Below are 230,686 nucleotides of genomic sequence, written 5' to 3'. Positions count from 1 at the left end.
ATAAAGGAGAGTTTGCCTATTTGGTGGGGCGCACGGGCTCTGGCAAAAGCTCTCTGCTCAAAACCCTGTACGCCGATTTGCCCCTACCGGCCGGCACCGGCACCGTAGCCGGTTTCCCGCTGCCGCGCACCGGCTCCGCCGATAAAGTGCCGTTTCTGCGGCGCAAGCTGGGCATCATCTTCCAGGATTTTCAACTGCTGTTCGACCGCACGGTGGCCGAAAACCTGCTGTTTGTGCTGAACGCCACCGGCTGGAAGGGTAAGGCCCGCAAGCAGCAGCGCATTTCGGAGGTGCTCATGCGCGTAGGGCTGGCCAACGTGGCTGCCAAAATGCCCCACCAGCTTTCCGGCGGGGAGCAGCAGCGCGTGGTAATTGCCCGGGCCCTACTGAATGAGCCGCTGCTGCTGCTGGCCGACGAGCCCACCGGCAACCTCGACCCAGATGTGGCCGACAGCATCATGCGGCTGTTCACCGAAATCAACAACGCTGGTACGGCCGTGCTCATGGCCACGCACAATTACCAACTCATTCAGCAGTATCCGCACCGGGTGCTGAAGTGTGAGCAGGGCCAACTGGTTGATTCCGCCAAAACGCCTTTCGAGTTGAGTTAGGCTAGTAATGCAAGAAGGCCGCTGAATACCAGGAGCCTACGATATGCGCTAAAAAAACACCACGGCAGCTGACAACTAAACCGCTGCGGCCCGGCTCCTGAACCAGGGCGAGTAAGCGCCCTCATTTTTTGATTCTGCTTTCCTTGCTGGGCATGAAAGGGCTTTCAGTACTGATTCCGGTGTTCAACTACGATGTGCGGCCCCTGGTGCGCGCCTTGGTGGCGCAGGTGCAGCAGTGGCCCGGCCCCGTTGAAATTCGCTGTCTGGATGATGGTTCGGGCGCGGAGGTACGGCAACTGCACCAGGAACTGGCCCTGTTGCCGGGCGTTGTATACCAGGAGCTGGGCCGCAACGTCGGTCGGGCCGCCATCCGTAACCTCTTGGCCGCTACTGCCCGCTACAGCTGGCTGTTGCTGCTTGATAATGACAGCCGCCTGCCCGACGACCAGTTTCTGGCGCGCTACGCCGCGGGCTGCCACCTGGCCCCGGTACTTTCGGGTGGTACGGCCTACGAAGCAGCCCCGCCCCCCGAAACAGCTTTGCAGTTGCGGTGGCTGTATGGCAGGCACCGCGAGGCCCGTTCCGCCGCGGTACGGCAGCGCGCCCCGCATGGGCAACTCACGCTCAACAACCTGCTGATTGAGAGGGAAATATTCTGCCAGCTGGGGTTGGATGAGCGCCTGACCCGCTACGGCCACGAGGATACCAAATTCGGGTGGCTGCTTCGGCACCGCAACGTAGCCGTGTACCACCTGGATAATCCCGTGCTCCACGACGGCCTGGAACCAGCCCCCGTTTTCCTGCAAAAAACCCACGATGCGGTGCGCAACCTGGTGCAGCTCTACCAGGCGGAGGGGCTAGGAGCCGATACCAAGCTGCTACAGGCTGCACTTCGCCTCAAACGCTGGGGCCTGAGTGAAGCCGTACGCACTGCTTTTAGCCTGCGCCGTGAGCAGGTACACCGCAACTTGCTTTCCGACCGGCCCAGCCTCCGCCAACTGGATGCCCTGAAGCTGTATTGGCTACTAAATGAGTTGCGGTAGGAGCACCGTATAACGCAAAAAAGCGGGTGCCCGGAGGCACCCGCTTTTTTACAGAGTAGCAGCAGAATTAGTCGTTGTCGGTGTTTTTTACTTCCGACTTTACTTCCTTGAACGCGCCTTTCACGGCTCCACCTACTTTCTTGCCCGCGTCCTTCACGTCGGAGGCAGTGTTGCTGGCGGCGCGGCCCACGGCAGAGCGCTCATCCTGCGTTTCGGCAGCTACGTTTTCAGCTCCACGCTCCGTTGCATCGGCCCCCTGGGCGGCGCGGGCTTCGGCTTTGTCGAAGGACTTGAAGGCAGCGTACTTCAATTTTTCCTTCTGAATTTCGGCCAGGTCGCCGGCCGGAATGTCCTTCTTTACTTTATCATAGGCTTCATCCAACGCGCGCCACTCGGCGTTGATGTTACGCCAGTCGTTGATGTCGTACTTATTTTCATTCACCTTGATGTCCTTCACGAAGGCCTCGTAGGTCTGGCGGGCGTTGGCAGCCGTAATGCGGCTGGCCGGCGAGCTAAGCTTGTAATACTTGCCCATTGTGGTAGCACCGGTGCTGCCGGTACCAGCGTTGCCACTCATGGCGGCAGTAGCGCCGGGGCGGTTTTGCCAAGCCATTTCGCGCTTGTCGTAGGAGGTAGTGTAGCGGGTGCGCAGCTGCTCAATTTCCTGGCGGCGGGCATCATCATATTGGTCAGCATACCGGTCAACGGCGGCTACTTTGGCATCGAAGTCCGACTTGAGCTGGGTGGTTTCCTGCTCGTAGTCGGTTTCTGCCTCCGTGGCCACGGCGTCGGCCTTGCTTTCGGTGTTGGCTACAAAGGTTTTGAAGTCGTTATATGCCTGGTCGCTTTCGGCAGATACTTCCTGCTTCTGGGCTTGGTTGCAGCTGGTGAAGGCCGTGCCGCTCAGTACGAACATGGCTACCAAGGCATTGCGGGTGAGGTTTTTTCTGAGCATGATGCAGGTAAGTTAGGGGGAGAGAGTAAGGGAGGGAGGCGGGTGCAAGGTGCCTGTTAGGGAGCGTAACGGATGCGCTAGGCCTGTGGTTGCGGGCCGGCTTGGTGAGTAGGCGGCCCGGCAGGCCCTATCTTTGGCAGGCCCGCTTCTTTACTTTTTGCTATGTCTCCTTCCCTGCCCGCCCCGGTTCCCATCCAGCTACTCGACCTAGCCGCCCAGCACGCGCCCTTGCAGCCGGAGCTACAGGCGGCGTTGGAGGCCACGCTCCTGGAAGGGCAATTTATTCAGGGGCCGGCCGTAGCCATATTCGCCCAGGAACTCGGCCAGTATTTGGGTGGCCCCCACGTGGTGCCCTGCGCCAATGGCACCGACGCCTTGCAGCTGGCCCTGATGAGCTTGCAGCTGCCGGCCGGTGCGGAGGTAATCGTGCCCGCCTTCACCTACGTAGCCACCCTGGAAGCCGCCGCAGTTCTGGGCCTGATACCGGTGCCCGTGGACGTGCTGCCCGATACGTTCAACCTCGACCCCGCCGCGGTGGCGGCCGCCATTACCCCCCGCACCGGAGCCATTGTGGCGGTGCATCTATTCGGGCAGTGCGCCGATTTGGAGGTGCTGCGCCACTTAGCCGACCGGCAAGCAGTGGCCCTCATCGAAGACAATGCCCAGGCAATTGGCGCCACGTTTACCGGCAGCTCCGGCGAAACCTGGGTGGCCGGCACCGTAGGGGAGGTGGGTACTACGTCGTTTTTTCCCAGCAAAAACCTGGGTGGTTTTGGGGATGGGGGCGCCTTGTTTACGCGTGATGCAGAACGGGCTGCCTACTTGCGGCAGTTAGCCAACCACGGCCAGAGCCGTAAATACCACCACCAGCACATTGGCCTCAACTCCCGCCTCGACACGCTGCAGGCGGCGCTGCTCCGGGTAAAGCTGCCGCATTTGCCGGCCTGGACGGTGGCCCGCCAACGCGTGGCCGCGCACTACGACGCGCTGCTGCAGAGTGTGCCCGGCGTGCAAATACCCGCGCGCGACCAACGCAGTACCCACGTTTTCCACCAGTATACGCTTACGGTTGAAGATGTGCCCGGCCACCGCGACGCCTTGCAGCAGCACCTAGCCATCGGCGGCGTACCCAGCCAGGTATATTATCCCTTGCCTAACCACCTGCAGCCCGCCTACCACTACCTGGGTTACCGGGCCGGGCAGTTTCCGGTGGCGGAGCGACTGTGCCGCACGGTGCTGTCCTTGCCTATTCATCCCACTATGCCCGCCGAGCAAGTGGAGTATGTGGCAGAAACTATTCGGAAATGGGCGGTTTAAGGAGCAATAAGGTTGTAATTGGGGGTGTGGTGCAGGCGGGCTGGAGCGTTTTGGCACCGTTTTTTCTTTTTACCGTATCAGTATTTCTTTTCCCGACCTAAGTCCTCTCTCATGCGCCGTTCTTTTCTGACGCTGCTGCTGCCGCTGGCCGGCGTGGCGGCACTTACTACTGCCGCCGTTACCAAGCCGGCTCAGGGCTTCAGCCTGTTTTCCATTGATCAGGATATTGCCTTGGGCAACCAAGTAGCGCGCCAAACCGACTCCTTGTACCAAGCCAAGGGGCAGTTGATGACCCGCGCTGGCAATGCCCGCGCTTACCAGTTGCTGGATGGTGTGGTGAAGCGCGTGCTGGACAATGGCAACGTAAAATACCGCACTCAATTTCCCTGGGATGTGAAGCTCATCAAGGATGACGCTACGCAGAATGCCTTTGCCACCCCTGGCGGCCACATTTACGTGTTTACGGGCCTGGTGAAGTTCCTGGATAATGAAAACCAGCTGGCCGGGGTACTAGGCCACGAAATTGCCCACGCCGACCGGCGACACAGCACCCAGATGCTGCAGAAACAATACGGTACCAGCCTGCTGCTGGGGCTGCTGCTGGGCAACCGCTCCTCGGGCCAGCTGGTGCAGATTGCGGCGGGCTTGGGCCAACTCAAATTCAGCCGCACCTACGAGGTGGAAGCCGATAAGTATTCCACTATTTACCTCAACGGCACCCGCTACTACGCCTGCGACGGCGCGGCGGGCTTTTTCATCAAGGCCGAAAAACAGGGCGGCGGCGGTACCCCCGAGTTCATGAGCACCCACCCCAACCCTGGCTCCCGCATTACCAGCATCCAGAAAAACGCGCAGCAGCTAGGATGCACCAACCGCAACGTTAGCAATGCTAACTTTAACGAGCTGAAGCGGATACTGTAGCTGTTAGAGTCACTGGCTGTTTCAGATAAAGCCCGAAATCTGAGTGAACCACCATCATGCGGTTTACTCAGATTTCGGGCTTTGACCGGAATGACTGTTTTAGTCCGCGTCGGTGGGGGTGCCAGGAGCCAGATGGACGCGGTTTAGCTCGGTTTTGTGCGTGCGCCAGTCGGGCATAAACTGGTCCATCAGGCTCCAAAAGCGGGCGTTATGTAGCCGCTCGTGCAGGTGGGTCAGCTCATGTACCACCACGTATTCGAGGCAGGGCAATGGGCGTTTGGCTAGCTCCAGGTTCAGCCAGATACGGCGGGCCCCAATGTTGCAGGTACCCCAGCGGGTGCGCATCTGCTTAATTCCCCAACTGGCCGCTTCCCTACCCACCACTGGCTCCCACTGCCGTAACAGCGCCGGTATCAGCTGTTTTAGCTGCTGCCGGTACCAGGCCGCCAGTACAGCGGCGCGCTGGGCCGCAGTGCTGGCAGCTGGTACATGCAAGTACAGGTGGGCAGTAGCCTCATCCAGCGTTACCCGGGCGCGGCCGGGGGCGCTGGTTACGCGCAACTCGTAGGCCTTGTCCAGGTACGGGTGTAGCTCGCCGGAAATGTACTGCAGGCTGGGCCGTGGCTCCCGGGCGGCAAATTGCTGCTGGTGCTTCTGAATCCAGGCGTGGCGGGCGGCCACAAACTGCTCAATGGCTGCCGTTGGGGTTTGCAACGGCACGGCCACCCGAATTCGGCCGCCAGCGTACACCGTCAGGCGCAGGCTGCGCATGCGTTTGCGCACAAGGTCTATCTCGAGGCCGGCAATAGTAGTAATAGGCATAGGGACTCGAAAGATACAACCGCAACTCTGGAGGAAGGTACACGAGTTACCCCGCCGAGGCCACTTCCAGCGGCAACTCATCTGGTACTGCAACCCGCCGCACCTGCGCACAACCGGCCGTTTTTTCGCAGTTTGCGGGCCCTATCCTTCAATTCGTATCCAGTGCCTGTTTCCGCTGCTCTTTCCCCGGTTCGTTTTGTTATCTGCGGCGTAGGCCACATTGGCCGCCGCCACGCCGCGCTGGTAGCCCGGCACCCGGAGGCGCAGCTGGTGGCCCTGGTAGATGCCCGGCCGGAGCTGGCCGCCGAACTAACGCACGCGTTTCCGGGGGTGCCGTTCTACGCTTCTCTGGAGGAGTACCTGGCCCAGGGGCCTGCCGCTGAAGTGCTTACCGTAGCTACTCCCAACGGCCTGCACGCGGCCCAGGCGCAGCAAGCCTTGCGGGCGGGCCTGCACGTCGTCATTGAGAAACCCATGGCGTTGCGCACCACCGATGCGCAGGCAGTGGTTGACACCGCGCAGCAGAGCGGGCGGCTGGTATTCGGGGTGATGCAAAACCGCTACTCACCCCCGGCGGCCTGGCTGAAGCAGGTGGTGAGCGAAGGCCGCCTCGGGCAAGTACATCTGGTGCAGCTCAACTGCTTCTGGAACCGCGACGAGCGGTATTACACCCCTGGCAGCTGGCACGGCACCCGGGCCCTGGATGGCGGCACCCTGTTCACGCAGTTCAGTCATTTCGTGGATTTGCTGTACTGGGTGTTCGGTGACATCACCAACGTCTCGGCCCGCTTCCGCAACTTCAACCATCAGCACCTGACCGAATTTGAGGACAGTGGCCTACTTCTGTTTGACTTGGTAGGCGGGGGCAGCGGCACCCTGCAGTACAGTACCGCCGTGTGGGACCGAAACCTGGAAAGCTCCCTCACGGTGGTAGCCGAGCACGGCAGCCTGCGCCTCGGCGGGCAGTACATGGATAAAGTGGAGTATTGTCATCTGCGGGACTACCAGCTGCCCGAGTTGCCGCCTACCAATCCGGCCAACCAGTACGGCAACTACCAGGGCTCCGCCGCCAACCACGTCCACGTCATCGACAACGTGGTGGACACCCTCCGTCAGCGCGGTCAGGCCACCACCAATGCGCTGGAAGGCCTGAAAGTGGTGGAAATGATAGAGCGCATGTACGCGCTGAAATGATGCGGTGGCTAGATGAATTGTTAGGGCACTGGGAAAAGCAGAAGCTGCACGCTCAACCGGGCTGCTCAGTTGCAGGGTTAGACCGATTTGAGGAAAAGCTGGGAATTACGCTGCCACATGAGTTTCGGCTATATCTTGAGCGGACGAATGGAATGGACCCGTATACTTCAATTGGTGCAGATGAGAATGGATTTTACTTCTATTCGCTAAATGAATTAGAGCTTTATTCTCAATCAACCGACTTTATGCCGGAGCCTTCAATACCGGCTCTGGAAGGCAGAAAATGCTTACTGTTCGCCGACTATATGCATAAGTGCTGGTGGTACGGGCTTTTATTTGAGGAGCAAGAAGCCAGTTGTACTGTCGTTGAAATTGCCGCTGCGAACTGGTACAGGGTTGTGGCAGGTTCATTTAGTGAGTTTGTTGATCTATACGTAGCTGATGCCGACGAATTATATAATGCCATTCCTGAGTTATGAATCCCGCTGACCAAAAAGCCCTAGCCGAACTGCGCGCCTGGCAGCGCCGCATGCAGCAAAAGCCCACGCTCCTGAACCGCGTAACGCGGCGGGTGCAGGCGCGGCTGAATGCGCTGCTGCCGGAAAAAGTGCATGTGGCCATTACCGTGGCTATCCAGAAAATGGTGCAGGGCGTACTGTTTGGCTCCACGTATACCACCCAGCGGCCGGTGCCGGAGGGTACACTGGAGGAGCGGGAAGAGCGGGTACGGGCGCGCATCCGGGCATACCGAAACACGGCGGCCCTGGAAGGCGGCGTAACCGGGGCCGGCGGCTTTCTGTTGGGCCTCGCCGATTTTCCGCTGCTACTAGGCATCAAACTCAAACTGCTGTTTGACATTGCCGCCCTGTACGGCCACGATGTACGCAGCTTCCCCGAGCGGCTGTATCTGCTGCACATCTTCCAACTAGCCTTCAGCAGCCAGTACACCCGCCGCGAAACCTACCGGCAACTCGCCGATTGGCCCACCACGGAAGCCACCATGACGGCCGAATCATTTGACTGGCGCATCTTCCAGCAGGAGTACCGCGACTATATTGACCTGGCGAAACTGGCCCAACTGGTGCCGGTGATAGGGGCTGCCGTGGGCGCGGTGGCCAACTACCGCCTACTCGTGCAGCTCGGCGAAACGGCCATTATGTGTTACCGCCTGCGCTGGTTTGCCGAGCAGGGCCGTTTGCCGGATCAGGCGTAGAAACGTGGTCCTTCGTGGTTGCCGCTGGAACAACGGACCCAGGCAGCCTCCCTATGCTCCAACGCAGCATGGCTACGCCTCCTCACCAACAAACAGCCCCGACGGAAACCATCGGGGCTGCTGGGAGAGAGAAAGTAGGGGAGGCTAGCTTTTGCCTTGTTTCAGGCCCGGCTTCATGCCCTGGCGGTGCGCTTTGTGCTTCGCCATTTTATCGGCTTGGAGTTGGGTGTATTTGGCGTACTGGTCGGCACTCAGGATTTGCTTGAGCTGGGCTTCATACTGGGCTTTCTCCGCCTTCATGGCCTCGTGATGCTGCTTTCTGTCGGCGGGGGCGGCTGTGCCGGCCTGGGCTTTGTGCGCCTGCATCTGCTGGGCCCGGGAGAGGTGCAGCTGGCGCACCTGCTGGGTTTGGGTGGCCGAAAGTCCGAGCTTTTTGGTTAGGCTTTGGGCGGCGTGGTCGGCGCGCTGCTCAGGGGTTTTGGCAGTTTTGGTGCCCTGCATTTTTCCACCTTTCATGTGCTGGCCGTGGGCGGCTTTCACCGGAGTGGTTTGGGCCGAGGCCACAGCGGCCGACAAGGAGAAGGCGGTCAGAAGAACGAGGAGCTTTTTCATGAGGCTATGGTGAAGGAGTTGTAGTTGAGTGGAGAGGCCCGCCACCGTCCGGACTGGCAAGCGGGCTGCTGATGGAGCATTTGCAAGTCCGGTGCCAGTTTTGGTGCCAATAGGGTAAAACAGCCTCCCGTAAAAATTTAAATTTTTCGATTAAACCTCAGTCTGCGTCCTGCGTCGCGGGTTTTTAGACGGCTTTGGGTGTCATAAGATGACAGTCAGTAGGTAGGGTTTCCAGCCCATGCCTGACATAGCAGCTACTAGAGAAGTGGCTGCGCATGGAGGCCGTTTTTTGCTCTGTTTGCGGGGGCAGCAATCCGGCTTTACCTTTGCGGCATCAATTCTTTTTAGCCGAAGGATTGTTTTTATACAGAGGCGCTGAGAGACAGGCTCGATGACGCGTCGGCAACCACCCGCAAGCTGCGGAACGGTGCCAATTCCTGACCATATAAAAACAAGTTGCCGTGCGCTTTTTGCCCTGCTTACCAGCCCGTGTTGCCGTTTCTGCCGCCATTTTGTGCCCCTTGGGTACGGCCGCAGCCTGTTGTAGCCCGCGTTGTTGTAGCTAGCCCGTAGCCCAGAGCGTGTGCGCCGCCAGGTGCCCGCCCGCTATTCTCTGCTAGTACTGTGCCGGAGCCGGGCCTGGGGCTGGTTGCCTGACGCCCGTGGCCGCGCCGGTTTCAGCGTAGTGCGGCCCGCTTCATCTGCTTACTTCCCTCTTTTTTACGACCTGCCGGGCCGTAGTCCGGCGTACCTTTTTATGCTTAGAAAATCACTGGAACTGCTGCGGCAGGAGGCGGCCGAAACCGGCGCCGGAACGCTCAAACGAAGTCTGAACGGCTTCAACCTCATTGCCATTGGCATTGGGGTAATTATTGGAGCGGGCTTATTCTCACTTACTGGCATTGCGGCGGCCAACAACGCCGGCCCGGCCGTTACGCTTTCGTTCGTGGTGGCGGCGGTGGGCTGCGCCTTCTCGGCGCTGTGCTACGCCGAGTTTGCCTCCATGGTACCAGTAGCCGGTTCCGCCTACACCTACGCCTACGCTACCATGGGTGAGCTGTTTGCCTGGATTATTGGCTGGGATTTGGTGCTGGAGTACTCAGTAGGCGCGGCCACGGTGGCCATCAGCTGGTCGCAGTACCTGCTTAAGTTTCTCAGTAAGTACGGCATTAACCTGCCCCCGCAGCTGGTCATGTCGCCCTTTGAAACGGCCACGCTGGCCAATGGCAGTGAGGTGCACGGCTTCGTGAACGTGCCGGCCATGCTCATCGTGCTGGCCATCACCATGATTATCATTCGGGGTACCTCGGGCTCAGCCTGGTTTAATGCGCTGGTCGTTACGCTGAAGGTGGCCGTGGTGCTGGTGTTTATCGGCTTGGGCTGGCAGTACATCGACCCCACCAACTATCAGCCCTACATTCCGCAGAACACCGGCACCTTCGGGGAGTTTGGCTGGAGCGGGATTTTGCGCGGGGCCGGGGTGGTGTTTTTCGTGTTTATTGGCTTCGATATTGTGGCCACCATGGCGCAGGAAACCAAGAATCCGCAGCGCAACATGCCCATCGGTATCATTGGCTCCCTGCTAATTTGCACCGTGCTGTTCGTACTGTTCGGGCACGTAATGACTGGTTTGGCCAACTACACCGAGTTTAAAAACAGCGCCGCACCCGTGGCCATTGCCATCGAGAAAACGCCGTACGCCTGGTTGTCCTCGGCTGTCATTCTGGCTATCATCATCGGCTATACCTCCGTAATTCTGGTGGATTTGCTGGGTCAGAGCCGGGTGTTTTTCAGCATGGCCAAAGATGGGCTGCTGCCCCCGGTGTTCTCCCGCATTCATGAGCGTTTCCGCACGCCCCTGCAGTCGAACTTGCTGCTGGGCCTGTTTATTGCCCTGTTTGCGGGCTTCGTGCCTATTTCCGTGGTGGGTGAGATGACGAGCATTGGTACACTGCTGGCCTTCGTGATGGTGTGCGTGGGTATTCTGATTATGCGCAAGCGGGAGCCAGATGCTCCGCGCGGCTTCCGCACGCCCTGGGTGCCAGTGGTGCCCATTCTGGGTATTCTCACCTGCGTGGTAATGATGGTATCCTTGCCCTGGGAAACCTGGCTGCGGCTGGCGGTGTGGCTGGCCATCGGTCTGGCCATTTACTTCGGCTACGGTCGCAAGCACAGCAAGCTAGGTAATCCGGCAAAAGCTGAATAGGAAGAAAAGAAGCTAGCAGGTAAGCCTGTTGCCGCAGCCGGGACCGTAAGGTTTCGGCTGTTTGCGTTGCTGAGCTCCTTGCGCGTAGCTTTGGCTCTCATTCTATTCAGTTTTTCTGTGGAATCTATTGTTATCGAAGCGCCCGTGGCGGCGCCCAGCCCGCCGGCTACAGTGTATCCAACTATCAAGGAAAGCTGGGCATTTTTGGGGTGGTATCTGCTACTGTCGTTGCTGGTTGGGGTGCCCATTTTACTGGTCGGAGAGAAGCTGCTGGGTATGACCCGGCCCGTTACGCTGCTGCTCATGGGCGTTGGTACCAACGCTGGCTTGCTGGGGATTCTCTGGTGGAAACAGAAGGTGCGCTGGCCCGGTATCAACCTGCACGGCCACGTGCCCGGCTGGCTGCTGCTCGCCTTGCCGGTGCTGGTGGTATCAGCCGACATGGTGCTGACGCTGGTTCATTTTCTGCACCTGCCCAAGTTCTCCTCCGGCGAAGCTTACCGGGAACTGATGAAAGTGCCGGTCGTTGGGTTTCTTATGCTGTGCGTGGTGGCACCAGTATTGGAAGAACTGCTGCTGCGCGGAGTGGTATTGCAGGGGCTATTGCGCAACTTCCCCACCCGTCCTTGGATTGCCATCGGCCAGTCGGCCCTTGTTTTCGGGGTTATGCATATGAATCCGCCGCAAAGCCTAGCTACATTCTTTCTGGGGTTGCTGATGGGCTGGCTGTATTACCGCACCCGCTCCCTGTGGCTGTGCATGGGTGTGCACTTCCTTAACAATTTCTTCGCGTTTAATGCGCTGTTGTATCAGAAAGCAGGTAAATCCACCGACGAGGTAGCCGCCTTTGGTCACCCCTGGGCCTACACCGTGGTAGTGGTGCTGAGCGCACTGGTGTTGTGGAGCTTGCTATGGATGGTGCAGCGTGCCACCTCCCCGCCACCGGTCCATTCGCCGGTCGACGAGCTTCCGCAACCGGCCGAATTGCAACCGAACAGCATATAAATAGCCGGTGAAACTCTGCGCTAAGATGAGAACCGCCCCATCGGAACATTCCGGTGGGGCGGTTTGGCATTGAAGCACAAACGAATACAGGGGCTACATGAACACCTTGCGCAGGGCCCATAGGCTCCACACAATTACCATCAGGCCCACGCCCACAAACATCCAGCGCACGGGCAGGCGGCCGGCTAGGCGGGCGGCCAGGGGCGCGGCGGCCACGCCCCCGATAATCAGGCCCAGGATAATCTGCCAGTGCGAAATGCCCAGGGTGGCGAAGAACGTAACGGCGCTGGCAAACGTGACGAAAAACTCCGTGACGCTGACCGAGCCGATGACGTACTGCGGGGTGCGGCCCCCGGCAATAAGCGTGCTGGTAACCAGGGGGCCCCAACCGCCCCCGCCAAACGAGTCGAGGAAGCCCCCGGCCGCCGCCAGCAGCCCCAACTTCTGGTGCTTTTTACGCGGACCGGGCTTAGAAAAGGCCTTTGAGATGATGCGCACACCCAGCAGCAGCAAGTACGCCGCCAACAAGGGCTTTACGTAGCTGCCGTACTTTTCCCCAAACGTGGCCAGCAAATACGCCCCCGTAATAGCGCCCAGCACGCCCGGAATTAGCAGGACTTTGAACAGGCGCTTGTTTACATTGCCGAAGCGGTAGTGGTGGTAGCCCGAGGCCCCGCTGGCAAACATTTCGGCGGTGTGGATGCTGGCACTCACGGCGGCCGGCGCAATGTTAAGGCTCATCAGGCTGATGGCCGTAATTACGCCGTAACCCATGCCCAGCAGCCCGTCAATCAGTTGGGCCCCAAACCCAATAGCCACGAACAGCCAGAAGGTTTCGGCGTGGGTGGCCGCCGTCCACACTTGGCTCCAGGTGAAGTAGTAGCTCAGAATGTTGAATACCAGCATGGCCGCAAATGCTAGCAAGGAGGCCGTGGCAATACGCCGCCACCGCAGCGCCGCCGGCGACTCATAGGCCGGCCCGCCAGTCAGCTCGGCCGTCACGGCATTCAGCGACTTCACTTTATGGGCGAAGTCGCCGCCCACCTTCTCCCGGATACTGGCCATACGCTGGAGCACATCGTGCAACTCATCGGGCAGGGCATGGGTGAGCATTTCGCGCAGGCGCTTGGCAATGGTGGGCGACTTGCCGTTGGTACTGATGGCAATTTTTAGGTCGCCCTTCTGCACAATGGAGCCCAGGTAAAAGTCGCAGGCGGCGGGCGTATCGGCTACGTTGCAGAGCAGGCGCTGGCGCGTGGCATCCGCCCTGATGCGCCGATTCAGCTCCTTATCATGCGTGGCCACAATCACCAGGTCGTGGCCCACCAGCGTGGTGGGGTCGTAAGGCTGCTCACGCAGCTGCACAGCCGGGTGGCGCTCGGCCAGCACCCGCAGCTCCGGCCCAAACCGGGTGGCCACTACCGTAACGGCCGCATCGGGGCTGTTGGCTAGTATGGCCGAGAGCTTTTCGTAGCCTGTCGCCCCGCCGCCTACCAGCAGTACGCGCAGCTGTTCCAGCTTCAAAAACACCGGAAACAACCGGTTGCCATTGGGCAGCTCGGGCTGGGGCAGGGCGCTATCGGAGGAAAACGGCATGACGAAAGGTAGGTACAAGCAGCCGGGCCGTGGCTGGGCCTAACGCCGGTACTGGCCGGGGCCTGGTGCGCAGGCCAACGGTCAGGCAGCATGCCCGGCGTTGCCGCCCAACCCTCAACGGAGCTGGGCAGTGGTTGGGCGGGGGCTTTTCTGTAAACCGAAAAGGCCGCTGGCAGTTAGGTTGCGGCCGTAAAGTAGGCGGAATTACTGGCCCGGCCGCAGCGACGGGGCAATTTATTGGCCCAGCCGCTGGCTCAGACCCTTAAGCAGGGCCGTTACCTCGGGGGCTACGCCCGTAAGCAGAATCAGGCCGGCGTACACCCCGGCAAGGGTAGTGGAGCGGAGCAGCATAGTGAGCAGGGCCGAAGGCAGAGTGGGTACTAGCCAGCCGGCCAGCCCGGCGGCCGCAGCAATCAGCAAAATCAGCGGGATGCGCCAGGTGAAGGGTTGCATACCGAAGCTGCGCCACACAAACCAGGTACGGGCCAGGTTGATGCTTATTTGGGCCGCCACGGCCGCCACGGCTGCGCCCACGATGCCCAGCCGTGGAATCAGCAGCACATTGAGAAGGATGGTAAGCAGGGCCAGCGAAACGTTAAAAATCAGATCAAAACGGTAGCGCGGTGAGGTAACGAGAATGAGCCCATTTACTCCCGTAATGCCATCGAATAAGCGGCTGCCCAGCAGCAGCAGCACCACTACCGTGCCCTGGGCATAATCGGCGCGCATCAGGGAGTAAATGAAGTCCAGGTTGAGCCCGATGCCCAGGGCCAGAAAGCAGCCGATGAGCGTGTTGAGGCGGGTGGTGCGGCGGTAAAAATCGGTCATGCCGGTCAGGTTCTGCTCTTTCCAGTAATCGGCCAGCAAAGGGAAGGCAATCTTGTTGAGGGAGCGGGCCGGAATAGCCAGGGCGGTGCTGATGTTGAAGGCAATACCGTAGATACCGGCTGCCGCCAGGTTCACCTGCGCCCCCACCATTAGGGTGTCGATATACATGATGATGCTGCCGGCCAGGGAGCTCAGCAGCGTGAAGGCACCCACGCCCAGCAGCTCGCGTACCGGCCGCACTGCCAGTACCGCCCGCCGGGGCCGCCAGTGCAGCTCCCCGATGCGCACCAGGTAGCCGGTGAGCAATAATACCAGCGCCCCGTTCACGCCCACGTACCAGAGCACGTACCCATGAAACGTGAGCCAGCCTTGGGCAAACAGCAGGGCCCCACCCAGAATCAGCAGCCGCAGCAGAATATCCTGCAGAAACGAGGAAAATGCCGTGTGGTAGAGGGCTTTGAGGTAGGCATCGAGTAGGGAGTAGAGCAGCGTAAACAGCGCAAACACGGCCCCCCAGAGGTAGTAAGTGTTGAGTAGGGCCGCGTCCTGCTCGTATAGCCCTATAAGAAACGGCCGGCTCAACAGATATAGCCCCAGTACCACCACAAAGCCCAGCAGCGGCACGCCCATCAGAAACGGCAGAAACCCGTGGTGCCCGTTTTCCCGGTTGCGGAAATAAGGGAAAAAGCGGATGCCCACGCTGGCAAATCCCAGCGCCGCCACTTGGGCAAAGAGTGTGGCAATGGAGGCCAGCGTGCCGGTAAGCCCCAACTGTTGCGGCTCCAGAAACCGGGGTAGCACCAGCGTGGTACTCACAAACCCCAGCGCCAGCCCCAGGTAGGAAATAATGGTGTTACGCAGCCCCTGCCGCTGAACAATGCCCAAAAGGTGAAGTTGTAAAAGGTGAAGTTGTGAGTTGGCGTTCTCTCATCCTGAGCTTGCACGTTCTGGTGTTGGTTCCCGCAGAGGTGCGCAGAGCTGTTCTAGCGTGAGAAGGTCCTTTGCAAGCTCAGGATGACAAATGATGAAACGACCGGCAAATATCTGAGCCGTTAACGAAGGCTACGTTGCGGCTGCGAAGGTACTCCATGATAGTCCGGAACTCCCGGGGGCCGTTGCGGGTGTTGGCCGGGTCGAAGTTCTCGTTGTGCCAGAGTACTGTGGCCACGCCCCCAAACCGCTCAATTTCCTGAAGCATAGGCGTGAGGGCCGGCATAACTTCCTCGGGGGCCAACTGCAAGTAGCGCGGGTGGTGCAGGGTGGCATCCATCACGTTGAGCGGAATTTCGAGGAAGTCCGCGGCTTCGCCCCGCTGAAAAATGAACGGCTGGAAAGGCAGGCAGTAGCTGTTTCGGAAGCCGTAGTGCTCGGCAAAGCCTAGTGTGGAATCATAATGAAAAGGTATTGAGTCAATTACCAATGGAGTGAGAGATGGTGTCCACTGCAAATAGTGAAATCGGTTGCCGGAAAAGGCACCTGAATCAAATGGCAAACCTACAATCTCCCAAACCGTGGCAGCTTCTATCACCAAGGAAACACTGTCACCATTCAAGCTCCCATGAACAGCTATTTCAGCCCCAGCATCATGCAAAGCACGGATCTGTTTTACGAGCCTCGGTTGGTTGATCTTATAATCGGCATTGGGCGTGCCGTTGGCTGCTTTTTGGTGCTTGGGCAGGAAAAAGAACGTGCTTTTGGCGCCGTATTCAGCCACGGTTTGTTGTACCTCGGCCAGGTTGTCCCAGGCGTCTTTTTGGGTGAGGTGCTGCCAGTAGCGGCGGACGAAATCCCGCCAGTCGCGGCGCTGGAGGGCGGCTTTGGCGGGGGCTTTCCAGGCGCTGTAGAGGTTGTCGATGTCGTGGGTAATGAAGGCGGCCCAGGCGCGACCATCGGCCCAGCGGCGGGGCCGCAGGGGCTGGCCGCTGACGTGCTCGATGGCCGTTTTCAATACATCGAAGTAATAGTTGACCACGGGCACCGCTACAAACCCATACCGGTGCTGCACGCTGGCCGCGTACGGAAAGCGGCCGTGCTGGTCCCGCTCATCGGAGTAAAATTCCTGCCAGCCGCTAAGCAGGAAAAACGCCGCCGACACCACATCGGCCTGCACCCGGGCCCGGCCTCCGGGCAGCAGTTCCAGCAGCGGCCGGGCGGGCTGGTCGTCAAAGAAAAACGGCAGCTGCCGACCCTGCCACTCCCGCCACACCGGCGGGGCAGAGTAGGGGGCCGTGCCCGCAAAAAAGGCGTGCTCCACGGCCGCCACCTCCACCTGCAGCTGCGTACCAGCGTACCCAATGCTAACTGTGGGTATAGTATCATATGCCTGCCAGAAATGCTGCAATACGTAATGCAAACGGCTTTCGGCGGTAGTAGCAGGCACGGAAGGTAGCGGCGGTAACATACCGCAAGGTACCACGCAGAACAGCTCTGCGCCCTCTGCGCCACCCTCCGCGTCCTCTGCGGGCTAAATTAGTCTGGATTACTGTTGCCCAGCAGCTAGCCATTCATCCAGCAGCCGCGCGGCCCGGGCCTGGCTGTGGCCTTCATCAGGAGTGCCGAGGGTAGCGTTGTAGTAGGCGGCGCGGTGGTAGAGGTCCAGCGGCTTGTGCTGCTGGTAGCGCCGCAGCCAGGCACCCAGCACCGGCAGCGAGTCGGCCCGCTCCACCAAGCCGTGGGCCACGTAGCCGTAGTAGTCGTCGGTGATGCCCTGGTTACCAAAGCGCACGTATACGCTGGCCAGGTTGAGCAGGGTGGCTTCGAGGTGGGTGCTGGTATCGGCGGCAATCAGGGCATCATGCTCCTCCAGAAACTCAAATACGTTCTGCCGGCGGGCATCGGAAAACTGCAGTTGCGGGTGGCGTTGGGTTAGAAACGTGAAGTCGCGTGGGTCGCCGGGATGGGGGCGCAGGGTGAACTGTAGCTCCGGAAATTCGGTGACCAGGAAGTGTACGGTAGCAGCCAGAGCCGGTAGGTCGTCGAGGGCATTGCAGGCCAGGGCCACCCGCTGCACGGCCGGTGCGGTGTTTCGGCGGGCCAGGAAGGCATCGGCTTTGGGCATGCCCACCAGTTCCGTGCGGCCGTGCACGGGGCCACACTGGCGGTATTTATCCAGCGCATCCTGGCCTTCCAGGAGGCTCAAATCGAACCCCAAAGGTGGAAAGTTGGTACTCACGCTGGCGTGCTGCACATACGCGGTGGGTACGCCTTCGGCCTGGCAAGCCAGAAGCAGAGCGCGGGCATCGTCGTTGTGGTCGTTGGCGAATACCACGGCCCGGGGGCGGTAGTGACGCAGGGTCCGGCGGTACACCTCGTAGTAGCCGATGGCGTTGAACACCAAATCGAAAAACCGCCAGGCCCGCTCACCTTCCGTGCGGTGCAATGCCCAGTACACGCCCGGGAGTTGCCAGTAGTACAGCAGCTTGCGCCGCAACGACAGCCGATTGACCTGCCGGTTGTAGCGGCCAATCTGCTTGCTCTGGCCGGCTATCAGCAACGCGTCGGGCCGGGCCTCCCGCAGGAAGTGCAAGGAGTCGTAGTTGTTCTGGCTAACCACGTACAGCCACACCTTGCCGCGCAGTTCCTCGGGGTTGCGTACCGGCCGGAACACGTTGCCCACCAGCCGCACCACCGCGTAGCCCGTCACCTTCAGCAGCCGTTTCCAGGGACTACGGGGCGAAATAGGCTCCAGTGTGTGGGCCGGCAGGGAGGCAAACAAGTCGGTGAACCGCAGCTGCAGAATGTCGCGCAGGCGGGCAGCGGGAGTGGGCGGAACAGGGTTTTCAGGCATAGCAGCGGCTACAGCGCGTCCCAGGTAAGGGGGGTGCCCGCCGATAAGTCCTGGCGGGCGGGCTTACCCAGCAACTGGTCGTAGTAGCGGGGCGGCAGGCCGTCGCCGGGGCGCACCACGCGCAGGTTGTCCTTGGTAAAGACTTCGCCGGCGGCTATATCCTGGGCCACGTAGAGGCTGCGCTTGTAGAGGCGGCTTTTCTCCTCGGCCCGCTGCACGCCGTACTGCACCTGGCCCAGGGCCTGCCAGGCCCGCTCCGTTTCCGTCACCAGCTGAGCTACTTCCTCGGGCTCCAAGGAAAAAGCCGAGTCCACGCCCCCATCGGCGCGGCGCAGGGTTACGTGCTTTTCCACTACGCAGGCACCCAGGGCCACGGCCGCCACGGCCGCGCCCACGCCCATAGTGTGGTCGGAGAGGCCCACCAAGGCATCGGGGAAGAGCTGTTGGAAGTGGGGCAGGGTACGCAGGTTGGTATTCTGGGGCGTGGCCGGGTAGGTGCTGGTGCACTTGAGCAGCACTAGCTCGCGGCAGCCAGCTTCGCGCAGCACCTGCACGGCTTCGGCTACTTCCGCCAACTGGCTGGCCCCAGTGCTCATAATCACGGGCTTGCCGGTAGCGGCCACCCGGCGCAGCAGCGGCCAGTCGGTATTCTCGAAGGAGGCAATCTTGTAGGCCGGCACATCCAGGGTTTCCAGAAAATCCACGGCGGTTTCATCGAAGGGCGAGCTGAAGGCCAGCATGCCGTGCTGCCGGGCGCGGTCAAACAAGGGCTGGTGCCACTCCCAGGGCGTGTGGGCTTCTTGGTACAGCTCGTGCAGCTCCCGGCCAAACCACAGGGAGTTGGGGTCGTCGATGCGGTAGGCCCCGGGCAGGGTCATGGTATCGGCGGTGTAGGTCTGGAGCTTGATGGCGTGGGCCCCGGCGGCGGCCATGGCATCCACAATGGCTAGGCCCCGGTTGAGGTCCTGGTTGTGGTTGCCGCTGAGCTCGGCAATGATAAGCGGGGGCTGGTCGGGGCCGACGAGGCGGGAGCCGAAGGAAATGGTCATGCGGCAAAAATACGAAGCCCGGAGCTAGGCGTATTGTTCTTCTTCGGTGGGACGCACATCATCCGGGGCGGGAGCATCGCCGCCTAGTTGCCGCACCTGCCCGAATAGCGCAACGGCCTGCTCCGATTCGTGCACGTACCGGATAACCATCAGAGTCAGGGCGGCCGATACTACATCTGCAAAGTTGGAAAATACATTCAGGGTAGCAGCATTCTGGAGCTCAGTCAGTGTTTCCGCCTTGGTACTGACTTTGTCAGCGGCCCGGTTGAGGCCACCATGCACCAGGTAAGCAATCCACCACCACTGCAGTAGTCCGTGCTGGCGGCCCCGGCCCGCCGCGCTATTGGTGCCGTACCAAATTTCCTTCATGATGGAGTACGGCCTGAACAGATTCAGAAACGGTACAAACCACGCCCCCACTGCCCAGCCATCGGTGTGGTCGGGCCGGCCGCTGAGGTAGCGCAGGTTGTAGTACGCCCGCCGAAACCACTGCAGGAAAAATACAATGCTGAGTATGCGAAGCGGAATCTGGGCAATGGCCACCGCAAGCCGGGAATACTCCAGAAACTGCCCCCAACCAGCCGACGAATCAGTTGTGGCGGAAACAGACACAGCGTACAGCATTTCTACCAAAAAGGAAATGCTGCTGAGTCCAATAATACCCCAGAAGATGGCTATGGCCTGTTGAGCCCGGCCAGAATTATCACGTAACTGATGCAACACAGCTTTAACTAAGTAACGGATGCGAGCGAAGCTACGCCAACCAAGTGAAAGTAACAGATGCCGGTGCGGGTGGGGGCGTTGCGGCTAGCCGGTAGCCCGCTCGTTCAAAGGCCCGCACCGAGGCGGTGTTAATCTGCTGCACGTGGCCAACCACCCGGCGCACCGCCGAAAAGTGCTCCAGCACCCGCCGCGTGCCGGCCAGCAGCAGCAGCGGGGCCAGCCCCCGCCCCCGAAATTCGGCATCAAGCAGGTAGCTCAGCGTAGCTTCCTCCCCGTTCACGGCGTACCGGATGAGGCCAGCGGGACGGCCGGTAGCGGCATCCTGGGCCAGCAGTAGCAGGGCATTGGGGTCCTGGAGGCGGGCCGCCAGCCACTGCTCATGGTCGGAGCGGGATACGGGGTTAGGGTTGAAGGAGAACTGGCGCACGGTGGGCTCATTGGTCCAGGACAATAGTTGGTTGGAGTCGGTGGGCTGTACGGGACGCAGGTAGAAGGGCGGTGGGGGCAGCAGCAGCGCCCTTACCTCTTGGCGCAGCCGCGCGGGTGCCTGTCCATCAAACACCTGGCGCTGGGCTAGCTGCATGCTAAACGCTAGGCGGGAGGCCTCGGGAGAAGTGAGAATATTGGCGGCGGCAGTAAACGGCCGGGCCAACCCGGCCCCGCGCAAATAGTGGTCAATATCGTGCTGGTTATCGGCCGTGGGCAGCAGCAGCAACAGCCCGCCGCCCGCGGCGCAATACTCATAGCTCACGGTGCTGGCTGAGCACACAGCCGCGCCGCACTGGCGCATTAGGGCCGCCAGTTCCGGAGCAGGTAAGTTGCGGTGCAGCGTCAGGCGCGGGTGCTCCGGCGCCCAGGTCTGCAGACTTTCCCAGCCCACGTAGGCGCTGCCCACCACCACGTGCACCCGGTGCACGGCCGGCAACGCCAGCAGCTCGGCGGCCACGCGCTGGGTTTGGTGGGTAGGATCGGCCCCACCCAGGCAAACCAGCACGGTGGCCGGGTTAGGCGCAGAGGTAGGAGCGGCGGAAGTGCGGAAGGCGGCGCGCAGAGGAGCATAGGCGGGGCCGCTAAGCAGGCGCGCGCCTGGCTGCCGCATCTGGTACTGCCGCAGCGTGAGGCCGCCGGCCGGGTTCAGTACCAAATCGGCCGCCAGCGGGTAGGCGTGGAGGTCGTCTAGGTAAATCAGGCGGGCCAGGCAGCCGCGCACGGTGTTCTGGTACTCGTAGCGAAAATCGTAGCCGTCCAGCACCAGCACATCGGTAGGGTGTAACAGGTGACGCACGAGGTAGGCCGCTTCCTCCGGAAGGGGCTGGTTGGGCAGGGCCTGTACTATTACGCCGGCCGCCGTTAGCTGCTGCACCAGCGCCTCATCCGGCTCCCGAATAAGAAACAGCTGCTCCGGAAAATCGGGCCTTAGGATTTCGGCCAGCGCCAGCAGCCGCATCACGTGGCCCAGCCCGATGCGGGCGTTACCATCGGCCCGGAAAAGTAAGCGCGCCATGAGGGGGAACTGTTAGTGGTTAGGTAGTAGCGCGAACTGTGTAATTCGCGCCCCGGAACGATTATCGTTGTGGCGGCGTGGGGGCGCAAACTGCACAGTTTGCGCTACTGGCAACATGCTGCTACAGCTTTTTCTGCTCGATGTGGGCGTTGAGGGCTACCAGCTCCGGGTGGGCGTCCAGAAAGGCAATCAGCTCATCGGCGGATAGAGTATCGGCGTGGTGCTCCTCAATCAGCTGCCGGATCAGCTCGAAATCCTCGGCGGTATCTACTGTGAGGCGGTAGGCGTGGCGGTCTGGGGTGCGGCGGATGTGGGCAAACTCCACCCGGCCCGAGCGGTTCTGATGAATGTAGGGCGTTACGTGTTCCCGGTCGGAAGCAGTGGTAGCAAACTGGTGCGCTTCATCCAGCAACTCCCGCGAAAACACCTCGAAATCAAAGCCCCGCGGAAAAGTGCGCTCCAGCACGTTGGATAGGTACAGGCGCGGGTTGCCCGCAGCTATGTATTGCTGCACGGCTTGCGCAATCAGCTCCCCACCCAGCAACGGGCAGTCGGAGGTAACTCGCACAACCACATCGAGGCTGTGCGCGGCTGCGCACTGGTAGTAGCGGGCCAGCACATCATCCTCCGGGCCCCGGGTACAGGCCAGCCCGTTATTGGCCGCGTATTCTGCCAGTGGGTCGTCGGTGGGCTTATCGGTAATGGCTAGGTAGAGCGGCAGGCCCGTGGCCTGCAGCCGCGCTACGTGGTAGCTCAGCAGCGGGCGGCCAGCCACCGGGCGCAGCACTTTGCCGGGCAGCCGGGTGCTGGTCATGCGGGCCTGGGAAATAATACCGACGTTAGGCAAAAGTGGATGGGTCAGATGGTGAGTGGATTCGGCTGATATGCTGAGGTGGTTGCGAGGTGCCCTGTGCCGCACAACCGGCGGTAATCAGGCTGGTACTCCGCGCATACTGAGGACTGGAAATACCTGAGCAAGTGCCAGACAACCGTGCCGGGGGCTTTTATCAAATGGCCCTTAGCCGAAGAATTAGGGTCTAGCCGACGAACTCCCGGATGCAGTCAATAACGTACTGCTGCTCCTCATCGGTGAGGCTGGGGAAGAGCGGAATGCTCAGGCAATAGGCATAATAGGCTTCAGCCCGCGGAAAATCACCGGGCTTCCAGCCCAACCCCTGGTAATAGGGCATGGTATGCACCGGAATGTAGTGCACCTGGGCAAAAATCTGCCGCTCGCGTAGGGCATCGTAGAGTCCTTTGCGGTCGGGCACCTGAATCACGTAGAGGTGGTAGGCATGGCCCGGAGCCCCGGCCAGCGGCGTTACCTGGGGCAGACCGGCAAAGGCCGCATCGTAGCGGGCGGCCAGCTCGCGGCGGCGCAGCAGGCCCTCATCGGCCCGGCGCAGTTGGCTGATGCCCAGGGCGCAGAGCATGTCGGGCATGCGGTAGTTATAGCCGAGCTCCTGCATTTCCATGTACCAGCCGCCGTCGTTGCGGGTCATTTGAGCGGGGTCTTTCGTAATGCCGTGGGTGCGCAGGCGTAGCAGGTGCTCATACAGATCGGGGCGGTTGGTGGTAATCATGCCGCCCTCGCCGGTAGCAATGTGCTTTACGGGGTGAAAGCTGAAGATGGCCAAATCGGCAAACTGCCCGTTGCCGCAGCGCTGCTCCTGGCCCCGAGAGTCGGTAAAAAAGCCGCCGGGAGCGTGGCAGCTGTCCTCAATCATCCACAGGCCAAACTCGTCGCAAAGCTGACGGGCCTGTTCCAGCTGAACGGGCAAACCGGCAAAGTCCACCGGAATCAGCCCGTGGAAATGACCTTGGGGGTAGCTTTCCAGCAAGTGGCGCACCGCGTGCAAGTCAATCAGGGCCGTGGCGGGGTCGATGTCCACAAAATGTACTTCCCCGCCGCAGTACCGCACGCAGTTGGCCGAGGCCGAGAAGGTGATGGGCGTGGTAATGACGCGTTGGCACGGCTGCACGCCCAGAGCCAACGCGCACAGGTGCAGAGCCGCCGTGCCGTTGGCCACGGCCACGGCGTATTGCGCGCCCACGTAGGCGGCAAACTGCTGCTCAAACTCCGCCACCTTGGGCCCCTGCGTGAGGTAATCCGAATACAGGGTTTCCGTCACGGCCTGCACGTCCTCGGGGGTGATGTGCTGGCGGCCGTAGGCAATGGGGCGGGTGGGCTGGAAGGAGGATGCGCTCATAGTAGGTCAAAAGTAAAGACCCGGCCGCTACTTTGGCTTAAAAACACAACGGCCACCCCCTGGGGCAGCCGTTGTGCAGGGGCAATGCAAGTGGGCTAAGCCTCAAACGCGGGGTCAACGTGCAGGCGAATTTCCTCCCGAATCTGCTCGGCGTTTAGCCACTCGGTGTTGTTGCTGGAATCATAGTGGAAGCCGGCTTCTACGCGGCGGCCCCCGAAGTGACGGATGAAGTCGTCCACGTCCCAGCGCGGGGTGAAGGGCAGAATCACGTAGTACTTGTCCAACTCCACCGTGCTCAGGGCATCGGTTTCGGTAATCATTTCCTCGTGCAGCTTCTCGCCCGGCCGGATGCCCACAATTTCCTGGCGGCAGTTGGGCCCGATGGCCTTGGCTACCTCCGTAATCACGTAGCTCGGAATTTTGGGTACAAAGATTTCCCCGCCCCAGCTGTGCTCCAGGGCGTACAGCACCAGGTCTACGCCCTGCTCCAGGGAAATATGGAAGCGCGTCATGTCGGGGTGGGTGATGGGCAGCACGCCGGTTTCGCGGCGCTGCAGGAAGAACGGCACTACCGAGCCGCGGGAGCCAATTACGTTGCCGTAGCGCACCACCGAGAAGCGCAAATCCCGGCTGCCCTTCATGTTGTTAGCAGCCACAAACAGCTTATCGGAGCAGAGCTTGGTAGCTCCGTACAAATTGATGGGGGCGGCGGCTTTGTCGGTACTCAGGGCCACCACTTCCTTTACCCCGCAGTCGAGGGCGGCGTTAATCACGTTTTCGGCCCCGAAGATGTTGGTTTTGATGCACTCCATCGGGTTGTACTCGGCGGCGGGCACCTGCTTGAGGGCGGCGGCGTGCACAATAATATCAATGCCCTCACAAGCCCGTTTCAGCCGCTCCCCGTCGCGCACGTCGCCGATGAAGTAACGGATGGCCGGGTACTTGGCGTGCGGAAACTGCTGCGACATTTCGTACTGCTTTAGCTCGTCGCGGGAGTAAACCACCAGCCGTTTCACGTCGGGAAACAGCTCAAATACCGTCTGCACAAACTGCTTGCCGAACGAACCGGTGCCGCCGGTTACCAGAATGGATTTATGGTTGAGGTCGAGGGCCATTGGGGAAATAAGGTGAAGAGGAGCGGCCGTGAAACGTCACCGGCGCCGCGCCTCCAGGACTTGGGGAAGGCAAAAGTAGGCATTCCGGCCGGAGCTTGCGTAGTTTTGTAGTACGGACAGAAAGCAGGTTTTCTGCCGTGCGGAGCGAAGTCGAAGCATCTCTACCACTTCGTTGCAGCAGTACCACCCCGAAGCGGTAGAGATGCTTCGACTTCGCTCCGCATGACGCCTATTTCCGCCCAGCCTTCTGCTGCCTTCCCCCAACCCGTTAAAGTCATCATCTGGGACCTGGACGATACATTTTGGCGGGGTACGCTCTCGGAAGGAGCCGTGGAGGCCCTGGAGGAAAACTTGCAGCTAGTGCGCGAAACGGCCGCACGGGGCATCGTGCACACCATCGTGAGCAAAAACGACTTTGCCCCGGCCGAGGCCAAATTGCAAGAGCTAGGTATCCGGGAGCTGTTTGTGTTTCCCCAAATCAGCTGGCAGCCCAAGGGGCCGGTTATCAAGCAGCTGCTGGAGCAGCTGCAGTTGCGTGCCCCCAACGCGTTGTTTCTCGATGATAACCCGATCAACCGGGCCGAGGCGCAGTATTACAACCCGGAGTTGCAGGTTGCCGACCCCGCCGAACTGCCCCGGCTGGCCCCGCTGCTGCGCGCCAGCGGCAAGCCCGACCCCACCTTCGCGCGCCTGGAGCAGTACCGCCTATTGGAGCGCCAGCAGCAGGCCCGCACCCAGTACAACGACAACCTAGCCTTTCTGCGCGATGCGCAGGTGCGCATTGAGTTTCGGGAAGGCGCGGCCGTATGGCCCGACCTGGGCCGGCTGGAAGAACTCATCAACCGCTCCAACCAGCTCAACTTTACCAAGCGCCGCGTCACGAAAGCTGAACTGGAAACCAGCCTGTCCGACCCGACCCGGCGCTGGGGCACGGTGCGCGTGCAGGACCGTTTCGGCGACTATGGCCTGGTTGGTATTTATTGCCTGAACCTGACGGACAACCGCTTGGAACAGTTAGTGTTTTCCTGCCGTATTCTGCACTTGGGCGTGGAGCAGTTCACCTATGCCCACCTCGGCTTTCCGGCCCTGGAGGTGCAGGGCGAAGTAGCCACCACGCTCAGTCAGACTGACCGGCCCGATTGGATTACGGTGCAGCAGCCCGCGGCCATGGGCGCTGCTGCTACCGCTGAAAGTGCCACTGCGGCCGCCAATCGGCTGCGGGTGCTGCTGAAAGGCGGCTGCGACCTGGGGCAGCTTACGTCCTTTCTGCAGGCCTTTGCCCTGGATGTCACGGAGGAGTTCAACTTCAACAACGAGCACCAGATTCCGGTCCACCTGGAGCACACGCTGCTGCTGCGGGCGGGCCGGGAGTGGCCCGCCGCCGAGCAGCAGCGCCTGGCCGCCGCTTTGCCTTTCCTGGGCCGTGAAGCCTTCAACACCAACCTCTGGGCCGGCAACTACGATGTGCTGGTGTACAGCCCCCTCATGGACTATACCCAGGACGTGTACCGGGAGCGGGCCACTGGCCGGCGCGTGCCGTTCGGGGCCTACCAGGACCTCACCGCCCAGAACCCCACGGCCCAGGCCGCCACGTACGCCAAGCGCCGTTTTCAGGGAATGAATGAGCCGTTTCTGCGGTACTTTGCCGAAGGGTTTGCCCACGAAGGTCAGCTTTCGGCCACCGAGTTCCGGCAGAATCTGGCGTGGCTGCGGGCCCAGGTTCCGGCCCCGGTACCCATCTTCTTTCTCAACGGGGCCGAAATTGACGTGCCGGGCTCCGGTGAAACGGGTGCAAAGCAGCGCCACCAACTGCTGAATCAGACCTTAGTGGAGTTTGTAGCGTCAGCCGAAAATTGCTTCGTGGTAGATGTGTGCGACTTTGTGCAGACGCCCGCCGACGTGACCAACAACCTGCGCCACTACCACCGCCAGCACTACCGCACCCTGGCCCAGCGCCTGGCCCAGGCCATCAGCCAGTGGCACGGCCAGCACCTGCCCCATTCGCCCTGGACCGACCTGAAAGCCCGCGCCGCCAGCCTCGTGCCCAGCAAATTGCGCGGCCTGTTCGGAAGGTAAAACAAACGTCATTGCGAGGAGGCACGACGACGAAATCCTTCATAAAGCGCAAAACGTCCATTGCTTTTTTAAAGCCCTGAAGGTCGCGCTGGTATCTGGATGGTGTAGAGACGCGACACTGCATGTCTCGGGGCGTGCTGATGTTGTGTAAGTAGCGCAGTTTGGTGCGGCATCGGTCGTTCTGGCGGGAGACGCGAAATGTGCGTCTCTACACCCATTCGGAGGCTCAGAAACAGATTTGGGTTCTGAACAGGCCGGATTGTTTCGGCCTTCGACCTAGCAATGACACGGGCTTACCGTTGCAGCAATTCGGCCAATTGAGCCGTCAGGCGGCGGCGAGAGTACCGTTCGGGGTGGCCGCCGGGCAGGTCGAGGTTGGGGTTGATGCGCCACTGGGCGGCCAGGGCCTCCAGCTCTTCCAGCATCTGGGCGTAGGCATCGTAGGGGAGGGCGCGGCCGGCCCCGCTGGCTTGCAGCAGCTCATCGGCGTCGGAGCCAGCGGGGCCCACGCACAGAATAGGCTTGCCAGTAGCCAGATACTCGAACACCTTGCCGGGCAAAATACCCCGGTTGTTCGCCACGTCGGGAATGGCCATCAGCAGCACTGTGCTGCGCAGCAAATACTCCACCGACTCATCGTGGGGCACGAAGGGAATGAACTCCACCGCATCCTGCAAACCGGCTTCGCGGGCCTGACGCTGGATACCCTCGGCGGCCTTACCCACGAAGCGCAGGTGCAGCGGCACCTCGGGGTGGCGGCGGCGGCATTCGGCGCAGGCCTGCAGCAGCAGCTCAATATGGTAGGTTTCGGAAATGGTGCCGGTGTGCGTGATGAGCAGCCGATCCTGGGGTGGCTGGCTGGGGCTGCGGAAGTCATCTTCATCGTAGCCGTTGGGCAGCACGTGGATGTTGGCCGCCGCAATCTGCCCCGATTTGCCCAGAAACAGCCGCTTGGTGTGGGGGCTGGTTACCAGTACGGCATCGGCCTGTTGCAGTACCTGCCGCTCATAGCGCGCATCCAGCCACCGGGCCGGCGGCAAGTGATTCAACTCGTTATAATAGTAAATATCCGTCCACGGGTCGCGCATATCGGCCAGCCAGCGCAGGCCGTAGCGCCGCCGCAGCTCCAGGCCAATAAGTTGGGTGGAGTGGGGAGGAGAGGAAGTCAGTACGGCATCAAACTGCTCCCCGGCCGCCATCAGCTGGGCCACGGCCTCCAGCACGTAGCGGTTCCAGCCCCGGCGGGCATCGGGAATAAACAGGTTGCCGCGCACAAACTTGAACAGCTGCTGCACCCGGCTCGTCTTGCTCTCGCCCACGAAGCCGCCATACGGTACCTGCTTGCCCGTGAGCCTCTTGTAGCTGTCGAAAGGCTCGAAGGTATTGGTGCGAATGACACGTACACCCGCTGGCACATCGGCCGCCAACGAGTCGTCGAGAACCGGGTAGGCGGCCTGGGCCGGGTCGACGGTAATGACGGTGGGCTCCACTCCAAACTGCGGCAAGTGCTTCACAAACTTGAGGCTGCGCTGCACTCCGGCCCCGCCCGAGGGCGGCCAGTAGTAGGTAATTACCAGTAAACGCAAGGGGCGGGCAGCAGACTCGGGCACGGGCAAGAGGGGCATCAGTGAAGCCGCGAAGGTACGCACCCGCGGCCTTTCGGGGTTTTCTGGTTACTTTTGGAGGCTGAACCCGGTTTCTTCTCCCGATACTTTCTTATGGCTGCCGACTACACCGACCTGCTGGCCCTGATGGGCGACGTCCTCCGCGCCGTAGACCGGCAAACGGAGGAGAACAAGCGCAATATTGAAGACCTGGGCAACCGGTTCGAAGCCATCTTCAACCGCTTCGCCGAAGCAACTTCCGACGGCTTCTCCCGCATGGAAAAGAAGATTGACGGCGTAAAGCAGGAAGTGGCCGGTGTGAAGCAGGAAGTAGCGGGCGTTAAACAGGAGGTGGCCGGCGTGAAGCAGGAAGTAGCTGAACTGCGCGCCGATGTGCGGCAAATTGACCAGCGGCTGGTGCGGATTGAAACCAACCAAGCTATGCAGGCCGATATGCTGCACCGCCTGGAAATCCTGGAAAGCATCGTGCTGCGCAAGGCCTCCTAACGCCAGAATGGAATCAGCGAAATCAAAAAGAAATTTGCAAAATCTGCGCTTACATGTTCGATAACCTCAGTACCAAGCTCGACCGCGCCTTCAAAACCCTGAAGGGCCAGGGCTCCATCACCGAAATCAACGTAGCGGCTACCGTGAAGGAAATCCGCCGGGCTCTGGTGGATGCCGACGTGAACTACAAGGTGGCCAAGGAAGTAACCGACAAGATAAAGGAGGAGGCCATGGGCCGCGACGTGCTCATTAGCGTGTCGCCGGGCCAGCTGATGACCAAAATCGTGTATGATGAGCTGACCCAGCTTATGGGCGGCGAAAAGCAGGATATTGTTATTAAGGGCGAACCGGCCGTCATTCTGTTGTCGGGTTTGCAGGGCTCGGGTAAAACTACCTTCGCCGGCAAGCTGGCTGCCTACCTCAAAAAGCAAAACCGCACGGTGCTGCTGGTAGCTTGCGACGTGTACCGTCCCGCCGCTATCGACCAGCTAAAGGTGCTGGGTGAGCAGGTTGGCGTGGAAGTGTACGCCGAGGTGGAGAACAAAAACCCGGTGGACATCTCGCGCAATGCCATCGAGTACGCCCGCAAAAACAACCGGAAGGTGGTCATCATCGACACCGCCGGCCGCCTGGCTGTAGATGAGCAGATGATGGCCGAAATCGAACAGGTGAAGCGGGCAATTAACCCCGCGGAAACGCTGTTCGTGGTGGACTCCATGACGGGTCAGGACGCCGTAAACACGGCCAAAACCTTCAACGACCGGCTGAACTTTGATGGGGTGGTGCTGACCAAGCTCGACGGTGACTCGCGCGGTGGTGCGGCCCTCAGCATTCGGGCGGTGGTGGAGAAACCCATCAAATTCATTTCCACGGGCGAGAAAATGGAAGCCCTGGACATGTTCTACCCCGACCGGATGGCTCAGCGCATCCTGGGTATGGGCGACGTAATTTCCCTGGTTGAGCGCGCCCAGCAGCAGTTTGATGAGGAGGAAGCCAAGCGCATCAACCAGAAGATCCGTAAAAACCAGTTCAACTTCGACGACTTTCTCTCCCAGTTGGAGCAGATCAAGAAGATGGGCAACCTGAAGGACCTGGTGGGCATGATTCCGGGTATGGGCAAGGCCATGAAGGACGTGGAAATCGACGACAACGCCTTCAAGCCCATTGAGGCCATCATCAAGAGCATGACCCCCCAGGAGCGCGCCCAGCCCGAGCTGCTGAACGGCTCCCGCCGCCGCCGCCTCGCCAAAGGCTCCGGCACCGATATCCAACAGGTTAACAACCTGATGAAGCAGTTTGAGGACATGCGCAAAGTGATGCGCACCATGAACAAAATGAGCCAGACCAAAGGCGGTATGCAGCAAATGGCCCGCATGATGGGCATGAAAGGCCCGCTTCGCTAAGATATGGGACCAGCCGGGTTGCCCGGCTGGCCTCAATTCGGTACGGCCATAAATGACGACGTGCCTGGCGGCTTTAGCTGCCAGGCACGTCGTCATTTATGGCCGATGTTCATTACGGTCCACCATACTATGTAGTGCCTTTGCAGAGGTGCAGTGCGTTTGTGCGATACGCAAGCAACTACCAAAAAGGCCACTGCTCCGGGAGCAGTGGCCTTTAGGCTTTGAAAAGGAAAAGACCTTAGTTCTTCACCATGGGCAGATTGACGTTTACCGTCTGCCCGGTAACGTGCACAATGTAGGAGCCCATCGGCAAAGTGGGCAGCAGCGGGTGCTCCTGGCCACCGCTAAGCTGGGTGTGGTACACGCGCCGGCCAGCCAGGTCCAGTATATCTACTTGGTAGATGCCCGAGGGCAGGGCCTGCAAATTCAGCGTGAACCGTCCCTGGTGCGGGTTGGGGTACAGCGTAGCCGTACCCTGTGCCCGCTCGAAACGCACCGTCCGTACCTTGGTGTAGGAGCCGGGGCCATCCAAGTCCAGCTGATGCAGGCGGTAGTACAACGTTTTGGCAGTCAGGCGGGCCGCGGCGGCATCAGTGAAGGTATAGGCAGAAGCAGTTGAAGTAGTGCCCTTGCCTTTGACCGAACCAATTTTCTCGAAGTCAATGCCGTTCAGGCTGCGCTCCACTTCGAAACGGTCGTTGTTCAGCTCCTGGGCGGTAGCCCACGTCAGCAGTGCGTCCCGACCGGCCGCTTTGGCCTCAAAGCTAGTGAGCGTAACTGGTAGGGGCTGCACTACGGTTACATCCTCAGCCGAGGAAGAGGAAGCCAGGTAGTTGCTGCCCATGGCAGTTATTCCGCTAGCCATAGCCGCGCCGGGACTAACGGTGTTGTTAGTGCCCGTACGCGTGGGGTCAAGGTAACTGGTAGTGCCACCTCCCTGATATGCGGTGCCATTTACTGCAGAAGAAGCAATGGCGGCCCGGAAGGAAATGCGCAGCGACGCTCCTGATGGGATATTGAAACCCAAGAATACTGGGCTGTTGGCCGTGGTGCTGTTCACCGTATAACCCGAGCTTGCAATGGTCGAGATTGTACCATCAGCTAATACCAGGTCTACTTTTGTGGTGTTAGCAGTGTTCGTGTAGGTGAAGAGGGAATTGAGGCCTGCGGTAACCGAAGCGCCCGTTACGCCGCCACCCGTGTTGGCAACCACCAATACATAATCAGCCCGCATAGCTGCTGAACGGTTTACCTGGGGAGTGGTAGTACTCAGCGTTGCCGTGATGTTGGGCATACAGTCAGTGCCCAGCGTAGTGCTAGTAGATGTGTAGCCAGCGGAGCCACTTGCAGTATTGTTTACCGTTCCGCCCGCAACCGATGAGCTACCGCCAACGGCCGCGTTGCTCAGGATTACGCCGCCGCCGCCACCGCCACCATTTCCTGCATTTGTACTAACACCGCCATTGCCACCCGTAGCTGTAATGGTTAGCTGATTCAGAGAGGTACCACGCACTACTACAGTACCACCCGCACCGCCGCCCCCACTGCCGTAATCACCGGTTGCATTAGGAGTTGATAGGCCGTTAACGGAAATAGTGCCAGTGGTAGCTACCACCCCAGTGCGCAGGATAATCATTCCTCCGCCGTTTCGACCACTTGTTGTACTAGAAGCAGTGGTAGCAGCGCCTGCGCCGCCACCGCCCCCTAACCATATAAGGTCAGATGGAGAGCTATTGGTAGCGGCTACAATTCCCCCAAGTGCTCGATTGGAGCCATTACCTATATTCTGACCACTGCCGCTTGCCCCGCCATTGGAACCACCACTGCCTCCGCTGTAATTATTGCCATTTCGCGCTCCGCCGCCGCCGCCGTTTGCTGCGTTACCAGCTGCAAAACTGCCAGAAGCAAAAGTGGTATAGTTCGGTGTTACTGAGACGTTCGATGATCCATCGAATACCTCGGATGGAGCACCAGCAATGCCTTCGCCTTTAGCTGCATATGCAGTTGACGTTGTAACATACGTGCTATTGTTAGCAGAATTGGCATTGGCATTGGTTTGGCTTGCCCCGCCCCGAAAGCCCTTACCATCCATATTTAATGAACCGGAAGTAAAACTTATTTTGCCGGCTACTTCCAAGGCTAGTACGCCACCCGTGCTACCGTTCCAAGCACTACCAGTTACCGTTCCCGATACCGTTACGGAAGAATACTGCGGTATACGAATTACCTGAAACGTCTGGTAAGCATTCGCAGAAATATTCGTAGTAGCTATATTGGTAGTGTAGGTGTTCTGCAAAGCACCGGTCAGATCCAGCTGCCCAGTGGTGGTATTAACAGCACTAGCTGCAATAGCATACTCGTAAGTACCGGCCGTAACCGTGTTTACGTCACCATATGCTGTGCTATTGGCAATGGTCATCTTGGTCCCTTGCGTTTGCAGAATTAGCAGCATGTCGCCGGGGGCTATTGCGGTAGTATTGCCCCTTAATGTAGGGCTAACAGTCAAAAACTTGTTGCCTGCTGAAGCCGTGCCCGTGCCGGCATAGTACGTATTTGGAATGGTCGCACTTGTCAGCGTAACCGGGCCGTCTTTGCCCGGTATTGAACATACGCCAGCAATATTGCCCGAGCCCGACACGGCAACAACAAACGCAGAGCTGTTGTTGCTAGGCTCAGCATCCGGAATAGCCGCTCCGGAGGGGTAGGTGTAGTTCGAGGTAAACGTGTAATTGCCAGTAGTGGGCGGCATCGTTACCACAACACTATTCGTAACCGATTGCCCCGAAGTTAAAGTGGTCTGAGGAAACGATACCACCCGTGTATTGAGATTGAAACTGCCGCCTGAGACATACGAGACGTTCGTGGGTAGCGTCAGCGTTGGAATGAGGTTAGTAGCCACTTCCTGCCCATTATTTACGGCCGTTACCGTATAGGAAGTACTCGAACCTGGATTAACCGAAGTTGGTCCGCCAATAGTAGTAGCTACGTCGGCCCCGGTAACGGTTACCACGATATTAGCCGGGCTGGATCGGTCGCCCAGAATGGAGGCTACCGTGTACGGTATGGTTACTACCCCCGAAAAGGTACCGCTGGGCGTGAAGGTCACCACTCCGCTGCTGTTCACTTGAAACGTGCCCTGGCCCGCAACGGTGTAGGAGTTCTCAATGGCCGCGGTGTTAGGGTTGAGGTCAACGGAGGCCAGGTCTAGGTTACTGCCCTGGGCAATATCGTTGTTGAGGATGTTGAGCGTAACCGGCACATTGTACTTGGTGCCCGCCACGTCGTCGTTGGCAAACGGGGCCTTTACGATGGCCAGGTTCCGGATTTCGTGGAAGTTGTTGACCGCCCCCGTGGAGCCCGAAAAGCCGATGCGCAAATTAGAGGGCGGAGTCGAAATGGTTACCCGATTTACGGCCGTAGTCACGGCGTTGCCATGCTGAATGCGCACCGTAATCTGATACGTACCATTCGTTTGCGGAATCACGTCAATGTAGGCCCGACGGAAATCAGCATTGCCCTGCTGGGCCCGCACTGTCGCCACGTCCAGGCTGAACGGCAGCGAGCCGCTGCCGGCCAGGTACGGATAATCAGTGGCGCTGCGCCCGTTGCCCGGGCCGCGCAGGGATACGGCATCCGGCCGTGAGCCGGGGCCGCCCACCCGGCCTTCCGTGGGGTTAGCAAAGTTGCCGAACTCGTCAATACCAATGCCGACGTAGCCATTCGGCACTCCGTCACTAATGGGGTCAGACGTTTTCTGGGCGTACCCCAGTGAGCCGCCCGATGCCCCGATGGTAAAGGCATCGGCCGAGGTCTTGTCGGCGTCAATCAAAAACACCGAAAACCCGTCGGCTCCATTACCCCCGTAGGAGTAGAATTCAAAGGAAATGCTGAAGCCGGAAGGCGCCGGGAAAGAAGACTTATCAATGGCAAAGCCCGACTGGTTATTCCCACTGTCGGTAAGCCGCAGGTAGCCAGAGCCGTCAGCATCAGTTCCGCTGGCGGCAGTGAGCACCGCCGCCTTGGGGTTGCCTCCCAGCCGGAAGCCGGTACCGGAGGTAGTGGTGTTTTTAAAAGATTCAATCCGGGGAAACTGGGCCAGTGCCGCGGTGGTACAGACTAACCCAATGCCACACGCCGCCGTTAGCCGGCGAATCAGTTGCGGCAACGGAGGGCCCAGACGAAAAGGGAGGAAAGGTACATGCATAGTAAGCTGGAAAAGGAAAGTGAAACCGATGCGAGCAAGTCAGCCGATGCCGACGTAGGATTACTATAAATAACTTCCCGCAATCTTATATAACATTTCCAATGCGTCAGCATTTTGCCAAATCATTTATGTAACGTATGGAGATAATGCAATGACATCGTTCTTATTCTATATATGGGAATAGAAAAACCTGTTTACCACAGTGTTATCACTGTATATTTTCTTAACGGTAAGTAACTAAATCTACTGATGAGCTTAGCTTAATGCTACACTTATAGCCATACTCCAACAGCGACAGTAAATGAAGTATGTATAATAATATAATTATTTATGGAACAAGGTAGCTGTTATAATCCGTTTGTTGCAATCCTATTAGTGTTGGGCTGTTCACTTTGCGAATTTCGCAATAAGGTACCCCTAACAGGTATATATACTCGCCGAATCCTCAATGGCAGGGCATACCCGAATACCACGGTCGAATAGCTCGGTTCGGGAAACCAAGTGGATAAAGTAATGGGAGCTAAACCGCCAGGGGGGCTATTCCCGCTCGAAGGGGTTGGCCGGTGTTACCAGCAACACTTTTTCTCTCTCCACCAGCACTTGGCCTGGTTGGGCTCCTTTGGGCTTGCGCACAAATTTTTTGGGCGTGTACGTCACTGGGCAAAGCGTATCGTTTTGGCGGCGAGAGTACCAGGCGGCCAACTGAGCGGCCCGTTCCAGCACCGGGGCTGGTACCGGCTGCCCCGGCCGCTGCCGGATAACCACATGGGAGCCGGTTACGTCTTTGGCGTGCAGCCACACGTCGTCTTTGTGGGCGTAGCGCTGGGTAAGCAGGTCGTTGTTTTGCGCGTTGCGGCCCACTAGAATGGTAAAGCCACTATCCTCAAACACTTTGAATGGTAGCTCCTGGCTGGGTTTGGCCAGGGTAGCCGGGTCGAGGGCGTGTTGCTTGCGCCACTGCCGGAACGGCCGCAATTCTCCGGGGGGTAAGGCGGCCAGTTCCTCCAGTTGTTCCAAGGCCTGCAGGGCTTCCGTTTCACGCCGTTCGGCCCGGGCGCTTAGCTCCTGGGTTTCGCGCTGTTGGTTTTTGGCCTTGCGGTATAAGTTTTGGGCCGTGCGCTGGGGTGTTTCGGCGGGCTTGAGCTTGATGAGGCGAGGTTGGTTGTCCTGGTAGAAATCGACCACCTCTACTTGGCTGGCTCCGGCCGGAATCTGGCTAAGGTGGGCCATAATTAGGTCAGCGGTTTGGCGGTAGCCCACGGTGTTTTCGAGGGCGTGCAGGCGGCGGCGGGCATGATGGGCGGCTGTAGCCGCTGCATCGGCCCGTTTTTCCAGCAGCGCCCGCACTTGCTGCAACTCAGCTTCGTAGGTGCGGCGGTTGAGCAGCAGGGGCACAAAGCGGCGCAAGGCTCCAATAGGATCATCGGCCGGGAGGGTCAACTCTATCTCACCCACGGGCAGCAGGCTCAGCCTGGTGCGGCCCTCAAGCCGAACAACGTAGAAGGCGGTAGGCTCTTCTAGTTCTTGCACTACTTGGCCTACCAGCGGCCATTTGGCTTCCAGGGGAGCGGGGTCGTAGCCCCGGGTACGTAGGTAGGCGGCAGCTAAGTCGCCCAGGCTGGGGTACGCTTTGAGTGGGTTAATGGGCAGGCCATCCTCGGCGCCGGCCATGACTTCCACCGGGGCCAGTTCTGTATCGGCCACGTAACGCTGGTGGAACAGCTGAACCGGGGCATCGGGCTGCGGGCGAAAAAGGGCATTCGGACGCGTGCTGTACAGCTTCAGGGCCAGCGTAGCCCCGCTCCGGAAACGAAATTCGAGCACTCTGTCCTGGGGCCAGGCCGCTACCATCTCCACCTCTTGGCCCAGTAATTCCGGCAGCAAATCAACGGAGTTTTGCCGCGCCCGGTGGAAAGACTCGGGTAGGGCAACGAGGCAGCCCGCTGCGGCTAGGGTGATTTTCAGCCAGAACTCGGTCGTGCTATTCGTCAGCCCAATCACCAACTCGTCCTTCTCCTGCGAAAAGCACGCTGCCACCCGGTAACCTTGCAGCTGTCGGGTGAGGGCGGGGGCCAGCTGGCGCAGGAAGTAGTAGTTGGTGTGCATATGTGCAGGGTGAACTGGTTGATTGATTATTGCCGCTTCAACGGTCACTTAATACTCGGCACCCAAGTAAACTCTCAAGAATAGAATATGAGACTTGCGCACAAACAGCGGTTTGGTTTCGAGGCTGTGGAAACCTATTGACGTGAAACGCACAGTATAGCGCCCGGGAGCTACTGGCAGCGTCAGCTTGCCAGTAGCTGGCGCGTTAGTGTTTATTACTACCTGATGCAGGGAATCCAGCACGGCAACCGTCACTCCGCCGTCCAGCGGCAGTTGATTGATTTCTTCCTCGATCTGCAAACGAAAAGTACCGCCGGCTTGGTTTTTATCCGGACGAAACTCTTCCCGCTCGATACGGTAGGTACCCCGCCCAGGCGCAAGCGCGTGCCACCGTTCATACGAAGAAGAAACACAGCTTCCCAGCACTACGGTCAGTAGTAAGCACAATCCTTTAGCGGCAACCATGGCATAGTCAGCGTCAGTTTTCGGCGCAATACCGCTGGTAATTGCATTCATAAAGTGTTGTTCCAGAGAGCGGAAACTTGGATCAGGTAGAGGGTGTAGGCGGACGCAGTAGTTCGGCGAGTTGGTGGCGGACGCGCCGCGTCTCCACCCAGAAGCCCAGTAGCAGCACCCCGTACATACCTGCCGCCAGCAAAGCAGGAATTATGACATTGCCAACCTCCAGCGTGGTACTCGTGGAAGCCAGGAAGCGGCTACCACCCACGTAAGCCCCAGTACTCCCAGCGACGACCAAGCAGGCCGCAGGAAAAGCCGGAGTTGGCTGCTGGTGGAGGTAGCCGTTATATACCCCCGGCCCTGAGTGCCTCGTACTTTCGAAAAAGCAGCCGTTTCCACCTCGAACGCAACAGGATATTCCGCGTTTGGTTGCTGCGGGTTGAAGGCCGGTAACTTTTTGTCGATCAGACCTGGGGCATCCTGCAGAAGGGCAAGCAGGGTTCCGGGTGGTAAATGGCTACGCAGTACTACACGGGAAAAAAGCAACAGGAGCATCAGGCTATTTCGGCACGTGTCTGAGATGTACTTCGGTATTCATGATTCTGGCTCAGTGTATAGGGCGTTTAGGTACTGGGCTCGTAACACCGCAAACTGTGCGCCTACACCGTTACCCGTAGCCCGTCATACGCCAGCCGAATAAAGCTGGGCAACTCCGCCTCTACCTCCCGGTGGCGGCCCAACTGGTGGCTGATGTGGGTGAGGTAAGCGCGGCGGGGGGCCAAATCCTCCAGAATATCCACGGCTTCCTGCAGGGTGAAGTGCGAAATGTGCTGCTCATGGCGCAGGGCATTAAGCACAATCACCTCCGAGCCGCGCATGCGCTCTAAGGCCTCGGGCGAGAGGTAGTTGGCATCCGTAATGTACGTGAAGCCACCCACCCGGAAACCCAGAACCGGCAGCTTGTAGTGCAGCGCCCGAATAGGCTGAAACTCCACGCCTTCTACCCAAAAGCTCTCCGTCTCGCTCAGAATAGGGTGCAGCTGCACCTGCGGAATGCCGGGGTACTTGTGCGCCGAGAAGATGTAGGCGTACTCCTGCTTCAGCTGCTCCAGCACCCGGGGCTCAGCGTGCAGAGGCATATCCTGTTGTTGGCGAAAGTTGTACGCCCGGATATCATCAAGGCCGCCAGTATGGTCTTTGTGCTCGTGCGTGAACACCAGCGCATCCAGGTGGTTAATGTGCTCACGCAGAGCCTGCTGGCGGAAATCAGGCCCCGAATCAATGACAATGCTTTTGCCCTGCACCTGCAGGTGCACGGATACCCGCAGGCGCTTGTCGCGGTAGTCCACCGACCGGCATACCGCGCAGGAGCAGCCAATAATGGGTACTCCCTGCGAGGTGCCGGTGCCGAGGAAAGTTACTTCCATGGTAAGAAGTTAGAAGTCAGAAGCTAGGAGCTAGAATGGAAAATATCCTGTACAGGTAGACAACCACACATTCTATCCCCTAGCTTCTGACTCCGAGCTCCATAATACTACCCGATATACTGCTTTACCACGCGTACCAGCGCATCAAAATCCAGAGGTTTCGGCAGATAGTCGGTTACACCGGCCTCCCGAAATTGCTCCATGGAGTAGTTGTTGGCATTGCCGGTAATGGCAATAACCGGAATTTTGGCAATGCGCGGGTCAGCGCTGCGGCGGATTTCGCGGGTGCACTCCATGCCGTCCTTCACCGGAATATTGATATCCATTAATACGCAGTCAATGGGCTGGCTTTCAATTTGCTTGATTACTTCGCCGCCATTTTTGGCCGATACTATCTTGTACTTCTGGAGTTCCAGAATCTTCTTGGTCAGGTTGAGAATAACCGAACTGTCTTCAGCAATCAGAATCGTTTTAGAATCGGCCATGGAGAGGGAAAGTAGGAGGGTTGGTGAGGTTGTGGGGGAGCTGAAGGGCGACTACACTACCTGGTGAGTGATAAAGGAAGGATTAAGGGGCTTGCGTAAGTTTAGGATACGCAGCCTTAAATTGTACAAAAAAACCAAGTAATTGTTGAAATGATTCCGGAGTATGTTCCGTACGGCCATTTTTCAACTCATGTTCCAGATGTTTGGCGCTTTCTGCCACATCCCGAACGCCCAACGTGAAGCCTGTGCCCTTTAGCTGGTGCAAATGTGGTAAAATCTGCTCGTACTGCCCAGCGGCAACCAATTCGGCGGCCTCTGCCAACACTTGCCCGGCCTCGTCCTCGAAGTCAGAATAGAGCTGGGCCGCAAACTCACCCCCACCTAGCTGCCGTAGTTGCTCCACTATTTCCAGATCGATGCAGTCAGGTAGTTCAGCCTCTACCGTTGACTCCGGCGTGCCTGGGTCCGCGTCGGGTTTAAGCGAGTCGGCTAGGGGAGGGCCGTCGGTCCAGCGGCGCAGCACCGCGTACAGGTCCTGGCTTTTCACCGGCTTGGATACGTAGTCATCCATGCCCTGCTGAATAAACCGCTCGGCGTCCTCCTTCATGGAGTAGGCCGTCATGGCCACAATGGGCGGGCAGGCGCTGCCCAGGCGCTGCCGAATTTCCTTCATGGCCGTCACGCCATCCATTTCCGGCATCTGAATATCCATGAATATCAGGCTATAACGGGCACTAGGAGCCGTGGCCCGACTAATAGCCTCAAACCCATCGGAGGCCACCACAATGTCGCACCCCAGCTTGTCGAGCAAGCGGGTAGCCACCTTCTGGTTGATGGGGTTGTCATCCACGAGCAGGATGCGGGGGGCCGACTCGAAGCGCACCACTTCCTGGGGACGCTCCCGAGCCAGCAGCCGTTCCTGCACAATTTCCTCCTCGTTGCGGGCCACCCGGCAGCGCATCGTAAACCAGAAGGTCGAGCCCTCACCCACGTTGGAGTACACCCCAATTTCGCCGCCCAGCAGCTCGGCCAGCTGCTTGCTGATGGCCAGGCCCAGGCCCGTACCCCCGAAGGCTTTGGTGGGGGTAGTGTCGAGCTGGGTGAAGTTGGTGAAGAGCAGTTTTTCGTTGTCTTCAGAAATGCCAATGCCCGAATCTTGTACGGCAAACCGCAGCAAATGCTCCTCCCCATCGGTAACAGTGGAGGATACTATCACGCTCACCGTGCCCTGAGCCGTAAACTTGATGGCGTTGGAGGTGAGGTTGCTCAGGATTTGGAGCAGGCGCGTTTCGTCGGTAATGATGAAACGGGGCGTGTGGTTGGCAATGTGGTAGGTAAAGGTGAGATGCTTCTGGCTAGCCCGGTTGGCAAACAGGGAGTGAATCTTATCCAGGGTGTAATGCAGGTCGATGCCGGCTTCGTTGAGCTGCAGCTTGCCCGCCTGAATCTTGGACAGGTCCAGAATGTCGTTGAGAATAGCCAGCAGGGCATCCGAGGATTTGCGGAGCGTGTCCACGTACTCCTCCTGCTCCTCGGAAGCTACCGTCTGGTGCAGCAGGTCAATCATGCCGATGATGCCGTTCATGGGCGTGCGCAACTCGTGGCTCATGTTGGCCAGGAAGAGCGTTTTGGCTTCCAGGGCCTGCTCGGCGGCTTCCTTGGCCCGGCGCAAATCATCCTGCATCTGCTTCAGGCCGGTAATGTCGCGGGCAATGCCTTCGGTGCCGTTGCCGGCCTCGTCGGCCACGCGACGGGCATTCACCAGCACACTCACGGCGTGACCGTCTTTGTGGCGCATGGCAATTTCGAAGTTGCGGGCCTCACCGTAGCGGCGCACGTTTTCCAGCAGCGTGGCGCGCTCCAGCGGGTACATGTAGTAGTCGCCGATGTAGTTGCCGATGGTTTCCTCCGGCGTGTAGCCCAGCATATCCTGCACGGAGGGGCTCAGCAGCGTAATCAGGCCCTGGCCGTCGGTGCGGTAGTACACATCCTGGAACGACTCGAAGATGGCCCGGAATTTCTCCTCCTGAGCGGCCAGCTCCAGCTGGCTGCGCTTCTTGTCGGTGATGTCGTGGGCAATACCCGAAATTTCCTCGAAGGAGCCGTCGTCGAGGTAGATGGGGTTGAGGTAGATTTCGCGCCAGGTATCATGGCCCCGGGCGTCGCGCAGGCGCACTTCGAACCGCTGCGGGTGCCCCTGAAAGGCCTTGCGGTAGTTATCAATGAAGGCCACGCGGGCGTCTTCCTCCATCAGGGCCACGTCGGCCTGCCAGAGGTTCACGTTCAGGGCCGGGTACACGCCGTTGCGGCGCAGGAAATAGGCGGCGTAGTTGCGGTTGAAGGAGGAGAGGCGGGAGTGCGTGTCCACCGACCACATCAGGTGGGAGCCACTCTCGAAAATGGCGTTCAGGCGGGCGTTCTGCTTCTGAATCTGTACCTCGTTGCGCTTGCGCTCAATGGCCAGGGCCACTTGGTTGGAAATGAAGTGCAGAATCTCAATATCGGTGGGGGCGTAGGCATCGGCCTTTTGGTAATCCTGCACCGCAATAACCCCAATAATCCGCTCCCCAATGCTCAGGGGCGAGCAGAGCATTACCTCCGGCATCAGCCCGTAGGCCGTAATAGTGCCGCTGGCAATTAGCTCCTGCAACTCCTCCTTGAGCAAGTACTGCGGCCGCCCCGTACGGATAATGTACTCCGATACCCCCGAGGAAAACGGCCGGGCCATCATGCCCTGGTCACCCTGGGCGTTCTGGTCCACGAAGTAGGCAAACTGCAGTTGGGTGCGGGCCTCGTCGCAGAGGGCAATGTAGAAGTTGTTGGTTTCAATGATTTTGCTCAGCTCCCGGTGAATGGCTCCGTAGAGGGAGTGCAAATCCTTGGAGCTGATGGCTAGGTTGGCAATGCTGTAGTACACCTTCTGCAGCCGCTCCGCCTTAATACGGTCGGTAATATCGTGCAGAATGGCGCGGGTGCTCACCGGCTCGTTATCCTGCCAGGAGCAGCTGATGGAGCCAATCAGGTGAATGGGCTTGCCCGATTTGGTGAGGAATACTGTCTCCAGCTTGTTCACCTTTTCCCCCTTGTAGAGGTTGCGCAGCTGGTAGAGCAGCTTGGCCTTGTAGTAGGGGTGCACCACATCCGAGAGGGTGAGGTGGGGCAGGTCGATGTCCTCGTAACCCAGCTTCTCCTTCCAGGCCTTGTTCACGAACAGGAAGCGGTTGTCGATGCTCAGGTTCTGAATCAGGTCGTGGGCATTGTCCAGGAAATCCTGGAGGCGGTTGCGGTTATCGGTGAGGGCCCGCACGGCCACCTGCTTGTCGGTAATATCGCGCCCCACAAACAGGATGCCGTTGATGTGGCCCGTGGGGTCACGCTCAAACTCGGAATGCCAGAAGAAGGTGCGGCCCTGCCCGGAAATGGTGAGCAGGGAGCGTTCAAAGAAATCCTGCAGCTGCTCCTGCTCAATGGCCCGGTGAAAGGCAAACCGCCGGGGGGCCTGCTCGGCCTGGGGGGCAAACAGCACAAAATAGTCGCGCCCGATAAGGGTGGAGGCGGGCCGGCCGGTTACCTCACAGAAATACTCATTCACATCCTGAATGCGGGCTTCCTTATCCAGCAGCAAGTAGCACATACCGGCCCGGCTGAGCACGTCCCGGAATTGCCCCCGCGAGAAATTGGTAAGCGGAATGTCGGTAGTGGTGGCCGGCACAGCGGTAGGCTCCGGTACCGGGTGCACGTACTGAGCAATGTCGCGGAGGGTGAGCAGCACCAGGGAAGCTTCATCGTTGCCGATGCGGTTTAACGAGGCCCAGGCTTCCAGGCCCAACCCATCGGAGCGGTGCCCACTCCAGCGAAAGGACTGCCGCTCTCCGTTACGGGCACAGGCCATTATCTGCTCCCGCAGCTGCAACTCGGAGGTAAGCTGAATAGGGGAGGCCGGCTCCGGAACCAAGGCAAAGGCCATGAGGCCGGTGCCCAGCAGCATGGGCCGAGTGGTGTTCAGGTAATTGACGGCCCGCTGGTTACAGTCAAGCAGTGTACCGGTGGCATCGTAGAGGAGCAGCCCGTCAAAGGAGTCCTCGAACAGGCTCCGGTACATATCCGGAGCCAGACTAGAGCCATGCGTGCTGGCGGCGGTGGTGCTGGAAAGAATAGACATGGAAGTGGCGGATGCGCGGCAGATTGTGGCCCCGCTGGGAGCCGACCCGGAATGAAGTTCTTAAATTTGCGACAATTCCTGAAACTACCGCCGGTGCCCTGCTCCCCGGTTTACTGCTGATTGTGCCCCCACGCCTGGTTTTCACCGTTACCACCGACCTGAATTACGACCAGCGGATGCAGCGCATTTGCGGCTCCCTGGCCCAGGCTGGCTACGCGGTACTGCTAGTGGGCCGCCAGTGGCCCACCTCCCAGCCTTTGCAGCCGCAGCCCTACCAGCAGCACCGGCTGCGGTGCTGGTTTGCGCGGGGCAAGCTGTTTTACCTGGAGTTTAACCTGCGCCTGCTGCTCTACCTGCTGAGCCAGCGTGCCGCCGCCTGGTGCGCCATTGATTTGGATACAGCCCTGCCCGTGTGGCTGCGGGCCCGGTTGGGCGGGCAACCCTTCGTGTACGATGCCCACGAGCTGTTCACGGAGGTACCCGAAGTGGTAGCCCGGCCCAGGGTACAGCGGGTGTGGCGGGTTATCGAAGATTTTATTGTGCCCCGCGCCGCCCTGGCCTACACGGTGGGGCCGGCGCTGGCCTGCGTGTTTGAGCAGCGCCACGGCCGGGCTTTTCAGGTGGTGCGCAACATTAGCCGGCTCACGGAAAACGGCCCGTCTCCCGCCTCGCTGCCTGCTGCCACGCCTATCATTCTGTACCAGGGGGCCTTGAACGCGGGGCGGGGCCTGGAGCAGCTGCTGGCCGCCATGCCCCGGGTGAAGGGGCGGCTGGTTATCTGCGGGGAAGGCGACTTATCGGGCGCGCTTCGGGCCCAAGCGGCCGGGCTGGGGCTGGTGCAAAGCGGGCAGGTAGAGTTTCGGGGCTTCGTGCTGCCCACGGCCCTGCGGGAACTCACCCGCCAGGCCACGGTGGGGGTGATGCTGCTGGAAAATCAGGGACTCAGTTACTACTACTCCCTGGCCAATAAGTTCTTCGATTACCTGCACGCGGGCATTCCGCAGGTTACCAGTGACTTTCCCGAATACCGAGCCCTCAATGAACAGTTTGCCGTAGCCGACCTAGTGCCCGACCTTGAGCCGACTACGCTGGCGGCGGCCCTCAACCGCCTGTTGCCCGGTGGCGACGCAGGGCATTATCAGCAGTTGGCCGCTAACTGCCGCCGGGCCCGGCTGGTGCTTAACTGGCAGCAGGAGCAGCAGCACCTGCGCCAGCTTTACGCTCACCTTATTCCTCTTACTACTCCCGTACCATGAAACTGCTGGCTGAACTTGCGGAGGCTACTCACCCCACGCTGCTGGTTGTCAGCGGGCCCACGGCCGTGGGCAAAACGGCCCTCTGCGTGCACCTGGCCCAGCAACTGGGCACCGAAATCGTATCGGCCGATTCGCGGCAGTTCTTCCGGGAGCTGACTATTGGCACGGCTAAGCCCACCCCCGAGGAAATGCAGGGTGTGCCCCACCACTTCATTGATTCGCACAGGATTACTGAGGACTACAACGCCGGCCGCTTTGAGCAGGATGCGTTGGCGTTGCTGCACCAGCTCTTTCAGCGGCACCGGGTGGTTATCCTCACGGGGGGCTCCGGGCTATATCTGCAGGCGGTAACCGAGGGGTTTGATGCCCTTCCGGCCGTAGACCCCGCCGTGCGTCAGCAAATCAAGCAGGAGCTGGCGGCCGGGGGGCTGGAGCCGCTGGTGCAGGAGCTGGCCCGCCTCGACCCGGTAACCTACCAGCGCATCGACCGGCAAAACCACCAGCGGGTGGTGCGGGCCCTGGAAATCAGCCGGGGTACGGGGCAACCGTTCAGCTCCTTCCACGGCCAAACTGCCACGGCGCGCCCCTTCCAAACCGTTAAAATTGCCCTCAACCGCAGCCGGGAGGAGCTATACCAGCGCATTGATGCGCGCATGGACCTGATGCTGGCTGCCGGGCTGGAGGACGAGGCCCGGTCTCTGTACCCGCACCGCCACCACAACGCTCTGCAAACCGTGGGCTACAAGGAGCTGTTCGATTACTTTGAGGGCCAGTATGATTACGCGGAAGCCGTACGCCTGCTCAAGCGTAACTCCCGGCACTACGCCAAGCGCCAGCTCACCTGGCTTCGCCGCGACGAGGAGTACCAGTGGCTGGAGCTGTAAGATACTTTGCGGCCACTACTGGCAACTCTGGAGAAATACCCTGCACCGCTACCGGCCCGTTCATCCTGATTTTTCAGGCGTAGAGCGGGCCGGTAGCGGTGCAGGCCGTTTATGAGAGAAATGACTTATTAAGGCCAACGAGATTAAAACCGCCGGCTAACTTTTAGCTGCAGTGTAGCCAGGGAATTACCAAACGTGTCATTCTGGAACAGGGCTTTTCCGCCCACCAGCCATTTGCGGGCCGGGTCCACGGCCACATCCAGGTTCAGCGAAAACAGGTAGCCGGCGTGCAGGCCATTTTCGTGGTCGAGGGCGAGTACGGTAGCGTAGGATGAGGGGTCGGGCAGGCGGTTGGAGGGGGCGCCGTAGCGGTTGGAGTAGCCCGCGTAGCCGCCGCCACCCACCGCAAACAGCACCCGCTTGTCGTTACCGAAAGGGTAGAGGTAGAACTCCTGCTCCAGATTCACGGCCTGGTAGGTAAGGGCGTACGGCACGTTAACGCCAGCCCCACCCTGGCGCGGGTCGGGCGGATAGACGGTAGAAATATCTTCGCGGCTGCCGCCCACGAAAGCCAGTCGGGTGCCAGTGCCTAAGTGCTGGCCCAGCAACCGGCTATATTCCAGATGAGCTTTAAGGGCCATATAATCACCGGTGCCCACGCCCGCCGAGCCAATACCGAGTTGCAGGCCGGCCCGTGGCGGCGCATCCTGCGCCAGGGCTGATCCAGCAAATAAGCCGAATACGGCGGCGAAACGTATGGTGCGGACAAAATTCAGCATACTGAAAAAATAATGAAGGATTGAGGAACTTATTCTGGTCCTATCAAACACAAATTCCCCACCAGAATACTGAATCTGGTAGGGAATGGCTGCAATTCGTAAAATGAAGGACGTATCGGGCTATACGCTCAGGATTTCCACCATCCGCATAAAGCTTTGGTTGATAAGCTTCTTCTTGTGAATGGTGTCAGTGAAAGGCGTATACACCAGCTTACGGTCCACAATGCCGGCCATCACGTTGCGCATACCGTTGAGCAAGCCCTCCACGGCGGCAATACCAATCTGGGAGGCCAGCATTCGGTCGGCGGCGGAAGGGGCCCCGCCGCGCTGGATGTGCCCAATGATGGTAACGCGGGTGTCCAGCTCCGGAATGGCCTCCTTCACGCGCTGGGCTACCTGGTGGGCGTTGCCTTCTTCCTCGCCCTCGGCCACTACTACCAAAAACGAGGTTTTGGAGCGCTGCCAGCTGGATTTCAGGTTTTCTACCACGGCTTCCGTCGACATCTGCGTTTCCGGAATCATTACAATTTCGGCTCCGCCCCCAATGGCGCAGGGAATGGCAATGTAGCCCGAGTCGCGGCCCATTACCTCCACAAAGAAGCACCGGTCGTGGGAGTCGGCCGTATCCCGGATTTTGTCAATGGCTTCCAAGGCCGTGTTTACCGCCGTATCGTAGCCGATGGTGTAGTCGGTACCATATAGGTCATTATCGATGGTGCCGGGGGCGCCCACCGTTGGAATACCGAACTCCTGCTCAAATAGCGTGGCGCCCGTGAAGGTACCGTTGCCCCCAATGGCTACCAGGCCATCAATGCCGTGGTTCACCAGCTGGTCGAAGGCCTGCTGCCGGCCTTCCTTGGTCATGAACTTCTGGGAGCGGGCTGATTTGAGAATGGTGCCGCCTTTCTGAATTGTATTGGCGACGGAAGCCGAGTCCAGCTTCACAAACTCGCCCTTAATCATGCCGCTGTAACCGCGCATGATGCCGTACACTTCAATGCCGTGGTACACGGCCGTGCGAACCACGGCCCGGATGCAGGCATTCATGCCGGGCGCGTCGCCCCCACTGGTTAAAACTGCAATACGTTTCATCTTACTGCTCTTCAATACTCAACAAAATGCCCGACGTAGCCGGGCCAGGCAAAGGTGCTAATTCCAGCCGGAAAGGTAAGCCCCAACTTCATGAAATGTAAATTAACCATGTCAAATGACTGTTTTCAGAGAAGCTACGTAAGGTAGGGCTTGCGCTACTGCCGGTTTTTGAATAACTTCCCAAACTGGTAAACACGGCTTCCCAGAACCACGCGCTGCTTGCTTCCCCCAATTCCCACCACCCCCAACGTTTACGTGCATGTTTGGTTTTTTTGAGAATGAGCAAACCCGTCGGGTGAAAAGTCATCTGATGAACCTGGTGGCGCTGGCCAAGGCCGATGGGCACATGGATGAACGGGAAATGAGCTTTATTATGGCTGTGGGCAAGCGTGGGGGCCTGCGCACCGAGGAAGTCCGCTCCATTATGGGCAACAGCAGCGCCATTAACCTGCTCATCCCGGATAACGACTCTGAGCGTTTCGACCAGATATTTGACCTGGTGGATATGATGCTGGCCGATGGCATTGTGGATGACACCGAAATCAACTTCTGCGTAGACATGGCCGAAAAGCTAGGTTTCCGCAAAGAAGTAGTGACCCGCCTGGTGCGCCATATCTCCCAGTGCGTGAAGGATGGTATGGAGCGGGACCAGATCAAAGACGATGCCTTGGCGCTACTGAAAAGCTAACGAGATACCAAAACGTCATCCTGAGCAGAGCGAAGGACCTTACCACGTTGGAGCTATTTGCCCTGACGTAATGAGGTCCTTCGCTCTGCTCAGGATGACGAGTGTTAAACCCCTTCTCTTTTACTTCTCAACCGAAGAAACGGCCCGTAGCAGCGCCGTGCAGGCATCGTCAATCTGCTCCAATGTGATGGTAAGGGGTGGGGCAATGCGCAAAGAGTTGTCGCAGAACAGGAACCAATCGGTCAGGACGTGCTCCTGCCACAGGGCGTGGTCGATGATGGGCTTTAGCACCTCAAAGGAGGCAAATTCCACGGCCATCATCAGCCCGCAGTTGCGCACCTCCCGAATGGCCGGATGCCGGAGCTGCTGCCGGAAGCGGGCCGCTTTTTCGGCCACGCCGGCCAGCAGGTTTTCCTCCTGAATAACCTGCAGCGTAGCCAGGGCCGCCGCGCACGAAACCGGATGGCCGCCAAACGTGGTGCAATGGCCTAATATCGGGTCGGTTTTGAAGCTGGCCATGATGTGCTGGGGCGCAATGAAGGCCCCAATAGGCATCCCGCCGCCCATGCCCTTGGCCGTAAGCAGAATATCGGGCTCGATGCCGAACTGCTCAAACGCCCAAAACGTGCCCGTGCGCCCGAATCCTGATTGAATCTCATCCAGAATAAGGAGCGCGCCCACTTCAGTGCAGCGCTGGCGCAGGGCGGGCAGGTAGCCGGGGGCCGGCAGCCGCACGCCCGCTTCACCCTGCACGGTTTCTATCACCACGGCGGCCGTGTGCTCATCAATCAGCTGCAAATCCTCGAAGTGGTTGTGGCGCAAATGCTGCACATCAGGCAGCAGGGGACGAAATGCATTCTTGAACCCCTCGGAGCCGGTGATGCTGAGCGCCCCGTGGGTGGAGCCGTGGTAAGCGTTGTAGCAGCTCAGCAGCTTAGTGCGGCCAGTGTGGCGCTTGGCCAGTTTCAGAGCGCCCTCCACGGCCTCGGTGCCGGAGTTGGTGAAGTACACATTGTCGAGGTGGGCGGGCAGGGTGGCGGTGAGGGCCTGGGCCAGCCGGGCGGGCGGGGCCTGCACCAACTCCCCGTACACCATCAGATGCAGGTACTTATCCAGTTGATTTTGGATAGCCTGCAGCACGCGCGGGTGACGGTGTCCGACGTTGCTGACGCCAATGCCCGAAATCAAATCCAGATACTGCTCATTGTTGGCGTCGTACATGTACACACCTTCGGCCCGCTCAATTTCCAGCAGCAGCGGAAAATCGGAAGTTTGGGCCTGGTGGCGCAGAAAAAGCTGGCGGGGGGTAAGCATACGCTAAGCAAAACGATTCGGCCAGAGAAGCCGATAGGGTAAGAAAAGCCACGCCGTGCACGAAACAGAGGAGTGACGTTGGAACAACAAAAACGGGCCGCAAAGGTAGGGCGCCCAGGCCGCTTACTTTTTCATCAACAAAAAACGGCCGCCTAAGCAGCCGTTTTCTATGGGTTTAGTAAAAGTGTCAGCCTCAATCATCCAACCCATCGGTGGGGCTGGCAGGCATACCAGGGCGGTTGGCCACGCGCTTGAGCACTTCCCGGGTAAACTGCCGCTCGGCCAAGGCCAGTTGGCCCACCTGCCGCACACTGATTACCCGCTGAAACCGCTCGAAATAATCCTTTTCCAGCATAATCTCCTGCTGGCGTAGCACAAATGACTGGTTGAGGCTTTCCTTGACCTGCTGGTCGCTGAGTCCATCGGTAGTGACGGGGCGCAACTGGCGTAGCCGACGGCTCAGGTCGCGGCGCTTGGCCGTGAATTCGTTATAAAGCGGCCAGAATTTTTGTGCCTGGTCGGGGGTGAGGGCAATTTTCTCGGTGAGGTAGGCAATGCGGGCGTTTTCGAGCTGGCTGAGGCGCTCCTGACGGCGCAGGCCACCCTGGGCACGGGCCTCCGCCAAGGGCAGGGCCGCCAGCAGGCAGAACAGTAATAGGCTACGGAGGAAATACTTCATTGGAGAGAAAAACAAAGCGGGCGGTGAAAGTACAGCTTACAGATAGGCTTCGTCGGCCGATTGAGCGTCCAGCAGTTCCTGCAACTCTTCGGGGGAGGCCTGTAGGGTGCCAAGGGGGACGTTCTGAGCGGCCCCAGGCACTTCCGCTAAATCGGCAAGCGTTACCCGCTGCTCACTGGCCAGCAGATACTGCACCAATTCTGCGCGCGGAACCTGGGCCAGGGAAGTCGTAGCCAAGGGCTGCACTGTCGCGCCGGGGCTCAGCAGGAACGAGGCCGCAAAGCCCCCCAGTACAACCCCCGCAGCCAGGGCCGTACGCACCGGGGCCGACAGCGCCGCCAGCCAGCCCCAGGCCGCCGGACTTGGGGGCCCGGCCGGCACGCGCTGCATTACGCGCATGGGCAACTGTTCAAAATACCGGTCTGGGGGCGGAGCCAGCGGCGGGTGAGGCCGACGGCGGTGTTCATCCAGACGAAAAGGAGTATGCATGGCGGTTAGAGGCGGCCGGGGCCGCCGGGTTTAATCCGTGAGAGTTTCGTTGTTGATGTAGTGCTCAATTTTTTTAGCGGCGTGGTGGTAGGAGGCTTTCAGGGCGCCCACGCTGGTGCCCGTTACCTCGGCCATCTGCTCGTAGGGCATTTCATCGTAGTAGCGCAGGTTGAACACCAGCCGCTGCTTGTCGGGCAGGCGCAGAATAGCTTTCTGCAGCTTCAGCTCCACCGCGTCGCCGGCCAGGCTTTCATCGGCCTCTAGTTTGGCCGTTAGCTCCGCGCCCACGTCGTTGAGGGGTAGGAAAAACCTGCGCCGTTTACTGTTCAGAAAGCTCAGGCACTCGTTGGTGGCAATGCGGTAAATCCAGGTGTAAAGCGAAGCATCCTGGCGGAAGTTCCCCAAGTGGTTCCACACCTTGATGAATACGTCCTGGGTCAGGTCGTCGGCGTCGTCGTGGTCTACTACCATTTTGCGCACGTGCCAGTACACCTTGCTCTGGTACTTGCGCACGAGCTGGTTGAAGGCCACGTTGCGGGCGGCGGGGTCACGAAACTTGACGAGTATCTCCTGGTCTTCCAAGGCGCAGGCAGGGCGGGTTAGGGCGGCGGGTTACGCAGGGTTGGAGTGGTTGGTGGGCAGGCGGTTTAATGGCGGCCCTGGCAAAAATATCTGGTAAGCCGGAATCAGCTGACTATGAGTTGCTAAAGTTGAGGTGGTTTTGCAGGCAATATGAGTGAATAGAAAACACCACAAAACCCTACTTTTACCCCGTTCTACTCACTACACGACTACCCGCTATGAGCAACATGATTCAGTTCGTCGCCAACCACGACGACCTTAGCACCGATAAAGGCTTCCAGTTCAAATTCTACTGCGACAAATGCCGTAACGGCCATATGTCGCGCTTTTTGCCCAACAAAATTGGTATTGCCGGGGAGTTGATGCGAGCAGCCGGCAGCCTGTTCGGGGGACACTTCCACGATGCCGGCAATGCCGCCTACCATGTGCAGCGGGCCATTGGGGGCAAAGCCCACGATGATGCCCTGGAAACAGCCGTGCAGGAAGGCAAAACCTACTTCAAGCAGTGCACCCGCTGCGGCCACTGGGTGTGCCCCACTGTATGCTGGAACCACACCGCCGGCCTCTGCGAAGACTGTGCCCCCGACGAGCAGGAGGAATTGGCCTCCCAGCAGCGCCAGGCTGCCCGGGAGCAAATCCACACCAAAACCCGCCAGCAGGATTACACCCAAAACCTCGATTTTCTGGGCACCGCTTCGTTGGTGCAATGCCCGAACTGCCAGACCAAACTAGCCGCCGGTCAGAAGTTCTGCCCCAGTTGCGGCACACCCAGTGCCGCCGCGCACCCCCGGGGTAAATTCTGTGGCGACTGCGGGGCCTCCGTAAAGCCCGAGCAGAAGTTCTGCGCCGAGTGCGGAGGTAAGCAATAGTGGGACCTCACCCCCGGGCCCCCTCCCCGAGGAGAGGGGCCGGGGGTGAGGTTACTTTGTACTATAAGTCACGCCGATGGTGACGTTGGTATTGTCGCGGGGCTTGCCTTCCGGGATGCGGTTTTCAAAGGTGTAAGCGTAGGTGCTGGTAATGGCAAAGCGCGGAGTAAAGCGCAAAGCCAGGGAGGAGGCGTGCGTAACGCGGTAGTCCGAAAAATCCTGGAGGTTGGGCTGGTAGAAGGTAGTGGAATTAAACGTGAACACGCGGTAGGAGTAGGCTACCTTCAGGCGGGTAGAGTTGCGCGACACGGTGCGGGAACTGCCATCCTGAAAGTACGTGGCCTCCCGTGTAAGCAAATTGCTCACGGCCACTTCTCGCCCCAACGAATCCTGGTAGAATGCCCAGCCCGGCCCGGCGCCCACTTGGTAGCGGTTGTCAATGCCGCGCAAATTGCTTCGCTCGTAGCCCCCAATGCCGTAGAAGCGGAAGCGGCCTTTCCAATAGTAAGGCGTGGCATTGAGCAGCCACTCCCGCTCCCGCAGCCGCCGCTCCTGCTTACCAAACGTGAAGCTGCCCGTTACCGGGGCCCCAAAGTGCAGCCCCCGCAGCAGCGTAACCGAGTGAGAAGTAGCAAACAACGTCCGGTTGACGCCTCCTGATGTATACTGCCCCGAAAGCTGCCCGCTGTAACGAATAATGGTGGTATCAGCCTTTTGGGCCAGCGCGGGGCGGGCCGCGCCACCGAGTAACAGCAGCAAAAAGAGGAAGAATACGCGCATGAGTACCTGAACAGCAGAAGGGCTGCCCCGAGGCAAAGGTAGCCGGGTAACGGGAGTAGGAGCCGCCGCTGCTCATCCTATGCTCATGGGTGGGGGCTACCTTTAAGGCGCGGGCCCTTGTTGGGCCTGTTGCTCAGCCGTTTGTTTACCCCGTTCCCGCTTGCATGCAGTTACCCGATTCGCTCCGCCGCCAGCTCAAAGCCCGCTACGATGCCCTTGCCAACCACCACATCAAGCGCGACCTGCTGAATGCGCTGCCGTTTTGGGTGGGGGCCGTGATAACTGGGCTGGTGGCCGTGCTCTATGCTAAGTTGTTTGGCTGGGCCGAGACGGGCACCCGCGCTATCTACGCCTACTCGCCGAGGGCGTTTCTGGCTGTTACGCCCCTGTGCTTTCTGGTCGGCTGGTGGCTGGTGCAGCGGTACGCGCCCTACGCGCGGGGCAGCGGCATTCCGCAGGTCAGCGCCGCCATTGATCTGAGCAACCCCCGCCACCGCTACAAAGTCAGCCGCCTGCTCAGCCTGCGCATTGTAGTCGTCAAAATTGTGTCGAGTCTGGTGATGGTGGTGGGCGGGGCCGTCATCGGGCGGGAGGGTCCGACCATCCAGATTGCCGCTTCCATCTTCAAGCGCATCAACGATTGGCTGCCGGCCTGGTACCCAAAGGTGTCCCGCCGCAACATGGTGATAACCGGGGCGGCGGCCGGTCTGGCCTCAGCTTTCAACACGCCGCTGGGTGGTATCGTGTTTGCCATCGAGGAACTCACCAAAACGCACTTCAACTACTTCAAATCGGCCCTGCTCACGGGCGTTATCATTGCCGGCCTCACGGCTCTTAACCTGCTGGGACCCTACCTGTACCTGGGCTACCCCAAACTCGACCACCTGCCCATCTGGATAATCTTCGTGGTGATGCTGGTGGCGGTGCTCACTGGGTTTGCCGCCAGCAGCATGGCCGAGGCTATTCTGTGGCTGCTGCGCCAGAAAAACCGCCTGACCAGCCCCGCACAACGGGCCCTCTACCCGGTGGCCTGCGGACTGCTGATTGCCGGGTTGGGCCTGGCGTTTGGGGAGCAGGTGTTCGGCTCAGGCAAGGAAATTATGGTCAGCACGTTGTTTACCGCCGACAAGCATGTGGCCTGGTATCTGCCGCTGCTGCGCATTATCGGGCCGATTATTTCCTTCTCTACGGGCGCGGCTGGCGGCATTTTCGCGCCCGCCCTGAGCGCCGGGGCCAGTATGGGAGCCGTACTGGCCGAGTGGATGTACCTGCCCGATACGGCCACTAACCTATTGGTGCTGTGCGGTATGGCCGGCTTCCTGACGGGCGTTACGCGCAGCCCGTTCACCTCATCCATCCTGGTGATTGAAATGACCAACAGCCACAACATCATCTTCTACCTGATGCTCACGGCACTGCTGGCCAACCTGGTGTCCAACCTCGTCACCCGCCACTCCTTCTACGACCAGCTCAAAGTGCAGTACATCCAGGAAATCCACCGCACGGAAGGGCAGGTGGGAATTTCTGCTACCAAATAGGTAATGGTGAACTCTGAATCAGTTCCGTGTTGGTACCAGTATATTGTTGCCCGTTGGGTCTTTTAAGTGCTGGTTCATAAGTAACCGTATGAACGTCCTGCTGAGCTTGTCGAAGCATCTCTACCGCTTCGTTCGAGCGTTTTTCAACAAAGCGGTAGAGATGCTTCGACAAGCTCAGCAGGACGTTCTCTCTGTAGCCGTTTACTTTTGGCTGACTACTTAATCCAGCAACTCTCTAATAAAAATCAGCAAGACAAGCATGAAACTTAATGAAGTTATAGCTGCTATTGACGAGCAACATGAAGCAGCAATTGTATTCGTCAAAAAGGTGAATGGTAAGGTTGTTCCTGATTCAGCGGCAGTGCTAGTAGAGGTACCTGAAGAAGAGGAAGACTGGAAGACAGATCAAATGGCAAGTAAATACTGTCCTGGATTTGAGTATTTTTTAGAGGTGTTTCTGATTAAGGATATGGTACACGGTTTAAAAGGAATGGCTGGTTATAAAACATTAGACCAACAGGTAAAACGGATTATCCATTATGCTGAATTTGATGCGTAGAATATTACTATTCCTACTGTGCGCTGCATTTGCAGCAGCGGCTAACGGCCAAACGGTTCTTCAGGGCGACTCACTGTACCGCGGCTTGCAAGTAGGCAAGTCAACTTTCAAGGACATTAAGCGGGTGATGGGCAGCGGCTACAGAAAAGGGAAAATGATTCGTCACTTCCATGCCTTGTGGCGCAATGGTAGTGCCGGTTGGTATCAGATTGAATATGGTTACACTTTAGAATATAAAAAGGCAGGTGTTCAGTTCGCTATTGAAACTGCCAAGAAACCCGAAAATCAGCAAACGATAACCGGTATTCATTTCAGAAAGAAGGCATCAGTAGTCACCGCCAAAGGTGTTTCTCCACCTAATACTTTTGCGGATGTCTTTAGCCGGTATGGGCCTTTAGACACAACACAGAGCAGAAGAGTTATCCCGTATGCGTACGGGTGGAGTGCGGATAGAGGAGGAAAGAAGGAAAAGCGGTATACTATTCTTCGGTATGGCAACGGAATGCGCTTTGTGAGCTACGGTCCAAGAAGCGAAGCTGAGAATTTGAATACCCGCAGAGTGGATGAAATATGGCTTGATTAAATGATCAAGCACAACGCCCCGGCTGCAGCAAGTGTAGCCTGGGCGTTGTGCTTGTGAGAAGTCGTTACGACCTACTTCCGACGAGTCATTACTTTCTCCACGGCGGCCACGATGGCCTGCTCGTTGAGGCCGTACTTCTCCATCAGCTGGTCGGGGGTGCCGGACTCGCCGAAGGAGTCGTTGACGGCGACCATTTCCAGGGGCAGGGGCTGCTCGCGGGCCAGCAGCTGGGCGATGGAGTCGCCGAGGCCGCCATGCATCTGGTGCTCCTCGGCCGTTACCACGCAGCGCGTTTTGCGCGCCGACTCCAGAATCAGTTGGGCATCCAGGGGCTTGATAGTGTGGATGTTGATAATTTCGGCGTTGATGCCTTTCTCGGCCAGCAGCTTGCCCGCCAGAATGGCCTTCCACACCAAATGGCCGGTGGCGAAGATGCTCACGTCGGCGCCTTCGTTCAGCACGATGCCTTTGCCCACTTCAAACTTTTGGTCGGCGGGGGTGAAGTTGGGCACCACCGGGCGGCCGAAACGCAGGTACACTGGGCCTTCGTAGTCGGCAATGGCAATGGTGGCGGCTTTGGTCTGGTTGTAGTCGCAGGGGTTGATAACCGTCATGTGAGGCAGCATCTTCATCATGCCGATGTCCTCCAGAATCTGGTGGGTGGCGCCGTCTTCGCCCAGCGTGAGGCCGGCGTGCGAAGCGCAGATCTTCACGTTCTTGCCCGAGTAGGCAATGCTCTGGCGGATCTGGTCGTACACGCGGCCGGTGCTGAAGTTGGCGAAGGTGCCCGTGAAGGGAATTTTACCGCCAATGGTGAGGCCGGCGGCCAGACCCATCATGTTGGCCTCGGCAATGCCCACCTGGAAGAAACGCTCGGGGTTGTCCTTGATGAAGGCATCCATTTTGAGCGAGCCGATAAGGTCGGCGCAGAGGGCTACCACGTTAGGGTTGGTGCGGCCCAGCTCCTGCAAACCGGCGCCAAAGCCGCTGCGGGTATCCTTCGATTCGGTGTAGGGGAAATCTTTCATGAAGTATGGTAGGGAAATGGGTTACGTTGGAATTGGCAGACTATCGGGTTACTGTTTCGTCTGCTTGGTTCATTTGCCCAGGGTTTAAACCCTGGGCTATGGAGCGGTGGCAGCACCCACTATTAAGGTTAGTTAACTGGAGAGATGCTTCGGCTGCGCTCAGCATGACGTTCAGGTTAACGCTTTTGCTCATCGTCCGAAAATGCTGACTGAGGTGGTTTGACCGGGACGGATGGTGAACGTGCGCACGTCGGTGAACTGGCTGCCGGTGGCGGTTTTGGTGCGGAACACAAGGCGGTAAGCTCCGGGCTGCATCGGCAGATTCACTTTGCTGCTGGTTTCGGGCAGGTTGTGCACCCACGTTTGCTGTTCATCGTTGCCGAGCCGGTAGACGCTACCGTAGCCTTTCAAGTCTGAAATGATGTTGAGGATGCCGGGAGCTTCGTAGGTAACAGCTGTTTCCTGGCCCTGCTTCACCGTGATGCGCCGTAGCTGCCGGGGCAGCGTGAGCAACTCCACCTCGTAGTTACCGGCCAGCAGCTTCTGTCGCGCCCCGAAGGGCAGGGCCACCACCGTGGCCGGACTGCCCTGGGCCCGCACCACTGCCTGCACCGTGCCGTAGGGGTTAGGCGAGGCGGCGGGGTTCTGCAGCCACAGCGTGCCCTGGGGCGTTTTGTAGCTGAGCACGTTGGCCCGACCCGGCCGGATGGGGAGATTGGCTTGTCGTACCGGGGGCACGGTGTTAATCACAAGGTCGTAGCTCTGCAACGCGTCAATGTCGAGCACGTCGGGCTTGCCCTGGGCGTCGCGGAAGTGCACGTAGTTGTACTCCGGCAGCTCCGTCACGTTGTTCACAAACGTCATGTTCACGTTCGATTCCACAGGGCGGCCGGCTTCGTCGGTGAGGTTCACGCTGACGGTGGTTTTAGCCAGCGTCTGGGCCACCACATCATTGAGGATGGTGCGAAAGGTCTTCACATCAGCCGCGTTGTAGTACTGGCCCAGGCATTCCAGCTGCTTGCCAAACTCCCGCTCGGCCCCGATACCAATAACGAACGGCTTCAGGAACACCCGCTTGCGCTGCAGCGCCAGGGCCGTGGCGCACGGGTCGCCCTTGCACGATTCCAGCCCGTCGGTAATCAGAATGAGCACGTTCCGGGCCGACTTATCCACCGGAAAATCTCTGGCCGACTGCAGCAAAGAGTAGGTGATGGGCGTGTTGCCCTTGGGCTCAATCGTTTTGAGCCGGGCTTTGATGGCTGCCGCGTTTTTGGGCGCGAAGGCCACTTCCAGCCGGGAGTCCTCGCAGTTGTTCTCTTTGTTCTCGTGCTGATGCCCGTAGGCCCGCAGCGCCAGCTCCAGGTGCGGGTAGGCGTTGAGCGAGTCCACCATCTTAGATAATAGCCGCTTGGCCACGTCCCAGCGCTGTTCGCCCTCCCAGGGCGCCCGCATTGAGCCGGACGCATCCAGCACGAACAGAATGCGCGTGGTTTTGGGTTGAGCAGGTGCTACGTTCTGGGCACGAGCAAGCCCGGAGGCCAGCAGCCCCGCAAGCAAACACATAACCAGAACCAGATGGCGCATTTCGGGTGTAACCGGAAATAAGGACGTCATGCTGAGCTTGCCGAAGCATCTCTACCGCTTCATTGGGCTACTATTGCACCGAAGCGGTAGAGATGCTTCGGCAAGCTCAGCATGACCGAACCGGGTGATTTAATAGTCGCCAGCTTTTTCTACGGCCAGCTGCTGGAGGGCAATTTCCAACTGCTCGTCGTTGGGGGCTACGCCGTGCCACTTGTGGGAGCCCATCATGAAATCGACGCCGAAGCCCATCTGGGTATCCATCAGCACCATCACGGGGCGGCCGTTGCGGAGCAGGCTCTGCGCTTCTTCAATGGAGGCTAGGAGCTTCTCGATGTCGTTACCGTCGGTTTCCAGCACCTGCCAGTTGAAGGCTTCAAACTTGGCGCGCAGGTCGCCGAGGCCGCCGATTTTTTCGGTGGGTCCGTCAATCTGCTGGCCGTTGCGGTCCACGAAGGCAATGAGGTTGTTGACTTTGTGGTGGGGAGCGTACAGGGCAGCTTCCCACACCTGGCCTTCCTGCAGCTCACCGTCACCCATCAGCACGTACACCGTGCGGTCGTCGCCGTTGAGTTTTTTGGCCTGGGCGGCGCCGGTGGCCACGCTCAGACCCTGACCCAGGGAGCCCGAGGCTACCCGGATGCCGGGCAGGTGCTCGTGGGTGGCGGGGTGGCCCTGGAGGCGGGAGTTGAGCTTGCGGAACGTAGCCAATTCGCTTACCGGGAAGTAGCCCGAGCGGGCTAGCACCGAGTAGAATACCGGGGAAATATGACCGTTGGAAAGGAAAAACAAATCCTGCCCGATGCCGTCCATATCGAAAGACTCTGGCGTGTGCTTCATCACCTTGAAGTACAGGGCCACCAGCAGATCGGTGCAGCCCAACGAGCCACCGGGGTGGCCTGAATTCACGGCGTGCACCATGCGCACGATGTCGCGCCGTACCTGGGCGGCAATCTGTTTCAGCTCGGCTACCGACTTGGTGGCTGCGGGGCTGTGGGTTTCGGATGAGGCGGCGAATGACGTGTCCTGCGACATGGGTTCGGGTTGAGAATGGAGTTGGTGAGGCAAAGGTAGGGATTTAGGGTCTTGGGGACTTAGGGACTTAGGGTCTTGGATGACGTTCGACAACTTTCATTTGCAACATTATTCAAGTATCTAAGACCCTAAGTTTCTAGCACAAAAAAGCCCCGCCGGAGGGGCGAGGCTTTCGAAGGAAAACTACAGCAGTTGGGCCGCGTGGTTCTTGGTATCGACTTTGGTAATGACTTTCTCAATCAGGCCTTTCTCGTTGATGAGAAACGTGTAGCGCATGGTACCCATGTACTTGCGGCCGTACATCGATTTTTCCTGCCACACGCCGTAATCCTGCACCAGCTTCTTGTCCTCATCTACCAGCAACGGAAACGGTAGTTCGTGCTTGGTGGCAAACTTCTGGTGCGACTTCTCTGAATCGATACTCACGCCCAGCACCTGCACGCCGGCAGCCTGAAGTTGGGCGTAATTGTCGCGGAGGTTGCAGGCCTGAGCCGTGCAGCCACTGGTATCGTCCTTGGGGTAGAAATAGAGGGCTACTTTGTGGCCCGCATAATCCTGGAGGCGGTGGATTGTGCCGCTTTGATCTTTGGCTTCGAAGGCCGGGGCCTGCTCGCCTGCTTGGGGTACTGCCATGCCGCGAAGATAGAAGGGTTTTTCGGTGTCTGCAGGGGTGAAATATAGATTTATCTGTCACCCTAAGCATAGCGAAGAACCTTGTCACGCACGAACTACTGGCGTAGGGGGGCTTGCATACGGAATAAGGTCCTTTGCTGTGCTCAGGATGACAGATGGTTCACTTCAGCACCACCTACGGCTTGCCGGCCACGGGCTGGGGCGTAAAGATCAAGTCATCCACTGGGAAACCCAGTTCCCGACCCTTGGCTACCAGCCTGTCACGCAGATTGCGCTCCAGGTGGGGCTTGCGGCTCAGCAGCCACAGCTTTTCCCGGCCCGGTTCGCCCACCAGCGCGTATTGGTAGTCAGATTGGTCGAGGTCCAGAATCCAATAGTCCCCCTCAAAAGGCCAGAAAAACTGCACCTTGAGTTTCGCGTTGGTAGCGTCCACGGCCCGGGCTACGGCGGTGGCAGCTTCGGCGGTGGCAGCTTCGGCGGGGCCGTTGAGGCTTTCCTTATGGCAAGTGTTGCGGACGCTCACCTTACCATCGGGGCGCAGCTTGTACTCGGCCGTTACGTGCTGGCAGCCTTTCTCGAAGCGGGTGGGCAGGCGGGCTACCTCGTACCACAGGCCAGCGTAGCGGTGTAAGTCAACGTGCGGTACGGTTGGTAGCTCGGGGTGAGTTTTGCGGCGCGTGTAGGCATAAGCGGCTACACCGGTGGCCAGTACGGCAGCAGCAGCACCGAGCAACACAGGCTGGCGGCGTTTAAGCAGATTTTTAGGCATAGTGTTGAGGTTGGAAGTAGCCGCTGTATACGCAAAACCATGTTGGCCCAGCTATCCATTTAAACTGTCGTTCCGAGCAACGCGAGGAATCTGGCTAATCCAATAGATGGAAAATCCAGATTCCTCGCGTTGCTCGGAATGACAACGTAAGCGCCGTTACAGCACCAGATTAATCACCTTCTCATTTCCCGCCTGGTCAGTGAGGCGCAGGGTGGCGGGGCCGCGCAGGGGCGGGCCGAGCGTATCGTCGCGCTCCGAGTAGATGGTGGCGTTCTTGTGCTCGAAGCGCAGGAGGCGAAACTGTCCGTTTACTTCCAACTTGTAGCTAGCCAGGCCCGAGAGGTCGTCGCCCACCTTGAATACCACGCCTCCGGGGCCGCGGCTGATGAGGCGGGCCGAGGGCGGAATGGTATCGGTGAGGAGCTTGAACTGACCGAATGTTTTGATGGGTGCCGTGATGCTGCTTCCGTCGGGGCTCCACTTGCCGCCCACGTAGGCCCGGCCGCCCTTGGCCGTTACGCTGTAAATGGCCGTGCGGCGCGCGTCGATGGCCGGGGTTTCGGGCTTGAGGGTAAGGGCCAGGGTTTCGTAGAGCGGGGTGCGGGGCAGGTGCACCGTCCAGAGGCCCTGCTTGTAGCTGGTTTGCACGTACAGGGTGTCGAAGAGCGTTTTCGGGCCGAAACCCAGTGCTAGGTTGGCCGTGCTGAACCCGTATTCCTTGCCCGAGGGAATGAGAGCCTGACGGTCAAACCGCTTGGTAATGCGCCCGAACTGCAGGGAGTCGGGGCGGCCGGCGCGCAGGTCGTAGAGGTACACGTTCTGGCTCTGCTCGGTGTAGCTGGGCCGGAGCGTGAGGCGGCGGTTGCCTTTAAACAGCGTGAGGTTGCCGCCCACGGCGGCCGTATCGGGGTCGGCGGCGGTGGCCACTAGCAGGTTGCGGCTGAGGTCGTAGCGCAGGGCCTGAGTTTTTACGGCTGCCGAGCGGGTTTTGTGGTAGCTGTCGGCCACGCCCCGGAGTACAAACCGGAGGGGTGTGAGGTTGCCGTAGGAGTCGCTCAGGCGCACTTCTACGCTGTACACCTGGCCCGGCTCCACGCGCAGCTTGCCCTTGCTGGGGCCGGTGGTATATATGCTCAGGTCATTGCCATCGTCCACAAACAGCTTTTCCAACTGCCGGCCCTGGGTGGCGCGCCACTCATAATCCAGGTGGCGGTTGATTTGCCGGGAGCCTTCCGGGAATGGAATGGCATCAATTACATGCTGATAGTGCGGCTTGCCATTCACCAGCACTTCCACCTTCTGAATCCCATTCTTGTTCCACACCTGGTCAAATCTATCGAAGCCCTGCATGAGCAGACCCACGGTGCCGTTGGCCGCAATGGTATCGGCCCACACATAACCGCCCCCGTTGGGCAGGGCTGGGGCTTTCGGGATGAAGATGGCCTTGCCGAACTTGCCCTGCACCCGGGCGTCAATGCTCAGGGCCTCCACCCCAAACGCCAGCAGCGTGGGCGCTACGTGGTCCTGAATTTCGGGGAAGCCGCCCCACTGCAGCGGGTTTAGCTGCGCATCCTGGGCGGTGCGCACTTCCCAGTGCAAGTGCGGGCCGGCCGAGCCGCCCGTGTTGCCCGAGAGGGCTACTACCTCGCCACGCTTCACCGGGAACTGATCGGGCTTGAAAAACAGCTCCAGGTCGTAGGTCTGTTTCTCATACTGGCGGCGGCGCAGCTCCTCCGCCACGGGCCCCTTAAAGCGGTTGAGGTGGCCGTATACGGTGGTGAGGCCGTTGGGGTGGGTGATATAAAGCACGTTGCCGTAGCCGTAGCTGCTCTGCTTCATGCGGGAAATATAGCCGTCGGCGGAGGCGTGCACGGGCAAATCTACGCGCCCATCGGTTTTGATATCGAGGCCGCCGTGGAAGTGGTTGGGCCGCAACTCCCCCATGCTGCCAGCCAGAAAATTCTGCTGGCCGGGCTTAATCGGAAACAGGAAATAGCCTTGGGGCACGGTTGGGCGGGCTGGTGCGGCCGGAGCCGAAACGGGCTGGGGTTGTTGGGCCGAGTCGGGCTCCTGGCCCCCGCAGGCAGCAGGCTGCAGCCCCAGCAGCACGAGCGGCAGCGCCACCCCTAGCAGGTGGCGCTGCCGGGTAAACAAGAAATCAGGCATTCTAAGGAAAGGAATTCAGCAGCGGAGAAAAGGAAAGGAATGCCGCAGCAACGCCCAGGGCAGGCATACGCGTACCCCCACGGACGGTAAAAAAGCTCCGGTAGGTAGCGGAGCAAGCAAGAAAGGGGCCGGGCCTTACTTCACGCTCAAATCAAACATCTTATCCTCCCCGATAAAGCCCACCAACTGGTCGTTGAGCTGCACGGGGCCCACGCCGCTGGGCGTACCGGTAAAAATCAGGTCGCCCATTTTGAGGGTGATGAACTGGGAGATGTAGCTGATGATTTTTGAGAAGTCGTGCAGCATGAGGCTGGAGTTGCCCTGCTGGCGTACCTCCCCGTTCACTTCCAGCCGAAAATCGATGTTTTTGAGGTCGGAAAACTCGGTTACTGGCTTGAACTCCTGGGAAATCGGGGCCGAGCCGTCGAAGCCTTTGGCCAGCTCCCAGGGCAGGCCCTTGCTCTTGAGCTGGCTTTGCAGGTCGCGGGCGGTAAAGTCGATGCCCAAGCCAATGGCATCGAAATATGTGGGGGCAAACTTCTCTTCGATGTTCTTGCCATTCTTGCAGATGCGCAGCACCAGCTCCACCTCGTAGTGAATGTCCTGGGAGAAATCGGGGAGGAAGAACGGCTGGTTGCGCTGCAGCAGGGCCGTGTCGGGCTTGGCGAAGATGACGGGCGCGGCGGGTGTTTCGTTCTGAAGTTCGGCGATATGGTCGGCGTAATTACGGCCGATGCAGAGGATTTTCATGCTCAGGAAGTTGAAGGCGTAACGGCGGCCCGGAGGAGGCCAAAAAGCGTACGGCCGGCACTAAAGGCGGGCAGCCGGTCAAAAATAGCGTTTAATTCGTGGGCCGGAAACCTTCACGGAGTTCCTTTTTGCGGCCGCAAGCTGCTGCGTAAACATTTTGCCCACCGCCGCACGTATAGTAACCCGGACAGCCCCAAACTCACCAGCTGTCCGGCCGCCCTACTGCTTTTCTTTCTCTCAACTGCCTACTCTCATGCTCAAGAAAATAGCCCTCGCCAGCTGCCTGCTTGTGGCCGCTGGCTGCGCCACGGTTCCCATCACCGGTCGTCGGCAGCTCAGCCTGGTTTCCGATACGGAAATGAACGCCATGGCCGCCACCGAGTACCAGAAGGTGCTGTCCAGTAGCCGGGTAGTGAACAGCGGTGAGCAGGCAGCCATGGTAAAGCGCGTGGGCCTGCGCATTCAGCAGGCCGTAGAGCAGTACTTCAGCCAGCGTGGCCAGCAGGCGCAGCTGGAAGGCTACCAGTGGGAGTTCAACCTCCTTGATGATAAGCAGGAAAACGCTTGGTGTATGCCCGGAGGCAAGGTGGCTGTGTACACCGGCATCTTACCCATCACGGAAGACGAAACGGGCCTGGCCGTAGTAATGGGCCACGAAATTGCCCACGCCGTAGCCCGTCACAGCTCCGAGCGGATGAGCCAGCAGATGGCGGCTCAGGGCCTGGGTAGTGTTGCTTCGGCCGCCGTAGGGCAAACCCCCACGGTGACCCAAAACGTATTTCTGCAGGCCGTGGGCGTGGGCTCCTCGCTGGGTTTGCTGAAATACGGCCGTAGCCAAGAGTCGGAAGCCGACCACCTGGGGCTGATTTTTATGGCTATGGCTGGCTACAACCCCGACACGGCTGTGCAGTTCTGGCAGCGCATGGATGCCCGCGAAAATTCCGCTTCCCCACCCGAGTTTCTTTCCACTCACCCCTCCAACGGAACCCGCATTGCGGGTATACAGAAGGAGTTGCCGGAAGCCCGTACCTATTATAAGCCCCGCTAAGCCGGGCTGGCTAACCCTATCCAAATGAATCGTATCCTGCGTCTTGCTCTTTCCCCGCTGCCACTCGCCTTGCTGGTGCTGGGGGGTATGAGTGCCTGTGAAACTACCAAAAGAGGCTTCCCCGAAGTGAGCACACCCACTACCGATACCGACGAAATGCGTCGCAAGCGGGAGGTGGTGAGTAAGCAGGTGGCCGAAGTAGCCGAGGGTAAAATCCGTTACATCGTACCTCGGGAGCAGCTTTCAGCCGCCTTTACGCGGGAGTTTGGTGATGGCACGGCCATCGACAAGACCATTATTCGCAAGGTGCAAGAAACGCCCAAGGATAAGGCCGTGTACTACATAGTGGGCATGGGCCTGCGTAACGGCATGTATCGGGCCATGGCTCTGCCCCTACAAACCTCCTCCGACAACAGCCTGTACCTGCCCTCTAACTCAGCCCGCTACATTATTACCGGGGTAGGCTGCACGTTCTGCTTTTTCAACTTCGAGAAAAACGAAATTGTGGGTACTACCTGCGAGGAAAACACCGGTGGCAGCCGCTGCGACCTGCGTGTGGAATCGAACAACACCTTCTTTGTGCGCAAATAGCCATGCTCAGTCGTAAATGGGTTCTGCGCCTTTCGCTCACGGCCCTGGCTTTGCTGGTGACAACCGACCGAAAACGGCCGAAACCTACTGCTGGCAAGCCAGAGGATAAGGAGAAGTAAGCAGGTAAATTCGGCGCAACGTGGGCGCTTCCCGTATGCTATAGGCTAACACTTTTACCTGTAGCACCATGTACAACGACCCCACCGCCAATAGCACCCAACTGGTACGCTACCACCTACACTTGTCTCCCACTCTGGAAGAAGCTCAACTCATTGCCGCGCGTACCCTGCTCACTGAGCAAGGTTTTGTAGTGGACCAACTCACCTCAGATGAGGCGGTAGTGGCCTCCGCGCAAGGAGCAGACCCCGATTGGGGGCCAGTGCGGGAAGGATTTCGCCAATTCGGGGGCACTATTGCCCACATTAACACAGCTGAGTAAAGCTGTGCTGGCTAGAAGCAAAATAGGCCCCGCCACTGTGACGGGGCCTGTTTTGCTTCTGGGCTGGAGGTTGGCTACGCCAGGCCTTCCTGTACTAGCTCTATAAACCGGGCAATGCGGTTTACCAAGAGGTCAGGGTTTACTTTTTCCAGCGGGTGGGGGGTATTCATGATGATTTCAAAAGTGCCCTGGGGCAGGTGGTCGGCAAACGACCGGGAAGCATCCACGCCGGCGGTTTTATCCAGCTCGCCCACCAGCACCTGCACGGGTACTTCCAGCTCGGCCAGGTTGTGCGCGTGCAGCAGGGGAGCGTCGCCGAGGCTGCGGAGCAGGGTAGCAGTGGCAGTCAGCAGCTCCGGCAGCGGGGTAGGAGCGTGCAGTTGCTCCAGCTGCGCGGCGAACTGCGGCACCTTCTCCCGCATCTTCTCGGCATCCAGCAGGCGGGTTTCCAGCGCGGCCGTGCCCGGGCTCCAGTCAAACTTAGTGCCCAGGGTGGTAATGCTGGCGAATAGTTCCGGCTGGGCTACTGCTGCCGTAAGCGCCGCATATCCGCCCATGCTATAACCGAATACGTGCACCGGCGGCAGGTCGTGGTCGAGGATAAACTGCTGGATTTCTCCCGCAAATTCCTTCATGGAGAAGCCCGACGCCCCTAACGGCCGCCCACCGTGGCCGCCAAAGGAAAACGACAGCACATCATAGAACGGTGGTAATTCCCGCTTGAGGAATTTTAGCTGCGCTTCAGCGCCCAGCGCGCCGTGTAAAAGCAAAACAGTATGTTTCATAGCAAAGCTCGCCAGCAACGGCTTTGGCGGCTCAAGCGCCCAAACCATTGCTGACCTGGAGTTATTGGGTTACTTCAGCGGCCAGTTGAGCTAGGTCTAATCCGTCGAATGTTCCCGAGGTCATCATCAGCAGGTTAGCGTTCTGCCAGTTTTGAGCGTGCAGGAAAGCCGACAGTTCCCGGCTGTCGGTGAACACGCGTAGGTCGGGGCGCTGGAAGGCCTGTTGCACGGCCTCCGGGGGCAACGCGGGCAGGCGCTTGTGGGCCAGCACTTGCGGGTTGAAGTACACCACGGCTACATCAGGCGCATCGAAGGTATGGGCGTACTGGGGCAGGAAGGCCGGATTGAGGGAGCTGAACGTGTGCAACTCCAGGCAGGCTACCAGCTTGCGCTGCGGGTACTGCTTTTTGAAGGCCGTAGCTGTGGCTTTCAGCTTGCTGGGCGCGTGGGCGAAATCCTTATACACCACCGAGTCTGCCCCTTCTTTCACTAGTTCCAGCCGCCGTGCTGCACCCTTAAACGTGCCCAGGGCCTCGTAAAACTCCTTGCCCTTGATGCCCAGCTGCTTGCACACTTCCTTGGCCGCCGAAATATTGCGCAGGTTATGCTCACCGAACACCTGCACGGGCACTTCCTCCTCCTTCTTGTTGAGCAGAAAGGTTTTACCGTTCCGGATGACGTGCTCGTGGGGGCCGTAGCCGATATACTTCACGTCCGGTGAGCTGGGAACAGTTACCAGTTGCACCTGCTCGTCGTTCTGGTCGTAGATGAGCACGCCGGCCTTGGGCGTCATCTCCGCAAAAATGCGGAACTGCTCCCGGTACACCTCCTCGGTCGGGAACACGTTGATGTGGTCCCAGCTGATACCGGAAATCACCCCGATATGGTGCTGGTATAAATGAAACTTGGGCCGCCGGTCGATAGGGGAGGAGAGATACTCGTCGCCCTCAATAATGATGATGGGGGCGTCGTCAGTCAGCTGCACCATCAACTCGAAGCCCTCCAGCTGCGCGCCCACCGCGTAATCGAACTTGCGGCCGTGGTAGCGCAGCACGTGCAGAATGAGGGAGGTAATGCTGGTTTTGCCGTGGGAGCCACCAATAACGATGCGCTGCTTATCACGGGAGGCCTCGTAGATGAACTCAGGGAAGGAGTACACTCGCAAGCCCAGTTCCTGGGCCCGCAGCAGCTCGGGGTTGTCGGGGCGGGCATGCATGCCCACAATCACCGCGTCGAGGTCAGCCGTAACCTTTTCCGGAAACCAGCCTTCCTGGGCTGGCAGCAGGCCCGCTTTGGCCAAGCGGCTCTTGGCGGGCTCAAATATCTCGTCGTCGGAGCCGGTTACCTGGGCGCCACGCTGGTGCAGGGCCAGGGCCAGGTTGTGCATAATGCTGCCCCCGGTTGCAATCAGGTGCAGGCGTTGGAGCGAAGAAGGGGTAGCGGCCATTGGGGTAGCAGAAAGGAATAGGACGACAAAGGTAAGGCGTGTTTTGTTGGGGAGTTGGTAACATCATGCCGGCCCTGCATCCACCCAGTGCGCCCCGTGCCGTCTCTACAAAAAAGAAACCTTTTCTGCCACTCCCGGATTGTAGAACCCAGCCGTTAGCTTTGTACCCCTTTGAGCAAAAAGCGGAGGGCGCCGGAAGAAATTCCGGCCGAAACCGGCTCAACCTGCTTACCTTGTAGTGCCTACCTAAGTGATGAATGACCGGATGGATGACCGCCTAAAACAAGCTGGAACTCGTGCCAAAGCTGCTTGGAACAGCCGCCCGGCGCAGTTGCCTATGGGGGGCGCCGCGGGCAAGTTACCGCCGCAGGCTCTGGAGCTGGAAGCCGCCGTGCTGGGGGCCCTCATGCTGGAAAAAGATGCCCTGACCACGGTAATTGACATTCTCAAGCCCCAGAGCTTTTACAAGGAAGGCCACATTCGCATCTTCAAGGCCATCCTGAACCTGTTTGACAAGTCGGAGCCGATTGATATTCTGACGGTTACGCATGAGCTGCGGGAAATGGGCGAGCTGGAAGCAGCCGGCGGTGCGCATTACGTGGCCAACCTTACCTTCAAGGTGAACTCGGCGGCCAACATTGAGTACCACGCCCGCATCATCACCGAAAACGCCATCAAGCGGGAGCTGATTCGCATTGCCTCCGACATTCAGCGCGACGCTTTTGAGGATACCACCGACGTGTTCAACCTGCTGGATACCACGGAGCAGTCGTTGTTTGAAGTGTCGGAATCCAACATCCGCAAGAACTTCGACGATATGCGCAGCCTGATGGGCAAAGCCATCAAGGAACTGGAGGAGAAAAAAGACCAGAAGGACGGCCTCACCGGCGTGCCCTCAGGCTTCTCGGCCCTGGATCGAGTAACCTCCGGCTGGCAACCCTCTGACTTGGTAATTATTGCCGCCCGACCCGGTATGGGAAAGTGCCTGGGCAAAGGTACCAAGGTGCTGATGTTCGACGGTACGCTGCGCAACGTGGAAGATGTGCAGGCCGGCGAGCTGCTGATGGGCGACGACTCCACCCCACGCCGGGTGCTGAACATTGCCCGGGGGCGCGAAAATATGTACTGGGTGCGCCAGAACAAGGGCGAAGCCTACCGCGTGAACGAGAGCCATATTCTCTCGCTCAAGCGCAGCCGCACCGAGGGCCCGCACCACCACGGCGACGTGCTCAACATCACCGTGAAGGACTGGCTCGGCAAGTCGGCTAAGTTTCGCTCCAATTACAAAGGGTACAAAGTACCCGTGGAGTTTGCCGCGCAGCCGGTTTCGGTTGATCCGTATTTTCTGGGCGTGTGGCTTGGTGATGGAGCATCGGATAACTGCCGCATTACGGGCCAGGACCCGGAAATTATTGAGTATCTGCACCAGTACGCTGCTGAACTAAACATGCAGGTGACGGTAGGCGTGGTGGAAAACCGCTGCAACAGCTACGGCATCACGCGGGGCCGGCAGGGCGGCAGCGTGGCGCAATACTCCGTGCAGGATGAGTTGCGCCAATTGGGCGTACTCGGCAACAAGCACATTCCGCAGCAGTACCTGAGCAACAGTACCGAAACCCGGCTGCTGCTACTGGCCGGCCTCATCGATTCCGACGGCCACCTCGACCCGGTTTCCAACGGCTACGAAATCACCCAGAAAAACCACCGGCTGGCCCGCCAGACTAAGTTTCTGGCCGATTCGTTGGGCTTCCGGACTTCCCTAAAAAAGAAGCGGGCGGCTATCAGTGTTATCGGCTACGAAAGCGAGGTATACCGGGTGCGCATCTACGGTGACGTTAACCGGGTACCGGTGCGCGTGGCCCGCAAGCAGGCTCAGCCCTGGCGTAGCGCCATAGATTGGCGTATGACCGGTATTGCGGTGGAGTTTGACAAGGAAGATGACTATTATGGCTTCAGCATCGACGGCAACCGGCTGTTCCTGCTCCAAGACATGACCGTGACCCACAACACCGCCTTCGTGGTGTCGGCTATGCGCAACGCGGCGGTGGAGTTCAAGAAGCCGGTGGCCATCTTCTCCCTGGAAATGTCCTCGCTGCAGCTCGTGAATCGTCTGATTTCGGCCGAGGCGGAACTGGATTCGGAGAAAATCAAGAAGGGTAACCTGGCCGACTACGAGTGGGCCCAGCTCAACCACAAGATTTCCGGCCTATCGTCGGCTCCCATTTACATCGACGATACGCCCGGCCTCAGCATCCGGGAACTGCGCACCAAGTGCCGCCGCCTTAAGGCCCACCACGACATCCAGATGATCATCATCGACTACCTGCAGCTGATGACGGGTAACACCGATGGTAAAGGTGGCGGGGGTAATCGGGAACAGGAAATTGCCTCCATCTCCCGGGCCCTCAAGGGTATTGCCAAGGAATTGAACGTGCCTGTGCTGGCGCTGTCCCAGCTTTCGCGCTCAGTAGAAACCCGGGGCGGCGACAAGAAACCACAGCTAAGTGACCTGCGGGAATCCGGCTCCATTGAGCAGGATGCCGACATGGTAATCTTCCTCTACCGCCCGGAGTATTATAAAATCACGGAAGATGAAATGGGCAACCCGACCCAGGGTACCGGCGAGGTAATTATTGCCAAGCACCGGAATGGCTCTCTGGAAACCGTGCAGCTGAAGTTCATTGGCAAGTTTACCAAGTTTGCTGACCTCGACGGGGCCGGAGGGGGCTTCAGCGACGTGGGCTTCAATCCCGGCGCCTTCCCCACCAGCACCTTCGATGATGATGCTTCCGGTTTCGCGCCGAATACGATTCGGTTGGGTTCCCGCATCAACAATGATGGCCCGCCCCCGGCGCAATCTTTCCCCCGTAGCAACTTCGACGACGGCCCACCACCATTTTAGCCTTGCCGCTTTACACGCAAAAAAGCGCCCCGGATATCACTCCAGGGCGCTTTTTTGCGTGTAAAGCGATACACTGCTCAATACGTTCGGCTACATACCACTGCCAAAATCAGCATCGGCGCCGCGGTTGGAGGCGGCGTCGCGGGTGGGGCTGGTGGGGGAAGAGTCGTTGTGGCGGTTACTGGCGGCGGGCGCATTGTAGGAGCCGCTGCGGGCCTCATGGCTCTTGGTAGCGTCGTGGTTGTTCCCCCAGCCTGGTCCTTGGCCCGTACGGCTTTCGTTGGCTAGGGAGCTGGCACCGTAACTCTGGCCATAAGGAGAGGTTTCGGTGGCGGAACCATAGGAGCCGGAAGCCCCGGTGTAGCTGCCCTTCCGCTTGCTGGCGTACTTACCCGAGGGTGTGTCGGATGATTTGCCGGAGCGCAATGCCAGGTAGCCTAGCCCAGCCAGGGCTACCGCCCCCGCAATCTTTTGGGTGGTGCTGAGCTTGTTGAATTGCTCCACCGAGTTCGGAACAAGGTCGCGCACTCCTTGGGGCAACTGGTCTACCACTTTCTGCAAACCAGCATATTCAAGCCAGTTTTTGCCGTCCGCGGATTTGGGCTGTTGGCCCGTAGATTGCGACGTATCAGCAGTTGACGAGGCATCGGGGGCTGTTGCTGCTGGTTCCTGGTATTGATTTACGGGCTGCTGAATATCCTGGGCCTCGGCTCCGGGCGTGGAGGGGCTGTTGTGTTGCGAGGATGCAGAAGTGGAGGTTGATTGATTCGGATCCATACCTATTGCTGATTGAGGTGGGCGTGATAGGCAGCCAATCTGGCTGTCAGAATTCTATCCGCATAAAAACGCAATTAGGTTGCGGCTGAGGTTAGAAAATTATTGTGCAAAGTGCTGATTATGTGCGCTAATTACCCGAACATTCCGACTGCATCCTTGCTGGGCAGGGCAGTTTTGCCCATTAGAAATAGGTCCACCTGCCGGGCGGCTTCGCGGCCTTCGGAAATGGCCCATACTACCAGCGACTGGCCTCGCCGCATGTCGCCGGCTACGAAGACATTGGGCCGGGAGGTGAGAAAATCGGTGTCGGATGGGGTACGCACGTTGCCCCGGTCATCGAGGGCTACGCCGAGTTGCTCCAAGAGGCCTTCGTAGCGGGGCGAGGCAAAACCCAGGGCCAGGAAAGCTAGCTGACAGGGGATTTCGCGTTCCGAACCTTCGATTTCGGTGAAGGCGAGGCGACGGCCCAGCACATCGGTTTCCCAGGTTACATCGGTTACCAGCAGGGCGCGCAGGCGGCCATGCTCGTCGCCTAGGAAAGCCTTGGTGTTGATGCCCCAGTAGCGCTGGCAGCCTTCCTCATGGGAAGTGCTGGTGCGGAACACGGCCGTGGGGTAATGGGGCCAGGGCTCGAAGTTAGGCCGCTCAGGCGCGGGCTGGTGCATGAGAGCAAACTGGGTGACGGAGCGGGCCCGCTGGCGGTTGGCCGTGCCCACGCAGTCGGAGCCGGTGTCGCCGCTGCCGATGACCACCACGTCGAGGCCGGTGGCCTGAATGTCGACTTCCGGCAGCGGCAGGCCGCTTACGCGGCGGTTGTGCTGGGTGAGGTAGTCCATGGCAAAGTGGATGCCCATAAGTTCGCGGCCGGGCAGGGTGAGGTCTTTCGGAACCAAGGCTCCACCAGCCAGCACCACGGCGTCAAACTGCGCCGCTAACTCCTGAGCCGGAATGTCCCGGCCTATTTCGGTACTGCAGCGGAACTGCACGCCATCTTCCTCAAGCACCCGGATGCGGCGGTCAATCACCCACTTATCTAGCTTGAAATCGGGGATGCCGTAGCGCAGCAGGCCGCCGGGCCGGTCGTCGCGCTCAAACACCGTGACGGCGTGGCCGGCCCGCACCAGCTGGGCCGCCGCCGCCAGTCCCGCCGGCCCCGAGCCCACCACGGCCACCGATTTGCCGGTTTTGAGCACCGGCGCGGTGGGCCGCACGTAGCCCCGGGCAAAGGCCGTTTCGATGATGTGCCGCTCGATTTCCTCAATGGCTACCGGCGCGGCGTGGATGCCCAATACGCAGGCCGACTCGCAGGGCGCGGGGCAGATGCGGCCGGTAAACTCGGGGAAGTTGTTGGTGGCGCTCAGAATCTGGTAGGCCTGCTCCCAGTCCTGGCGGTACACGGCGTCGTTGAACTCGGGGATGATGTTGCCCAGCGGGCAGCCCGCGTGGCAGAACGGAATGCCGCACTCCATGCACCGCCCCGACTGCTGCCGGAGCTGCGTATCAGAGTACTGGCCCACAAACTCGCGGTTGTGCGCCACGCGCTCCTGCGGGGTGGCTTTGGCGGGCAACTCCCGCTGAAATTCCTTGAAACCGGTGCTATTGCCCATGTGCGTGGTGCCTCACCCCCCGGCCCCCTCTCCTTCAGAGAGGGGGAGCCAGACGATGTCGGCGGTTGTAGAGACGCGATACTTCGCGTCTCGTCGTTGCTGAGGTTGTTTTTACGGCGCGGTACTAGTTATGCTGGCGGCGAGTTATTGTGGCGGACGCTCTGGCGGCTCGTTCTGGCGGGAGACGCAAAATATTGCGTCTCTACATCGTGCCGTCAGGCTCACCCTCTCTCCCCTGGAGAGGGGGCCAGTGAGGCGTTACCCCACGGCCACCCGTGCCTTTTGCAGCACCTTTTTGTACTCACTCGGGAACACCTTCACGAACTTGCCGGCTTCCTCGGGCCAGTTGGCAAGCAGGAAGGCAGCCAACTGGCTGCCGGTGAGCTCGTGGTGCTGGCGGAGCAGGTGCTGGATGTGGGTTTCGTCGTCGGGGTCGAGCGGGTCGAGCTCCACCATTTCGGGGTTGCAGTTGCGGGGGAAGGAGCCGTCGGCGTCGTACACCCAGGCAATGCCTCCGCTCATGCCGGCAGCGAAGTTGCGGCCGGTGGGGCCCAGGATGAGGGCTCGTCCTCCCGTCATGTACTCGCAGCCATGGTCGCCCACGCCCTCCACCACGGCCGTAGCCCCGGAGTTGCGCACCGCAAACCGCTCCCCGGCCTGCCCGCGCACGAACAGTTCGCCGGAAGTAGCCCCGTACAGGGCCACGTTGCCGATGATGATGTTCTGCTCGGGCGCAAACCGGGCGTCGGGGGCGGGGTGGATGATGAGGCGAGCCCCGCTCAGGCCCTTGCCCACGTAGTCGTTGGCCTCGCCTTCGAGCCGGAAGCTCAGCCCCCGCACGCTGAAGGCCCCGAAGCTCTGCCCCGCCGACCCGCGGAAGGTGTACTCGATGGTGCCTTCGGGCAAACCGGCGGCGTGGTAGCGCTTGGTGATTTCGTTGGAAAGCAGCGTGCCGATGGTACGGTTGGTGTTGCCCACGGCAAACTCGGCCCGCACCGGCTGCTGGAAGTCCAGGGCCGGACGGGCGTGCTCCAGCAGCTGCCAGTCGAGGATGTGCTGGAGGCCGTGGTCCTGGGCCTCGCTCTGGTGCAGGGTGCTGCCGGCCGCGGGGGAGGTCAGGTGCAGCAGGTCGCGCAGGTCGAGGTGGCGGGCTTTCCAATGCGTGATGTCGGGGCGGGGCTTGAGGAACTGGGCCCGGCCCACCATTTCGTTCACGGTGCGGAAGCCCAGTTCGGCCATGATTTCGCGCAGCTCCTCGGCCAGAAAGCGGAACAGGTTCACGATGTGCTCGGGCTGCCCGCTAAACAGGCGGCGCAACTCGGGGTCCTGGGTAGCTACGCCTACGGGGCAGGTGTTGAGGTGGCATTTGCGCATCATCACGCAGCCCCCGGCCACCAGCGCGGCGGTGGCCACGCCCCATTCCTCGGCCCCCAGCAGCGTGGCAATGGCCAGGTCGCGGCCGGTTTTCAGCTGGCCGTCGGCCTGCAATACCACGCGGCTGCGGAGCTGGTTGCGCACCAGCGTCTGGTGGGCTTCGGCCAAGCCCAGCTCCCAGGGCAGCCCGGCGTGGCGGATGCTGCTCAGGGGCGAAGCGCCGGTGCCACCATCGTAGCCCGCAATCAGAATCACGTCGGCGTGGGCCTTGGCTACGCCGGCCGCAATGGTGCCTACGCCGGCCTTACTCACCAGCTTCACGTTGATGCGGGCCTGGCGGTTGGCGTTCTTGAGGTCGAAAATGAGCTGGGCCAGGTCTTCGATGGAGTAGATGTCGTGGTGGGGCGGGGGCGAGATGAGGCCCACGCCGGGCGTGGCGTGACGTACCCGGGCAATCCACTCGTCCACCTTGTGGCCGGGCAGCTGGCCGCCTTCGCCGGGCTTGGCACCCTGGGCCATCTTGATTTGCAGCTCGTCGGCGTTGGTGAGGTAGTGGGCCGTCACGCCGAAGCGGGCCGAGGCCACCTGCTTGATGGCCGAGCGCATGGAGTCGCCGTTTTCCATCACCTCGTAGCGCATGGGGTCCTCGCCGCCCTCGCCGGTGTTGCTCTTACCCCCGATGCGGTTCATGGCAATGGCCAGGGTGCTGTGCGCCTCGTGCGAAATCGAGCCAAACGACATGGCCCCGGTGGCAAAGCGCCGCATAATGCTCTCGGCCGGCTCTACCTCGTCCAGCGGTACGGCCGGGCGGTGGTGGGCAAAGTCCAGCAGTCCGCGCAGGGTGAAGGCCCCTTTGCCGGGCTCGTTCACCAGCCGGGCGTAGCGCTGGTAGGTTTCGTAGGAATTGGTGCGGGTGGCGTGCTGCAGCAGGTGCACGGTTTCGGGGTTGAATTGGTGGGCCTCGCCCCGCCGCCGCCACTGGTAGACGCCGCCCTCGGGCAGCAGCAGCTGTTCTTCCAGGGTGCTGCTCCGGAAGCCCTGGAAGTGCTTGAACAGGGTCTCGCGGGCAATTTCATCGAGCCCCAGCCCACCAATGCGCGTTACGGCTCCGGTGAAGTACTGGTCTACCACCGCACGGTGCAGGCCCAGAATCTCGAACACCTGCGCGCCGTGGTAGCTCTGTAGCGTGCTGATGCCCATTTTGGAGAAGATTTTCAGCAGCCCGTCGCACACGGCTTTCTGGTAGTTGGCTTCCAGCTTAGGCACGCTCAGGGTAGTGCCCAGCCGCCCCTCGTAGTGCAGGGTGCGGATGGTGCTGAGCGCCAGATACGGGTTAATGGCCGTGGCTCCGAAGGCCAGCAGACAGGCAAAGTGGTGCACCTCCCAGGCGTCGCCGGCCTCCACCACCAAGCCCACCGAGCCCCGGTAGCCCTTCCGAATCAGGTGGTGATGCACCGCCGATACCGCCAGCAGCGACGGAATGGCGGCGTGCTCCGAGTCCAGGGCCCGATCGGAGAGAATCAGCACCTCAAACCCATCATCTACGGCATCTTCGGCGTAGCGGCAGAGGCGTTCCAGGCCGGCTTGCAAAGCGCCCGGCTTGCCATCGGCCCGGAAGTAGGTGTTGATGGTTTTAGCGTTGAACAGGCCCGTATCGATGCTGCGCAGCTTTTCCAGCTCGTGGTTGGTAAGGATGGGCTGGCGCAACGCCACGCAGTGGCAGTGCATCTTGTCCTCGTCGAGGATGTTGCCGTTGTTGCCGATGAAGGTGGCCAAGCTCATTACTAGCCGCTCCCGGATGGGGTCGATGGGCGGGTTGGTCACCTGGGCGAAGAACTGCTTGAAGTAGCTGCTCAGGTGCTGGGGCTGGTCGGATAGCACCGCCAAGGGCGAATCCACGCCCATGGAGCCGATAGGCTCCTTGCCCTCCACGGCCATGGGCGTGAGAATCGTGTCAATATCCTCACGGGTGTAGCCGAACACCTGGTGGTACTTGAACACCGACTCGGCCGACAAATCGGTAAACACCAGCCGGGGCTCGGGCAGCTCCTCCAGCCGAATCTGGTACTCGCTCAGCCACTGGCCGTAAGGCTGGCGGGTGGCGGCCTGGGTTTTCAGCTCTTCGTCGGTGATAATCTGGCCCGCTACGGTGTCGATGAGCAGCATTTTGCCGGGCTGCAGGCGGCCCTTGCGCACCACCCGGGCCTCGGGCAGACTGGTACCGAGCACGCCGGCCTCGGAGGCCACCAGCACCCGGCCGTCGTCGGTGACGGCGTAGCGCAGGGGGCGCAGGCCGTTGCGGTCCAGCATGGCCCCTACCATGCGGCCATCGGTGAACAGCAGGGCCGCCGGGCCGTCCCAGGGAGCCATAAACGTGGCGTGGAACTCGTAGAAGGCCTTTTTGAGCGGGTTCATCTGCTCGTTGCCGTCCCAGGCCTCGGGCACCAGCATCATCATCACCTGGGGCAGGCTCCGGCCGCAGTGTAGCAGCAGTTCCACAATGTTGTCGAGGCAGGCTGAGTCCGACTGGCCGGAGTCGATGACGGGCAGTAGAATCTCCATTTCCTCGGCCGAAAAGTAGGGCGAGAGGTAGGAGGGCAGACCGGCATAAAACCAGTTGAGGTTGCCGCGCAGGGTGTTGATTTCGCCATTGTGGGCTAGCAGCCGGAAAGGCTGAGCCAGCCGCCAGCTGGGGAAAGTGTTGGTAGAAAACCGGCTGTGCACCAGCCCCAGCCCCGACGTCACGCGCTCATCCGACAGCTCGGGGTAATAGCCGCGCACCTGGTAGGTGGTCAACTGCCCCTTGTAGACGATGACGCGGCAGGACAAGGACGTGAAATAGACTTCCTCCTGGAGCAGCTGGGCGGCGGCTTCCCGATTGATGAGGCGGCGCAGCACGTAGAGCTTGCGCTCAAACTCCTCGGGCGTGTGCACGCCGGCGGGGCGGCCCACAAACACCTGCTCCACGGCTGGCTCGGCGGCCAGGGCCGTGGGGCCGATACCGGCGGGGTTCACCGGCACCGGCCGGTAGCCCAACACCGGAAAGCCCAGCCGGGTGGCGGCTTGATTGATGATGTCGCGGCTAATGTGGCGCAGGGCTTCGTTTTTGGGCAGAAAGGCCATGCCCACGCCATACTCGCCGGGCTCGGGCAGCCGGATGCCCAGCGTGGTACACTCCTCCAGCAGAAACCAGTGGGGCAGCTGCAGCAGCAGGCCGGCCCCGTCGCCGGAGTCGGCGTCGCAGCCGCAGGCGCCGCGATGCTCCATGTTTTCCAGAATCGTCAGCGCATCGGCCACAATCTGGTGCGAGCGGCGGCCATCCACGTAGGCAATGAAGCCGGTGCCACAGGCATCGTGCTCAAACTCGGGGCGGTATAGTCCTTGCGGGGCAGTGTGCTCCATCGGAAAGAATTCGGTTGGTCGGAATGGCAAGGCAAACCTAGTGGCAGGCCAAAAGCCCAGTATACCGCCCGCCCCGAACCTGCGTAAGCCACCGCCGTACGAATTTCCGGTTTCTAACCAGGGCCTACACTGCCAGGTGTAGCCCGGTGTTACCCACAAATCCGCTTTGTTCTCATGAGCGTGCCGTTTTTGTGGATTCCGGGCTCTTGACTGTCTACAATTTCCACCCCTTGCCTAAACGCCGATATTTGCCCGCATGAAAGACCTGCTACGCCCCGACCTGACCTTCCGCCTGACCGGCCGCCTCTGGGTAGAATCCGCGGACGACCGGTTTATAGGTATCGGGCGGCTGGAGCTGCTGCGCCAGATTCAGCAGCACGGCTCCATCTCGAAGGCGGCGCAGGAAATGGGCATGTCGTACAAGCGGGCCTGGGACTTGGTATCGTCCCTGAATGCCCAGAGCGCCCGCCCCCTGGTACTCACCCAAACTGGCGGTAAGCGCGGCGGCGGCACCGTGGTAACGCCCGAGGGCGAGGCCCTTATTGCGGAATTCGAGTCCCTGCAGGCCCGATTTCAGGCGTTCCTGGCGGCGGAAGCGGTGCGGCTGTTCTAGTGTTGATTCGCGCAGTGGCTCGCAGTGGTTTGCGCAGGGGTTCGGGGTGGCCGTTCACTGCGAGTCACTGCGTGAAAACCATCCGCTCGGTTATTCGTTATGTTTGAAAAAATATAACGAATGAAACACGTTACGCCCGCTCTGTTGCTGCTTCCGATACTGGCCCACGCCCAGGCCCCTGCCGATACCACGCGGCTGGGAGAGGTGGTGGTGACGGCCTCGAAGGTGGAGGAAAGCATTCTGCAGTCGCCCGTAACGGTGGAGAAGCTCAATGCTCGGCAGTTGCGGCTTACGCCCGCCCCGTCGTTTTTTGATGCCATTGAGCACCTGAAAGGGGTGCAGGTGATTACGCCCAGCCTGAGCTTCAAGGTGATAAATGCCCGGGGCTTCACCAATACGACCAACGTGCGGTTTGCCCAGCTCGTGGATGGTATCGACAACCAGGCCCCGCACATCGGCGGGCCCATTGGCAACGTGCTGGGGCCGAGCGACCTGGATATAAGCTCGGTGGAAATTGTGCCGGGTACGGCCGCCGCGCTGTACGGGCTTAACGCTATTAACGGGCTGGTCAATTTCAGCACCCGTAACCCGTTCCGGAGTGAGGGGCTAAGCGTGCAGCAAAAGGTGGGCGTTAACCACGTAGGCGGTCCGGCCACCGGGGCCAACCTGTTTTCGGAAACCAGTGTGCGCTACGCCAAGGTACTGGCGCCCCGGCTGGCCTTCAAGGTGAACGGCACCTACCTGCGCGGCCGTGACTGGGTGGCCCACGACCAGACCGAGCTGAACCCCAGCGGCAACGCCTCTACCGGTTTGCTGGGGGCCGATAACCCCGCCCGCGACCCGGTAAACAGCTACGGCAATGAGTCCTCGAACCGGAGCACCCTCACGTTGGGTGGCAAGAGCTACCAGGTGGCCCGCACCGGCTACGATGAACAGGACGTGGTGGACTACAGGCTGCAAACCATCCGGTACGACGCGGGCCTGCACTACAAACTGGGCGGCCGCGCCGAACTGACCTATACCTATCGGGGCACCATGCTCGACAACGTATACCAGCGCAGCAACCGGTTTCGCCTGCAGAACTACCACCTGCAGCAGCACGCCGTGCAGCTGAGCGGCCCCGTGGTGCAGGCGCGGGCCTACTTCACCCAGGAAAATACCGGCCAGAGCTACAACCTGCGCTCCGCCGCCGAAAACCTGGACCGCAGCTTCAAGCCCGACCGGCAGTGGAACGACGACTACACCGCCGCCTGGAACGCAGCCACCACCAACGGCCAAAGCGTGGCCCAGGCCCACGCCACCGCCCGCACCGCCGCCGATGCGGGCCGCCTGCAGCCCGGCACGCCGGAGTTTAAGCAGCGGCTGCAGGAGCTGGCTGATATCAACAACTGGGACCAGGGTGCGGCCCTGCGGGTGCAGGCCAGCCTGGCACACGCCGAGGGCCAGGTGAATGTGGCGGAGGCCCTGCGCCGGGGCGGCTGGCAACTGCCGACTACCTTCGATGTGCTGCTGGGAGCCGACCACCGCACGTACATCGTCCGGCCCGATGGCAACTATTTCATCAACCCCGAAAGTGGCAAGGACCCGTTGCGCGACAACCTCACCTACGGCAAAACCGGCGGCTTCGTGCAGGCCGGGGCGCGGCTGTGGCAGGAAAAAATCCGGCTGACGGCCACGCTCCGGGCCGACAAGAACGACTACTTCAGTACCCGGTTCAACCCGCGCTTTACGGCGGTGTACTCGCCCACCCAGCGGCATAATTTTCGGTTGAGCTATCAGAGCGGCTACCGGTTTCCAAGCTTGTTTGAGGGGTTTTCCAATGTGAACAGCGGGCAGGTGAAGCGCATCGGGGGCTTGCGGGTAATGTCGGACGGGGTGTTTGAGAACAGCTACCTGCGCAGCTCCATTGACGCCTTTAATACGGCCGTAACCCGGGACCGGAACACCAACGGACTGACCCAGGCCCAGGCCATCGGCAAAAACCAGGGGCTGCTGGTGAAAAACCCCTACACCTACCTCCGGCCCGAGCACATCAAGTCCCTGGAAATGGGCTATAAGGCGGCCCTGCTGCCCGGTGGGCGCCTCTTGGCCGATGTGGACTTCTACTATAACACCTACCGCGACTTTATTGCCCAGGTAGAAGCCTATGTGCCCCTCAGCTCCGGCGGCCAGCCCCTAGGAGCCGGCTCCGACCTCAACACCGTGGCTACCGCCCTCAATGCCCGCGCCGGCCAGGCCCGCTACCGTCTCTGGACCAATTCACAAAGCCAGGTGTACAACTACGGCGGCTCCCTGGGGCTGGGCTACGAAGTGGCCGGCGGCTACCTGGCCGGTGCCAATGTCACCTACACCCGCCTCGACCGCACCGAGGCGGGCGACGGACTGGAGGATGGATTCAACACGCCGCGCTGGGCCTATAACCTGAGCGTGGGCAACGAAAACGTGGTTAAGAACTTCGGTTTCGGCCTCAACTACCACTGGCAGCAGCGTTACTATTCCCAAACCTTCCTGGTAAGCGGCCCCGTGCCCGCCTACAACACCCTCGATGCCCAACTAAGTTACCGCCTACCCGAGCCCAACCTGCGCTTCAAGCTGGGTGCCAGCAACGTGCTCAACCATTATTATGTGAGCTACCTTGGCGGCCCGAGCGTGGGCGGCTTGTACTACTTGCAGCTCACGTACGGGTTGTAAAAGTTTTAAAAAACTAGAAAGCTAGTTCCCCTCCTCAGATGAGGAGGGGTTAGGGGTGGTTGATGAAAGTTGAACGATACTAGTTCTATCATCTAGCTCTAGTTGTCAACCACCCCTAATCCCTCCTCATCTGAGGAGGGGAACTAGCTTTCTAACTTTCGCTCTACTTTTAGCGCGATGCTCGACGCCTTCCGTTCCTACTTCCACGATAAGCTTCCGCTCACTGAAACCCAGTTTGCGGAACTAGCCAGCCTGCTGACGCCGCGCCACTTGGCGAAAGGGGAGGTGCTGGGGCGGCAGGGCGAAACGGCGCGCTTTGGGGCATTTGTGGTGCGCGGTTGCCTGCGCAGTTACGTTACGGATGAGCGCCAGAAGGAGCATATCCTGCAGTTTGCGCCCGAAAACTGGTGGATTGCCGACCAGCACAGCCTGCGCCGCCACGAGCCCGCGCTGTTTGCCATTGATGCCCTTGAAGATTCGGAAGTGCTGCTGTTTGGAGCTGACTTTTTTGCGCAGCTGCAGTTTTTTGGGCCGGGGTTTCAGGTCTTCTTCTACGAGCTGTTGCAGCGCAGCCTGGTGGCTATGCAGCGCCGTTTGATTGGGGTATTGAGTGCGCCGGCCGAGGCGCGGTACCAGGAGTTTCTGCAGCTCTACCCCACGCTGGCCCAACGGTTGCCGCAGCGCCACATAGCGGCCTACCTAGGAATTACGCCGGAGTCGTTGAGCCGCATTCGGCGGGAAAGGGCACGGGGGTAAGTCGGCCTGTAAGGGCCAAGCCGTTGTGTTGCGGCTCCTTGTACTACCCCAATCGACTGGCAAAAAGCGTTGTGTTGGCTAAAATATAACGTAAGCCGGAAAGTAGCCAATGGCTGAGCTTGTGTGACCTAAGGTAATATTTAGAATTAGTATGGTTAAGTTGCTAACTGCTTGATGGTTAGTGAGACACTGTGGAGGTTGTTGCTATATAGTAGTGGTATAACGCAAAATAGAAGCTTCAGCATAACGTAGTGCCTAACACTGCGTAAGCACAAGAGCAGCTATGGCTTCGGCCGCTTGGTCTGCCTGCCACTTCTTCTTTCATCTATACTGTTTCTATGACTCAGCAACCGACCAATTCACCGGCCAACGCCGGTGGGGTGGCCGCACCGCCTTCTACCGGTCCGGTTCGCCTCACCATCAACGGCCAGCAGCATACGCTCCAGATTGCCCCCTGGACCACCCTGCTCGACGCCCTGCGCGAATACCTGCACCTCACCGGCACCAAGAAAGGCTGCGACCATGGCCAGTGCGGCGCCTGCACCGTGCTGGTAAATGGCAAGCGCATCAATAGCTGCCTTTCCCTGGCCGTGATGCACGAGGACGAGGAAATTACCACCATCGAAGGCCTGGGTACCCAGGAAAACCTGCACCCCCTGCAGCAAGCCTTCGTCGACCACGACGCCTTCCAGTGCGGGTACTGCACGCCCGGCCAGATCTGCTCGGCCCAGGGCCTCATCAACGAGGGCCGCGCCCACACCGAGGCTGAAATTCGGGAGCACATGAGCGGCAACGTGTGCCGTTGCGGGGCCTACGTGGGTATTCTGAACGCCGTGAAGGAAGTAGTGGATGGGACAAAGGCGAAGTTGTGAAAGGTGAAGTTGTGAAGTCGTTCTGATAACGCCTTCCACTTCTGTCCCGCACAACTTCACAATCTCACAACTTCACCTTTGAACACATGAACTCATTTACCTACCACCGCGCCACGGCAGTCCAGGACGCCGTGCAGGATAAGGCCGGGCACAACGGCTCCGCTTACCTGGGGGGCGGCACCAACCTTCTCGATTTGATGAAGGAAAACGTGGAGCGCCCCACCCATTTAGTGAGCGTAGGCAAGCTGCCTCTCTCCGACATTGAAAATCTGCCCGACGGCGGGCTGCGCCTGGGGGCCACGGCTACTAACGCCGATACCGCCTGGCACGAGGATGTGAAAAGCCGCTACCCGCTGCTCAACCAGGCTATTCTGGCCGGGGCCTCGCCGCAGCTGCGCAACGCGGCCACCAATGGCGGCAACCTCATGCAGCGCACCCGCTGCTACTACTTCTATGACCTCGCTACGCCCTGCAACAAGCGGGAGCCGGGCTCGGGCTGCTCGGCCATTGGCGGCTACAACCGCGTGTGCGGCATCCTGGGTACCAGTGAAGCCTGCATTGCCACTCACCCCTCAGATATGTGCGTGGCCCTAGCGGCGCTGGCCCCCATGGTGCGCGTGAGTGGCCCCAACGGGGAGCGAAGCATTGCCTTCGACGACTTCCACCGACTGCCCGGCAACCAGCCCGAAAAAGACAACACCCTAGAGCCCGGCGAGCTGATTGTCAGCCTGGATTTGCCGACCAAGGGCTTCGAGAAGAACTTCAGCTACCTGAAGCTGCGCGACCGGAGCAGCTACGCCTTCGCTCTAATATCGGTGGCGGCGGCGCTGGAGCTGGACGGCAACACCATTACGGATGCCCGCTTGGCCCTAGGCGGCGTGGCCCACAAGCCCTGGCGCGACCAGGAGGCCGAAAACCTGCTCAAAGGCCAGCCTGCTACCGTGGAAACCTTTGCCCGCGTGGCGGCTAAAGTGCTGGAAAATGCCCAAGGCTACGGCTCCAACGACTTTAAAGTGGAGCTGGCCCGCCGCGCCATTGTGCGCGCCCTCAAGCAAGCCGCCGAAGGCTCGCAAACCGCATCCGACGTCTTTCTAAACTCGAATCCATGAGCACGACCAACCATATAGGCAAGCCCACCAGTCGCGTTGATGGTCCGGCGAAAGTAACCGGCGCGGCCAAGTACGCGGCCGAGTACCACGTACCCGACCTAACCTACGGCTGGGTCATCAGTAGCCCCATTGCCAAGGGTAAAATCACGAAAATCCACGCCGAGGAGGTGCTGGCCCTACCCGGCGTCCTCCAGATTTTCTCCCACGAAAACGTGCCGTCGTTGGCCTGGTTTGACCGGAGCTACAAAGACCAGGTGGCCCCCGGCGGCTCGCCCTTCCGGCCCCTGCACGATAACGAAATCAAGTTCAGCCAGCAGCCGGTAGCCCTGATTGTGGCCGATAACTTTGAGGTGGCCCGGTACGCGGCTTCCTTGCTGCGCATCGACTACCAGGAAGACAAACACGAAACCAGCCTCGAAACCAAGCGGGAAGATGGGTTTGAGCCCGGCCGGGGCAAAACCGGCTACATGCCGCCGCCGCCCCCCCGCGGCAACCCCGACAAAGCCTGGGAAGAAGCGCCCCACCGCATGGAGGCCGAGTACGTGCACGGGGCCCAGCACCACAACCCTATGGAGCTGTTTTCGACCACCGCTGAGTGGCGCGGCGACGGCAAAATTACGGCCTACGACAAAACCCAGGGCGTGTACAACGTGCAGGACTACCTCACCAAAATCTTTGGGTTGAAGAAGGACGACTGCCGGGTGGTGAATGAGTACATGGGCGGCGGCTTCGGCTCGGGGTTGCGGCCCCAGTACCAGGTATTTCTGGCCGTAATGGCGGCGCTGGAGCTGAAACGCTCAGTCCGCGTCACGCTCACGCGCCAGCAGATGTTCAGCTTCGGCCACCGGCCTCATACGCTGCAATACCTCAAGCTGGCCACCAACGCCGATGGCACCCTGGCCGCCCTGCAGCACCACGCCCTCCACGAAACCTCGCAGTTTGAGGACTACACCGAAAATGTGGTGAACTGGAGCGGCATGCTCTACCAGTGCGAAAACGTGAAGCTGGGCTACCAGCTGGCCAAGCTCGACGTGTACACGCCCCTGGACATGCGCGCCCCCGGAGCCGCCACTGGCTCCATCGGGCTGGAAGTGGCCATGGACGAAATGGCCTACGAGGCTGGCCTCGACCCCCTGGAGTTCCGCCTGCGTAACTACGCCGAGCAAGATCAGAACCTGGACAAGCCCTTCAGCAGCAAAAAGCTGCGCGACTGTTACCACCAGGGCGCGGCCAAGTTTGGCTGGGGCAAGCGCACCCAGGCCCCGCGCTCCATGCGCGACGAAAGCGGCAAGCTGGTAGGCTGGGGCATTGGTGGGGGCGTGTGGGATGCATCCCAGAAAAAGTCGGCCGCCAAGGCTACCATCACCGCCGATGGGCACCTGACGGTGCTCAGCGCAGCCGGCGAAAACGGCACCGGCACCTACACCATCATGACGCAGATTGCGGCCGAAACACTGGGCTTGCCCATTGAGGCCGTCACGTTCAAGCTCGGCGACACCGACCTGCCTGAAGCCCCGCTGCAAGGCGGATCCTGGACAGCTGCCTCTGTGGGCACGGCCGTGAAAAACACCTGCGAAGCCCTGGGCGAAAAGTTGCTCAAGCTAGCCCAGAAGATGGTCGACTCGCCCCTGAAAGGCGCCAGCCTGGAAGACGTGGAATTTGTGAACGGCCAGATCCGGCTGCGCACCGACGCCGGCCAGGCCGTGGTGCTCCGCGACGTGCTGCAGGCCAGTGGCGAAACTAAGGTGGAAGCCGACAGCTCGGCCACTCCCAACATGGTGAAGCAGAACGGCTACTCCATGCATTCCCACAACATCGTGTTTGCGGAGGTGAAGGTGGACGAGGAGCTGGGCACCGTGCACGTGACACGGGTAGTGAATGCCGTGGCCGCCGGCCGCATCCTCAACCTCAAAACCGCCCGCTCGCAGGTGCTGGGCTCGGTGGTGTGGGGCATCAGCATGGCCCTGATGGAGGAAACGGTGATGGACCACAAGTTCGGCCGCTACATGAACCACAACTTCGCCGAGTACCACGTACCCGTCAACGCCGACATCCACGACATCGACGTGCTGTTTGTGGAGGAGGAAGACGACATCGTGAACCCGCTGGGCGTGAAAGGCATCGGCGAGGTAGGCATGCTGGGCGTGGCCGCCGCCATCACCAACGCCGTGTACCACGCCACCGGCAAGCGCGTCCGCGACTTACCCGTAATGATTGACAAGCTGCTGTAACCGCCGCCGCTTGCCGTAACGCAAACCGCCCCGTAACCGTGAGGTTGCGGGGCGGTTTTGTGTGGGGGCATTTAACGCAACGGATATTTATGCAGTGGTGGCATTTCCTGTTCCGTCGGCAATGATTAAAAATAAAAAGCTGGATTGAAATTGAAAGCTGATAATATGCACATCAGCCACTATTGCATGAATACCATGTTATGGGCTGCGTTTCTTGTTCTTATATGTTGCACAATGTTTTCACTGAATACTTTTGCTGCTGAAAAATCTTAATGTAATTTTCCAAATCGCCAAAAATTGTCTCAAACCTGTCGAAGTTATCCTCATAACCGAAAAAACCTGTTTGCTTTAATCCTTCAGCTATTTTCAGAGTGCCAACCTTTTCAAACTTGTCTTTGAAATTGATAAAGACTTTGTGGTCAACTGCAAGTTTGACAACGCCAAAAAAGAAGTCGCAACTTCCATCCGATAATTCCCAAATTCTCTCTATTCCTGGTTGCATTTCCCGGGTTGTCTGTTGATCGTATCCGCTACCTATTTGTCTGCCCAAAATCTCTTCGGCTTTCAAATCCTCTACTGTTGGCTTTTTATTAGAGTTGTATGTAGTGGGAACTAAAACATAATTGCATTGACCTCTATATTGGTCTATTGATGCACAAATAACCGCTCTGTAATTCCCATCTTTGAGTTGAAAAGTCAATAAGTCGTCAGGCTGGAAATAAAAATTAGTTATTTTTCTGTATTTCTTCCTTGCCCTTACTTTATTGTTTGGCTGGCTAATTTTATTCCAAAACTTATCAAGCTCCTTTTGCCTTCCCTTTCCTGCTTTCGTGTCATACTCTTCTGTCCACACCTTCACACAAGCTCCTTTATCGATAATTGATTTTGCATAACTCACTTTATCTTCTGTCATCTGCCCTATTTCCCACAGAGCTAAAGCGCAAGAAGTAACACAAATTTCGTTGTCGAAATCGTCAATGTAGTCTGTTTGAACAAGAGGAAACTCTTTGTTAATGGTGTCGAAGTCTGCACCACTATCATATAAATCCATGATGCCCCAATATGTGTCGTGGGCTGTGTCACCGTCTATTATTTTAACTCCATCCGTTGCCATTAGTATCTGTCTCTAAGGTTGCCCATAACATTCCTATTGCCGAAACCGACAATAGCGTTTTGGTTTCGGTTATAAGTGTACCGTAGGCAATATAAGCGAAACTCCTTACCCCACCACCCTCCTTCGCAGACCCAACGCCCACAGCCCCAGCGCCGGGCCCAGGGGGTAGTAGCAGTAGTTGAGACGGTAGGAGTGGGGCCAGCCGGTGAGCTGCGCGCTGCCGATGGTGAGGGCAAACCCCAGGCAGTTGACGATGGTCAGGGCCGCGCCGCTGGTAGTTCTGAGGTCGTAACTATAAGCTACAGCTTCTTGAGCATCTCGGCGGCGTTGGTGTTCTGCGGGTTCAGCTCCAACGATTTTTTATAGTTGGTGGCGGCTAGCTGCTTGTTGCCCGAAGCCAGATAGGCTTCCGCCAGGCTGTCGAAGGCGTTGCCGCTTTCGGGGTGCAGGGTGGTGTTGAGCTTAAACACTTCCAGCGCCTGCTGCTGGTTGCCCTGGCGCAGCAGGGTGTAGCCCCAGCTGTTCAGGTCGCTTTCCGAGTGGCGGTAGGTAGTTTCGCGCTTCTTAAGGTCATTGGTGGCGGCTACGGCGTACCGCTGGCTGCGCTGCAGCAACCCCAGGTTTTTCTCCTGGCCGGGAATACGGGTGTAGCCCTGCGCAATGGTACTGACCACCAGCGCCGGGTTGTCGGCAAAAATGTAGTGGCCGCTGCCGTAAGCCGTAATGCCTTCACGGTTGGGCTGCGCCGCCACAAACTGCTGATGGCACGCTTTCCAACGCGTCGCATCGGCCCCTACCGGCGAAAAAGGTTGCTCGGCTACCAGGTCGATAACGGGAATGGCGGCGGGAAACGGCGTTTTGCGGAGCAAGGCCACGGTAGCGGGGTAGTTGCTGGATTGGTAGTAGCGGCCCCGGTGCTCGGTTTTGTTTTTGGCAATGTCGGCCTGCAGGTCGCGCATCATGCCCGCCAGAAATTCATCGGTGGCGTAGCAGGCCGTCATGGCATCAATCAGCACCACCGATTTCACGGCCGCGGGGTTTCGGGCGGCGTAGAGCGTGGTGTAGAAGCCACCGTAGGAGTGGGCCACCAGCATCAGCTGCTTGCCGTAGCCCAGCTTTTTGAGGCCGGTTTCCAGGCCCATTACGCCTTCCAGTACCCCGTGCTTAGCGTCGTTTAGCTCGCGGGTGTTGGTTTCGCTTTTGCCGAACCCGGCCCGGTCGTAGGTGATAAGCGGGGCCCCGGTAATGGTGGCTAGCGGTTGCAGCAGCTCCTGCCACACCCGGGCATCGTCGCCGCCGCCCGCCTCAAATACAATCGGCACGCCCTGGCCCTTGGTGATGACGAAATGCAACCGGTAGCCGCCCACATCCACTAAGGTATCGAGGGTTTGCGCGCGGGTGCTCCGGGAAAATGATAGGATAGCGCCGATAAACAAGATGATGCGTAATGCCTTCATAAACTAAAGAGCAGGAAGTGAAAAGAATAGGTGCGTAACCCAATGGATAGCATCTGGTGGCGTCCGGTTGCAAGCAACATACCCGGCAATTAGCCGCCAGCCGGAATAGTAGAGCGCACCAGCCACAGCAGCTGCGAAACTCAACCAGAACGCTCGATAATAATCGTCGTCAGATAGCGGCTTTCAACGTCTCGGGCTCATAAAAGATTGTCGCAGCTGGGCTTGATTCTGAGGGCAAAGTAAGCCACCGATTTGCGGAGTGCTAAGCATGCACCCACACCAACTAAGGTCTGTGGACAGCAACGGTAACGGGCATTCTACATCCCTTTAGGCCATCATGCTTCGACAAGCGTACGCCAGATGAAGCATGACGTTCTTGTTACTTACTGTCCACACACCCTAGGTTACGGTTACTATGCCTCTATCGTCCGCCGCTCGCGCCCCAACGCCCACAGCCCCAGTGCCGGGCCGAGGGCCAGGGGCAGCAGTAGCAACTGAGACGGCAGGCGCGGGGCCAGCCAGCCGGTGAGCTGCACGCTGCCGATGGTGAGAGCAAATCCCAGGCAGTTGACGATGGTCAGGGCCGCGCCGCGCGCTTCGGCGGGGGCATGCCGGGCCACCAGGGTGGAAAACATCGGCGAGTCGGCCACCACTACCAGCCCCCAGAATGCCAGAAACGCCACTAGCCCCACCGCCGAGCTGCCGCCCAGTACCACCCCCGAAGCCAGGCAGCACGCCCCCGACAGCGCCAGCGCAATAGTGGCTACCCGCGCCGGACTCAATCGGCGGGCCAGTAGCCCCGCGCCTACGCAGGCCAGGCTGCCCCCGCCAATAATGCCGAACGAGAGTAGCGGTACCGGCAGCGCCGCCAGCGGGTGCCGCTGTTGAAAGCCGGCCAGCACCACCGGCACAAACGCCCAAAATGCGTACAGCTCCCACATATGCCCGAAGTAGCCCAGCGCCGCCGCCCGAAACTGCGGCTGCCGGAACCCCGCCAGAAACGCCGTGAGGCGGGGCCGCTGCCCGGGCCGGCGGTAGGGCCCATCGGGCACCAGCAGCAGCATGGCCACACCACCCAGCACCGCCAGCGCGGAGGTAGCCCCCGTCACGTAGTACCACGGGAGCTGCCCCGTGAGGCTACGCAGCAAATGCGGAAACGCCGTGCCCAGCACCAGTGCCCCCACCAGCCACCCCAAGGAGCGGCCCAGCCCGGCCTCGTAATAGTCGGCGGCTATTTTCATGCCCACCGGGTAAATGCCGGCCAGGAAAAAGCCCGTCAGGAAGCGGCAGGCTAGCAGCCCCTCGGCTCCGAGGCCGCTCAGGTGCACGCCGAGGTTGGCCGCTGCCGCCGCCAGTGCACTCACAAAGAATACCCGCGAGGGCGAAAACCGGTCAGCCACGGCCAGCAACGCAAACAGCAGCGTGCCGCTGATAAAACCCAGTTGCACGGCGCTGGTAAGTGAGGACACAAAGCCGGCCGGCAGATGAAACCGCGCCGCCAGCTCGGGCGCTACGGCATTGCCGGCAAACCACAATGAGGTGCAGCAAAACTGCGCCCCCACAATGGTGGGAAGAATACGGGACATGAGCGCGGGCGGGAGAGAGGCAGGCGGGAGAGAGGTGCGAAAGTACCAATTCTGCCCCGTTTGCCGTGCCCCAGTCGGGTCTCTATTGAGCGGTGTAGAGACGCAATACTTTGCGTCTCGTCGTTGCTGAAGTTGTTTGCCTTGCGTGTGTCTTTGGAAAAGTACCCAAACACGCCCGACCGTCATGCAGAGGCGTCGCCAAAGCATCTCGCGTGCTGACGTTGGAATGGTAACTCGAGTTAGTCGAACGTCATGCAGAGGCGTCGCCGAAGCATCTCGCGTGCTGACGTTGAGGAACTACTCTTGACGTCAGCACGCGAGATGCTTCGGCAACGCCTCTGCATGACAGTTAGTTTGGCAACGAAGCGGTAGAGATGTTTCGGCCTCCGGCCTCTGCATGCCGGTTAGCATTTCAACGTCAACATGCGAGATGCTCCGTTGCGCCTCTGCATGACGTTTCTATAAAGTAACCCTACCAGAACCGGTTGGTGCAGACTACCTGGGTCTTCTTCTTGAGGCGCAGGCCCACCAGCACCTCGTGGCTGCCGCCGTGGTAGCCGGCCAGCTCCGAAAGGCCCGCATCATAGGAATAGCCGAAGGTGAACTGCTCGTAGTTGAGGCCCACCAAGGCCACAAACGAATCAAACGCCCGCCACGACACCCCGCCCCAAAGCAAATCCTGGTACTTGAGCTTGGCGTTGAGGTCGAGGGATACGGGGGCCGGCTGCACGGCCTTCACCAGCACTGAGGGCACCAACGACCAGTCGTTGGAGAGAGGCACCCGCACCCCGGCCGTAGCGAAATAGTGCCGCTTGAGGGAGTTACCCGCGCCTTCGGCCAGGGTGGTGGGACCGTAGGAGAAGTTAAGCTTGTTGGCCAGCAGCTGCGCCCCCGATACGCCCACATAAAAATCGGAGCTATACACCCACAGGCCAATGGAGGCATCGGGCACCCGGGCGGCGTCGCTGGGGGCTACGGTGGTAGGGTCGAAAAACCGTAGCTGCGTCCCATCCACGGCAAACTGCTGCATGCCCGCCGCCACGCCCAGGGCCGCCCGCAGGTTGGGCCGCAGCACCAGGTTGTAGGCGTAGGAAAGGTAGGCGCCCTTGCGGCTGGTGGGTCCGGTCTGGTCGTTGTATACCAGCCCCCCAATGGCGTGAAAGGGCCGCCGCCGGTCATTGAGGGTGCGCTTATTGGTGGTGCGCCACTTGCCCAGCGAGGAGCTGGCGCTGAGGTAGTAGGTTTTAGGGGCGCCTTCCAGCCCCGTCCACTGGGTGCGGTAGCTGGCTTTCACGTCAATATAATCCTCCACGCCCGTAGCGCCGGGGTTGAGGATGTAGTTATTATTCATGTACTGGCTGTATTGGGCCTGCTGCTGGGCCAGGGCCGGGGCGGCAGCCAACAGCAGCAGCGGAAGCAGCAGAGGTAAGGCTCGTTTCATACCTGTTTGGTGGTAGTGCTGTCGAAGGAAGGAGGGTCCGACCGCGCAGGGTGCGCGGCCGGCCACCCTAGGTTAATACAGAATCGTAATCGACCCGCTGTAGGACCTACCCAGGGGGCCCTTCGTGACGACGACGTAGTAGTAGGTGCCCACCGGAGCGGGCTGGCCGTTAATGTCGCCGCGCCACTCATTGGCCCGGCCGTAGTTGTTGGCGGAGAAGATTTTGGTGCCCCAGCGGTTGAACACCGTCACGGTATTGTCGGGGAACTGCTCAATGAACTCAATCTGCCAGGTATCGTCGCGGCCGTCACCGTTGGGCGTGAAGGCGTTCGGAATCCGAATGGGTGGGCGTACTACCACGGTTACCTCGTCGGAGTCGGCGCAGCCCCCGCTCCCGGCCGAGAGCGTGTAGGTTGTGGTAACGGTGGGCGAGGCTATGGGCTTCAGAGAATCACCGGAGAAGCGCAGCGTCTGGGAGGGCGTCCAGCGCACGGGGTAGCGGCCATCGGCGCGGCCTTCCAGCGTCACGGAATTGCCGGCCAAAACTTCCTTGTCGGGACCAGCATCCACGTTTACGGGCGGCTGAATGCGCACGGCAATGGCGTTGGAAATGGCCGTGACGGGCTGGGCGCAGGTGTTAGTGGTGCGCAAGCGGAGCGTTACCAACTGCCCTGCGCGAAGGGTAGTGCTGGTAAACACCGGGCCCGTGGCCCCCGCCACATCAGCGCCATTCACCTGCCACTGATACTGGGGCGTGGGGCCGGCCCCCGTTACGCTGGCAATACTGAATGTGAGCGGAGCCCCCAGGCACACGGGGCCTCCCGGCTGCACCGCAATGCTGAGCGTGGGCGCAGGAGTAGGTATACGCGTGACGGTAACTGTAGCCACGGCCGGGCCCGTGCTACACAGGCCTGCCGAGGGCGTTACCTCCACCCGCACTTGGTCGCCGGTAACGAGGGCGCTGCTGGTGAAGGTAGGGCCGCTGGCTACGGCCACATTGTTCACAAACCACTGGAAAGTAGGCGCGGGGCCCGCGTTGGCGGCCACGGCCGTAAAGGTGAGTGGAGTACCGGGGCACTCTACGGGCGGGGAAGCCAGCGTTACGGTCGGCGTCACGCGGGGCTGCACCCGCACCGTTACCACGTTGGAAATGACCGTAGCGCAGGTGCCCGTGCCCGATGTTACGCGGCGGCGGAAGTAGGTGGTAGTTGTGAGCGGGCCCGGAGCGTAGGTTACGCCGGTTGCTCCGCCAATGGCCGCCCAAGTGCTGTTATCCAAGGAAGATTCCCACTGATAGGCGAAAGTGCCCGTGCCTCCACCGGCCCCGCCGCCGGTAAGCGGGGTAGGGGCTGTGCCAGCGCAAATGTCTTGGTCGGCGGCAATGGTGCCAGCCGTGAGGGTGGGTAGTACCGTCAGCGTAATAACGTTGGAGTACTCCGGGCCGCAGGGTCCGGAAGTAACGCGGCGGCGGAAATAGGTAGTAGCCGTGAGGGGCCCCGGAGCGTATGTGGCTCCATTGGCTCCCGGAATAGTGGTCCAGGTGGCGTTATCCGAGGAAGATTCCCACTGATAGGTGTAGCTGCCCGTGCCGCCGGTAGCGTTGGTGGTGCTGGCAAGCGGAACCGGGGCCGCGCCGGGGCACACGGTCTGGTCTTGTCCGATGCTGCCAGCTACCAGGGCTGGCGTTACCGCTAGGGTTACCACGTTGGAGTATACTGGCCCGCAAGCTCCGGCCGTGGCCCGGCGGCGGAAATAGGTGGTAGCCGTGAGCGGCCCTGGGGCATACGTTGCCCCCGTTGCGCCCGAAACAGCCGCCCAGGTGCTGTTATCCAAGGATGATTCCCATTGATAGGTTACCTCTCCAATCCCCCCGCTGGCGGCCCCTCCGCTCGTCAGCGGAGCCGGCGTAGCGCCGGGGCACACTGTCTGGTCGGCAGCAATAGTGCCCGCCACCAAAATCGGAGCCACCGTAATGACCACGGAGGCCGTGTACTCCGGCCCGCAACTACCGGAAGTAACCCGGCGGCGGAAGTACGTGGTGCGGGTCAGCGGGCCGGGGGAGTAGGTGTCACCCGTAGCCCCGCTGATGGTATTCCAGCTTACATTGTCCAACGATGCTTCCCACAGATAATCAAAGCTACCTGTGCCTCCGCTGGCTCCCGCGCTGCTGGTGAGCGGGGCAGGCGTAGCGCCGTTGCAGATGCTCTGATCGGCAGCAATACTGCCGGCCGTGAGAGTAGGCAGTACCCGCAGGGTTACCACGTTTGAGTACACTGGCCCACAGGTTCCGGCGGTAGCGCCCCGGCGGAAGTAGGTGGTAGCCGTCAGGGGCCCCGGAGTATACGTTGCACTGGTTGCACCTGGCAGGGCGGCCCAGGTAGTGTTATCGGCCGACGATTCCCACTGGTACGTTACTGCTCCCGCGCCACCGGCCGCATCGGTAGTGCTGGTGAGCGGGGCAGCCGTAGCGCCCGAGCACAGAATTTGGTCGGCGGCAATGGCGCCGGCAGTGAGTACCGGGGCCACCGTCAGCGTCACCGTATTGGAGTAAACCGGCCCGCAGGCTCCCGAAACAGCCCGCCGCCGGAAATAGGTGGTAGCCGTCAGTGGGCCGGGGGCGTAATCGGCGGTGGTAGCCCCGGCAACAGCCGCCCAAGCAGCATTGTCCAATGAGGATTCCCACTGGTACGCCACCGGACCCGGCCCACCCGCGGCGGGCGTGGTGCTGGTAAGCGGCGCGGGTGCGGCTCCGTTGCAGAGCGTCTGGTTGGCGGCAATGGTGCCGGCAACTAAAGCGGGGGCCACGGTGATGGTGACGGTATTCGACACGGCCGTGCAGGGCCCGGAGCTAACTAGGCGGCGGAACAGGGTAGTAACCGTCAGGGTGCCCGGTGTGTAGGTCTCCCCCGTCGCTCCGGCGGTGCTCGTCCAAGTGGTGTTATCCGTGGATAATTGCCATTGGTAGACAGGGTTGCCGGCGCCGCCGGTAGCGGGGGCACTGCTGGTGAGGGGCGCGGCGGGGCTGCCGGCGCACACCGTCTGGTCGGCGGCAATGGTGCCCGCAGCCAGGGCCGGCGTTACTGTCAGCCGCACCGAGGCAGTGAAGGTTGGGTCGCAGTACAGGTTACCGTTGGCGAGCAGAAGCTGCACCCGCCGCCGGAAATAATAGGTGCCCGCCGGTAATGTGTTAGTAGGCTGGTAAGTAGCGCCCGTAGCACCCGGAACATCCGACCAAGTGGCGTTATCCGTGGACGTTTCCCACTGGTAGGTCACCCGTAGAATTGGGTCACCAGTGGCGGGGGCAGTACTAGTGAAGGGGGCCGGTGTGGAGCCGGCGCACACGTTCTGGTCGGCGGCAATGCTGCCGGGAACGGGGAGGCCCGGCACCCGGAACAGGCCCTGGCTTTCCCGACAGAAGCAGTCGGTGGTAATGCGCAGCTTTACGGTATAGTCGCCTGGCTGGGCATAGGTGTGCGTGGGGTTAGCTTCGGTGGAGGTAGTGCCGTCGCCGAAGGTCCAGAGGTAGGTCTGCGGGGCAAAATCAATAGCCGGGGCCTGGAATTTTACCGTTCGGCAAGCCGTCAGTTCCGCCTGAAGCCCCACCCGCAGCAAGGAGCTTTGGTTGAAGTTGGGCAACCCCAGCCCGCTCCGGCGCCCACCTAGCAGCAGGCTGTCCTCGGCAAAGGCCACGACAAACCCCACCGAATCGGGGAAGGCATCAGGCTTCGGAATGAAACCCAGGGCCGGCTGATTTTCGCGGGCTACGTAAATTTTGCCATCGGGGGCGGCCTGCATGGAGCCTAGGTTGGCCGGGGGCGTCTGCTTGAGCGGAATACTGATTTTGCTGGCCGTCACGCTCGGTGCGCGCAAGTCGAACTGCAGCAGCTTAGCCGGGTTTAGTACGGTGGCAAACAGCCGGTTCTGGCTGGGCGAAAATTCCACCCCGTAGTAACCACCTTCCTTGCTGTCCACAATAAAAGGCGTCTGAGCACTGGCCGAAACCTCGCCCGTGTTGGTATCGAAACTAAATAATTCCACCGTGCTGGAGCTGTCCCCGGCCACTTCACTGAAGCGGGCCAGAGCTAGTTGCCGGCCGTCGGGCGTCACTTTCATCTGGCCCCGGTAGCCTTGCCTGGCCACGCTGGGCGCATGCAAAGAGCCGACGGAAGAAATTACTGGATTAGGGTTTCCATTGACTACTGGCAGTACTCCATTAATTGTTATTCGGTAGGCCAGAAAGGCGTCGCCCCGGTTGTTGTTGCCGGTTTTGGCGCTGCCCCAGCCGTGGGCGATAATCCAGATGTCGCAGCCGTTCTTGTGGAATACGCCCGTCAGCTTGTGAGCCGTGCCGCGGGCCAGCAGGTTATTGCGGCTGATAATGGTACCCGCGCCCCCGCCGGCGGGAATCTCAATTTCCGAGTAGCACAGGCCAATGGTGTCGTTGAGGGCGAATACGTAGTAGCGCGTGGGGGCAGTTTGGGAAATAAAGCTGCCAGGCTTCTTCACGGCCAGGGCTCCATCGGTGGAGCGGGGCGTGCCGCCTAGGCCCGTGCCCATAATGGAGTGGTCCCGGTTCCAGATGGTGTCGCCGTTGGTGTAAAACAGCAGCCGGCCGTTACCATCCGACATCACCCCGGAGCCAAACGGGGCCGTCATCCGGCCATCGGTGAGTACTGTGGGCGGGATGGAGTCGGTGGCTTGGTTGAAATCAAGGCCCGCTTTGTGCCCGAAGTACCAGGTGTTGGCAAACTTCTCGTCCTGGCTGCACTCCGGGGGCGGGGTACCCTGGCCCAGGGCGGAAACAACCGTCAGCAGCAGCAGGAGCAGCGGCAGAAGCCACCCGGCTGTCGGGCGGGCCTGCCAGCGGCAGGTTTGGCCGGGTGGGGCAGTGTTCGGCAGAAATACGGGAGCAGGCGGTGGTAGCGTTGTGGGCATAGAGGAGCGGGGCAGGGTGGGGCAGACAGATAAGCAACTGGCGGAAGGAAAAGTGCCTGCTATTCTGTTTATTAAACGAAACCAAAGGGCTGGTTATTGCCAAGTAGGCAGTAGCCTGGGTTGTAACCCCCTTATTTATCTTCTGCCCCATTCATGCAAAACAATGTATGAATAGTGCAGCAAAAAGTAGTGCCTTATTGAGTAAAAGGTAAGCGGGTAGGAGCCGACAGCTTCGGGAGGGAGCAACGCGCATTTCTTATCCCAGGTCAAGGCGCTACTGCTTTCCGGCGGGTACTTTTGCTGTCACTACCCGATAACCACCCGCAGCGCCACCACCTCCTTCACCTACTTGGTGCGCTGCCCTTAACTACGGCTATGAACTCCCTGCAAGACCTCCATAAAACTGCCAGTAGCTTCCAGCAAACCGCCAAAATGCCCGTGCTCTTCGTGGGGCACGGGTCTCCCATGAATGCGCTGGCCGATAACCCGTTTACCCAAACGCTGCACCGGCTGGGTTTGGATATCCGGAACCGGCAGCCCCCGCGGGCCGTGCTGGTGGTGTCGGCGCACTGGCTCACACGCGGCACTTTTGTGGCCGTAAATGAGCGGCCCGAAACCATCCACGACTTCGGCGGCTTCCCGCAGGAGCTGTTTGCCATGCAGTACCCCGCGCCCGGGGCCCCCGATGTGGCCCGGGAAGTACTGCAGGCCCTGCCCGATGCCCACCCCACCGATGAGTGGGGCCTCGACCACGGCACCTGGACGGTGCTGCACCATATATTTCCCGAGGCCGATATTCCGGTGTTTCAGCTCAGCATCGACTACCACCAGCCCCTGACCTACCACGCCGAGCTGGCCCGGCAGCTGCAGTTTATGCGGCGGCGGGGCGTCCTGATTCTGGGCAGCGGCAACATCGTGCACAACCTGCGCCAGAGCATGCCCAAGCTCATGGCCGATGACCCCACGCCCTACGCCTGGGCCTCGGAGTTTGACGAGTGGGCCAAGGCCAAAATCAACCAGCGCGACCTGCATGCCCTGGCCCATTACCAGCAGGCGGGCGCCAGCGGGGCCCTGGCCGTGCCCACCCCCGACCACTACATCCCGCTGCTCTACAGCCTGGCTCTGGCCGAACCCGACGACGACATCCGCCACGCCTACGAAGCCGTGGAGTACGGTGGCCTGAGCATGCGCACGTTTGTGGTAGGGCAGTAGCGCGAACTGCAAAATTCGCGCCTCCGCGCCGTTCCAACGGTTCTATTGGCGCGGGGACGCGAACTTTGCAGTTCGCGCTACTGCCAGGCAACGCCTGTGCGGTTGGCGGCATCTGTCAGAGCGCAAGTTTTCTACCTTGCGTCCTCTATGCGCCATATCCTTCTGCTGACTATCAGCCTGACAGCGGCCACCACGGCCGCCACCGCCCAAACTACCGCAACCACCTACCGCGCCGCCGAGCGCAAAGTCAACGACTTGGTGCATACCCGGCTGGACCTGCGTTTCGACTATGCCAAGCGCTACGCCTATGGTAAGGAATGGGTGACGCTCAAGCCCCACGGCTACGCCACCGATTCCCTGCGGCTGGATGCTAAGGGTATGGATATTAAGGCGGTGAATCTGGTGCAGAATAACGAGTCTACGCCGCTTAAGTACACCTACAACCAGCGCAAGCTCCTGATTCAGCTGGGGCGGGCGGTGCCGGCGGGTGAGGCGTACACCGTTTATATCGAGTACACGGCCAAGCCCGACGAGCTGGACATTAAAGGCAGCGCCGCCATTGGGGGAGCCAAGGGACTGTACTTCATCAACCCCGACAGCGCCGTGTCCGGTAAGCCGGTGCAAATCTGGACCCAGGGCGAAACGGAGTCCAACTCGGCCTGGTTTCCCACCATCGACAAGCCCAACCAGAAAACCACTTCCGAAATCAGCCTGACCGTGCCCGCCAAGTACGTCACGCTCAGCAATGGGGCCCTGATAAGCCAGACGCCCGCCGGCCCCGGCCTGCGCACCGATACCTGGAAAATGAACCAGCCCCACGCGCCCTACCTGTTTATGCTGGCGGTGGGCAGCTTCCGCAAAACCACCGAAACCTGGCACGGGAAGGAGGTCAGCTACTACCTGGAGCCGCAGTACGCGGGCCAGACGCAGGCCATTTTCGGTAAGACGCCACGCATGCTGGAGTTCTTTTCTGAGCGGCTGGGGGTGGCGTATCCGTGGAACAAGTATGCCCAGGTGGTGGTGCGCGACTACGTGAGCGGGGCCATGGAGAATACTACGGCCTCTTTGTTCGGGCCTCATGCCCAGGGCTCGGCCCGGGAGGTGGCCGACTGGGACTACACGCTGGTGGAGCGGGAAGTGGCTCATGAGCTGTTTCACCACTGGTTTGGCGACTACGTGACGGCTGAAAGCTGGAGCAACCTGACCGTGAACGAGAGTTTCGCCAACTTCTCGGAGGTGCTCTGGGCCGAGCACGAGTACGGCCCCGATGCCGGCGCGGCCCAGGCCTACCGCAGTCTGCGCAACTACCTCGGCAACCCCGCCAACCACTCGCAGCAGCTGGCTCGCTACCAGTACGCCGACAAGGAGGACCTCTTTGATGCCGTGAGCTACCAGAAGGGCGGTAGCATCCTGAATATGCTGCGCACTTATTTGGGCGAGCAGGTATTCTTCAACGGCCTGAAAACCTACCTGACGCAGAACGCCTTCGGTACCGGGGAGCCGCACCAGCTGCGGCTGGCCCTGGAGCAGGCCTCGGGTCAGGATTTGAACTGGTTTTTCAACCAGTGGTATTACCGCGCCGGCCACCCCATCGTCAGCATCGACTACGGCTACGACGCCGGCGGCCGGGAGCAGACCGTCACCATCAAGCAAACCCAGCCCGGCCTGCCTTTCCAGTTGCCCATTGCCGTGGATGTGTACGTGAGCGGTAAGCCCCAGCGCCACCAGGTAATGGTGCACCAGGCCACCGAAACCTTCCGCTTTCCGGCCGCCAGCAAGCCGGAGCTGGTAAACGTGGATGCCGACAAGGTGCTGCTGTGGCAGAAAACCGATAATAAGCCCCTCGCCGAGTACGCCGCCCAGCTCCGCCTCGCCCCCCGCTACCTCGACCGGCGCGAAGCCCTGGCCGCCGCCCAGAACCAGCTGAAAACACCGTCCTCGGAGCCAGTAGCCCGGCAGCTATTGACGGCCGGCCTCACCGATGCCTCTCCGGTGCTGCGCCAGTTTGCTATTGAGGCCCTTGACCTCCAAAATGCTGCTTCGCGCAAGGCCGCCGCGCCGGTTCTGGCCCGGTTGGCCGCCACCGATGCCTCGGCGCAGGTGCGGGCAGCGGCCCTCCTGGCCCTGGGCTCGGTGCAGGATAAGCAGTATGCGCCCTTGTTCACAAAAGCCCTGGCCCATTCTTCGTACCGGGTGCAGGGGGCCGCGCTGCGCGGACTGCTGCCGCTACAACCCGCGCAGGCCCTGGCGCGCGCCAAAGCCTTCGAGGCCGACAATAAGGGTGGGCTGACGGTGGCGCTGGTGCAAGTGTATGGCAAAGCCGGCAGCGCCGCCGAGTGGCCCCTGATGCGCGCCAAGTACGACGCTGCCGAGCCCAACAGCCAGTTCGACATGCTGGCCGGCCTCGGCGATATGATGGGCCGCCTCGACGACCCCACAGTCCTGACCGAAGGCATCACCCGCATCAAAGACCTGACGGTGCGCTACAAGCCCTACATTGATGCATCCCGCCTCATCGGCCTACTCCGTCAGATTGAGCAGCAGCAGGCCAAGCGCCCCAACGCCACCCTGGTAGCCCAGCAGGTAACCGCCGCCGTAGCCGAAATCGAAGCCGCGAAGTAGTCGGCACGGTGTCGAGACGCGTATTCGCGTCTCCTCGTTGCTAAGGTTGAAGCCGTTTAGAAAGATGAAAACCCTTGTCATCCTGAGGGAAGTGAAGGACCTTATCACGCATAAACAAACTGTTGCAACGTGAGAAGATCCTTCGTAAGCTCAGGACGACAGGTGGATGGTGCGGGTTGTGTAACGGGGAGTGTCGCGTCTTTATACCCTGTGCATTACCGGTTCTTATGGTTGGGATTTGACTGGTTTTGGGACTGAATACGCTGCAGGCCGGCAAACCCACAACCAGTCGGGCCAACTCTGTGCGCCCAAGCGCGTACCTTTGGGCTGGGATAATTTTCCCCAATGGTATGACGCAGGAACAAGTACGCTTAGCTCAACACCAGACCGGTGAGGCTCGTTGGAAGAAATTTGGCCCCTACCTCACGGAGCGCCAGTGGGGTACGGTGCGCGAGGATTATAGTCCCGATGGCAACGCCTGGAACTTCCTGCCCCACGATTTGGCCCGTAGCGTGGCCTACCGCTGGGGCGAGGAGGGCCTGGGTGGCATTTGCGACGACCAGCAGCACCTGTGCCTGAGCGTGGCCCTCTGGAACGGGCAGGACGAGATGCTGAAGGAGCGGCTGTTTGGCCTCACCAACGGCCAGGGCAACCACGGCGAGGACGTGAAAGAGCTGTACTATTACCTTGATAGCACGCCCTCGCACTCCTACATGAAGATGCTGTACAAGTATCCGCAGCAGGAGTTTCCGTATGAGGAGCTGCGCCGGGAAAATGCCGCCCGCACCCGCCTGGAGCCCGAGTTCGAGCTGCTTGACACGAACATATTCGCTGAGAACCGCTACTTCGATGTGTTTATTGAATACGCCAAGGCCGGCCCCGATGATGTTCTGCTGCAGATAACGGCCCACAACCGGGGCCCCGAGGCGGCTCCTCTGCACATTTTGCCTACGCTGTGGTTTCGGAATACCTGGGCCTGGGGGCATGCGCCCAGCGGCGCGGCGCCCACGCTGCGGGCCACCGGCCCCGCTGCCGCCACCGCCGACCACGCCGCCCTGGGCCGCTACCACGTGTACTGCGACGAGCCCGCCGCCCTGCTTTTCTGCGACAACAACACCAACTACCACCGCACCGGCGACCCATTTGGACCCACCGGCACCGGCCGCTACTACAAGGACGGCATCAATGATTACGTGGTGGAAGGCGACGTGACGGCCGTTAACCCGAACCGGGGCGGCACCAAGATGGCTGCTCACCACCCCCTGGAAATTGCTCCTGGTGAGGCCCGGGTGGTACGTCTGCGCCTCAGCCAACAGGAGTTGGCCCAGCCCTTCGCCGATTTCGGGCAGGTAATGGCTGCCGGCCTGCAGGATGCCGATGACTTCTACCAGTGCATGCAACAGGAGCTGCCGCCCTCCGCCGATGCGCGCAACGTGCAGCGCCAGGCCTTTGCCGGCATGCTCTGGAGCAAGCAGTTTTACTACTATGATGTAACCCAGTGGCTGGACGGCGACCCGGCCTTACCCCGCCTGCCGGCCCGCCGTCGCAAGGGCCGCAACAGCAACTGGCGCCACCTGCACAACCAAGACATCATTTCCATGCCTGATAAGTGGGAGTACCCCTGGTACGCGGCCTGGGATTTGGCCTTCCACTGCATTCCGCTGGCCATGGTAGATGCCGATTTTGCCAAAGACCAGCTGCGTCTGCTCTGCCGCGACTGGTACATGCACCCCAGCGGTCAGCTACCGGCCTACGAGTGGAACCTGAATGACGTGAACCCGCCCGTGCACGCCTGGGCCACCTGGCGCGTGTACCAGATGGACAAGAAGCTGCGCGACAACCAGGGCGACACGGCCTTCTTGGAGGCGGTTTTCCACAAGCTTAGCCTGAACTTTACCTGGTGGGTAAACCGCAAGGACAAAAGTGAGCGGAATATCTTCGAGGGCGGCTTTCTGGGGCTGGATAATATTGGCGTATTTGACAGAAGTGCCCCGCTGCCCACCGGCGGCCATATTGAGCAGAGCGACGGCACCAGCTGGATGGCCATGTTTGCCCTGAATATGATGCGCATGGCCATGGAGCTGGCCAGCCATAATCCCGTATACCAGGAAATGGCCGGCAAGTTCTTCGAGCACTTCCTCTACATTGCCGACGCCATGACCCGCGGCGGCGACGGACAATTCAACCTCTGGGATGAGGAAGACCAGTTTTACTACGACGTGCTCCATACCCCCGACGACGCCCGCACCAAGCTACGCGTGCGCTCCATCGTGGGCCTGATTCCGCTGTTTGCCGTGGAGGTTATTGATGAGGAGTTGCTCAACTCCCTGCCCGAGTTTACGGAGCGGGCCCGCTGGCTGCTCGAAAACCGCCCCCATTTAGCCCAGCTGGTAGCTCGCTGGCAGGAGCAGGGCAAAGGTGCCCGCCACTTGCTGAGCCTGCTGCGCCGTAGCCGCCTGCGCCACTTGCTCAAGCGCATGCTCGATGAGCAGGAGTTTCTGTCCGATTTCGGTATCCGGGCTATGTCGCGCTACCACCTGGAAAACCCGTACGTGTATAGTACCGTCGATACCGACTTTACCGTGCAGTACGTGCCCGGCGAAGCCGAGAGTAGCATGTTTGGGGGGAATAGCAACTGGCGCGGCCCCATCTGGTTTCCCATCAACTACCTCATCATTGAGTCCTTGCAGCGTTTCCACAGCTACTACGGCGACTCCTTCCGGGTGGAATACCCCACGGGCTCCGGGCAGCGCCTCACGCTCCAGGAAATTGCCGATGCGTTGTCGGGCCGGCTTACCAAGCTGTTTCTCAAGGACTCAGCCGGCCGCCGCCCCGCCTTCGCCGATGATGAGCTGCTGCAAACCGACCCCCACTTCCGCGACTACCTGCTGTTTCATGAGTACTTCCACGGCGACACGGGCCGGGGACTGGGGGCGAGCCACCAAACCGGCTGGACGGGCCTCATTGTGCGCCTGCTGCGCCACCAGCTACCCGAAAACCAAGCAGCTAGTTTGATAGGGGGAGCAGCCACGGCAAGCTAAGCGCCTGCTCTACCGGCCCCTGAAACACCAAGCGGCTGTCGCGCAAGGTGCCGGCGTATACCTCTACCTCACTTGTGTCGGCCGGAATAAAAATGCGTACCGTTTCGGTGCGGCGGGGCCGCACGTAGGTGCTGCCAGCTTGCTGGGGCTCAACTGGCCCGGATATTTCAAAAAAACCGGCGCTAGTCAGTTGTAAGTCAAGCATGTAGTTGTATAGATATGTTTCGGCAGCACAAAGCCTAAAGCGCTGGTACTTAGTTCCCACCAAAATAGTCCCGCCCCAAAAATAGTGTGCGGCAGACTGCCTTACACCGTCGATGAATAGCATTATATAGATGTAGCTATGCGCTGATGCCCGAAAGCAGTACTCACCAGTGCTACACGTACGCAAAAGGCCCGGTAGTTTTACCGGGCCTTTTGCGTACGTATAGAGTGCAAAATCTATTGTTTGCTCTGAATCAGCTTGATTACGTCGGCGTTGCCGCCTTCTTTGGCGTTGGCCAGCACATCTTTGCCGTCCTTGTCCTTGGCCTTGGGGTTGGCGCCGCTGGTTAGCAGGGCCTGCACAATTTCCAGGTTGCCTTTGGCCGCCGCCGCCATCAAGGGCGTCATACTGAAAGAATCCGTTTTATCTATCTGGGCTTTGTGCTTGAGCAAGGTTTTTACCACCTCCAAATGGCCGTTTTCAGCGGCCAGAAACAGGAAAGTGGTTGGGAAGCCGGGCATCATTTCAACCGTGGCATTGACATCAGCCCCGGCCGCCAGTAAGGTTTCAAGCGCCGCCACCTGGTTTTTCATAACGGCTGCATACACTTTCTGGGTAGGTGTCTGCGCCTGCACAGAAACGGCAGTAGCAAAAAATAGAGCGAAACCGAGAAGAAGTTTTTTCATGCCGGGAAATACACGCGGGAAGAGGGACGCAAACTCAAAGATAAACCAGTCATACCGGAATACCTCAATTTGTTCAATTTCCGCTGCTACCTTCAGCCGCTCGGTCTTGGGGCTGATAGCGCCCCAGTCAGAGGCGTAGAAACAGCTAAGCCCGGCGTAACTGAATTAGGACTTTGCCTCTGCCTGACGACCCATGTGTTGGGCCATCATGCTGGCCAGAATAATTTGCAGGGCGTGGTAGAGCATTAATGGCAAGAGCAGCAAGCCCGTAGCGGCCATACCTGGAAACAACAGGCTCGCCATTACGCTGCCGTGCACCAACGACTTCTTGGAGCCGCAAAATAAGGCCGTAATCCGGTCTTCCCGCGAGAAGCCCAGCACGTTGCTGATAGCCCATACCACCCCAAAAATGGCCAGGTACAGCCCCACCATGCCCAGGCCCAACAAGGCCACATCGGTGGGGGCATAGCTGCGGAAAATGCCCTCCGCAAACGACTCACAGAAAGCCGTAAACACAATCAGCAGAATCACAATCTGGTCGGAGATGCGCAGGCTGCCTTTGTGCTGCTCGGCAAACGCCCCGAAGCGGCGGCTAAGCAACACCCCGGCCACAACTGGCAAGATTACCTGCCAGGTGAGGCTGAGGGCCAGGCCCCAGAGGTGGCCGCTGTCGGCGGAGGTATGCAGAAACAGGCTCGTCCAGAGCGGGGTAAGCACAATGCCGAGCAGGCTGCTGATGCTGGCATTGAAAATGGCCGCTGGCAGATTGCCGCGCGCCATGCTCACCATCACTACCGAGGAGGAAACCGTGCTGGGCAGGGCACACAGAAAGAAAATGCTTTGCCAGAGTAACTCGCCCTTATCACCACCAAACAAGGGCCGCACCGCCAGGGCCAGTACCGGAAACGCCACAAACGTAATCAGCTGGACTACGATATGAAGCTTCCAGTTGCGCAAGCCGGCCCGAAGCTTATCCAGGCTCAGGCGCAGACCGTAGAAAAAGAAAATAAGCGCCACGCCGGCCGTGGTAATGGTTTTCCAGGGAATGGGGCTGGTTTTGCTGCCCGCTCCCGGAAACCAATAGGCCAGCACCACCGCGCCCACCAGCCCCAGCAGAAACCAATCGAGCAGGCCCGCCCGGCGCAGCAGGGCTACCAGGCGGTTCTCGGTGGGGGGCAAGGGCGTGGGAGCGAGGGGGGAGGAAACGGGCTGTGGCATAGGGGGCAAAATAAAAGCGTCGGGCTAAAAGCAGCCCGACGCCTTGGAAACGTACGGCAGCGGCAGCCGGAAGGTTAAATACCGCGCGGGATTAGGCCGCCGCTACGCGCCGCAGTTTCTTACGCTCTTTTTTCAGGCGATTCAGCCACATGATAATGCCGGTAATGGGGAAGGTGAAGCCCAACACGCACACAATCAAACTGATGATTTTGGAAGGCCAGCCGAAGATAGAACCTGTGTGCACGGGCTTGAACAAGCCCCGCACCCGCTGGCCCAGGTTGCGCTGCTCGTAGGTTTGCTCGCGCAGCACCTGGCCCGAGTACTGGTCGAGGAATACTTCATCAGTGGCGTTTTCGTACACGGCATTGGGCCGCAGCGTAGCTACCCGAATGCTGCCGGCAGAGTCTTTGGGTAGCTGCAGGGCGTAGGAAACGGCCTGGGGAGCCAACTGCCGGGCGCGGGTGAGGGCGGCATCAGACGTAAAGGCGCCGGCTGGGGCGGCCGTTGCTACAGCTGTAGCCGCGGGCACCACCGAAACCGGGGGCTCGGGGCGCTCCATAGGCGAGTTGGTAACCGCAAAGATGCCCTTGTTGAACCACTCAAACGACCAGGCCAGGCCGGTAAACGCAAACACAAACAGGAACAACGCCGCGTAGAAGCCTAGTACAATGTGCAAATCGTGGTTGAGCCGCTTCCAGCCGCTGTTCCACTTTACCTTGAGCCGTTGCTTCACGGCCTTACGCGTGGCGGGCCACCACAGCACCAGGCCGGTACCGATGATGAACAGGAACATGAGCGTGCTTACGCCCACGATGAGCTTGCCCACGGGGCCGCCCACCATGCCCCGGTGCAGGGCCATCATGGTGAAGAAAAACGTTTCGCGGTAGTTCAGCTCACCGGTTACGGCGGCAGTGTAAGGGTTTACGAATACCACCGGGCCCCGGCCGCCTTCACCGCCCTTGCCACCTTTACCTCCCTTGCCCTCCGGGCCTTTTTCCCCCTTGCCTTCACCGCCGCGGGCTTCCTGGCCACCTTCTGGACGGGAGCCGCGGGCTTGCTCGGATCGGGGGGCTGTGACTTCGCCGCCTTCCGGCTTTTTGCCGCCCTCGGGGCCGCCGGCCAGGCTGAACTCCACGGTGCGGGTGGGGTCGGCGTATACTTTAACGCCCGTAATTTTGGCGTCGGCTTTATAGGCTTGTACGGCTTGCTGCAGGCGGGCCAGGGGCAGGGCGGCCGTGGGGGCGGGCTGCACAAAATACCGCTCGGGGTGCCAGGCCTGCTCCAAGTCCTTCTCAAATACCAGTACGGCCCCGGTCAGGCACACTACGGCAATAATCAGCCCCGAAACCAGGCTGAGGTAGAGGTGAATGTTGCGGAAAAAGACTTTCATAACTCAGAAAAACACAGTTCGGAAATTTTACGGAAAACCCGGAAGTTTCTGGTTGCAGCCAGTTACTTCCGGGTTGTCTCACTCACTAAAGTACTCGTTCACTCACGTAATGCCTACAGGCGGTAGCCTACGGTTGCGGCAAATTGGCGCGGAGCAATGGGGTTCACACTGTTGTCATCGTGCACGTTATAGCTCAGCTTGTTAAGCACGTTCGAGAGTTTCAGTCGCAGGCTCAGCCGGTCGTAGGTGTAGCCCACTGAGGCGTCGAGCTGGGTGTAGGACGGCAGCGGAATCAGGCGGTAATTGTCGTTTACCACGTTGCCCCGGGTGCTGCGGCCAGCCTGCCGTTCTCCGATGTAGAGGGTAGTTACGCCCAGGTTCAGGCCGTGTAGCAGGCCGTTCTCGAAGGTGTAGAACACGCTGGCGTTGGCCGTGTGGTTGGGGTTGTAGCGCAGCAGGCTGCCGATTGTGTAGATGTTGCTTTCGGTGTAGGCAGTGCGGTTGTAGCTGTACCCGCCAATCACCGACCAGCCCTGCATGGGCTTGCTCTGCACGTCCAGCTCCACGCCCTTGCTGGTCACCTCCCCGGCCAGCTCCTGGGCCGCGGGCATGTTGATGTTGTAATTGGGCGCGTCCACCAGAATCGTCTGGGCCAGGTTGCTGTTCACGATGCGGTAGGCCGTCAGGTTGGCCGAGAGCAGCCCGTTGAACAGCTCGTTCTTCACGCCCACCTCGTACTGGTCGATGATGGACGGGGGCAGGGCGCCGCCGGTGTTATCCTTGCCGCCATTGGTGTTAAAGGAGTTGGCGTAGGAGGCAAAAACCGACAAGGTTTTCAGCGGCTGGTATACTAAGCCCAGCCGGGGCGAGAAGGCGTCGTCGTAGCGTTTATCGCGGGTGAAAGATTCGGGCGTTCTGGTTGTTGCGTGCGTGAAGCGGTAGGTGCCGGTTTCCTGGTAGCTGTAGCGCACCCCGGCCAGCAGCTTCAGCTTTTCGGTAATTTCGATGAGGTCCTGCACATACACCCCCACGCGCCGGATGGGCGAGTAGGTGCGGGTGTTGCGGGTGAAGTTCGGGACGGTGTTATTTTCAACGTAGCGCTCCGGCTCAAACACGTTAATGGAGTCGTAGCGGCCAATGGCGTTGTAGGCAATGGCGCGGGTATTGTACTTATCGGCGTCCATGCCCACCAGCACGGTGTGCTTCAGGAAGCCGGTCTGCACCTTGCCCGTCACGTCCAGCTGGCCCAGAAAGTAGTCTTCCTTGGTTTCACTGGCCTGCAGGCCGCGTACCTGGTTACCGTACAACGCGGGGCTGCCGGTGAGAATTTTAATGGGCTTACCGTTTTTATCCACCCCACTGTACACGTCCACCGAGTCGCGCACATTGCTGGGGCGGGAGGCCGAGCGCAGGTCGTTGCTGAAGCCTTGGTAAGCCGCCACGCCGCGCACCTGCCAGTCCTCGTTGAGGTGGTGGGTGAGGGTAGCGGTAGTCGATTTCTGCTCCGTGCCAATATTGGCCCAGCTGGTGTTCAGGAAACGGCCGCGCGGCACATCCGGAATGCGGTAGTTGATGGCCCCAATGCCGAAGTCAGGAGTGCGGTTATCCTTCAGGTAGTCGCCTTCCAGCAGAAAATCGGTCTTGCGGCCAATTTTGAAAAGCAAGGACGGGTTCACGTAAAACCGCTCCCCCTTTACCTCGTTGCGGAAGCTGCGGCTGTTCTCGTAGGTGGTGTTCACCCGGAAGGCCACATGCTCGCTGCCGTTCACGGCCCCGTACAAATCTAGCGTGGGCTTGTAGAAATCGTAGCTGCCCACGCGCATTCCCACTGAGCCGCCTTGTTCAAAGCGGGGCTTCTTGGTCACCAAGTTGAGCACGCCGCCGGCGGCCACGTTACCGTAGAGGATGGCGTTGCTGCCTTTCAACACCTCAAACCGCTCCAGGGAGCTGGTTTCGGGCAGAATGCTGTTGTTGTAGCGCACCCCGTTTTTAAAGGTGTTGCTGCTGCCAAAGGCAAAGCCCCGACCCGAAATTTCTTCCTGGTAGCCGCCCGTGTTGCCGCTCACGTACACCCCGCTCACGTTGGCCAGCACGTCGCTCACGCGCAGCACCTGCTGCTGCTCCAGCGTCTGGCGCTCCACGGTAAAGGTGCTCTGGGGCAAATCAAGCGGGGCAATGGGCAGCTTGCCGATGGCCACGGGCCGCTCATTAAGGCTGCGGCTGCCGTTTACGCGCACTTCATTGAGCTGCTGCTGGTTTTGCTGCACCGTGAAGGCCGGTACGCTGGTGGTTTCGCCGCCCGTTACGGTCACAGTAACTTCCTGGGTGCCGTAGCCCAGGCTGCTCACCACCAGCTGGTAGGACCCCGCCGGGGCCGCTAGGCGGAAGCTGCCATCGGTGTTGGTGGTGGTGCCAAAAGCCGTGCCCTTCAGTGCTACCGTTACGCCTTCCACTGGTTGGCCCTTCTCGTCAAGCACGTGCCCGCTCAGGCGGCCCCGCTGTGCAGTATCATCGTCGCCGTTGTGCAACAAGCGGGTAGGGATGAGTTCACCGCCGAGGGAGGGAGTAGCGGCGGCCAGGGAAAGAAGAAGGAAGAGCGGTAGAGGGCGAGACATCAGAGCGGGAAGCTTGTTTAGATTGATTTAAAACAATGCAAAGCTCAGCTCTATTTAGATAGATTCAAAACAGTTCTTTAGAAAAAATCTATATTAATCAGTAAGCATTTGAACAGCAGTATATTATTGGGTTTTAGCTCATCAGTAGGAGGTAGTAGTAATAGCAAAAGCCCGGCCATTGACCGGGCTTTTGCTAGTGGGGTAAGTAAAGCAGTCTATGCTGGTACCGTAGCCCGCCGATGCAGTTGCGGTTGCAAGGCAAAAGCATCGGCCAGGAGCTCGTAGGAGCGAAGCCGGTCGTCATAATCGTGGGTGATGGTTACGGCTACCACTTCATCCACCCCATAAGAGGCCGCCAGTTGGTCAATTTCGGCCTTTACCTTATCGGGGGTGCCACTAATGATGCGGGAGTGATGGTAGGCCAACCGGGCCTGCAAATCGGCGGAGAGGTGGCGCACGTTCACCGTTTCCACAGCCTCAATGGGGGTAAACTGGCCGGTTTCGAGCTTGAGCATCTGCAGGGCCAGGTTATCGGCCAGGGCCTGGGCATGGCCAGCAGTATCAGCGCACGCCACAAAGATGGCCACGTTGGCCTGCGGGGCGGCCAGTTCGGGGGAGGGCCGGAACCGCTCCCGGTAGGTCTGGACCATGCGGGGGCCCCCGTTGGGGTTAATGAAGTGCGCAAAGCTGAAGGCCGCGCCCACGTGAGCCGCAAATAAGCCACTTTGCCCGCTGGAGCTCAGCAGCCACATTTCGGGCACGGTATCCACGAATGGAGCGGCTTTCACCTTGGCATGAATGGTATCTTCCACCACCTCGTCCCGCAAGAAAGCCCGCAAGTCCATGAGCTGCTCGGCAAAGTCTTCGTCGCGGAAGGCATTATGGGGATTGAGGGCGTGGGCCGTAATCCGGTCGGTGCCGGGGGCGCGGCCAATGCCCAGGTCAATACGGCCGGGGTAGAGGGCTTCTAGCAGGCGGAAGTTCTCGGCCACTTTCAGGGCCGAGTAGTGGGGCAGCATCACGCCGCCCGAACCCAGCCGGATGCGCTGGGTTTCGGCTCCGAGCCGGGCCAGCAGCACCTCGGGCGCGGAGCCGGCCAGGGTGCGGGTGTTGTGGTGCTCGGAAACCCAGAAGCGGGTAAAGCCCAGCCGGTCCGTAAGGCGGGCCAGCTCCACGGTGTGCTGCAGGGCCTCGCGCGGGGTGCGCCCCAGCGGCACTGGCGACTGGTCGAGCACGCTGAGTTGTATAGTCGGGGAAGTTGAGTCAGTGGAATTCATAGGGAATATAACCACCGAATGAGCCGGTTAGTTTACGGGCTCTGCGCCTACCCGATGCGCCGGCTTACATCGGTAGTTTATCACGCAGGGCACTGTACGTCCAGGTGCCGACCAGGGCCGCCAGAATCATGATGGCGGCGGCCGGTACGCCGCTGCCCAGTTGCGCAAACAAGGGGCCCGGGCAAGCCCCCGTAATGGCCCAACCCAACCCGAACAGCAGTCCGCCCAGCCAGACGCCGTGGCTGTACTGCTTGTCGGCCAGCCGGATTTCCTCGCCGCCAATGGTGCGCAGGCGGTTGCGCTTGATGAGCTGAATGGACAGCATCCCGACAACAATGGCCGAGCCGATAACGCCGTACATGTGGAAGCTCTGAAACCGGAACATCTCCTGAATCCGGAACCAGCTCACCACTTCGCTTTTGGTCAGGATAACGCCGAACAGCGTACCCAGCACGAGATATTTAAGATTTTTCATTTTGGGGACGTGGTGGAATTAAGTATTAGGGATGAAGGAGTATAGACTAAGGACGTCAGGAGTGAGGACATGGATGTGATTGTTGGAACCTCAGCTAAGTCCTTAATCCGTTATCCATACTCCCTCCTAAAACAACAGCGGATATACCACCCAGGTCATGAGTAGGCCGCCCGCGAAAAAGCCGATAACGGCCACCAGTGACACCCATTGCAAGTTGGACAGACCCGAAATGGCGTGGCCCGAGGTGCAGCCCCCGGCGTAGCGCGTGCCGAAGCCCACCAGAAAGCCACCCAGCACCATAAATACCCAGCCTTGCCACTGGCTCAGGTTGTTGAGGGCAAACAGCTCTTGGGGCAGCAATCCGGAAAAATCAGTGAGGTGCAACTCGGCGCGCAGGTCGCGCACGGTGGCCGCTGAAATGGCAATGACCTCGGGGTGGCCCAGCACGCGGTAGCCCAGAAAGCCGCCCAGGGCAATGCCCAGCACAAACCACAGGTTCCAGGCCTCCTTGCGCCAGTTGTAAGTAAGAAACGGCAGCCCGGCGGGTACGCAGGCGGCGCAGATGTGGCGCAGCGAGCTACTAATGCCCAGGGCCTTGTTACCGAGCAGTAGCAGAGCCGGCACCGTGAGGCCAATGAGTGGCCCGGCCACGTACCAGGGCCAGGGCTGGCGAAGCAAATCAAGCATAATTAACAGAAAAACAGGAAGAAGAGAAGTCAGGCCGCCATAGCCGGCTGGCGCTGAAAGGAGCAGAACAAAAAGTTCTGGGTGGTCTGGAAGGGCGTCTGGTGGTCCTCGGTGAGGCAGCGCAGCTTCCGGAACCCGGTGCGCAGCTCGGCCGTGAGGCTGGCCTCGCTGTACTGGCGGATGGGTAGGCCACTGCACTTGGTGGGGCCGGCCGGCGAAAACGTGCCCAGCGTCAGGTAGCCTTCGGGCTCCACGGCCGTGCGGGCCAAGTGCAGGTAGTGGGCTATTTCGGGGGCGGTGGTCAGGAAGTGAAACGCGGCCCGGTCGTGCCAGAGGGCGTAGCGGGTGGGCGGTACAAAGGCGCGCACATCGGCCTCCACCCAGCGCACGTGCCGGGCCGCTGCGCCCAGCCGCTGCTGCGCCCGCGCCAAGGCCGCCCCCGAAATATCCAGCACCGTGAGGTTGCGGTAGCCGGCCGCCAGCAGGTAATCCACCAACCGGCTGTCGCCGCCGCCCACATCGATAATCGGGGCCTCTGGGGGCAGGTTGAAGGCTTCGATAAACTGCAAAGAGGTAGCGGGCACCGGCTGCGTCCAGCTCAGCTCCTGGGGTTGCTTGTGGGCGTATATCTTTTCCCAGTGTGCCTTATCGGCCGCGGAAGCATCCATCTTGGAAAGGAAATAAGAGAGAAAAATAGGTTGAGCAGTGTAGAGACGCGACATTTCGCGTCTCGTCGTTGAACGACCCGGAACCGCACTCAGTAAACAACATCAGCAACGACGAGACGCGAAGTGTCGCTTCTCTACACCGGGTTACCGCACCAGCTGGCCGGGCCAGTCGAGGACGCCGCCCACCAGATGGGCCACGGCGGGGAAGCCGGCTTCGCTGAGCTGCCGGGCTGCCGTGGCGGAGCGCGCCCCGCTGCGGCAATACACGTACACCGGCCGGCTGTGGTCGAGGGTGGCCACGCGCCGGGCGAAATCGGGGGCGGTAACCTCTACGTTGAGGGCGCCGGGCAGGTGGCCGCCGGCAAACTCCTCGGGCCGCCGCACATCCAGCAGCAGCGCTTCGGGCTGGCGCAAGGCTGCCGCAAACTGCTCGGGACTCAGATTCTGGTAAGCAGTGGGCTTGGGCTTCAGGAAATCAAACATCAGACAAGGGAAAAGGAGGGAGGATTAAAAAAACGACTTAACGGCTTCGCCCAAATCGAAAACAGTAGCCTGGGGCAAGGCAGCGGCCACAATGCTGCTGCCCGCTGCCGAGCGGTAACCGCCGGCGCAATGCACCACTACGGGCTTGTCCACCGGAACTTCCGAGGCCCGCTCGCGCAATTCGGGCAGCGGGATATTGAGCGAACCGGCAAACAGCGGCTCGTCGCGGTGCTCGGTGGCCGAGCGGATATCCACGATGGTGTACTGCGCCGGGTGCTGGCGGAATTGCGCCACATCGAGCTTAGGCAGGGTGGCAGCCGCATCCGGGGTGCCCACCAAGGCCCCTAGCATCAGGGCCTCGTAGCCGATTTTGGCGGTTTTGCGGATCAGGTCTTCCCGGGTGGCCTCGTCGGGGGCAATCAGGTAAAACCGCTCCTCGGGGCCGACAATCGAACCCAGCCAGGTTTCAAATTTGCCGCCCTGCGGAATGTTGAGCGCGCCTGCGGCGTGGCCTTGTTTGAATTCGGCCTCGGGCCGGGCATCCACCAGCACCGCGCCGGGCTGCAAATCGGCGCCAGCCATCAGGCGCGGTACCTGCTGCACGCTGGGGGCGAAGGCCGGAGCGCCGGCTTTGTTCAAGGCCACATCATAGCCGAAATATTTGGGGATAAACGGCTGGTCAGCCAGCAATTCCCGTACAAACTCCGCCTCGCTCATGTTCCGCAGCATGGGGTTGCCGAATTTCTCGTCGCCGATTGTGCTGCTGTTGGCCCCGCTCAGGGCCTTACCGCAGAGACTGCCCGCGCCGTGGGCCGGGTACACCAGCACAGTATCGGCCAGGGGCAGGAGCTTGTTGCGCAACGAGTGGTACAGCTGCCGGGCCAGCTCCTCGCGCTGGGCGGTGAGGTTACCAGCTTTTTCGCGCAGGTCGGGCCGGCCCACGTCGCCAATAAACAGCGTATCGCCGGTGAAAACGGCCACATCCTGGCCCTCGCGGCTGAGTACAATGCTAATGGAATCGGGGGAGTGGCCGGGCGTATTCAGGGCCTGGAAAGTGAGCTTGCCGATAGTGAAAGCGTCACCTTCATCAAAGCCTTGGTGCGGATAATCGGCCCCTACAAGCTTGCTGACGCGAATACTGGCCCCGGTAGCTTGGGCAATTTCCCGGTGGCTGCTCACGAAGTCGGCGTGCGGGTGCGTCTCGATAACGGCCACGATGCGGGCCTCGTGGGCCCGGGCGAAATCGTAGTACGGCTGCGGGTCGCGGGCCGGGTCGATGAGCACGATTTCACGGGCGCACTCGCTCAGGATGGCGTAGGAAAAGTGGGCCAGGCCCTTGTCTTCAAACTGCTCGATTTTCATGGCAAAAAGCAACTAGAGAGGAAAATGAATAGATACCAGGACCGCCGGAGCCGGCCCACAAAACGCTGAACAAAAGCTTAGCAGAACGCTAGAAAACCAGCTCCCGCAGCAGGATAAACGTGCCCATGGCCAGCGTAAACCACCCGAAAGCCGGCTTGAGCCGGTGGCCCGGAATGAAGCGGGCCAGGTAGGTGCCCGCCACGATGCCCGCCAGCGCAAACGCCAGAAACCCCAGCAGAAACGACCAGGCAATGGGCGTGCCCGCGCTTAGGTCGCCGCTGAACCCAATCAGTGAGTTCAGAGCAATGATGACCAAGGACGTGCCCACGGCCAGCTTCATGGGCAGGCGGGCCCCCAGCACCAGGGCCGGGATAATCAGGAAGCCGCCGCCCGCCCCCACAAAGCCCGTGAGCGTGCCCACCACCAGCCCGATGCCCAGCACCAGCGGGTAGTTGAAAGGCGGCTGGGCCCCGGTTGCCAGCGGCACTTCCGGCTCCCGGCTCCGGATCATGGACGCGGCGGCCCCCACCATCAGCCCGGCAAACGCCACCAGCACCAGCAAATCCTTGGTAACTACCAGCCCGCCCACCGTAAGCAGCTCCGCCGGAATGGCCGGCATCACTAGCCGCCGCACCGCAAACACCGCCGCCAACGACGGCCCCAGAAACACCAGCGCCGTTTTCAGCGACACCAGCCCCTTGCGGAAGTAGCCCGAAGCGCCTACCACCGAAGTCGAGCCCACCACAAACAGCGAGTAAGCCGTGCTCAGCACCGGACTCACGCCCATCAAATACACCAGCACGGGCACGGTAAGAATGGAGCCGCCCCCACCCATGATGCCCAGCGAAAGGCCGATAAAAACAGCGGCAAGGTACCCGGTGGCTTGTAACATGAAAAGCTGAACGTATGTATTTATGAAAGATTGTTCATGTGTTGCGGCAAAAAAAGCCGCGCCCGTTACAGAAAGGTGCACGCGGCAATGCACTGGATAACATCCACCACTTCGCGCATTTTCAGGGAGTAGAACACGTTTTTACCGTCGCGGGAGCTGCTCAGGATGCCCTTCAGCTTCATGCCCGACAGGTGGTGGGAGGCCAGGCTCTGCTCAATGTTCAGCCGCTCGCTGATGTCGTTTACCGACAGACTTTCCTGGGCCGCCAGCAGCTGCACAATGGCAATCCGGGTGGGGTGAGCCGTGGTTTTGAGGATGAAGGCCACCTTTTCCATCTTTTCAATGGACAGGTTCATTTCGACGGGAGCAGTGGTAGGTGCCATACGGTATGCAAATGTATGATCATTTGTTCATGTATACAAATCAGCTGCTCGGTTTGGTTCCCGGTTTTTGCTGCTTTGTTTCAACGATTCACTAGCCCAGGGTTTAAAACCTGGGCTATGGAGCGGTGATCATCACAACGTCAGCACGCGAGATTCCTCGCACGCTCGGAATAACGTTCTGGCGAAGCGGTAGAGATGCTTCGTCCCTGGCTTGATGCGCCACATGCTCAGCATGACGTTCGGGTGTTTGCCGCTGCCGGCTACCGGGCCTTTTCCAGCGCGTCCACGTCGGCGGCTCCGAGCAACGCTAGGTGGCGGGTGATTTTATCGGCGGGCCAGTGCCACCACGCCAGCTTTTGCAAGCGGGCAATGGTGTCCTCATCGAAGCGGAAGCGCACTACTTGAGCGGGGTTGCCGGCCACAATGGCGTAAGCTGGCACATCACGCGTTACCACGGCCTTGGTAGCCACCACGGCCCCATTGCCGATGTGCACGCCCGGCATGACAGTGGCCTCGTGCCCAATCCACACATCGTGCCCCACCACGGTATCCCCTTTGGAAGGGTATTTCTCCGCTACCGTTTGTCCCTGCATGGCCGCTTCCCAGCCCTCACCAAAAATGGCAAACGGATAGGTGGAAACCGGGGTAGTTTCGTGGTTACCGCCGTTCATGATAAACTTCACCCCGGAAGCCAGGGCGCAGAAATTGCCGATGATAAGCCGGTCCCCGATAAAGTCGAAGTGGTAGAGGACATTGCGCTCGAAGTTGGCCGGGTCATCAAGGTCGTCATAGTAGGTATAGTCGCCGACGAGGATGGTGGGGCGCGTTACCAGGTTTTTCAGGAACACCAGCTTGCGGTGGTGGGGCAAAGGATGCAAAGTGGAAGGATGGGGGCCGGTCATAACAGGGAGAGGTAAGGCGCAAAAGTACGCGGATGTAGCCGCCCGAGGCAGTACCTTCGCGGCCGTATGATTTCGACGCTAACGCTGGGTTTACTGTGTGGAGCGGCTTTTCTGGCCGGTTTAATTGATGCCATTGTGGGCGGGGGTGGCCTGATTCAGCTGCCGGCCATGCTGCTGCTGCTCAAGGGTGTACCGACGCCCACTGTTTTCGGAACGGGCAAGGTATCCTCATTGATGGGGACGGCGGCCGCCTTCCGGCGCTACGCCGGGCAGGTGCCCATTCAGTGGCGGGCGGTGGGGCCAGCGGCAGTGGTAGCGGGCGTATTCTCGTTTCTGGGGGCGCGGGTGGTGAGCCACCTGCCCCAGGAGCTGCTGCCCAAGCTGGTGCTGGGCCTGCTGGTGGTTATTGCCGTGTACACCTTCTGGCGTAAGGATTTCGGCTCTTTGCACGCGCCCAAGCTGCCCGCCCGCCGCGAGCCGCTCCACGGAGCACTGGTGGGCATGACCATTGGGTTCTACGACGGATTTTTCGGGCCGGGTACGGGCTCGTTTCTGCTGTTTGCTTTCGTGGGGCTGTTCGGCTTCGACTTTATCACGTCCTCGGCTTCGGCCAAACTGGTGAACATAGCCACCAACCTGGCGGCCCTGGCCTACTTTGCCTATACCGGCCAGATTTTGTGGGCGGTGGCTATTCCTATGGCCATCAGCAATATTCTGGGTTCCACGCTGGGCGCGCATTTGGCTTTACGCCACGGCACTGGCTTCGTGCGTGGGCTGTTTCTGGTAATTGTCAGCGCGTTTATTCTGAAGCTGGGCTGGCAGATGGTAAACGGGGGATAGGGAAGTAAGGTAGGAGGGTGGGAGTTGTCATTGCGAGGACGAAGGACATTCCGCGCATCAAGCGGCGTCAATCCGTCCTGTACGCAGTCAAAAGCCTTAATAAATAAAAAACCCCTGACGTCCGTGCTGGCGTCGGGGGCTTTTGGGTAGGTCAGAGTTGAGCGCTTCGTGAAGGACGGATTGCTTCGCGCGGCTCGCAATGACAGGCTTACTCGCCGCCGGGCAAACCCGGAACGGCATTGCCTTGGATACCCTGAGAGCTAGGGACGCCCATTTTCTCCTCGCGCTTACGCTGGTATTTGTCGAACTGAGCAGGGGTGAGTGTTTCCTTGAGCATAGCCAAGCGCGACTGGCCGATATCATCCACTACACCAGCCATTTTGCGCACGTTGCGGGCGTACTTCTGCCGGGCCGATTCCACCCCCCGCACACTCAGCAGGTTAATCTGCCGCACCTTTTCCAGCTGTTGCGGATTCAGGCCCAGCGCCTTTTGCATGTTGTCGGTGAGGGCGTTGGCGCGGGCGGCTACCTGCTGCTCATTGAGCACGGGGGGCGCTGGCTGGGCAGAAGCGGCGGCGGGCTTGGCGGCAGGTTTTGTAGGGGGCTTGGGCCGGGTGGCAGTAGTCTGGGCCAAGGAAACCGAGGTGGCAGTGAGGGTAAGCAGGGCGGCCAGCAGAAGAGTTTTCATGTAATCCGACGTAGTAAGTGACGAAACCGGCGGCAAGTGCGGCTTCGGAGTTGAAGCAGTAAAGATGATGCCAGTTTTGCAAAGCAACTGCCAGAACGCCGCAATGGCCCGGGGTATTCCATTTCATGCCGAAAAATGTTGGGGCCCCGGCATCCGGGGCGTAACCTTTCTCCGCTGGTTCGCTTACAACGGGTGTCCACTCTGCCCCAACCATTCCGCCTATGAAACCTGATACCCGAAACTCCCTGCTGGTGGCCGCTGCCGGCGCCGTTGGCCTGCTGGCCGCCACGCTCTACGCCAACCGCCGGGGCCAGTACGATCTGAGCGGGCGAGTGGTCCTCATTACGGGCGGCTCCCGCGGCCTGGGCCTGATTCTGGCCCGGCAAGCCGTGGCCGAAGGTGCCCGAGTAGCCATCTGCGCCCGCGACGCCGATGAGCTGGAGCGCGCCCGCCAGGAGCTGGCCGAGGCTGGCAGCGAGGTGCTGGCCCTGCCCTGCGACCTAACCCAGGCCGCCGACGTGACGGCCCTGGTGGAGCAAGTTCAGCGGCAGCTGGGAGCCATTGATGTGCTCATCAACAATGCTGGCATCATCACGGCGGGCCCCTTGGACAATATTGAGCTGCGCGACTACCAGGACTCGATGGATACGCACTTCTGGGCTCCACTACACGCCATGCAGGCAGTGCTGCCCGCCATGCGGCGCCGGGGCGAGGGTCGCATCGTAAACATTGCCTCGGTGGGTGGAAAGGTAGCCGTGCCCCACCTGGCGCCTTACTGTGCCAGCAAGTTTGCTCTAGTGGGCTTATCGGAAAGCTACCGGGCTGAGCTGCTGCAATATGGCGTGCAGGTAACCACCGTCTGCCCCGGCCTCATGCGTACCGGCAGCGCCCGCCACGCCATTGTGAAGGGCCAGCATAAAAAGGAGTACGCCGCTTTCATCATTGCCGACTCCCTGCCCATGCTCTCCATGGATGCCGACCGGGCCGGGCGCGAAATCTGGAATGCCTGCCGCCGCGGCGACGCCGAAGTTATTCTGAGCGTGCCCGCTAAGGTGCTCTCCGCCTTCCACGGCCTGTTTCCCGGCACTACCGCCGATGTGCTGGGCTGGGTAAACCGTACCCTGCCCGCCCCCAACGGCTCCGCCGGCGACGAGCGGCGCCGCGGCTACGAGAGTGAGTCGGCGCTCAGCCAGTCCTGGCTAACGGGCCTCACCCGCAAAGCCGAAAAGCGCAATAACGAGCGGTAGTACTGGCGAGCAGCCAGCGGCCGACTATCCACCGGGCAGTCACCCAAGCTGTAATCTTGGGCAGCGCAAGAACCCTAGCCGCTGTTCCAGGCTGTGTCTGAAAACTCCAAAACGGTCCTGCTGAGCGAAGTCGAAGCATCTCTACTGCTTTGTTCAGGTGGAATAGTGTGAAGATGCTATGGCTGCTTAGATGCCAGATGCCAGACGAAGTACGACATGCTGATTGTAACTTCTGGAGCTTCTTACCATCGTGCAACAACTCATTTAGCTAGAGCGTGTTGACACTTGATAAACTGTTCTGCCTAGCACGTCCTGCAGAGCATGTGGCGCCTTGAGCCAGTGACGAAGCATCTCGCGTGCTGTTGTCTGGATCATCCTTGTAACGTCAGCACGCGAGATGCTTCGCCTGCGCTTCTGCATGACGTTCTCTCTACGCGACTCTCCACACCGCCTGATATAAGGCCCTGCGGCTGCTCAGAATGGCGGCCACAGTTGCACCGGCGCGTTTTATGTATCATTGTCTTCTGACAATTAGCAACTGATAACCGGCACTACAGTTGACGTATCCCGTTCATCTTTCCCTGGGGCCGCTGGCGCTGCCGGTTCACCTACTGCTGGAAGTGCTGGCCTATTCGGTGGGTTTCCGGGTATACCAGTACCTGCGCCGCCGCACCCTCGACCTGATTTCGGAGGATAACCGCCTCTGGATATTCGTGGGGTGCGCGGCCGGGGCCCTGCTGGGCTCCCGGGTGCTGGGGCTGCTGGAACACCCGGAGCTATTGATGCACCCGCCCGGCGGCTGGCTCTACTACTTCACCAACAAGACCATCGTGGGTGGCCTGCTCGGCGGTTTAGTAGGGGTGGAGCTAACTAAAAAGCAGCTTGGCGTCACTACCTCCAGCGGTGATTTGATGGTGTATCCCGTCATTCTGGGCATGTGCATTGGCCGCCTCGGTTGTCACCTCTCCGGCCTCGAAGACGGCACCTTTGGCACGGCCACCACGCTGCCCTGGGGCATCAACTTCGGCGACGGTGTACTGCGTCACCCCACCAACCTCTACGAAATCCTGTGGCTGCTGCTGCTTGGGTCCCTGCTCTGGCTACGGGAGCGGAGCGGCTCCTTGCCCAATGGTTGGCGCTTCCGGTTCTTTATGGTAGGTTACCTGCTGTTCCGGCTGCTGGTGGAGTTCCTCAAACCCACGCCCGCCCCGTCCGGTTGGGGCCTCACCGCCATCCAATGGGCCTGCGTGGCGGGCTTGGGGTATTATGGGTGGCTGTTTATAAGAAAAGATGAAGAGTCTTCTTTTCTAGTAAAGTAAATAGTAAATAAAAATTTAAAGAATAGTCGTTTCACTATGGAAGTAACCTATGCATTAACTGCTGATGATTACGTAAATCATCAATTGTATTTAGCCTCCACATCTGATAGAATAAGAAGTAATAGATTGCGAAGTCATGTTATTGCCACGTTGGCATTGGGGGTATTAGCATTGTTTTTCTATCTGCAAGATAATATATATTTGATGTTTTATTTTTTATTTTTCACTGTAATATGTGGAATTTTATTTCCTGTATATTCCAGGAGAAGGTATATGAAGCATTATGAAAATTTTGTGCGGGAAAACTATAAGGATAGATTCAATGAATTAATATTTATCAAAGTTGATAATAATTCGTTGTTAACCAAGGATAAGATATCAGAAGGATGTATTAATATGTCCGAAATATCGGAAATAGTCGAAGTTTCTTCTGCTATTTATTTGCGTCTGACAACGAATATGTCGTTGATTTTACCTAAACAGCAAATTGCGAGATTTCCAGAATTGCGGCACGAGTTGCTTCGTATAGCAACACAGCTTCAGATTCCGTACATCAATGCTTTAGGTTGGAGTTGGAAATAATGGATGCCCATACAGTGTAATCTTGCAAACACCCATGCCCGAACGTCCCTATACCTACTACGACTTCACCCTGAGCCTGTGCCCGCACTGCCTGCGGCGGGTGGAAGCCAAGATTGTTTTTGAAGATGGTAACGTGTATATGCTCAAGCGCTGTCCCGAGCACGGCCGGCAGCGGGTGCTCATTGCCACCGACGTGGAGTACTACAAGAGCATCCGCAACTACGTGAAGCCCAGCGAAACGCCCCGCCGCTTCAATACCGCCACGCACTACGGCTGCCCCTACGACTGCGGCCTCTGCACCGACCACGAGCAGCACAGCTGCCTCACCGTCATCGAAATAACGGACCGCTGCAACCTCACCTGCCCCACCTGCTACGCCGAAAGCAGCCCCTTGCACGGCCGGCACCGCACCCTGGAGGAGGTGGAGGCCATGGTAGATGTGCTGGTGCTCAATGAGGGGGAGCCCGACGTGGTGCAGATATCCGGCGGGGAACCTACGCTGCACCCACAGTTCTGGGAAATTCTGGATATGTGCAAGCGCAAGCCCATCAAGCACCTGATGGTGAACACCAACGGCGTGCGGCTGGCCAAGGACGAGGCCTTTGTGGCCCGGCTGGCCACCTACGCCGGGGCCTTCGAGGTGTACCTGCAGTTTGATTCGTTTCGGAAAGAGGTGCTGGAGAACATGCGTGGGCGGGATTTGCGGGAGGTGCGCCTGCAGGCCCTGGAGCACCTCAACAAGTACAACCTGAGCACCACACTGGTCGTCACCCTGCAAAAAGGCCTGAATGATGATGAAATGGGCGAAATCATCGACTTCGCCCTGAAGCAAAAGTGTGTGCGCGGCGTCACGTTCCAGCCCACCCAGGCCGCCGGCCGCTTGGAGCACTTCGACCCCGCCACCGACCGCCTCAGCCTCACCGAAGTCCGCCAGGGCATCATCGACCAGAGCCCGGTTTTCACGGCCGAGGACCTGCTGCCGGTGCCCTGCAACCCCGATGCCCTGGCCATGGCCTACGCCCTCAAGCTCGACGGTGAGGTATTCCCACTGACCCGCTACGTGGACCCCGCCGACCTATTGCAAAGCGGGGGCAACACCATCGTGTATGAGCGGGACCCGCGCCTGCGCCAGCACCTGCTCAAGCTGTTCAGCACCGCCAACACCGTGGACACCGTACTGCCCGAAATGAACCAGCTGCTGTGCTGCCTTCCGCAGGTGCAGGCCCCCAACCTCAGTTACGATAACCTGTTCCGCATCATCATCCTGCAGTTCATGGATGCCTGGAATTTTGACGTGCGCGCCATCAAGAAGTCCTGCGTGCACATCGTGAGCAAGGACCTCAAGATTATTCCCTTCGAAACCATGAATATGCTCTACCGCGACGAGGAGAAGCTGGCCCGCCTGCAGGTACTGCGCGATATTCCGGTATTGTAGTATGCCGTGCCCCGGTCCGGCGGCAAGCCGTCGGGCCGGTCGGCGTCAGCTGACAACCGAACGACGACGCAACAACATCAGCACACTTCAACCGGCCCGACGGCTTCCAGCCGCCGGACCGGCCCCGGTTTGTGAAGCCGCTACCTCAATGGAACCTACACCCGCCCCCAAGCACTACATCGGCCGCATCCTGCTCATCAACCTGGGCGTAGTGCTGGTGCTGCACATTGGCCGGCAACTCCTCACGGGCGGCGACGAAGGCATTTTTATTTTACTCTTTGCCATGGCTTTCGTAAACATGCTGCTGTTTATTGGCTGTCTGTTCAGTGGCCGGGGTAAAACCAGCATTGGGTTTCTACTGGCCGGGCTGCTGGTATTTATGATTGGTTTCGGTGACTGCGCCACGCACCTGAAACTAGGGAGCATGCACTAAAACCTGCGTCGTATGTCTGAGCCAACTCCTACTTCCCGCGTTCTGCGCAACAACCTGCTGGCCGTGTTGGGAGCAGCCGTGGTGTTGGGGCTGCTTAGCAGACTCACGAATGGTAGTTCGGTTATTCTCTTCGTAATCGTCTACTTGGGTATAGCAGTGGTGAATATCATACTCGGTTTTGTGCACTGGGAGCGAGGCCCGGCCGCTTACTTTCTGAGTGCGCTACTGGTATTCCTGGTTGGTTTCGGCTCCTGCGGTGCTATGCTCATGTTGGGAGCTTTGGGGCAGGTGTGATGCGCGTAGGTTCGCCTTCCAGGTAGCCAAAAAACCAATCCGTCCTGCTGGTGCCAGCAGGACGGATTGGTTTGAACGGTGGTCAGGAAGTAAGGAGGCGCCTAGCGCGAGAAAACGGAGGTGTACGTGGTGGTGCCCTGTTCACCAGCCTGCGTGAGCTTCACGCGCAGGGTAGTGGTGCTTAGCTCCTCCACAAAAAAGTGGCGGGTTACGTTGGGTTGAGTTACGGTGAGCGAGTCGCCGGTGAGTTTCCAGGAGCCAGTGAGCTGCTGAGGGGCCTCGGCATAGGCTTTTTCGGCGGCCTCATCCAGCACGTAGCTGCCATCGGCCTTGAAGGTGTGCTGATTGTCGCGCTGGGCGGCTTTCATGCGGGGTAAGATATCGACGGCCGGCGTGGCAGTGGCACCGGGGGTAGCACTAGCCAGCGTGAGGCTGGCGAGGTGCCAGGGGCCAGCAGCCAGCAACTCGGGTTTCGATTGGGCATTTGCAGCGGCAGCTGCCACTTCCTGGGCGGGGTCTTTTATCTCCTCAATCTCTTTCTCGCACGAGGCAAACACAAGAGTGCTTGCCAACAAGCTCAGGAATACGGGCAGTTTCTTCATGAAAACGGGTTTTGGTGAATGTGCAACAACACGCTTTTCGGCGTAGTACATCTGCGGCATGAACCTCACATTTAATCGTCCAACTTCTCTACTACTTCGGTAGTTTTTAACTGCCGGCGAACAAATTTAAATGATTATAATTTGTAGTAGATCAGATGGTTAGCAAAATTGATCTTTTCTTCCAATGGAGTGCCCGAAAAGTGCTATTGTCAGTGTATTTTCTTGATAATATGGTAGTTAAATGCCAGAAAAATAAAACACCCCGATCTGCATGGCAAATCGGGGCTGCTAAAGCTGAAATTGCATTAAAGAATGTTTAATGCTTGGGCTGGCAAACAGGGCACGTGTAGGTAGCACGGCCACCCACATAGGTTTTATCTATTTCGGTAGTTGTGTGTACAGGGCAGAAATGGTGGCTATCGGTACCGGGTGTAGCGGAATCGTCCCATTCACGGGCATGAATCAGGAAGCTAGCTGGGAAATTCCGGTAGTTGGCTTCGTGCTGAATGGCTGTGCGCAACACCAGTTGAATGGCCGCGTGCAACCGGCCAAACTCTGCCTCAGTTACCGTAGCCGCCACCCGCTCGGGGTGAACCTTTGCCTGAAACAGAACCTCGTCCACTATCCAATTGCCTAGGCCCGCTGTCAGGCGCTGGTCAAGCAGCAGCGGTTTAATCAGGGTTTTGCGGCGGCTTAGGGCCGCCTGCAGCTGCTGAGCAGTAATATCCAGCGCATCGGGGCCCAGCTTTTTGGCTTCTTGGTAAGCTATAACGCTATCGGCCAGCCGGATGCGCCCAAACTTGCGCGGGTCCACAAAGGCGATGCGCAGGCCGGAGCCCAAGTGCAGGGCCACACGGGTAAAACGTGGGGCATCGGCCTCGTCGCGGTAGGCACCCACGTCGCCGGTCATGCCAAAGTGCAGTACCAGTACCCGGCCGTTGTCTAGGTGCAGAAAGCAGTTTTTGCCCAAGCGGCTGGTCTGCACAACGGTGCGGCCCACTAGCGCCGTCCGCAGCGCGGCTTCATCGGCGGCTAATACGTGAGCATCTTTTACTTCAAATGCGGTGATAGTTTCCTCGATAACGAGCTCATCCAGGAAGCGGCGGTACGTTTCAACTTCGGGTAATTCGGGCATTGGCAATGGTAAGCAATAGCGGAGTATACTGCCTCCCAACGGCCGAGCCACGGTGCAGGTTGAGTACCACGCAAAACAAACCGGCCGGCCCCTGGAAAAGAGGCCGGCCGGCAAAACAGGAAAACTACCAAGCAGGGCTACGAGGGGTCGGAAAGCAAGGCTACCTGCCGGCCACTGGTATCAAAAATGCTGCCACTACGGCTAACGTACAAGCGGCGCTGCCGGCCATCAACCAGCACGTATGGGTAAGTAGTGCTTTCCGAGCGAGTGAGGCGGCCCACCACTTCCGCCGTGCGGTCATCGTGGTCGAGGCGCACCACGTTGAGGCGGTTGGTAATGTAGTAATCCTCACCGGGGTTGTCACGGAAGGTAATTTTACCCAGCACGCTCACGGGAGAAGACGAGGTAGCAGCCACCGTGCGCACGGGTGCCGTGGCCCGGTTGGCCAGCACTGCCGGGGTGGCCGAAGGGGCTGATACCCGGTTACTGGCTACAATCTGCTGGTTGGCGCGCAGCCAACCGTCGCTGATGGCAGTAAGGCGGGTGCGGCGGCCCGGGTGGGTGGGGGAGGCCTCGTCATCGGATACTACGGCCATACCGGCCTGCGCCTGGGCCATACTGGCCCCCATTTTCCGCAGCACAAACCCCGAAAACTCGTCGGCTTCCAGCTCATCGGTGGGGTTGGAGCCGCCGGGGCGTAGGGTGTGGCCGTTGAGGTGGTGCCCCATTTCGTGAGCCAAAATGCTGATACCGGCCCAGTCGGTATGACCGGCGCGGTTCACGGCGGCCACAAACTGCGGGTTATAAAGCAGGAAACGTTGACCGTCATAGACAACAGCCGCAGCATTCTGCACCTGAGAGGTAGCGCGCAGTTGGAAGCGGGGTTTCAGGCCCACCACCTCCGTAATTTCGCGCAGGATATCGCGCTGGCCCGAGGAAGAAGACTGGGCCTGGCTGCTATTGGCAATACAAAACCACCCGGCAAGCACCAAGCCTGCAAAGCGGCGGAAAAAGCGAAGGTGGGTCATGGAAAAGTGCTTTTTATGAAACAACATATTTGCAATTACCTTGCCGAAAAAAGAATTGATAAGCTCCGAGCAAAACTTCCGCAAGAAATAATATCAGTTACTCAGGGAACTTATAGCCAGCGCTTCCGAAGCAATGAAAGGGGGCAAATAAACCAGCTGTAAACATGGGCTGCTTATGAGAAAAACACAATTGAATGCCGAAGGGTTCCGGTGTAACAGGTATCCAAAGCTGAAGCGCATAATGCTCATAGAATTTCCGAGATATACCTAGGAAACTACCGGTTACTCAGGCATTGAACGTACGCCGCCCAGAGTAAAGTATACGGGTGAATTATCCTCAAAAAAGCGCCGCCGGCCCGGCCCACTTATGTGGGCCAGGCCGGCGGGCACTGCTGGCGCGGAAACCAAAAAGCAGTTTACTATTCTGAATTCTGGGAAGCAGTAAAGGGAAGTGCGTTTCGATGGGATTCGGCTGGTTTGCCGAGCGGAATCTATTTCACCAGTTCGGCCTTTACTATTTCCCGCTCCCCAATCTGCTGGCGCCACATGGCGTAGTAGAGGCCGCGCTGCGCTAGTAGCTCCTCGTGGCGGCCGGCTTCGGCCACGTGGCCGCGCTCCAGCACAAAAATGCGGTCGGCGTGCAGGACAGTGCTGAGGCGGTGAGCAATCAGGATGGTAATGTGCTGGCGGGAGCCGGAAAGAGTGCGTACCGTCTGGCTGATTTCTTCCTCCGTGAGGGAATCCAGAGCAGAGGTGGCTTCATCGAACACCAGGAGGGTAGGATGGCGCAGCAGGGCCCGGGCAATGCTCAGGCGCTGCTTTTCCCCACCCGATACTTTCACGCCGCCCTCGCCGATGACCGTATCGAGGCCCAGGGGAGCGCGGGCCAACAGGGAGTCGGCGGCGGCTTGGCGCAGGGCGCGCAGGCACTGCTCGTCGGTGGCGGTGGGGGCTACGAAGCGCAGGTTTTCCCGAATGGTACCCGCGAATAGCTGCGTATCCTGGGTGACGAAGCCAATCTGCTCCCGCAGCGCGTCCAAATCCAGCTCGGGGCCGGGCACGCCGTTGTACAGAATGCGGCCTTGGGCAGGCGGATACAGCCCTACCAGCAGCTTCACCAGTGTCGTTTTGCCCGAGCCGGAGGGGCCTACAAAGGCAATGGTTTGGCCCAGCTGGGTATGGAAGGTGATGCCATCCAGGGCTGGGGAGCTGGCCGTGAGGTGCTGGAAATGCACGTTGTCAAATTCCAGGGTCTGAATCTGGCCGATGCTTTTGGGATGAGTGGGTTTCACTTCCTTGGGCGTATCCAGAATCTGCTGGTAGTTGGCCAGAGAAGCCTCCGTTTCGCGGTAAATGTTGATGATGGTGCCCAACTCTTGCAGCGGCCCGAAAATGGCGAAAGAGTAGAAGAAGAAGGTGATGAACTTACCCGGCTCAATGATGCCCTGCACCACCAGAAACACCAGCATCAGCAGAATCACGTTGCGCATCAGGTTCACAAACGTGCCCTGCACAAACGATAAGGAGCGGAGGTAGCGCACCTTTTTCAGCTCCAGCTTCAGGATTTTCCCGGTGGTGGCGTTCAGCCGCTGGGTTTCCTGCTGGGCCAGCCCCAGGCTCTTAATCAGCTCAATATTGCGCAGACTTTCGGTGGTGGAGCCGGCCAACGCGGTGGTTTCGGCCACAATCGTTTTTTGAATCACCTTGATGCGCTTACTCAGAAAAAAGCTCAGAGTAGCCAGCAGCGGGATGGTGAGGAAATACACCAGCGCAATGGGCCAGTACACGCTCAGGGCGTACCACGTCACGAAAATGATGCCCACCAACGAGATAAACAGCACGTTGATAAAGCTCTGAATGAGCTTCTCCACGTCGGTGCGCACCTTCTGGAGCTTGCCCAGCGTTTCGCCCGAGCGTTGGTCCTCAAACACCTGGTAGGGCAGCTCCAAAGAGTGGCACAGGCCGTCGGAATACAATGCGGCTCCCAGCCGCTGGGTGATGACGTTGGTGTAGTAATCCTGGAAGTTCTTGGCAATGCGCGACACCATGGCCACGCCCAAAGCCTGGAGTACCAGCCAGCCCGCCCCGCCCGTCAGGAACTCCCAAAACGAAGGATGCAGGCCGCTTTTCAGCTTCGGCGACACATACCGATCAATAATTTTGCCTAGAATGTAGGGGTCGAGCAGAGAGAAAATCTGGTTGATGGCCGCTAGCAGTAGCGCCAGTGCCAGCAGCCCCCAGTAGTTCCGAAGGTAGCGGTATAGAAGTTTCATGGGTAGCAGAGAGAGGGGGAGAAAGCACACAAGCCGCAAAGCCCCCCGAAAGTTTTCGCGGAACCCAAATCAGCCGCTTCAGGCCCAGGCAAAGTTAGGGTTGAAAGCCCTGTGCAGGCCGTGAGGGGTACCAAGCTGTCTGGAGACTTAGACAGAAGCCCGTCATGCAGAACCGCAGATGAAGCATCTAGTGTGCTGACGTTGCTTCACTAGCTCAGGGTTTAAGCCCTAGGCTACGGAGTGGTTGAATTTGCGGGGCTAATACTAACATCGGTACGCGGTATGCTTCGCCTGCGGCTCTGCATGACGGGTTGGTAGCTTACCCTCCGCATACTAGCTGGCTGAGGTGTTATTCCAGTGCTGCATAATTGCCGGGACGCTGCCCTCAATCCAGTCGGCCAGGTCGCGCACTTTGTGGGCGGCCTGCTGGCCCAGGGGCGTGAGGCTGTACTCCACGTGCGGGGGCACCACCTCGTAGGCCCGGCGGTTCACCAGGCCGTCGGCTTCCAGCCACTGCAGGGTTTGGGCCAGCATCCGTTCACTCACGCCCCCAATCAGGCGGCGCAGCTCACTGAAGCGGCGGGTTTCGCCCTCCAGCACCAGCAATACCAGCACACCCCAGCGGCTGGTAATGTGCTTCATGATGGCCCGCGAGGGACAGGCAGCCGACAGTAAATCCCCGCGCCGCATCTTTTCGGAAAGGGTAGCCGCTTCCTGAGCCGGAGCTACTTTAACTTTTTTCATACTTACCTTTTTGTGCGTACTTACTTTGCGTAAGTATACCACATACTTTTGTGGCGTTCCTCATCTAACCCGTGAAATCATGAAAATTGCCATTACCGGAGCCACCGGCCAACTGGGCCGCCTGGTCATCGAAAAGCTGAAAACCCAGGTTCCCGCCGACCAACTGGTGGCCCTGGTGCGCAACTCTGCCAAAGCCACCGACCTGGGCGTGGAAACCCGCGAAGCCGATTACGCCCAACCAGCTACCCTTGGCGCGGCCCTGGCCGGCGTGGATAAGCTCCTGCTGATTTCTTCCAGCGAAGTAGGCCAGCGGGCCCAGCAGCACCACAACGTACTTGAAGCCGCCAAGCAGGCCGGGGTGAAGCACATCATCTATACCAGCGTGCTGCACGCTGATGCCTCGCCGCTGAGCCTGGCCGAGGAGCACCGGGCCACAGAGGCCGAACTGAAGGCTTCGGGCGTGGCGTACACGCTGCTACGCAATGGCTGGTACACCGAAAACTACACGGGCTCGGTGCCCGGAGCCGTGGCGGGCGGCGCGTTTATTGGTAGTGCCCGCAACGGTAAAATATCTTCCGCTACCCGCGCCGATTTTGCCGACGCAGCCGTGGCGGTGCTGACCGGTGAAGGCCACGAGGGTAAGACCTACGAGCTGGCGGGCGACGAATCGTATACCCTGGCGGAGCTAGCCGCCGAAATTTCGCGCCAGACCGGCAAAGACATTCCCTACCGCGACTTGCCCGTGGCCGACTACGCCGCCACATTGGCTGGGTTTGGGGTGCCCGAAGGTTTTGCGCACGGCCTGGCCAGCTGGGATGCTGACGCCGCCGAAGGGGCCTTGTTTGATGAAAGCCGCCAGCTTTCCAAGCTGATTGGCCGTCCCACCACGCCTTTGGCTACGGCTGTAGCTGCGGCCCTCAAGTAGTTCGATACCTACCTTCGAAGCTGTTCTAAGAAATTGGATAACTCCATTCAGCCCGTCATGCTAAGCGCAGCCGAAGCATCTCTACTGCTTCGTCTGCACGATTGAATTAGCCAGCGGTAGAGGTGCTTCGACTACGCTCAGCATGACGGTCGGATAACTTCCTGAATAGCTTATTTGCCTAAACACCCGCAGCCAACATGAAGAATGGCTGCGGGTGTTTCTTTGTGGGCCTGCCAGGAAGCTAGGCAAGCAACTTAACCAGGCAACGCCAACCTGCACTAGGCAGTGGCCTCGCCGGCGGTGCTGGCTACCAGGCGGGTACTGCCGGGCACCATAACGGGAGGAGTAGCCGTGGGGCGGTAGTGCTGGGCCAGCAGGTGCGTTATGTGGGGGGGCTCCGGACCCTGGTGCAGCTGCCGGATCTGGTTTTTCAGGTCGGCCTCGTCCCGGCTTACGCCCCGGTCGTGCTGCTGCTCGTGCTCCTCCCACGACTCTACTAAGAAGTATTCTACCATACGCGCGGGCTCGGCCAAATCGGCGTAGAGGCCCCAGCCAATAGCGCCTTCCCGCCGCCGGATGCGGCCCAGCTGCTCCATGAGGTAAGTAAACTGCGGGCGGTGCTCGGGCAGAACGCGGTAGGTAGTGGTGATGATAACCGGGCCCTCAGTAGGGGCGGGCTCCTGGACCAGCACCGGCTCCAGACGGGGCCGGGCGGGCGTATGGTCGAGGGTTTCGGGAGCGGTGCGCAGGGAGAATTTTAGTACCAGCAGCATGCTCAGGCCCAGCCAGGCGGCGGCCCCCGTCAGGGCCAGGGGTAGGCCCAGGTGTTCGGCCACGGTACCCCACACCACGCTGCCCAGGGCCATACCGCCCTGAATGGTGAGCAGGTAGAGGCTGATGGTACGGGCCTGCACCCAGCGCGGCACTACCGTCTGTACGCCCACGCTAAACGAGTTCAGCACCAGCATCCAGGCCATACCCACCAGCGTGAGCAGCCCATACAGCAACCACTGATTATTGGCGTACCCCAGGCCCAGCAGCCCGGTGGCGAAGGCGGCCGTAGCCAGCGTCACGCGCCAGTCAATGGAGAGGCGCTGGTTGAGGCGGGGTAGGGTAACGGCCGCCAGCACGGCCCCCAGACCCATGCACGAGAGCAGCAGAGAGTAGAAGGAAGTGGGCAGGTGGAGCCGCCGGGATACCACCGCCGGCATCAGGGCAAATAGGGCGCTGGCTCCAACCGTGAAGCTCACCCCGCGCACCAGAATGCGCTGCACCGGGGGCGCAAACCGCGCGTACCGGATACCACCCCGAATGGCCGCTACCACCCGCTCAGTAGCCAGCGTGGAAGTAGCCTGCGGCTCCCGCTTCCAGCTGTACACCATGTAGATAGTAGCCAGAAACGACAGCCCATTCAGCAGAAACGCCGCACCCGCCGAGAAATACCCGATAACCAGCCCGCCCAGTGCCGGCCCAAAGGCCCGGGCCAGGTTAAAGCTCACGCTGTTAAGGGCAATGGCCTGGGGCAACTCCTGGCGGGGTACCAGCTCGGGCGTCACGGTTTGCCACACCGGGTTGTTCAGGGCCCCGCCCAGGCCCAGCATAAACGTGAGGGTGAGCAGCAGCCAGGGCGAGTTGAGGCCCAGCAGCGTCACGGTAGCCAGCACCAGGGCCGTGGCGGCCATCCAGGTTTGGGTGAGCAGCAGCATGCGGCGGCGGTCCACCAAATCGGCCAGGGCCCCGGCGGGCAAACTCAGCAAGAACACGGGCAGGGCCGAAGCCGTCTGGAGCAAGGCCACCAGCACCGGGGAAGCCGTCAGCTCGGTCATCAGGCCCACCGCCCCCACGTTCTGCATCCAGGTGCCAATATTGGATACGAAGGAGGCAATCCAGAGCATCCGAAAAATGGGGATGCGCAGCGGCGTGAAAGGGGAAGTAGAAACCGGCGGCGCGGCAGCAGTAACAGGAGCAGACATGTAGCTCCCTTACGTAAAGGTGAAAAGGGGAGGTGGTGAAATAGTGAGTTTCCGGTCCGGCGGGAAGCCGCCGGACCGGTGGAGCTGAAGCAATCTGCCTCTTCGCCAAGCACCAAGCACCAAGCACCAAAAATCGAAAAGCCCCTGACACCGGGGGCTTTCGATTAGGTTGAGGTTTTCGCGCCTGAGACAAGAAGGATTAGCATTGTTGTCCTTTAGGCGCTTCAGCTGCGTCACGCACCGCCGGTTTCGCTCCGCTATAATCGTATCCCAATGCCCGGCCCGAATAGGAAGAATAAAGAGCGTTTGTTCATCAGATAGCCCCCGCCCAGGTACAGTGGAAACGTCAGGCGAGCATCGGAGCGGGTGGGGTACACCGAGCCAAGTACCACAATGCCCAGGTCGCGGTTCACGTTGGAGTCTTGGCTGAGGTTGAAGGCGTTGAGGGCCACGAAGCCGGCACCCACCTTATAGGGCCGCAGCTTGTTGATTTTGGTAGGGTGATAAAAGCTGAACTGCGCCAGCGTAGCCAGGGAAATACCGCCAAACGAGGTAAAGCTCGATTCGCCCTTGTACTTGGTGAGCAAACCGCCCGGAAAGCTGATGTCAATGTCAAATTTCACCCGGCGCTGCAGCACCAGCTCCAGCTTCTGGGTGAAGCCTGGCTCACTGTACTGGCCCTGGTTGTGGCGCACCGTCACGATAATCGTGCTCCAATCCTCCAGCGCGTAGGTTTTGCGGGCTGAAAGCAGATTGTTGAGGCTGATGTTGCCCACCTGGCACTGCTTATCCTGGTAGAAGGCAGCCCGCACCGAGCTTTCATCGGGGCAGATAACCACATTTTCCACCGTGCGCATCTCAATCAGCTCGCCCTTGGCGTTCTGCGTCCGGATGTCGAAGGTGAGGTATTGCTTGCCGTAGAGCTGTTTATCGGAGTCGATGCCGGCCGTGTTGAAGCTAAATACCACGTCGCTCACCGTGCGGTCATAGAGCACCGGGCCGTTAAGGCGGGTGATGGGCCGGGGTGCTTCGCCGAAGGTAACGCCCACAAAATCCAGGGGGTGAGGCCGCTGAAACTCCCGCACCGCCAGGCTCTGGCCCGTGGGCTGCCCGGCGTTGTAAATGGTGATGCGGCGCTTATCAATGGTGACGGGCACCTGAATGCGGTACACCACCGCCGCGTCGGTCTTGATGCTGGAGTCGGAGGGAATCACGCGCACATCATCAAAGTGAAAGCGCGCCCTTGACAACGACTCCCCCTCCAGGCGCACGTCCACGGTTTCGCCGGGGTTCACGGTGGCGCTGTTGCTCCAGTCGCCGCCCCGGTGCCGCACGCTCACGGCCGTAATGGTGGTTTTGGGCGAGATGTTGAAGTTGGTGATATACTTAGCCTGGTCGTTTTCCTTGATGTAGAGGTAGCTTTCCGTCTGGCGGTGGGTGTTGTACACGCGCAGCCAGCACAGCACCCGGTCGTTGGTGAGGTACTGGCGCGTAAACAGCTCGGCAATGAGCGTCCCGCCCGCTTCCTCCTGGTCCTCGATGCGGTAAGTGCGCTTCAAATCAAAGGTGCGGCCGTTGTCCAGAATCAGCTCCACGCCCTTGCGTCGCGAGGCTTCATCCAGAGTAATTTCCTTTTTATCGACGCTCAAAAACCGCAGACGGGAGGCTTTCACGGTGAATTCCTGGCGCAGGGGAGGCAGCGCGTAGGTAACGCGGCGGTTGTTGTCGGTGAGGAAGGGCCGCTCGGTTTGGGGGCGCAGGGTGAGCTGGCGGGTGCCCAGTGCGTTGGGCAGTACGTGCAGGCGCAGCACGCCCTTTTCCTGCTCCAGGCGGTAGTCAATATCCTGGCCGCGCGTCCAGTCCGTCGTTACCCGAATGTTCTTGGGGTTGTTACTGCTCAGGTCGAACACCTTTTCCTCGCCCACAAACAGCTCCGTATCGGCGGGCCGAAACTCCAGGGTGGTGCGCGTAACGGGTAGCAGCTTCACGGTTTGGGTGCGGGGGGCAAACCCCACCGAATCGGAAGGCTGGCGGAAGGTGAGGCTGAGGAAGTTGTTGCTGCTCAAGTCCTTGAAGCGCAGCTTAGCCCGGAAGTACTGGCCGCCATCTACGGGCGTCAGGGAGTCGAGCAGGGTAAAATCGGCGGAGCGTTGCAGGCGTAGGCCCTGGCGGCCCGGGGTTTCGGGATACACCAGCAGCTCGGCGGTTTCATCGTCCTGGCGGTAATAGAAGTACAGGTGCGCTTCGCCCTGTACCAGGGCCGTGTTGCGGCTGAGGCTGTAGCGGACGGTATCAGTCCGCAGGCTCATATCACGCAGGAGAGGGGCGCGCTGGGCGCGCACGGAAACGGCACAGAGCGACAACAGGCCCGTGAGCACCACCCACAGGAGCCCACGCAGTCCGGAAAAATGTATCACAGCAAGTAGACAGAAAACCGCTTCCGACCCACCGAAAGCACTACAAAGGTAGGATAGCTCAGCCGGCAGTTGCACGGCCCCGCCTGGTTTTTTTACCAATCACTCATGGTGCAGCATACCCTGAAAGGCAAGAAAAAAGCCTTCTGCTGTACAGCAGAAGGCTTAGTGTAGTCCGTAGGGGAATCGAACCCCTGTTGGTAGAATGAAAATCTACTGTCCTAACCCCTAGACGAACGGACCAGCTATCCAAACCCGGAGCGTGTTCCGTTTTGGTGATGCAAAAGTAGAATGTTTCTGGCTGAATGCAAGAAGGTGGGTTGAAAATATTTGTTGAAGTCGGCTAAATACCGCAGAATCAACACGATTATTTTTGCTTGGTCCGATTTCGGTCCCACCAGACGTAGGCCCCGAACAGCAGTACGCTCACGCCCGTTACCCAAAGCAGGCCGGTTTTCAGTCGCTCACTGTCCTCGCCCAGGTAGGCCAGCAGGGCAATGAGGGGCACTACGCCGGCTACGGTAGCGGCCATAAACTTCCAGTAGCCCATGCGTGCCAGCCCCGCCACAAAGCTGATGGCATCATCGGAGAGGGCGGGGGAGAGGCGGGCTATGATAATGGCCCACACGCCGTAGCGGTCCACTACGTCCAGCACATTCTGCTCGGTTTTGCGGCCCAGCAGCTTCTGAATAAATGACTCTCCCAGGGCCCGGCCCAGCGCGTAGCCCACCGAAGAGGCCGCTACCACGCCCGCCAAAGCCAGCAAAGAGCCCCACCACGGCCCGTAGGCCAGGATGGCTACCAGAATCAGCAGCACCACGTTCACCACGAACAGGAACATCTGCACCACCATGGCCAGTACCAACACCGCCGGCCCCCAATAGCCAAACTGCCGCATCCAGGCGGCAATGCGCGGCTGCTCCCCCGATTTCAACACCTCCCAGGCTTCGCGGGCCTGGTCCTGGAAGGCAGGCCAGCCAAACCAGCAGCCAGCCAGTGCCGCTAGCAAAACCAGGGTGATGTACAGTGGCGCGCGGCTGCTGCGCTTTTCGGTGGTCGGTGAGGCGGAGCGGGCTGTAGGCAAAACCAGGCAGATAAAAGGACAAGCGCAAGACGAAACCACCCGCTGCGGGTGGTATAGCATCTGCATACGCACCCCACGAATACGCGGCTAACACAACCTGCAGGGCCTGGGCAGGGTACTACCACCTTCCACACTGTGCCCGTGCCTCCGGTTTGCCGGGCCAATTCTTCGCCTGCATGATAAAACATACCTATGATTTCGGCCTGATTGGCAACTGTGCTTTCCTGGGGTTAATTGGGACTGATACGGCCGTGCGCTGGCTGTGCTGGCCCCGCTTCGATAGTAGCTTCGTATTTGGCTCTCTGCTGGATGAGGAGAAGGGCGGTGAGTACAGCATCCGGCCCGCCGACCCCACGCAGCAGTTCACCTCCAACCAAACCTACCTCTCCAACACCAACGTACTGCAAACCGACATTACCACCACCGATGGCCGCTACCGAGTAACCGATTTTGCGCCCCGCTTCCCGCAGTATGACCGGTACTATAAGCCGCTGATGTTTATTCGGAAGGTGGAGCCCCTGGAGGGAATGCCCCGCATTCGGGTGGCGTGCCGGCCGGTGGGCAAGTACGGTGAGCTGGAACTCACGCGCCGCCGCAGCTCCAACCACATTGCATTTCTGGGGCTGGAAGAGGAAATCCGCCTGACTACCAACATTCCGCTCACGTATGTGCTGGAAGAGGAAGACTTTGTACTCAATGAGCCGAAATACCTGGTGATGACCTACGGCGCTCCGTTGGAGGCTCCGCTGGAAAGCACTGCCGAGCGGTTTCTGCGGGCCACGGTGGAGTACTGGCGCACCTGGGTGAAAAGTACCAGCATTGGCAGCTTCCAGCAAAGCCAGGTGCTCCGCTCCGCCCTGGCCCTGAAAATGCACCAGTACGAGGACACCGGGGCCATTATTGCCGCCACTACCACCAGCCTGCCCGAGGCCCCCGGCAGCACCCGCAACTGGGACTACCGCTACTGCTGGATGCGCGACACCTATTACATCCTCACCGCCTTTAATAACATTGGGCACTTCGAGGAAATGGAGCGGTATTTCCACTACATCGTGAATATTTCGACCAAGGTGCAGGGCCGGTATCAGCCGCTGTACGGCATTAGTGGGCAGTCGAAGCTGGTGGAGCAGGAGTTGCCCTTGGCCGGGTACCGGGGCAACCAGCCGGTCCGTATTGGCAACGACGCCTACACCCACATCCAGAACGACGTGTACGGCCAGGTGCTGGTGGCGCTGCTGCCCCTGTACGTGGACTGCCGTTTCCTCGACCCCGAACGTCTGGCCCCGGAAAAGCTGGTGTACGACACGCTGGCCCTCATCGAGCAGACTATGGATCAGCCCGATGCCGGCCTCTGGGAGTTCCGCAACCTGGCCCAGAAGCACTGCTACACCTACCTGTTTCATTGGGCCGGCAGCCTCGCGGCCCATAAGGTGGCGCGGGCAACGGGTAACACCGCCATGGAAGCCCGGGCTGAGCGACTGATGCAGGTGGCCGCCGACCACATTGAGCAGTGCTACAACCCCGAGCTAGGGGCCTACACCAATGCCATCGGCTCGCCCCACCTTGACGCCAGCGGCCTGCAGTTGATTCTGATGGGCTACCTGGACCCCACTTCGGAGCGGACTCACAAGCACCTGCAAGCATTGGAAAAAGCGCTGAAAACCCCCGAGGGCCTGTTCTACCGCTACCGCCACGCCGACGACTTCGGCACGCCCGAAACCACCTTCCTGATCTGTTCCTTCTGGTACGTGGAGGCCCTGGCCAGCGTGGGCCGGGTGGAGGAGGCCATCCGGGAGTTTGAGAAGCTGACTACCTACACCAACCACCTGGGCTTGCTTTCCGAGGACGTGGATGCCAAAACCGGCTCGCAGTGGGGCAACTTTCCGCAGGCCTACAGCCACGTCGGCCTCGTCAACGCGGCCTACCGCATTGCCCAGAAGTTAGCCCAGCCCAACTTCGTGTAAGTAGCTGCTTTTGTAGAGAACCTGTCATGGCGAGGTGAGGCCGCAGCAATCCGTGAATAAGCAGTAGCGCAAACTTTGTAGTTCGCGCCTTCGCGCCGCCTGAAGCGTGCGGACGGCGCGGGGACGCGAACTACAAAGTTCGCGCTACTGTTCTGCAAACAGCCCCACATAAAAGCCCCTGATGCCAGCACGGCGTCAGGGGCTTTTGTGTGATACGAGGGTTTCAGATGCCGTCTATCCTAGAGCAGGCTCCGCAGCAGCTGGCGAACCTCGGTGGTAGAGGCCACGTGGTAGCGGGCCAGGGAGCGGGCCACCGTGCCCACTTTAATGGTGTACGCTTCGGGAGGCATGGCCCGGAAGGTATCCTCGTCGGTACGGTCGTCGCCGATGGCCAGGGTAAAGCCGGGCTGGTAGGTAGCCAGCCACCGGGCCGCCGCCGTGCCTTTGTTGAGGCCGGCCGTTTTGATTTCAATCACCTTGTTGCCCTCCATTACCTGCAAATCAGAGTTCGACGTCATGAAGGTGAGGTGGTTGAGCATGTCACGGGCCCGCACGGTGCCCAGCTCGGTATCGGCCCGGCGGTAGTGCCACACCAGGGAATATTCTTTATCCTCGATGAAAGAGCCAGCAGTCCGGGCCACGTACAGCTCCAGAATCGGCCGGATTTCCCGCTTCCACTCGTTGCTGAGCGTCTGGAACAGCTGCCACTCCTCGCCGGCAGCTCGGAGCCACACGCCGTGCTCGGCAATGAAATCAACGGGCAAATGGCCCAGCCACTCCTGCAGCGTAGCCCGGTCGCGGCCACTGATAATGACCACGCGGTTTTGGGGTACGTCGGTGAGGGCACGCAGCAGCAGCAGCAGTTCCTGGTCGGGGCGGGCGCGCTGGGGGTTAGCGTTGAAGGGCGCTAGGGTGCCATCGTAGTCCAGCAGCAGCAAGCGGGTTTCCGCGGCGTGATATTCGGCCCGGAGCTGCTCCGTGAGGGCCGGCTTCATGGTTTCGGTGTCCAGGGTGTGTTGCTTGATTTTGCTGTAGGCCAAGCGGTTCATAAACAGCTTGGTCCAGGCAAACACGTTGTACTGGCGCACCAACGCCTGCATGGCCCCCATGCGCTGTATCTGGTCTTCTTCGGGCATCACCAGGGCATCATGCATGGCTTCGGCCAGCTCCCCCGTATTGGTGGGGTTGATGATCAGCGCATCGGACAGCTCCCGCGCGGCGCCGGCCCGCTCACTCAGAATCAGCACACCTTTTTGGTTGGCTTTGCTGGCTACAAACTCCTTGGCTACCAGGTTCATGCCGTCGCGCATGGGCGTTACCAAGGCCACTTCGGCCAGGCGATACAACGAGGCCAGCTCCTCCAGGGGGAAGGAGCGGTAGAAGTAGTGGATGGGCGTCCAGCTGATGGTGCGGTACTGGGCATTGATGCGGCCCACCAGCTCGTCAATTTCCTCCTTCAAGCTGGCATACTGGGCTACCTGGTCGCGGGAAGGTACTACCACCATAATCAGGCTCACCTGCTCCCGCCACTCAGGGTAACGCTGGAGCAGCAGCTCAAAGGCCCGCAGGCGCTGGGCAATGCCCTTGGAATAGTCGAGCCGGTCGATGGACAGAATAACGCGCACTTCCCGTAGGGCCTCGCGGTAGGTGGCCTCGTGCCGGATGGCCACCTCAGAAGCCGCCGCCTGCTCGTACCGTTCGTAGTCGATGCCCATGGGGAAGGCATCGACTAGCACGGTACGGGAGCCGGTTTCTATCTGCCCATTCTGGGAGGAGAAGCCCAGCAGCTGCGACACGGCACTGAGGAAGTGGCGCATGTAGCCGAAGGTGTGAAAACCCAGCAAATCGGCTCCCAGCATACCCTGCAGCAGCTCTTTGCGCCAGGGCAGTACCCGAATCAGCTCATAACTGGGGAAGGGGATGTGCAGGAAAAAGCCGATGGTAGCCTCGGGCCGGGCCTGGCGGAGCATGGCGGGCAGCAGCAGCAGCTGATAATCATGCACCCAAATCGTGTCTTCGGGCCCGGCCAGCTCCAGTACGGCCCGGCAAAATTTCTCATTCACGGCCACGTAGGCTTCCCAATGCGCTTGCTCGTAGGTGGCGTACTGGGTAAAGTAGTGGAAAGTGGGCCACAGAGTGGAGTTGCTGAAACCCTCGTAAAAGTCCCGGATTTCGGCCTCCGTCAGGAATACCGGCACCATGCTATCCTGGCGCAGCTGCTCGCACACGTACTCCTCCTCGGCCGCATCTTCCACAAACAGTCCCGGCCAGCCTACCCACACATTGCCATCAGCCTGGTAAATAGACCCCAAGCCCGTCGCCAGCCCTCCTTCGCTGGGCTGAAAGGTGAGGCTGTTATCCGTACGCAGGATTTTAGTAGGAAGACGATTCGAGACAATAATGGTGCGCGACATAAGTCAGAGCAGGTTGGTGAACCCACAAGCTTACGGGCGGAAGCCGACGGTGGCCATTATTTTCTTTCCCGGTTTCTGTTACCACGCGCGCCCCGTAAGTGGTTAAGCACAACCGTACTGCCCAGGTGCAGCCTCGGCATCAGGCACCCGCCGGCTGCCGGCCAACGTGGCCCAGATGCGTGTACTGAAAGCCGGTGCTATGCTTTAGCCCGTAGCCCAGCAGGCGGTCGAAGGCGGCGTGAAATAGCAGCACCGTACCAGCCAACAGCAGCAGCGGCTGCCCCAGCAGCCAGCCGGCCAGCCCCGCCAGCAGAGCCAGTGCTTTATGGTGCAGCAGGTTGTAGCAAAATGCGCCCATCCGGGGGCCGGCCAGGTAGCCTAGCATGCTCAAATCGGGAGCAAGGAACAGGGCGGGGAGCCACCACCAAGCATAGGGCAGTTGCGCAAATATCAGGGTAGCTACCAGCAGTTGGGCCAACTCTTCGAGTTTGAGGACGGTTTTCATGAGCTTCGGGGTGAAGTAAAACAACGTCCCAAAGGTCAGGCCCAGGTAGTTCCGGATTCGTTAACAAAAGCTAAGAAATGGAGCTTTGGCTGGGGAACTGTTAGTTCTCTGAACTGATGCAGAGAGGCGCACTTGCCTCCGCCCGCTGAGTGGCCCCAACCGCGCCAGACAACAGCAGAGCCAGCACTGGTAAAGCATCAAGCTGCGGCTCAGGTACCGCTAAGCGCAGCTTCATCATCGGCCTGTAGCCGCGCCCGTATGCGGCTAAGGGAAACCGGCGTTATGCCTAGGTAGGAGGCAATGTACTGCTGCGGTATGCGCTCCAGAATCTTGGTTTTGTGGCTGTGCAATAGCGCTTGGTAGCGTTGCTCGGGGCTCAGCAACAGTAGTTCTGCTAGGCGGGCATCGGTTCCCAGCAAGAGGTACTCGGCCAGCTGCCGCCCAAACCGCTCGTACACCGGGTGCTGATCGAATAGTTGGCGCAGCAACGCATACGGAAACGTGAGCAGCTCAGTAGGAGCCAAGGCCTGAATACTGAACTGGCTGGGCTGGCCCGTCAGGCAACTCTGGTAGCTGCCCATCAGGTGGTTGTCGAAGAAAAAATACGTGGTGCGCTCCTCGCCATCCGGCCGAGTATACAACAGCCGGCAGGCGCCCGAAACCACCATAGCCAACTCCGGAGCCAGCCGCCCCTGCGTTACAAAATCCTCCTTCCGCCGCAACTGCCGCGAAACCAGCCCAGCCGCCAGCGGTGCCCACTCGGCATCAGTCAGGGATACAAATCGTTGAATATAGGTACGAAGCGGATGCATGGCCGCAAGGTAGGCGCAAGTAGGGTAGCATGGTATAACAGGCGAAATCAGGATATCATACTAAGTAGACCAAAGTATCTTCCTCGCCCCGTCTGGTGTACTATCCCAACAAAACCGGGAGCTGTTTCGGCCTACTCAACATGCCGAGCCGGCCTGTGTGCTCACTACTGCACCCGCGTAACCCGCAGGTAGTCGAGCATGGCCTGGTTTACTTCCCCGTGCATATTCTCATTCGCTGGCTCAACTGTTAGCGTGAGTGGGTGCGTGCCTTTGGTGAGCTGGACCAGCACCGGGTTAGAGAAGCCCCAGTTCGACCACTCATCCACCCCGCGTTGGGGCAACACCACAGTACCCAGCTGCCGCTCACCCAGCCGGAGCGTCCGGATGGCGCAGCGGTTATTGGTGTTGATGGGGCCGTTGCCATTGGCGTAGCGAAAATCCAGGGCGTAAAGGCCGGTTTCGGGTGCCGTGACGCGGATGCTCAGACGGGTGTTCACCGTTTTGCTGACTTCGACGAAACCCCGGCCACTAAAGCCTGTAGCCGGGCGGGTAGACCGGGCAGCTACGGTTTCCAATTGCACCAACTGGGCTGGCTTGGCGGCTACCGGCAGGGGCTCACTGGCAAATGATTCTAGGCCCTGTCCGTTTATAGCCAGCACCTGGTACTCGGCGTAGGTGGCGGGCGTCAGGGCAACGCTGGTTTCGGTGGTACGGGCCGCAAACTGGCCGTTGCGCAGCACCTGGTAGCCAGTGGCGCCGGCCACCGTACCCCAACTGAGGCGCCCGGCGGCGTAGCGTACAACGGGCGTTTCGGGGGCAAACTGGTTGGCTACGTGGTTGGTGGGCGCTGCCGCTGGTAGCTGGTTTTTCAGGCTGATGCGCACCGTATGGCGACCAGTAAGCGTGGCCGGCACCCGGGCCGCGGGCAACGGCTGGCCATCAAGGGTAATGGTGTTGATTACGTTGCCAAAGCCTTGGAGCTCAATATCCAGCACTGCCGCCCGGTACCGGAAGCCGGTGAGGTCCCGGCGCCCTTGCAGCGCCTGAGGCACGAAGGGCCGGAATACCAGGCCTTCCGGCTCGAAGCTCATCCCGAACAACACTTTGTACACCAGCCCCAAACTGCCCGAAAGGCTCCAGAGCATGTTGCTGCTGTTGATCTGGGTGCCGGCAAAGTCGCCGTTTTCGGCCACGAAGTTCTCCTTATTAGTCAGGAACAGCGCCGCCGGCCGGTACACTGCCGCCATACTTTCCAATACGGCCTGTTCGTTCCCGGCTTTGGCGGCCGCCAGCGTCCAGAAGCTCTGCACGAAGGGCCACACCGCGTTGTTGTGGTAGGGCGGAATACCAGGAATCTGGGGGTAGATGCAGGGAATGCCGAAAGCGGTAGTAGGCGTGCGGGCTACCACCTGCTTGGTGCGCGCCTCATCAGCCACGCCGTAGAGTACGCTCAGGGCCTCGCCCAGGGCTTCGGCTTTAGGCGAGCGACTGAGGAAGTTGCGCCCGTACAAAAACTGCCCATAGTAGCCTTTGTCCGGCTGCCAGAGGTGTTGGTTGATGCCCGCCCGGATACGTTCCGCCTGCTGCCGGGCTTGCCGGGCTACGGCGGCCTCACCCAGCTGCTCGGCCATTAAAGTCAGCACCTGGTTGGCCTGAAAATGCACGGCGTTGGTGCCCAGGTCCTCGCTCTGGTAGATATCCACCGGCTGCATCCAGCGCGGATACGTCTGCTCCCGCCAGTCCAGAAACGACGATTCGCCGCGCACTAGGCCGGTTTGGGCATCGTATGCGTTTTGCAAATCGTCTTCAATCGAGCTTTTAATGATAGGGTACACCTTCGCCAGCCATTCCCGGTCACCAGTTACCAGGTAGATTTCCCAGGCGGCCACGGCCCAGATCATCCGGTCGGTGGAGCAGGGGTAGGCCCCACCCGTGCCAGTGTCCTGAATGATGCGGCCCTGCTTTGATACCTTGCGCAGCAGGCTGTTCATGGCCACTCGGGGCTGCAGCGTAGCCTGAGCCAGAATGATGCTGTAGCTGATGTCGCGCGTCCATACACCGGCCCACTCCTGGCCCGTGCGGAAGGTGCTGTCGGGCTCCACGGCGCGGCGGGCCTCCTCCAGGGCCAGGTTATACAGGGCATCGGTGAGCGGGTAGCTGGAGTGGTACTGCGGAAAGTCGGCAGTATTGAGGCTTTGCTGCCAGCGGCCGGCCGTGGTTTTGGCCGCGGCGGGCTGGTTCAATACCAGCGTTACCTCGTAAATGCCGTTGCCGTCGGGGTCTTTCAACTCCGCGCCCGGCTGGTTGCTGAGGTTGGCAAAGTCCCAGCTCAGCGGGGCCGTGTTGCCGGCCACGAACACGCCTTTAAAGTCTTGGGCGTATAGCTTGTCGCCTTTATACGTGGTGTAGTAGCCCTGCTTTTTGAACGCCGCCAGCACCGGCCGCATGTCCAGCCGAATTTTCAGCGGCGTGTTAGGGACCAGGTAGGTGTTAATGGGTACTGCCGTCTTGTCTACAAACTGCTGCCCGAACGTGAGCACCGGCGTTTCAGCCGCCGTGCTGCCTGCTTTGGGCAGAGCCACTAGGCTGTGGTCTTGGCCAGGTGCCATTTCGTTATCCTGGCCGTTGAGGCTGAATTTAAAGCTAATGCGCGGGTCCTGATAAGCGTTGGCCGGGCTTTGGTAATTAGACGTCAGCTCCGTGCGCGACACGGCCCGGGCCATATGCGGGCCCTGCTCCACCCGGTCGGCGTAGAGGGCAAAAGCCTCATTTTTCCAGATAAGCGGCATTTCGGCTGGCTGCGGCTGGCCCGGAACGGAGGGAGTTTGCACGGAGGTGGCAGGTTTGGGCGTCTGGCAGGAGCCCAGCAGGGCCAGAGCCAGCAGGCCGCCCGGCAAAGCGGAGGAATAACGCATAGTAGGCTAGCAGACGCAGAACCCCTGCCAGCGGTTGCGCCCGCCCTGCCCATGCGCCGCCCAACTCCAGAACAAGTCTCCAGGGCAACAAAAAAGCCTTCTGCTGTAGAGCAGAAGGCTTTAGTAGTCCGTAGGGGAATCGAACCCCTGTTGGTAGAATGAAAATCTACTGTCCTAACCCCTAGACGAACGGACCAGCTATCCAAACCCGGAGCGTGTTCCGTTTTGGTGATGCAAAGATAGACAGCCGAACATTCGGCGCAATACCTGGTTTTGAAAAAGAATCCTCGTTTCGGGTAAGTAAGCTGATTTTCAGGCAAAAATTTTTTGCCTTTCCGAAAGCCGGCGGCAGGGAAGGGGCGAAAGGATCGGCCAAAAGGCCTGGCTACGACAGGGAGTTGTGGTTTGATTTGGCGAAGTACCCCCAGCCCGTTACCTTCGCTCCGCGTTTTCACCCGGCCCTCCCGGACCGATAAACCTCCCATTTCCCCAATCCACTATGGCTAAAATCAAAGTTGCCATCAACGGCTTCGGCCGCATCGGCCGGCTCACGTTCAAGGCGCTGCTCCAGCGCGAGAACGTAGAAGTCGTGGCCATCAACGACCTGACCGACAACAAAACGCTGGCGCACCTGCTGAAGTACGACTCCGTACACGGCCGCTTCGACGGCACCGTAGCCTACGACGAGGAAAGCCTGACCGTAAACGGCAAGCGCATTGCTGCCCTGGCTGAGCGTGACCCCAAGCTGCTGCCCTGGGGCGACATGGGCGTTGACGTAGTGCTGGAATCGACCGGCCGCTTCGTGGACGAGGCGGGCGCTGGTCAGCACCTCACCGCTGGTGCCAAGAAAGTGGTTATTTCGGCTCCCGCTACCGGCAACATCCCCACGGTAGTACTGGGCGTGAACGAAGACATCCTGACGGGTGAGGAAACCATCCTCTCCAACGCTTCGTGCACCACCAACTGCCTGGCTCCCATGGCCAAAGTGTTGGATGATGCTTTTGGCATCGAGAAAGGCTACATCACCACGGTGCACGCCTACACTTCCGACCAGAACCTGCAGGACGCACCCCACAAAGACCTGCGCCGCGCCCGCGCCGCCGCTTACAGCATCATCCCGACTAGCACGGGTGCTGCCAAAGCCGTTGGCCTGGTACTGCCTCAGCTGAAGGGCAAACTGGATGGTATTGCCATGCGCGTGCCTATTCCAGATGGCTCGACGACGGACCTGACCGTAATTTTGAAGCGGGAAGTAACCAAGGAGGAAATCAACGCCGCCGTGAAGGCTGCCGCTGAGGGCCCGCTGAAAGGCATCCTGGAGTACACCACCGACCCCATCGTGAGCATCGACATCGTGGGCAACCCCCACTCGTGCATCTTCGATTCGGAGCTGACTTCGGCCAACGGCTCGTTAGTGAAAGTAGTAGGCTGGTACGACAACGAAACCGGCTATAGCACCCGCACCGCCGACCTCATCCAGAAGCTGGGGGAGAAAATGAACGGCTAAGCCTCCGGGTTTTGCGTTATTGAGAAGCCGCCTGTTCGGGAAACCGGGCAGGCGGCTTTATTTTGAACTGTAATACGGACCTCTCTTTCCAAATCAAGAGAGAAAAGTCTGGGTGCTCAACTCACTATTTCCCTACTCTCCCGCTCGTGCGCATCTGCTTTATCCTCAATCCTACTTCCGGCACCAACCGCACCCAGGATGTGCCGGCGCTGCTCACGCGCTACGCCACGGCCGCCGGGGCCAATTTCGAAATTCAGCTGACCCAGCGCGCCGGCCATGCTACGGAGCTGGCCCGGCAGGCGGCGGCCGAGGGCTGCCGGGTGGTAGTGGCCGTGGGCGGTGATGGTACCGTGAACGAAGTGGCCCGGGGCCTGCTGGGCACGGCGGCAGCTCTGGGCATTGTACCCCGGGGCTCGGGCAACGGGCTGGCCCGCCACCTGCACATTCCGCTGGATTTGCCGGGGGCCGTGCGCCGGGCTTGTCAGCCCACCTTTCAGCGGATCGATGCGGGCCAGATTAACGGGCGCTGGTTTTTCTGTACGGCCGGGCTGGGGTTTGACGCGCACGTGAGCAAGCTGTTTGCCCAGGCGGGTACGCGCGGGCTCAGCACCTACGTGAAGGTGGCTCTGCGCGAATACCGCCGCTACCGCCCCACGCCCGTGCAGATGGAGCTGGAAAACCAAGTGCTGCTGGATACGCACTGCTACGTGCTGGCCTTCGCCAACGCCGCCCAGTACGGCAATAACGCCTACATTGCCCCCCGCGCCGATATTCAGGATGGCCTGCTGGATGTGTGCCTGATTGATGCGCTGCCCATGCTACGGGCTGTGCGGGTAGGAGTAGGGCTGGCTCTGGGCACGCTGCCCACCTCGGGCGGAGCCGCCTACCACACCAGCCGCCGTATCCGGGTGCGCGCCGCCCAGCCCCTCGGCTTTCACGTTGATGGCGACTACGTGGCCGACGCTACCGAGTTTGAAGTAGAACTTGAGCCCCTGGCCCTGGAGGTGGCCGTTTGACAAAAGTGAAATGGTGAAGACCGAGGGTGTGAAAAAGGAAGTCGTAAAAACGACCCTGTAATGGCAGTTAGGCAACAATTCCACAATTTCACCTTTCACAACTTCACAACTTGCGCCCCATGAAAGTCGATAAGAACCGCCGGGAAGGCGTGGTGTACTCCACCAACCCCGATTTTGAATACCAGGAAACCGGCGACGAAACCGCTGCCACCCTGCCACCCCAGCAGCAAAACCTGCGCGTGCAGCTGGATAAAAAGTCGCGCGGGGGCAAACAGGTGACGCTTGTTACCGGCTTTGTGGGGCAGGATGCCGACCTGCAAACCTTAGGCAAACTGCTCAAAACTAAGTGCGCCGTGGGCGGCAATGCCAAGGATGGCGAAATCATCATCCAAGGCGACTTCCGCGACAAGGTGCTGGCCGTGCTGCTGGAAAAAGGCTATAAAGCTAAGAAGGCCGGTGGCTAAGCGTATCTCTGTCTTAGCTGGGCTGCTCGCGGGCAGCGCTTTGCTGGCCCCAGCGGTGCAGGCCCAGGATATCTACGAGTACCTGCCCGACAGCGTGGGCAAGCGGCTGGTGCGCCAGGCTCACGTGCGCCGCCTGACCTGGCTGCTGGAAGATACGCGCTACTACCACGAGCCCCGGCTGTACAAGGAAATGGCCTTCGACAGCAAGGGCCGCATGAGTGCCTACCGCTACGCTCACGACAAAACCATTTACGGTTTCCGCTACGATGAAAGCGGGCAGCGGCACTTGGTGTACACCCAACAGCCCGGCCCCACTACCGACCTCACCACCCTGGACCCCGACCAGGACCAGTCGCGCACCCGCACCGAGTACGACGCGCTGGGCAACCCCGTGCTGGAGCTACACGAGCGGGCCGGACAAGTGGATACCCTGCGCCAGCGCCGCACGGTGGAGGTAGCCGATACCACCTGGGAGCATGAAATGGAAAGCCCCCACAATCTGCACGTGACTCGCACCTTTCTGCAGGACAACGGCCGCACGTTGCGCTATGACTTTCTCAAGTACCGCCACCCCAAGTACAACCCCGAAGGCCCGAACTACCTGGCCGAAGTAAAATCCTACTACAACCGCTACGACGCCCAGAAACGCGAAATTGAAAGCGGCAGCGTTGATTTTGAGCAGGGCATGGAGGAATGGCTGGAGCAGCGCATGGCCCAGGAACTACCGCTGCCGGGCGGTTATCAGCAGTTTTTGTACGGGGGCGGCTTGCTTCAATTGGTGCTCAAAGGCCGCATTCCGGGACAGTTTCGGCCCAGCAAGAGCACCCGCTACAACAAGCTAGGCCAGGTAGCCGAAACCTGGAGTACCTACCAAGGCGGCCTGCGGCGCTACCGCTACAACGCGGCCGGACAGCTGCTGGAAATCCTGCTGTATCGGCAGAGAGAAATATATGAGCCAGCCGGCGACCTGTCGGGCCGCGTGGTGCTGACCTGGGGTGCCGTGGGCCTGCCCGTGCGGGTTGAGCAGCAGGATGCCGACGGTAAACCCGTTCAGATCAGCACGTACTCCTATGAGTTGTTCCCGGCTGCGGCCAGTGCCCCCGCGGAGGCACGCAAACGTAAAAAGGGTAGAGTTTCTGGTGGCTTGTTGCGTTGCCCGCCGCTGGGCCGCGGCGTAATTGGTCAACAGGGCGGCGGAAGTGGCTAACGGCCGCCTAGCCGTTCTGGCCAGAAGCGGGCAACTTGCCTGCTCAAACCCGTGTACCGGGCTGCGCGTGTAGTCCGTCTTACCCCGTTCACTTTTCCCACCTACTCCGTATGAATTTATTTGGTATCCCGGCGCGTTACGCTGGGTGGCGCGCGGCGCTCCTGCTGCTGTGCTTTAGCGTGCTGGCGCAGGTTGGCCGCGCCGAGGAAGTGAAGTCGCCCAACGGGCAACTCACCCTCAATTTTGATGTGCAGGGTGGCATACCTACTTACTCGCTTACCTACAAGGGCCGGCCGGTTATCAAACCCAGCAAGCTGGGTTTGGAACTGAAAAATACCACCAGTCTGCAAACCGGCTTCACCCAAACCGACAAGCAAACCCGTTCCTTCGACGAAACCTGGACGCCAGTGTGGGGCGAATCGAAAACCATTCGTAACCACTACAATGAGCTGGCCGTGACGCTTACCCAGGCCGCTACCCAGCGCACCCTGCGCGTGCGGTTCCGGGTGTTTGATGACGGCCTGGGCTTCCGCTACGAGTTCCCGCGCCAGTCCAAGCTGGATTACTTCACCATTAAGGAAGAACGCACCCAATTTGCCCTGGCCGGCGACCATAAAGCCTTCTGGCTGCCCGGCGACTACGACACCCAGGAGTACAGCACCGTCACGTCCAAGCTCTCGGAAGTGCGCGGGCTGATGAAGGCCGCCACCACACCCAACGCTTCCCAAACGCCCTTTTCGGCCACCGGCGTGCAAACGCCCTTGATGCTCAAAAGCCAGGACGGCCTGTACATCAATATCCATGAAGCCGCCCTCATCGACTACAGCTGCATGCACCTGGAGCTGGACGATAAGAACATGGTGCTGGAAAGCCACCTGACGCCCGATGCCGTGGGCGACAAAGGTCTGATTCAGACGCCTGCCAACTCGCCCTGGCGCACGGTGATTGTGAGCGACAAAGCCGGCGACATTCTGCTCTCCAAGCTGGTGCTGAATCTCAACGAGCCCACCAAGTTCAAGGATGTATCCTGGATTAAGCCGGTGAAGTACGTGGGCGTGTGGTGGGAAATGATTACGGGCAAAAGCACGTGGTCATATACCAACCAGGACAACATCAAGCTCGACTCCATCGACTACAAAACGGTGAAACCCAACGGCACCCACGGCGCCAACACGGCCCACGTGAAGGAGTACATCGACTTTGCGGCCAAGCACGGCTTTGATGCGGTGCTGGTGGAAGGCTGGAACACCGGCTGGGAAGACTGGTTTGGCAAGCACAAGGACTACGTGTTCGACTTCGTAACGCCCTACCCGGATTTCGACGTGGCTGAGTTGAACCGCTACTCTGCTTCCAAGGGCGTGAAAATCATCATGCACCACGAAACCTCGGGCTCGGTGCGCAACTACGAGCGGCACCTGGACTCTGCTTTTCAGTTCATGAACAAGTACGGTTACAACGCCGTGAAAACCGGCTACGTAGGCGACATCGTGCCCCTGGGCCACCACCACTACGACCAGTGGGTGAACAACCACTACCAGTTTGTGCTGGAAAAGGCGGCTGAGCACAAGATTATGGTGAACGGCCACGAAGCCGTGCGTCCCACTGGCCTGGCCCGCACCTTCCCCAACCTTATCGGCAACGAGGCCGCCCGCGGCACCGAGTACGAGTCGTTCGGGGGCAACAACGCCGACCACACCACCATTCTGCCCTTCACCCGCCTCATCGGCGGCCCCATGGACTACACGCCCGGCATCTTCCAGACCAAGGTGAGTGCCTACAATCCGCAGAATAACTCCTTCGTGCACAGTACCCTGGCCCGGCAGTTGGCCCTGTACGTAACCATGTACAGCCCCCTGCAAATGGCCGCCGACCTGCCCGAAACCTACAACAAGCACCTCGACGCCTTCCAGTTCATCAAGGACGTGGCCGTAGATTGGGATGATACCAAAGTGCTGGAAGCCGAACCCGGCGACTACATCACCTTCGCCCGCAAGGCCAAAGGCAAGAGCAGCTGGTTCGTGGGCAGCACCTGCGACGAAAACGGCCGCACCTCCAACATCGACCTCAGCTTCCTGGAACCCGGCAAAAAGTACACGGCCACCATCTACGCCGACGCTAAAAACGCCCACTACGAGAAGAACCCTCAGGCCTACCAGATCCGCAAGCAGGCAGTAACCAGCAAAACCAAGCTGAGCCAGCTCTGCGCCCCCGGCGGCGGTTACGCCATCAGCATAGTAGAAACCGGCAAATAATCCCCAGATTCCGCAACTGTACATAACGGGCCGACGGCTGCCAAAATCGGGCAGGCGTCGGCCCGTTTGGCTTACGCAAGGAGGGTAACCGGGCCGGTGAGCTGGGGTTGGGGTAGGTGGACAGTAAAGATGATGGCCTGGTTGTTTCCTGTCCACGCGGCCTAGCATCCCGGCCACTGCTTTGCCGTATGCTACGGCATGCCTACGCCTACCTCCCTGGTGCCGGGCGGCCGCCCTCGTTTGCCCGCCCGGGCCGAGCTGCTCTTGGCCCTGCTGCCCACCGTCATGATTCTGCTCATGCTCTGGCTGCTGGAAACCCTTAGCAACCAGCGCCTGCTGTTCGCTTCCCTGGCTTCCAGCGCCTTTCTCATCTACCTCGACCCCGGGCACCGGGCCAACAGTACGCGCACCTTGCTTATTAGTCAACTGGGTGCGGCAGTGCTGGGTTACGGCTGTCATGCGCTGCTGGGGCCCAGCTATACTGGGGCAGCCCTGGCCCTGGTAGCCGTTATTCTGGTGATGATAACCCTGGACGCCATGCACCCGCCCGCCGTGGCTACGGCGCTTAATTTTGCGTTCCGGGCGGGTAGCGGGGAGGGTAACTTGTTGCTGTTCGGCTTGGCCGTGGGGCTGGTGGTGGTGCTGCTCTTGGTGCAGCAGGGCTCGGTGCTTCGGCTGCGCCGGCTTTCGGTTTCTTCCACATCCTCCTCTGCACATTAGCCCATGCCTACCACCGAAACTTCCTTTCACGCTCTGGCCGAAAACGGCGTCATCGAAGCGGTACAATGGCTGAAGCTGGGCGTAGAAACCATTGGGGCCTGCATTATTGCGCTGGGCATTCTGGGCGCGGGCTGGCTATTTCTGCAAGCGTTGCTACGCCGCCAAACCGCCGACTTCACCGCCATTCGCCTGACGCTGGCCCGCTACCTGGCCCTGGCCCTGGAATTCCAGCTCGGGGCCGATATCCTGTCGACGGCCATAGCGCCCAGCTGGGAGCAGATTGGCAAGCTAGGAGCCATTGCCGTGATTCGTACGGCCCTGAACTTCTTCCTGTCCCGGGAAATGAAGGAGGAGAAGCACGATACCTCGGAGCAACATGTAACGGCCCGGGCCGCCGGCCACCCGGCCCCGGTAGAGCAGGCGTAGCCAGTGGCCAGGGCGTTATGAGGGAGGCGTGCTACCCAGAAACCGCAGCGCCCGCTCCACATCCTCCGGGGTGTCGATGCCGATGGTTTCCAGCTCAGTTTCGGCCGTTTGGATGCGGTAGCCGGCTTCCAGCCACCGCAGCTGCTCCAGGCTCTCGGCCAGTTCTAGCGGCGAGGGGGGGAGCTGGGTGATTTCGTGGAGCACGTCGGGGCGGTAGGCGTAGAGGCCGATGTGGCGCAGGTAGCGGTGGTGCTGCAGCCATTCGGACTCGGGGTGCTGGCGCTGGTAGGGCAGGGGGTGGCGGCTGAAGTAGAGCGCCTCGGCCCGGGCGTTCAGCACCACCTTGGGCAGGTGGGGGCTGAACAGCTCTTCCTCGCTCACCACTGGCTTCACCAGCGTAGCCAGCTGAGGCGGCTCGGGCACGGCGAATAGCTGCACCAGCGCATCAATCTGCGCGGGGTGGATGAACGGCTCGTCGCCCTGGATGTTGATGATGCAATCAGCTTGCACACCCAACTGCTCGTAGGCGTCACGCACCCGGTCAGTGCCGCTGGGGTGGTCGGGGTTGGTCAGCACTGCCTCGCCCCCGAAGCCGCGCACATGCTCCAGAATGCGCTGGTCGTCGGTGGCCACCACCACCCGGCTCAGGCTGGACTGCTGGGCCTGGCGCACCACTCGCTCAATCATCGACTGGCCGCCTAAGTCCACGAGCGGTTTGCCAGGTAGGCGGGTGGAGGCAAAGCGGGCGGGAATAATACCAATGGCAAGCATAGCGGACAGCAAGTGGAGGGAAGGTTGCGGCGCAAAAAACGGGAAAAACCCGTAGACCGTCTCGGCTTTCCACTCGCGCTACTATTCGGTAGCCGGATTTTTTCCGAAAATCACCAGGTACTTACCGCTACCGTCATAGAAAAGCGGTGGCTTCGGCCCGAATCCGTAACTTTCGGACACTTGTATGCAAGCGGAGTATGCTGGACCGATGGAGTTCTGCGCCCGCTTTGCGCCTGCCGACTAGTATGTTCCGATTTCCGTTGCTGACTGCCGCGTTTGTTCTCACTGGTATTTCTGCCTGGGCTGCCCCCGGCCTCATTGCCCCGCCCGATTCCATCGGCGTGGAGTATCGGGGTAATAAGCTGCTCATCAAACACCGCGTAACCCCCGGCGAAACGCTGTACGGCGTGGCCCGGCGCTACAAAGTGCCCGTGGAGGACATCGTGGAAGCCAATTCCGGCCAGAAAGGCGCGCTGGTAACCGGTCAGGTTATCCTGGTGCCCCGTAACCGGGTGGTGCTCACGCAGCCGGCCGCGCCCAAAACTACGGCCGCCGCGCCGGCTGCTACCCGCGCCCTGGCCACCGATGCCCGCGGCAACAAAGTATACAAAGTGGAGCCCGGCGTAACGCTGTTTGCCATTGCCCGCCGCTTCCAGACCACTCCCGCCGAGCTTTCCCGCCTCAACGGCTTCCCCACCAACTACAACGTGCGCGTAGGCGAATCGGTGATTGTAGCTGGCTCCGCCACAGCAGCCACAGCTCCGGCCACGCGGCCCAGCACGCCGGTGGCCGCCACGCGCCCGGCTCCCTCAGCCCGCCCCGAGCGGGATGAGGAGGCCGAACGGGATGCCCGCGAAGCCCGGGAAAAGGAGGCGCGCGAACGGGCCGCCCGGGAGCGGGCCCGCGACTCGGCCAGCTCTCCGGCCATAACACCCGCCACGCCCACGCCCACAACGCCGGCTCCCGAGCGGGAAAAAGCGCCCACCCGCGCCAGCGAAATTGTGCGGCGCGTGTCGGAAAGCGGCTTGGCTACGGCTATCCAGACGGATGCTTCCGACAAGTACCTGGCCCTGCACAAAACGGCTCCGGTGGGTACCATCATGGAAGTAAAAAACATCATGAATGGGCAGTCGGTGTACGTGCGCGTAATCGGCCAGCTGCCCGATACCGGCGAAAACACCAACATTCTGGTGCGCCTCTCCAAGCGGGCCGTGCAGCGCCTCGCCACCCCCGACCAGCGCTTCCGCGTCGAAACCAACTACGTACCGTAACGGTGAGTTAATGAAATGGTGATTTAGTGAGTTTGCCGTTCTGTATGTGCTGTTGGCTCTGGCAGAACGGCAAACTCACTAAATCACCATTTCACTAACTCACCACTTCCCCACATGAACCACGCCCAGGTTCGGGCTTTGCTCGACGAGAAGTACCGGCACTACGACCAGCCCGACTTTATACCTCTTGACCCCATCAGCATTCCGCACCAGTTCACCGAGCGGGCCGATGTGGAAATCAGCGGGCTGTTTGCGGCGTTGCTGGCCTGGGGCCGCCGCCCCACCATCATCAACAAGTGCCGGGAGCTGCTGCAGCGCATGGACAACGCGCCTCATCAGTTTATCTTGCAGCACCACGACGAGGACCTGAAGCGGCTGCTGGGCTTCTGCCACCGCACCTTCTGCGACACCGACCTGCTGTACTTCGTGCACTGGTTGCGCTGGTTCTACACCCGCCACGATACGCTGGAAGATGCCTTCTTGACTGGTAACACGCAGAAAGAACGGCTGGAAAACTTCCACACCCTGTTCTTTAGCCTCGAAGATGCGCCCCAGCGTACCCGTAAGCACGTGGCCACCCCGGCCCGAGGCTCGGCCTGCAAGCGCGTAAACATGTACCTGCGCTGGATGGTGCGCCCCGACGCGCACGGCGTGGACTTCGGCCTCTGGACCCGCCTGTCGCCCGCCGAACTCATCTGCCCCTGCGACGTGCACGTGGAGCGCGTCGCCCGCCGTCTGGGCCTGCTGGAGCGCAGGCAGGTCGACTGGCTGGCCGCCGAAGACCTCACCGCCCACCTCCGCACCTTCGACCCCCACGACCCCGTGAAGTATGATTTTGCCCTGTTCGGATTGGGAGTAGAAGGGGAGATGTAAGATAACTAGCAGGGCTAAAATGAGAAATTATACGGTTCGAGTTGCGAGAGTTAAACGGGTAGTAGCCATTTGCTTGGGCTGTATAACCTTGTTGATTGCCGGACCATTCATAGTAGACTTGCCAAATACAAACTATACGTATGGCATTGTTCTGTTTTGGTCGTTTGCTTGTATGGGTATTGGCTACTTTCTGTTAAAGCAGTTAGCAATGGAACCTTTGCAAGTGAGTTTAAGTGCAGAGGAGCTGATTATCGATTCACCTCGGTCAGGGAGTAAACAGGTTATCAAACTGGATGACATTGCGTCATTTGTGTGCCAGGAATTCAACGGCAGCAAATCGCTGCGGTTGCGGCTCCATTCCGGGAAAAAAGTAACATTAGGCCGCAGTGATACCTTTGCTGCAAATGATGAGTTGCCAACATTGATTGCGGATTTCCAGGAATATATATGCGGCCGGGCCGTAACCAATGAGCATCGTCACAAACCTGCCATTATTCGGGAAATGAGCTTTTTCGAGAAGCCAATTGCTAGTGTATTAGGTTGGATTATTGTTGCAGGTCTGGCTTGGTTCAGTATTGATCTACTGATGCATGGAGTGAAAGATGGAAAATGGGGTTCACTGTTTATGATTTATGGCAATGGTTTGGCTTACCTGGGCTCATGGCTGGCTGCCCGCCGGAACGCCCAAAGTTGATAATTACTATTCTATAGTATTTGTCGACTTCAGCGAATCTTTAGCCCGCATTATACTGTTTATCTTCGCATCCCATTCCGATTTCCAAGACTCCCCGATTTGATTTTACCCCAGAATTTCGAGCAGAAGATTGGCTTCACGCAGCTGCGTGAACTGCTGGACAGTCTGTGCCTGAGCGCGCTGGGCCGACAGTTTGTGGCCAAGATGAGCTTCCTGACCAAGCACGACCAGCTGGAAAAGCTGCTGCTGCAAACCGACGAGTTCCGCCAGCTGCTCAACAGCGGCGCGGAGTTTCCCGGCTCCCACTACCACGACGTAAACCAGCACCTGGTGCGGGCCAACCTGCCCGGCTCCTACCTGGAGGTGGCCGCCTTTTACGCCATCAAGATGAGCCTGCGCACCATCCGGGAGGCGCTGACGTTTTTTACCCGGGCCGAAGAGGATCTGTACCCCACGCTGCGCCTGCTGGGCATCGGCGTGCAGGTAGACCGCAACCTGCTGGCCGCTCTGGACAAAGTGGTGGACGATGAAGGCCTGGTGCGCGACGATGCCTCGCCGCTGCTGCGCCAGATTCGGCAGGAGCTGATTAGCCGCCAGGTGCAGCTGCGCAAGCAGATTGCCGGTATCCTGCGCCACGCCCGCCAGGAAGGCTGGGTGCCCGAGGGCTCTGAGCCTACCATCCGGGGGGGGCGGCTGGTGCTGCCGGTTATTGCCGAGCACAAGCGCCGGGTGAAGGGTCTAATTCACGACGAATCGGCTACGGGCCAGACGGTGTACATCGAGCCGGAAGCCGTTTTCGAGCTGAACAACGACATCAAGGACCTCGACAACGCCTACCACCGCGAGCTGGTGCGCATCCTCACCCAGCTCACGGCCCAGCTGCGCCCCCACATTCCGGATCTGCGCAAGGCCTATCAGTACCTTGGTTTGCTCGATTTTATTCGGGCCAAAGCCCAGTTGGCGCGCCGACTGGAGGCTTCCTTACCGGTGCTGCACCCGCGCCCCATGATGCGCTGGCAGCAGGTGCGCCACCCGCTGCTCTATCTCACCTTCCTCGGCCACGCCAAGGACGACCCTCGCGAAGTGGTGCCCTTGGATATTGAGCTTACGCCTGAGCAGCGTATTCTGCTGATTTCGGGGCCCAACGCGGGCGGTAAGTCGGTGAGCATGAAAACGGTGGGGCTGGTGCAGTACATGCTGCAGTGCGGCCTGCTGATTCCGGCCGGCGAAACCTCCGAGGCCGGCATGTTCGATGATATCTTCCTCGACATCGGCGACGAGCAGAGCCTGGAAAACGACCTGAGTACGTACTCTTCCCACCTGCTCAGCATGAAGCAATTCGTGACGCTGGCCGGTAAGCGCAGCCTAGTGCTGATCGACGAATTTGGTACCGGCACCGAGCCCAGCCTGGGCGGAGCCATTGCCGAAGCGGTATTGGAGCAGCTCAACCGTGCCCGGGCTTTTGGCGTCATTACTACCCACTACACCAACCTCAAGAACTACGCGGAGCGCACACCCGGCATCGTGAACGGGGCCATGCGATACGACCCCGACCAACTACAGCCGCTGTACCGCCTGGAAATTGGCAAGCCTGGGTCCTCGTTTGCCATCGAAATTGCCCGCAAAATTGGCTTGCCCAGGCAGCTGGTGGAGCGCGCTACCCAGCTGGTGGGCAAGGACAAAATCCGCTACGACCGGCTGCTGGAAGGTCTGGAAAAAGAGAAAACTGAGCTGGAACAGCGCACCGCTGAAGCTGCTAAGGCCGAGCGGCGCATGAAGAAAGCCGCCCAGGAATACCAGGACCTCAAGAAGTACCTCGACGATACTACCCTGGAGGTGCTGCGCGACGCCAAAGCCAAAGCGAAGCTCCTGCTCAAGGATGCCAACCAGCAGATTGAGGCCACCATTCAGGAAATCCGGATTGGGCAGGCGGAGAAGGAGCGCACCAAGGAGGCCCGCGGTAAGCTGGAAACCTTTGTGCGCGAAAAGCTGCACATCGAGCCACCCAAGCCCCGCGCCACCCGTGAAATGGCCGACCCCAACACCCTCAAGCCCGGCGACAAGGTGGCGCTGCTGGGGCAGGAGGGCCACGGGGAAATCATGAGCGTGAAGGGCAAAACGGCCGAGGTAAGCTTCGGGGGGCTGAAAACCATCGTGAAAGTTAGCCAACTGGAAAAACTCACGCGCTCCGAAATTCGGGAGCGGGAGAAAACGGCGGCCCGCAAGGCTCCGGCCCAGCACGCCACCCTGGACATTACGGGCCGCATGGCTGGCTTCAACACCACCCTCGACTTGCGCGGGGAGCGGGCCGAAGATGCCCTTAACCGCATCATGGCCTACGTGGATGACGCCGTGATGCTGGGTGTGCCGGAAATCAAAATTCTACATGGCCGCGGCAACGGTATCCTGCGCCAAATTGCCCGCGACTACCTGCACCGCACCCGCGCGGTGGCCAGCGTAGCCGACGAGCACGCCGACCGGGGCGGCGACGGCGTGACCATTGCCGTGCTGAAGTAAATTGTTCACTTACTTGTCATTCCGAGCGTGAGCGAGGAATCTGGAGTAGCCGCCCGATGGTCAACCCCAGATTCCTCGCTTACGCTCGGAATGACAGTTTTTACCAACCTATGCACCCTCGCAACCCCCACAACGCCCGCTACGATTTTCCCCAGCTGCTCAGCCACAGCCCCGAACTGGCCGCCTTCCTGGTGCCCAACCCCACCGGCGACCAAACCATTGACTTCAGTAACCCGGCCGGCGTGAAGGCGTTGAACCGGTCGCTGTTGCGGCAGTTTTACGGGGTGCAGCACTGGGATATTCCGACCGGCTACCTCTGCCCGCCCATCCCGGGCCGCGCCGATTACCTGCACTACGCCGCCGACCTGCTGGCCGAAACCAACGGCGGGGAAGTGCCCAAAGGCAAAGTGGTACACGTGCTGGACGTAGGCGTGGGGGCCAACTGCATCTACCCCATTATTGGCTCCCAGACCTACGGCTGGCGCTTCGCGGGCTCCGAAATAGATACCGTGGCCCTGAAAGCGGCCCGCTCCATGGTAGCCGCCAACCCTGGACTGGCCGGCCGCATCGACCTGCGCCTTCAAACCCACGAGGCCTTCATTTTCGAGGGCATCGTGAAGGCGCGGGAGGAATTTGACTTGGTGGTGTGCAACCCGCCGTTTCACGCCTCGGCGGCAGCGGCGGCGGAAGGCAGTAAGCGCAAAAACCGCAACTTGGGCTACGCCAAAGCGCCCGAGCCGGTGCTCAACTTCGGGGGGCAGAATACCGAGCTGTGGTACGAAGGCGGGGAGGAAAATTTCCTGAAGCGCATGGTAACCCAAAGTGTAGCCCTGGGCCCACAGGTGCTGTGGTTTACCACCTTGGTTTCCAAGAAAGAAACGCTGCCCAGCATCTACCACTTTCTGAAACTGGCCGGCGCCGTGGAACAGCAAACCCTCAGCATGGAGCAGGGCCAGAAAATCAGCCGCCTCGTAGCCTGGACCCTCCAGACGCCCGAGCAGCAGCAGGCTTGGGCTGCGCGGCGGTGGAAATGAAATACCATCGGCTCCTCATCGGGTATGATAACCCCAGCTTTGAAACCTATGATGCTATAACCCAATTGCTGGGCGTAGCGCCGGAGCCCTGGGAAAAGCATTGGTTTAGTGCTGAGGAACCAGACTCTTGGTCTTATCTGGTTATTTCAAATGAGGAAGCTCCTTACTTTGATTTCATCAACGTCTTTCTCGACCTGCTGGAGCCAAAACTTGACGCGCTGTTACAACTGGGTGTCGAGAAGGCAAATATCAGCTTAAGCTTGACTTACCAGTACACCCATCAATGCGCGTTAGGATTTGATGCACAGGAAATGCTGCGGCTGGGACAAAGCGGGTTGGGATTGTCTATCGACTGTCACGAGGACCAATAGCGGCAAGTAAAAAAGGCGGCTCCCGATATCGGGAGCCGCCTTTTCAATGGCTACAAGAGAAGCCGGAATCTACCTTCTCAACAACCTACTCCACCACTATGCGGCTAACCTGCGTGGCTTCGGCGGTTTCGATTTGGACCAGGTACAGGCCGGCGCGTAGCTGCGAGGCATCTACGCTTACATCCTGGCCGGTGAGAGCCGTGGTTTGGTCGAGGACTATGCGGCCGGTGGCGTCGCGCAGGATAACGCGTGCCGTGCGGGCGGCACCTGATTGCACGCGTAGCTGGAACTGGCCGCTGGTGGGGTTGGGATATACCTGCACGCTGCTCTGCTGCACGGTAGCGGTTTTGCTGCTCAGCACCAGGTTACACACCAGCACGCCGTTCTTCTGGTCGGCGATGCGCTGGGCGAATTCCTGGTAGTACTGGTTGGTCACGCGGGCATCGTGCACGATGAGCGTGTTCTCGTCATTCTCGGTGTTGGCCGAGAGGCTCCAATTGTGGGAGCCCACGAATACCTGCGGGTCCGACTGGGCCGCGCCGGCATCAATAATGGCCGTTTTGTGGTGCATCTGACCCGAGACGTTATCGACCATGATGCGGTTGCCGAGTACGCCCTGAATGTTGTCGAAGATGCTCTGGGCAGCCGTGTTGGCGGTAATTTCATCGAGCAGTACTTCCGAGCAGCCGGCCATATTCCGGGCCTGAATCTGGTCACGGATGGCGCGGCCGATGTCGGTCTGGGTGATGAGCATGGTGGCAATGTGCAGGTCGTTGTCGGCGGTTTGCACGGCCTGAATCAGGCGGCCGTTCACGTTATCCGTCGGTGAAAACCACGACTCCACCAGCTTGCCCCCGATGTTGAGGTAGTGGGGCGTGTTGTCGGTTTTGCGCGAGCCGAACAAAGCCGTCGCCTGGGTACCGGAACCCCACATTTCGTTGAATTCAATGGCGTACACCTTGGCCAATGATTGGTCCTGGATGGCGATGGAGTTGTTCTGGTCGGTGCTGAGCTGGGCGGGCGTCCAGTTGGTCGAGCCGGTCCACACCCAGGGCTGGTTAGGGTTGGTGCTGTTGGCGTCAATCACCACAAACTTATTGTGCATGATGTTCTGCTGGGTTTGGCGGCCCAGGCTGGGGATACCAGCGGCCAGGCCGGCAATGCTGGCGTTGGTGTTGTCGTTTTCGTACAGCACCCGAATGGCTACGCCCCGGGCCTTGGCGGCGTTAACGGCCGTGAGAATAGCGGGGCTGTTCCAGTTGTAGATGGCAATATCCAGGGTCTGCTGGGCGCGGCCGATGTAGCGGGCAATGGTATCGGCCACGGCCCCGCCGGGCAGGTAGGTGGCGTTGTTGCCGGGGCTGGCCAGAGCGGTATTCACCGGGCGGGTGAAGTAGGTGCGCATCTTACCAGTCGATTGCGAAGCCGTAATCATGGGAATCACGCGCGACTCCGAGAGGCCGGTGGCGTTGGTGCTGCTGGCCTTTACGTAGTAAATGGTAGCCGGCTGCAAACCCGTAACAGCGAGACTGTGGCTGGTGGTGCTGGTGGTGCTGGTTACGGCCGTGAATGGGCCGGCAGCCGAGGTGGCGTACTCCAGCTTGGTGTCACCCGCGTTCTGGGTGGTGAAGTTTACCGTGAAGCCCGTGGTGCTGATGCCGGTAGGGTAAGGCGTGCTGGCCAGGTTGGGTGTGTTGCCCTGGCGAAAATCGGCGTAGAGGCGGGGCAGCAGCTGGTAGCCGGTGCCTGCGCCTGTGGGGGCCGTGTTGGTGAACTGGCTCATAATACCTACCACATCGAACGTGCCGGTTGGGGAGGGTTTGCCAATCAGGCCATCGGGGCCCGTGGAGGCCGCATTGACGTACAGCACGGTGGCCGCGTTGCCACTGATGCGGTACGTAGTGCTGGAAAACGCCGTAACGGCTGCGCCGGCCGTAGTAGTTACCGTGGTGGCATTAGCCAGTTTCACCAGCTGGCCTTCGTACTGCTCAGCATACGCGGCCGCGGCGTTGGCCGAGGGAAACGTTACCGGCGCGGGCAGCGGCCGGTTGCCCGCCAATACCGTCAGCGAAGCCACCGGATCCAGCTCCAACAGGCCGCGGTAGTCCTTGAGCGTACCCGTTACGATGATAGAGTCGCCGGGGCGCACGTTGGGGGTGAGCGTGGTGGAGTACACGCCAATGCCGGCCGTGCCATCCTGCATATAGCGAATCACGCCCAGCTCGGGGCCGTTGGTAACCACGCCGCGCACCGTTACGGTAGCGCCCGAGGCATTGAAAGCCGGCGCCTGGGCGCGGGCCTGGGCAATGGTAATGGCGGTCTGGGCCTGGGCCGGCAACCACGCGGCCACACCCAGAAGGGAGGCCAGCAAGAGTACTTGTTTCATCAAATGAGAAAAAGATTGGGGGGAAGGTGTGCAACTGAAAAAACGGAGGTAAATATCCTGATTTTCAGCGGTAAGTTTTGTTTCCAATAGATGAAGAGCCGGTGATGCTCCGGCGCGGCGCCGTGGGCAACTTAGCGGCCCACGGGCTTTTTCTTGTTATCGGTGAGCATGAGCACGGCGGGGGAGGAGGAGGTGCCGGCCGCGTTAGTTGAGGATACCCGCACGTAATAGCTGGTGCTGGGTTCCAGGTCGTTGATTTCGAGGGTGTGCTGGCGGGTAGCCGGCTTGAGCTCCGCCACGCTGCCCAGTGCCGGCGTTTTACCGTACTCCACCTTGGTCGTGCCCGGGTTTAGGGTCTGGAAAACTACCGTGAAGCCGTTGCGGTAAATGTTGGTGGGCACGGGCTCCCCCTCAATGGCGGGCAGGCCCCCGGCCACCACAAAATCGGTGGAGAGGCGGGGCAGGATCTGGTAGCCGCCGGTGCCGTTCTGGGTAAACTGGCTGACGATGCCCAGCAGATCAAAGGAGCTGGTGGGGGGCATTTTGTCCAAGAGGCCTTTCTCCCCGGTGGAGGCCACGTGAATACGGATGGGCGTGGCGCGCTGCCCGTTAAGCAGGTAATTGGTGTTGCCCTTGAGCGCGTCAATGGGGGTGCCGCTGGCCGTAGTAACGCTGCTGAGGCCCTTCACCCGCACCAGTCGCCCTTCGTAGGCATCATCAAAGACGGAGCCAAGGTCGGCAGCCGCCACCTCTACGGCCTGCACCGGGCGGCCGGCCGCCAGTTTCGTTACGCTGGCCACGGGGTCCATTTCCAGCAGCCCGTTGTAGTTCTTGAGCGTACCGGTAATCTGCACACTGTCGCCGGGCACCAGGGAGTGCAGGTCGGTATTCGTGGTTGAGAATACGGCCAGGCCGGCCACCTTGTCCTGCACAAAGCGCAGCTGGCCCAACTCGGCTCCGTTGCTAACGGTGCCCCGAATGGTAACCGTGGCGCCGGGGCCCGCCGCCCGGGCCGCCGTGATGGTAGGAGGCGCCGGAGCAGGAGCAGCGGAGGACCCGGCCGCAGGCGCGGCCTTAGGCCGGACCGGCTTACGCTGGGCCTGGGCAGTTAGTGCCGTCGAAAGTAGAAGTGCCGAAAGCAGAACGTGCTTCATGTAAAAAGGGGTGGTTGTGTACGGGCTGAAAGAAAGCAAAGCAGGTGGGGAAGCAGAACGGTAGGGCCACCAACGAGGGCTAAAAATACGGCAACCGATTCCGAATTGGATGTGCTTTTCTCCGGAAATGGGAAAAAATCCAGAAACAAGAAGGCCCGGCTACCGTGGCGGTAACCGGGCCCAGCAAACTACTTACAGAATGTTGACTTCGGGATGCAGCTCAATGCCGAATTTCTCGCGCACCGAGGCAATAATATCGTAGGCCAGCTCCCGGATATCCTGGCCCTGAGCGCCGCCGTGGTTGACCAGTACCAGGGCCTGTTTATCGTGCACGCCGTGGGCCCCGCGGCGCTGGCCTTTCCAGCCGCATTGCTCAATGAGCCAGCCGGCCGGTACCTTCACGCCGCCCGGCACCGGGTAACCGGGGATGCCGGGGTGCTGAGCCTGCAGCTCGTCAAATTTGGCCTGCGAAACCTCGGGGTTTTTGAAGAACGAGCCGGCGTTGCCAATCTGGGTAGGGTCGGGGAGCTTGCTGCGGCGAATGTGCATCACCGCCTCGCTCACCTGCCGCGGCGTGGGTTCCCCGCCAATGCCCATATCCTCCAAGGTAGTCTGGATGGCGCCGTAGCTCACGTTGGGTTGGGCGCGGCGGTGCAGGCGCAGCACCAGGCCCGTTACCACGTACTGGTTTTTGAGTGGCCCCTTAAACACACTTTCGCGGTAGCCGAAACCGCACTCCGTGGCCGAAAACGTACGCACGTGGCCAGTCGCCAGCTCCAGGGCCTCCAGGTGGTCGAAGGTATCCTTGAGCTCAGCGCCGTAGGCCCCGATGTTCTGGAGCGGGGCCGCGCCCACCGTACCCGGAATCAGGGAGAGGTTTTCGATGCCGTTGAGTTGGTTGTCGAGGGTGAACTGCACCATGCCGTGCCACGACTCGCCGGCCCCGGCTCTCACTAGCGCTGAGGCCTCATCCTGGCTTAGCACTTCCAGCCCCCGGATTTCGTTTTTGAGCACTACACCGTCGAAATCCTGGGTGAATAGTAGATTCGACCCTCCACCCAGAATCAGCTTCTCAGCCTGCTGCACTTCGGGCAGGGCCAGTAAAGCCCGCAGCTCATCGATGGAGGCAAAGCGGGCAAACAGTCGGGCTTTCACATCGAGCCCAAAGGTGTTATAAGGACGCAGGGAAACGGAGTGTTCAAGTTGGGAAGCCGGGGCCATAGCGCGGGAAAACGAATGATGCAGGCGCAAAGGTAGCCGTTTGCCGCCGCGTTCAGGTGGTGGCCTGCCATCTTGCTCATCGGCCTCAAAAGCAAGCGGCCGGCTCCCTGGGAAGCCGGCCGCCTGGCAACTGAGCAACTGCCGGATATTACCGCACCCGGTAGCCGCTGAGCGAGTAATACAGCAGGTAGGCGTAGCACAAAGCCGGCAGCAGGAACGCCACCTGCAAACCGCCCGCGTACGTGGACACGGCACCCATCAGGAAGGGAATAACTGCCCCGCCCACAATGGCCATAATCAGGTAGGAGGAGCCCTGCTTGGTAAGCGGCCCTAGGCCTTTGATAGCCAGCGGAAAGATAACCGGCCACATAATGGAGTTGCACAGGCCGCACAGCACCACCAGCCACAGGGCCGCCTCGCCCTCAACCAGCACGGCCGCCACTACGCTGAGCAGGGCCACGGCGCACACCAGCGCCAGCGCCAAGCGGGCGTTGATGCGGCTGAGCAGCGGAATACCCACCACGCGCCCAATCAGGGAGCCAAACCAGTAGGATGATACAAGCACTGCCCCCACGGCCTTGGTGAAGCCCGCCGTAGTATCGATGGGGGCGGGTGCCTGCCCGAACAAGGCTGCGCCCCAGTTGGTAGCCACGCTCAGGCCCCGTACCAGCGCCTGGGTAAAGCCCGACAACTGCTTGATATTCTGAGTTTCCCCGAAACGAATCAGGTAGTCGCCCAGGCCTACTTCTACGCCTACGTACAGGAAAATGGCGGCTATTCCCAGCACCAGGTGCGGGTACTGCAAGGCCGAGCGGCGTGCGGGCTGCGCGGTTTCGGCCGTAGCAGCCTCGTCGTCGGCGAAAGTTTCCAACTCGGGCAGTTTGAGCAGGGCAAACACTCCCGCCAGCACGGCCAGAAAGATAGCCAGGCCGATATACGGGCCTTTGACCAAGGAGGCTTCCTCGCCCAGGCGCTGGGCCACGGGCATGGCCGCCAGCCGGGCCTTCAGCACCTCGGAGCCCCCAAACAGCAGCAAACCGCCCAGTAACGGCGAGAGGGTGCCCCCAAAGTTATTGGCTACGCCTACTAAACTCACCCGGGAAGCTGCCCCACTGGCTGGTCCCAGCACCGATACGTACGGATTGGCCGCCACCTGCAGCAGCGTGATACCGGCCCCCAGAATGGCCAGGCCCAGCAAAAACACCCCAAATACCCGCGAGTTGGCCGCCGGAATAAACACCAGGGCCCCCACCGCCATAATCAACAGCCCAACCACAATACCGCGCTGGTAGCCCAGGCGCTTCAGCAATACCCCCGCCGGCAACGACATCAGAAAATAGGCCCCGAAAAACGCCACCGATACCGTGGACGACTGAAAGTCGGTGAGTTGGCACACGTCCTTCAGGTAGGGCATCAGCACCCCGTTGAAGTTGGTAACGGCCCCGAACAGAAAGAACAGGCTGGTCATGGCCGCCATGGGCAGCGCGTAGCTGCGGGTGGCCGTACTGGTAGCTGCGGTGGGCGAAGAAGTGGTGGGAATAGCCATGTAAGGCGCAGTTGAGAGAAATAAAAAGCCGGCCCGATAGGCCGGCTTAGCAATGCTACGGAGTTTTTTAGAAATAATACGGCCCTACAATGCATCTATAGCGAGGGGGTAACCGCACGGATTCAACAGTTTTGCGCAAACCATCAATGCGGCGGCGCCGGCTCCGGGCGCTGCACAAAGTAAAACAGGTCTCTCTCCAACTCATATGCTGTCTGCTGCATCTGGCGCCGGGCTCGTGTGTACGGAATACCAATAAACACTATTCCGTTCATCAAAAGCATACATAAGCTGGCTAGCAGAGTAGCAAATGTCAATTCGCTGCCCAACAATGCCATGAACACGAGCATCAGCAGACTGGAGCCTACACAGACTGCCACGGAAAAAGCCAGATAAGTAGAAATGCCATTCAACTCACCGGTTAAGCGCACCCCTGCTTTTACGGGAGAAACCGTAGCTTCCATAGTAGCCAACGCCCGATTGCCGGGTGCGCGTGGCTTCAGCCGAACAAAATCTGCCTCAACTACGCCAGTGTAAGGCGCAACCGTAGGGGAGAAGATGCGGCCTAGCCAACTAGCCGGGTTGATGTGCGGGGGAGCAACGTGGGACTTCAGGCGTTGAATGAACAAGTCTTTGTCAACCGGTAACTCCAGTACAATTGGTGTAATCAGCCGCACTCGGCGTAGGAGTTCTTTCATAGAGGAGGGCCACCAGAATCTGTCTTACTTGGCTGCAGTCTGTTGGCAAAGATACACGTCGGAGCCGCCGCCGCACCGTACCTTTGCGCGTCTTTTCGCGCTTACCAGCCCAACTTATGCCCCAGCCAAACCGCCGCTCCGCCCCGTTTTACATGACTGCCACCACCCAGTTCGGGCTGGAAGAGGTGTTGGCCGGGGAGCTGCGCCAGCTCGGGGCCAAGATTGAAAAAGTGGGCCAGCGGGCTATTGAGTTCGTGGGTGATACGCAGCTGCTCTACGAAGCCTGCCTCTGGTGCCGCACGGCCATGCGCATCCTGCGGCCCTTCGCCGGCTTCTACGCCCAGGATGAAAAAGCCCTCTACCGCGAAGTTGGCCGCATCGACTGGAGCAAGTATATCCGCCAGGACCAGACGTTTGCCATTACGGCCGTGGTCAACAAGTCCACCTTCGACCACTCCTTGTTCGTGGCCCAGCTCACCAAGGATGCTATTGTGGACCAGTTTCGCAACCGCACCGGCTCACGCCCCAGCGTGGACGTGAAAAACCCGGACATCCGGCTGCACCTGCACATGATTGAGAACGACGTGGTGCTCAGCCTCGACGCCTCCGGCGAATCGCTGCACAAGCGCGGCTACCGCCAGCAAACCAACGTGGCCCCGCTCAACGAGGCCCTGGCCGCCGGCCTGCTGCTGCTCGCGGGTTGGGACGGCAAGAAGACGCTCATCGACCCTATGTGCGGCTCGGGCACGCTGCTCACTGAGGCCGCCCTCATTGCCCAGCGCATTGCCCCCGGCCTTTACCACCAAGGTAAATTCGGGTTCGAGAACTGGGCTGATTTCGACGCCGCCCTCTGGGAATCGGTGCAGCTGGATGCCCGCCAGGCCCGCATCGAGGAGCCCCAGGCCTACCTGGCCGGCTCCGATTTATCGCGCGAGTTCATTGAGCTGGCCCGCGAAAACGTGGCCGCCGCCGACCTGGAGGACTACATCCGCTTCGGGGTGCGCGACGTGAAGGAGGCCAAGGCCCCGGCCCGCGAGGAGCCCGGCATCGTCATCATGAACCCGCCCTACGGCGAGCGAATCGGGGAGGAAGCCGAAATGGATGCCCTCTACAAAACCATCGGCGACACACTTAAATCCGGTTTCCAGGGCTACGACGCCTACATTTTCACCGGCAACCTGGAGGCCGCCAAGCGCATCGGCCTGAAAGCCAGCCGCCGCATCCCGCTCTACAACGGCCCCATTGATTGCCGCCTGCTGAAATACGAGCTGTACCAGGGCACCCGGAAAGTGAGCAAGCCGGAGTAGTAGGTATGGTAGCTGCTGGACGACGGTGTGCCGGTCCGGCGGCTGAAAGCCGTCGGGCCGGTTGTCGTTCGGGCCGTTAGCATAACACGTCCCAACGTCAGCTACCTTCAACCGGCCCAACTGCTTTCAGCCGCCGGACCGGCAGATCCGCCATCTGTTCTTTATTATCTCAGCGGCCCCGTATCTTCCCCTCCCCAATTCCCACTGCCATGAAGAAAACGCTCTATACGCTGCTGCTGGCCGCCGCGCTGCCATTTACCGCCGCGGCCCAGTCCATCACCCGCCTGAACCCCACCAACTGGTGGGTGGGCATGAAGCACAACACCGTGCAGGTGCTGGTGTACGGCCCCCAGGCCGGCACGCTAGCCTACACCGTGAACTACCCCGGCGTGAAGCTGGTGAAAACCAACACCGTCGAGAACCCCAACTACGCCTTCCTGGACCTGGTAATTGCGCCCACGGCCAAACCCGGGCAGGTGGCGCTGGTGGGCAAGAAGGGCGCGAAAACCGTGACCCAGAACTGGGAGCTGAAGGCCCGCGACAACGCGGTGAAAGCCCAGGGCGTCACGCAGGCCGACTTCATCTACCTGGCCATGCCCGACCGGTTTGCCAACGGTGACCCCTCGAACGACAAGTTTGCCGACATGGCCGACCCCAGCTCCGACCGCGCCAACCCCTTCCTGCGCCACGGCGGCGACCTGCAGGGAGCCGCGCAGCACCTCGACTACCTGAAGGAGCTGGGCGTGACGGCCGTGTGGTTTACGCCCGTCATCGAAAATAACCAGGGCCTCACCGACGAGGGCGGGGCCAAACGCTCGGCCTACCACGGCTACGGCTTCACCGACCACTACGCCGTGGACAAGCGTCTGGGCGGCAACGCGGCCTACAAAGCCTTCGTGCAGAAAGCCCACAGCATGGGTCTTAAAGTGGTGCAAGACGCCGTGTACAACCACATCGGTAACAACCACTGGTTTATCCAGGACCTGCCCATGAAAAGCTGGCTGCACCAGTGGCCCGCCTACACCAACACCAGCTACCGGCAGCAGCCCATCACCGACCCCCACGCCGCCCAGATTGACAAGCGCGTGACCCTCGACGGCTGGTTTGTGCCCTTCCTGCCCGACCTCAACCAGCAGAACCCCTACGTGGCCAACTTCCTCATCCAGCATGCCCTCTGGACGGTGGAGAACTTCGGGGTGGATGCCTGGCGCATCGACACCTACATGTACAACGACCAGCCCTTCATGAACCGCTGCAACGCGGCCCTGCTGCAGGAGTACCCCAAAATCCACATTTTCGGGGAGTCGTCGGTGAACAATGTGGTGGATCAGGCCTACTACGTGCGCAACAAGATTGACTTTCCGTTCAAATCGAACCAGCCCGGCGGCCTCGATTTCGTGCTGGAAAATGCCATGCTGGCCGGCCTGAAGGAAGTGGGCACGCCCGGCGCCACCGGCTGGGACAACGGCGCCCAGCGCATGTACCAGGCCCTGGCCCAGGACGCCGTGTACCAGGACCCCACCAAGCTCGTGACCTTCATCGACAACCACGACCACAACCGCTTCCTCTCGGAAGTAGGCGAGGACGTGGCCCGGTACAAGATGGGCCTGACCTGGCTGCTAACCACTCGCGGCATCCCAAGCATGTACTACGGCACGGAAATCCTGATGAAGAACTTCAAGGACCCCTCCGATGCCGAAGTGCGCCGCGACTTCCCCGGTGGCTTCCCCGGCGACGCGCAGAACAAGTTCACGGCCGCCGGCCGCACCGAGGCCGAGAACGACGCCTTCCGCTTCGTGAGTACCCTGGCCAACTACCGCAAAACGCACCCGGTGCTCAGCTCCGGCCAGATGATGCAGTACCTGCCCGAAAACGGCCAGTACGTGTACTTCCGCTACGCCGACGCCGGCACCGTAATGGTAGCCTCCAACACCACCGACAAAGCCGCCAGCCTGCCCACCGCCCGCTTCTCCGAGCGCATGACCGGCTTCAACAAAGCCCGCAACGTGCTCACCGGCGAAACTTTGAATGACCTGAAGACTCTGCAGCTCCCCGCCAAAACGGCCGTGGTGCTGGAGCTGATGAAGTAACAAAAAGCCGTCATTGCGAGCGAAGCGAAGCAATTCTTCCTCTACAAAGCGCAAAACCCCAACATATTCAAAAGCCCCTGATGTGTACACATCAGGGGCTTTTGTGTGTAGAGACGCGACACTTCGCGTCTCGTCGTTGGGAGTGGCTGCACGGTAGGGTTTGGGGCCGGGACCGTTCAACGGGGAGACGCGAAGTATCGCGTCTCTACAGTCTTTCTATATATTAGGAGCTTGACATACATCACATACATCAAAGTGGGGGCACGGAAAAGATTGATGCCGCTTGATGCGCGGAATGTCGTGCCTCCTCGCAATGGCTCTTACCTACCCCGCGTACTGCTGGCAGGCCTCGGCGCAGGCGCGGCAGGCGGCGGCGCACTGCTGGCAGTGGGGGTGGTCGTGCTTGGCGCATTCGTTGGCGCATTTCGTGCACACTTCAATGCACTCTTTGATAAGGTGCTTGGCGTGCTCGGAGCCGCGGGCGACGAGGCGGGCGACTAGGGCGCAGATATCGGCGCAGTCCCGGTCGAGGCGGATGCAGTCGGTCATGTGCTGCACGTGCTCTTCGCCCAGGCAGGCGGTGGCACAGTGCTCACAGGCGGCTACGCAGCGGTTGAGCGCGTCGAGCAGGGCCTGGTTCTGGGTGGCGGAGGCGGGGGAGTTGGTCATGGCGGAAAGGGTGTAAGGAAAGGATGATGCATGGTTGTACGCAGCCCGCCGGGGCTGCGGGCGTGCACGATTCGGGCCGGCGGGGTGCACCATTTCCGCCCGGGTGGGGTTAACTTCCTACTTTCACCCCGCCCGGTTTAGCCGTATCTTTACCCCATGTTATTTGCCGCCGAACAACTCGCCCCCACCATCGAATCTGCCCGCCGCGTACTGAAAAAGTACTACGGCTACGACAGCTTCCGGCCTATGCAGGAAGACATCATCAGCACGATTCTGAGCGGGCAGGATACAGTGGTGCTCATGCCCACGGGGGGCGGCAAAAGCGTTTGTTTTCAGGTGCCGGCGGTGGTGCAGGAAGGTACGTGCGTGGTCGTGTCGCCGCTCATTGCCCTGATGAAGGACCAAGTGGAAGCCCTGAAAGCCAACGGTATTTCGGCGGCCTACATCAACAGCAGCGTGGGCCAGAGCGAGCAGAACAACATTGCCGCCGACTGCCTCAATGGCTACCTCAAGCTGCTCTATGTGAGTCCCGAGAAGTTGCTTTCGGAAGGGTTTATGACCTTTTTGAAACGCCTGCGCATCAGCATGTTTGCCATTGATGAAGCGCACTGTATTTCCAGCTGGGGCCACGACTTCCGGCCCGAGTACACCCAGCTGCGGGTGCTGCGGGAGCGGTTTCCACAGGTGCCCATCATTGCCCTTACCGCCACCGCCGACCGCCTCACCCAGCGCGACATTCAGCAGCAGCTGCGCCTACATGAGCCCCGGGTGTTCCTCTCCTCCTTCGACCGGCCCAACCTCAACCTGATTGTGCGTCCGGGCCAAGACCGGGTAGGGGGGATTCTGGAGTTTTTGGAGCGCCATCCCGGCGAGTCGGGTATCGTTTATTGCCTCTCGCGCAAGCAGTGCGAAACTCTGGCCCAGAAAATCCAGGCCAAGGGCGTGAAAGCCGGATTTTATCACGCCGGCATGACGCCCAACCAGCGCGCCAGTGTGCAGGAGGGCTTTCTGAAAGACGATTTGCAGGTGATTGTGGCCACCATTGCCTTCGGTATGGGCATCGATAAGAGCAACGTGCGCTGGGTGATTCACTACAACCTGCCCAAGAATATTGAGGGTTACTACCAGGAAATCGGGCGGGCCGGCCGCGACGGGGCCCCGGGCACTGCCGTGCTGTTCTACAGCTTCGCCGACGTGATGAGCCTGCGCGACATGCTCACCAAGGAAAATCCCAACCTCACCCAGCTCAACCTCACCAAGCTGGAACGCATGCAGCAGTTTGCCGAGGCCGCCGGCTGCCGCCGCAAAATCCTGCTCAACTACTTCGGCGAAACCCTGCCCCAGGACTGCGGCAACTGTGACATCTGCCGCAACCCACCTACCACTTTCGATGGCACCGAGTTGGCCCAGAAAGCCCTGTCGGCCGTGGTACGCGGGCGGGAGCGGATGAGCCTTACTTTGCTGATTGACGTGCTGCGTGGCATGCGCAACCAAGCCGTGCTCAGCGGGGGCTTCGACCAGATTAAAACCTACGGCGCGGGCCGCGACCTGCCGTATCTGGACTGGTATAGCTACGTGCACCAGATGCTGAATGATGGGCTGCTCTACATTGCCTATGAGGAGGGCTACGCGCTGAAAATGACGGATTTGGGCCGGGAAGTGCTGCAAGGCCAGCGTCCGGTATCCATGAAGAAGTTTCAGCCCGCCGAAAAAGCCGAGAAGCCTACCCGGGGCCGCAAGGCTGCTGCGGCCAAAGCCGCTGCGGCCAAAGCCGCTGCCACCACGCCCGAAGCGAGCTTGTTCGAGGCCCTGCGCGCCCTGCGCAAGCGCATTGCCGACGAGCAGGGCGTGCCGCCCTACGTTATCTTCACGGATACCACGCTGCAGGAAATGGCCGTGGAGCGCCCCGTCAACCGCAATGCTATGCTGGCAATTTCGGGGGTGGGCATGAAGAAGTTTGAGAACTACGGGGAGGCCTTTATCCGGGAGGTGCTGGCCCACGGCGGTAACCCCGCTGCTCAGGCCGAACTGGACGAGGATGAGGAGTTGCTATCCGGTTTTGAGCCGAGTGGTGCGGCTCCTGCCAAAGCTCCCCGTAAGCGGGCTACTAAGCCCGCGTCCGAGGTGGGCGGTGACGTGAATGGCACCATGGAAACCACGTTTCAGCTGCACCGCATGGGCTTGAGCACAGAGGCCATTGCCGAGCGTCGCGACTTGGCTCTGTCCACGGTGCAAACCCACCTGACCACTGGCTACGCCAAGGGGCTGGAGCTGCGGATGGAAGAATTTCTGAAGCCCCAGGAGTTAGCTGAAATCCAGACTGCCCAGGCTCAACTAGGCGGGAGCCCCATGCTCCGCGACCTGTTCGACCACCTGCGGGAAAAGTACGACTACTTCCGGCTACGGCTGGCCCTACTGTACTTCAAGCGGCTGAGAGGGGAGTAGGTAACCGAAGAAGCGCAAAGACCAGGGCAAGGGGCTGGCTGCTTGCTTCTGGATTTGATGAGTCGCCTAAAATATTAGTAAAAATTTCAGCTAATTGAATTAGTATTCGCGTAAACGGGTTCGTATCTTCGTGAGCCGGTACTTGCTTGCCGTCGCAGCCCTATTCCCCGGCTCCTCTGCGTTATGATTAACACCAACCTCAAATTCTGGCGGCGCGAGCTGAGCCTCACGCAGGCCCAGATGGCCGAAAAACTTGGCATTAAACGCTCCCTGGTGGGGGCTTATGAAGAAGGCCGCGCCGAACCTAAGCTAACCACGCTGGTAAACATGGCCCGCCTGTTCGGTATTACCCTGGACTCCTTGGTAACCACTGACTTCACCAAGAAAAAGAACGCCAAAACCGCCGCTCAGCTGCAGGCCCAAACGGCGCAAACGGCCGCCGATGCCTCGGCTAACCGGGCCGGGGGCCTCCGCATTCTGGCCCTTACTGTTGACCGGGAACAGAATGAGAATATTGAGCTGGTGCCCCAGAAAGCGGCGGCCGGCTACCTTAACGGCTACGCCGACCCGGAGTACCTAGAGGAGCTGCCCAAGTTCCGCCTGCCCATGCTGGGCACCACTGGTACCTACCGCGCCTTCGAAATTGCCGGCGACTCGATGTTGCCCATTGCCAGCGGAACCGTTATTGTGGGCCGCTATGTGGACGACTGGCTGAGCATTAAGGACGGTACCCCTTGCATTGTGGTATCGGGTAAGGAGGGAATCGTGTTTAAGCGCGTGTACAACCGCCTGAAGGATGCCGCCCGCCTGACGCTGCACTCGGATAATACTTTGTACTCGCCCTATGAAATTGAGGTGGAGGATGTGGTAGAAATCTGGGAGGCCAAAGCCTATATCAGCAGCACCTTCCCCATTGCCGACCTCTCCCTGAACCGTTTGGCCAGCATTGTGCTGGACTTGCAGCAGCAGGTGAGCACCATGAAGAAAGTGTAAGTTCTCAGGTTAGAGAACTCAGCATAATAAAAAGCCTCCGCCCGCGGGGGCTTTTTTGCTGTTGGCCGCTACCTAACCGCAGAGAAAGGCAGGCGGTATCAACCCCTGCTGCCCGGCTTGCGTAAGCTTCTGCTAAACCTAGCCTGACTCCCGATGCTCAAACTTATTCCTGCTACCGACCGACATCATGCGGCCCCCGTGGCTTGGCTGAATAGCTACTTCCTGTTCAGCTTCGCCGACTACTACGACCCCGGAAACGTGCATTTTGGGCCGCTACGGGTATTCAATGATGATACGGTGCAAGGCAACGCGGGCTTTCCGCAGCACCCACACTCCGAAATGGAGATTGTAACGCTGGTGCTGGAGGGGGAGTTAACCCACGAAGACACCATGGGCAACCGCCGCACTATTACCAAGGGCGAGGTGCAGCGCATGACGGCCGGCACTGGCCTGGCGCACTCCGAGAAAAACGAAACGGATAAGCCGGTTCACCTATACCAGCTGTGGTTTCTGCCAAACCAGAAGAGTTTAGCCCCCAGCTACGAGCAAAAGGACGTTAACTTCCTGGATACCAAGAACGAGCTGGTGCCGCTGGTTTCCGGACAGAAAGTGCTGGAAGACGTGGTGTACATGAACTCCAATAGCACGGTGTATTGGTGCAACTTGCGCGAAGGTAAAACGGTGTCATTCAAAACGTTCCCCATTCGCAATACATTTTTGTACGTAATGGAAGGCAAGCTGTACGTGAACGGCGTGGACATCGGGCCCAACGACCAAATCCGGGCCACGGATGAGCACGTACTGGAAATACAGGCTTCGATGGATGCCCAGTTCATCCTGATAGACTTGCCCGGCAGCGAAGCCAATTACTAACTCCGCCTCATGACCCAAGAATTTCCTGACAAGCTGGTACCCTCCGACGAAGCAGCCCGCTTACGGACGCTGCACGTGTACCAGATTGCCAACACCACGCCCGAGAAGATTTTTGATGAGTACGTGGCTTGGGCCGCCCAGCTGTTTGGTACGCCCATCTCCCTGATTTCCTTGGTAGACGAGGAGTACGTGCACTTTAAGGCGGTGGCGGGCGCCGAGGGCGTGCCCGGTTTGCCACGTGCGGAAAGCATGTGCTCGGCGGCTATTCTGGTTGATGCACCCATTATCACCTCCGACTACAAGGCCGAAAGCTGCCGCCTTATTAAGCCAGATGTGGCCCAGGCAATGGGGCTGAACTTCTACGCTGGCTCCGCCCTGAAAATGCCTGACGGAGAGCGTATTGGCATGATGGCCGTTATCGGGCGGGAGTACCGTACGCTCTCGGCGGCTGAAGAGGATGTGCTGAAGCGGCTGGCCAACTTGGTGAGCCGTACCATTGAGCTGCGCTTCCAATATCTGAATGCCGATTTAGCTGAGCAGTGGGAAGCTGCCCAGCATGAGCTGTCCGGTACCTTGGACGACAACGCCGCCCTGACCCGCTACTTAGCCACCCGTAATAACGGCATCAACCTCGACGATGAGGAAATTCAGGACTTGGTGCTTCGCCGTTTGGCTGGGGTAGATAAAGTGCTGGACCGCCGCCTAAAGGCCCTTCCCCAAGCAGCCTAGAAAACCAGGTTGTATCTGAAACGTTTGGGCGGTACTGCTAGGCTGTGTGGCCAGTAAGCAAGCCTACATAACGTCATGCAGAGCCGGAGGCGAAGCATCTCGCGTGCTGAGGTTGCCAGACTACTCCAGACATCAGCACGCGAGATGCTTCGTCCCTGGCTCCAGGCGCCACATGCTCTGCATAACGCTCCGCTTGGTAGTAAGAAGCGTGACTGTCCACGCAGTCTAGTGAAGTGCTAACAATTTTCCAGCGTATAGCTCAGCTTCAAAACAAGAAAGAGCCGGCCCCATCAGGGCCGGCTCTTTCTTGTTCTACGCAAATATGGATATCAGCTTCTTCGGCTACATCGTGTATTTGCGGCCCTTGTTCTGCTGCTTGAGGTAGGTCATCAACGGCTGGAAATACTCCACCATAGCGCGGGCGGAAAGGTCCTCGCCGGTTTTCTCGCGGAGCACGGCGCGCCAGTCCTTGCTGGCGCCGGGGCGCATGATGTCAGCCAGGAACGCGCCCACTTCCTTGTTGCCGTAGTAGTTGGTGGCGTGCGGGTCCTGCTTCAGGATTTTCTTGCTGATATGGTCGTGGAGCTGGAACAGGATAACGTACGATAGGGCGTAGTCATAGTACTGGGCCGGGTCGTCGTTAATGTGGGTTTTGGTGGCTGGGTCGAGGTACTGCTCCCCGCGCGTAGTCGGTGGCACAATGCCCTGGTACTGCTTGGCCAGCGCCCACCAGCGGGCGTTCAGTTGGTCGGCGGGCAGCTTATCGGCGTAGAAGCTGTTTTCCCACTCGCTCATCACGCCCGAGGCGAAGGGAATGAATACGGCGTAGTTCAAGGCCTCTTTGAGCAGCGTCTGGGTCTGGTCGGTTTGAGTTTTGGCATCTACCAGGCCCAGCCCGGCCAAGAATGGCTTCTGGGTGGCCGCCAGGCCCATCAGGGAGCCCATAGCTTCGTGGTAGGCGCGGTTGGCCCCGCCGCGCAGCAGCGGCGGCACCTCGGGGTTGGTGTAGGTGAGGTAGTAGTAGATGTGGCCCAGCTCGTGGTGGGTGGTTTCATACCACTCGGTGTTGCCCTCCACACTCATCAGGCTGCGCACGTCCTGATTCAGGTCCATGTGCCAAGCCGAGGCGTGGTTATTCTTCTTGTAGGTAGCGCCCTTGGGCAATGGGTACAGGCTGGATTTCTCCCAGAACACGGGCGGCAGCGCCTGAAATCCGAGGCTTTGGTAAAACCGCTCAGCCTGCTGCACCTGCCACTCGGGGCCTTTTTTGGCCAGCACGGGGTCAATATTCAGGCCCTTCACATCCACCATAGCACTCCAGTCCTGGCCCCAGCGGTTGGGCAGCCAGGAGGCGGGCAGGTAGTCGGGCACCTGTTTCACGTTGTACTTTTTGGCCAGTTCGTAGCGGGCGTAGGTGTGCAGCTCCCGGTATAGAGGCCGCAACTCCTCATTGATTTTGCGCACCAGCTGCATCATCTCCTCCCGGCTCATGCCATAGTCGGAGGCCTGGTAGCTGAAATAGTCAGGGTAGCCCAGGGCCTGCACGGTTTGGTTGCGCAGGTCGCGCAGGTTCAGCAAACCTTCTTTCAGGGTAGGGCCAATGGCCTTGCTGGCTTCCCAGATTTGCTGGCGCTTCAGCGGGTTCTTCTCCTTGCGCAGCAGCTCGTCCAGGTCGTTGGTTGTCACCGATTTGCCTTGGTACTTGTAGTCGAAGCCGTAGAGCTTTTCGGTCTGCTGGGTTTCGGCTTTGATGCGCTGCTTCACCACGTCGGCAATGGTCTGGGGCGAGTTGGCGGCGTTGTAGAGGGCCGTTTGCAGCTGCTTTACCTGAATTTCGGAGAGGTCGGCTTTGTGGTCCAGTAGCTCCCGCAGGCGCTGAATATTTTGGGTAGAACCCGCAAAGGCGGCCATCCGCTCATTGGCCCGGGCCGTGGCCCCAGAGTTGGCAGTATCACCGGCTACAATGCGCGTGTTGGAGCGCCACTCCGCCTCTGCTGACTGGGTGTACAGCCGCACGTACTCCACCGAATATTCTTTCAGGAAAGCATCGGCCTGCTCCGCCCACGAAGGGGCAACGGGTTGGGTAGCGGGTTCGGGTTGAGTGGTAACGGGGGCAGTAGCCGTGGGCGTTTTGGCCGTGGGGGCGCAGGAGGCCAGCACGGCGGCCGTGAGGGCAGGCAGGAGGTAGTGCTTCATAGAGCGGAAAAATAAGCGGAACGACAGTAAAGGTACATTGCCCGCCCCTAACCAAGAGAGTGAGGCTCCACCAAGTAGTATATAAGCCGAAAAAGGCCTCTAGGGCTAACAGAGGCCAATTTAACTATAGGAAGTGCAGGGTTGGCAGCCAGGAAATTTGGTGCCCTCAAAAGAAAAGTTGGCAAGCACCGCAAGTTTCTGCCGCTTCCGGGTCCTAAGGTAGTGTAGCACTTTCACTGCTTCCTCTGCTCCGGTTTGGGGCGTTCCTTTTCTCGTTGTTGCCCATGACTTCTCTGCTCGCCTACCTCGTCTGGAGTCCGGACCCCATCATTGCCCAGCTGGGCCCGGTTACGCTCCGCTGGTACGGGCTGTTGTTTACGTTGGGCTTCGTGGTGGGGGCGCCCGTGTTCCGGCATATTTTCCGCTCAGAGCAAGTTTCGCCGCATTGGGTAGATGTGCTGACCATGTACGTGCTGGTGGGTACCGTGGTGGGCGCGCGCCTGGGGCACGTGTTATTTTATGAGCCAGACATGCTGCTGCACAATCCGCTGGAAGTGTTCAAAGTCTGGCACGGGGGGCTGGCTTCGCACGGGGCCACACTGGGTATTCCGGTAGCCTGCTGGCTGTTCGCCCGCAACCACAAGTTCGATGTACTGTGGGTGCTCGACCGAATTGTACTGGTGGTCGGTATTGGCGGCGCACTTATCCGGCTGGGCAATTTCATGAACTCCGAAATTGGTGGTCACCCTACTAACGTGCCCTGGGCAGTAGTATTTCCGCGCGACACGGGGCACCTGTTGCCCGCCGCTTACCCGCTGCCTACCGGGGCCGTGCGGGTAGCCCGCCCCGCGTTTTTGCCAACCGGTGAAGTCAGCCATCAACTGCTGCCCAGTGATGCGCCCATCGGCCCCAATTCACTGATGGCCGTCCCGCGTCACCCTACCCAGCTCTACGAGGCGGTGTATTGCCTGTTATTGGTGTCGGTGCTCTACTACTGCTGGAACCGCACCAAAGAACGTACCCCGCGGGGACTGCTGCTCGGGCTGTTTCTGGTGCTGTTGTTCACGCAGCGTTTTCTAGGCGAATTCCTGAAAGAAGCACAGGTGGCTTTTGAGCAGAATAATCTGCTCAACCAGGGCCAGTTGCTCAGCCTGCCGCCCATTCTGGTGGGACTGTGGCTACTGTGGCGCGCTGGCAAAAACTCCGAAAATCCCTTCGGGTATGCCCCGCGTGAGGCGTACGAACCCTTGCCAACTGAACCGATAGTTGCTTCTTTACCCGTTGGTAGCAACGGGTAGCGGCCACACGGTATATGTGGCACACAGCCAGCTTCTGTATTTCTGCTAGTTTATGGTCCTGCGGCCGATGTATGCGTGAATTCTAATCCTACGGATTCTGAACTGGTGACCCAGCTCCGGGCGGGTCAGGCGGCCGCCTTTCGCATGCTGGTTGAGCGGTACCAGGGCCCCGTGTACCGGACGGCCCTGAGCCTGCTCCGCTCACCCGAGGAGGCGGAAGATGTAGCGCAGGAAGTGTTTGTGGAAGTCTATCAGACCATTGCTGATTTTCGGGGCGAAGCGGCGCTCAGCACCTGGCTGTACCGTCTGGCTACTTCCCAGGCGTTAAAGCATCGGCGGAAGGCGCGGACGAAAAAACGCTTTGCCTTCCTGACGTCCCTTTTCGGAGTAAACCAAGAGGTGCTCCACGAGCCGCCCGACCACCGGCACCCCTTAGCGTTGCTGGAAGGCCGGCAGCAAGAGCAGCAACTCCTCGACGCCATTGCCCGGTTACCGGATAGCCAGCAGATTGCCTTCACGCTGCGCCACGAGCAGGAGCTGAGCTACGAGGAAATAGCCGCCGTGCTTGCCATCAGTCGGCCGGCCGTTGAGTCCTTGTTGTTTCGGGCCCGGCAACGCCTGCGCAAATATCTCCATCCTCATGTAGCCTGATCCGCCATGTCTGACCTCCCAAACCTGCCTGAAGAAGATGATGAAGCCTGGACCACGCTGCTGCGTTCAGTCTCGCCGAGACAGGCAGAGCCGCGCGCCTTTTTCTTCACTCGGCTCCAGGCCCGCCTGGCAGCCCAGCAGCCTCACCCACCCACTATGCCTACGTGGCTACGCCGCTCCGTCTACGCCTTGTCCGTGGTAGCCCTAGGACTGGCCCTGAATGCGGATACTGCCTTGTATGGCGTGCGGTAAGCCTATATTCTCAGATAGTTGAGATAGGATGATGCGTCTTAAGCGGCTTCTTGCTGCAGTAGATGGCACTCCTTGTACTTCTTCCCGCTCCCGCAGGGGCAGGGTGAGTTGCGGCCGAACTTCTGCCGGCTGCGCATTTCCTTGAGCCACTGCCGCGGGTCGGTGGCCCAGCGCTGAAAGCGGCTCTTGGGGTTTTGGCGGAACGCCAGCAGCAGCAGGCCATACAGCTCGGGGTGGTGCTCCTGCAGCTTCTCGGGCTTCTCAAAGAAGTACTCCGTTACCACGGCAAAAAACTCCGCTTCGTTAGTGCCTGCGTAATCGTTGATTTCGGAATTACCGGCCCGAATGGCTTCAATTTCGCGGTGCATTACGGCTTCCCATTCGGGGCGCAAAGCGGCGGGTAGGGCCAGGCCGGGTACGCCGTCAATTACCCCGTCGGCTTCATCCAGCAAGTGCACAAATTCATGAATCCCCACGTTCTGCCGGTCCATAGAATCCTGAAAACCCCGCTCCAACGACGACTTGGAAAGCCGCATGTAGTGGGAGGTCTGGAAACCTTGCACCGAACCCAGCAAGGTGCCTTCCAGCCCCACAAACTCTTTGTTTGGGTCCCGTTTCAGGGTCCAGGCATCGGGCACTACCAGCACTTCGCTCAGGTTGCTGTACTCCCAATCGGGAAAGCCAAACACCGGAATAACCGCCGAGGCCGCCACCAGTACGCGGGTGGTATCGTCGATATCCGTCTGAATGCCGGTAATGCGCGTCTGGGCCAGGAACACCTGCAAACGGCGCTCAAACCGGGGCTTATCCGCGTCGGAAAGGGAGAGGTAAAAGGCCACGCGTTGCTGAAGAGTTTGGCGCCATTCGGCTGGAAATTCCGCCTTGAGGGCCTGCTGTTTCAGGCGGGCGTCGCGGGTGAGGTAGCGGTAAAAGAAGAAGCCAACTACCGCTACCAGCGCGGCAAACAAGAGGTACTGCATGGTGTGCCTCAACGCAGGGCGGCGGCGGAAGGTTGGTGTAAGCGGAGCAGCTCAGGCGGTTGGGTACGCAGGCTACTCCGCTTCACTTTCGCACTCAGGCCATTACCAGCCCGTCAGATTACCACGCAGGCTACCGATGGCGGCGCAACGCCAGATAATCCAGGTAGTACAGCACCTTCACGGAGAGGGAGTTATTGTGGGGCGTATTGATGGTGTTGTTGAAGTTCTCAAAATACAGCGGTGTGGCCTGCTCGCCCAGCAGATAGGTGCTGCCGGCATTCTTCCACACAATGCTTACCTGCGAGCCGGGCGCAAACCACCACGAGTACACCGCGTCCACGTTGAAGGCGTTGTAGGTGTTGTCCCGGTTGCGGCGGTAATCAGCCAGGGTTTCTTGTCCATCTGGCTGCAGCACCGCAAAATCCTGGTAGCGCACGTTGCTGGTGTAGTGGCGGGCCCGCAGCGTGAACGACATGCGGTTGGTGAAGGTGTAGGCCACCGAGGCCACGTTGGTAACGGTGGCCACGTTGCGGCGGCCCAGCAGAATCTGACCCATAAAGGGTTGGTCTAGCTCTTCACCGGAGCTGAGCCCCCCGTTCACGTAGCCAATCTGGTGGCGCTGCAGGTTCCAGTCGAGGCTGTAGCGGAAGGTGAGGTGGTTATTCACGCGGAAACGGGGGTAGAAGCCGGCCCGGTAACGTAGGCGGCGGGGGCGGGGCAGGCGCTCATCCTCGGCGTAGTAGGTCAGGCCAGCATTTACGCCCAACGACAGGCGCTTGCGCGTATCAGAGTTCAGGAAACCAATCCAATCGGCGTTGGCCGGTACCCGCACATAATATTCGCCCAGCGGGTAGGTGCGCGGCTCGAAGAAATCGTGGGTGGTGGGCGAGTACATGAAGTCGTAGCCCACCTGCAGGAAGTTCTTGGTGAAGGTGGTATTGAAGCCGTTGTACACGTACATGCTCTGGTAGCGCGTAGGCCGGTACAGCAGCGTGTGGTTTATTTCCGAGTAGAAACTCATGTTGTTCACCTTCCAGAACGGCTTATAAATGCGGTAATTGGCGTAGGCGCTCTGGGTGATGTTGTTGTTGCCGAACAGGATGCCCAGGTCGTTGGGGTTGTAGTGGTCCGACTCGATGCGGTGGTTGAGGCCCCAGGTAAAATTGCCGCTGATTTTGCCCACGCCCAGGGTGTACTTATAGCCGTCCGGGTCGTCGATGGCCTGGTCGGAGCCGAACCTGTTGCCCCGCCGCCGCGAGTACACCACGCTACCATCCACGGCGTAGGAGTTCTTCTTGTTGGCGAAGCGGAACAGGCCGCCCGTCACGTTGGCATCGTATGTGCTGCCCCAGCGCGTGACGTTGGTATTGATGAGCGACACGTAGCTGTTGTTCTTGAGGCTCTGATCCAGCACCGCAATATTGTAGTTGCTGAAGGGCTGGGTTAGTACGGTGTGTTCCTGGCCGGTTTCGGTGTTGCGCACAGTGGCGTACACATCATTGCTGAGGGCGTTGAACAGGCCAATACCCAAGCCATTTTTGGTGCGGCCCGAAATTTTGGTGGCATTAAGCAGGCGAGTTTCGGCCGGGTTGCGCACCACCTTCTCGTTTTCGGCCAGCCCTACTCCGTAAAAGCCGATGGGCGTAGCGCCCACCCGGCGGGAGTAAAACAGGTTGCCCTTATTAAACAGCTCAGTTCCCTCGGTGAAAAACTGCCGGTTCTCCTGAAACTGCACCTCGAAAGGCGAGAGGTTGAGCACTTGGTTGTCGCTTTGCACTTGCCCAAAGTCGGGTACTAGCGTAGCATCCAGCGTAAAACTCTCGTTGATGCCCCACTTCACGTCGGCCCCGCCGTTGAAGCTGGTGGTTGTTCGGCGCGTGCCCTCGGCGTTCAGCGGGTTGTGGTTCACATACCCCGACACGTAGGGTGTGAGGGACAGACGCAGCGGCGGTTTCAAGCCTTTTAGGCCCGTTAGCTCGCCCCACTGGTTTACAAACCCATCCACCTCCGGCTTTACCTCGCTCCAAAAAAAATCCTGGCGCAGGGCCTGGCGACGGCGCATAAACTGGAGGCCCCACTGCTGCACCTCGGCCGTGCTGAAACGGATAGCCGAGTACGGAATGCGCATCTCACATACCCAATCGGTGCCGCGCTGGGCGGTGCGGGCATCCCACACGGCATTCCAGGCGAAGTCCTCACCGCTGGCCGGGGAGTAGCGGGCATCGGCCTGCACCCCGCCCGCCGTTACAATAAAGCCGTAGCCGTTCAGCTTGTCGTGGTAGGTATCCAGGAAGATGCCGAAGAAGTCGGTGTTGGGCAGGTTGTCCCGGGCCGATAATTCCCGTTTGATAGAGTCCGGCGACACATCGTGCATCACGGCGCCCACATATAAGGCGGCATCATCAAAGAGGATGCGCACCTCGGTGGGGTGTTGCTCCCGGGGGCCGGGCTTGGGGCGGTTCTGGACAAAATCAGTGGCAATGGGTGCCTGCTGCCAAACCGCCTCATCCAGCACCCCATCCAGCTTGATAGCCTCGGTGATGCGAATGGCCTGTAGTTGACGCTTCGGAGCTGCGGAGGCAGCCGGAGCCGGCCCCGTTTGCGCCCAGGCCTGGGGCTGGCACACGGCCAGCAAAACCAGGGTAATTACCAGAAAAATAGACGTTCTCATAGCGCAGAAGGCGTAAGCGGCGGAGAAACAAAAAGGCATGGAAGGGGCTGGCAGCCGCATCAGCAGCGCTACACAGAAAGCCAGCAAAAGAGAAGAATGAAACGCTCTGCTGCGCCCAGCCTGACCGGCAACCCGTTGGCGGGAGTCACTCACCACAGCTACCCGCGGGGGCTGCAGCCAGGGCTGGGCGCAGAGCGTAAGCCGGTTACTTGGCCCGGCGGATGTAGATGTTGCCGTTCAGGGTTTTCACCATGAACTCAGGGCCACCGCCGTTGATTTTGCCGTAGGTCCAGGTGTCCTGGGCCACGCGGTAGAGGCCGTCCTTGGCCGTGCGCGTCACTTTGGTGGGCGTGCTGTCGGCCGTTAGGTCAAAGTCGCTGTAGATTTCGCCGTGGTCGGATTTTAGCTTCACCGATACTTTGGCCCGGGCCGGCAGCGTCACGTCAACCTTGCCGTTGATGGTGGAAAAAGCCATAGGTGCGCCGGCAGTTACCTCCTTGAAATCGGCAATCAGCTCCCCGTTCACCGTGTTCAGCACCGCCGAGCCCGCCACGTCGTTGAGCCGGATAGAGCCGTTCACGTTGGATATTTCCAGCTCTCCGGCCACGTTGTCCACGGTAATATCACCATTCTGCACGGTGGCTAGCTGCAGGGAGAACTGGCGCGGCACTTTAATGGTGAAATCTACCGGCGTTTGCCAGGATTGGGTTTTGATGTACACGTGGTTACTCTTCTCCTGAGCCGTCACATCAAGGCCCCTGACCTGCGAAATGCGCCGCATGCCCGAGGAGTTTTCGGTGGAGCTGGTTTCGCGCCGCTCGTTGCGGGAGGAGGCCTCAATCACCACGTCCTTGCCCGCGTAGCCAACTACTTTGATGCCGCCGCCCACCAGTTTCAGGTGCACGGTGCCGGGCTTGCCCGGCGAGCTTAGCGGCACCACCAGCTGCTCTTTGCTAGCCTGCTGGGCCTGAGCCGAGTGCAGCGAAAAAAGCGTGATACAGGCGAAGAGGGTACGATATAGGAGCTGGTTCATCGGGTTTGCTGTTTGATGGTAACGTCGCCGTTCAGGGTTTCCAGGCGAATGTCGGGCCCGCCTTTGCCCAGGCGCACGGCCGTTTCCTTGCGGATTTTGTAGGTGGTGCCGGCGGCTTGGCGCTCGGTATTCTGGGTGACCTGCACGGGCAATACCTGCGTCTGCGGGAAGTCGGTGTACAGTTCCCCGTGCATGCTTTTGAAGTAGAGGTCGGCGGAGGCAGTGGGCGGATAGCTCACCGTAATGTTGCCGTTGATGGTCTTGTAGGAAGCGGCGGCCGAGGGTGCGGCCGTGAGGGCTACTTCCACTTTGCCGTTGACTGTGTGGGCTTTTGTAACCTGTCGCACATTCTGCAGGGAAATGCCCCCGTTCACGTTGCTGGCCTGTACCAGCCCGTTTACGTTCTCCACCTGCACCTCACCGCCGTTTACCGTCGAGACGGTTACGTTCATGCCCTGGGGCACTTTCACCGTGAAGTCGAAATTGAACTGGTAGTGGCGGTCTTCGCTGCTCCAGTTCTGGTTGCGGCGGGGGCGGGAATCGAAGGGGCCTTGCTGGTACACCACCAGGCTGTCGTTGTGCTGCAGGAAGCCTAGCTGCACTTCTTTCTGGGCCTGGGCCAGCGAGGCCGCGTCTTCGGCTTTCAGGGTTTTGGTAGCTTCTACCTCTATTTTGTTGCCCGTGCTGCCTACTATCCGCACCGAGCCCATGACGTTGTAGAGGGCCAGCGTACTGCGGCCGGCATCGGCGGTCAGAGTAAAGTCGCGGCTGATTTTTTCCGTGGTTTCACGGTTCTGGGCTTGCAGTGAGCAGCTAGGTAGCCACAGAAGTATCCAGAGTACCAGGGTTATCGGGAAGGGTTTCATGAGAGTTCGAAGAGGTTGGCGGGGCCGCGGGGGCCCGCCCGTGGGACAAAGACTGAATGCTTTGCTCGATTTTGTTTTTCACTTGCTCGTTGAGGTTGTCCTGCTGGAGTAGCTTGCGCAGGGGGCGCACCGAGCGGCGCTCCTGCAGCTGCACCATCAAATCGGCCAGGGCCGACTGTACGAGCGGGGACTCCTGGTAAGCCAGGGAGCGAACCAGCCCTAAGCGCACCGTAGGGTCGTCGGCCAAGCCAGCCAGCGCATCCAGGGTGGCCAGGCGCACATTCACGTTGGGGTCCTGGTTGAGGGTGCTGAACAAGGCCGCCAGCACCCGCTCGTTGGTAGGAGCCACTTCCTGGGCGTCACTCACGGCCTGCAGGCGCTGCACGGCCGAGGGGTTGTTGAGCCGAGAAATGAGGCCCACCTGCCGGGCCGTAGCCTCAGTAGGTGCTGGCGTGTCCAGCCGGGCCAGGGACTCGTCAGCCCCGGTGCCCGTTTCGCGGCCCTTCAGCCCGTAGCCAATTCCCAGGCCCACCAGCAGCAAGACCGTGCTGTAGGCCAAGCGCTGGGCAAAGGCGGGTTGCCACCACTCCCGGAGCCGCTGCAGCAACCCCGCTACCGACCAGCGCTGTCGGCGCTGCTCTTCGGCCTTGAAGTCGGCCAGCATGGCGTAAAAGTTGGGCCGCAGCTCCTCGCTGGGCGCCGGAACCGGTAAAGCGCCCATGCTCGTCCAGAGCTGTTGCAGAGTATCCAGCTCGTGCTGGCAGCCGGGGCACTGCGCCAGGTGGGCGGCTATGGTTTGCTTGTCCGTTTCCGGCAATTCACCCGCTAGCCAGTCCAGCAGTTCCTGCTGTACTTCCTCACAGTTTCTGAACCTTGCTTCCATTATCCATTTGCAAATAGATGTCCTTCAATTGGCAGAGGGCCCGGTGCGCGCGCACCTTTACGGCTCCTACCGTAGTATCGAGCAGCTGCGCTATCTGCTCGTATTTCAGCTCCTGAAACCGGCTCAGCACCAGTACTTCGCGCTGGTCGGGGCTGAGACGGGCCATGGCCTGGTGAAGCTGCGCCATTTCCTGGGTGCGTTGCAGGTGGGCGTCGGCCGATGCGCCGCCTGCAATTTTTTCGGCCCAGTCGGCAATGTCCTGGTGGTGGGCCGAGGGTTTGTTTTTCCGGGCCGTATCCGCCAGCACGTTGCGCGCCAGGTGATACATCCAGGTTCGAAATTCGCCTTCCCCCGAGAAGGTGTGCCGGTATTTCAGCATGCGGTAAAACACCGTCTGCACCAAGTCCTCGCTGGCCGTGGCGTTGCCGTTGGAGTGGTAAAAGAACGCCAGCAACGGCCGGTGGTAGCGTTCAAACAACAGGCCCATTTTCTCCACCTGACCAGCCTTCACCTGGAGCATGAGCGAGTTGTCGGTTAGCGAGTTCAAGGCGTTGGTAGCTGAGTGAGTGGCGAATTCGGGCGTGGAAACCTCGCCTTTTGGGGAAGGTTACAGCCGACTGAAAAAATATTTTTCGGGCTGCGGCAACTAGCGGCACGAATTATCCGTGCCGCACAATTACTCAGTACACTAAAGCGCTTATCTGAAAGCCAGCAAAAGTGCTCTATCGTATCAGAACAAGAATAAAGCCTCTCGATTTTAGAGAATATCTTCGCCCAAATGCTCCCGCAGCCGTTCCCGCAATAAGTCCTGCAGGATGTGGTCCATGAACTGAAATTTATCGGGGATGCGCAACGTGAGTAGGCGTTTGCCCGCCAAGGAATCGGGAAATTTCTGCCGCAGGTAGTCCGCGTGTTTGCGCTCCATTACTATTATAGTATCGGCCCAGCCCAGGTGGCCGGCCGTCACGCGCACCCGGGCCCCTGGCTCAGTTCCGGCCGAGCGAGCTTCATACTTGGGGTGATGATCAAATAGCCGCTCGGCCGTAAGACTGCGCCAGCGGTTCTGGCTGCAAATGAAGAGAAGTTGGGTGGGTGAGGGCGTGAGCACAGGACGCAGGAATATGAATCCGGGAAGGTACTGCCCCGCCGGTAGGATTGGGATGGGGTTTTGTTGAATTTTGTAGGTTCCTGAGAAGATTCCTACGTTAGCGAATCAGCTTGACCGTATGCCCTCTGCCGTTCCCTCATCCTCCATGCGCCATCAGCTCTATGCTGCCCGGACCGATGAGGCACTGGTACAGGGGTTGCGCGAGCATGATAATGAGGCCTTTGCGGAGATATATGAGCGGTACTGGCGGCGGCTTCTAGAAGCGGCCTACCGCCGCCTGCATTCCCGCGAGGCAGCCGAGGAAGTGGTACAGGATGTATTTGTGTCGCTGTGGCAGAAGCGCCAAGAACTGACAATTCAGCACCTACCCAACTACCTGCTGACGGCCGTGAAATATCGGGTTATCGATGCCCTGAAGCTGCGCATGAGCCGGGAAACCTACTTGGAACGCACCTTGCCTAAGCTGAGCACTGAAGACCACAGCACTGAGGAAACCGTGGCTGCCGATGACCTTTCGGGGGCATTGCTGCAAAGCTTACTGCAACTACCAGAGCACACCCGGGAGGTATTTCGGCTGAGCCGGTTGGAGCATCAGTCAGTGCCGGAAATAGCGGAGCAGCTACATATATCCCGCAAAACCGTGGAATATCACCTCACCCGCGCCCTGAAAATACTGCGCGTAAGCCTGCGCGACTTCCTGTTGCTGGCGGTACTGGTGCGGTGGTGGGAGTAAGGTAGTTTGCAACAGGGGATAGTGGCTACTCACTGGAAAAGCAGGCTGCTCAGGAGGTAGTTGCTGGCCGGTCTCATGCTGAGGTCGGCTTTTTTGATAATTTTTTTTGAGGTGGGCTAGGGTGTTGCGCGAGTTAATCGACTGTACTAATAGCCCGCCTCCTCACTTCAGCTGAACAGCTATGAGCCAAACCGATATTCATGCTTTATTACAGCGGTACCAACGGGGCGAGTGTACGCCCGAAGAAATACACGTTGTAGATCAGTGGTATGAATTGCTGGGCCAGGAACGGGCGCCCCTGCAACTAACGACTGCCGAGCAAGAAGAAGCCCGGGCTTCGATGTGGCAGCAGATTTCTGCCCGTACCCACCAAGCTGAGGATTTGAGTCCGCCGGCCGCTCACCGGCCCTGGTACGCCGGTTCCTGGCGCTGGGCGGCTGCGGCAGTGCTGGCTATTAGTGCGGGCCTGGGTGCTCAGAATTACCTGACGCGACTAGCTACGGTGCCGGTAGCTACAGTTCCTTTGGAAGCCAGCGGTTGGCAGCACTACGCCAATACTACCGCCCAGCCCCACACCGTGCGGCTCATTGATGGTACTACCGTGCGCGTATCGCCGGGGGGGCAGCTGAAATACCCCAGCCATTTTGCCGCTCAGCACCGCACAGTATATCTAAAAGGAGAGGCTTTTTTCGAGGTAGCGCATGATAAGGCGCACCCGTTTCGGGTGTACACTCGGCAGATAGTAACCACCGTGTTGGGTACCAGCTTCTTGGTGCAAGCTCCCCAAAATGAGGCCCCAGTAGTGGTGAAAGTGCGCACTGGTCGTGTGCGGGTGCAGCCCCGGCCCAGTGCGGAACTGGCCGCTACTCCGGCCCCGCTGGTGGTGCTGCCAAACCAGCAGGCTGTGTATTCGCCCCAGCGCAACGCCCTGGCCCGGCAACTGGTGGCCGAGCCAGTGCAGGTGGCTTCCCAGTCGTTCACTTTTGACGACCGGCCCGTGGTGGAAGTGCTGACCGCCTTGGAAAAAGCTTACGGGGTTGATATTGACTTTGACGCTCAGGTCCTGACAGGTTGCTCCGTAACGCTCAATCTGCGCGAGGAGTCCCTGTACGCCAAACTTGATGTGCTGTGCAAAACCCTGGGCGCCAGCTACCAGAAGACCGATACGAACATCCTTTTCCGCAGCTCCGGCTGCGCCGCCCGCTAACTCCGCTCCGTTCTTTCTTCCGCTTCTCTCACTCCAGTTTTTAGCCTCCTGCCTATGATGTGCTGATCCCCTTGCTGTACACGCTGTACCTCAGCAGCACAACAACTCCCATCTGGCCTGTTAGCGACGGCCGGTTTGTTGCGCTGCAGTTTTTCCTTCCGGGTTTACGGCGCCTTAGCGCTGCGCTGGGCGCGTTTCATCAATTCCCACATTTTATGAACCATCCCCTACACGCCTTTTCGCCCTTTTCCTGGAAAGGGGCGGCTCTGCTGCAACCCCTATGTATCACGCTGCTCAGCAGCGGCATAGCCACCGCCGCCTCATTGCCCACTGCTGCCCAGGAGTATCTGGAGAAGCCCATCACACTGCAGGCCGAGAATGAAACCGTGCAGACGGTTCTCACCAAAATTGAAACCCAGGCTAACATCCGGTTCCAGTACAGCCGCCAGCTGATTGGGGCCGGCCGGCGGGTGACCATCCAAACGGCTGGCCAGCCCCTGGCCGAGGTGTTGCACGTGCTGCTTGATCCGCTGCAGATTGCCTATGAGCCCATTACGAGCGGTATAATTCTTAAACCCGCTGCCGCCGCTGCCGATATTACCGTAGCCGGCCGCGTGCTGGATGAAAAAGGCTCCCCGCTGCCCGGTGTGAACGTGGTAGTGAAAGGCACTGCCATTGGCACCCAGACGGATGCCGACGGGCGCTACTCCCTGCAGGCTCCGGAGGGCGGTACGCTGGTATTCTCCTTCGTGGGCTACACGGCCCAGGAAGTATCCATCGGCGGGCGCACTACCGTTGATGTTTCCTTCGCCGCCAATGAGGCTCAGCTGAATGAAGTAGTGGTAGTAGGCTACGGTACGCAGCAGAAGCGCGACGTAACTGGCTCTATTGCTTCGGTGAAGGGGGAAGTGCTGGCCAACCAAGCCTCCCAGAATGCGGTTAGCTCCCTGCAGGGCAAGGTGGCCGGCGTGCAGATTACCAACACCGGCCAGCCCGGCGCTACCCCCCAGATTCGGGTGCGCGGTACGGGCTCGGTGCTGGGCAGTGCCAACCCCTTGTACGTGGTGGATGGTACCTTCGTGGATGATATTGCCTTCCTGAACCAGGACGATATTGCCTCTATCGAAATCCTGAAAGATGCCTCTAGCGCCGCCATCTACGGGGTGCGCGCGGCCAACGGGGTAGTACTGGTAACCACCAAGCGCGGCAAAGCCGGTGCGCCGAACGTAAGCTACAACGGGTTTGCTGGGGTGCAGCGCATCACCAACAAGGTGCAGATGGCCAACGCCTCGGAGTATGCCACCCTCATCAACGAGCGGACTGGCGCCCAAACGCTGGCTACTAACCTGCCCACCACCGACTGGTTCGACCAGATTTCGCGCACGGCTTCTATTCACAACCACCAGCTCAGCATGTCGGGTGGCTCGGAGAAGGTAACGTACAGCGTGAGCGGGAGCTACCTTAAGCAGCAGGGCATCGTGAAGAATAACGACTACGAGCGTATCACGGCCCGCTTGCAAACCGATTACAGCCCCACCGACCACATCAAGGTGGGTTACAGCGCCATCTTCCAGAACAACCGCTCCACGGACATTCCGGCCGATGTGCTCTTCTACCAGGCCTTCGTGGCACCACCGGTCCTGCCGGTGTTCGGTGCCAATGGCCGCTACGGCGACTCCAAAGATTTCCCACTGGGCAACTTCGCCAACCCTCAGGCTACACTGGACCGCTACAACCAGAAATCCAATGGGCAGCAGCTGGTTAGCAATATCTATGCTTCGGTTAACTTCCTGAAGGCGTTTACGCTGCGCTCCAGCCTGGGCGTGAACTACGGCGTGGCCCAATACCGGAACTACCAAGCCAAGGATTCGCTCACGAGCACGCAATTCTCTACGCGTAGTAACCTCACGGCTTCTAACTCCAAGAACAGCCGCTGGCTCTGGGAAAATACCCTGACCTACGACCACGCGTTTGACGACGGTAACCACCGCGTAACGGCGTTGGTAGGTGTGTCGGCTCAGCGCGACCAGTTCAACCAGTTCATCGGTACCATTAACGATGTGCCGTACTACAACGAGTCGTCGTTGTACCTGGGGCTAGGTACGGCCAGCACGGCCCGCATTCAGACACCGGCCGACAAATACACGTTTGCTTCGTACTTCGGCCGCCTGAACTACGCCTTCAAAGACCGGTACCTGCTCACGGCTACCCTGCGCCGCGACGGTTCCTCGAAATTCTCGGATGATAACCGCTACGGCTTATTCCCCTCAGTTGGAGCGGGCTGGGTACTCACCGAAGAAGGCTTCCTGAAAGACCAGAGCACCATTGACCTGTTCAAGCTGCGGGGCAGCTGGGGCCGCCTGGGTAACAACAACATTCCTTCCAACATTGCCATCCAAACCGTGGCAGTAGGAGCCGGAGCGCAATACTACACGGCCGTTTTTGGGGGTATCCCGTACACCGGCGGCAACATCAACGCCTTGGCTCAGCGGACCCTGGATTGGGAAGTGACCGAGGAAACGGATTTTGGAGTCGACTTGGGCTTCCTGAACAACCGCCTAACCTCGACCATCGACTTCTACAACCGCCGTACTTCCGATGCTATTTTCAGCATTCCGGTGCCGGCCACAGCGGGCTTGCGCGACAGCCGTACCACGGGTAACTACGCCACGCTACGTAACCGGGGCGTTGAGTTCACATTGAACTGGGCCGACCAGTCGAACGACAAGTTTGGCTACAATGCTGGCTTCAACGTGAACTACAACCAGAACCGAGTGCTGAACCTCACGGCGGTAGGCGCAGACTTACCAGCCGGCAACCTGCCAGTAGGCGGTGTGCAGACTTCTATTGTGCGTGAAGGACTGCCGCTGGGTGCGTTCTACGGCTACGAAGTACAAGGTATCTTCCAGACGGCGGACGAGGTGAAGAACTCTCCGCAAGCTACAAGCGGGGCCGTTCCGGGCTCGTTCCGGTACCGTGACTTGAACGGGGACGGTAAAATTGATGCGCTCGACAAGAAGGTTATCGGCAACCCCAACCCCAAGTTCAACTACGGTATCAACCTGGGGGTACATTACGGACCCTTTGATATTCAGCTGGATTTGCAAGGCGTAGCTGGTGTGGATATCTACAACGGTACCAAAGGGGTGCGTTATGGTAACGAGAACTTTACCAAGGACTTCTTTGACAACCGTTGGCACGGGCCGGGTACTTCCAACGAGTACCCCGGAGCTACGCTGAGCGGCAACGACTTGAACGCCAATACTTGGTATATAGAGAAGGGTGACTACATCCGCATCCGGAATGTGCAGGTGGGTTACACCTTGGCCAAGGCCTTTGCCAACACCTTGCACGTGCAGGGCGTGCGGTTCTACGCCAACGCACAGAACCCGGTAACCTGGTTTAATTACTCAGGCTTTACGCCGGAAGTGGGTCTGCTGCGCAACTCTACGGGCAACCTCAGCCCTGGCATCGACCTGAACGTGTATCCACTCTCGGCCACCTACAATGTGGGCGTAAAAGTGACCTTCTAACCGCCAACCCATCCCACCATGTACCGCAATTTTTCTTTTATAAAGCGCAACGCGCTGAGTGCGTTGTGCATTGCCACCCTGGCTGGCGGCATCACCGCCTGCAAAGACTCGTTTCTGGATGTTGAGCCTCAGGGCCAGCAGCGTGATACCCAGTTTTTCACCAACCAAGAGCAGGCTCTGCAGGGCGTCAACTCCATTTACGGCAACCTGCGCGCCTGGCCGCTGGTAGCGTTTGCCCACCTAGCCGTTACCACGCTTACCTCCGACGATGCCGATAAAGGCAGCGTATCCGGTGATGCTGCCTTCTTGAACAACTTCGATAACTTCACTTTCTCCTCTACGGAGGGCATCCTGAACGATTATTGGGGCGGTCAGTACCAGGGCATTAACTTGTGCAACCAAGTGTTGGCCAATGTGCCCAACATCAACATGGATGCCACGCTTAAAAATCGGTTGCTGGCGGAAGCCAAATTCCTGCGGGCCTACCACTACTTCAACCTGGTGCGGGCCTACGGCGGCGTGCCCCTAGTGCTGAAACCCATTACCAACACCAGCTCCCCGGATGAAATCAATCCGGCTCGGGCCAGCAAGGATGAGGTATACACCCAGATTGTGGCGGACCTGACCGAAGCCGGCGCTGTACTACCCACCACGTACTCGGCCGCCGATAAAGGACGGGCTACGAAAGGTGCCGCTTTGGGTATGCTGGCTAAGGTGAAGCTCTACCAGAAGCAGTGGGCCGAAGCTGTGTCCCTGACCGATCAGGTAATTGGGCTGGGCTACTCGTTAGCTCCTGACTTTGACCAGATGTTCCGCATTGCTGGTGAAAACGGCCCGGAATCTATTTTCGAAATTCAGGCCCAGACAATTCCTGGCAACTGCGACGCCTCCAACAGCCAGTGGGCGGAGGTGCAGGGCGCCCGTCCGCAGTTTGGCTGGGGCTTCTTTATCCCCACGGCTGACTTGGTTGCTGCTTTCGAGTCCGGTGACAAACGCCGGGAGGCCACCATTCTGTACCGCGGAGAAACCACGCCCCAAGGTGACAAGATTGACGCCGCTGCGGCCAACCCGTACTACAACCAGAAAGCCTACGTGCCTTCCTCGGCCGACCGGAGCTGCGGTTACGGCAAAGACCAGAACGTCCGCATTCTGCGCTTAGGCGAAATTCTGCTCATCAACGCCGAAGCGGCGAATGAACAGGGACAAACTACCAAGGCCCTCGCCGCAGTAAATCAGGTGCGCGCCCGCGCCGGCTTGGCGGCCCTCACCACCACCGACCAAGCGGCCCTGCGTCAAGCCATTTGGAAAGAGCGCCGCGTCGAGCTGGCCCTGGAGAGTGGGGACCGGTTTTTTGATTTGGTGCGCCAGGGTCGGGCTGGAACGGTGCTCCGGGCCCAGGGCAAGCAGTTTACCGATGGTAAAAACGAGTTGTTCGCCATTCCGCAGCAGCAAATCACCATTACGGGTGGTAAGCTGACACAGAATCCGGGCTACTAAGTCCCGGAAAAGCCCCGGAGCCGACTGCCGGTTTCGGGGCTTTTTTTCGGTGCAATTCCACAGGTATGAACTGGACATCTTCCCTTCGCTGGATACTGGGGCTAGCACTGCTGGCGGCGTGCCAAACGCCCGCCAACGATCCACCGGCGCCGGCCCCCGACCCTACACCTACGCCCACCGTTAGCAGCGTAGCCGCCGACCGTGCCCTGCTGAATAAAGTACAGGAGGCTACTTTTCGCTATTTCTGGGATTACGCCCACCCTGTATCGGGTATGGCCCGGGAACGAACTGGCTCTGGTGAAACTGTTACCAGTGGTGGTACCGGCTTTGGCGTGCAGGCCATAGTGGTAGCCAGTAGTAGAGGATGGGTGACCCGGGCCGACGCCGTAGCGCACCTGACGAAAATCTGTGCATTTCTGGGCAAGGCCGAGCGGTTTCATGGAGTGTGGAGTCACTGGCTGAACGGCAGTACTGGTGCAGCTATTCCCTTCAGCCAGCAGGATGATGGGGGCGACTTGGTCGAAACCTCCTACCTCATCAACGGCCTGCTGATTGCCCGCACGTATTTCAACGGCTCCGACCCCGCCGAAACCGCCCTGCGCCAGCAGATAACCCAGCTTTGGGAAGGAGTGGAGTGGGACTGGTACGCCTCCCGCGGTGACGGGCTGCTGTACTGGCACTGGAGCCCCCTCTACGGCTGGTCTATGAACCTGCCTATTCGGGGCTGGAATGAAGCTTTAATAACGTATGTAGTGGCGCTTGCCTCGCCTACGCACCCTATTGCCCCGGCTACGTACCGGAGCACCTGGGCCGCGGGCCTTAGCACTGCTCCCTCGACGTACGAAGGCTATCCATTGAATGTGGGCCCGGCCTACGGTGGACCACTTTTCTTCGCGCATTATTCCTTCCTGAGCCTCGACCCCCGGCAGATGCAGGACCAGTACGCCAACTACTGGCTGCAGAATGTGCGTCATACCCTCATTAACCGGGCGTGGTGCGTGTACTCGGCCCCAAAAAGCTACGGCTACTATGCCAGCTCCTGGGGCCTTACCGCTTCCGACGACCCCGCCGGCTACCGCGCCCACCAACCCACCGACGACAACGGCACCGTGGCCCCCACGGCGGCACTGTCGTCCATGCCCTATACCCCGTACTACTCCATGCTGGTGCTGCGTAATCTGTACAGCACCACTCTAGGGGCAGTAACTGGGCAGTATGGTCCATATGATGCCTACAACCGCAGCCAAAATTGGATTGCCGGCAGCTTCCTGGCCATCGACCAAGGCCCAATTGTGGCCATGCTGGAAAACTACCGCACCGGCTTGCTGTGGCAGTTGGGCCGCAATACGCCCGAGCTGCAAACCGGGCTACGGCTGGCGGGCATTCAGCCCCCGACCTACGAAACCGGTTTCTCGCTAGCCGTACCCGAAGTCCGGACCGGTGTAGTGGACCTGCTGCGCCACCCTGAGCAAGATGCCTACCTGATAGATATAGCCCTGGCCGCGCCGGGCAGCAGTACGCTCACGTTGCTGAAAGCCGATGGCACCGCGGCTGAAACCATCTGGCAGAACGAAGCCAAAGCGGCCGGTGTGCACGCAGTGCGTTTCGGCGCGGCGGCGGTTACCGGCACGTACACGCTGCGGCTGCAAACCGGTGCCATTACCAAAGAACTCTCCCTCTCCCTGCACTAAACCTTCCCACCCATGAAGCACCGTTTCGTCCTGCTTGCTATGACGCTGCTGCCCTGCGTTGCCGGGGCTCAGCAAAAGCCGGCGTCCCAGAAAGCGCCTACAACCAGCACCAAGTTTGACCCGAAACAACGTCCCCGCAACCTCACCGATGAGCAACTGCTAGACCTAGTGCAACGCCAGACGTTTCGCTACTTCTGGGACTTCGGGCACCCCGTATCGGGTATGGCCCGGGAGCGGAGCAACCGATCCTTTGACTACGGCGACGAAGTAGTAACCACTGGCGGTACGGGCTTCGGGCTCATGTCCATCATTGTGGCGGCGGAGCGCAAGTGGATAACGCGGGAGCAGGCCGCCGAGCGGACGCTCAAAATCGTGAATTTCCTGTGGAAGGCTGATATGTACCACGGTGTGTTTCCGCACTGGATGGACGGGGCCACCGGCAAAACCATCCGCTTCAGCCTTAAGGATGATGGCGGCGACTTGGTAGAAACTGCTTTCCTGTACGAAGGCTTGATTTGCGCCCGCCAGTACTTCACGGGCAACACCCCCGCCGAAAGCCAGCTTCGCAACAAGATTCTGTGGATGTGGGAAAACGTGGAGTGGAGCTGGCACCAGCAAGGCGGCCAAAATGTGCTGTATTGGCACTGGAGCCCCAACAACGGCTGGAGCATGAACCACCAGATTCATGGCTGGAATGAATGCTTGATTACCTACGTGCTGGCCGCCGCCTCGCCCAAATACGCCATTGATAAGAAGGTGTATGACCAAGGCTGGGCTACTGGCAACTACTTCAAAAACGGCAAGCAGTTCTACAACACCACGCTGCCCCTGGGCTTTGATTACGGCGGGCCGCTGTTCTTCTCGCACTACTCCTTTCTAGGCCTCGACCCCCGCGGCCTCAAAGACCAATACGCCGACTATTGGGAGCAGAACCAAGCGCACACCCGCATCAACTACGCCTACTGCGTAGATAACCCCAAGAAGTTCAAGGGCTATGGCCCCAACAGCTGGGGCCTCACCGCCTCCGATAGTTACCAGGGCTACGCCGCACACTCACCCACCGAGGACCTGAGCGTGATTTCGCCCACGGCCGCGCTGTCGGCTATGCCCTATGCGCCTAAGGAGTCGATGGCGGCGCTTAAGCACTTCTACTTTGATTTGGGCGACAAAATCTGGAGTGAGTACGGTTTCGTGGATGGCTTCAGTGAGCAGCAGAACTGGTACGCCAAGTCGCACTTAGCCATTGACCAAGGGCCGATTGTGGCCATGATTGAAAACCACCGGACCGGCCTGCTCTGGAAGCTATTCATGAGCAGCCCCGATGTGCAGCGTGGCCTCACCAAGCTCGGCTTCGAAAGTCCGCAGTTAAAAAAGTAAGCCGCACTTACATGCTTCTAAACCTGTCATCCTGAGCGGAGCGAAGGACCTTGTCACCCTTGAACGAACGTCGTAATAGTGCTCTGTTCTGCAGTAATAAGGTCCTTCGCTCCGCTCAGGATGACAGAGGTTTTCTGCTATCCATTGTTCGCCTTTATGTCCCGTTTCCTACTCCTGCTCTGTATGCTGCTGAGCCTCGCAGCCGGGGCCCAGCCTACGGCCAGTCCGGGCGGGCAGCACACGTACTGCAATCCGCTCAACCTGGACTACGGCTACACGCCCATCCCGAATTTCACGGAAGGCGGTCGGCACCGCGCCACCGCCGACCCGGTTATCACCCTTTACAAAGGCGACTATTACCTGTTCAGCACCAACCAATGGGGCTACTGGTGGAGCCATGATTTGTACAGCTGGAAGTTTGTACCCCGCCATTTCCTTAAGCCCGAGCACAAGGTATATGATGACTTATGCGCCCCGGCCGTGTTTGTGCTGGGCGATACGCTGTTAGTGTACGGCTCTACTCAGGAAAAAAACTTTCCCATCTGGATGAGCACTAACCCCAAAGCCGGGGAGTGGAAAGAAGCTGTGGATCCGTTTCAAGTAGGAGCCTGGGACCCGGACTTTTTTCTGGATGATGACGGCAAATTGTACCTCTATTGGGGTAGCTCCAACGTGTACCCGCTATACGGGCAGCAAATCAGTCGCAAAACCTTCCAGCCCATTGGGCAGCGCAAGGAACTGTTCAAGCTAAACGACGCCAAATATGGGTGGCAGCGTTTCGGCGAATACTTAGATAACACGTTCCTCGACCCCTTCATGGAAGGTGCCTGGATGACTAAGTATCAGGGCAAGTACTACTTACAGTATGGCGCGCCCGGCACTGAGTTCAGCGGCTACGCCGATGGTGTGCAGGTAAGTAACAATCCGCTGGGCCCCTTTACTCCGCAGGCGCACAACCCGTTTGCCTACAAACCCGGCGGTTTTGCCCGCGGAGCCGGCCATGGCAACACGTTCCAGGATATCTACGGCAATTGGTGGCATTTGTCGACGATGGTTATATCGGTAAAAAACAATTTTGAGCGGCGCTTGGGAGTGTGGCCGGCAGGCTTTGATAAGGATGGAGTATTGTACTCCAATACTGATTTCGGCGACTATCCCCACTACCTGCCCACCGGAGCCGCCGACCACCTGAAAAGCCAGTTCACGGGTTGGATGTTACTCAACTACCAAAAGCCCGTGCAGGCCTCCAGTACGCTAGGTGGCAACCTGCCCAACTACGCCGTAGATGAAAGTATAAAAACCTATTGGAGTGCCAAAACTGCCAATAAAGGCGAATATCTGAAGACGGACCTGGGCGAGATTAGCACGGTACACGCCATTCAGCTGAACTACGCTGACCAGGACGCTGAGTTCCTGGGCAAGCAGCAGGGTACCTACCACCAGTACAAGCTCTGGGAGTCGAAAGATGGCAAAAAGTGGAAGCTGCTGGTGGATAAAAGCCAGAACATAACCGACGTGCCTCACGACTACATCGAGCTGGAAAAGCCCGTGCAGACTCGTTACCTCAAACTGGAAAATATCCACATGCCAACGGGTAAGTTTGCCATCAGCGGACTACGAATTTTTGGCAAGGGGGCGGGTTCAGCACCCAACCAAGTGAAAGGTTTTGTAGTATTGCGCACCGAGAAGGACAAGCGCAGCGCCTGGCTGAAATGGGTTCCTTCCGACGATGCCTACGCCTACAACATTCACGTAGGCGTAGCGCCCGATAAGCTCTATAGCTGCATCATGGTGCACGGAGCCGCCGAATACTACTTCAAAGGCATGGACAAGGACCTGCCGTACTACTATACCATCGAGGCAATCAACGAAAACGGCATTTCCGCGCGCACTCCCGTGCTGGAAGTAAAATAATTGGTTGCTGATTGTCCGCCCGTTGTTCCAAGTTGTAGGCCAGGAATCTCGTGCGCTGGTGTATAGGAGTAGTGTTGCTACGTCAGCCCGCAAGGTGCTTTGACCTTACCTCAGCATGATATCCGGTTTAGCGTTGTTAGACCTCCCTGTCTGCCCCCTGATTTTGCCTATTTCATAATTCCATTCCCACATGAAACGAGTTTTTCGAACCGCCCTGCTCATGTCGCTGGGGCTGCTCACACCTCAACTTCAAGCTCAAAAATCCACCGTTCCCATGGCTGCCTCAGCTATGGCCGACGACCCGAAGATGACCAAGTTCATCAACGAGTTGATGCAGAAGATGACGTTGGAGGAAAAAATCGGTCAGCTGAACCTGATTACAGTAGGTTTCGATGTGACCGGGCCGGTTGTGAGCAAGGACGTGGACGCCAACATCCGCAAGGGCAACGTGGGCGCAGTACTGAACACATTTACCCCAGTGGCCGCCCGCAAGCTGCAGGAAATGGCCATGAAGGAAAGCCGCCTGCACATTCCACTCATCTTCGGCTACGATGTGATTCACGGGCACCGTACTATTTTCCCCATTGCCCTGGGCCTGGCCTCTAGTTGGGACCTCACGGCCATGGAGCGTAGCGCCCGCATTGCCGCCGAGGAAGCCTCCGCCGACGGCATCAACTGGGTGTACTCGCCGATGGTGGACATTGCCCGCGACCCGCGCTGGGGCCGCATCAGTGAGGGCTCGGGCGAGGACCCATACCTGGGCTCCCAGATTGCCCGCGTAATGGTGCGCGGCTACCAGGGCGACGACCTGAGCAAGAATAATACGGTGATGGCCTGCGTGAAGCACTTTGCGCTGTACGGGGCCGCCGAGGCCGGGCGCGACTACAATACCACCGATATGAGCTTGGTGCGCATGTACAACGAGTACCTGCCACCCTACAAAGCGGCCTTCGACGCCGGTGCTGGCTCGGCCATGTCGTCCTTTAATGACATCAACGGAGTGCCTGCCACTGGCAACAAGTGGCTGATGACTGACCTGCTGCGGGGGCAGTGGGGTTTTAAGGGCTTTGTGGCAACGGACTACACGGCCATCAACGAAATGACGGCCCACGGCATGGGCGACGATGCTCAGGTATCGGCCCTGGCTCTGAACGCGGGCATCGACCAGGACATGGTAGGGGAAATCTTCCTCAAAAACCTGGCTCAGAATCTGAAAGATGGCACCGTGAAGCAGGAGCAGATTGACCTGGCCTGCCGCCGCATTCTGGAAGCGAAGTGGAAGCTGGGCTTGTTCAAAGACCCCTACCTCTACACCAACGAGAAGCGCGCCAAGGCCACCATGATGAAGAAAGAGTTCATCACGGATGCCCGCGACATTTCCCGCAAGAGCATGGTGCTGCTGAAGAACAGCAACCAAACGCTGCCCTTGAAAAAGCAGGGTACCATTGCGCTTATTGGCCCACTGGCTACTCGTCAGCGGGATATGATTGGCTCCTGGAGCGGAGCCGGCGACTGGAAACAGGCGGTATCCTTGGAGCAGGGCATCCGCAGCGTGGCGGGCAGCGGGGTGAAGATTGTAACGGCCCAGGGCGCCAACTTCACCGACGACCAGCAGATGATTGACCGCCTCAACGCCCACGGCGGCGAGCTGAATGTGGACAAACGTAGCTCGGAAGAAATGATTCGGGAAGCCGTGCAAACTGCACAGGGCGCCGATGTGATTGTGGCCGCCGTGGGGGAAAGCCAGGGCATGACCGGCGAGGCTGCCAGCCGCGCTGATATCGGTCTGCCTGGCCAGCAGTTGGAGTTGCTCAAGGCGCTCAAGAAAACCGGCAAACCTCTGGTAATCGTGCTGATGAACGGCCGCCCCATGACGCTGCCTTGGGAGGATAAAAACGCCGACGCCATCCTGGAAACCTGGTTTGCGGGCACTCAGGCTGGCAACGCCATTGCCGATGTGCTGTTTGGCGCTTACAACCCGTCGGGCAAGCTCACGGCTACTTTCCCGCAGCACGTGGGGCAGATTCCACTGTACTACAACCACAAAATGACCGGCCGGCCTTACCAGGGCGTGGCCCTGGACAAGTACAAGTCGCGGTACATGGATGTGAGCAACGACCCGCTGTATCCCTTTGGCTATGGCCTGAGCTACACCACCTTTGAGTACGGCAAACCCGAGCTGAGCACCACCACGCTGCCCATGAACGGCACCCTGGACGTGAAAGTAACCGTGCGCAACACCGGCAACTACGACGGTGAGGAAGTAGTGCAGCTCTACACCCGGGACATGGTTGGCTCCATTTCGCGGCCGGTGCAGGAGCTGAAAGGCTTCCAGAAAATCATGCTGAAGAAGGGGGAGAGCCGCACGCTCACCTTCCGCCTCACGCCCGAGGACCTGAAGTTCTACAACACCGACCTGCAGTTTGTGGCCGAGCCCGGCGACTTCCAGGTGATGGTGGGCGGCAACTCCCGCGACGTGCAGATGGCCCCTTTCAAGCTGGCTGCGCAGTAAGTAATGGCCGATACCGTTCCCTCCAAACCGCATTTTCCGGCTCTGGATGCGTTGCGTGGCGTGGCGGCGTTGCTGGTGGTGGCTTTTCACCTGCTGGAAGTGCACGCCACCAGCCACCTGGATCAGCTCATCAACCACGGCTACCTAGCCGTCGACTTCTTCTTTCTGCTCTCCGGGTTTGTGATTGGCTACGCCTATGATGACCGGTGGAGCCGGATGAGCCTGGGAGAGTTCTACCGACGGCGGCTGGTGCGGCTGCAGCCCATGGTGGTGCTGGGCATGCTGATTGGGGCGCTGGCCTTTTACGGGCAAGTGAATCCACAGTGGCCGCTTATTGCCCAAACCTCCGTGGGTAAACTGGTGCTGGTAACCGTGCTGGGCTGCCTGCTGCTGCCGGTGCCGCCCGCCCTGGATGTGCGGGGGTGGCAGGAAACTTTCCCGCTCAATGGCCCCGGTTGGTCGTTGTTTTTCGAGTATGTGGCCAACCTGCTGTATGCCGTGGTGGTGCGCCGGTTTTCGCGGGGGGCACTAACCGTGCTGGTGGCGGTAGCCGCGGCGGCGCTGCTCCACCTGACCCTCACCAGCCCTAACGGCGACGTGGTGGGCGGCTGGTCGTTGGAGCCGGCGCAGCTGCGCATTGGCTTTACCCGGGTACTATTTCCGTTTTTTGGGGGGCTGCTGCTGTTTCGCACGGTGCGGCCCGGCCGCATCCCCTATGGCTTGCTGTGGAGCGGCCTGTTGTTGGTTACCCTGCTAGCCTTGCCCCGCATAGGTAGCGCGGGGCAGCCGTGGCAGAACGGGCTGTATGAGGCGGGTAGCATCCTGATTGGCTTTCCGCTGGTGGTGTACCTGGGCATAAGCCATGCGCAGACTTCGGCAACAGTTCAGCGCGCGAGCCGGGTGCTGGGCGAGCTTTCCTACCCCTTATACATGGTGCACTTTCCCTTCGTGCACCTGTATTTTGCTTGGGTGCACACCCATAAACTAGCGCTGAAGCAGAGCGCACCCGTGGCCGCTGGGGTGTGGCTGGGCACGGTGGCGCTGGCTTACGCCTGCCTGAAATTTTACGATGAGCCGGTGCGGGCCTGGCTGAGCCACTGGGTACTGCGGCGGGCCCAGCCGGTGAGCAAAGCGCAATAAGTATAATCAACTACCCCAACCTGCGCCTCGTGTGGGACGAATGCGCGGGGGCTTCCGGGAACCAGAATGCTAGTTAGGGGAGCGGACTGATTTTCCGGAAGCCGTGTATACAAAAAGGGCGAAGCCACACTGGCTTCGCCCTTTTTGTTTGTCATTCCGAGCAAAGCGAGGAATCTGGGTTACTCCCAAAAGGCTGACCCAGATTCCTCGCTCGCTCGGAATGACACTTCACTACTCAAACTGCAAATGCTGGTTGAAGAACGGCAGCAGGTTCAGGTACACGCGCCCCTCCCGGCCCATAATGCGGTTGCCGTGGTTGCCCTGGTAGCCTTCGGCGGCATGCGGGATGCCGTAGGCTGAGAGCTGAGTATCGAGCATGCGGCAGGTGGCCGGAATGTGCTGGAATTGGTCCTGCTCACCCCAATCGAAGGCCAGGCCGCGCAACTGGCGTAGGCTGGAGAGGTGAGCGGGTAGTAGCTCGGTGGGCGAGGTAGCGCCCCATTGGGCCAGCACCGCGTCACGGTGACGGAGGCTGTCGGCGCTGAAGGAGTAGGGCAGGGCTGCGCCAAACGCACCTTTGCCGGGCGTGGGCGAGAAGGCCCGGGCGCAGGCTACCAGCCGCACAGCATTAAAGTCCTTCAGCAACTCAGCCCGGGAGGTGGCCCGGCTGGCCAGCGCCTGACTGGGCCGGGCGGCCATCCACTCGGGGTGGGGGGCTACAAAGCCGGGACTGAGGGCATAAGCGGCGGCGTAGCGGCCGGGGTAGAGCATGGCCAGCCGCAGCGTGCCGTTGCCGCCCATGCTGTGGCCCGCCAGACCCCGGCTGGTGGGCTGAGCCAGCGTACGGTAGTTCTTGTCAATGAAGCTCACTAACTCTTTCGCCGTGAAATCAGCCCAGGGACCGTTAGTGGCGGAATTTGTGTAGAAGCTGCCCTGAAACAGCGTCTGCTCATTGGGTACCACCACAATGAGCGGCCGAATCTGCCCGGCGGCAATGGCCTCATCCAGCAAAGCGGCCATGCCGTCGGCGTGGAAGATGAGGCTGTCGTTCCAAGTGAAGCCGTGCAGGTAGTAGAGCACCGGGTAGCGTTTGGTTTGGCTGGCCTCATAGCCGGCCGGCAGGTACACGCTCACGCGCCGCCGGGGGTTCTCGCCCCCAGCGTTGCCCTTCAGCAGTTTCGAATCCAGGTAGGTAACCACCACGCGGCCCTTCGCGGGCGTTTGGGCCGGGGCTGGCAGTTGCCTAAGCAGCGTTAGCAGCAGCAGTAAGGAGAAAAGGCGCATGGGTACAAGAAGGGACAGGAAAAAAATAGAACGTCATGCAGAGGCGCAGCCGAAGCATCTCGCGGGCTGATGTCTGGATAGCACCATAACATCAGCCCGCGAGATGCTTCGGCTGCGCCTCTGCATGACAGTTATGTGCTTAGTTCACCACCATCGTCATGATGGAGTGGGCCGGACTGGTGGTTTGGGCCGCCTGGCCTTTAATCCAGAGCTGGAAGGGCTGCTCTTTCTCGGTGCTGTTCATTACCACCACGGCTACTTTACCATCGGTATTCAGAAAAGCGGTAGCCTGCAGCACGTCGCGGCTGGAGGTAACGGCTACCCGCTTGGCCCCGGGACGGATGAACTTGGAGAAGTGGCCGATGTAGTAATAGGCGTTGGTGTAGATGAGCTTGCCGCTTTTGGTGTCGCCGATAACGGGGGCGTAGCAGAAGTTGCCCACGTGGTTGGGGCCGCCGGTTTCATCCAGCAGTATGTTCCAGTCGGTCCAGGCCACGGTGCCGGCGTTAAAGTCGTTGATCATGGAGTTGCCGTACCGCTCACCCAAGGTCCAGTCCTGCACGTTGCTGAAATCAAATTTCTCCACGCAGCCCTCCGTAAACACCAGGTTTTTATCGGGGTAGGTTTCGTGCACGCGGCGCAGGTTATCGAACTGCATGGCAGAGCCGGTCCAGGTTTCGTACCAGTGGAAACCCAGGCCCCAGTAGTATTTGCTGGCTTCGGGGTCATCGAACAAGGTGCTGGCCCGCTGGAACATCAGGTCCCGGTTATGGTCCCAGCCAATGAGCTTTTTGTCACCCATGCCTCCCTTTTTGAGAGTAGGCCCCAGGAAGTTCTTCACGAAGTCCCGCTCTTCCTCAGCCGTGAAAATGCAGGATTCCCACTTCTGCTTCGCCATGGGCTCGTTCTGCACCGTGAGGCCCCACACTGGCATGCCCAGCTTCTCGTAGGCCTGAATGAATTTCACGTAGTGGTTGGCCCAGGCCTGGCGGAACTCTGGTTTCAGCTTGCCGCCCTGCAAGAGGCTGTTGTTGTCCTTCATCCAGGCCGGGGGGCTCCAGGGGCTCACGTACAGGGGCAGCTTGCCCCCGGCCGACTGAATGGCCTGCTTGATAAACGGAATGCGGTACTGCTCATCGTGCTTCACCGAGAAGGTTTTCAGCTCCTTGTCGCCATCCTGCACGTAGGTGTAGCTGCCGCTGGAAAAGTCGCAGCTGGCAATGTTGGTGCGGGCCAGGGTGTAGCCAATGCCGTTGCTGGGGCTGAAATAGGCCTGCAAAAACTCCTGCTGCTGGGCCTTGGGCAGCCTGGCAAAGGTTTCGGCCGAGGCATCGGTGAGGGCCCCGCCAATGCCCAACAGCGTCTGGAAGGTGTGAGTAGGGTCTACGAATACCGTGGGTTGGGTTTCCAGGGGCTGGCCTACCTGCTGAAAGGCGAGCTTGCTGCCCGCGGCCAGCCGCTGGGGCGTGCCACTGGCGGTGGTATACACCTGCACCTGCCGGCCGGCGGCGGAGTAGGGTTTGGCTGCGCCCGAAGCAGATTTCTGGGCGGTGGCGGCCGTGCTGAGGCCCGCGGCTAGCAGCGCGGTAAGAAGGGTTTTGTGCATGGGAAAGAAAGGAAGAATCATCGAAAGGAGCTTACCACACGTAAGTGCCCGCCGCGCCGGCCCCCAGGGAGGTGGTAACAGTCTTGTTCCGGTACTGGATATCAAATGTTTGGGTGGCGCCGGCCTTGTTCAGCACAACCAGCACCTTTTTCCCCTCGGGGTTTTTGAAGGCCACGTTGGGCAGGTTAGTCGGTACGTTGGTGTTGATGCGCACCGAGCCGGGCCGCACAAACTTAGCCAGGTGCGCCACCGAGTAATAGGCCGTGTTGCGCGTTACGTTATTGCCATTGATAGTGAGGGCCCCCAGGCAATTAATGCACCCACCGGGCGTGCGGGGGCCGTAGTTCTGGTCGGCAGCCAGGTTCCACTCCAGCACATTACGGCTCCAGTTGCGCGTGGCCCCAATCATGAGGTTATCCATGTGCCAGGTAAAGTCGCCGTTGAAGTTCCCGGGGCCGCCTACCCACTGCTCCGTGAAGTACACGTTTTTGTTAGGGAAGGCGTTGCGCACCGTGCTCAGCGTGGATATATCCCCGGCATACAGGTGAAAGGCTGAGCCATCCACGTACTGGCTGGCCTGGGGGTCGCGCAGAATACTGAGCGGGTAGTCCGGCACGTCCAGGTTGTGGTCGTAGAGAATGATTTTGGTGCTGATGCCCGCCGCCCGGAAAGCGGGTCCTACATGGTCGCGGATGAAGGTGGCCTGCTCGGCGGCCGTCATTTCCATGCTGGGGTTATTGCCCCCATGTAGGGGCTCATTTTGCAGCGTAACTGCGTCAATCGTCACGCCCTCCGCCTTCATGCCCTGGATGTACTTCACGAAATACTGCGCGTATACAGCGTAGTACTCCGGTTTCAGAGAGCCGCCCACCGAGTTGTTGTTGGTCTTCATCCACACCGGGGCCGTCCAGGGGGAGCCCAATATTTTAATGGCGGGGTTTATGGCCAGAATTTCCTTGAGCACCGGCAGCAAGTGCCGACGGTCGGGGTCGAGGCTGAACCGGGCCAGGGTGGGGTCGGGGGCACCGTCGTCGTAGGTAAACACCGTCGCGTCCAGGTCGGAGGCCCCAATGCTCAGGCGCAGGTAGCTGGTGCCGATGTTGGTGCCGTCGGTGGCAAACAGCTCTTTGAGCAGGGCAGCCCGCTCGGGGGCGCCCATCTGGTGCAGGAGCTGGGCGCTACCACCCGTGAGTGTGTACCCGAACCCATCAATAGACTGGTAAGTTTGGGTGGTATCTACCGTTATGGCCGTGTTCTGGCCATTGCCCGCGACAAAGTTGAGCGGTATGGTGCTCTTGTAAAACCGCGTGGAGGGGTCGGTGGTAGTTACCCACAGGGCCACTTGGGAAGGCCCGCCCGGCCCAGGTGGCAGCGGCGGTTCGGGGGTAGGGTCGGAGCCCCCCTCGTTGCCGCCGCAGCCGGTTAGCAGGCCCAGGGCCAGCAGCCCGGCCAAGCCCTGGGAGTAGTTGAAGGTGATTCTCATACGGAAGGAATAAAGTAGGAGCGGAGAGGAAGGAAAGCAGGCCGGCAGCAGAAAACCGCCCGCTAGCGGGGCCAGGTATCGGAGCGAAAAGGGGAGGCCGGCAACCCGGCTTTGTTGTAGAGCGTGGCGGGCCGGTTGTTGCCCCAGGCATAGCGCACGGCTACAGGGTTGGGTACGCCCTCCGCCCGCAGCACTACCGTATTGCCCTCAACCCGGGCCTGGGCCCACACAAACTTCTTGTCAGGCCCGGCCACAGCAAAGGAAGTGACCCCGTCAGCGGCCGGCTTCAGCACCAGTCCGCCGCCCAGGTTATCAAAGGAGAGAACCAGCTGGCCGCCAGCGGTACTAAGTTTGGTGAACGTGGGGCCCGAGGCTACAGCGGCCTTATCAGCGTAGGCTACGCGGCGGGCGGCCAGGGCCAGGCGGTGGCCCACATCCTGCTTGTTACGGGGGTGAATATCGTCAGCGTTGCCCAGGTCCAGGGCTACGGCCATGCCGGTTTTGGGCACCGTGAGGCTGGTGTGGCGCTGGGCTTCGCGCAGGTGGGCCCAGTCGGTATCAGCGGGCGTGGCGGGGTCGTGCATGTAGCCGGCCAGCTGCACAAACAGGAAGGGCAGGGCCGGCTGCTGCCAGCGGCTGCGCCAGTCCTGAATTAGTACCGGAAACAGCTGCTGGTACTGTTCGGCCCGACCCGCATTACTTTCCCCCTGGTACCAGATTACGCCTTTCAGGGCATAAGGCAGCAGCGGGGCAATCATACCGTTGTAGAGGGCGGTGGGCTCATTCTGGGCCCCTCCCGGGTAGGGTGGCCGGGGCTGGGAGCCGGGCGTGGTAGCCGGGCGGTACAGCCACTCCCCGGCCAGCGGCACGGTGGTAGCGCCCACGGTAGCCGTCATTTCGGCGGGTTTGCCCCAGATGCCGCCCCCGCTGCCGGTATCCGTTACGCGCACGGTTACCACGTTGCGGCCGGCGCGCACCAGGGTAGCCGGCACCGTGTAGCGGCGCGGCGCGGCGTAGTCCCGCATGCCACCCACGGCTACCCCGTTAAAAAACGTGCTATCGGCATCATCCACCTGGGCCAGGCTCAGCGTGAGGGGCTGCCCGGCCGCCGAGGCGGGTAGGGTCAGGTCGCGACGCAGCCACACCACGCCATCAAAGTCGCTGAGCTCAGGGGTAGAGGCCTCCCAGATGCCGGGCAGGGGCATGGTTTTCCAGGAGGCAGTGGAGAGGTTGGGGTCGGCCCAGGTAGGCCGGCCGGGCACCAGGCCCTGGTCCTGGCCCTCGGGGCTGCGCTGCCAGGTCCTGAGGCGGGTGGCGTAGGCGGCTTCCTGCTCGGCAAAGGAGCCGGTTTGCTGCGCCAGCGAAGCCAGCTTGGGTTGGAAATCGGGGAGCTTGCGCAGGGCTTCGGCGCTGGTCCAGGCTTCAGCCGCCGTGCCGCCCCACTCCGAGGCAATTAACCCAATGGGCACGTTGTACTGCTGCTGCAAGTCGCGCCCGAAGTAGTAGGCCACGGCCGAAAAACCAGCCACCGACTGGGGCGTGCACGCCTGCCACTCACCACCGGTCAGCTCGGCCTGGGGCCGCAGCTCGGCGCGGTTGGGCACGTTGAACAGGCGGATGCGGGGGTGGTTGGCGGCAGCAGCGGCGGCGGCTCCCTTTTCGGTGTCGCGCAGGGGCCACTCCATATTCGATTGCCCCGAGGCCAGCCAGACGTCGCCCACCAGCACATCCGTGAGGCGCAGCGTGTTAGTGCCTTTTACTTCCAGCTCAAAGGGGCCACCGGCCTGCTGAGCCGGCAGGCTAAGCTTCCAGCGCCCGTCGGGGCCGGCAGTGGTTTGGGTAGTTTTCCCCCGAAACGTCACGTTCACCGCCTCGCCCGGCGCAGCCCAGCCCCAGAGCGGCAGCGGCGCGTTGCGCTGCAGCACCATGTGGGAGCTAACCAGCCGGGGCAGGCGCACCGTGGCCTGGGCCGCCGGAATAACCAGCAGACAACCAGCAAACAAAGAAAGGGAGCAGAGTTTCATAGGGAATTGAACAGCTGTATACACCTCCGGGGAATTCCATTGGGCACCGGAAGGTAGCTTCCCAGTGCCAATAGCTGCACCAGGGGCGGCAACTGCATGAGCGGTAGTTTGCCCGCCGCGCACTGCCAACCACCGTGGTACCCTGTAGCGTGTAGGTTTGTGGCAACAGGCAGGTTGTGAGTAGACGTATAATCGATAAGCAACAGGCGAAAAACCGGCCCCGAACAAGCTTCGGGGCCGGTTATGAAAACGGATTATTCGTGAGCTACTACCACGCGGCGGGTGAGTTGACCGGCGGGCGTATCCACCTGCAGCAGATACATACCGGCTCGTAGCGCCGCTACCGGCAGGGTCAGGTGGTTGTCGCCGGAGGTTACGGCGCGGTTGGGCTGGTTTACCACCAGGCGGCCGGTAAGGTCCAGGAGGCGCAGGTGCAGGCGCTGGGCTGTTGGGGCGTTGTAGTGCAGGCTCACCTCAGCATCGGCCGTGGTGGGGTACACTTGCAGGCGCAGGTCGTCGGCGGAGCCGGCTGCGGCCAGAGCCACGCGGGCTGCGCCCTGGTCCGAGAACCACCAGCGCTGATTGTCGCCCCCGCCCCAGGTCCACTGCTGCACGGCCGCGCCATCGGCGGTGGAGTTGTTCTGCACATCCAAGGCCTTGCCGCTAAACTTGTTGATAAGGCGGAAGGTCCCGTCGCCGTTACTAATAATCTGCCAGTATTGGCTGTCCTGGCTCAGCCAGTCCCACTGGTGGGTGAGGGCACCGTTGGCGGTGCTGGGGCCGGCCACGTCCAGGCTCTTGTTGCTGTTCAGGTTCACCAGGCGCACGTAGCCACTGCCAGCATCCACCAGCTTCCACTTCTGGCTGGCCGCGCCGGCCCAGGTCCACTGCTGCACCCGCCCGCCGTTGGCCTGGGAGTTAGCCGACACCTCCAGCGCCTTGCCGCCGTTCTTGGAGCTGATTTCGTAGATGCGCCCAATGGCCGGGCCGCTGGGCGTAGCGGCGGTGCCGTTGTAGTTGCCGCCGCCGGGGTAGTTCACAATGCCGTTCTGGTTCGGCGACACGGCCGCCACGGTGGTGTTGGGCACGCAGTTGGCAAACCGGATGTTGGTCAGCACCTGGTTGAGGCCCGCGGGGCCATCCACCACGTAGGGCGGGTTGATGTGCATGAAGGCCGGGTTGCTGCGGTCCTCGAAGCGCTTGTAGGTCCAGTGGCACCAGCCGATGCCCACGGAGTTCAGGTTCTTGGCCGCGTCGCGCATCCAGGTATCGGAGTTTTCGCCGGTTTCCCCTATCCAGATGGGCACGTTGTGGGTGGAGCGGAAGTTGCGCAGGTTACCGATGAAGCGTAGGTCGTTGGACCCGCCACCGGTGGAGTTCACGCCGTTGTCCATCTCGTAGCCCGTGCCGCTGTAGCGGTGCGAGTTATACACCAGGTTCGAGCGGTTGGGGAAGGTAAACGGCTCCAGGTAGTTGTAGTCGTTGCCCCAGCCATTGCCCTCCACCAGAATCAGGTGGTTGTCGCCCTGGCCCCGAATGGTGGTAATCAGCCGCTGAAATACGTCGTGAATCTTCTGGTTATTGGGGTAGTTGTTCGGCTCGTTGATGAGGTCGTACATGGCCACCCGGGCGTCGTTCTTGTAGCGGTTGGAAACAAACGACCACAAGCGGTTAAGTACATCCTGGTTGATTTGCCGGTTCCAGAGGTCATTGGCCACAATCTGGTCGGCAATGTTGGCGTCGGTGCCCTGGGAGCCGGGCACGGCGTGCATGTCCAGCACCACGTACATGTTGTTGGCTTGCGCCCAGGCCAGGGTATTGTCAATCATGCTCAGGGCCGCCATGTTGGCGGGGTCCGTAAACAGCTGATTGGCGTTGTACCAGTTGGTAAGCTGGCTCACGTAGGAGTCGTACGTGACAGTACCGCGCATCACGCTGTTGCGCACGGCCCGCTGGCTGGGCGTCAGAAACAGCTCGTAGTGCAGGGGCAGCCGGATGCAGTTAAAGCCCTTGGAGGCAATGTAGTCGATGTCGGGCTTGGTGATGAAGTTGGCGCGGTAGTTCTGGTAGAAGGTTTCCACGGCCGCGTCGCTCATGCCCGCGTTGTAGAGGCTCTTTTTTACCGCGCCCTGCGTCTGCTTCGTGGCGCCGTTTATCGCGGCCCCAGGCCAGCCCACCTTCATCATGTAGCCCTCCTGCACGGCCCAGTTGCCCAGGTTCATGCCGTTGAGGATAACCTCTTGGTTGCTGGCATTTACAATGCGTTGCCCATCGGCCCGCAAAAAGCTCTGCGCCTGGGCGCTTTGCCCGAGGCCTAAACCGGCGAGTAGCAGCGGCGCATACCGCAACGCCCGGGCCACGCGGCCCCCTGAAAAAGTACTGGTGTTCATGAAAGTGGGAATTGGTTGTGAAAAAGGAACTGAAAAAAGGCCTTGGGATGGCCCGAAAAGGTCAGTGGAACCAGCCCGGAGGCCGGCGTAATTCGCTAGGTCACTACCATTTCCCACGCAGCAAGAGGGGGCGGGGTACTCTGGGTATTCAGTTGATTGAGCAAAAGGTCAGCTGAGGTACGGCCCGACCTTCTGGGGTTCGGTAGGGCCGTACCTCAGTGAGTTTACCACACGTAGGTGCCGGCCGCGCCGGGCTGCAGCGTGGAGGTTAGGGTTTTGCCCTGGTAGCGTAGGCTGAAAGGCTGGGCCTGCTTGGAGTTGTTTTGCACCAGCACCACTTTCTGCCCATTGGGCGCTTTAAAGGCCACGTTGGGCAGGGTTTCGGAGGCCGTGGAGGCAATGCGCACCGAGCCGGGCCGGGCAAACTTGCTGGCGTGGGCAATGATGTAGTAGGCATCTTCCCGGGTTACGGTGCTGCCATCAATGGTGAGGGCGCCGCGGCACTCGGTGCAGCCCCCGGGCGTGTGGGGGTTCTGCTGGGGGTCGGCGGCCAGGTTCCACTCCAGCACGGTGCGGGCCCAGTTGCGCGTGGCCCCAATCATGAGGGTGCGCACGTGCCAGGGGAAGTTCTCCTCGAACTTGCTCTTCGAACCCACCCACTGCTCGGTGAAGTACACGTTGCGGTCGGGGTGGGCGTCGTGTACCTGGCTCAGGGCTTCAATGGGCCCGGCGTAGAGGTGAAAAGCCGAGCCATCCACGTACTTCTTGGCCTCCGGGTCATTAAGGATGGTCAGGGGATAGTCGGGCCGGTCGGCGTTGTGGTCGTACACCACAATCTTGGTGTCGATTTTCGCTGCCTGGAAGGCCGGACCCAGGTGCTTCTTCACAAACTCGGCCTGCTGCTCAGCCAGCATCAGCAGGCTGGGGTTGTTGCCGGGGTGCAGGGGCTCGTTCTGCACCGTAATGGCGTCAATGCGCACACCCTCGGCCTTCATCTGCTGCACGTACTTCACGAAATACTGCGCATAGGCCGGGTAAAACTCCGGCTTCAGGGAGCCGCCCTTGGAGTTGCCGTTGGTTTTCATCCAGGTCGGCGGCGACCAGGGGGAACCCAGGATTTTGATGTTGGGGTTGATGGCCAGAATTTCCTTGAGCACTGGCAGCAAGTGCTGCCTGTCCGGGGCCAGGCTGAACTTGGCCAGCGCAGGGTCGGTCTGGCCCTCGGGCAAATCGTCGTAGCTGAACACGGTGGCGTCCAGGTCGGAAGCCCCAATGCTCAGGCGCAGGTAGCTCACGCCAATGTTGGGGCCATCGGTGGCAAACAGCTCCCGCAGAATGGCTTTGCGGGCCTCGGGCGTCATGCGGTGCAGCAGCTCGGCGCTGCCGCCCGTCAGGCAGTACCCAAACCCATCAATGGTCTGGAAGGTCTGCTTGTCATCCACCTCAATTACGGGAGTGCCGACGGCCGGCGCGGTGCTGCTCCAGGCCGGCGCGGCCTGCTGCTGAAACAGCACCGATTTATCGGGGTTGGTTAGCCAGAAAGCGGCCGAACCCTTAGCTGGGCCCTCGGGCTGGGTGCGCTGACAGCCGGCACCCAGCCCGAGGGCCAGCAGGAAAAGAGCGGAGGAAGAGCGGGAAAGGAAGGACATGGGGCGGAAGGAAAAGGCAAGCGGGTGGCTGTCAACCGGAAAAATCCGGCTGAAAAAGGCAGAAAATCAGTTGCAGAAGGAGGCTAGCCGGCTAGCACCGGCTGGCTCTTAGGCCTGAGTAGGCTTGTGGCCTTTCAGGCCGTACCACATAATGTAGAGGTAGCAGAGCACAGGCAGCACGAAGGCCCAGCGTAGGGCATGAATACCGCCGCCCCCAATGGTGCTGTCGGCAATCAGGCCAAACAATGGGGGGATGATGGCCCCGCCCACAATAGCGGCCGAGAGCAGGCCCGAGGCATCCTCGGTGTGGCGGCCCAGGCCGGCCACGGCCAGCGTAAAGATGACCGGGAACATGATGGAGTTCATCAGGCCCACCGCCAGCAAGCTGTACATAGCTACCTGCCCGGTAGTGTTGATGGAAATCAGAATCAGAACAACGGCGCCAATGGCGGTGAATACCAGTGCCCGACCTGGTTTGATGCTGCGCAACAGAAAAATGCCTGCGAAGCGGCCCACCATAGCGGCCCCCCAGTAGAAGGAAACCTTATACCCTGCATCAAGTGGCGACAGATTCATTACTTCTTCCTGGCCTAAGTAGCTAACAATGTGGGAGCCAATAGCTACTTCAGCACCTACGTAAGTGAAAATGCCCACTAGCCCAAGCAGCAAATGCTGATAATTCCAGGCCCGGCGAGTATCACCCGCTTCAGCTGGGGCGTGCGCAATGGTTGGCAGTTTCAGAAAGGCCAGCAGCAGACTGATGACGATGAGCACAATGCCGATGCCCAGGTACAATTGCTGCACCGGCGACACGTCCAGGGCCGCAGCTTGCTCTGCCGTGAGCTTTTTCAGATCGGGTAGGTGGGAAAGGATGAGGGCGGCCCCCAGTGGAGGCGCAATGGTGGTAGCCAGGGAGTTGAAGGCCTGCGTGAGGGTCAGGCGGGAGGAAGCTGTTTCGGGCGGACCCAGAATGGCCACGTAGGGGTTGCCGGCTACTTGCAGCGTTACAATACCGCTGGCCAGAATGAATAGGGCGCCCAGAAACAAGCCAAACGTGCGGCTCTCAGCGGCCGGATAAAACAGGAAGCAGCCGGCCGCCGCTACCAGAAAGCCGATGAGCATGCCCCGCTTATAGCCCAGCCGTTTCACGACTATGCCCGCCGGCACTCCCATAAAGAAGTACGCCCCGAAAAAGCAGAAGTTCACCAGGTTTACCTCGGCGTAGCTAAGCGTAAACAGGCTTTTCAGATAAGGAATCAGAATGTCGTTCAGACAGGTGATAAAGCCCATCATGAAGAACAGGACCGTGAGCGAGGCCAGCGCGGAGGTATAGCGCGGGGTTTCGGCGCCGGGGGGCGTAACGGGTGTTGGGTGGGTGGTGGCGGTGATGGGAGCAGCCATGTTGGGAAAGAAGGAGGAAAGAAAGGAGAAGTAATGCGCCGAACCCGTACAAGCCGACTCTACTCAACAAAGTAGCCGATTTTTATACGGATAATGGTTGCCGCTTACCCCAAGGACCGGCCCCGCTCCCCTTAAGCAAAGCCGGTCCCACAAACCCCGGTCAGTCTAGCGAAACCTGGCGGGGCGGGCAAAACCCGTTGTGCTGGTGAGCAACGGGCAATCTGATCTGGTGCTGGGAAAGAACGAGAGGGAGCCGCGAAATCCGGCCGGGTAGCAACCGGCTGGCAGCAGAGGCGCCGCAGTGAAAAGCGGCGTTGGGCGTGGTGGGCAACCGAATCAAATATATCGGTTGAGGGCGGCAGAAAACAAACCTTCAAAGCCAGTGTAGTGGCTCCGCAAGTGCCGTTTAAACGCTTACCACACACTCGAAAAACGCCGCTTTCAGTAGTCAGGAAGGGCATTATTGCAAAACCGAGCCTGGGCTTTTCGGATAAGAAACAACGAAAAACTCCGCCCGCCTGCGTATTGCCCCGGGCAGGTAACCGGCCCGGCAGTTGCCACGGCCCGGCCGGTACCGCACCGCTGGGTTAGTAGCCTGGGTTTTGCTGAGCCTGGGCGTTGTTGTTGAGCTCGGCCTGGGGTACGGGGAACAGCAAATAATTCGCGTCGCGGCGGGTCAGGCGCTGCTCGATAATATCCAGGGCCGTGGTGGTGTGGGCGCCGGGCTCTGCCTGGTTGTGGCGGGCATACCGGATCAAATCATACCACCGCTCCCCTTCAAAGGCCATCTCCAGGCGGCGCTGCCGGTCAATTTCGTCGCGTAAGCTTTTCTTGCTGGCAGCCTGGGGCGAGGCGGCAGTAAGGGCCGCAAGGCCCGCTCGAGTGCGTATTTGGTTGAGCTTATCCAAGGCATCAGCCGTGGGACCGTTCTGCTCGTTCACGGCTTCGGCGTACATCAGCAGTACATCGGCGTAGCGCAGAATATAGGTGTTGTCGGGGCTGTTGAAACCGTTGGGCGCGCCCGGCCACTTGTACACGAAGGGGCCCAGGTCGTTGGCACTGGCGCGGGAGTTGCTGCTGGTGCTAGCCACAAAGCTGGCGTGGTCGCGGCGCACGTACACCACGTTGTCGGCCGTAACGGTGGAGGTGGAGAGGCGGGCCCAGCGGCGGTCCGTTTGCTTGGCGGCACCGGCGGGGTAAGTAGCCGTGTCGGCGTACTGCAGCAGCTCGGCCGTAGGAATGTTGAACTTGGGGAAGGAGTAGGTTGCCGGGGGCGAGGGCAGCAGCAAATCGGGCAGAATGTTGTTGCCATCGGGCGTGCCCTGGTTCTGCACTTCCAGGATGGTTTCCGGGGCCCGGTTTTCGGCCGGGTACAGGCTTTTGAAGCTGGGAGCCAGGGAGTAGCCACCGCCGGTAATTACCTTGTTGGCCGCCGCGGCCGCTTCGGCCCACTTGCGCTGGGTGAGTAGGGCTTTCGTTAGCAGGGCATTCACGGCCCCGGTGGTGGCGCGGTTGGGGTTGGTTTTGCCAATCAGGCCGTCGGCCGTATTCAGGTCGGTAGCAATTTGGGCGTACACCGTTTCGGGGGAAGTGCGCGGCAGCGATACTACCGACGGCTCCCCGCTTTCGGTGGGCTCCAGGCGCAGGGGCACGGCCCCGTACAGGCGCACCAGGTTGTAGTAGTGCAAGGCCCGCAGGAAGTAGGCCTCGCCCAGAATCTGGTTTTTGCGCTCGGCCGCCATCGAAATGTTCGGCACGTATTTCAGCACCGCATTAGCCCGGTCAATGCCCAGGTAAGAGTCGCGCCAGATGTTGTATACCTGCCCGGTGGTAGGCGTCCAGGTGAGGCGGTCCAGGGCGGTTACGTCGCCATTGGTGCTGGTGCAGTTATCGGAGGGCATTTCACCCACCACAATCAGGTCTTGGCTATATAGGCCGGTGCCCTGCAGGGCATCGTAGGCGGCAGTAAGGCCCGCTTCGGCATCATCAGCCGACTTAAAGAAGTTTTCGGGGGCAATGCTGGGCAAGGGCTGCTTATCCAGGACGTCGCAGCTGCCCAGGAGCACCAGGGCAAAAACGGGAATGACTATCTTTTTCATGGGAAGGGGCGGGCTCGGCTTAGAAAGTAGCGTTCAAACCAACGGTGTAGGTGCGTGCCTGGGGGTACACGCCAAAGTCGCGGCCGATGCTGGTGGAGGAGAAGGGGTCGGCGCTAACCTCGGGGTCGTAGCCCGAGTAGTCCGTCCACGTCAGCAGGTTCTGGCCGCTCACGTACACGCGCAACCCGCTGAAACGGGCCTTGCTGATGAGGCTGGCGGGCAGGGTGTAGCCCAGCGTCAGGTTTTTCAGGCGCACGTAGCTGCCATCCTCAATCCAGCGCGAGGAGAAGCGGCCGTTGCCGTTGGGGTCGCCAAATACAGCCCGCGGAATGCTGGTATCGGTGTTGGTGGGCGTCCAGCGGTCCAGCACGGTAGTCAGCTGGTTCACTGGCCCACCCAACGACTCCAAGGCCTGGCGGTTGGCGTTGTAGATGTCGTTGCCGAAGCTGCCCTGGAAGAACACGCTCAAGTCCAGGCCTTTGAAGGAGAAGGTATTGGTGACGCCCCCGATGAGCTTGGGGTTGGGGTTGCCGATAATAGTGCGGTCCTCGTTGTTGATGACTTTGTCGCCATTGGTATCCACGAAGCGGATATCCCCGGGCTGGGGGTTGCCGGGTTGCGTAGCCGCGCCCCGCACTTCATCCGCCGACTGGAAGATGCCCTGCACCTGGAAACCGTAGAAAGCGCCTAAAGGCTGCCCCTTTTGGGAAACACTGTTGTCGTTGAAGATGGTGCGCTCAATCAGCTGGTTCTGGGCGTTGAACTGGGTGCCCAGGTCCAGCACTTTGTTGCGGTTGAGGGAGGCGTTCAGGTTGGTCGTCCAGGAGAACCCGCCGTCCTTGCCTTCCACGTTGGTGGTGGCCAGGTTGAATTCCAGACCCTTGTTTTCCACCGAGCCCACGTTCTGAATAATGTCCAGCACCTGCGCTCCGGTGCTGGGGGCCAGCGGCACGCTCAGCAGCAGGTCTTCGGCCCGCTTACGGTAGGCGTCTACGTTCAGCACCAGCCGATCCTGGAACATGCCCAGGTCCAGGCCCACGTTGTACTGGTAGGAGGTTTCCCACTTCAGGCCCCGGTTGCCAATCCGGTCGGGCCGGATGCCGCCCTGCACGGATGTGCCGTTGCCCACATAGTTGGAGCCCACCACGTAGGAGCTGAAGCGCTGGTACGTGTAGCCGAGCTCCTGGTTACCGTTGGCCCCAAAGCTGCCGCGCAGCTTTAGGTCCGATATGGGCGTGTTCTGGGGGAAGAAGCCTTCCTTAGAAATGCGCCAGCCCAGGGCCACGGCCGGGAAATAGCCAAAATGGTCGTCGAAGCGGCTGGTGCCGTCGCGGCGCAGGCTCAGGGTAGCTAGGTACCGGTCATCGAAGCTGTAGATGGCGCGGGCAAACAAGCTGGTCAGACCCCACTCTTCCTCGTAGCTGCTGGTACCCAGGCGCTCCGTACCGGCCGAGAGGTAGGGTACGGCGTTGGAGGCGTAGCCCCGCACCGAGGCGTTGGAAGCGAAGCGGTTCGACTCCTGAATAGACTGGCCGGCCAGCAGCTGCAGGCTGTGCCGGTCGCCCAGGTTGGGGGTGTAGGTAGCGGTGTTTTCCCAGAGCCAGATGCTCTGCAGGGTAGTGCCCGTGCGGCCGCTGCCCCGGGTGGAAGCGTTGGCGCGGGAAGTGCCCGGGTAGTCGCGGGTGATGAACTCGTTTTCGAGCTGGGTCCGGAAGTCGATACCCAAGGAGGAGCGCACCGTCAGGTTCTTCAGCACGTTGTACTCCCCGAACACATTGCCGATTACCTGGTAAGTAAGAGCCTTGTTGCTGGTTTCCAGCAGGTTGCCTACGGGGTTGTCGGAGAGGGAGAAGGGGTTGGTGCCGTACAGGCCGTTGGCGTCGCGCACGGGTACCGTCGGAATCTGGGCCAGCGTGCCCAGTACCGTGCCCGAGTTGCCCAGGCCCAGCTCCGAGCGGACCGAGCCATTGGTATTGGTGCGGCTCAGGTTGAGGTTGGTGCCTACTTTGAACTTGTCGCCGGCCTTTTGGTCGAAGTTCAGCTTGAAGTTGAAGCGGTCGAAGCCCGAGTTCAGAATGATGCCATCCTGCTTGAAGTAGCCGCCACCCACGTAGTAGTGCGTCCGGTCGGTGCCCCCGCTCACGTTCACCTGGTAGTTCTGAATGGCAGCCGTGCGGTACACTTCATCCTGCCAGTCGGTGTCGTAGGGCAGGTTGCTCAGGTTGGGGAAGCCCGGGGCCTGGCCGCCATTAATCTGCGACTCATTGAAGTACTCGGCAAACTGGCGGGCGTTGAGCACGTCCAGCTTTTTGCGCAGGCTCTGCACACCGTAGTAGGCATTAAAACCCACCTGGGGCTTGCCCGATTTGCCCCGCTTGGTGGTAATAACCACTACCCCGTTGGAGGCCCGCACACCGTAAATAGCCGCGGCGGCCCCATCTTTCAGCACATCAATCGACTCAATATCGGCCGGGTTGATGGTGTTGAGCGGGTTAGGCTTCTGGTTGCCCACGCTCAGCTCCCGGTCATAAGTGGGTAGCACGGGTACCCCATCAATGACGTACAGCGGCGAGTTGCTGCCGGTCAGGGAGCTGTTGCCCCGGATGCGCACGTTAATACCGGCACCCGGCGCCCCGGAAGGAGCCGTTACCTGCACGCCGGGGGCCTGGCCCTGCAAGGCCTGGTCGAAGCCGGCCACGCGCTGGCGCTCAATCTGCTGGGCACCCACGGAGGCTACCGAGGTAGTCAGCTCCTGCCGGGCCTGGGTGCCGTAGCCTACTACTACTACCTCGCTTAGGGCTGCCGCGTCGGTGTCGAGGCTCACACTCAGGCTGGCGTTGGCCCCGGTTACGGCTACCTCCCGGCTCTTGAAGCCAATGGAGCTGAATACCAGGGTGCTGCCCTCCGGCACGTTCAGCGAAAAGGAACCGTCGGCGCCGGTAGAGGTACCGATGCTGGTGCCTTTAACTACTACCGTTACACCCGGCAACCCTTCGCCATTGGACTGAGTTACGCGGCCCGAAACCGGTACATCGGCGAGGGCGTTGGCCGTACCAGACTTTGCACGGGCGCTGGGGGCTACCAGCACGTAATAGTCGGCGCGGAGCTTTTTATAGCTGAGGTCGGCCTGGGGTAATACTTCCGTGAGCTTGTCTTCCAGTGGAGCGGCTTCCGGGCGGGCAATTACCCGCTTGTTGCTCACCAGCGTGGCATCATAAAAGATGGTGACGCCGTACTGGGTTTCCCATTGCCCAAGCAAGTCCTTAAGCAGAACCGCTTCAACCGGCGCTGCTGGGCGCTGATTGGTAATGTGATTGGACGCTAGCAGTTGCGCGGAGGCCGTGGCCCCCGGTGCGGGCAGCAGCAGCGCACAGGCCGACAGGGCCGTGGACGCCAGGCCGCCACCCAGGCGGGTAGGGGTTGGGTTCATTGGTGGGAATGGTGGGAAAAAGTAAAAGTGAAGCCGTTACAGCATCCAAATAAAGGGGCGGATGCCCTAGCGGGCAGAAGGATCAGAGAGGGTCAGGTGGTCGTCCTGACGGTCAATTTTGAGGTGAAATGTCTCTTCCAGGGACCGAAGCAGCAGGTCCAGGTCGCGCACTGGTACCGTACCGGTCATGCGCCGCTCATTCAGGCTGGGCGAGGCAATGGTTACCTGCAGCCCGTAGGTATCGTGCAGGCGGGTGGCCAGGTCCGTAATGGAAGTGTTGTTGAGAACCAGCTTGGCATCTTTCCAGGCCGCGTAGGTGTCGGTTTGCACAGGTACGTGCACTACGGCGGCGGTTTTGGCATCCTGGGTTTCTACCAGCTCGCCGGGCTTCATAACCACGGCCGGCCGGCTGGCATCGGCAAAAGCAACCCGCACCTTGCCCGAGAGCAGCACCACCCGCGACTCCTGCCGCCGCCGAAACACGGTGAACTTGGTGCCCAGTACCTCCACGTTCATCCCCCCGTCGGTGTGCACCACAAAGCGCTGGTTGGTGGGCAGGTGGCGCACCGAGAAGTACGCTTCCCCGTTCAGCCACACTTCCCGGGGCTTGTCGTCGGAGGCCTCCACGGCGTAGCGGATGGTGGAGTTGCCGTTCAGCGTCACATCCGTGCCGTCGGGCAGGTGCAGCACGCTGGTCTGGCCGAAAGTAGTGGCGTAGGCCGCCGGAGCGGCGGGCTGCCGATACTGCCAGTATACGCTGCCACTCAGGGCCATAATGCCGGCTGTGGCCGCGGCCGCCGCCCAGTAGCGCCAGCGCGAAGACCGGGAAACTTCCTGCGGCTCTTCTTCGGCCGGCACCAGTTGCAGGTGGGGGGGGAGGCCCAGGCGCTGGTGCAGGCCGCCCAGCATGGCCTCGTAGTCGGGCTCGGGAATAAGGCTGTTGGGCCGGATATCCACGGTGTTCCAATGCTCCTCCATCCACACGCGGGCCAGGAGTTGGTTGGCGGGTTCGCACAGCCAGGCCCGTACCGCCGCCGATTCGGCGGGGGAGGTGGAGCCTTCCACGTACCGGAAGAAAGTGTCTGGAGTAGGCGTGGGAGCCATGCGGAGTAGAGTTGTTGCAAAGAGTACTACACTCAACCCGGCTGCTACCCCTACTCCGCCACTACATTATTTTCAGAAAATCTGTAGCCAATTTGTATCATATTGTAAATCAATGCCTTACTACGGTGCCTGCAAACATCAAGCAAACATCCCAGAGAAGGAAACAGCTAGGCTAATAGCAACAGCAGCGGCAGTAGCACGAGTGCCGTACCGTGGGCCTGAAAATACTGGCGCATGAAGTGCAGGGCCTGGGCCATCTGGGTTTCCACGGTTTTGATGGAAATACCCAGCTCCTGCGCAATTTCCGCATACGAAAGGCCCTGCTGGCGGCTCAGCGTAAAGATCTGGCGACGCTTGGGGGGAAGCTTTTCCAGGGCCGCCGAGTACAGCGTTTCCAGCTCGGCAAATGCCACGTCGGTATCGGTGCTGGTAGAGGGGGAGGTACCGGCCAGCAGCGCGTACTCCTGGTATAGCTGCTGGTAGCGCGACTGGCGCAACTGGTTCAGGATGAGGTGATGGGCCACCGTGAACAAGTAGCCTTTCAGGGGTACGTCGTCGCGCAAGTCGGCGCGTCGTTCCCAGATCTTCAGAAAGCAGTCCTGCACAATTTCTTCCGCCGCCGGCCCCGATTTCAGGTAGCCATACGCGAAACGGTATACCCGGGCGCTGTACTGCCGAAACAAGGCATCAAAGGCCCGCGGATCGTCCTGGCGCAGCCGGCTCAACCACTGTAATTCCGAATCTGGATGGGCTACTTCCAACGCGGGAAAGACTTTGAAATGTAGGTCAAGTTAGTCGTTTTTTCCAGCTAACCACAAACAAGCCCACCCCCGAAACGCAAGCTCGGCCGCAGCGGCCCGGTTTACCGTACGGTGCAAACCAAGCCGCTGCTGCTAAGCTGTGAGGACAGTTGCGTAAGAACGTCCTGCAGAGCCGGAGGCGAAGCATCTCGCGTGCTGAGGTTGCCAGACTACTCCAGACAGCAGCACGCAAGATGCTTCGTCCCTGGCTCCAGGCGCCACATGCTCTGCAGGACGTTCCAGGCAGGACAGTTTATCAACTCTGCACACGCTCTAGCACTGCCGGATGCTAAGCCACCACCGACACGCGTATTTTCTTGCCCTTTACCTTCGCGCCGGCCAGGCGCTCGGCCACGGCTTCGGCTTGGTTGCGGGGCACGGCCACGTAGCTGTAATAGTCGAATACTTCGATGTGGCCTACCTCCTCGCGGGTTACACCGCCCACGTTCACAAAGGCCCCCACCAAGTCGTGGGCGCTTACTTTGTCCTTCTTGCCCGCGGTTACGTGCAGGGTTACGTTCTCGGGGCGGGGCGCTTTGGGCGCGGCGGGGGGCAGCTTGGGCGCGTGCATCTGCTGCCACCGGATACTGGCCGCCACGGGCCACTTCTTCACGTGGGCCAGTTCCTTGTCCGTCACCAGAATGTGAGCCGTGCCCTCGGCGCCAGCGCGGGCCGTGCGGCCAGCCCGGTGCTGAAACGCGTCGGCTTTATCAGGCGCATCGTACTGCACCACGGTATCCAACTGGGTTACGTCAATGCCGCGGGCAGCCACGTCGGTGGCTACCAGGACCTGGCTGGAGCCGTTGCGCAGCTTCAGCAGGGCCTTGTCCCGCTCGGGCTGGGGCATTTTGCCGTGCAGCACCTCGGCCGCCACGCCCCGGCCCACCAGGAAGCGGGTCAGCTCCATGCACTTCTCGCGGGTGTTGCAGAAGATAAGGGCGCGGCCGGTTTCGGGCTTGTTGAGCAGGTGCAGCAGGGCGGCGGGCTTCTTGTCGAGCGGCCCCACGTGGCCCAGCAGGGTCAGGTTTTCGGGTAGCTCGTCGGTGTCTTCGCCGGCGTTTACCACCCGGGGGCGGGTTAGGTTCTTACGAATCAACTCCACCACCTTATCCGACATGGTAGCCGAGAACAGCAGCGTCTGGCGCTGCCGGGGCAGGCGCTTCACAATTTCCACCAGCTCATCCTGAAAACCCAGCTCCAGCAGCTTGTCGGCCTCGTCCAGAATCAGGGTTTTGAGCTTGTTGGGGATGATGGTGCGCCGCTCAAAGTGGTCGAGCAGGCGGCCGGGGGTGGCCACCACCACGTGCGGGGCCTGGGTGAGGGAGGCCGTTTCCTCGCGGAAGGCGTGGCCCCCGTAGAAGGCCGCCACCCGCAGGTTGGGCAGGTATTTGCCGAGTTTTTTGAGGGCGTCGCGCACCTGCAGAGCCAGCTCGCGGGCGGGCACCAGCACAATCACCTGCACGGCATCCAGCTTCAGATCAAGGGTTTGCAGTACCGACAGGCCGTAGGCGGCCGTTTTGCCCGAGCCGGTGGGCGCCTGGCCCGCCACGTCCTGCCCGGCCAGGGCCATGGGCACTACCTGCTCCTGCACGGCCGTGGGGGTCAGGAATTGCAGCTCTTCCAGGGCTTGCAGCAGTTCGGGGGCCAACCCCAGGTCGGCAAAGGAAGCAGTAGTCGAAGTCATAAGCGGTTTTTCTACCCGCAAAGGTACGCTTTATGCACGGGTGAATACAGGAAGTGTTGAACGGGCGGAATGCTCAGGAAGACAGTGCTATCATTCACCCGTGCATTCACTCAATCCTCCTCCGTCACATCCACCAGCTTGTAGCGCACGGCCGTTTTCTTGGGGCGGATATCGAGGCCGGTGTAGTGGGCGTAGGCTTTGGTGAAGCAGGCCCCGAAGTAGAAAATCATGGCCGAGTAGAATACGAACAGCAGCACCAGCACTACACTGGAAGCCGGCCCGTAAATAGGCCCCAGGTTGCGGGGTACCAGCAACAGGCCCAGCGCATTTTCCCCCAAATCAATGAGCACGGCCGTGAGCAAAGCCCCGCGCCACACCGCTTTGGGGGGAACCTTGGCGCTGCTCAGGTTGCGAAACGTCACCCCGCACCAGGCCGTCAGAATCAGCAGGGAAAACAGCTGGTTGCCCACCTGAAACAGCACTGAGGAAAACGCGGCCCCAAACTCCTGGGCGTAGTGGGAGAGAAAGGCCAGGGCCGCGTCGGAGAGAAACGCCAGCAGGGAGAGCAGCCCCGTAACCAGCAGCAGCCCCAAAGAGCGGCTCCGCTCCTTGAACACCTTGCGAAACTGCCCGGTACTGCGCCGCACCCGCACCTGCCAGAGCTGGTTAAGTGAGTTCTGAATAACCCCGAACAGGGTGGTGGCAATAAACAGCAGAAACGCAAACCCCAGCCAGGTAACCAGCCGACTACGCTGAATATTGGTCACGTTTTGCAGAATCTGCTCCACCAGGCCCGCCGCCGAGGAGCCCAGCAACCCCGAGAGCTTGGTGAGCAGCAGCACCCGCACCTGGGAGCGGGAATACAGGGAGCCCAGCAGCTGAATCAGGATGATGACAATGGGCGGCAGGGCAAACGTGGTGAAGAAAGCCGTGGCCGCGCCCAGCCGGAGGGGGTCGTTGGCGGCAAACTCCCGGGCCGCCCGGCGCAGCAGAATCACGAAATCACGCAGAGGATGCCGGCCTGCATGGCCGGGCGGGTGTACTTTTGTCATGGGAGGCGCGTACTACCTGCGGGCGAGCCGCCGCACAGAAGCCGAGTTACGAAGGTAGCACCCGGTAGTGGCATCACCCAGCCTCTTTTTTCAGCAACTATTTTACTTGTGCCGCAGCCGTCTCCCTTACTCGTTCCGGCCTCCCCCGAGCCGCCCACCAGCTGGTGGCGCCGCAAGCTGCTACAGCCCCTGCTCAACCTGCTCAAACAGGGCCTTACCCCCCAGCAGCTGGCCCTTACCATTGTGCTGGGTACGGCCACCGGCCTGGTACCGATGCTGGGCATTACTACCCTAATGGCAACGGCCCTGGCCGTACGCCTACGCCTGAACGTGGCCGCCACGTTGCTGATTGCTCACCTCTGGAGCCCGGTACAACTGCTGCTCCTGATACCATTGATAAGCCAGGGAGCCCGGCTATGGGGTAGCAACGGGCCGGCACTTACCCTGGAAAAGCTTCAATACTTATTCAGCCACGACACCCTGGGAGCCCTGCGGCTGCTGTGGCACGCTATATTGGGGGGGCTGGCGCTCTGGGCCGGAGCCTGCTGTATCCTCGGGCCCGTTCTGTATCTGCTCTTACGCCCCATCCTAACCCATGTCATGGCCCGCCGAAAGCCGCTTGAGAAGGAGGCATAAAAAAGTCCCCGTAACCTGCGTTACGGGGACTTTTTTATGTCGTAAGACAAGCTGGCTCGATATTAAGCCCGCTTGTACACGGGCTCCGAGTTGAGCAGGTATTGAATCAGCGGCTCCTCCGAGTTGGGGTCAATCAGCATCAGATCCACGAACTGGGCCTCGCCGATGTTGCCCTGGATGATGGGGCCCAGATCCTGCAGGAAAGCGGGGTCTTGGTCTTCGGTTTGGAAGGCGAGCAGCAGGCGGCTTTCCTGAGGGTTGTGCTGCATGCGCATCTCGGTCAGGAACACGGCCTCCACCTGGGGGCGGCCGGCGCTGTACTCGCGCAGAGCCTCTTTGAGGGCCAGGGGCTCCGGCTCGGGGTCGTGGAGGGAAACCTGCATATCCTGCTGGGGCGGGGCCTCAAACAGCTGACCCGCCAGCAGGGCATCAATTTCGGCCGCTTCCAGCAGCTTGCCCACTGCCGAGAAGGGGTTGAGGGCGCAGTCGGCCCCTTTCACCATCGTGAAGAAGTCGTGGCCCCGCAGGCGCAGGAAGGTTACGCTGCCCTCAGGTACGGCTCCATTGTCATGAATTCGCTCGGGGGCAGTGAAAACGGCAATTTTACCATCGTGCAAGGCCTGCAGCTGAATTTCCATGCCTTCGGTGGGCGTTACCTCTCCGGGCTCCAAGCCCTCCTGAGCGGCCATTACCACCGTCACCTCCTCGCCCAGCAGAGCCTGGTAGAAGGGGGTGCGGAACTGCGGCTCCACGGCGGCTTGCATCAGCAACTGCTCCAGAATGTTGAGCGGCTGAAAATCGGGTAGCTGGGGGGCCATGGGCTCACCCACGCCGGGCAGCGGAATGGGCGGGGCCGGCGGAATAAACGGCGTAGGCGCGGGGGCCGGCGCAGCGGGCATTTGGTAATTGGAGCCTTTGTAGCGGGGGCCAGCTGGCTTGCCCGAATCTGAGGCAGGAGCTTCGGGGGAAGGAGTAGCGCCGGGGGTGGGAGTAGAGGCGGGAGCGGGAGTGCCCTCGTCTTTCTTTTTCAGGAAGTCAAACAGACCCATAACAAAACAAACAGATGAAGATGCAAGCTAAGCAGGTTTGCTGGTAAAGGTGAAATTGTGAAGGGTGAAGTTGTGAAAAATCCCCGGCCTGTTCTTTCAGCAGGCATACACAACTTCACCCTTCACAATTTCACCAGCTCACCGCTACTGCCCATCCGAGCCGTTGCAGCGGCCCAGCAGCTCAGAGGCTTCCCGGATGGTATAGGGCTGGTTCTGGTTGCCCCAGTTGGTGTGCAGAAAGTTGAGCAGGTTGGTAATCTGCGAATCGGTGAGGTCCTCGTGGCCGGGCATCACCTGGTTGTAGCTGATGCCGTTCACCACCAGTGGGCCCTGCAGACCTTTGCGGATAATGCAGGGCAAATCGGCGCGGCGCTGGGCCATGAAGTCGACGCCGGCCACGGGCGGAATCAGGCGCTGCAGGCCCTGGCCCTGGTCGCCGTGGCAGCTGGCGCAGTGCGTGGCATAGAGCTGGGCGCCCTCGTTCTGGCGCTCCGTAAAGCAGCCGGTCAGGTTCAGCAGCGCTGCTGCGCCGGCAGCTCCCACTAGCAAGGCCCGGTTCATTTGGTGGCCACGGGCTTATCCAGCTGTTCTTCCTTCAGGAGCACGGGTAGCTCGGCAATCAGGCGGTCTACCTGCTCCTTCACCATGCCATCGTACACGCCCCGAATGCGGCGCTTGGAGTCGACCAGCACAAAAGCCCCATCGTGGGAGAAGCCGCCGGCCGCTTTCTTATCAATCTGGGCGCCCGAGACGTAGGCACTGGCCAGCTTGAACACGGTATCCTGCTGGGTGCGGGCGAAGTGCCAGCGCGAAGCATCCTTAATTCCGAGCCGCTCGGCGTAGTCGCGCAGCACCGGAATGGAGTCGTGGTTGGGGTCGATGGTGTGGCTCAGAAACTGTACGTTGGGGTTGTTCTCGAAGGCCTTGTATACGCGCAGCATCTCGCTCTGCATTTTGGGGCAGATGCTGGGGCAGGAGGTGAAGAAGAAATCGGCTACGTACACTTTGCCGGCAAACGTCTGGTTGGTAATCGGTTGGCCCATTTGGTTGGTGAGCCGGAAATTGGGTATCGGGTCCGGAAGCGTATCGGAAGGCGAGGTGGGCGCGGCGTGCTTGAGGCCGTACACGGACAGGCGCTCGGGCTCCTCGTTAGGGTTGGAAGTGCAGGCCAGAGGCAGCAGACCACCCAGGGCCAGCAAAGCTGCCAGCGCAACTGTGCGGCGGGTGCGGGAAAGGAACGTATTCATTTAGCGGGTAGATGAGGTGGAGGAAACTGCCGGCTGCGCCAGCCGGGCCGAGTCCTGGCTGCTGCGGAACAACCGGCCCACAGAGTCGATACGCTGCTGCTGGGCCGCGTAGTAGGCCAGGCGGCGGGTTACGGCCATGGTATCGGCGGGGCGGCGGTAGTGGTGCATCCAGAACATCATGCCCGCCTCAGCGCCCAGCAACGCCCCCTGTAAACGAGCCACGCGGGCCGTATCGGGAAGCTGCTGCACTTGCTGCCGTAGCGTGTACAGGTTGCCCATCTGGGCCATTAGCTCATCGTGACGGGCCAGCAGGGCTTTTTCGGCGGCTTCGGCCTGCTGCTCCTCGCTTTGCAGCGAAAGGCAGGCGGACAGTAAAAGCAACAGGGGGGCAAGGCGGAGGGTTTTCACGGCCGCAAAGCTACAACAGGAACGCCTGAAATTGGGGTGAAGCATGGCTGTATGCCCCACTTGGTGGCGGGGAGGTCTATATATGAGCGGCAACCCACTGCCACAGCGCCCAGCCGCCCCATACCAGCCCCCCGCCAATAGCCAGCAGCACTATGGTCAGCAGTACAATCAGTCCCGCCCCCGAGCCTTGGTACTTGCCCTCCTGGTAGTGGCGGCGCAGCAGCTCCACGTTGCGGTTGTTGGCTTTATAGGCGAAGTCGAAGATGCTGCCAATTATGGGAATAGCGCCAACCAGGGCATCCAGCACCACGTTCAGCACCATGCGCACCACCAAGTGGCCGCTGGCGCCGTGGCGCATCATGGTCAGGATAAGTACCCCGGATACAGCCAGGGAAGGTAGCCCGCCCACCACCGGAATCAGCCCCACTATCGGGTCGAGGCCGAAGCGCCACGTGGTGCCCGGCACCCGGAACTGGCTGTCGAGCAGGTGAGAAATCCGCTCTACCCAGCGCAGGCGGTCATCTTGGTCGAAGGAGGGAATGGGAGTAGGCATACGGGCTCTTCAACGCGAAAACCGGGGGCTGGTTGGCAACAATCGGGTGGGGGAGTGGGTACTATTAACGCCAACAGCGGGCTGGAACGTAGGCGTAGGGCCGCCTTCACCGCGGGCACATTTTTCACCGAACACAACGCAGCGTATGAAAACTCGTCAACTGGGCCAGCAGGGGCCTATTGTTTCTACCGTGGGGCTGGGCTGCATGGGTATGTCTGATTTCTATGGGGGCCGGGATGAAGCAGAAAGCCTGCGCACCCTGGCGCGCGCCCTGGAGCTGGGCGTTACCTTCCTGGATACGGCCGATATGTACGGCCCTTACACCAACGAGGAGCTGGTAGGTAAGGCCCTGAAAGGCCAGCGCGACAAGGTGGTACTGGCTACCAAGTTCGGAATTCAGCGCGACCCGCAGGACCCCGCCAAGCGGGGTATAAACGGCCGGCCCGAGTACGTACGCCAGGCCGTAGAGGGCTCCCTGAAACGCCTAGGCACCGATTATATTGACCTGTATTATCAGCACCGCGTTGACCCCAACACGCCCATTGAGGAAACAGTAGGGGCCATGGCGGAGCTGGTGAAGGAAGGAAAAGTACGCTACCTGGGCCTCTCGGAGGCGGCCCCTGATACCCTGCGCCGGGCCTGCAAAGTACACCCCATTACAGCGCTGCAGACGGAGTACTCCCTCTGGAGCCGCGACCCGGAAGATGAAATTCTGCCCACCTGCCGGGAACTGGGTGTGGGTTTCGTGCCCTATTCCCCGCTGGGCCGTGGGTTTCTGACGGGCCAGATTCAGCGGTTTGAAGATTTGGCCGCCGACGACTACCGCCGGCATACCCCCCGGTTTCAGGGTGAGAATTTTCAGAAAAACCTGGATCTGGTAGCCCGCATCCGGGAAATGGCCGCTGAAAAAAGCTGCACGCCCGGGCAACTGGCTCTGGCCTGGGTGCTGGCCCAAGGTGAGGATATTGTGCCGATTCCGGGTACCAAGCGGGTAGCTTACTTAGAGGAAAACCTGGGAGCGGCCGAAATCCTGCTTTCCTTGGAAGACCTGGCCCGCATCAACCAGATAGCCCCCCACAACGCCGCCGCCGGCCAGCGCTACCCCGAAGCCATGATGAACAGCGTTAATGGGTGATTTAGCGAGAGGGTGGCTTAGTGAGTTTGATGTTCAATCTGCGCAGTTGGCCGCAAGCAGAACGTCAGACTTACTAAGTCACCACCTCACTAAATCACCACTCTACCGCCGGGCGGGTGGGAGCAGATCTATCCAGCCGTCTTCGCTGACTACAATGGCCAGTACGGGGTAGCGGCTGCTTTCCACGTAGCGCAGGGCCGAGTTGTAACGGGAACCCCGGCTGGAGTCGCCTTTTTCGGTGGCTAGCCCATCCAGAATTACGCCGATGGCGTGACAGGTACCGGCCGGATCGATGAGTACGGCTCCGTCAATATTGGTAACCAAGCGAAGTACGGAGGGTGTCATTAGGCGGGGGGCTACCCGGAAGCATTGGCGGGTAAGGCGGGCGGCCTCTTGCCCGGCTCCTTCCGAAATCACCAGAATAGTACCGTTGGATTGAGAGGTGGCTTTGAGGGTTAGCTCCCAGAGGTAGGCAATGCCCGCCGTATCCACGGCCGGAAACACGCGGCGGACGGCTTCCGTGAAATTGTCCTCATCCACGGTGCCCCGGGGCAGGCGGGGCGTGTTGGACACCACTTTCATCATGGTGTGCCCATCGTGGCTCAGTTCCCAGCTGTAGTGCTTGGTGAAATGGACCGTGAACAGGGGCTCATACTGCGGGTCGGTGGACTCTACCAAATAGCCGAGGCCAAATACGTCGGTAGCATCAGTAATTAGGGAAGTGCGGTCTTCGCTGAGTTCCAGTAGCTTGCGGATCCGG

180 protein-coding genes, 2 tRNA genes and 1 riboswitch (2 of these 183 only partly in view) are annotated in these 230,686 nt (G+C 60.0%); of the genes, 75 read left to right on the top strand and 107 right to left on the bottom strand.

Annotated elements, in window-relative coordinates:
- Both ABIB60_RS02960 and ABIB60_RS02955 read left to right on the top strand, forming a co-directional pair.
- On the top strand, nucleotides 1-611 hold the 3' portion of the coding sequence (locus ABIB60_RS02960) for a cell division ATP-binding protein FtsE (RefSeq protein ID WP_354577624.1). Its footprint begins 79 nt before the window's first position; 611 of the gene's 690 nt are visible here — the last part of the coding sequence; its start codon lies beyond the left edge, outside the window; the stop codon is at nucleotides 609-611.
- A 152-nt stretch (nucleotides 612-763) separates the two neighbouring features.
- The gene (locus tag ABIB60_RS02955) at nucleotides 764-1,654 is read left to right on the top strand and encodes a glycosyltransferase family 2 protein (RefSeq protein ID WP_354577622.1); all 891 of its coding nucleotides are present in this window, start codon (nucleotides 764-766) and stop codon (nucleotides 1,652-1,654) included.
- Between the two features lie 67 nt (nucleotides 1,655-1,721).
- Here the strand turns inward: ABIB60_RS02955 and ABIB60_RS02950 are convergent, their stop codons facing one another.
- Nucleotides 1,722-2,609, bottom strand: a complete 888-nt coding sequence (locus ABIB60_RS02950) for a DUF6565 domain-containing protein (RefSeq protein ID WP_354577621.1) — start codon at nucleotides 2,607-2,609, stop codon at nucleotides 1,722-1,724.
- Between the two features lie 162 nt (nucleotides 2,610-2,771).
- Between ABIB60_RS02950 and ABIB60_RS02945 the strand changes: the two genes are divergently transcribed.
- Nucleotides 2,772-3,926 carry a DegT/DnrJ/EryC1/StrS family aminotransferase gene (locus tag ABIB60_RS02945; protein WP_354577619.1) on the top strand — a complete coding sequence of 385 codons (1,155 nt, stop codon included), beginning with the start codon at nucleotides 2,772-2,774 and terminating at the stop codon, nucleotides 3,924-3,926.
- A 111-nt stretch (nucleotides 3,927-4,037) separates the two neighbouring features.
- On the top strand, nucleotides 4,038-4,847 hold the full coding sequence (locus ABIB60_RS02940) for a M48 family metalloprotease (RefSeq protein WP_354577618.1): 810 nt from the start codon (nucleotides 4,038-4,040) through the stop codon (nucleotides 4,845-4,847).
- Nucleotides 4,848-4,946: 99 nt separating this feature from the next.
- Here ABIB60_RS02940 and ABIB60_RS02935 read toward each other — a convergent pair whose 3' ends face one another.
- Entirely contained in the window at nucleotides 4,947-5,669 is a 723-nt protein-coding gene (locus tag ABIB60_RS02935; protein ID WP_354577616.1) for a M48 family metallopeptidase, read from the bottom strand.
- 162 nt (nucleotides 5,670-5,831) lie between these two features.
- Between ABIB60_RS02935 and ABIB60_RS02930 the strand changes: the two genes are divergently transcribed.
- From ABIB60_RS02930 to ABIB60_RS02920, 3 genes are read left to right on the top strand one after another with little or no spacing between them, the layout of a single operon-like run.
- Complete coding sequence (locus tag ABIB60_RS02930; protein WP_354577615.1) at nucleotides 5,832-6,863, top strand: Gfo/Idh/MocA family protein; 1,032 nt, start codon at nucleotides 5,832-5,834, stop codon at nucleotides 6,861-6,863.
- Entirely contained in the window at nucleotides 6,860-7,342 is a 483-nt protein-coding gene (locus tag ABIB60_RS02925) for an SMI1/KNR4 family protein (protein WP_354577614.1), read from the top strand. The genes ABIB60_RS02930 and ABIB60_RS02925 overlap by 4 nt, the downstream gene beginning before the upstream one ends.
- Entirely contained in the window at nucleotides 7,339-8,076 is a 738-nt protein-coding gene (locus ABIB60_RS02920; protein ID WP_354577612.1) for an EcsC family protein, read from the top strand. Before ABIB60_RS02925 ends, ABIB60_RS02920 begins: the two co-directional genes overlap by 4 nt.
- 144 nt (nucleotides 8,077-8,220) lie before the next feature.
- Here the strand turns inward: ABIB60_RS02920 and ABIB60_RS02915 are convergent, their stop codons facing one another.
- Nucleotides 8,221-8,688 (bottom strand): DUF4890 domain-containing protein, encoded by a 468-nt coding sequence (locus ABIB60_RS02915; RefSeq protein ID WP_354577610.1) that lies wholly within the window; start codon nucleotides 8,686-8,688, stop codon nucleotides 8,221-8,223.
- Nucleotides 8,689-9,047: 359 nt separating this feature from the next.
- A riboswitch (SAM riboswitch) is annotated at nucleotides 9,048-9,140 on the top strand.
- Between the two features lie 305 nt (nucleotides 9,141-9,445).
- On the opposite strand from ABIB60_RS02915, the gene ABIB60_RS02910 reads away from it, so the two are divergent.
- Together ABIB60_RS02910 and ABIB60_RS02905 are read left to right on the top strand one after the other, a co-directional pair.
- Nucleotides 9,446-10,894, top strand: a complete 1,449-nt coding sequence (locus tag ABIB60_RS02910; protein WP_354577608.1) for an amino acid permease — start codon at nucleotides 9,446-9,448, stop codon at nucleotides 10,892-10,894.
- Nucleotides 10,895-11,011: 117 nt separating this feature from the next.
- On the top strand, nucleotides 11,012-11,899 hold the full coding sequence (locus ABIB60_RS02905; RefSeq protein WP_354577607.1) for a CPBP family intramembrane glutamic endopeptidase: 888 nt from the start codon (nucleotides 11,012-11,014) through the stop codon (nucleotides 11,897-11,899).
- Nucleotides 11,900-11,992: 93 nt separating this feature from the next.
- Here the strand turns inward: ABIB60_RS02905 and ABIB60_RS02900 are convergent, their stop codons facing one another.
- The 10 genes from ABIB60_RS02900 to pseB form a co-directional block, all read right to left on the bottom strand.
- Nucleotides 11,993-13,495 (bottom strand): TSUP family transporter, encoded by a 1,503-nt coding sequence (locus ABIB60_RS02900; RefSeq protein WP_354577606.1) that lies wholly within the window; start codon nucleotides 13,493-13,495, stop codon nucleotides 11,993-11,995.
- A gap of 234 nt (nucleotides 13,496-13,729) precedes the next feature.
- Nucleotides 13,730-15,208 carry a lipopolysaccharide biosynthesis protein gene (locus ABIB60_RS02895; protein ID WP_354577604.1) on the bottom strand — a complete coding sequence of 493 codons (1,479 nt, stop codon included), beginning with the start codon at nucleotides 15,206-15,208 and terminating at the stop codon, nucleotides 13,730-13,732.
- Nucleotides 15,209-15,332: 124 nt separating this feature from the next.
- Nucleotides 15,333-16,724 (bottom strand): DUF7033 domain-containing protein, encoded by a 1,392-nt coding sequence (locus ABIB60_RS02890; protein ID WP_354577603.1) that lies wholly within the window; start codon nucleotides 16,722-16,724, stop codon nucleotides 15,333-15,335.
- A gap of 78 nt (nucleotides 16,725-16,802) precedes the next feature.
- A complete protein-coding gene (locus ABIB60_RS02885; RefSeq protein WP_354577601.1) occupies nucleotides 16,803-18,110 on the bottom strand; it encodes a hypothetical protein in 1,308 nt (435 codons plus the stop codon).
- Between the two features lie 8 nt (nucleotides 18,111-18,118).
- Nucleotides 18,119-19,159, bottom strand: a complete 1,041-nt coding sequence (gene pseI, locus ABIB60_RS02880; protein ID WP_354577599.1) for a pseudaminic acid synthase — start codon at nucleotides 19,157-19,159, stop codon at nucleotides 18,119-18,121.
- Between the two features lie 24 nt (nucleotides 19,160-19,183).
- Nucleotides 19,184-19,771, bottom strand: a complete 588-nt coding sequence (locus ABIB60_RS02875) for a DUF4328 domain-containing protein (protein ID WP_354577598.1) — start codon at nucleotides 19,769-19,771, stop codon at nucleotides 19,184-19,186.
- A 142-nt stretch (nucleotides 19,772-19,913) separates the two neighbouring features.
- On the bottom strand, nucleotides 19,914-21,386 hold the full coding sequence (gene pseG, locus ABIB60_RS02870) for a UDP-2,4-diacetamido-2,4,6-trideoxy-beta-L-altropyranose hydrolase (RefSeq protein WP_354577597.1): 1,473 nt from the start codon (nucleotides 21,384-21,386) through the stop codon (nucleotides 19,914-19,916).
- A gap of 121 nt (nucleotides 21,387-21,507) precedes the next feature.
- Entirely contained in the window at nucleotides 21,508-22,233 is a 726-nt protein-coding gene (locus tag ABIB60_RS02865) for a cytidylyltransferase domain-containing protein (RefSeq protein ID WP_354577596.1), read from the bottom strand.
- 190 nt (nucleotides 22,234-22,423) lie between these two features.
- Nucleotides 22,424-23,596: a UDP-4-amino-4,6-dideoxy-N-acetyl-beta-L-altrosamine transaminase gene (gene pseC / locus ABIB60_RS02860; protein WP_354577594.1), complete on the bottom strand. Its 1,173-nt coding sequence runs from the start codon at nucleotides 23,594-23,596 to the stop codon at nucleotides 22,424-22,426.
- A 95-nt stretch (nucleotides 23,597-23,691) separates the two neighbouring features.
- Nucleotides 23,692-24,711, bottom strand: coding sequence for a UDP-N-acetylglucosamine 4,6-dehydratase (inverting) (pseB, locus tag ABIB60_RS02855; RefSeq protein WP_354577593.1), 1,020 nt, complete (start codon nucleotides 24,709-24,711; stop codon nucleotides 23,692-23,694).
- Between the two features lie 222 nt (nucleotides 24,712-24,933).
- On the opposite strand from pseB, the gene ABIB60_RS02850 reads away from it, so the two are divergent.
- The gene (locus ABIB60_RS02850; RefSeq protein WP_354577592.1) at nucleotides 24,934-26,787 is read left to right on the top strand and encodes a hypothetical protein; all 1,854 of its coding nucleotides are present in this window, start codon (nucleotides 24,934-24,936) and stop codon (nucleotides 26,785-26,787) included.
- Nucleotides 26,788-27,080: 293 nt separating this feature from the next.
- Here ABIB60_RS02850 and ABIB60_RS02845 read toward each other — a convergent pair whose 3' ends face one another.
- Entirely contained in the window at nucleotides 27,081-28,412 is a 1,332-nt protein-coding gene (locus tag ABIB60_RS02845; RefSeq protein ID WP_354577591.1) for a glycosyltransferase family 4 protein, read from the bottom strand.
- A 93-nt stretch (nucleotides 28,413-28,505) separates the two neighbouring features.
- On the opposite strand from ABIB60_RS02845, the gene ABIB60_RS02840 reads away from it, so the two are divergent.
- Together ABIB60_RS02840 and ffh are read left to right on the top strand one after the other, a co-directional pair.
- Nucleotides 28,506-28,898, top strand: coding sequence for a hypothetical protein (locus tag ABIB60_RS02840; protein ID WP_354577590.1), 393 nt, complete (start codon nucleotides 28,506-28,508; stop codon nucleotides 28,896-28,898).
- A gap of 53 nt (nucleotides 28,899-28,951) precedes the next feature.
- Nucleotides 28,952-30,301, top strand: a complete 1,350-nt coding sequence (gene ffh, locus ABIB60_RS02835) for a signal recognition particle protein (protein WP_354577588.1) — start codon at nucleotides 28,952-28,954, stop codon at nucleotides 30,299-30,301.
- A gap of 238 nt (nucleotides 30,302-30,539) precedes the next feature.
- On the opposite strand, the gene ABIB60_RS02830 is transcribed toward ffh, so the two are convergent.
- From ABIB60_RS02830 to ABIB60_RS02805, 6 genes are all read right to left on the bottom strand, one after another.
- The gene (locus tag ABIB60_RS02830; RefSeq protein WP_354577586.1) at nucleotides 30,540-34,505 is read right to left on the bottom strand and encodes a T9SS type A sorting domain-containing protein; all 3,966 of its coding nucleotides are present in this window, start codon (nucleotides 34,503-34,505) and stop codon (nucleotides 30,540-30,542) included.
- Between the two features lie 537 nt (nucleotides 34,506-35,042).
- A complete protein-coding gene (locus tag ABIB60_RS02825) occupies nucleotides 35,043-36,611 on the bottom strand; it encodes an NFACT RNA binding domain-containing protein (protein ID WP_354577584.1) in 1,569 nt (522 codons plus the stop codon).
- A 48-nt stretch (nucleotides 36,612-36,659) separates the two neighbouring features.
- Nucleotides 36,660-37,127, bottom strand: coding sequence for a carboxypeptidase-like regulatory domain-containing protein (locus ABIB60_RS02820; RefSeq protein WP_354577582.1), 468 nt, complete (start codon nucleotides 37,125-37,127; stop codon nucleotides 36,660-36,662).
- Nucleotides 37,128-37,729: 602 nt separating this feature from the next.
- Entirely contained in the window at nucleotides 37,730-38,497 is a 768-nt protein-coding gene (locus tag ABIB60_RS02815; RefSeq protein ID WP_354577581.1) for an MBL fold metallo-hydrolase, read from the bottom strand.
- 107 nt (nucleotides 38,498-38,604) lie between these two features.
- A complete protein-coding gene (locus ABIB60_RS02810) occupies nucleotides 38,605-38,982 on the bottom strand; it encodes a response regulator (RefSeq protein ID WP_354577579.1) in 378 nt (125 codons plus the stop codon).
- An 82-nt stretch (nucleotides 38,983-39,064) separates the two neighbouring features.
- Nucleotides 39,065-43,144 carry a PAS domain S-box protein gene (locus tag ABIB60_RS02805; RefSeq protein ID WP_354577578.1) on the bottom strand — a complete coding sequence of 1,360 codons (4,080 nt, stop codon included), beginning with the start codon at nucleotides 43,142-43,144 and terminating at the stop codon, nucleotides 39,065-39,067.
- Between the two features lie 122 nt (nucleotides 43,145-43,266).
- On the opposite strand from ABIB60_RS02805, the gene ABIB60_RS02800 reads away from it, so the two are divergent.
- Together ABIB60_RS02800 and miaA are read left to right on the top strand one after the other, a co-directional pair.
- Nucleotides 43,267-44,400 (top strand): glycosyltransferase, encoded by a 1,134-nt coding sequence (locus ABIB60_RS02800; RefSeq protein WP_354577576.1) that lies wholly within the window; start codon nucleotides 43,267-43,269, stop codon nucleotides 44,398-44,400.
- Nucleotides 44,397-45,284 carry a tRNA (adenosine(37)-N6)-dimethylallyltransferase MiaA gene (gene miaA / locus ABIB60_RS02795; protein ID WP_354577575.1) on the top strand — a complete coding sequence of 296 codons (888 nt, stop codon included), beginning with the start codon at nucleotides 44,397-44,399 and terminating at the stop codon, nucleotides 45,282-45,284. The genes ABIB60_RS02800 and miaA overlap by 4 nt, the downstream gene beginning before the upstream one ends.
- A gap of 143 nt (nucleotides 45,285-45,427) precedes the next feature.
- On the opposite strand, the gene ABIB60_RS02790 is transcribed toward miaA, so the two are convergent.
- Together ABIB60_RS02790 and pfkA are read right to left on the bottom strand one after the other, a co-directional pair.
- Nucleotides 45,428-46,063, bottom strand: a complete 636-nt coding sequence (locus tag ABIB60_RS02790) for a hypothetical protein (RefSeq protein ID WP_354577574.1) — start codon at nucleotides 46,061-46,063, stop codon at nucleotides 45,428-45,430.
- Between the two features lie 120 nt (nucleotides 46,064-46,183).
- Nucleotides 46,184-47,155 carry a 6-phosphofructokinase gene (pfkA, locus tag ABIB60_RS02785; RefSeq protein WP_316000114.1) on the bottom strand — a complete coding sequence of 324 codons (972 nt, stop codon included), beginning with the start codon at nucleotides 47,153-47,155 and terminating at the stop codon, nucleotides 46,184-46,186.
- Between the two features lie 259 nt (nucleotides 47,156-47,414).
- Between pfkA and ABIB60_RS02780 the strand changes: the two genes are divergently transcribed.
- Nucleotides 47,415-47,843, top strand: coding sequence for a tellurite resistance TerB family protein (locus ABIB60_RS02780; protein ID WP_354577572.1), 429 nt, complete (start codon nucleotides 47,415-47,417; stop codon nucleotides 47,841-47,843).
- Nucleotides 47,844-47,963: 120 nt separating this feature from the next.
- Here the strand turns inward: ABIB60_RS02780 and ABIB60_RS02775 are convergent, their stop codons facing one another.
- From ABIB60_RS02775 to ABIB60_RS02760, 4 genes are all read right to left on the bottom strand, one after another.
- A complete protein-coding gene (locus ABIB60_RS02775) occupies nucleotides 47,964-49,157 on the bottom strand; it encodes an aspartate aminotransferase family protein (RefSeq protein WP_354577570.1) in 1,194 nt (397 codons plus the stop codon).
- A gap of 193 nt (nucleotides 49,158-49,350) precedes the next feature.
- The gene (locus tag ABIB60_RS02770) at nucleotides 49,351-49,836 is read right to left on the bottom strand and encodes a hypothetical protein (protein ID WP_354577569.1); all 486 of its coding nucleotides are present in this window, start codon (nucleotides 49,834-49,836) and stop codon (nucleotides 49,351-49,353) included.
- A 36-nt stretch (nucleotides 49,837-49,872) separates the two neighbouring features.
- On the bottom strand, nucleotides 49,873-50,325 hold the full coding sequence (locus ABIB60_RS02765; protein WP_354577568.1) for a hypothetical protein: 453 nt from the start codon (nucleotides 50,323-50,325) through the stop codon (nucleotides 49,873-49,875).
- A 30-nt stretch (nucleotides 50,326-50,355) separates the two neighbouring features.
- Nucleotides 50,356-50,907, bottom strand: a complete 552-nt coding sequence (locus ABIB60_RS02760; protein WP_354577566.1) for an RNA polymerase sigma factor — start codon at nucleotides 50,905-50,907, stop codon at nucleotides 50,356-50,358.
- Nucleotides 50,908-51,134: 227 nt separating this feature from the next.
- On the opposite strand from ABIB60_RS02760, the gene ABIB60_RS02755 reads away from it, so the two are divergent.
- The gene (locus ABIB60_RS02755) at nucleotides 51,135-51,776 is read left to right on the top strand and encodes a zinc ribbon domain-containing protein (RefSeq protein ID WP_354577564.1); all 642 of its coding nucleotides are present in this window, start codon (nucleotides 51,135-51,137) and stop codon (nucleotides 51,774-51,776) included.
- A 51-nt stretch (nucleotides 51,777-51,827) separates the two neighbouring features.
- On the opposite strand, the gene ABIB60_RS02750 is transcribed toward ABIB60_RS02755, so the two are convergent.
- A complete protein-coding gene (locus tag ABIB60_RS02750) occupies nucleotides 51,828-52,556 on the bottom strand; it encodes a DUF481 domain-containing protein (RefSeq protein ID WP_354577562.1) in 729 nt (242 codons plus the stop codon).
- Between the two features lie 164 nt (nucleotides 52,557-52,720).
- Here ABIB60_RS02750 and ABIB60_RS02745 point away from each other — a divergent pair, with 164 nt between their 5' ends.
- The 3 genes from ABIB60_RS02745 (at nucleotide 52,721) to ABIB60_RS02735 (ending at nucleotide 55,236) form a co-directional block, all read left to right on the top strand.
- A complete protein-coding gene (locus ABIB60_RS02745) occupies nucleotides 52,721-54,094 on the top strand; it encodes a chloride channel protein (protein WP_354577561.1) in 1,374 nt (457 codons plus the stop codon).
- 259 nt (nucleotides 54,095-54,353) lie between these two features.
- A complete protein-coding gene (locus ABIB60_RS02740; RefSeq protein WP_354577559.1) occupies nucleotides 54,354-54,653 on the top strand; it encodes a hypothetical protein in 300 nt (99 codons plus the stop codon).
- Nucleotides 54,634-55,236 (top strand): hypothetical protein, encoded by a 603-nt coding sequence (locus tag ABIB60_RS02735; protein WP_354577558.1) that lies wholly within the window; start codon nucleotides 54,634-54,636, stop codon nucleotides 55,234-55,236. The genes ABIB60_RS02740 and ABIB60_RS02735 overlap by 20 nt, the downstream gene beginning before the upstream one ends.
- A gap of 71 nt (nucleotides 55,237-55,307) precedes the next feature.
- On the opposite strand, the gene ABIB60_RS02730 is transcribed toward ABIB60_RS02735, so the two are convergent.
- The 7 genes from ABIB60_RS02730 to ABIB60_RS02700 all read right to left on the bottom strand — a co-directional run bounded on the left by ABIB60_RS02730 (nucleotide 55,308) and on the right by ABIB60_RS02700 (nucleotide 63,198).
- Entirely contained in the window at nucleotides 55,308-56,264 is a 957-nt protein-coding gene (locus ABIB60_RS02730) for a transketolase family protein (RefSeq protein ID WP_354577556.1), read from the bottom strand.
- A gap of 189 nt (nucleotides 56,265-56,453) precedes the next feature.
- A complete protein-coding gene (locus tag ABIB60_RS02725) occupies nucleotides 56,454-57,878 on the bottom strand; it encodes a vWA domain-containing protein (RefSeq protein ID WP_354577555.1) in 1,425 nt (474 codons plus the stop codon).
- A gap of 99 nt (nucleotides 57,879-57,977) precedes the next feature.
- On the bottom strand, nucleotides 57,978-58,880 hold the full coding sequence (locus tag ABIB60_RS02720; RefSeq protein WP_354577553.1) for a transketolase: 903 nt from the start codon (nucleotides 58,878-58,880) through the stop codon (nucleotides 57,978-57,980).
- 183 nt (nucleotides 58,881-59,063) lie between these two features.
- On the bottom strand, nucleotides 59,064-59,513 hold the full coding sequence (gene bcp, locus ABIB60_RS02715; protein ID WP_354577552.1) for a thioredoxin-dependent thiol peroxidase: 450 nt from the start codon (nucleotides 59,511-59,513) through the stop codon (nucleotides 59,064-59,066).
- 175 nt (nucleotides 59,514-59,688) lie between these two features.
- A complete protein-coding gene (locus ABIB60_RS02710; protein ID WP_354577551.1) occupies nucleotides 59,689-60,282 on the bottom strand; it encodes a lipocalin family protein in 594 nt (197 codons plus the stop codon).
- A 156-nt stretch (nucleotides 60,283-60,438) separates the two neighbouring features.
- The gene (locus tag ABIB60_RS02705; protein WP_354577549.1) at nucleotides 60,439-62,448 is read right to left on the bottom strand and encodes a M23 family metallopeptidase; all 2,010 of its coding nucleotides are present in this window, start codon (nucleotides 62,446-62,448) and stop codon (nucleotides 60,439-60,441) included.
- Nucleotides 62,449-62,583: 135 nt separating this feature from the next.
- Nucleotides 62,584-63,198: a fumarylacetoacetate hydrolase family protein gene (locus ABIB60_RS02700; protein WP_354577548.1), complete on the bottom strand. Its 615-nt coding sequence runs from the start codon at nucleotides 63,196-63,198 to the stop codon at nucleotides 62,584-62,586.
- Nucleotides 63,199-63,451: 253 nt separating this feature from the next.
- On the opposite strand from ABIB60_RS02700, the gene ABIB60_RS02695 reads away from it, so the two are divergent.
- The 3 genes from ABIB60_RS02695 to ABIB60_RS02685 all read left to right on the top strand — a co-directional run bounded on the left by ABIB60_RS02695 (nucleotide 63,452) and on the right by ABIB60_RS02685 (nucleotide 65,276).
- Nucleotides 63,452-64,246, top strand: coding sequence for a M48 family metallopeptidase (locus tag ABIB60_RS02695; RefSeq protein ID WP_354577547.1), 795 nt, complete (start codon nucleotides 63,452-63,454; stop codon nucleotides 64,244-64,246).
- 24 nt (nucleotides 64,247-64,270) lie between these two features.
- Complete coding sequence (locus ABIB60_RS02690) at nucleotides 64,271-64,837, top strand: hypothetical protein (RefSeq protein ID WP_354577546.1); 567 nt, start codon at nucleotides 64,271-64,273, stop codon at nucleotides 64,835-64,837.
- Nucleotides 64,838-65,024: 187 nt separating this feature from the next.
- Nucleotides 65,025-65,276: a hypothetical protein gene (locus ABIB60_RS02685; RefSeq protein WP_354577545.1), complete on the top strand. Its 252-nt coding sequence runs from the start codon at nucleotides 65,025-65,027 to the stop codon at nucleotides 65,274-65,276.
- A gap of 74 nt (nucleotides 65,277-65,350) precedes the next feature.
- Here ABIB60_RS02685 and ABIB60_RS02680 read toward each other — a convergent pair whose 3' ends face one another.
- Both ABIB60_RS02680 and ABIB60_RS02675 read right to left on the bottom strand, forming a co-directional pair.
- Nucleotides 65,351-66,061 carry an alpha/beta fold hydrolase gene (locus ABIB60_RS02680; RefSeq protein ID WP_354577543.1) on the bottom strand — a complete coding sequence of 237 codons (711 nt, stop codon included), beginning with the start codon at nucleotides 66,059-66,061 and terminating at the stop codon, nucleotides 65,351-65,353.
- A gap of 61 nt (nucleotides 66,062-66,122) precedes the next feature.
- The gene (locus tag ABIB60_RS02675) at nucleotides 66,123-67,508 is read right to left on the bottom strand and encodes a UDP-N-acetylmuramate--L-alanine ligase (protein ID WP_354577541.1); all 1,386 of its coding nucleotides are present in this window, start codon (nucleotides 67,506-67,508) and stop codon (nucleotides 66,123-66,125) included.
- Nucleotides 67,509-67,845: 337 nt separating this feature from the next.
- Here ABIB60_RS02675 and dnaB point away from each other — a divergent pair, with 337 nt between their 5' ends.
- On the top strand, nucleotides 67,846-70,410 hold the full coding sequence (dnaB, locus tag ABIB60_RS02670; protein WP_354577540.1) for a replicative DNA helicase: 2,565 nt from the start codon (nucleotides 67,846-67,848) through the stop codon (nucleotides 70,408-70,410).
- Nucleotides 70,411-70,500: 90 nt separating this feature from the next.
- On the opposite strand, the gene ABIB60_RS02665 is transcribed toward dnaB, so the two are convergent.
- The 3 genes from ABIB60_RS02665 to gltB all read right to left on the bottom strand — a co-directional run bounded on the left by ABIB60_RS02665 (nucleotide 70,501) and on the right by gltB (nucleotide 77,570).
- Nucleotides 70,501-71,187, bottom strand: coding sequence for a hypothetical protein (locus ABIB60_RS02665; protein WP_354577538.1), 687 nt, complete (start codon nucleotides 71,185-71,187; stop codon nucleotides 70,501-70,503).
- A 131-nt stretch (nucleotides 71,188-71,318) separates the two neighbouring features.
- Complete coding sequence (locus tag ABIB60_RS02660; protein ID WP_354577536.1) at nucleotides 71,319-72,794, bottom strand: glutamate synthase subunit beta; 1,476 nt, start codon at nucleotides 72,792-72,794, stop codon at nucleotides 71,319-71,321.
- A gap of 258 nt (nucleotides 72,795-73,052) precedes the next feature.
- On the bottom strand, nucleotides 73,053-77,570 hold the full coding sequence (gltB, locus tag ABIB60_RS02655) for a glutamate synthase large subunit (protein ID WP_354577534.1): 4,518 nt from the start codon (nucleotides 77,568-77,570) through the stop codon (nucleotides 73,053-73,055).
- Between the two features lie 256 nt (nucleotides 77,571-77,826).
- On the opposite strand from gltB, the gene ABIB60_RS02650 reads away from it, so the two are divergent.
- The 6 genes from ABIB60_RS02650 (at nucleotide 77,827) to ABIB60_RS02625 (ending at nucleotide 85,842) form a co-directional block, all read left to right on the top strand.
- Nucleotides 77,827-78,183, top strand: coding sequence for a winged helix-turn-helix domain-containing protein (locus ABIB60_RS02650; RefSeq protein WP_354577532.1), 357 nt, complete (start codon nucleotides 77,827-77,829; stop codon nucleotides 78,181-78,183).
- A 120-nt stretch (nucleotides 78,184-78,303) separates the two neighbouring features.
- Nucleotides 78,304-80,874 carry a TonB-dependent receptor gene (locus ABIB60_RS02645; protein WP_354577531.1) on the top strand — a complete coding sequence of 857 codons (2,571 nt, stop codon included), beginning with the start codon at nucleotides 78,304-78,306 and terminating at the stop codon, nucleotides 80,872-80,874.
- A gap of 177 nt (nucleotides 80,875-81,051) precedes the next feature.
- Nucleotides 81,052-81,630 (top strand): Crp/Fnr family transcriptional regulator, encoded by a 579-nt coding sequence (locus tag ABIB60_RS02640; RefSeq protein WP_354577529.1) that lies wholly within the window; start codon nucleotides 81,052-81,054, stop codon nucleotides 81,628-81,630.
- Between the two features lie 338 nt (nucleotides 81,631-81,968).
- Nucleotides 81,969-82,502, top strand: a complete 534-nt coding sequence (locus tag ABIB60_RS02635) for a (2Fe-2S)-binding protein (RefSeq protein ID WP_354577528.1) — start codon at nucleotides 81,969-81,971, stop codon at nucleotides 82,500-82,502.
- Between the two features lie 86 nt (nucleotides 82,503-82,588).
- Entirely contained in the window at nucleotides 82,589-83,611 is a 1,023-nt protein-coding gene (locus ABIB60_RS02630) for an FAD binding domain-containing protein (protein WP_354577527.1), read from the top strand.
- The gene (locus tag ABIB60_RS02625; RefSeq protein ID WP_354577526.1) at nucleotides 83,608-85,842 is read left to right on the top strand and encodes a xanthine dehydrogenase family protein molybdopterin-binding subunit; all 2,235 of its coding nucleotides are present in this window, start codon (nucleotides 83,608-83,610) and stop codon (nucleotides 85,840-85,842) included. The genes ABIB60_RS02630 and ABIB60_RS02625 overlap by 4 nt, the downstream gene beginning before the upstream one ends.
- A 220-nt stretch (nucleotides 85,843-86,062) precedes the next feature.
- On the opposite strand, the gene ABIB60_RS02620 is transcribed toward ABIB60_RS02625, so the two are convergent.
- The 5 genes from ABIB60_RS02620 to ABIB60_RS02600 all read right to left on the bottom strand — a co-directional run bounded on the left by ABIB60_RS02620 (nucleotide 86,063) and on the right by ABIB60_RS02600 (nucleotide 96,375).
- Nucleotides 86,063-86,893 (bottom strand): hypothetical protein, encoded by an 831-nt coding sequence (locus ABIB60_RS02620; protein ID WP_354577525.1) that lies wholly within the window; start codon nucleotides 86,891-86,893, stop codon nucleotides 86,063-86,065.
- 362 nt (nucleotides 86,894-87,255) lie between these two features.
- On the bottom strand, nucleotides 87,256-88,413 hold the full coding sequence (locus ABIB60_RS02615; RefSeq protein ID WP_354577524.1) for an alpha/beta fold hydrolase: 1,158 nt from the start codon (nucleotides 88,411-88,413) through the stop codon (nucleotides 87,256-87,258).
- Between the two features lie 413 nt (nucleotides 88,414-88,826).
- The gene (locus ABIB60_RS02610) at nucleotides 88,827-89,999 is read right to left on the bottom strand and encodes an MFS transporter (RefSeq protein ID WP_354577522.1); all 1,173 of its coding nucleotides are present in this window, start codon (nucleotides 89,997-89,999) and stop codon (nucleotides 88,827-88,829) included.
- Nucleotides 90,000-90,471: 472 nt separating this feature from the next.
- Nucleotides 90,472-91,440, bottom strand: a complete 969-nt coding sequence (locus ABIB60_RS02605; protein ID WP_354577520.1) for a PorP/SprF family type IX secretion system membrane protein — start codon at nucleotides 91,438-91,440, stop codon at nucleotides 90,472-90,474.
- A gap of 72 nt (nucleotides 91,441-91,512) precedes the next feature.
- Nucleotides 91,513-96,375 carry a DUF8696 domain-containing protein gene (locus tag ABIB60_RS02600; RefSeq protein WP_354577518.1) on the bottom strand — a complete coding sequence of 1,621 codons (4,863 nt, stop codon included), beginning with the start codon at nucleotides 96,373-96,375 and terminating at the stop codon, nucleotides 91,513-91,515.
- Nucleotides 96,376-96,750: 375 nt separating this feature from the next.
- On the opposite strand from ABIB60_RS02600, the gene ygiD reads away from it, so the two are divergent.
- The 3 genes from ygiD to ABIB60_RS02585 all read left to right on the top strand — a co-directional run bounded on the left by ygiD (nucleotide 96,751) and on the right by ABIB60_RS02585 (nucleotide 103,250).
- Nucleotides 96,751-97,587 carry a 4,5-DOPA-extradiol-dioxygenase gene (gene ygiD / locus ABIB60_RS02595; protein WP_354577516.1) on the top strand — a complete coding sequence of 279 codons (837 nt, stop codon included), beginning with the start codon at nucleotides 96,751-96,753 and terminating at the stop codon, nucleotides 97,585-97,587.
- A gap of 147 nt (nucleotides 97,588-97,734) precedes the next feature.
- Nucleotides 97,735-100,209 (top strand): M1 family aminopeptidase, encoded by a 2,475-nt coding sequence (locus tag ABIB60_RS02590; RefSeq protein ID WP_354577515.1) that lies wholly within the window; start codon nucleotides 97,735-97,737, stop codon nucleotides 100,207-100,209.
- Between the two features lie 350 nt (nucleotides 100,210-100,559).
- The gene (locus tag ABIB60_RS02585) at nucleotides 100,560-103,250 is read left to right on the top strand and encodes an MGH1-like glycoside hydrolase domain-containing protein (RefSeq protein WP_354577514.1); all 2,691 of its coding nucleotides are present in this window, start codon (nucleotides 100,560-100,562) and stop codon (nucleotides 103,248-103,250) included.
- Here ABIB60_RS02585 and ABIB60_RS02580 read toward each other — a convergent pair.
- The 14 genes from ABIB60_RS02580 to ABIB60_RS02515 all read right to left on the bottom strand — a co-directional run bounded on the left by ABIB60_RS02580 (nucleotide 103,216) and on the right by ABIB60_RS02515 (nucleotide 116,493).
- Nucleotides 103,216-103,455 (bottom strand): hypothetical protein, encoded by a 240-nt coding sequence (locus ABIB60_RS02580; RefSeq protein ID WP_354577513.1) that lies wholly within the window; start codon nucleotides 103,453-103,455, stop codon nucleotides 103,216-103,218. The genes ABIB60_RS02585 and ABIB60_RS02580 overlap by 35 nt on opposite strands.
- A 236-nt stretch (nucleotides 103,456-103,691) precedes the next feature.
- Nucleotides 103,692-104,141 carry an ankyrin repeat domain-containing protein gene (locus ABIB60_RS02575; protein ID WP_354577512.1) on the bottom strand — a complete coding sequence of 150 codons (450 nt, stop codon included), beginning with the start codon at nucleotides 104,139-104,141 and terminating at the stop codon, nucleotides 103,692-103,694.
- Nucleotides 104,142-104,306: 165 nt separating this feature from the next.
- A complete protein-coding gene (locus ABIB60_RS02570; RefSeq protein ID WP_354577510.1) occupies nucleotides 104,307-105,359 on the bottom strand; it encodes a bile acid:sodium symporter family protein in 1,053 nt (350 codons plus the stop codon).
- 91 nt (nucleotides 105,360-105,450) lie between these two features.
- A complete protein-coding gene (locus ABIB60_RS02565; protein WP_354577509.1) occupies nucleotides 105,451-106,749 on the bottom strand; it encodes a PepSY-associated TM helix domain-containing protein in 1,299 nt (432 codons plus the stop codon).
- A 113-nt stretch (nucleotides 106,750-106,862) separates the two neighbouring features.
- Complete coding sequence (locus ABIB60_RS02560) at nucleotides 106,863-109,364, bottom strand: TonB-dependent siderophore receptor (RefSeq protein ID WP_354577507.1); 2,502 nt, start codon at nucleotides 109,362-109,364, stop codon at nucleotides 106,863-106,865.
- Between the two features lie 215 nt (nucleotides 109,365-109,579).
- The gene (locus ABIB60_RS02555; RefSeq protein WP_354577505.1) at nucleotides 109,580-110,641 is read right to left on the bottom strand and encodes an LLM class flavin-dependent oxidoreductase; all 1,062 of its coding nucleotides are present in this window, start codon (nucleotides 110,639-110,641) and stop codon (nucleotides 109,580-109,582) included.
- A gap of 64 nt (nucleotides 110,642-110,705) precedes the next feature.
- Nucleotides 110,706-111,116 (bottom strand): DUF6691 family protein, encoded by a 411-nt coding sequence (locus ABIB60_RS02550; RefSeq protein WP_354577504.1) that lies wholly within the window; start codon nucleotides 111,114-111,116, stop codon nucleotides 110,706-110,708.
- 126 nt (nucleotides 111,117-111,242) lie between these two features.
- Nucleotides 111,243-111,803, bottom strand: a complete 561-nt coding sequence (locus tag ABIB60_RS02545) for a YeeE/YedE family protein (protein ID WP_354577503.1) — start codon at nucleotides 111,801-111,803, stop codon at nucleotides 111,243-111,245.
- A gap of 29 nt (nucleotides 111,804-111,832) precedes the next feature.
- Nucleotides 111,833-112,471 (bottom strand): class I SAM-dependent methyltransferase, encoded by a 639-nt coding sequence (locus ABIB60_RS02540; protein WP_354577501.1) that lies wholly within the window; start codon nucleotides 112,469-112,471, stop codon nucleotides 111,833-111,835.
- A gap of 144 nt (nucleotides 112,472-112,615) precedes the next feature.
- Nucleotides 112,616-112,954 (bottom strand): rhodanese-like domain-containing protein, encoded by a 339-nt coding sequence (locus ABIB60_RS02535; protein WP_354577500.1) that lies wholly within the window; start codon nucleotides 112,952-112,954, stop codon nucleotides 112,616-112,618.
- 24 nt (nucleotides 112,955-112,978) lie between these two features.
- On the bottom strand, nucleotides 112,979-114,316 hold the full coding sequence (locus ABIB60_RS02530) for an MBL fold metallo-hydrolase (protein WP_354577498.1): 1,338 nt from the start codon (nucleotides 114,314-114,316) through the stop codon (nucleotides 112,979-112,981).
- Between the two features lie 88 nt (nucleotides 114,317-114,404).
- A complete protein-coding gene (locus ABIB60_RS02525; RefSeq protein WP_354577496.1) occupies nucleotides 114,405-115,208 on the bottom strand; it encodes a sulfite exporter TauE/SafE family protein in 804 nt (267 codons plus the stop codon).
- A gap of 65 nt (nucleotides 115,209-115,273) precedes the next feature.
- Nucleotides 115,274-115,591 (bottom strand): ArsR/SmtB family transcription factor, encoded by a 318-nt coding sequence (locus tag ABIB60_RS02520; RefSeq protein ID WP_354577495.1) that lies wholly within the window; start codon nucleotides 115,589-115,591, stop codon nucleotides 115,274-115,276.
- 260 nt (nucleotides 115,592-115,851) lie between these two features.
- The gene (locus ABIB60_RS02515; RefSeq protein ID WP_354577493.1) at nucleotides 115,852-116,493 is read right to left on the bottom strand and encodes a CatB-related O-acetyltransferase; all 642 of its coding nucleotides are present in this window, start codon (nucleotides 116,491-116,493) and stop codon (nucleotides 115,852-115,854) included.
- 66 nt (nucleotides 116,494-116,559) lie between these two features.
- Between ABIB60_RS02515 and ABIB60_RS02510 the strand changes: the two genes are divergently transcribed.
- Nucleotides 116,560-117,333: a sulfite exporter TauE/SafE family protein gene (locus ABIB60_RS02510; RefSeq protein ID WP_354577492.1), complete on the top strand. Its 774-nt coding sequence runs from the start codon at nucleotides 116,560-116,562 to the stop codon at nucleotides 117,331-117,333.
- Nucleotides 117,334-117,541: 208 nt separating this feature from the next.
- Here the strand turns inward: ABIB60_RS02510 and ABIB60_RS02505 are convergent, their stop codons facing one another.
- Complete coding sequence (locus tag ABIB60_RS02505; RefSeq protein WP_354577491.1) at nucleotides 117,542-118,021, bottom strand: DUF4890 domain-containing protein; 480 nt, start codon at nucleotides 118,019-118,021, stop codon at nucleotides 117,542-117,544.
- A 221-nt stretch (nucleotides 118,022-118,242) separates the two neighbouring features.
- Between ABIB60_RS02505 and ABIB60_RS02500 the strand changes: the two genes are divergently transcribed.
- The 6 genes from ABIB60_RS02500 (at nucleotide 118,243) to ABIB60_RS02475 (ending at nucleotide 123,331) form a co-directional block, all read left to right on the top strand.
- Complete coding sequence (locus ABIB60_RS02500; protein WP_354577490.1) at nucleotides 118,243-119,268, top strand: SDR family NAD(P)-dependent oxidoreductase; 1,026 nt, start codon at nucleotides 118,243-118,245, stop codon at nucleotides 119,266-119,268.
- 557 nt (nucleotides 119,269-119,825) lie between these two features.
- Nucleotides 119,826-120,587 carry a prolipoprotein diacylglyceryl transferase gene (locus ABIB60_RS02495; protein ID WP_354577489.1) on the top strand — a complete coding sequence of 254 codons (762 nt, stop codon included), beginning with the start codon at nucleotides 119,826-119,828 and terminating at the stop codon, nucleotides 120,585-120,587.
- Nucleotides 120,588-120,623: 36 nt separating this feature from the next.
- On the top strand, nucleotides 120,624-121,169 hold the full coding sequence (locus ABIB60_RS02490; protein ID WP_354577488.1) for a hypothetical protein: 546 nt from the start codon (nucleotides 120,624-120,626) through the stop codon (nucleotides 121,167-121,169).
- Between the two features lie 34 nt (nucleotides 121,170-121,203).
- Nucleotides 121,204-122,604, top strand: coding sequence for a radical SAM protein (locus ABIB60_RS02485; protein WP_354577486.1), 1,401 nt, complete (start codon nucleotides 121,204-121,206; stop codon nucleotides 122,602-122,604).
- A 148-nt stretch (nucleotides 122,605-122,752) separates the two neighbouring features.
- Nucleotides 122,753-123,037: a hypothetical protein gene (locus tag ABIB60_RS02480; protein ID WP_354577484.1), complete on the top strand. Its 285-nt coding sequence runs from the start codon at nucleotides 122,753-122,755 to the stop codon at nucleotides 123,035-123,037.
- Between the two features lie 12 nt (nucleotides 123,038-123,049).
- Entirely contained in the window at nucleotides 123,050-123,331 is a 282-nt protein-coding gene (locus ABIB60_RS02475) for a hypothetical protein (protein ID WP_354577482.1), read from the top strand.
- A gap of 101 nt (nucleotides 123,332-123,432) precedes the next feature.
- Here ABIB60_RS02475 and ABIB60_RS02470 read toward each other — a convergent pair whose 3' ends face one another.
- The 5 genes from ABIB60_RS02470 to ABIB60_RS02450 form a co-directional block, all read right to left on the bottom strand.
- Complete coding sequence (locus tag ABIB60_RS02470) at nucleotides 123,433-123,933, bottom strand: DUF5004 domain-containing protein (protein ID WP_354577481.1); 501 nt, start codon at nucleotides 123,931-123,933, stop codon at nucleotides 123,433-123,435.
- 316 nt (nucleotides 123,934-124,249) lie between these two features.
- Nucleotides 124,250-125,068 carry a DNA-formamidopyrimidine glycosylase gene (gene mutM / locus ABIB60_RS02465; RefSeq protein ID WP_354577480.1) on the bottom strand — a complete coding sequence of 273 codons (819 nt, stop codon included), beginning with the start codon at nucleotides 125,066-125,068 and terminating at the stop codon, nucleotides 124,250-124,252.
- Between the two features lie 137 nt (nucleotides 125,069-125,205).
- Nucleotides 125,206-126,096 carry a M48 family metalloprotease gene (locus ABIB60_RS02460; protein ID WP_354577478.1) on the bottom strand — a complete coding sequence of 297 codons (891 nt, stop codon included), beginning with the start codon at nucleotides 126,094-126,096 and terminating at the stop codon, nucleotides 125,206-125,208.
- 491 nt (nucleotides 126,097-126,587) lie between these two features.
- Complete coding sequence (locus ABIB60_RS02455; protein WP_354577476.1) at nucleotides 126,588-128,369, bottom strand: ABC transporter ATP-binding protein; 1,782 nt, start codon at nucleotides 128,367-128,369, stop codon at nucleotides 126,588-126,590.
- Nucleotides 128,370-128,702: 333 nt separating this feature from the next.
- Nucleotides 128,703-129,113 carry a winged helix-turn-helix transcriptional regulator gene (locus ABIB60_RS02450; RefSeq protein ID WP_354577475.1) on the bottom strand — a complete coding sequence of 137 codons (411 nt, stop codon included), beginning with the start codon at nucleotides 129,111-129,113 and terminating at the stop codon, nucleotides 128,703-128,705.
- 79 nt (nucleotides 129,114-129,192) lie between these two features.
- Between ABIB60_RS02450 and ABIB60_RS02445 the strand changes: the two genes are divergently transcribed.
- Nucleotides 129,193-130,038, top strand: a complete 846-nt coding sequence (locus ABIB60_RS02445) for an SDR family oxidoreductase (RefSeq protein WP_354577474.1) — start codon at nucleotides 129,193-129,195, stop codon at nucleotides 130,036-130,038.
- A gap of 278 nt (nucleotides 130,039-130,316) precedes the next feature.
- Here the strand turns inward: ABIB60_RS02445 and ABIB60_RS02440 are convergent, their stop codons facing one another.
- The 4 genes from ABIB60_RS02440 to ABIB60_RS02425 form a co-directional block, all read right to left on the bottom strand.
- Nucleotides 130,317-132,011, bottom strand: coding sequence for an MFS transporter (locus ABIB60_RS02440; protein ID WP_354577472.1), 1,695 nt, complete (start codon nucleotides 132,009-132,011; stop codon nucleotides 130,317-130,319).
- 257 nt (nucleotides 132,012-132,268) lie between these two features.
- Nucleotides 132,269-134,428, bottom strand: coding sequence for a hypothetical protein (locus ABIB60_RS02435; RefSeq protein WP_354577470.1), 2,160 nt, complete (start codon nucleotides 134,426-134,428; stop codon nucleotides 132,269-132,271).
- A 168-nt stretch (nucleotides 134,429-134,596) separates the two neighbouring features.
- Nucleotides 134,597-134,668: transfer RNA gene (locus ABIB60_RS02430), tRNA-Glu, on the bottom strand.
- Nucleotides 134,669-134,792: 124 nt separating this feature from the next.
- Entirely contained in the window at nucleotides 134,793-135,509 is a 717-nt protein-coding gene (locus ABIB60_RS02425; protein ID WP_354577469.1) for a TVP38/TMEM64 family protein, read from the bottom strand.
- 176 nt (nucleotides 135,510-135,685) lie between these two features.
- On the opposite strand from ABIB60_RS02425, the gene ABIB60_RS02420 reads away from it, so the two are divergent.
- Nucleotides 135,686-137,473: a glycoside hydrolase family 15 protein gene (locus ABIB60_RS02420; RefSeq protein WP_354577467.1), complete on the top strand. Its 1,788-nt coding sequence runs from the start codon at nucleotides 135,686-135,688 to the stop codon at nucleotides 137,471-137,473.
- Nucleotides 137,474-137,712: 239 nt separating this feature from the next.
- Here ABIB60_RS02420 and ABIB60_RS02415 read toward each other — a convergent pair whose 3' ends face one another.
- The 5 genes from ABIB60_RS02415 to ABIB60_RS02395 form a co-directional block, all read right to left on the bottom strand.
- Nucleotides 137,713-139,887: a bifunctional alpha,alpha-trehalose-phosphate synthase (UDP-forming)/trehalose-phosphatase gene (locus ABIB60_RS02415; protein ID WP_354577465.1), complete on the bottom strand. Its 2,175-nt coding sequence runs from the start codon at nucleotides 139,885-139,887 to the stop codon at nucleotides 137,713-137,715.
- A gap of 139 nt (nucleotides 139,888-140,026) precedes the next feature.
- Nucleotides 140,027-140,392, bottom strand: coding sequence for a DUF4260 domain-containing protein (locus ABIB60_RS02410; protein ID WP_354577463.1), 366 nt, complete (start codon nucleotides 140,390-140,392; stop codon nucleotides 140,027-140,029).
- A 209-nt stretch (nucleotides 140,393-140,601) separates the two neighbouring features.
- On the bottom strand, nucleotides 140,602-141,204 hold the full coding sequence (locus tag ABIB60_RS02405) for a Crp/Fnr family transcriptional regulator (protein WP_354577461.1): 603 nt from the start codon (nucleotides 141,202-141,204) through the stop codon (nucleotides 140,602-140,604).
- A 164-nt stretch (nucleotides 141,205-141,368) separates the two neighbouring features.
- Nucleotides 141,369-144,119, bottom strand: coding sequence for an alpha-L-rhamnosidase-related protein (locus ABIB60_RS02400; protein ID WP_354577460.1), 2,751 nt, complete (start codon nucleotides 144,117-144,119; stop codon nucleotides 141,369-141,371).
- Nucleotides 144,120-144,243: 124 nt separating this feature from the next.
- Nucleotides 144,244-144,315: transfer RNA gene (locus ABIB60_RS02395), tRNA-Glu, on the bottom strand.
- A gap of 19 nt (nucleotides 144,316-144,334) precedes the next feature.
- On the opposite strand from ABIB60_RS02395, the gene ABIB60_RS02390 reads away from it, so the two are divergent.
- From ABIB60_RS02390 to ABIB60_RS02355, 8 genes are all read left to right on the top strand, one after another.
- Nucleotides 144,335-144,595, top strand: coding sequence for a hypothetical protein (locus ABIB60_RS02390; RefSeq protein ID WP_354577458.1), 261 nt, complete (start codon nucleotides 144,335-144,337; stop codon nucleotides 144,593-144,595).
- Between the two features lie 23 nt (nucleotides 144,596-144,618).
- Nucleotides 144,619-145,626, top strand: coding sequence for a type I glyceraldehyde-3-phosphate dehydrogenase (gap, locus tag ABIB60_RS02385; protein ID WP_354577456.1), 1,008 nt, complete (start codon nucleotides 144,619-144,621; stop codon nucleotides 145,624-145,626).
- Between the two features lie 146 nt (nucleotides 145,627-145,772).
- On the top strand, nucleotides 145,773-146,642 hold the full coding sequence (locus ABIB60_RS02380) for a diacylglycerol/lipid kinase family protein (protein ID WP_354577454.1): 870 nt from the start codon (nucleotides 145,773-145,775) through the stop codon (nucleotides 146,640-146,642).
- Nucleotides 146,643-146,761: 119 nt separating this feature from the next.
- Nucleotides 146,762-147,106 (top strand): translation initiation factor, encoded by a 345-nt coding sequence (locus ABIB60_RS02375; protein WP_354577453.1) that lies wholly within the window; start codon nucleotides 146,762-146,764, stop codon nucleotides 147,104-147,106.
- A complete protein-coding gene (locus ABIB60_RS02370) occupies nucleotides 147,099-148,313 on the top strand; it encodes an RHS repeat domain-containing protein (protein WP_354577451.1) in 1,215 nt (404 codons plus the stop codon). The genes ABIB60_RS02375 and ABIB60_RS02370 overlap by 8 nt, the downstream gene beginning before the upstream one ends.
- A gap of 110 nt (nucleotides 148,314-148,423) precedes the next feature.
- Nucleotides 148,424-150,565 carry a glycoside hydrolase family 97 protein gene (locus tag ABIB60_RS02365; RefSeq protein ID WP_354577449.1) on the top strand — a complete coding sequence of 714 codons (2,142 nt, stop codon included), beginning with the start codon at nucleotides 148,424-148,426 and terminating at the stop codon, nucleotides 150,563-150,565.
- 198 nt (nucleotides 150,566-150,763) lie between these two features.
- Nucleotides 150,764-151,285: an HPP family protein gene (locus ABIB60_RS02360; RefSeq protein WP_354577448.1), complete on the top strand. Its 522-nt coding sequence runs from the start codon at nucleotides 150,764-150,766 to the stop codon at nucleotides 151,283-151,285.
- Nucleotides 151,286-151,288: 3 nt separating this feature from the next.
- Entirely contained in the window at nucleotides 151,289-151,711 is a 423-nt protein-coding gene (locus ABIB60_RS02355; protein ID WP_354577447.1) for a DUF1622 domain-containing protein, read from the top strand.
- Nucleotides 151,712-151,726: 15 nt separating this feature from the next.
- On the opposite strand, the gene kdsB is transcribed toward ABIB60_RS02355, so the two are convergent.
- Nucleotides 151,727-152,482, bottom strand: a complete 756-nt coding sequence (kdsB, locus tag ABIB60_RS02350; protein WP_354577446.1) for a 3-deoxy-manno-octulosonate cytidylyltransferase — start codon at nucleotides 152,480-152,482, stop codon at nucleotides 151,727-151,729.
- A 245-nt stretch (nucleotides 152,483-152,727) separates the two neighbouring features.
- Between kdsB and ABIB60_RS02345 the strand changes: the two genes are divergently transcribed.
- The 6 genes from ABIB60_RS02345 to ABIB60_RS02320 all read left to right on the top strand — a co-directional run bounded on the left by ABIB60_RS02345 (nucleotide 152,728) and on the right by ABIB60_RS02320 (nucleotide 159,242).
- Nucleotides 152,728-153,753, top strand: coding sequence for a LysM peptidoglycan-binding domain-containing protein (locus ABIB60_RS02345; protein ID WP_354577445.1), 1,026 nt, complete (start codon nucleotides 152,728-152,730; stop codon nucleotides 153,751-153,753).
- Between the two features lie 114 nt (nucleotides 153,754-153,867).
- A complete protein-coding gene (locus tag ABIB60_RS02340; protein ID WP_354577443.1) occupies nucleotides 153,868-154,626 on the top strand; it encodes a TIGR02757 family protein in 759 nt (252 codons plus the stop codon).
- Between the two features lie 19 nt (nucleotides 154,627-154,645).
- Nucleotides 154,646-155,320 (top strand): hypothetical protein, encoded by a 675-nt coding sequence (locus ABIB60_RS02335; RefSeq protein ID WP_354577442.1) that lies wholly within the window; start codon nucleotides 154,646-154,648, stop codon nucleotides 155,318-155,320.
- Between the two features lie 99 nt (nucleotides 155,321-155,419).
- Nucleotides 155,420-157,837, top strand: coding sequence for an endonuclease MutS2 (locus ABIB60_RS02330; RefSeq protein ID WP_354577440.1), 2,418 nt, complete (start codon nucleotides 155,420-155,422; stop codon nucleotides 157,835-157,837).
- Nucleotides 157,838-157,947: 110 nt separating this feature from the next.
- Nucleotides 157,948-158,871, top strand: coding sequence for a 23S rRNA (adenine(1618)-N(6))-methyltransferase RlmF (rlmF, locus tag ABIB60_RS02325; protein ID WP_354577439.1), 924 nt, complete (start codon nucleotides 157,948-157,950; stop codon nucleotides 158,869-158,871).
- Nucleotides 158,868-159,242 (top strand): DUF4279 domain-containing protein, encoded by a 375-nt coding sequence (locus ABIB60_RS02320; protein WP_354577437.1) that lies wholly within the window; start codon nucleotides 158,868-158,870, stop codon nucleotides 159,240-159,242. Before rlmF ends, ABIB60_RS02320 begins: the two co-directional genes overlap by 4 nt.
- An 85-nt stretch (nucleotides 159,243-159,327) precedes the next feature.
- On the opposite strand, the gene ABIB60_RS02315 is transcribed toward ABIB60_RS02320, so the two are convergent.
- The 5 genes from ABIB60_RS02315 to ABIB60_RS02295 all read right to left on the bottom strand — a co-directional run bounded on the left by ABIB60_RS02315 (nucleotide 159,328) and on the right by ABIB60_RS02295 (nucleotide 166,244).
- A complete protein-coding gene (locus ABIB60_RS02315) occupies nucleotides 159,328-161,628 on the bottom strand; it encodes a phospholipase D-like domain-containing protein (RefSeq protein WP_354577436.1) in 2,301 nt (766 codons plus the stop codon).
- 131 nt (nucleotides 161,629-161,759) lie between these two features.
- A complete protein-coding gene (locus ABIB60_RS02310; RefSeq protein ID WP_354577435.1) occupies nucleotides 161,760-162,782 on the bottom strand; it encodes a hypothetical protein in 1,023 nt (340 codons plus the stop codon).
- Nucleotides 162,783-162,974: 192 nt separating this feature from the next.
- On the bottom strand, nucleotides 162,975-164,003 hold the full coding sequence (gene murB, locus ABIB60_RS02305; RefSeq protein WP_354577434.1) for a UDP-N-acetylmuramate dehydrogenase: 1,029 nt from the start codon (nucleotides 164,001-164,003) through the stop codon (nucleotides 162,975-162,977).
- 148 nt (nucleotides 164,004-164,151) lie between these two features.
- Nucleotides 164,152-165,549, bottom strand: coding sequence for a sugar MFS transporter (locus ABIB60_RS02300; protein WP_354577433.1), 1,398 nt, complete (start codon nucleotides 165,547-165,549; stop codon nucleotides 164,152-164,154).
- Between the two features lie 143 nt (nucleotides 165,550-165,692).
- A complete protein-coding gene (locus ABIB60_RS02295) occupies nucleotides 165,693-166,244 on the bottom strand; it encodes a hypothetical protein (protein ID WP_354577432.1) in 552 nt (183 codons plus the stop codon).
- A 116-nt stretch (nucleotides 166,245-166,360) separates the two neighbouring features.
- On the opposite strand from ABIB60_RS02295, the gene ABIB60_RS02290 reads away from it, so the two are divergent.
- Nucleotides 166,361-167,551, top strand: coding sequence for a THUMP domain-containing class I SAM-dependent RNA methyltransferase (locus ABIB60_RS02290; RefSeq protein ID WP_354577431.1), 1,191 nt, complete (start codon nucleotides 166,361-166,363; stop codon nucleotides 167,549-167,551).
- 209 nt (nucleotides 167,552-167,760) lie between these two features.
- Nucleotides 167,761-169,641 carry a glycoside hydrolase family 13 protein gene (locus ABIB60_RS02285; protein WP_354577430.1) on the top strand — a complete coding sequence of 627 codons (1,881 nt, stop codon included), beginning with the start codon at nucleotides 167,761-167,763 and terminating at the stop codon, nucleotides 169,639-169,641.
- A gap of 324 nt (nucleotides 169,642-169,965) precedes the next feature.
- On the opposite strand, the gene ABIB60_RS02280 is transcribed toward ABIB60_RS02285, so the two are convergent.
- Nucleotides 169,966-170,310 (bottom strand): four-helix bundle copper-binding protein, encoded by a 345-nt coding sequence (locus tag ABIB60_RS02280; protein WP_354577429.1) that lies wholly within the window; start codon nucleotides 170,308-170,310, stop codon nucleotides 169,966-169,968.
- A 156-nt stretch (nucleotides 170,311-170,466) separates the two neighbouring features.
- On the opposite strand from ABIB60_RS02280, the gene recQ reads away from it, so the two are divergent.
- The 4 genes from recQ (at nucleotide 170,467) to ABIB60_RS02260 (ending at nucleotide 175,350) form a co-directional block, all read left to right on the top strand.
- Entirely contained in the window at nucleotides 170,467-172,755 is a 2,289-nt protein-coding gene (gene recQ / locus ABIB60_RS02275; protein WP_354577428.1) for a DNA helicase RecQ, read from the top strand.
- A gap of 183 nt (nucleotides 172,756-172,938) precedes the next feature.
- A complete protein-coding gene (locus ABIB60_RS02270) occupies nucleotides 172,939-173,748 on the top strand; it encodes a helix-turn-helix domain-containing protein (RefSeq protein ID WP_354577427.1) in 810 nt (269 codons plus the stop codon).
- Nucleotides 173,749-173,901: 153 nt separating this feature from the next.
- Nucleotides 173,902-174,621, top strand: coding sequence for a pirin family protein (locus ABIB60_RS02265; RefSeq protein WP_354577426.1), 720 nt, complete (start codon nucleotides 173,902-173,904; stop codon nucleotides 174,619-174,621).
- Between the two features lie 9 nt (nucleotides 174,622-174,630).
- The gene (locus ABIB60_RS02260; RefSeq protein ID WP_354577425.1) at nucleotides 174,631-175,350 is read left to right on the top strand and encodes a GAF domain-containing protein; all 720 of its coding nucleotides are present in this window, start codon (nucleotides 174,631-174,633) and stop codon (nucleotides 175,348-175,350) included.
- A gap of 342 nt (nucleotides 175,351-175,692) precedes the next feature.
- On the opposite strand, the gene ABIB60_RS02255 is transcribed toward ABIB60_RS02260, so the two are convergent.
- Nucleotides 175,693-177,546, bottom strand: a complete 1,854-nt coding sequence (locus ABIB60_RS02255; protein WP_354577424.1) for a M2 family metallopeptidase — start codon at nucleotides 177,544-177,546, stop codon at nucleotides 175,693-175,695.
- Between the two features lie 284 nt (nucleotides 177,547-177,830).
- Between ABIB60_RS02255 and lgt the strand changes: the two genes are divergently transcribed.
- The 3 genes from lgt (at nucleotide 177,831) to ABIB60_RS02240 (ending at nucleotide 179,747) form a co-directional block, all read left to right on the top strand.
- Nucleotides 177,831-178,844, top strand: coding sequence for a prolipoprotein diacylglyceryl transferase (gene lgt / locus ABIB60_RS02250; RefSeq protein WP_354577423.1), 1,014 nt, complete (start codon nucleotides 177,831-177,833; stop codon nucleotides 178,842-178,844).
- Nucleotides 178,845-178,919: 75 nt separating this feature from the next.
- Nucleotides 178,920-179,495: an RNA polymerase sigma factor gene (locus ABIB60_RS02245; RefSeq protein ID WP_354577421.1), complete on the top strand. Its 576-nt coding sequence runs from the start codon at nucleotides 178,920-178,922 to the stop codon at nucleotides 179,493-179,495.
- A 6-nt stretch (nucleotides 179,496-179,501) separates the two neighbouring features.
- Nucleotides 179,502-179,747 (top strand): hypothetical protein, encoded by a 246-nt coding sequence (locus ABIB60_RS02240; RefSeq protein ID WP_354577419.1) that lies wholly within the window; start codon nucleotides 179,502-179,504, stop codon nucleotides 179,745-179,747.
- A gap of 38 nt (nucleotides 179,748-179,785) precedes the next feature.
- Here ABIB60_RS02240 and ABIB60_RS02235 read toward each other — a convergent pair whose 3' ends face one another.
- The 7 genes from ABIB60_RS02235 to ABIB60_RS02205 all read right to left on the bottom strand — a co-directional run bounded on the left by ABIB60_RS02235 (nucleotide 179,786) and on the right by ABIB60_RS02205 (nucleotide 187,288).
- Nucleotides 179,786-180,727, bottom strand: coding sequence for a zinc-dependent peptidase (locus tag ABIB60_RS02235; protein ID WP_354577417.1), 942 nt, complete (start codon nucleotides 180,725-180,727; stop codon nucleotides 179,786-179,788).
- A gap of 130 nt (nucleotides 180,728-180,857) precedes the next feature.
- Entirely contained in the window at nucleotides 180,858-183,398 is a 2,541-nt protein-coding gene (locus tag ABIB60_RS02230; protein ID WP_354577415.1) for a DUF5916 domain-containing protein, read from the bottom strand.
- 205 nt (nucleotides 183,399-183,603) lie between these two features.
- The gene (locus tag ABIB60_RS02225; protein WP_354577413.1) at nucleotides 183,604-184,431 is read right to left on the bottom strand and encodes a DUF4097 family beta strand repeat-containing protein; all 828 of its coding nucleotides are present in this window, start codon (nucleotides 184,429-184,431) and stop codon (nucleotides 183,604-183,606) included.
- Nucleotides 184,428-185,297, bottom strand: coding sequence for a DUF4097 family beta strand repeat-containing protein (locus ABIB60_RS02220; protein WP_354577412.1), 870 nt, complete (start codon nucleotides 185,295-185,297; stop codon nucleotides 184,428-184,430). Before ABIB60_RS02220 ends, ABIB60_RS02225 begins: the two co-directional genes overlap by 4 nt.
- Entirely contained in the window at nucleotides 185,245-186,180 is a 936-nt protein-coding gene (locus ABIB60_RS02215) for a zf-HC2 domain-containing protein (RefSeq protein WP_354577411.1), read from the bottom strand. The genes ABIB60_RS02220 and ABIB60_RS02215 overlap by 53 nt, the downstream gene beginning before the upstream one ends.
- On the bottom strand, nucleotides 186,155-186,727 hold the full coding sequence (locus ABIB60_RS02210) for an RNA polymerase sigma factor (RefSeq protein WP_354577410.1): 573 nt from the start codon (nucleotides 186,725-186,727) through the stop codon (nucleotides 186,155-186,157). The genes ABIB60_RS02215 and ABIB60_RS02210 overlap by 26 nt, the downstream gene beginning before the upstream one ends.
- Before the next feature lie 210 nt (nucleotides 186,728-186,937).
- Nucleotides 186,938-187,288, bottom strand: coding sequence for a low molecular weight protein tyrosine phosphatase family protein (locus ABIB60_RS02205; protein WP_354577409.1), 351 nt, complete (start codon nucleotides 187,286-187,288; stop codon nucleotides 186,938-186,940).
- A 118-nt stretch (nucleotides 187,289-187,406) separates the two neighbouring features.
- On the opposite strand from ABIB60_RS02205, the gene ABIB60_RS02200 reads away from it, so the two are divergent.
- The 9 genes from ABIB60_RS02200 to ABIB60_RS02160 all read left to right on the top strand — a co-directional run bounded on the left by ABIB60_RS02200 (nucleotide 187,407) and on the right by ABIB60_RS02160 (nucleotide 202,892).
- Nucleotides 187,407-188,021 carry an RNA polymerase sigma-70 factor gene (locus tag ABIB60_RS02200; protein ID WP_354577408.1) on the top strand — a complete coding sequence of 205 codons (615 nt, stop codon included), beginning with the start codon at nucleotides 187,407-187,409 and terminating at the stop codon, nucleotides 188,019-188,021.
- Between the two features lie 181 nt (nucleotides 188,022-188,202).
- Complete coding sequence (locus ABIB60_RS02195) at nucleotides 188,203-189,228, top strand: FecR family protein (RefSeq protein ID WP_354577406.1); 1,026 nt, start codon at nucleotides 188,203-188,205, stop codon at nucleotides 189,226-189,228.
- A 215-nt stretch (nucleotides 189,229-189,443) separates the two neighbouring features.
- Nucleotides 189,444-192,761 (top strand): SusC/RagA family TonB-linked outer membrane protein, encoded by a 3,318-nt coding sequence (locus ABIB60_RS02190; RefSeq protein WP_354577405.1) that lies wholly within the window; start codon nucleotides 189,444-189,446, stop codon nucleotides 192,759-192,761.
- 18 nt (nucleotides 192,762-192,779) lie between these two features.
- The gene (locus ABIB60_RS02185) at nucleotides 192,780-194,258 is read left to right on the top strand and encodes a RagB/SusD family nutrient uptake outer membrane protein (protein ID WP_354577404.1); all 1,479 of its coding nucleotides are present in this window, start codon (nucleotides 192,780-192,782) and stop codon (nucleotides 194,256-194,258) included.
- Nucleotides 194,259-194,323: 65 nt separating this feature from the next.
- On the top strand, nucleotides 194,324-195,949 hold the full coding sequence (locus tag ABIB60_RS02180) for a glucoamylase family protein (protein ID WP_354577403.1): 1,626 nt from the start codon (nucleotides 194,324-194,326) through the stop codon (nucleotides 195,947-195,949).
- Between the two features lie 12 nt (nucleotides 195,950-195,961).
- Nucleotides 195,962-197,326: a glucoamylase family protein gene (locus tag ABIB60_RS02175; RefSeq protein WP_354577402.1), complete on the top strand. Its 1,365-nt coding sequence runs from the start codon at nucleotides 195,962-195,964 to the stop codon at nucleotides 197,324-197,326.
- Between the two features lie 156 nt (nucleotides 197,327-197,482).
- On the top strand, nucleotides 197,483-199,240 hold the full coding sequence (locus ABIB60_RS02170; protein WP_354577401.1) for a family 43 glycosylhydrolase: 1,758 nt from the start codon (nucleotides 197,483-197,485) through the stop codon (nucleotides 199,238-199,240).
- Nucleotides 199,241-199,430: 190 nt separating this feature from the next.
- Complete coding sequence (gene bglX / locus ABIB60_RS02165; RefSeq protein ID WP_354577400.1) at nucleotides 199,431-201,752, top strand: beta-glucosidase BglX; 2,322 nt, start codon at nucleotides 199,431-199,433, stop codon at nucleotides 201,750-201,752.
- Between the two features lie 3 nt (nucleotides 201,753-201,755).
- Nucleotides 201,756-202,892 (top strand): acyltransferase family protein, encoded by a 1,137-nt coding sequence (locus ABIB60_RS02160; RefSeq protein WP_354577398.1) that lies wholly within the window; start codon nucleotides 201,756-201,758, stop codon nucleotides 202,890-202,892.
- Between the two features lie 231 nt (nucleotides 202,893-203,123).
- On the opposite strand, the gene ABIB60_RS02155 is transcribed toward ABIB60_RS02160, so the two are convergent.
- The 13 genes from ABIB60_RS02155 to ABIB60_RS02095 form a co-directional block, all read right to left on the bottom strand.
- Nucleotides 203,124-204,176, bottom strand: a complete 1,053-nt coding sequence (locus ABIB60_RS02155; RefSeq protein WP_354577397.1) for an alpha/beta hydrolase — start codon at nucleotides 204,174-204,176, stop codon at nucleotides 203,124-203,126.
- Nucleotides 204,177-204,315: 139 nt separating this feature from the next.
- Nucleotides 204,316-205,782, bottom strand: coding sequence for a glycoside hydrolase family 30 protein (locus ABIB60_RS02150; protein ID WP_354577396.1), 1,467 nt, complete (start codon nucleotides 205,780-205,782; stop codon nucleotides 204,316-204,318).
- 31 nt (nucleotides 205,783-205,813) lie between these two features.
- On the bottom strand, nucleotides 205,814-207,265 hold the full coding sequence (locus ABIB60_RS02145) for a glycoside hydrolase family 30 protein (protein WP_354577395.1): 1,452 nt from the start codon (nucleotides 207,263-207,265) through the stop codon (nucleotides 205,814-205,816).
- 62 nt (nucleotides 207,266-207,327) lie between these two features.
- Nucleotides 207,328-209,289, bottom strand: a complete 1,962-nt coding sequence (locus tag ABIB60_RS02140; protein WP_354577394.1) for a sialate O-acetylesterase — start codon at nucleotides 209,287-209,289, stop codon at nucleotides 207,328-207,330.
- A gap of 254 nt (nucleotides 209,290-209,543) precedes the next feature.
- Nucleotides 209,544-211,679 (bottom strand): RICIN domain-containing protein, encoded by a 2,136-nt coding sequence (locus tag ABIB60_RS02135; RefSeq protein ID WP_354577393.1) that lies wholly within the window; start codon nucleotides 211,677-211,679, stop codon nucleotides 209,544-209,546.
- A 224-nt stretch (nucleotides 211,680-211,903) separates the two neighbouring features.
- Entirely contained in the window at nucleotides 211,904-213,328 is a 1,425-nt protein-coding gene (locus tag ABIB60_RS02130; RefSeq protein ID WP_354577392.1) for a glycoside hydrolase family 30 protein, read from the bottom strand.
- A 108-nt stretch (nucleotides 213,329-213,436) separates the two neighbouring features.
- A complete protein-coding gene (locus ABIB60_RS02125) occupies nucleotides 213,437-214,729 on the bottom strand; it encodes a sugar MFS transporter (protein ID WP_354577391.1) in 1,293 nt (430 codons plus the stop codon).
- A gap of 587 nt (nucleotides 214,730-215,316) precedes the next feature.
- Nucleotides 215,317-216,828, bottom strand: a complete 1,512-nt coding sequence (locus ABIB60_RS02120; RefSeq protein WP_354577390.1) for a RagB/SusD family nutrient uptake outer membrane protein — start codon at nucleotides 216,826-216,828, stop codon at nucleotides 215,317-215,319.
- Nucleotides 216,829-216,847: 19 nt separating this feature from the next.
- Nucleotides 216,848-220,258, bottom strand: coding sequence for a SusC/RagA family TonB-linked outer membrane protein (locus tag ABIB60_RS02115; RefSeq protein ID WP_354577388.1), 3,411 nt, complete (start codon nucleotides 220,256-220,258; stop codon nucleotides 216,848-216,850).
- 66 nt (nucleotides 220,259-220,324) lie between these two features.
- Nucleotides 220,325-221,362 carry a FecR family protein gene (locus ABIB60_RS02110; protein WP_354577387.1) on the bottom strand — a complete coding sequence of 346 codons (1,038 nt, stop codon included), beginning with the start codon at nucleotides 221,360-221,362 and terminating at the stop codon, nucleotides 220,325-220,327.
- 167 nt (nucleotides 221,363-221,529) lie between these two features.
- A complete protein-coding gene (locus ABIB60_RS02105) occupies nucleotides 221,530-222,123 on the bottom strand; it encodes an RNA polymerase sigma-70 factor (RefSeq protein WP_354577386.1) in 594 nt (197 codons plus the stop codon).
- Nucleotides 222,124-222,451: 328 nt separating this feature from the next.
- Complete coding sequence (locus ABIB60_RS02100; RefSeq protein WP_354577385.1) at nucleotides 222,452-223,846, bottom strand: DEAD/DEAH box helicase; 1,395 nt, start codon at nucleotides 223,844-223,846, stop codon at nucleotides 222,452-222,454.
- A 110-nt stretch (nucleotides 223,847-223,956) separates the two neighbouring features.
- Nucleotides 223,957-224,898 (bottom strand): YihY/virulence factor BrkB family protein, encoded by a 942-nt coding sequence (locus ABIB60_RS02095; protein ID WP_354577384.1) that lies wholly within the window; start codon nucleotides 224,896-224,898, stop codon nucleotides 223,957-223,959.
- A gap of 108 nt (nucleotides 224,899-225,006) precedes the next feature.
- On the opposite strand from ABIB60_RS02095, the gene ABIB60_RS02090 reads away from it, so the two are divergent.
- A complete protein-coding gene (locus ABIB60_RS02090; RefSeq protein WP_354577383.1) occupies nucleotides 225,007-225,534 on the top strand; it encodes a DUF2062 domain-containing protein in 528 nt (175 codons plus the stop codon).
- 62 nt (nucleotides 225,535-225,596) lie between these two features.
- Here ABIB60_RS02090 and ABIB60_RS02085 read toward each other — a convergent pair whose 3' ends face one another.
- The 5 genes from ABIB60_RS02085 to ABIB60_RS02065 all read right to left on the bottom strand — a co-directional run bounded on the left by ABIB60_RS02085 (nucleotide 225,597) and on the right by ABIB60_RS02065 (nucleotide 228,791).
- Nucleotides 225,597-226,583, bottom strand: a complete 987-nt coding sequence (locus ABIB60_RS02085) for an enhanced serine sensitivity protein SseB C-terminal domain-containing protein (RefSeq protein ID WP_354577382.1) — start codon at nucleotides 226,581-226,583, stop codon at nucleotides 225,597-225,599.
- Between the two features lie 144 nt (nucleotides 226,584-226,727).
- Complete coding sequence (locus tag ABIB60_RS02080; RefSeq protein ID WP_354577380.1) at nucleotides 226,728-227,144, bottom strand: c-type cytochrome; 417 nt, start codon at nucleotides 227,142-227,144, stop codon at nucleotides 226,728-226,730.
- Complete coding sequence (locus tag ABIB60_RS02075; protein WP_354577379.1) at nucleotides 227,141-227,830, bottom strand: SCO family protein; 690 nt, start codon at nucleotides 227,828-227,830, stop codon at nucleotides 227,141-227,143. The genes ABIB60_RS02080 and ABIB60_RS02075 overlap by 4 nt, the downstream gene beginning before the upstream one ends.
- Entirely contained in the window at nucleotides 227,831-228,211 is a 381-nt protein-coding gene (locus ABIB60_RS02070; protein ID WP_354577377.1) for a hypothetical protein, read from the bottom strand.
- 103 nt (nucleotides 228,212-228,314) lie between these two features.
- The gene (locus ABIB60_RS02065) at nucleotides 228,315-228,791 is read right to left on the bottom strand and encodes a DUF4112 domain-containing protein (RefSeq protein WP_354577376.1); all 477 of its coding nucleotides are present in this window, start codon (nucleotides 228,789-228,791) and stop codon (nucleotides 228,315-228,317) included.
- Between the two features lie 145 nt (nucleotides 228,792-228,936).
- Here ABIB60_RS02065 and ABIB60_RS02060 point away from each other — a divergent pair, with 145 nt between their 5' ends.
- On the top strand, nucleotides 228,937-229,926 hold the full coding sequence (locus ABIB60_RS02060; RefSeq protein ID WP_354577374.1) for an aldo/keto reductase: 990 nt from the start codon (nucleotides 228,937-228,939) through the stop codon (nucleotides 229,924-229,926).
- Between the two features lie 102 nt (nucleotides 229,927-230,028).
- On the opposite strand, the gene ABIB60_RS02055 is transcribed toward ABIB60_RS02060, so the two are convergent.
- Nucleotides 230,029-230,686, bottom strand: the final stretch of a protein-coding gene (locus ABIB60_RS02055; RefSeq protein WP_354577373.1) for a diadenylate cyclase. 794 nt of this gene lie beyond the right edge of the window; 658 of the gene's 1,452 nt are visible here — the last part of the coding sequence; its start codon lies beyond the right edge, outside the window; its stop codon occupies nucleotides 230,029-230,031.

The sequence above is a fragment of the Hymenobacter sp. UYP22 genome (assembly GCF_040547285.1).
Lineage (GTDB): Bacteria > Bacteroidota > Bacteroidia > Cytophagales > Hymenobacteraceae > Hymenobacter.
The sequence above is the reverse complement of the archived record's forward strand: the minus strand, read 5'-3'. Positions and strand labels throughout refer to the sequence as shown.

Coding starts and splice junctions, on each gene's coding strand:
- ABIB60_RS02955 (WP_354577622.1), top strand. CDS start 764: ATGAAAGGGCTTTCAGTACTGATTCCGGTGTTCAACTACGATGTGCGG.
- ABIB60_RS02950 (WP_354577621.1), bottom strand. CDS start 2,609: ATGCTCAGAAAAAACCTCACCCGCAATGCCTTGGTAGCCATGTTCGTA.
- ABIB60_RS02945 (WP_354577619.1), top strand. CDS start 2,772: ATGTCTCCTTCCCTGCCCGCCCCGGTTCCCATCCAGCTACTCGACCTA.
- ABIB60_RS02940 (WP_354577618.1), top strand. CDS start 4,038: ATGCGCCGTTCTTTTCTGACGCTGCTGCTGCCGCTGGCCGGCGTGGCG.
- ABIB60_RS02935 (WP_354577616.1), bottom strand. CDS start 5,669: ATGCCTATTACTACTATTGCCGGCCTCGAGATAGACCTTGTGCGCAAA.
- ABIB60_RS02925 (WP_354577614.1), top strand. CDS start 6,860: ATGATGCGGTGGCTAGATGAATTGTTAGGGCACTGGGAAAAGCAGAAG.
- ABIB60_RS02920 (WP_354577612.1), top strand. CDS start 7,339: ATGAATCCCGCTGACCAAAAAGCCCTAGCCGAACTGCGCGCCTGGCAG.
- ABIB60_RS02915 (WP_354577610.1), bottom strand. CDS start 8,688: ATGAAAAAGCTCCTCGTTCTTCTGACCGCCTTCTCCTTGTCGGCCGCT.
- ABIB60_RS02910 (WP_354577608.1), top strand. CDS start 9,446: ATGCTTAGAAAATCACTGGAACTGCTGCGGCAGGAGGCGGCCGAAACC.
- ABIB60_RS02900 (WP_354577606.1), bottom strand. CDS start 13,495: ATGCCGTTTTCCTCCGATAGCGCCCTGCCCCAGCCCGAGCTGCCCAAT.
- ABIB60_RS02890 (WP_354577603.1), bottom strand. CDS start 16,724: ATGTTACCGCCGCTACCTTCCGTGCCTGCTACTACCGCCGAAAGCCGT.
- ABIB60_RS02885 (WP_354577601.1), bottom strand. CDS start 18,110: ATGCCTGAAAACCCTGTTCCGCCCACTCCCGCTGCCCGCCTGCGCGAC.
- pseI (WP_354577599.1), bottom strand. CDS start 19,159: ATGACCATTTCCTTCGGCTCCCGCCTCGTCGGCCCCGACCAGCCCCCG.
- pseG (WP_354577597.1), bottom strand. CDS start 21,386: ATGGCGCGCTTACTTTTCCGGGCCGATGGTAACGCCCGCATCGGGCTG.
- pseC (WP_354577594.1), bottom strand. CDS start 23,596: ATGAGCGCATCCTCCTTCCAGCCCACCCGCCCCATTGCCTACGGCCGC.
- pseB (WP_354577593.1), bottom strand. CDS start 24,711: ATGGCCCTCGACCTCAACCATAAATCCATTCTGGTAACCGGCGGCACC.
- ABIB60_RS02850 (WP_354577592.1), top strand. CDS start 24,934: ATGACGCCTATTTCCGCCCAGCCTTCTGCTGCCTTCCCCCAACCCGTT.
- ABIB60_RS02845 (WP_354577591.1), bottom strand. CDS start 28,412: ATGCCCCTCTTGCCCGTGCCCGAGTCTGCTGCCCGCCCCTTGCGTTTA.
- ABIB60_RS02840 (WP_354577590.1), top strand. CDS start 28,506: ATGGCTGCCGACTACACCGACCTGCTGGCCCTGATGGGCGACGTCCTC.
- ffh (WP_354577588.1), top strand. CDS start 28,952: ATGTTCGATAACCTCAGTACCAAGCTCGACCGCGCCTTCAAAACCCTG.
- ABIB60_RS02830 (WP_354577586.1), bottom strand. CDS start 34,505: ATGCATGTACCTTTCCTCCCTTTTCGTCTGGGCCCTCCGTTGCCGCAA.
- ABIB60_RS02825 (WP_354577584.1), bottom strand. CDS start 36,611: ATGCACACCAACTACTACTTCCTGCGCCAGCTGGCCCCCGCCCTCACC.
- ABIB60_RS02820 (WP_354577582.1), bottom strand. CDS start 37,127: ATGAATGCAATTACCAGCGGTATTGCGCCGAAAACTGACGCTGACTAT.
- ABIB60_RS02815 (WP_354577581.1), bottom strand. CDS start 38,497: ATGGAAGTAACTTTCCTCGGCACCGGCACCTCGCAGGGAGTACCCATT.
- ABIB60_RS02810 (WP_354577579.1), bottom strand. CDS start 38,982: ATGGCCGATTCTAAAACGATTCTGATTGCTGAAGACAGTTCGGTTATT.
- ABIB60_RS02805 (WP_354577578.1), bottom strand. CDS start 43,144: ATGTCTATTCTTTCCAGCACCACCGCCGCCAGCACGCATGGCTCTAGT.
- miaA (WP_354577575.1), top strand. CDS start 44,397: ATGAAACTGCTGGCTGAACTTGCGGAGGCTACTCACCCCACGCTGCTG.
- ABIB60_RS02790 (WP_354577574.1), bottom strand. CDS start 46,063: ATGCTGAATTTTGTCCGCACCATACGTTTCGCCGCCGTATTCGGCTTA.
- pfkA (WP_316000114.1), bottom strand. CDS start 47,155: ATGAAACGTATTGCAGTTTTAACCAGTGGGGGCGACGCGCCCGGCATG.
- ABIB60_RS02780 (WP_354577572.1), top strand. CDS start 47,415: ATGTTTGGTTTTTTTGAGAATGAGCAAACCCGTCGGGTGAAAAGTCAT.
- ABIB60_RS02775 (WP_354577570.1), bottom strand. CDS start 49,157: ATGCTTACCCCCCGCCAGCTTTTTCTGCGCCACCAGGCCCAAACTTCC.
- ABIB60_RS02770 (WP_354577569.1), bottom strand. CDS start 49,836: ATGAAGTATTTCCTCCGTAGCCTATTACTGTTCTGCCTGCTGGCGGCC.
- ABIB60_RS02765 (WP_354577568.1), bottom strand. CDS start 50,325: ATGCATACTCCTTTTCGTCTGGATGAACACCGCCGTCGGCCTCACCCG.
- ABIB60_RS02755 (WP_354577564.1), top strand. CDS start 51,135: ATGATTCAGTTCGTCGCCAACCACGACGACCTTAGCACCGATAAAGGC.
- ABIB60_RS02750 (WP_354577562.1), bottom strand. CDS start 52,556: ATGCGCGTATTCTTCCTCTTTTTGCTGCTGTTACTCGGTGGCGCGGCC.
- ABIB60_RS02745 (WP_354577561.1), top strand. CDS start 52,721: ATGCAGTTACCCGATTCGCTCCGCCGCCAGCTCAAAGCCCGCTACGAT.
- ABIB60_RS02740 (WP_354577559.1), top strand. CDS start 54,354: ATGAAACTTAATGAAGTTATAGCTGCTATTGACGAGCAACATGAAGCA.
- ABIB60_RS02735 (WP_354577558.1), top strand. CDS start 54,634: ATGCTGAATTTGATGCGTAGAATATTACTATTCCTACTGTGCGCTGCA.
- ABIB60_RS02730 (WP_354577556.1), bottom strand. CDS start 56,264: ATGAAAGATTTCCCCTACACCGAATCGAAGGATACCCGCAGCGGCTTT.
- ABIB60_RS02725 (WP_354577555.1), bottom strand. CDS start 57,878: ATGACGTCCTTATTTCCGGTTACACCCGAAATGCGCCATCTGGTTCTG.
- ABIB60_RS02720 (WP_354577553.1), bottom strand. CDS start 58,880: ATGTCGCAGGACACGTCATTCGCCGCCTCATCCGAAACCCACAGCCCC.
- bcp (WP_354577552.1), bottom strand. CDS start 59,513: ATGGCAGTACCCCAAGCAGGCGAGCAGGCCCCGGCCTTCGAAGCCAAA.
- ABIB60_RS02710 (WP_354577551.1), bottom strand. CDS start 60,282: ATGCCTAAAAATCTGCTTAAACGCCGCCAGCCTGTGTTGCTCGGTGCT.
- ABIB60_RS02705 (WP_354577549.1), bottom strand. CDS start 62,448: ATGCCTGATTTCTTGTTTACCCGGCAGCGCCACCTGCTAGGGGTGGCG.
- ABIB60_RS02700 (WP_354577548.1), bottom strand. CDS start 63,198: ATGAAAATCCTCTGCATCGGCCGTAATTACGCCGACCATATCGCCGAA.
- ABIB60_RS02695 (WP_354577547.1), top strand. CDS start 63,452: ATGCTCAAGAAAATAGCCCTCGCCAGCTGCCTGCTTGTGGCCGCTGGC.
- ABIB60_RS02690 (WP_354577546.1), top strand. CDS start 64,271: ATGAATCGTATCCTGCGTCTTGCTCTTTCCCCGCTGCCACTCGCCTTG.
- ABIB60_RS02685 (WP_354577545.1), top strand. CDS start 65,025: ATGTACAACGACCCCACCGCCAATAGCACCCAACTGGTACGCTACCAC.
- ABIB60_RS02680 (WP_354577543.1), bottom strand. CDS start 66,061: ATGAAACATACTGTTTTGCTTTTACACGGCGCGCTGGGCGCTGAAGCG.
- ABIB60_RS02675 (WP_354577541.1), bottom strand. CDS start 67,508: ATGGCCGCTACCCCTTCTTCGCTCCAACGCCTGCACCTGATTGCAACC.
- dnaB (WP_354577540.1), top strand. CDS start 67,846: ATGGGGGGCGCCGCGGGCAAGTTACCGCCGCAGGCTCTGGAGCTGGAA.
- ABIB60_RS02665 (WP_354577538.1), bottom strand. CDS start 71,187: ATGGATCCGAATCAATCAACCTCCACTTCTGCATCCTCGCAACACAAC.
- ABIB60_RS02660 (WP_354577536.1), bottom strand. CDS start 72,794: ATGGGCAATAGCACCGGTTTCAAGGAATTTCAGCGGGAGTTGCCCGCC.
- gltB (WP_354577534.1), bottom strand. CDS start 77,570: ATGGAGCACACTGCCCCGCAAGGACTATACCGCCCCGAGTTTGAGCAC.
- ABIB60_RS02650 (WP_354577532.1), top strand. CDS start 77,827: ATGAAAGACCTGCTACGCCCCGACCTGACCTTCCGCCTGACCGGCCGC.
- ABIB60_RS02645 (WP_354577531.1), top strand. CDS start 78,304: ATGAAACACGTTACGCCCGCTCTGTTGCTGCTTCCGATACTGGCCCAC.
- ABIB60_RS02640 (WP_354577529.1), top strand. CDS start 81,052: ATGCTCGACGCCTTCCGTTCCTACTTCCACGATAAGCTTCCGCTCACT.
- ABIB60_RS02635 (WP_354577528.1), top strand. CDS start 81,969: ATGACTCAGCAACCGACCAATTCACCGGCCAACGCCGGTGGGGTGGCC.
- ABIB60_RS02630 (WP_354577527.1), top strand. CDS start 82,589: ATGAACTCATTTACCTACCACCGCGCCACGGCAGTCCAGGACGCCGTG.
- ABIB60_RS02625 (WP_354577526.1), top strand. CDS start 83,608: ATGAGCACGACCAACCATATAGGCAAGCCCACCAGTCGCGTTGATGGT.
- ABIB60_RS02620 (WP_354577525.1), bottom strand. CDS start 86,893: ATGGATTTATATGATAGTGGTGCAGACTTCGACACCATTAACAAAGAG.
- ABIB60_RS02615 (WP_354577524.1), bottom strand. CDS start 88,413: ATGAAGGCATTACGCATCATCTTGTTTATCGGCGCTATCCTATCATTT.
- ABIB60_RS02610 (WP_354577522.1), bottom strand. CDS start 89,999: ATGTCCCGTATTCTTCCCACCATTGTGGGGGCGCAGTTTTGCTGCACC.
- ABIB60_RS02605 (WP_354577520.1), bottom strand. CDS start 91,440: ATGAAACGAGCCTTACCTCTGCTGCTTCCGCTGCTGCTGTTGGCTGCC.
- ABIB60_RS02600 (WP_354577518.1), bottom strand. CDS start 96,375: ATGCCCACAACGCTACCACCGCCTGCTCCCGTATTTCTGCCGAACACT.
- ygiD (WP_354577516.1), top strand. CDS start 96,751: ATGAACTCCCTGCAAGACCTCCATAAAACTGCCAGTAGCTTCCAGCAA.
- ABIB60_RS02590 (WP_354577515.1), top strand. CDS start 97,735: ATGCGCCATATCCTTCTGCTGACTATCAGCCTGACAGCGGCCACCACG.
- ABIB60_RS02585 (WP_354577514.1), top strand. CDS start 100,560: ATGACGCAGGAACAAGTACGCTTAGCTCAACACCAGACCGGTGAGGCT.
- ABIB60_RS02580 (WP_354577513.1), bottom strand. CDS start 103,455: ATGCTTGACTTACAACTGACTAGCGCCGGTTTTTTTGAAATATCCGGG.
- ABIB60_RS02575 (WP_354577512.1), bottom strand. CDS start 104,141: ATGAAAAAACTTCTTCTCGGTTTCGCTCTATTTTTTGCTACTGCCGTT.
- ABIB60_RS02570 (WP_354577510.1), bottom strand. CDS start 105,359: ATGCCACAGCCCGTTTCCTCCCCCCTCGCTCCCACGCCCTTGCCCCCC.
- ABIB60_RS02565 (WP_354577509.1), bottom strand. CDS start 106,749: ATGAAAGTCTTTTTCCGCAACATTCACCTCTACCTCAGCCTGGTTTCG.
- ABIB60_RS02560 (WP_354577507.1), bottom strand. CDS start 109,364: ATGTCTCGCCCTCTACCGCTCTTCCTTCTTCTTTCCCTGGCCGCCGCT.
- ABIB60_RS02555 (WP_354577505.1), bottom strand. CDS start 110,641: ATGAATTCCACTGACTCAACTTCCCCGACTATACAACTCAGCGTGCTC.
- ABIB60_RS02550 (WP_354577504.1), bottom strand. CDS start 111,116: ATGAAAAATCTTAAATATCTCGTGCTGGGTACGCTGTTCGGCGTTATC.
- ABIB60_RS02545 (WP_354577503.1), bottom strand. CDS start 111,803: ATGCTTGATTTGCTTCGCCAGCCCTGGCCCTGGTACGTGGCCGGGCCA.
- ABIB60_RS02540 (WP_354577501.1), bottom strand. CDS start 112,471: ATGGATGCTTCCGCGGCCGATAAGGCACACTGGGAAAAGATATACGCC.
- ABIB60_RS02535 (WP_354577500.1), bottom strand. CDS start 112,954: ATGTTTGATTTCCTGAAGCCCAAGCCCACTGCTTACCAGAATCTGAGT.
- ABIB60_RS02530 (WP_354577498.1), bottom strand. CDS start 114,316: ATGAAAATCGAGCAGTTTGAAGACAAGGGCCTGGCCCACTTTTCCTAC.
- ABIB60_RS02525 (WP_354577496.1), bottom strand. CDS start 115,208: ATGTTACAAGCCACCGGGTACCTTGCCGCTGTTTTTATCGGCCTTTCG.
- ABIB60_RS02520 (WP_354577495.1), bottom strand. CDS start 115,591: ATGGCACCTACCACTGCTCCCGTCGAAATGAACCTGTCCATTGAAAAG.
- ABIB60_RS02515 (WP_354577493.1), bottom strand. CDS start 116,493: ATGACCGGCCCCCATCCTTCCACTTTGCATCCTTTGCCCCACCACCGC.
- ABIB60_RS02510 (WP_354577492.1), top strand. CDS start 116,560: ATGATTTCGACGCTAACGCTGGGTTTACTGTGTGGAGCGGCTTTTCTG.
- ABIB60_RS02505 (WP_354577491.1), bottom strand. CDS start 118,021: ATGAAAACTCTTCTGCTGGCCGCCCTGCTTACCCTCACTGCCACCTCG.
- ABIB60_RS02500 (WP_354577490.1), top strand. CDS start 118,243: ATGAAACCTGATACCCGAAACTCCCTGCTGGTGGCCGCTGCCGGCGCC.
- ABIB60_RS02490 (WP_354577488.1), top strand. CDS start 120,624: ATGGAAGTAACCTATGCATTAACTGCTGATGATTACGTAAATCATCAA.
- ABIB60_RS02485 (WP_354577486.1), top strand. CDS start 121,204: ATGCCCGAACGTCCCTATACCTACTACGACTTCACCCTGAGCCTGTGC.
- ABIB60_RS02480 (WP_354577484.1), top strand. CDS start 122,753: ATGGAACCTACACCCGCCCCCAAGCACTACATCGGCCGCATCCTGCTC.
- ABIB60_RS02475 (WP_354577482.1), top strand. CDS start 123,050: ATGTCTGAGCCAACTCCTACTTCCCGCGTTCTGCGCAACAACCTGCTG.
- ABIB60_RS02470 (WP_354577481.1), bottom strand. CDS start 123,933: ATGAAGAAACTGCCCGTATTCCTGAGCTTGTTGGCAAGCACTCTTGTG.
- mutM (WP_354577480.1), bottom strand. CDS start 125,068: ATGCCCGAATTACCCGAAGTTGAAACGTACCGCCGCTTCCTGGATGAG.
- ABIB60_RS02460 (WP_354577478.1), bottom strand. CDS start 126,096: ATGACCCACCTTCGCTTTTTCCGCCGCTTTGCAGGCTTGGTGCTTGCC.
- ABIB60_RS02455 (WP_354577476.1), bottom strand. CDS start 128,369: ATGAAACTTCTATACCGCTACCTTCGGAACTACTGGGGGCTGCTGGCA.
- ABIB60_RS02450 (WP_354577475.1), bottom strand. CDS start 129,113: ATGAAAAAAGTTAAAGTAGCTCCGGCTCAGGAAGCGGCTACCCTTTCC.
- ABIB60_RS02445 (WP_354577474.1), top strand. CDS start 129,193: ATGAAAATTGCCATTACCGGAGCCACCGGCCAACTGGGCCGCCTGGTC.
- ABIB60_RS02440 (WP_354577472.1), bottom strand. CDS start 132,011: ATGTCTGCTCCTGTTACTGCTGCCGCGCCGCCGGTTTCTACTTCCCCT.
- ABIB60_RS02420 (WP_354577467.1), top strand. CDS start 135,686: ATGATAAAACATACCTATGATTTCGGCCTGATTGGCAACTGTGCTTTC.
- ABIB60_RS02415 (WP_354577465.1), bottom strand. CDS start 139,887: ATGTCGCGCACCATTATTGTCTCGAATCGTCTTCCTACTAAAATCCTG.
- ABIB60_RS02410 (WP_354577463.1), bottom strand. CDS start 140,392: ATGAAAACCGTCCTCAAACTCGAAGAGTTGGCCCAACTGCTGGTAGCT.
- ABIB60_RS02405 (WP_354577461.1), bottom strand. CDS start 141,204: ATGCATCCGCTTCGTACCTATATTCAACGATTTGTATCCCTGACTGAT.
- ABIB60_RS02400 (WP_354577460.1), bottom strand. CDS start 144,119: ATGCGTTATTCCTCCGCTTTGCCGGGCGGCCTGCTGGCTCTGGCCCTG.
- gap (WP_354577456.1), top strand. CDS start 144,619: ATGGCTAAAATCAAAGTTGCCATCAACGGCTTCGGCCGCATCGGCCGG.
- ABIB60_RS02375 (WP_354577453.1), top strand. CDS start 146,762: ATGAAAGTCGATAAGAACCGCCGGGAAGGCGTGGTGTACTCCACCAAC.
- ABIB60_RS02365 (WP_354577449.1), top strand. CDS start 148,424: ATGAATTTATTTGGTATCCCGGCGCGTTACGCTGGGTGGCGCGCGGCG.
- ABIB60_RS02360 (WP_354577448.1), top strand. CDS start 150,764: ATGCCTACGCCTACCTCCCTGGTGCCGGGCGGCCGCCCTCGTTTGCCC.
- ABIB60_RS02355 (WP_354577447.1), top strand. CDS start 151,289: ATGCCTACCACCGAAACTTCCTTTCACGCTCTGGCCGAAAACGGCGTC.
- kdsB (WP_354577446.1), bottom strand. CDS start 152,482: ATGCTTGCCATTGGTATTATTCCCGCCCGCTTTGCCTCCACCCGCCTA.
- ABIB60_RS02345 (WP_354577445.1), top strand. CDS start 152,728: ATGTTCCGATTTCCGTTGCTGACTGCCGCGTTTGTTCTCACTGGTATT.
- ABIB60_RS02340 (WP_354577443.1), top strand. CDS start 153,868: ATGAACCACGCCCAGGTTCGGGCTTTGCTCGACGAGAAGTACCGGCAC.
- ABIB60_RS02335 (WP_354577442.1), top strand. CDS start 154,646: ATGAGAAATTATACGGTTCGAGTTGCGAGAGTTAAACGGGTAGTAGCC.
- rlmF (WP_354577439.1), top strand. CDS start 157,948: ATGCACCCTCGCAACCCCCACAACGCCCGCTACGATTTTCCCCAGCTG.
- ABIB60_RS02320 (WP_354577437.1), top strand. CDS start 158,868: ATGAAATACCATCGGCTCCTCATCGGGTATGATAACCCCAGCTTTGAA.
- ABIB60_RS02315 (WP_354577436.1), bottom strand. CDS start 161,628: ATGAAACAAGTACTCTTGCTGGCCTCCCTTCTGGGTGTGGCCGCGTGG.
- ABIB60_RS02310 (WP_354577435.1), bottom strand. CDS start 162,782: ATGAAGCACGTTCTGCTTTCGGCACTTCTACTTTCGACGGCACTAACT.
- murB (WP_354577434.1), bottom strand. CDS start 164,003: ATGGCCCCGGCTTCCCAACTTGAACACTCCGTTTCCCTGCGTCCTTAT.
- ABIB60_RS02300 (WP_354577433.1), bottom strand. CDS start 165,549: ATGGCTATTCCCACCACTTCTTCGCCCACCGCAGCTACCAGTACGGCC.
- ABIB60_RS02295 (WP_354577432.1), bottom strand. CDS start 166,244: ATGAAAGAACTCCTACGCCGAGTGCGGCTGATTACACCAATTGTACTG.
- ABIB60_RS02290 (WP_354577431.1), top strand. CDS start 166,361: ATGCCCCAGCCAAACCGCCGCTCCGCCCCGTTTTACATGACTGCCACC.
- ABIB60_RS02285 (WP_354577430.1), top strand. CDS start 167,761: ATGAAGAAAACGCTCTATACGCTGCTGCTGGCCGCCGCGCTGCCATTT.
- ABIB60_RS02280 (WP_354577429.1), bottom strand. CDS start 170,310: ATGACCAACTCCCCCGCCTCCGCCACCCAGAACCAGGCCCTGCTCGAC.
- recQ (WP_354577428.1), top strand. CDS start 170,467: ATGTTATTTGCCGCCGAACAACTCGCCCCCACCATCGAATCTGCCCGC.
- ABIB60_RS02270 (WP_354577427.1), top strand. CDS start 172,939: ATGATTAACACCAACCTCAAATTCTGGCGGCGCGAGCTGAGCCTCACG.
- ABIB60_RS02265 (WP_354577426.1), top strand. CDS start 173,902: ATGCTCAAACTTATTCCTGCTACCGACCGACATCATGCGGCCCCCGTG.
- ABIB60_RS02260 (WP_354577425.1), top strand. CDS start 174,631: ATGACCCAAGAATTTCCTGACAAGCTGGTACCCTCCGACGAAGCAGCC.
- ABIB60_RS02255 (WP_354577424.1), bottom strand. CDS start 177,546: ATGAAGCACTACCTCCTGCCTGCCCTCACGGCCGCCGTGCTGGCCTCC.
- lgt (WP_354577423.1), top strand. CDS start 177,831: ATGACTTCTCTGCTCGCCTACCTCGTCTGGAGTCCGGACCCCATCATT.
- ABIB60_RS02240 (WP_354577419.1), top strand. CDS start 179,502: ATGTCTGACCTCCCAAACCTGCCTGAAGAAGATGATGAAGCCTGGACC.
- ABIB60_RS02235 (WP_354577417.1), bottom strand. CDS start 180,727: ATGCAGTACCTCTTGTTTGCCGCGCTGGTAGCGGTAGTTGGCTTCTTC.
- ABIB60_RS02230 (WP_354577415.1), bottom strand. CDS start 183,398: ATGAGAACGTCTATTTTTCTGGTAATTACCCTGGTTTTGCTGGCCGTG.
- ABIB60_RS02225 (WP_354577413.1), bottom strand. CDS start 184,431: ATGAACCAGCTCCTATATCGTACCCTCTTCGCCTGTATCACGCTTTTT.
- ABIB60_RS02220 (WP_354577412.1), bottom strand. CDS start 185,297: ATGAAACCCTTCCCGATAACCCTGGTACTCTGGATACTTCTGTGGCTA.
- ABIB60_RS02215 (WP_354577411.1), bottom strand. CDS start 186,180: ATGGAAGCAAGGTTCAGAAACTGTGAGGAAGTACAGCAGGAACTGCTG.
- ABIB60_RS02200 (WP_354577408.1), top strand. CDS start 187,407: ATGCCCTCTGCCGTTCCCTCATCCTCCATGCGCCATCAGCTCTATGCT.
- ABIB60_RS02195 (WP_354577406.1), top strand. CDS start 188,203: ATGAGCCAAACCGATATTCATGCTTTATTACAGCGGTACCAACGGGGC.
- ABIB60_RS02190 (WP_354577405.1), top strand. CDS start 189,444: ATGAACCATCCCCTACACGCCTTTTCGCCCTTTTCCTGGAAAGGGGCG.
- ABIB60_RS02185 (WP_354577404.1), top strand. CDS start 192,780: ATGTACCGCAATTTTTCTTTTATAAAGCGCAACGCGCTGAGTGCGTTG.
- ABIB60_RS02180 (WP_354577403.1), top strand. CDS start 194,324: ATGAACTGGACATCTTCCCTTCGCTGGATACTGGGGCTAGCACTGCTG.
- ABIB60_RS02175 (WP_354577402.1), top strand. CDS start 195,962: ATGAAGCACCGTTTCGTCCTGCTTGCTATGACGCTGCTGCCCTGCGTT.
- ABIB60_RS02170 (WP_354577401.1), top strand. CDS start 197,483: ATGTCCCGTTTCCTACTCCTGCTCTGTATGCTGCTGAGCCTCGCAGCC.
- bglX (WP_354577400.1), top strand. CDS start 199,431: ATGAAACGAGTTTTTCGAACCGCCCTGCTCATGTCGCTGGGGCTGCTC.
- ABIB60_RS02160 (WP_354577398.1), top strand. CDS start 201,756: ATGGCCGATACCGTTCCCTCCAAACCGCATTTTCCGGCTCTGGATGCG.
- ABIB60_RS02155 (WP_354577397.1), bottom strand. CDS start 204,176: ATGCGCCTTTTCTCCTTACTGCTGCTGCTAACGCTGCTTAGGCAACTG.
- ABIB60_RS02150 (WP_354577396.1), bottom strand. CDS start 205,782: ATGCACAAAACCCTTCTTACCGCGCTGCTAGCCGCGGGCCTCAGCACG.
- ABIB60_RS02145 (WP_354577395.1), bottom strand. CDS start 207,265: ATGAGAATCACCTTCAACTACTCCCAGGGCTTGGCCGGGCTGCTGGCC.
- ABIB60_RS02140 (WP_354577394.1), bottom strand. CDS start 209,289: ATGAAACTCTGCTCCCTTTCTTTGTTTGCTGGTTGTCTGCTGGTTATT.
- ABIB60_RS02135 (WP_354577393.1), bottom strand. CDS start 211,679: ATGAACACCAGTACTTTTTCAGGGGGCCGCGTGGCCCGGGCGTTGCGG.
- ABIB60_RS02130 (WP_354577392.1), bottom strand. CDS start 213,328: ATGTCCTTCCTTTCCCGCTCTTCCTCCGCTCTTTTCCTGCTGGCCCTC.
- ABIB60_RS02125 (WP_354577391.1), bottom strand. CDS start 214,729: ATGGCTGCTCCCATCACCGCCACCACCCACCCAACACCCGTTACGCCC.
- ABIB60_RS02120 (WP_354577390.1), bottom strand. CDS start 216,828: ATGAAAAAGATAGTCATTCCCGTTTTTGCCCTGGTGCTCCTGGGCAGC.
- ABIB60_RS02115 (WP_354577388.1), bottom strand. CDS start 220,258: ATGAACCCAACCCCTACCCGCCTGGGTGGCGGCCTGGCGTCCACGGCC.
- ABIB60_RS02110 (WP_354577387.1), bottom strand. CDS start 221,362: ATGGCTCCCACGCCTACTCCAGACACTTTCTTCCGGTACGTGGAAGGC.
- ABIB60_RS02100 (WP_354577385.1), bottom strand. CDS start 223,846: ATGACTTCGACTACTGCTTCCTTTGCCGACCTGGGGTTGGCCCCCGAA.
- ABIB60_RS02095 (WP_354577384.1), bottom strand. CDS start 224,898: ATGACAAAAGTACACCCGCCCGGCCATGCAGGCCGGCATCCTCTGCGT.
- ABIB60_RS02085 (WP_354577382.1), bottom strand. CDS start 226,583: ATGGGTCTGTTTGACTTCCTGAAAAAGAAAGACGAGGGCACTCCCGCT.
- ABIB60_RS02080 (WP_354577380.1), bottom strand. CDS start 227,144: ATGAACCGGGCCTTGCTAGTGGGAGCTGCCGGCGCAGCAGCGCTGCTG.
- ABIB60_RS02075 (WP_354577379.1), bottom strand. CDS start 227,830: ATGAATACGTTCCTTTCCCGCACCCGCCGCACAGTTGCGCTGGCAGCT.
- ABIB60_RS02065 (WP_354577376.1), bottom strand. CDS start 228,791: ATGCCTACTCCCATTCCCTCCTTCGACCAAGATGACCGCCTGCGCTGG.
- ABIB60_RS02060 (WP_354577374.1), top strand. CDS start 228,937: ATGAAAACTCGTCAACTGGGCCAGCAGGGGCCTATTGTTTCTACCGTG.